This is a genomic window from Streptomyces sp. NPDC030893 (genome assembly GCF_055571535.1).
This window is the reverse complement of the sequence record NZ_JBVIFC010000013.1, coordinates 1-219,393: the sequence shown is the minus strand read 5'-3', so window position 1 is coordinate 219,393 and position 219,393 is coordinate 1. Positions and strand designations below refer to the sequence as shown.

At 73.0% G+C, this 219,393-nt stretch carries 220 protein-coding genes and 5 pseudogenes (1 of these 225 only partly in view); 104 read left to right on the top strand and 121 right to left on the bottom strand.

Features of this window, described 5'->3' with window-relative positions; translation table 11 throughout:
- Positions 1-2,166: the 3' portion of an aminomethyl-transferring glycine dehydrogenase gene (gcvP, locus tag ACZ434_RS24110; protein ID WP_468459130.1), read on the top strand. The gene continues 720 nt to the left of window position 1, outside the view; 2,166 of the gene's 2,886 nt are visible here — the last part of the coding sequence; its start codon lies off the left edge, out of view; it ends in the stop codon at positions 2,164-2,166.
- Between the two features lie 115 nt (positions 2,167-2,281).
- Here gcvP and ACZ434_RS24105 read toward each other — a convergent pair whose 3' ends face one another.
- The 6 genes from ACZ434_RS24105 to ACZ434_RS24080 form a co-directional block, all read right to left on the bottom strand.
- The gene (locus ACZ434_RS24105) at positions 2,282-3,358 is read right to left on the bottom strand and encodes an ABC transporter ATP-binding protein (RefSeq protein WP_468459128.1); all 1,077 of its coding nucleotides are present in this window, start codon (positions 3,356-3,358) and stop codon (positions 2,282-2,284) included.
- Positions 3,359-3,363: 5 nt separating this feature from the next.
- The gene (locus ACZ434_RS24100; RefSeq protein WP_468459126.1) at positions 3,364-4,191 is read right to left on the bottom strand and encodes an ABC transporter permease; all 828 of its coding nucleotides are present in this window, start codon (positions 4,189-4,191) and stop codon (positions 3,364-3,366) included.
- Entirely contained in the window at positions 4,188-4,994 is an 807-nt protein-coding gene (modA, locus tag ACZ434_RS24095) for a molybdate ABC transporter substrate-binding protein (protein WP_468459124.1), read from the bottom strand. Before modA ends, ACZ434_RS24100 begins: the two co-directional genes overlap by 4 nt.
- A 162-nt stretch (positions 4,995-5,156) precedes the next feature.
- Entirely contained in the window at positions 5,157-5,552 is a 396-nt protein-coding gene (locus tag ACZ434_RS24090; RefSeq protein ID WP_468459122.1) for a TOBE domain-containing protein, read from the bottom strand.
- A 161-nt stretch (positions 5,553-5,713) separates the two neighbouring features.
- Positions 5,714-5,914, bottom strand: a complete 201-nt coding sequence (locus tag ACZ434_RS24085) for a DUF5999 family protein (RefSeq protein ID WP_468459120.1) — start codon at positions 5,912-5,914, stop codon at positions 5,714-5,716.
- 305 nt (positions 5,915-6,219) lie between these two features.
- Positions 6,220-6,828 carry a hypothetical protein gene (locus tag ACZ434_RS24080; protein WP_468459118.1) on the bottom strand — a complete coding sequence of 203 codons (609 nt, stop codon included), beginning with the start codon at positions 6,826-6,828 and terminating at the stop codon, positions 6,220-6,222.
- 551 nt (positions 6,829-7,379) lie between these two features.
- Between ACZ434_RS24080 and ACZ434_RS24075 the strand changes: the two genes are divergently transcribed.
- Both ACZ434_RS24075 and ACZ434_RS24070 read left to right on the top strand, forming a co-directional pair.
- On the top strand, positions 7,380-8,897 hold the full coding sequence (locus ACZ434_RS24075; protein ID WP_468459116.1) for a glutamate-cysteine ligase family protein: 1,518 nt from the start codon (positions 7,380-7,382) through the stop codon (positions 8,895-8,897).
- A gap of 78 nt (positions 8,898-8,975) precedes the next feature.
- The gene (locus ACZ434_RS24070) at positions 8,976-9,776 is read left to right on the top strand and encodes a CPBP family intramembrane glutamic endopeptidase (RefSeq protein ID WP_468459114.1); all 801 of its coding nucleotides are present in this window, start codon (positions 8,976-8,978) and stop codon (positions 9,774-9,776) included.
- Between the two features lie 55 nt (positions 9,777-9,831).
- Here ACZ434_RS24070 and ACZ434_RS24065 read toward each other — a convergent pair whose 3' ends face one another.
- The 3 genes from ACZ434_RS24065 to ACZ434_RS24055 all read right to left on the bottom strand — a co-directional run bounded on the left by ACZ434_RS24065 (position 9,832) and on the right by ACZ434_RS24055 (position 11,909).
- Positions 9,832-10,641, bottom strand: coding sequence for a PhzF family phenazine biosynthesis protein (locus tag ACZ434_RS24065; RefSeq protein WP_468459112.1), 810 nt, complete (start codon positions 10,639-10,641; stop codon positions 9,832-9,834).
- Positions 10,642-10,711: 70 nt separating this feature from the next.
- Entirely contained in the window at positions 10,712-11,647 is a 936-nt protein-coding gene (locus ACZ434_RS24060) for an aminoglycoside phosphotransferase family protein (RefSeq protein WP_468459110.1), read from the bottom strand.
- A gap of 61 nt (positions 11,648-11,708) precedes the next feature.
- Positions 11,709-11,909 (bottom strand): VOC family protein, encoded by a 201-nt coding sequence (locus ACZ434_RS24055; protein WP_468459108.1) that lies wholly within the window; start codon positions 11,907-11,909, stop codon positions 11,709-11,711.
- A 163-nt stretch (positions 11,910-12,072) separates the two neighbouring features.
- Between ACZ434_RS24055 and ACZ434_RS24050 the strand changes: the two genes are divergently transcribed.
- From ACZ434_RS24050 to ACZ434_RS24035, 4 genes are all read left to right on the top strand, one after another.
- Positions 12,073-12,780 carry a PadR family transcriptional regulator gene (locus ACZ434_RS24050; protein ID WP_468459163.1) on the top strand — a complete coding sequence of 236 codons (708 nt, stop codon included), beginning with the start codon at positions 12,073-12,075 and terminating at the stop codon, positions 12,778-12,780.
- A 173-nt stretch (positions 12,781-12,953) separates the two neighbouring features.
- On the top strand, positions 12,954-13,487 hold the full coding sequence (locus ACZ434_RS24045; protein ID WP_468459106.1) for a Clp protease N-terminal domain-containing protein: 534 nt from the start codon (positions 12,954-12,956) through the stop codon (positions 13,485-13,487).
- 46 nt (positions 13,488-13,533) lie between these two features.
- Complete coding sequence (locus tag ACZ434_RS24040) at positions 13,534-14,535, top strand: EamA family transporter (RefSeq protein ID WP_468459161.1); 1,002 nt, start codon at positions 13,534-13,536, stop codon at positions 14,533-14,535.
- Between the two features lie 226 nt (positions 14,536-14,761).
- On the top strand, positions 14,762-15,721 hold the full coding sequence (locus tag ACZ434_RS24035) for a DMT family transporter (RefSeq protein ID WP_468459104.1): 960 nt from the start codon (positions 14,762-14,764) through the stop codon (positions 15,719-15,721).
- 331 nt (positions 15,722-16,052) lie between these two features.
- Here the strand turns inward: ACZ434_RS24035 and ACZ434_RS24030 are convergent, their stop codons facing one another.
- Entirely contained in the window at positions 16,053-16,739 is a 687-nt protein-coding gene (locus tag ACZ434_RS24030; RefSeq protein ID WP_468459102.1) for a pyridoxamine 5'-phosphate oxidase family protein, read from the bottom strand.
- 35 nt (positions 16,740-16,774) lie between these two features.
- Here ACZ434_RS24030 and ACZ434_RS24025 point away from each other — a divergent pair, with 35 nt between their 5' ends.
- A complete protein-coding gene (locus tag ACZ434_RS24025) occupies positions 16,775-18,112 on the top strand; it encodes an aminotransferase class I/II-fold pyridoxal phosphate-dependent enzyme (protein ID WP_468459100.1) in 1,338 nt (445 codons plus the stop codon).
- Between the two features lie 626 nt (positions 18,113-18,738).
- On the opposite strand, the gene ACZ434_RS24020 is transcribed toward ACZ434_RS24025, so the two are convergent.
- The gene (locus ACZ434_RS24020; protein WP_468459098.1) at positions 18,739-19,686 is read right to left on the bottom strand and encodes a DMT family transporter; all 948 of its coding nucleotides are present in this window, start codon (positions 19,684-19,686) and stop codon (positions 18,739-18,741) included.
- Positions 19,687-19,761: 75 nt separating this feature from the next.
- Here ACZ434_RS24020 and ACZ434_RS24015 point away from each other — a divergent pair, with 75 nt between their 5' ends.
- Complete coding sequence (locus ACZ434_RS24015; RefSeq protein ID WP_468459096.1) at positions 19,762-20,712, top strand: LysR family transcriptional regulator; 951 nt, start codon at positions 19,762-19,764, stop codon at positions 20,710-20,712.
- Here ACZ434_RS24015 and ACZ434_RS24010 read toward each other — a convergent pair.
- Positions 20,687-21,157 (bottom strand): pyridoxamine 5'-phosphate oxidase family protein, encoded by a 471-nt coding sequence (locus ACZ434_RS24010; RefSeq protein WP_468459094.1) that lies wholly within the window; start codon positions 21,155-21,157, stop codon positions 20,687-20,689. The genes ACZ434_RS24015 and ACZ434_RS24010 overlap by 26 nt on opposite strands.
- 40 nt (positions 21,158-21,197) lie before the next feature.
- On the bottom strand, positions 21,198-21,683 hold the full coding sequence (locus tag ACZ434_RS24005; protein ID WP_468459092.1) for a Rieske (2Fe-2S) protein: 486 nt from the start codon (positions 21,681-21,683) through the stop codon (positions 21,198-21,200).
- 200 nt (positions 21,684-21,883) lie between these two features.
- Here ACZ434_RS24005 and ACZ434_RS24000 point away from each other — a divergent pair, with 200 nt between their 5' ends.
- Together ACZ434_RS24000 and ACZ434_RS23995 are read left to right on the top strand one after the other, a co-directional pair.
- Positions 21,884-22,648, top strand: a complete 765-nt coding sequence (locus ACZ434_RS24000) for a HipA family kinase (RefSeq protein ID WP_468459090.1) — start codon at positions 21,884-21,886, stop codon at positions 22,646-22,648.
- Positions 22,645-23,028, top strand: coding sequence for a DUF3037 domain-containing protein (locus ACZ434_RS23995; RefSeq protein ID WP_468459088.1), 384 nt, complete (start codon positions 22,645-22,647; stop codon positions 23,026-23,028). The genes ACZ434_RS24000 and ACZ434_RS23995 overlap by 4 nt, the downstream gene beginning before the upstream one ends.
- 82 nt (positions 23,029-23,110) lie before the next feature.
- Here ACZ434_RS23995 and ACZ434_RS23990 read toward each other — a convergent pair whose 3' ends face one another.
- Positions 23,111-23,656, bottom strand: a complete 546-nt coding sequence (locus ACZ434_RS23990) for an excalibur calcium-binding protein (RefSeq protein WP_468459086.1) — start codon at positions 23,654-23,656, stop codon at positions 23,111-23,113.
- Positions 23,657-23,943: 287 nt separating this feature from the next.
- Between ACZ434_RS23990 and fabG the strand changes: the two genes are divergently transcribed.
- The 5 genes from fabG to ACZ434_RS23965 all read left to right on the top strand — a co-directional run bounded on the left by fabG (position 23,944) and on the right by ACZ434_RS23965 (position 28,743).
- Positions 23,944-24,705, top strand: a complete 762-nt coding sequence (fabG, locus tag ACZ434_RS23985; RefSeq protein ID WP_468459084.1) for a 3-oxoacyl-ACP reductase FabG — start codon at positions 23,944-23,946, stop codon at positions 24,703-24,705.
- Positions 24,706-24,718: 13 nt separating this feature from the next.
- Positions 24,719-25,477, top strand: a complete 759-nt coding sequence (locus ACZ434_RS23980) for an SDR family oxidoreductase (RefSeq protein ID WP_468459082.1) — start codon at positions 24,719-24,721, stop codon at positions 25,475-25,477.
- Between the two features lie 235 nt (positions 25,478-25,712).
- Positions 25,713-27,299: an ABC transporter substrate-binding protein gene (locus ACZ434_RS23975; protein ID WP_468459080.1), complete on the top strand. Its 1,587-nt coding sequence runs from the start codon at positions 25,713-25,715 to the stop codon at positions 27,297-27,299.
- Positions 27,300-27,390: 91 nt separating this feature from the next.
- The gene (locus ACZ434_RS23970; protein ID WP_468459078.1) at positions 27,391-28,074 is read left to right on the top strand and encodes a uracil-DNA glycosylase; all 684 of its coding nucleotides are present in this window, start codon (positions 27,391-27,393) and stop codon (positions 28,072-28,074) included.
- Between the two features lie 144 nt (positions 28,075-28,218).
- Positions 28,219-28,743: a hypothetical protein gene (locus ACZ434_RS23965; protein WP_468459076.1), complete on the top strand. Its 525-nt coding sequence runs from the start codon at positions 28,219-28,221 to the stop codon at positions 28,741-28,743.
- Positions 28,744-28,845: 102 nt separating this feature from the next.
- Here ACZ434_RS23965 and ACZ434_RS23960 read toward each other — a convergent pair whose 3' ends face one another.
- The 3 genes from ACZ434_RS23960 to ACZ434_RS23950 all read right to left on the bottom strand — a co-directional run bounded on the left by ACZ434_RS23960 (position 28,846) and on the right by ACZ434_RS23950 (position 30,589).
- Positions 28,846-29,331, bottom strand: coding sequence for a hypothetical protein (locus ACZ434_RS23960; protein WP_468459074.1), 486 nt, complete (start codon positions 29,329-29,331; stop codon positions 28,846-28,848).
- A 112-nt stretch (positions 29,332-29,443) separates the two neighbouring features.
- Positions 29,444-29,956: a DinB family protein gene (locus ACZ434_RS23955; protein ID WP_468459072.1), complete on the bottom strand. Its 513-nt coding sequence runs from the start codon at positions 29,954-29,956 to the stop codon at positions 29,444-29,446.
- A 30-nt stretch (positions 29,957-29,986) separates the two neighbouring features.
- The gene (locus tag ACZ434_RS23950; RefSeq protein ID WP_468459070.1) at positions 29,987-30,589 is read right to left on the bottom strand and encodes a TetR/AcrR family transcriptional regulator; all 603 of its coding nucleotides are present in this window, start codon (positions 30,587-30,589) and stop codon (positions 29,987-29,989) included.
- Between the two features lie 85 nt (positions 30,590-30,674).
- On the opposite strand from ACZ434_RS23950, the gene ACZ434_RS23945 reads away from it, so the two are divergent.
- Both ACZ434_RS23945 and ACZ434_RS23940 read left to right on the top strand, forming a co-directional pair.
- On the top strand, positions 30,675-31,919 hold the full coding sequence (locus ACZ434_RS23945) for an FAD-dependent monooxygenase (protein WP_468459068.1): 1,245 nt from the start codon (positions 30,675-30,677) through the stop codon (positions 31,917-31,919).
- A complete protein-coding gene (locus ACZ434_RS23940) occupies positions 31,916-32,821 on the top strand; it encodes a Gfo/Idh/MocA family protein (RefSeq protein ID WP_468459066.1) in 906 nt (301 codons plus the stop codon). The genes ACZ434_RS23945 and ACZ434_RS23940 overlap by 4 nt, the downstream gene beginning before the upstream one ends.
- On the opposite strand, the gene lnt is transcribed toward ACZ434_RS23940, so the two are convergent.
- Positions 32,745-34,310 carry an apolipoprotein N-acyltransferase gene (gene lnt / locus ACZ434_RS23935; RefSeq protein ID WP_468459064.1) on the bottom strand — a complete coding sequence of 522 codons (1,566 nt, stop codon included), beginning with the start codon at positions 34,308-34,310 and terminating at the stop codon, positions 32,745-32,747. The genes ACZ434_RS23940 and lnt overlap by 77 nt on opposite strands.
- A 69-nt stretch (positions 34,311-34,379) precedes the next feature.
- Positions 34,380-34,865 carry a nuclear transport factor 2 family protein gene (locus ACZ434_RS23930; protein ID WP_468459062.1) on the bottom strand — a complete coding sequence of 162 codons (486 nt, stop codon included), beginning with the start codon at positions 34,863-34,865 and terminating at the stop codon, positions 34,380-34,382.
- 84 nt (positions 34,866-34,949) lie between these two features.
- On the opposite strand from ACZ434_RS23930, the pseudogene ACZ434_RS23925 reads away from it, so the two are divergent.
- Positions 34,950-35,120: pseudogene (locus tag ACZ434_RS23925) on the top strand (DUF4291 family protein); the annotation flags it as partial.
- A gap of 38 nt (positions 35,121-35,158) precedes the next feature.
- Here the strand turns inward: ACZ434_RS23925 and ACZ434_RS23920 are convergent.
- The 3 genes from ACZ434_RS23920 to ACZ434_RS23910 form a co-directional block, all read right to left on the bottom strand.
- Complete coding sequence (locus ACZ434_RS23920) at positions 35,159-35,752, bottom strand: hypothetical protein (RefSeq protein ID WP_468459060.1); 594 nt, start codon at positions 35,750-35,752, stop codon at positions 35,159-35,161.
- A gap of 47 nt (positions 35,753-35,799) precedes the next feature.
- Complete coding sequence (locus ACZ434_RS23915) at positions 35,800-38,070, bottom strand: tyrosine-type recombinase/integrase (protein ID WP_468459058.1); 2,271 nt, start codon at positions 38,068-38,070, stop codon at positions 35,800-35,802.
- Between the two features lie 172 nt (positions 38,071-38,242).
- Positions 38,243-39,292 carry a tyrosine-type recombinase/integrase gene (locus tag ACZ434_RS23910; RefSeq protein WP_468459159.1) on the bottom strand — a complete coding sequence of 350 codons (1,050 nt, stop codon included), beginning with the start codon at positions 39,290-39,292 and terminating at the stop codon, positions 38,243-38,245.
- Positions 39,293-39,521: 229 nt separating this feature from the next.
- On the opposite strand from ACZ434_RS23910, the pseudogene ACZ434_RS23905 reads away from it, so the two are divergent.
- Positions 39,522-39,968 (top strand): annotated as a pseudogene (locus tag ACZ434_RS23905) (DUF4291 domain-containing protein); the annotation flags it as partial.
- A gap of 36 nt (positions 39,969-40,004) precedes the next feature.
- Positions 40,005-40,745 carry an SDR family NAD(P)-dependent oxidoreductase gene (locus ACZ434_RS23900; protein ID WP_468459056.1) on the top strand — a complete coding sequence of 247 codons (741 nt, stop codon included), beginning with the start codon at positions 40,005-40,007 and terminating at the stop codon, positions 40,743-40,745.
- Between the two features lie 24 nt (positions 40,746-40,769).
- On the opposite strand, the gene ACZ434_RS23895 is transcribed toward ACZ434_RS23900, so the two are convergent.
- The 3 genes from ACZ434_RS23895 to ACZ434_RS23885 all read right to left on the bottom strand — a co-directional run bounded on the left by ACZ434_RS23895 (position 40,770) and on the right by ACZ434_RS23885 (position 42,548).
- Entirely contained in the window at positions 40,770-40,949 is a 180-nt protein-coding gene (locus tag ACZ434_RS23895; protein ID WP_468459054.1) for a hypothetical protein, read from the bottom strand.
- 98 nt (positions 40,950-41,047) lie between these two features.
- Positions 41,048-41,923, bottom strand: coding sequence for an undecaprenyl-diphosphate phosphatase (locus ACZ434_RS23890; protein ID WP_468459052.1), 876 nt, complete (start codon positions 41,921-41,923; stop codon positions 41,048-41,050).
- Positions 41,924-42,077: 154 nt separating this feature from the next.
- Positions 42,078-42,548 carry a winged helix-turn-helix transcriptional regulator gene (locus ACZ434_RS23885; RefSeq protein ID WP_468459050.1) on the bottom strand — a complete coding sequence of 157 codons (471 nt, stop codon included), beginning with the start codon at positions 42,546-42,548 and terminating at the stop codon, positions 42,078-42,080.
- A gap of 163 nt (positions 42,549-42,711) precedes the next feature.
- Here ACZ434_RS23885 and ACZ434_RS23880 point away from each other — a divergent pair, with 163 nt between their 5' ends.
- Complete coding sequence (locus ACZ434_RS23880) at positions 42,712-43,881, top strand: thiolase family protein (RefSeq protein ID WP_468459048.1); 1,170 nt, start codon at positions 42,712-42,714, stop codon at positions 43,879-43,881.
- A 16-nt stretch (positions 43,882-43,897) separates the two neighbouring features.
- On the opposite strand, the gene ACZ434_RS23875 is transcribed toward ACZ434_RS23880, so the two are convergent.
- The gene (locus tag ACZ434_RS23875) at positions 43,898-44,686 is read right to left on the bottom strand and encodes a TVP38/TMEM64 family protein (protein ID WP_468459046.1); all 789 of its coding nucleotides are present in this window, start codon (positions 44,684-44,686) and stop codon (positions 43,898-43,900) included.
- A gap of 49 nt (positions 44,687-44,735) precedes the next feature.
- Between ACZ434_RS23875 and ACZ434_RS23870 the strand changes: the two genes are divergently transcribed.
- From ACZ434_RS23870 to ACZ434_RS23860, 3 genes are all read left to right on the top strand, one after another.
- Complete coding sequence (locus ACZ434_RS23870; RefSeq protein WP_468459043.1) at positions 44,736-45,473, top strand: DNA alkylation repair protein; 738 nt, start codon at positions 44,736-44,738, stop codon at positions 45,471-45,473.
- Positions 45,474-45,797: 324 nt separating this feature from the next.
- A complete protein-coding gene (gene tuf, locus ACZ434_RS23865; protein ID WP_468459041.1) occupies positions 45,798-46,967 on the top strand; it encodes an elongation factor Tu in 1,170 nt (389 codons plus the stop codon).
- A gap of 74 nt (positions 46,968-47,041) precedes the next feature.
- Positions 47,042-47,887 (top strand): spermidine synthase, encoded by an 846-nt coding sequence (locus ACZ434_RS23860; protein ID WP_468459039.1) that lies wholly within the window; start codon positions 47,042-47,044, stop codon positions 47,885-47,887.
- A 417-nt stretch (positions 47,888-48,304) separates the two neighbouring features.
- Here ACZ434_RS23860 and ACZ434_RS23855 read toward each other — a convergent pair whose 3' ends face one another.
- Positions 48,305-49,594 (bottom strand): MFS transporter, encoded by a 1,290-nt coding sequence (locus ACZ434_RS23855; RefSeq protein ID WP_468459035.1) that lies wholly within the window; start codon positions 49,592-49,594, stop codon positions 48,305-48,307.
- Between the two features lie 59 nt (positions 49,595-49,653).
- Complete coding sequence (locus ACZ434_RS23850) at positions 49,654-50,661, bottom strand: DUF8017 domain-containing protein (RefSeq protein WP_468459033.1); 1,008 nt, start codon at positions 50,659-50,661, stop codon at positions 49,654-49,656.
- Positions 50,662-50,796: 135 nt separating this feature from the next.
- On the opposite strand from ACZ434_RS23850, the gene ACZ434_RS23845 reads away from it, so the two are divergent.
- A complete protein-coding gene (locus ACZ434_RS23845; RefSeq protein ID WP_468459157.1) occupies positions 50,797-51,234 on the top strand; it encodes a DUF4442 domain-containing protein in 438 nt (145 codons plus the stop codon).
- Between the two features lie 28 nt (positions 51,235-51,262).
- On the opposite strand, the gene ACZ434_RS23840 is transcribed toward ACZ434_RS23845, so the two are convergent.
- On the bottom strand, positions 51,263-51,727 hold the full coding sequence (locus ACZ434_RS23840; RefSeq protein WP_468459031.1) for a cyclic nucleotide-binding domain-containing protein: 465 nt from the start codon (positions 51,725-51,727) through the stop codon (positions 51,263-51,265).
- A 399-nt stretch (positions 51,728-52,126) separates the two neighbouring features.
- Here ACZ434_RS23840 and ACZ434_RS23835 point away from each other — a divergent pair, with 399 nt between their 5' ends.
- The gene (locus tag ACZ434_RS23835) at positions 52,127-54,505 is read left to right on the top strand and encodes a phosphoketolase family protein (protein ID WP_468459029.1); all 2,379 of its coding nucleotides are present in this window, start codon (positions 52,127-52,129) and stop codon (positions 54,503-54,505) included.
- Between the two features lie 42 nt (positions 54,506-54,547).
- Here ACZ434_RS23835 and ACZ434_RS23830 read toward each other — a convergent pair whose 3' ends face one another.
- On the bottom strand, positions 54,548-55,078 hold the full coding sequence (locus tag ACZ434_RS23830) for a gamma carbonic anhydrase family protein (RefSeq protein WP_468459027.1): 531 nt from the start codon (positions 55,076-55,078) through the stop codon (positions 54,548-54,550).
- A 114-nt stretch (positions 55,079-55,192) separates the two neighbouring features.
- Here ACZ434_RS23830 and ACZ434_RS23825 point away from each other — a divergent pair, with 114 nt between their 5' ends.
- Positions 55,193-55,990, top strand: coding sequence for an acyltransferase (locus ACZ434_RS23825; RefSeq protein WP_468459025.1), 798 nt, complete (start codon positions 55,193-55,195; stop codon positions 55,988-55,990).
- Positions 55,991-56,005: 15 nt separating this feature from the next.
- Here ACZ434_RS23825 and ACZ434_RS23820 read toward each other — a convergent pair whose 3' ends face one another.
- Positions 56,006-56,863: an EamA family transporter gene (locus ACZ434_RS23820; RefSeq protein WP_468459023.1), complete on the bottom strand. Its 858-nt coding sequence runs from the start codon at positions 56,861-56,863 to the stop codon at positions 56,006-56,008.
- 103 nt (positions 56,864-56,966) lie between these two features.
- Between ACZ434_RS23820 and ACZ434_RS23815 the strand changes: the two genes are divergently transcribed.
- Both ACZ434_RS23815 and ACZ434_RS23810 read left to right on the top strand, forming a co-directional pair.
- Complete coding sequence (locus tag ACZ434_RS23815) at positions 56,967-57,539, top strand: helix-turn-helix domain-containing protein (RefSeq protein ID WP_468459021.1); 573 nt, start codon at positions 56,967-56,969, stop codon at positions 57,537-57,539.
- Positions 57,540-57,582: 43 nt separating this feature from the next.
- On the top strand, positions 57,583-58,140 hold the full coding sequence (locus ACZ434_RS23810; protein WP_468459019.1) for a YbaK/EbsC family protein: 558 nt from the start codon (positions 57,583-57,585) through the stop codon (positions 58,138-58,140).
- 40 nt (positions 58,141-58,180) lie between these two features.
- On the opposite strand, the gene ACZ434_RS23805 is transcribed toward ACZ434_RS23810, so the two are convergent.
- Complete coding sequence (locus ACZ434_RS23805) at positions 58,181-58,588, bottom strand: CoA-binding protein (RefSeq protein WP_468459017.1); 408 nt, start codon at positions 58,586-58,588, stop codon at positions 58,181-58,183.
- Positions 58,589-58,777: 189 nt separating this feature from the next.
- Between ACZ434_RS23805 and ACZ434_RS23800 the strand changes: the two genes are divergently transcribed.
- The 5 genes from ACZ434_RS23800 (at position 58,778) to ACZ434_RS23780 (ending at position 62,444) form a co-directional block, all read left to right on the top strand.
- On the top strand, positions 58,778-59,503 hold the full coding sequence (locus ACZ434_RS23800) for a hypothetical protein (protein ID WP_468459015.1): 726 nt from the start codon (positions 58,778-58,780) through the stop codon (positions 59,501-59,503).
- Entirely contained in the window at positions 59,500-60,042 is a 543-nt protein-coding gene (locus tag ACZ434_RS23795; protein ID WP_468459013.1) for a SixA phosphatase family protein, read from the top strand. Before ACZ434_RS23800 ends, ACZ434_RS23795 begins: the two co-directional genes overlap by 4 nt.
- Before the next feature lie 41 nt (positions 60,043-60,083).
- Positions 60,084-60,710: a YigZ family protein gene (locus ACZ434_RS23790; RefSeq protein ID WP_468459011.1), complete on the top strand. Its 627-nt coding sequence runs from the start codon at positions 60,084-60,086 to the stop codon at positions 60,708-60,710.
- Between the two features lie 525 nt (positions 60,711-61,235).
- Positions 61,236-61,817, top strand: coding sequence for a rhodanese-like domain-containing protein (locus tag ACZ434_RS23785; RefSeq protein ID WP_468459009.1), 582 nt, complete (start codon positions 61,236-61,238; stop codon positions 61,815-61,817).
- A 360-nt stretch (positions 61,818-62,177) separates the two neighbouring features.
- Positions 62,178-62,444, top strand: coding sequence for a metal-sensitive transcriptional regulator (locus ACZ434_RS23780; protein ID WP_468459007.1), 267 nt, complete (start codon positions 62,178-62,180; stop codon positions 62,442-62,444).
- Between the two features lie 56 nt (positions 62,445-62,500).
- Here the strand turns inward: ACZ434_RS23780 and ACZ434_RS23775 are convergent, their stop codons facing one another.
- The 3 genes from ACZ434_RS23775 to ACZ434_RS23765 all read right to left on the bottom strand — a co-directional run bounded on the left by ACZ434_RS23775 (position 62,501) and on the right by ACZ434_RS23765 (position 63,424).
- Positions 62,501-62,779, bottom strand: a complete 279-nt coding sequence (locus ACZ434_RS23775) for a metal-sensitive transcriptional regulator (protein WP_468459005.1) — start codon at positions 62,777-62,779, stop codon at positions 62,501-62,503.
- Between the two features lie 112 nt (positions 62,780-62,891).
- Positions 62,892-63,260, bottom strand: a complete 369-nt coding sequence (locus ACZ434_RS23770) for an MmcQ/YjbR family DNA-binding protein (protein WP_468459003.1) — start codon at positions 63,258-63,260, stop codon at positions 62,892-62,894.
- Positions 63,257-63,424 carry a hypothetical protein gene (locus tag ACZ434_RS23765; RefSeq protein WP_468459001.1) on the bottom strand — a complete coding sequence of 56 codons (168 nt, stop codon included), beginning with the start codon at positions 63,422-63,424 and terminating at the stop codon, positions 63,257-63,259. The genes ACZ434_RS23770 and ACZ434_RS23765 overlap by 4 nt, the downstream gene beginning before the upstream one ends.
- Positions 63,425-63,800: 376 nt before the next feature.
- On the opposite strand from ACZ434_RS23765, the gene ACZ434_RS23760 reads away from it, so the two are divergent.
- Both ACZ434_RS23760 and ACZ434_RS23755 read left to right on the top strand, forming a co-directional pair.
- Positions 63,801-64,964, top strand: a complete 1,164-nt coding sequence (locus ACZ434_RS23760; protein ID WP_468458999.1) for an exonuclease SbcCD subunit D — start codon at positions 63,801-63,803, stop codon at positions 64,962-64,964.
- On the top strand, positions 64,961-67,954 hold the full coding sequence (locus ACZ434_RS23755) for an AAA family ATPase (RefSeq protein ID WP_468458997.1): 2,994 nt from the start codon (positions 64,961-64,963) through the stop codon (positions 67,952-67,954). The genes ACZ434_RS23760 and ACZ434_RS23755 overlap by 4 nt, the downstream gene beginning before the upstream one ends.
- Before the next feature lie 7 nt (positions 67,955-67,961).
- On the opposite strand, the gene ACZ434_RS23750 is transcribed toward ACZ434_RS23755, so the two are convergent.
- The gene (locus ACZ434_RS23750) at positions 67,962-68,408 is read right to left on the bottom strand and encodes an Lrp/AsnC family transcriptional regulator (RefSeq protein ID WP_468458994.1); all 447 of its coding nucleotides are present in this window, start codon (positions 68,406-68,408) and stop codon (positions 67,962-67,964) included.
- Positions 68,409-68,502: 94 nt separating this feature from the next.
- Between ACZ434_RS23750 and ACZ434_RS23745 the strand changes: the two genes are divergently transcribed.
- Complete coding sequence (locus tag ACZ434_RS23745; RefSeq protein ID WP_468458992.1) at positions 68,503-68,979, top strand: rhodanese-like domain-containing protein; 477 nt, start codon at positions 68,503-68,505, stop codon at positions 68,977-68,979.
- A 65-nt stretch (positions 68,980-69,044) separates the two neighbouring features.
- Entirely contained in the window at positions 69,045-69,890 is an 846-nt protein-coding gene (locus tag ACZ434_RS23740; protein ID WP_468458990.1) for an SDR family oxidoreductase, read from the top strand.
- A gap of 16 nt (positions 69,891-69,906) precedes the next feature.
- Here the strand turns inward: ACZ434_RS23740 and ACZ434_RS23735 are convergent, their stop codons facing one another.
- Positions 69,907-71,595: a DUF885 domain-containing protein gene (locus ACZ434_RS23735; protein ID WP_468458988.1), complete on the bottom strand. Its 1,689-nt coding sequence runs from the start codon at positions 71,593-71,595 to the stop codon at positions 69,907-69,909.
- Positions 71,596-71,627: 32 nt separating this feature from the next.
- The gene (locus ACZ434_RS23730) at positions 71,628-72,119 is read right to left on the bottom strand and encodes an Lrp/AsnC family transcriptional regulator (RefSeq protein ID WP_468458986.1); all 492 of its coding nucleotides are present in this window, start codon (positions 72,117-72,119) and stop codon (positions 71,628-71,630) included.
- Between the two features lie 71 nt (positions 72,120-72,190).
- Between ACZ434_RS23730 and ACZ434_RS23725 the strand changes: the two genes are divergently transcribed.
- Entirely contained in the window at positions 72,191-73,366 is a 1,176-nt protein-coding gene (locus tag ACZ434_RS23725; RefSeq protein ID WP_468458984.1) for a trans-sulfuration enzyme family protein, read from the top strand.
- 57 nt (positions 73,367-73,423) lie between these two features.
- Here the strand turns inward: ACZ434_RS23725 and ACZ434_RS23720 are convergent, their stop codons facing one another.
- The 3 genes from ACZ434_RS23720 to ACZ434_RS23710 all read right to left on the bottom strand — a co-directional run bounded on the left by ACZ434_RS23720 (position 73,424) and on the right by ACZ434_RS23710 (position 77,366).
- Positions 73,424-74,686 carry a GNAT family N-acetyltransferase gene (locus ACZ434_RS23720; protein ID WP_468458982.1) on the bottom strand — a complete coding sequence of 421 codons (1,263 nt, stop codon included), beginning with the start codon at positions 74,684-74,686 and terminating at the stop codon, positions 73,424-73,426.
- 98 nt (positions 74,687-74,784) lie between these two features.
- Positions 74,785-76,371 (bottom strand): alkaline phosphatase D family protein, encoded by a 1,587-nt coding sequence (locus tag ACZ434_RS23715; RefSeq protein ID WP_468458980.1) that lies wholly within the window; start codon positions 76,369-76,371, stop codon positions 74,785-74,787.
- A 164-nt stretch (positions 76,372-76,535) separates the two neighbouring features.
- Positions 76,536-77,366: an alpha/beta fold hydrolase gene (locus ACZ434_RS23710; RefSeq protein ID WP_468458978.1), complete on the bottom strand. Its 831-nt coding sequence runs from the start codon at positions 77,364-77,366 to the stop codon at positions 76,536-76,538.
- Positions 77,367-77,537: 171 nt separating this feature from the next.
- Here ACZ434_RS23710 and ACZ434_RS23705 point away from each other — a divergent pair, with 171 nt between their 5' ends.
- Both ACZ434_RS23705 and ACZ434_RS23700 read left to right on the top strand, forming a co-directional pair.
- On the top strand, positions 77,538-78,425 hold the full coding sequence (locus ACZ434_RS23705) for an RNA polymerase sigma-70 factor (RefSeq protein WP_468458976.1): 888 nt from the start codon (positions 77,538-77,540) through the stop codon (positions 78,423-78,425).
- 166 nt (positions 78,426-78,591) lie between these two features.
- Entirely contained in the window at positions 78,592-79,353 is a 762-nt protein-coding gene (locus tag ACZ434_RS23700) for a GntR family transcriptional regulator (RefSeq protein WP_468458974.1), read from the top strand.
- A 337-nt stretch (positions 79,354-79,690) separates the two neighbouring features.
- On the opposite strand, the gene ACZ434_RS23695 is transcribed toward ACZ434_RS23700, so the two are convergent.
- The 3 genes from ACZ434_RS23695 to ACZ434_RS23685 form a co-directional block, all read right to left on the bottom strand.
- Entirely contained in the window at positions 79,691-80,848 is a 1,158-nt protein-coding gene (locus ACZ434_RS23695) for an ROK family transcriptional regulator (protein ID WP_468458972.1), read from the bottom strand.
- A gap of 106 nt (positions 80,849-80,954) precedes the next feature.
- Complete coding sequence (locus ACZ434_RS23690; RefSeq protein WP_468458970.1) at positions 80,955-81,617, bottom strand: response regulator transcription factor; 663 nt, start codon at positions 81,615-81,617, stop codon at positions 80,955-80,957.
- A gap of 14 nt (positions 81,618-81,631) precedes the next feature.
- Positions 81,632-82,786, bottom strand: coding sequence for a sensor histidine kinase (locus ACZ434_RS23685; protein ID WP_468458968.1), 1,155 nt, complete (start codon positions 82,784-82,786; stop codon positions 81,632-81,634).
- Positions 82,787-82,895: 109 nt separating this feature from the next.
- On the opposite strand from ACZ434_RS23685, the gene ACZ434_RS23680 reads away from it, so the two are divergent.
- Genes ACZ434_RS23680 through ACZ434_RS23670 form a run of 3 tightly spaced genes read left to right on the top strand, consistent with a single transcriptional unit; the run spans position 82,896 to position 85,041 of the window.
- Entirely contained in the window at positions 82,896-83,816 is a 921-nt protein-coding gene (locus ACZ434_RS23680) for an ABC transporter ATP-binding protein (protein WP_468458966.1), read from the top strand.
- 2 nt (positions 83,817-83,818) lie between these two features.
- The gene (locus tag ACZ434_RS23675; protein WP_468458964.1) at positions 83,819-84,544 is read left to right on the top strand and encodes an ABC transporter permease; all 726 of its coding nucleotides are present in this window, start codon (positions 83,819-83,821) and stop codon (positions 84,542-84,544) included.
- 56 nt (positions 84,545-84,600) lie between these two features.
- Positions 84,601-85,041 (top strand): hypothetical protein, encoded by a 441-nt coding sequence (locus ACZ434_RS23670; RefSeq protein WP_468458962.1) that lies wholly within the window; start codon positions 84,601-84,603, stop codon positions 85,039-85,041.
- A gap of 10 nt (positions 85,042-85,051) precedes the next feature.
- Here the strand turns inward: ACZ434_RS23670 and mug are convergent, their stop codons facing one another.
- From mug to ACZ434_RS23630, 8 genes are all read right to left on the bottom strand, one after another.
- Positions 85,052-85,600 carry a G/U mismatch-specific DNA glycosylase gene (gene mug / locus ACZ434_RS23665; RefSeq protein ID WP_468459155.1) on the bottom strand — a complete coding sequence of 183 codons (549 nt, stop codon included), beginning with the start codon at positions 85,598-85,600 and terminating at the stop codon, positions 85,052-85,054.
- On the bottom strand, positions 85,597-87,039 hold the full coding sequence (gene purB, locus ACZ434_RS23660; protein WP_468458960.1) for an adenylosuccinate lyase: 1,443 nt from the start codon (positions 87,037-87,039) through the stop codon (positions 85,597-85,599). Before purB ends, mug begins: the two co-directional genes overlap by 4 nt.
- A gap of 72 nt (positions 87,040-87,111) precedes the next feature.
- The gene (locus tag ACZ434_RS23655) at positions 87,112-87,888 is read right to left on the bottom strand and encodes an SGNH/GDSL hydrolase family protein (RefSeq protein ID WP_468458958.1); all 777 of its coding nucleotides are present in this window, start codon (positions 87,886-87,888) and stop codon (positions 87,112-87,114) included.
- A gap of 58 nt (positions 87,889-87,946) precedes the next feature.
- Positions 87,947-88,960, bottom strand: coding sequence for a hemolysin family protein (locus ACZ434_RS23650; RefSeq protein ID WP_468458956.1), 1,014 nt, complete (start codon positions 88,958-88,960; stop codon positions 87,947-87,949).
- Positions 88,957-90,324 (bottom strand): hemolysin family protein, encoded by a 1,368-nt coding sequence (locus tag ACZ434_RS23645; RefSeq protein ID WP_468458954.1) that lies wholly within the window; start codon positions 90,322-90,324, stop codon positions 88,957-88,959. The genes ACZ434_RS23650 and ACZ434_RS23645 overlap by 4 nt, the downstream gene beginning before the upstream one ends.
- 159 nt (positions 90,325-90,483) lie before the next feature.
- Positions 90,484-90,909, bottom strand: a complete 426-nt coding sequence (locus ACZ434_RS23640; RefSeq protein WP_468458952.1) for a GNAT family N-acetyltransferase — start codon at positions 90,907-90,909, stop codon at positions 90,484-90,486.
- 69 nt (positions 90,910-90,978) lie between these two features.
- Positions 90,979-93,546 carry an ABC transporter permease gene (locus ACZ434_RS23635; RefSeq protein ID WP_468458950.1) on the bottom strand — a complete coding sequence of 856 codons (2,568 nt, stop codon included), beginning with the start codon at positions 93,544-93,546 and terminating at the stop codon, positions 90,979-90,981.
- Between the two features lie 4 nt (positions 93,547-93,550).
- On the bottom strand, positions 93,551-94,342 hold the full coding sequence (locus tag ACZ434_RS23630; protein WP_468458948.1) for an ABC transporter ATP-binding protein: 792 nt from the start codon (positions 94,340-94,342) through the stop codon (positions 93,551-93,553).
- A 173-nt stretch (positions 94,343-94,515) separates the two neighbouring features.
- Between ACZ434_RS23630 and ACZ434_RS23625 the strand changes: the two genes are divergently transcribed.
- Positions 94,516-94,755, top strand: a complete 240-nt coding sequence (locus ACZ434_RS23625) for a toxin-antitoxin system HicB family antitoxin (RefSeq protein WP_468458946.1) — start codon at positions 94,516-94,518, stop codon at positions 94,753-94,755.
- Positions 94,756-94,759: 4 nt separating this feature from the next.
- Positions 94,760-95,134, top strand: coding sequence for a fic family toxin-antitoxin system, toxin component (locus ACZ434_RS23620; protein WP_468458944.1), 375 nt, complete (start codon positions 94,760-94,762; stop codon positions 95,132-95,134).
- Here the strand turns inward: ACZ434_RS23620 and ACZ434_RS23615 are convergent, their stop codons facing one another.
- The 4 genes from ACZ434_RS23615 to bioB all read right to left on the bottom strand — a co-directional run bounded on the left by ACZ434_RS23615 (position 95,135) and on the right by bioB (position 99,362).
- Positions 95,135-95,836, bottom strand: a complete 702-nt coding sequence (locus ACZ434_RS23615; protein ID WP_468458942.1) for a class I SAM-dependent methyltransferase — start codon at positions 95,834-95,836, stop codon at positions 95,135-95,137.
- 386 nt (positions 95,837-96,222) lie between these two features.
- Positions 96,223-96,939, bottom strand: a complete 717-nt coding sequence (gene bioD, locus ACZ434_RS23610; RefSeq protein WP_468458940.1) for a dethiobiotin synthase — start codon at positions 96,937-96,939, stop codon at positions 96,223-96,225.
- 1 nt (position 96,940) lies between these two features.
- Positions 96,941-98,221, bottom strand: coding sequence for an adenosylmethionine--8-amino-7-oxononanoate transaminase (locus ACZ434_RS23605; protein ID WP_468458938.1), 1,281 nt, complete (start codon positions 98,219-98,221; stop codon positions 96,941-96,943).
- Positions 98,214-99,362, bottom strand: a complete 1,149-nt coding sequence (gene bioB, locus ACZ434_RS23600; RefSeq protein ID WP_468458936.1) for a biotin synthase BioB — start codon at positions 99,360-99,362, stop codon at positions 98,214-98,216. Before bioB ends, ACZ434_RS23605 begins: the two co-directional genes overlap by 8 nt.
- A gap of 147 nt (positions 99,363-99,509) precedes the next feature.
- Between bioB and ACZ434_RS23595 the strand changes: the two genes are divergently transcribed.
- The gene (locus ACZ434_RS23595; protein WP_468458934.1) at positions 99,510-100,637 is read left to right on the top strand and encodes an 8-amino-7-oxononanoate synthase; all 1,128 of its coding nucleotides are present in this window, start codon (positions 99,510-99,512) and stop codon (positions 100,635-100,637) included.
- A gap of 63 nt (positions 100,638-100,700) precedes the next feature.
- Here ACZ434_RS23595 and ACZ434_RS23590 read toward each other — a convergent pair whose 3' ends face one another.
- Together ACZ434_RS23590 and ACZ434_RS23585 are read right to left on the bottom strand one after the other, a co-directional pair.
- Positions 100,701-100,925, bottom strand: coding sequence for a DUF397 domain-containing protein (locus tag ACZ434_RS23590; RefSeq protein ID WP_468458932.1), 225 nt, complete (start codon positions 100,923-100,925; stop codon positions 100,701-100,703).
- Between the two features lie 9 nt (positions 100,926-100,934).
- Positions 100,935-101,795, bottom strand: a complete 861-nt coding sequence (locus ACZ434_RS23585) for a helix-turn-helix domain-containing protein (RefSeq protein ID WP_468458930.1) — start codon at positions 101,793-101,795, stop codon at positions 100,935-100,937.
- A gap of 213 nt (positions 101,796-102,008) precedes the next feature.
- Here ACZ434_RS23585 and ACZ434_RS23580 point away from each other — a divergent pair, with 213 nt between their 5' ends.
- On the top strand, positions 102,009-102,488 hold the full coding sequence (locus tag ACZ434_RS23580; protein ID WP_468458928.1) for an ATP-binding protein: 480 nt from the start codon (positions 102,009-102,011) through the stop codon (positions 102,486-102,488).
- 86 nt (positions 102,489-102,574) lie between these two features.
- Here ACZ434_RS23580 and ACZ434_RS23575 read toward each other — a convergent pair whose 3' ends face one another.
- The 3 genes and pseudogenes from ACZ434_RS23575 to ACZ434_RS23565 all read right to left on the bottom strand — a co-directional run.
- A complete protein-coding gene (locus ACZ434_RS23575; RefSeq protein WP_468458926.1) occupies positions 102,575-103,048 on the bottom strand; it encodes a C40 family peptidase in 474 nt (157 codons plus the stop codon).
- Positions 103,049-103,573: 525 nt separating this feature from the next.
- Entirely contained in the window at positions 103,574-103,882 is a 309-nt protein-coding gene (locus ACZ434_RS23570) for a hypothetical protein (protein ID WP_468458924.1), read from the bottom strand.
- Positions 103,883-103,922: 40 nt separating this feature from the next.
- Positions 103,923-104,018, bottom strand: a pseudogene (locus ACZ434_RS23565) (ATP-dependent Clp protease proteolytic subunit); the annotation flags it as partial.
- A gap of 67 nt (positions 104,019-104,085) precedes the next feature.
- Here ACZ434_RS23565 and ACZ434_RS23560 point away from each other — a divergent pair.
- Entirely contained in the window at positions 104,086-104,373 is a 288-nt protein-coding gene (locus ACZ434_RS23560; protein ID WP_468458922.1) for a type II toxin-antitoxin system Phd/YefM family antitoxin, read from the top strand.
- 19 nt (positions 104,374-104,392) lie between these two features.
- On the opposite strand, the gene ACZ434_RS23555 is transcribed toward ACZ434_RS23560, so the two are convergent.
- Positions 104,393-105,118, bottom strand: coding sequence for a lysophospholipid acyltransferase family protein (locus tag ACZ434_RS23555; protein ID WP_468459153.1), 726 nt, complete (start codon positions 105,116-105,118; stop codon positions 104,393-104,395).
- A 194-nt stretch (positions 105,119-105,312) separates the two neighbouring features.
- On the opposite strand from ACZ434_RS23555, the gene ACZ434_RS23550 reads away from it, so the two are divergent.
- Entirely contained in the window at positions 105,313-105,768 is a 456-nt protein-coding gene (locus ACZ434_RS23550) for an RpiB/LacA/LacB family sugar-phosphate isomerase (protein ID WP_468458920.1), read from the top strand.
- Between the two features lie 19 nt (positions 105,769-105,787).
- Here the strand turns inward: ACZ434_RS23550 and ACZ434_RS23545 are convergent, their stop codons facing one another.
- The 4 genes from ACZ434_RS23545 to ACZ434_RS23530 form a co-directional block, all read right to left on the bottom strand.
- The gene (locus ACZ434_RS23545; RefSeq protein WP_468458918.1) at positions 105,788-108,247 is read right to left on the bottom strand and encodes a SpoIIE family protein phosphatase; all 2,460 of its coding nucleotides are present in this window, start codon (positions 108,245-108,247) and stop codon (positions 105,788-105,790) included.
- 134 nt (positions 108,248-108,381) lie between these two features.
- Positions 108,382-109,599 (bottom strand): ornithine--oxo-acid transaminase, encoded by a 1,218-nt coding sequence (rocD, locus tag ACZ434_RS23540; RefSeq protein ID WP_468458916.1) that lies wholly within the window; start codon positions 109,597-109,599, stop codon positions 108,382-108,384.
- On the bottom strand, positions 109,596-110,408 hold the full coding sequence (ddaH, locus tag ACZ434_RS23535) for a dimethylargininase (protein WP_468458914.1): 813 nt from the start codon (positions 110,406-110,408) through the stop codon (positions 109,596-109,598). The genes rocD and ddaH overlap by 4 nt, the downstream gene beginning before the upstream one ends.
- A 125-nt stretch (positions 110,409-110,533) precedes the next feature.
- The gene (locus tag ACZ434_RS23530; protein ID WP_468458912.1) at positions 110,534-111,037 is read right to left on the bottom strand and encodes an Lrp/AsnC family transcriptional regulator; all 504 of its coding nucleotides are present in this window, start codon (positions 111,035-111,037) and stop codon (positions 110,534-110,536) included.
- A 110-nt stretch (positions 111,038-111,147) separates the two neighbouring features.
- On the opposite strand from ACZ434_RS23530, the gene ACZ434_RS23525 reads away from it, so the two are divergent.
- Genes ACZ434_RS23525 through ACZ434_RS23510 form a run of 4 tightly spaced genes read left to right on the top strand, consistent with a single transcriptional unit; the run spans position 111,148 to position 115,244 of the window.
- Positions 111,148-111,921, top strand: a complete 774-nt coding sequence (locus ACZ434_RS23525; RefSeq protein WP_468458910.1) for a LytR/AlgR family response regulator transcription factor — start codon at positions 111,148-111,150, stop codon at positions 111,919-111,921.
- Positions 111,922-111,933: 12 nt separating this feature from the next.
- Positions 111,934-112,293, top strand: coding sequence for a hypothetical protein (locus ACZ434_RS23520; RefSeq protein ID WP_468458908.1), 360 nt, complete (start codon positions 111,934-111,936; stop codon positions 112,291-112,293).
- Between the two features lie 21 nt (positions 112,294-112,314).
- Positions 112,315-114,042: a sodium/solute symporter gene (locus tag ACZ434_RS23515; protein WP_468458906.1), complete on the top strand. Its 1,728-nt coding sequence runs from the start codon at positions 112,315-112,317 to the stop codon at positions 114,040-114,042.
- Positions 114,039-115,244: a sensor histidine kinase gene (locus ACZ434_RS23510; RefSeq protein WP_468458904.1), complete on the top strand. Its 1,206-nt coding sequence runs from the start codon at positions 114,039-114,041 to the stop codon at positions 115,242-115,244. Before ACZ434_RS23515 ends, ACZ434_RS23510 begins: the two co-directional genes overlap by 4 nt.
- A gap of 23 nt (positions 115,245-115,267) precedes the next feature.
- Here the strand turns inward: ACZ434_RS23510 and ACZ434_RS23505 are convergent, their stop codons facing one another.
- From ACZ434_RS23505 to ACZ434_RS23480, 6 genes are all read right to left on the bottom strand, one after another.
- A complete protein-coding gene (locus ACZ434_RS23505) occupies positions 115,268-115,444 on the bottom strand; it encodes a hypothetical protein (RefSeq protein WP_468458902.1) in 177 nt (58 codons plus the stop codon).
- A 13-nt stretch (positions 115,445-115,457) separates the two neighbouring features.
- Positions 115,458-117,269, bottom strand: coding sequence for a serine/threonine-protein kinase (locus tag ACZ434_RS23500; RefSeq protein WP_468458900.1), 1,812 nt, complete (start codon positions 117,267-117,269; stop codon positions 115,458-115,460).
- A 216-nt stretch (positions 117,270-117,485) separates the two neighbouring features.
- Positions 117,486-118,436: a cytochrome c oxidase assembly protein gene (locus ACZ434_RS23495; RefSeq protein ID WP_468458898.1), complete on the bottom strand. Its 951-nt coding sequence runs from the start codon at positions 118,434-118,436 to the stop codon at positions 117,486-117,488.
- Positions 118,437-118,609: 173 nt separating this feature from the next.
- Entirely contained in the window at positions 118,610-119,635 is a 1,026-nt protein-coding gene (locus ACZ434_RS23490; RefSeq protein ID WP_468458896.1) for a 6-phosphofructokinase, read from the bottom strand.
- Between the two features lie 199 nt (positions 119,636-119,834).
- Positions 119,835-120,563, bottom strand: a complete 729-nt coding sequence (locus ACZ434_RS23485; protein WP_468458894.1) for a type 1 glutamine amidotransferase — start codon at positions 120,561-120,563, stop codon at positions 119,835-119,837.
- A 24-nt stretch (positions 120,564-120,587) separates the two neighbouring features.
- The gene (locus ACZ434_RS23480) at positions 120,588-121,826 is read right to left on the bottom strand and encodes a MurT ligase domain-containing protein (RefSeq protein ID WP_468458892.1); all 1,239 of its coding nucleotides are present in this window, start codon (positions 121,824-121,826) and stop codon (positions 120,588-120,590) included.
- A 146-nt stretch (positions 121,827-121,972) separates the two neighbouring features.
- Here ACZ434_RS23480 and def point away from each other — a divergent pair, with 146 nt between their 5' ends.
- Complete coding sequence (gene def, locus ACZ434_RS23475; protein WP_468458890.1) at positions 121,973-122,518, top strand: peptide deformylase; 546 nt, start codon at positions 121,973-121,975, stop codon at positions 122,516-122,518.
- A gap of 485 nt (positions 122,519-123,003) precedes the next feature.
- Here the strand turns inward: def and ACZ434_RS23470 are convergent, their stop codons facing one another.
- Entirely contained in the window at positions 123,004-123,645 is a 642-nt protein-coding gene (locus ACZ434_RS23470) for a TetR/AcrR family transcriptional regulator (RefSeq protein WP_468458888.1), read from the bottom strand.
- 173 nt (positions 123,646-123,818) lie between these two features.
- On the opposite strand from ACZ434_RS23470, the gene ACZ434_RS23465 reads away from it, so the two are divergent.
- The gene (locus tag ACZ434_RS23465; RefSeq protein ID WP_468458886.1) at positions 123,819-125,045 is read left to right on the top strand and encodes an acyl-CoA dehydrogenase family protein; all 1,227 of its coding nucleotides are present in this window, start codon (positions 123,819-123,821) and stop codon (positions 125,043-125,045) included.
- 74 nt (positions 125,046-125,119) lie between these two features.
- Here ACZ434_RS23465 and ACZ434_RS23460 read toward each other — a convergent pair whose 3' ends face one another.
- The 5 genes from ACZ434_RS23460 to ACZ434_RS23440 form a co-directional block, all read right to left on the bottom strand.
- Positions 125,120-125,356, bottom strand: a complete 237-nt coding sequence (locus ACZ434_RS23460; RefSeq protein ID WP_468458884.1) for a DUF6213 family protein — start codon at positions 125,354-125,356, stop codon at positions 125,120-125,122.
- Positions 125,357-125,381: 25 nt separating this feature from the next.
- Complete coding sequence (locus ACZ434_RS23455; RefSeq protein WP_468458882.1) at positions 125,382-126,767, bottom strand: NADP-dependent succinic semialdehyde dehydrogenase; 1,386 nt, start codon at positions 126,765-126,767, stop codon at positions 125,382-125,384.
- A gap of 78 nt (positions 126,768-126,845) precedes the next feature.
- Complete coding sequence (locus ACZ434_RS23450; RefSeq protein WP_468458880.1) at positions 126,846-127,310, bottom strand: NUDIX hydrolase; 465 nt, start codon at positions 127,308-127,310, stop codon at positions 126,846-126,848.
- Positions 127,307-128,845 (bottom strand): ATP-dependent DNA ligase, encoded by a 1,539-nt coding sequence (locus tag ACZ434_RS23445; protein WP_468458879.1) that lies wholly within the window; start codon positions 128,843-128,845, stop codon positions 127,307-127,309. The genes ACZ434_RS23450 and ACZ434_RS23445 overlap by 4 nt, the downstream gene beginning before the upstream one ends.
- A gap of 51 nt (positions 128,846-128,896) precedes the next feature.
- Positions 128,897-129,883: an NAD(P)/FAD-dependent oxidoreductase gene (locus ACZ434_RS23440; RefSeq protein ID WP_468458877.1), complete on the bottom strand. Its 987-nt coding sequence runs from the start codon at positions 129,881-129,883 to the stop codon at positions 128,897-128,899.
- A gap of 65 nt (positions 129,884-129,948) precedes the next feature.
- On the opposite strand from ACZ434_RS23440, the gene ACZ434_RS23435 reads away from it, so the two are divergent.
- The 6 genes from ACZ434_RS23435 to ACZ434_RS23410 all read left to right on the top strand — a co-directional run bounded on the left by ACZ434_RS23435 (position 129,949) and on the right by ACZ434_RS23410 (position 135,210).
- Complete coding sequence (locus tag ACZ434_RS23435) at positions 129,949-130,524, top strand: helix-turn-helix domain-containing protein (RefSeq protein ID WP_468458875.1); 576 nt, start codon at positions 129,949-129,951, stop codon at positions 130,522-130,524.
- Positions 130,525-130,639: 115 nt separating this feature from the next.
- Complete coding sequence (locus tag ACZ434_RS23430; RefSeq protein WP_468458873.1) at positions 130,640-131,617, top strand: NADPH:quinone oxidoreductase family protein; 978 nt, start codon at positions 130,640-130,642, stop codon at positions 131,615-131,617.
- Positions 131,614-132,795 (top strand): acyl-CoA dehydrogenase family protein, encoded by a 1,182-nt coding sequence (locus ACZ434_RS23425; protein WP_468458871.1) that lies wholly within the window; start codon positions 131,614-131,616, stop codon positions 132,793-132,795. The genes ACZ434_RS23430 and ACZ434_RS23425 overlap by 4 nt, the downstream gene beginning before the upstream one ends.
- Positions 132,792-133,868 carry an acyl-CoA dehydrogenase family protein gene (locus ACZ434_RS23420; protein ID WP_468458869.1) on the top strand — a complete coding sequence of 359 codons (1,077 nt, stop codon included), beginning with the start codon at positions 132,792-132,794 and terminating at the stop codon, positions 133,866-133,868. The genes ACZ434_RS23425 and ACZ434_RS23420 overlap by 4 nt, the downstream gene beginning before the upstream one ends.
- Positions 133,869-134,050: 182 nt before the next feature.
- Positions 134,051-134,914 carry a phosphatidylinositol-specific phospholipase C/glycerophosphodiester phosphodiesterase family protein gene (locus ACZ434_RS23415; RefSeq protein ID WP_468458867.1) on the top strand — a complete coding sequence of 288 codons (864 nt, stop codon included), beginning with the start codon at positions 134,051-134,053 and terminating at the stop codon, positions 134,912-134,914.
- Between the two features lie 101 nt (positions 134,915-135,015).
- Entirely contained in the window at positions 135,016-135,210 is a 195-nt protein-coding gene (locus ACZ434_RS23410; RefSeq protein ID WP_468458865.1) for a hypothetical protein, read from the top strand.
- A gap of 21 nt (positions 135,211-135,231) precedes the next feature.
- Here the strand turns inward: ACZ434_RS23410 and ACZ434_RS23405 are convergent, their stop codons facing one another.
- From ACZ434_RS23405 to xylB, 3 genes are all read right to left on the bottom strand, one after another.
- Positions 135,232-135,627 (bottom strand): luciferase domain-containing protein, encoded by a 396-nt coding sequence (locus tag ACZ434_RS23405; protein ID WP_468458863.1) that lies wholly within the window; start codon positions 135,625-135,627, stop codon positions 135,232-135,234.
- A 125-nt stretch (positions 135,628-135,752) separates the two neighbouring features.
- A complete protein-coding gene (locus tag ACZ434_RS23400; RefSeq protein WP_468458861.1) occupies positions 135,753-136,961 on the bottom strand; it encodes an ROK family protein in 1,209 nt (402 codons plus the stop codon).
- Between the two features lie 136 nt (positions 136,962-137,097).
- A complete protein-coding gene (gene xylB, locus ACZ434_RS23395; RefSeq protein WP_468458859.1) occupies positions 137,098-138,543 on the bottom strand; it encodes a xylulokinase in 1,446 nt (481 codons plus the stop codon).
- 113 nt (positions 138,544-138,656) lie between these two features.
- On the opposite strand from xylB, the gene xylA reads away from it, so the two are divergent.
- Together xylA and ACZ434_RS23385 are read left to right on the top strand one after the other, a co-directional pair.
- On the top strand, positions 138,657-139,823 hold the full coding sequence (gene xylA / locus ACZ434_RS23390) for a xylose isomerase (RefSeq protein ID WP_468458857.1): 1,167 nt from the start codon (positions 138,657-138,659) through the stop codon (positions 139,821-139,823).
- Positions 139,824-140,173: 350 nt separating this feature from the next.
- Entirely contained in the window at positions 140,174-140,665 is a 492-nt protein-coding gene (locus ACZ434_RS23385; protein WP_468458855.1) for a hypothetical protein, read from the top strand.
- Between the two features lie 20 nt (positions 140,666-140,685).
- Here ACZ434_RS23385 and ACZ434_RS23380 read toward each other — a convergent pair whose 3' ends face one another.
- Both ACZ434_RS23380 and ACZ434_RS23375 read right to left on the bottom strand, forming a co-directional pair.
- Positions 140,686-141,954: an SWF or SNF family helicase gene (locus ACZ434_RS23380; RefSeq protein ID WP_468458853.1), complete on the bottom strand. Its 1,269-nt coding sequence runs from the start codon at positions 141,952-141,954 to the stop codon at positions 140,686-140,688.
- Entirely contained in the window at positions 141,951-144,686 is a 2,736-nt protein-coding gene (locus ACZ434_RS23375; RefSeq protein WP_468459151.1) for an SNF2-related protein, read from the bottom strand. Before ACZ434_RS23375 ends, ACZ434_RS23380 begins: the two co-directional genes overlap by 4 nt.
- A gap of 510 nt (positions 144,687-145,196) precedes the next feature.
- On the opposite strand from ACZ434_RS23375, the gene ACZ434_RS23370 reads away from it, so the two are divergent.
- On the top strand, positions 145,197-145,379 hold the full coding sequence (locus ACZ434_RS23370; protein WP_037934791.1) for a hypothetical protein: 183 nt from the start codon (positions 145,197-145,199) through the stop codon (positions 145,377-145,379).
- A gap of 167 nt (positions 145,380-145,546) precedes the next feature.
- Here ACZ434_RS23370 and ACZ434_RS23365 read toward each other — a convergent pair whose 3' ends face one another.
- Together ACZ434_RS23365 and ACZ434_RS23360 are read right to left on the bottom strand one after the other, a co-directional pair.
- Positions 145,547-146,425, bottom strand: coding sequence for a hypothetical protein (locus ACZ434_RS23365; protein ID WP_468458851.1), 879 nt, complete (start codon positions 146,423-146,425; stop codon positions 145,547-145,549).
- A gap of 137 nt (positions 146,426-146,562) precedes the next feature.
- On the bottom strand, positions 146,563-146,859 hold the full coding sequence (locus ACZ434_RS23360) for a hypothetical protein (RefSeq protein WP_468458849.1): 297 nt from the start codon (positions 146,857-146,859) through the stop codon (positions 146,563-146,565).
- Positions 146,860-146,954: 95 nt separating this feature from the next.
- Between ACZ434_RS23360 and ACZ434_RS23355 the strand changes: the two genes are divergently transcribed.
- Positions 146,955-147,836 carry an oxygenase MpaB family protein gene (locus ACZ434_RS23355; RefSeq protein WP_468458847.1) on the top strand — a complete coding sequence of 294 codons (882 nt, stop codon included), beginning with the start codon at positions 146,955-146,957 and terminating at the stop codon, positions 147,834-147,836.
- 22 nt (positions 147,837-147,858) lie between these two features.
- Here the strand turns inward: ACZ434_RS23355 and ACZ434_RS23350 are convergent, their stop codons facing one another.
- Complete coding sequence (locus ACZ434_RS23350) at positions 147,859-148,458, bottom strand: class I SAM-dependent methyltransferase (RefSeq protein WP_468458845.1); 600 nt, start codon at positions 148,456-148,458, stop codon at positions 147,859-147,861.
- Between the two features lie 246 nt (positions 148,459-148,704).
- Positions 148,705-149,133 carry a PPOX class F420-dependent oxidoreductase gene (locus tag ACZ434_RS23345; RefSeq protein WP_468458843.1) on the bottom strand — a complete coding sequence of 143 codons (429 nt, stop codon included), beginning with the start codon at positions 149,131-149,133 and terminating at the stop codon, positions 148,705-148,707.
- Positions 149,134-149,251: 118 nt separating this feature from the next.
- Between ACZ434_RS23345 and ACZ434_RS23340 the strand changes: the two genes are divergently transcribed.
- Together ACZ434_RS23340 and ACZ434_RS23335 are read left to right on the top strand one after the other, a co-directional pair.
- A complete protein-coding gene (locus tag ACZ434_RS23340; RefSeq protein ID WP_468458841.1) occupies positions 149,252-149,659 on the top strand; it encodes a roadblock/LC7 domain-containing protein in 408 nt (135 codons plus the stop codon).
- 127 nt (positions 149,660-149,786) lie between these two features.
- Positions 149,787-150,710, top strand: coding sequence for a DUF6397 family protein (locus ACZ434_RS23335; protein WP_468458839.1), 924 nt, complete (start codon positions 149,787-149,789; stop codon positions 150,708-150,710).
- A gap of 1 nt (position 150,711) precedes the next feature.
- On the opposite strand, the gene ACZ434_RS23330 is transcribed toward ACZ434_RS23335, so the two are convergent.
- Together ACZ434_RS23330 and ACZ434_RS23325 are read right to left on the bottom strand one after the other, a co-directional pair.
- Positions 150,712-151,578, bottom strand: coding sequence for an acyl-CoA thioesterase (locus tag ACZ434_RS23330; RefSeq protein WP_468458837.1), 867 nt, complete (start codon positions 151,576-151,578; stop codon positions 150,712-150,714).
- A gap of 19 nt (positions 151,579-151,597) precedes the next feature.
- A complete protein-coding gene (locus tag ACZ434_RS23325) occupies positions 151,598-154,141 on the bottom strand; it encodes a DEAD/DEAH box helicase (RefSeq protein WP_468459149.1) in 2,544 nt (847 codons plus the stop codon).
- A 115-nt stretch (positions 154,142-154,256) separates the two neighbouring features.
- Between ACZ434_RS23325 and ACZ434_RS23320 the strand changes: the two genes are divergently transcribed.
- Positions 154,257-155,051, top strand: coding sequence for a metal-dependent hydrolase (locus tag ACZ434_RS23320; protein WP_468458835.1), 795 nt, complete (start codon positions 154,257-154,259; stop codon positions 155,049-155,051).
- 41 nt (positions 155,052-155,092) lie between these two features.
- Here ACZ434_RS23320 and ACZ434_RS23315 read toward each other — a convergent pair whose 3' ends face one another.
- From ACZ434_RS23315 to ACZ434_RS23295, 5 genes are all read right to left on the bottom strand, one after another.
- A complete protein-coding gene (locus ACZ434_RS23315) occupies positions 155,093-155,347 on the bottom strand; it encodes a type B 50S ribosomal protein L31 (RefSeq protein WP_468458833.1) in 255 nt (84 codons plus the stop codon).
- Positions 155,348-155,398: 51 nt separating this feature from the next.
- Entirely contained in the window at positions 155,399-155,869 is a 471-nt protein-coding gene (locus ACZ434_RS23310) for a DUF5709 domain-containing protein (RefSeq protein WP_468458831.1), read from the bottom strand.
- 494 nt (positions 155,870-156,363) lie between these two features.
- The gene (locus ACZ434_RS23305) at positions 156,364-158,145 is read right to left on the bottom strand and encodes an ABC transporter ATP-binding protein (protein ID WP_468458829.1); all 1,782 of its coding nucleotides are present in this window, start codon (positions 158,143-158,145) and stop codon (positions 156,364-156,366) included.
- Positions 158,142-159,962, bottom strand: coding sequence for an ABC transporter transmembrane domain-containing protein (locus ACZ434_RS23300; RefSeq protein ID WP_468458827.1), 1,821 nt, complete (start codon positions 159,960-159,962; stop codon positions 158,142-158,144). The genes ACZ434_RS23305 and ACZ434_RS23300 overlap by 4 nt, the downstream gene beginning before the upstream one ends.
- Positions 159,963-160,237: 275 nt before the next feature.
- Complete coding sequence (locus tag ACZ434_RS23295; RefSeq protein WP_468458825.1) at positions 160,238-160,702, bottom strand: MarR family winged helix-turn-helix transcriptional regulator; 465 nt, start codon at positions 160,700-160,702, stop codon at positions 160,238-160,240.
- A 106-nt stretch (positions 160,703-160,808) separates the two neighbouring features.
- On the opposite strand from ACZ434_RS23295, the gene ACZ434_RS23290 reads away from it, so the two are divergent.
- Together ACZ434_RS23290 and mltG are read left to right on the top strand one after the other, a co-directional pair.
- Positions 160,809-162,611 carry an ABC transporter ATP-binding protein gene (locus ACZ434_RS23290; protein ID WP_468458824.1) on the top strand — a complete coding sequence of 601 codons (1,803 nt, stop codon included), beginning with the start codon at positions 160,809-160,811 and terminating at the stop codon, positions 162,609-162,611.
- A gap of 43 nt (positions 162,612-162,654) precedes the next feature.
- Entirely contained in the window at positions 162,655-163,500 is an 846-nt protein-coding gene (gene mltG / locus ACZ434_RS23285) for an endolytic transglycosylase MltG (RefSeq protein ID WP_468458823.1), read from the top strand.
- A gap of 13 nt (positions 163,501-163,513) precedes the next feature.
- Here the strand turns inward: mltG and ACZ434_RS23280 are convergent, their stop codons facing one another.
- Positions 163,514-164,593, bottom strand: a complete 1,080-nt coding sequence (locus ACZ434_RS23280) for an NAD(P)-binding domain-containing protein (RefSeq protein WP_468458821.1) — start codon at positions 164,591-164,593, stop codon at positions 163,514-163,516.
- Positions 164,594-164,675: 82 nt separating this feature from the next.
- Here ACZ434_RS23280 and ACZ434_RS23275 point away from each other — a divergent pair, with 82 nt between their 5' ends.
- The 3 genes from ACZ434_RS23275 (at position 164,676) to ACZ434_RS23265 (ending at position 166,711) form a co-directional block, all read left to right on the top strand.
- Entirely contained in the window at positions 164,676-165,098 is a 423-nt protein-coding gene (locus ACZ434_RS23275) for a secondary thiamine-phosphate synthase enzyme YjbQ (RefSeq protein ID WP_468458819.1), read from the top strand.
- 67 nt (positions 165,099-165,165) lie between these two features.
- Positions 165,166-165,639 (top strand): recombinase family protein, encoded by a 474-nt coding sequence (locus tag ACZ434_RS23270; RefSeq protein WP_468458817.1) that lies wholly within the window; start codon positions 165,166-165,168, stop codon positions 165,637-165,639.
- 682 nt (positions 165,640-166,321) lie between these two features.
- Entirely contained in the window at positions 166,322-166,711 is a 390-nt protein-coding gene (locus tag ACZ434_RS23265; protein ID WP_468458816.1) for a hypothetical protein, read from the top strand.
- A 1,120-nt stretch (positions 166,712-167,831) separates the two neighbouring features.
- Here the strand turns inward: ACZ434_RS23265 and ACZ434_RS23260 are convergent.
- Positions 167,832-169,127 (bottom strand): VanZ family protein, encoded by a 1,296-nt coding sequence (locus ACZ434_RS23260; protein WP_468459147.1) that lies wholly within the window; start codon positions 169,125-169,127, stop codon positions 167,832-167,834.
- 865 nt (positions 169,128-169,992) lie between these two features.
- Here ACZ434_RS23260 and ACZ434_RS23255 point away from each other — a divergent pair.
- Positions 169,993-170,178: pseudogene (locus tag ACZ434_RS23255) on the top strand (helix-turn-helix domain-containing protein); the annotation flags it as partial.
- A 145-nt stretch (positions 170,179-170,323) separates the two neighbouring features.
- Here the strand turns inward: ACZ434_RS23255 and ACZ434_RS23250 are convergent.
- Positions 170,324-171,160: a universal stress protein gene (locus ACZ434_RS23250; RefSeq protein WP_468458814.1), complete on the bottom strand. Its 837-nt coding sequence runs from the start codon at positions 171,158-171,160 to the stop codon at positions 170,324-170,326.
- Positions 171,161-171,459: 299 nt separating this feature from the next.
- Here ACZ434_RS23250 and ACZ434_RS23245 point away from each other — a divergent pair, with 299 nt between their 5' ends.
- Positions 171,460-171,930, top strand: coding sequence for a cation:proton antiporter regulatory subunit (locus ACZ434_RS23245; protein ID WP_468458812.1), 471 nt, complete (start codon positions 171,460-171,462; stop codon positions 171,928-171,930).
- A 4-nt stretch (positions 171,931-171,934) separates the two neighbouring features.
- On the top strand, positions 171,935-173,182 hold the full coding sequence (locus ACZ434_RS23240; RefSeq protein ID WP_468458810.1) for a cation:proton antiporter: 1,248 nt from the start codon (positions 171,935-171,937) through the stop codon (positions 173,180-173,182).
- A gap of 35 nt (positions 173,183-173,217) precedes the next feature.
- Here ACZ434_RS23240 and ACZ434_RS23235 read toward each other — a convergent pair whose 3' ends face one another.
- Positions 173,218-174,288: a DNA polymerase III subunit beta family protein gene (locus tag ACZ434_RS23235; protein WP_468458809.1), complete on the bottom strand. Its 1,071-nt coding sequence runs from the start codon at positions 174,286-174,288 to the stop codon at positions 173,218-173,220.
- A gap of 171 nt (positions 174,289-174,459) precedes the next feature.
- Between ACZ434_RS23235 and ACZ434_RS23230 the strand changes: the two genes are divergently transcribed.
- On the top strand, positions 174,460-174,765 hold the full coding sequence (locus tag ACZ434_RS23230; RefSeq protein ID WP_468458807.1) for a hypothetical protein: 306 nt from the start codon (positions 174,460-174,462) through the stop codon (positions 174,763-174,765).
- On the opposite strand, the gene ACZ434_RS23225 is transcribed toward ACZ434_RS23230, so the two are convergent.
- Positions 174,731-175,219, bottom strand: a complete 489-nt coding sequence (locus tag ACZ434_RS23225) for a hypothetical protein (protein ID WP_468458806.1) — start codon at positions 175,217-175,219, stop codon at positions 174,731-174,733. The two genes, ACZ434_RS23230 and ACZ434_RS23225, sit on opposite strands and share 35 nt — an antisense overlap.
- Positions 175,220-175,414: 195 nt before the next feature.
- On the bottom strand, positions 175,415-175,807 hold the full coding sequence (locus ACZ434_RS23220) for a DUF5997 family protein (RefSeq protein WP_468458805.1): 393 nt from the start codon (positions 175,805-175,807) through the stop codon (positions 175,415-175,417).
- A gap of 58 nt (positions 175,808-175,865) precedes the next feature.
- On the opposite strand from ACZ434_RS23220, the gene ACZ434_RS23215 reads away from it, so the two are divergent.
- A complete protein-coding gene (locus ACZ434_RS23215; protein WP_468458803.1) occupies positions 175,866-176,639 on the top strand; it encodes a LysR family transcriptional regulator substrate-binding protein in 774 nt (257 codons plus the stop codon).
- Between the two features lie 27 nt (positions 176,640-176,666).
- Here ACZ434_RS23215 and ACZ434_RS23210 read toward each other — a convergent pair whose 3' ends face one another.
- The 3 genes from ACZ434_RS23210 to ACZ434_RS23200 all read right to left on the bottom strand — a co-directional run bounded on the left by ACZ434_RS23210 (position 176,667) and on the right by ACZ434_RS23200 (position 178,933).
- Positions 176,667-177,416, bottom strand: a complete 750-nt coding sequence (locus tag ACZ434_RS23210) for a DUF4142 domain-containing protein (protein WP_468458801.1) — start codon at positions 177,414-177,416, stop codon at positions 176,667-176,669.
- Positions 177,417-177,741: 325 nt separating this feature from the next.
- A complete protein-coding gene (locus tag ACZ434_RS23205; protein WP_468458800.1) occupies positions 177,742-178,437 on the bottom strand; it encodes an HAD family hydrolase in 696 nt (231 codons plus the stop codon).
- Positions 178,438-178,456: 19 nt separating this feature from the next.
- Entirely contained in the window at positions 178,457-178,933 is a 477-nt protein-coding gene (locus tag ACZ434_RS23200) for an Lrp/AsnC family transcriptional regulator (RefSeq protein WP_468458798.1), read from the bottom strand.
- A gap of 205 nt (positions 178,934-179,138) precedes the next feature.
- Here ACZ434_RS23200 and ACZ434_RS23195 point away from each other — a divergent pair, with 205 nt between their 5' ends.
- Together ACZ434_RS23195 and ACZ434_RS23190 are read left to right on the top strand one after the other, a co-directional pair.
- A complete protein-coding gene (locus ACZ434_RS23195; protein ID WP_468458797.1) occupies positions 179,139-180,626 on the top strand; it encodes an FUSC family protein in 1,488 nt (495 codons plus the stop codon).
- Positions 180,627-180,698: 72 nt separating this feature from the next.
- A complete protein-coding gene (locus ACZ434_RS23190) occupies positions 180,699-181,733 on the top strand; it encodes a lactonase family protein (protein WP_468458796.1) in 1,035 nt (344 codons plus the stop codon).
- A gap of 81 nt (positions 181,734-181,814) precedes the next feature.
- Here the strand turns inward: ACZ434_RS23190 and ACZ434_RS23185 are convergent, their stop codons facing one another.
- Together ACZ434_RS23185 and ACZ434_RS23180 are read right to left on the bottom strand one after the other, a co-directional pair.
- Positions 181,815-182,735, bottom strand: coding sequence for a sirohydrochlorin chelatase (locus ACZ434_RS23185; protein ID WP_468458795.1), 921 nt, complete (start codon positions 182,733-182,735; stop codon positions 181,815-181,817).
- An 84-nt stretch (positions 182,736-182,819) separates the two neighbouring features.
- Positions 182,820-183,836, bottom strand: coding sequence for an N-acetylglucosamine kinase (locus ACZ434_RS23180; RefSeq protein WP_468458794.1), 1,017 nt, complete (start codon positions 183,834-183,836; stop codon positions 182,820-182,822).
- A 149-nt stretch (positions 183,837-183,985) separates the two neighbouring features.
- On the opposite strand from ACZ434_RS23180, the gene ACZ434_RS23175 reads away from it, so the two are divergent.
- Positions 183,986-184,663, top strand: coding sequence for a uracil-DNA glycosylase (locus tag ACZ434_RS23175; protein ID WP_468458792.1), 678 nt, complete (start codon positions 183,986-183,988; stop codon positions 184,661-184,663).
- 141 nt (positions 184,664-184,804) lie between these two features.
- Here the strand turns inward: ACZ434_RS23175 and ACZ434_RS23170 are convergent, their stop codons facing one another.
- Together ACZ434_RS23170 and ACZ434_RS23165 are read right to left on the bottom strand one after the other, a co-directional pair.
- Positions 184,805-185,959 (bottom strand): WD40/YVTN/BNR-like repeat-containing protein, encoded by a 1,155-nt coding sequence (locus ACZ434_RS23170; protein ID WP_468458791.1) that lies wholly within the window; start codon positions 185,957-185,959, stop codon positions 184,805-184,807.
- An 89-nt stretch (positions 185,960-186,048) separates the two neighbouring features.
- A complete protein-coding gene (locus ACZ434_RS23165; RefSeq protein WP_468458789.1) occupies positions 186,049-187,737 on the bottom strand; it encodes an acyl-CoA dehydrogenase family protein in 1,689 nt (562 codons plus the stop codon).
- Between the two features lie 72 nt (positions 187,738-187,809).
- Between ACZ434_RS23165 and ACZ434_RS23160 the strand changes: the two genes are divergently transcribed.
- Entirely contained in the window at positions 187,810-188,565 is a 756-nt protein-coding gene (locus ACZ434_RS23160) for a PaaX family transcriptional regulator C-terminal domain-containing protein (RefSeq protein WP_468458788.1), read from the top strand.
- A 42-nt stretch (positions 188,566-188,607) separates the two neighbouring features.
- Here ACZ434_RS23160 and ACZ434_RS23155 read toward each other — a convergent pair whose 3' ends face one another.
- The gene (locus tag ACZ434_RS23155; RefSeq protein ID WP_468458786.1) at positions 188,608-189,687 is read right to left on the bottom strand and encodes an NADH:flavin oxidoreductase/NADH oxidase; all 1,080 of its coding nucleotides are present in this window, start codon (positions 189,685-189,687) and stop codon (positions 188,608-188,610) included.
- A 131-nt stretch (positions 189,688-189,818) separates the two neighbouring features.
- On the opposite strand from ACZ434_RS23155, the gene ACZ434_RS23150 reads away from it, so the two are divergent.
- Entirely contained in the window at positions 189,819-190,178 is a 360-nt protein-coding gene (locus tag ACZ434_RS23150) for an ArsR/SmtB family transcription factor (protein ID WP_468458784.1), read from the top strand.
- 80 nt (positions 190,179-190,258) lie between these two features.
- On the opposite strand, the gene ACZ434_RS23145 is transcribed toward ACZ434_RS23150, so the two are convergent.
- Positions 190,259-191,608 (bottom strand): FAD-dependent oxidoreductase, encoded by a 1,350-nt coding sequence (locus ACZ434_RS23145; RefSeq protein WP_468458782.1) that lies wholly within the window; start codon positions 191,606-191,608, stop codon positions 190,259-190,261.
- 202 nt (positions 191,609-191,810) lie between these two features.
- Here ACZ434_RS23145 and ACZ434_RS23140 point away from each other — a divergent pair, with 202 nt between their 5' ends.
- Entirely contained in the window at positions 191,811-192,284 is a 474-nt protein-coding gene (locus ACZ434_RS23140; protein ID WP_468458780.1) for a DUF6214 family protein, read from the top strand.
- Between the two features lie 79 nt (positions 192,285-192,363).
- On the opposite strand, the gene ACZ434_RS23135 is transcribed toward ACZ434_RS23140, so the two are convergent.
- Entirely contained in the window at positions 192,364-193,026 is a 663-nt protein-coding gene (locus tag ACZ434_RS23135) for a DUF305 domain-containing protein (protein WP_468458778.1), read from the bottom strand.
- A gap of 213 nt (positions 193,027-193,239) precedes the next feature.
- Here ACZ434_RS23135 and ACZ434_RS23130 point away from each other — a divergent pair, with 213 nt between their 5' ends.
- Positions 193,240-194,742 carry an LVIVD repeat-containing protein gene (locus ACZ434_RS23130; protein ID WP_468458776.1) on the top strand — a complete coding sequence of 501 codons (1,503 nt, stop codon included), beginning with the start codon at positions 193,240-193,242 and terminating at the stop codon, positions 194,740-194,742.
- On the opposite strand, the gene ACZ434_RS23125 is transcribed toward ACZ434_RS23130, so the two are convergent.
- The 4 genes from ACZ434_RS23125 to ACZ434_RS23110 all read right to left on the bottom strand — a co-directional run bounded on the left by ACZ434_RS23125 (position 194,730) and on the right by ACZ434_RS23110 (position 197,923).
- Positions 194,730-195,407: a TetR/AcrR family transcriptional regulator gene (locus ACZ434_RS23125; RefSeq protein ID WP_468458774.1), complete on the bottom strand. Its 678-nt coding sequence runs from the start codon at positions 195,405-195,407 to the stop codon at positions 194,730-194,732. The genes ACZ434_RS23130 and ACZ434_RS23125 overlap by 13 nt on opposite strands.
- A gap of 176 nt (positions 195,408-195,583) precedes the next feature.
- Positions 195,584-196,267 (bottom strand): phosphatase PAP2 family protein, encoded by a 684-nt coding sequence (locus ACZ434_RS23120; protein ID WP_468458772.1) that lies wholly within the window; start codon positions 196,265-196,267, stop codon positions 195,584-195,586.
- 74 nt (positions 196,268-196,341) lie between these two features.
- Positions 196,342-197,277 carry a M56 family metallopeptidase gene (locus ACZ434_RS23115; RefSeq protein WP_468458770.1) on the bottom strand — a complete coding sequence of 312 codons (936 nt, stop codon included), beginning with the start codon at positions 197,275-197,277 and terminating at the stop codon, positions 196,342-196,344.
- Between the two features lie 91 nt (positions 197,278-197,368).
- Positions 197,369-197,923, bottom strand: a complete 555-nt coding sequence (locus ACZ434_RS23110) for a DUF5134 domain-containing protein (protein WP_468458768.1) — start codon at positions 197,921-197,923, stop codon at positions 197,369-197,371.
- A 159-nt stretch (positions 197,924-198,082) separates the two neighbouring features.
- Here ACZ434_RS23110 and ACZ434_RS23105 point away from each other — a divergent pair, with 159 nt between their 5' ends.
- Together ACZ434_RS23105 and ACZ434_RS23100 are read left to right on the top strand one after the other, a co-directional pair.
- Positions 198,083-199,735: an FUSC family protein gene (locus ACZ434_RS23105; protein ID WP_468458766.1), complete on the top strand. Its 1,653-nt coding sequence runs from the start codon at positions 198,083-198,085 to the stop codon at positions 199,733-199,735.
- On the top strand, positions 199,732-200,310 hold the full coding sequence (locus tag ACZ434_RS23100; protein ID WP_468458764.1) for a MarR family winged helix-turn-helix transcriptional regulator: 579 nt from the start codon (positions 199,732-199,734) through the stop codon (positions 200,308-200,310). The genes ACZ434_RS23105 and ACZ434_RS23100 overlap by 4 nt, the downstream gene beginning before the upstream one ends.
- Positions 200,311-200,332: 22 nt before the next feature.
- Here ACZ434_RS23100 and ACZ434_RS23095 read toward each other — a convergent pair whose 3' ends face one another.
- Both ACZ434_RS23095 and ACZ434_RS23090 read right to left on the bottom strand, forming a co-directional pair.
- Positions 200,333-201,097, bottom strand: a complete 765-nt coding sequence (locus ACZ434_RS23095; RefSeq protein ID WP_468458762.1) for a VOC family protein — start codon at positions 201,095-201,097, stop codon at positions 200,333-200,335.
- 61 nt (positions 201,098-201,158) lie between these two features.
- Positions 201,159-201,557: a VOC family protein gene (locus ACZ434_RS23090; protein WP_468458760.1), complete on the bottom strand. Its 399-nt coding sequence runs from the start codon at positions 201,555-201,557 to the stop codon at positions 201,159-201,161.
- A gap of 82 nt (positions 201,558-201,639) precedes the next feature.
- On the opposite strand from ACZ434_RS23090, the gene ACZ434_RS23085 reads away from it, so the two are divergent.
- Entirely contained in the window at positions 201,640-202,182 is a 543-nt protein-coding gene (locus tag ACZ434_RS23085; protein WP_468458758.1) for a GNAT family N-acetyltransferase, read from the top strand.
- Positions 202,183-202,204: 22 nt separating this feature from the next.
- Here ACZ434_RS23085 and ACZ434_RS23080 read toward each other — a convergent pair whose 3' ends face one another.
- A complete protein-coding gene (locus ACZ434_RS23080) occupies positions 202,205-202,891 on the bottom strand; it encodes a glycerophosphodiester phosphodiesterase (RefSeq protein WP_468458756.1) in 687 nt (228 codons plus the stop codon).
- Positions 202,892-203,144: 253 nt separating this feature from the next.
- Between ACZ434_RS23080 and ACZ434_RS23075 the strand changes: the two genes are divergently transcribed.
- From ACZ434_RS23075 to ACZ434_RS23060, 4 genes are all read left to right on the top strand, one after another.
- Positions 203,145-204,542, top strand: coding sequence for a DUF6421 family protein (locus ACZ434_RS23075; RefSeq protein WP_468458754.1), 1,398 nt, complete (start codon positions 203,145-203,147; stop codon positions 204,540-204,542).
- 38 nt (positions 204,543-204,580) lie between these two features.
- Positions 204,581-205,327, top strand: coding sequence for an SDR family NAD(P)-dependent oxidoreductase (locus tag ACZ434_RS23070; RefSeq protein WP_468458751.1), 747 nt, complete (start codon positions 204,581-204,583; stop codon positions 205,325-205,327).
- Complete coding sequence (locus ACZ434_RS23065) at positions 205,324-206,394, top strand: threonine aldolase family protein (RefSeq protein WP_468458749.1); 1,071 nt, start codon at positions 205,324-205,326, stop codon at positions 206,392-206,394. The genes ACZ434_RS23070 and ACZ434_RS23065 overlap by 4 nt, the downstream gene beginning before the upstream one ends.
- 75 nt (positions 206,395-206,469) lie before the next feature.
- Entirely contained in the window at positions 206,470-207,042 is a 573-nt protein-coding gene (locus ACZ434_RS23060) for a transglutaminase domain-containing protein (protein WP_468458747.1), read from the top strand.
- Positions 207,043-207,082: 40 nt separating this feature from the next.
- On the opposite strand, the gene ACZ434_RS23055 is transcribed toward ACZ434_RS23060, so the two are convergent.
- A complete protein-coding gene (locus ACZ434_RS23055; protein ID WP_468458745.1) occupies positions 207,083-207,811 on the bottom strand; it encodes a lysophospholipid acyltransferase family protein in 729 nt (242 codons plus the stop codon).
- Positions 207,812-208,001: 190 nt separating this feature from the next.
- Here ACZ434_RS23055 and ACZ434_RS23050 point away from each other — a divergent pair, with 190 nt between their 5' ends.
- The 4 genes from ACZ434_RS23050 to ACZ434_RS23035 all read left to right on the top strand — a co-directional run bounded on the left by ACZ434_RS23050 (position 208,002) and on the right by ACZ434_RS23035 (position 211,181).
- Positions 208,002-208,418, top strand: a complete 417-nt coding sequence (locus ACZ434_RS23050; RefSeq protein ID WP_468458743.1) for a TlpA family protein disulfide reductase — start codon at positions 208,002-208,004, stop codon at positions 208,416-208,418.
- Positions 208,419-208,644: 226 nt separating this feature from the next.
- Entirely contained in the window at positions 208,645-209,154 is a 510-nt protein-coding gene (locus ACZ434_RS23045; RefSeq protein ID WP_468458741.1) for a flavin reductase family protein, read from the top strand.
- Between the two features lie 219 nt (positions 209,155-209,373).
- Positions 209,374-210,162, top strand: a complete 789-nt coding sequence (locus ACZ434_RS23040) for an electron transfer flavoprotein subunit beta/FixA family protein (RefSeq protein WP_468458739.1) — start codon at positions 209,374-209,376, stop codon at positions 210,160-210,162.
- A 56-nt stretch (positions 210,163-210,218) separates the two neighbouring features.
- Complete coding sequence (locus ACZ434_RS23035; RefSeq protein WP_468458737.1) at positions 210,219-211,181, top strand: electron transfer flavoprotein subunit alpha/FixB family protein; 963 nt, start codon at positions 210,219-210,221, stop codon at positions 211,179-211,181.
- Positions 211,182-211,239: 58 nt separating this feature from the next.
- Here the strand turns inward: ACZ434_RS23035 and ACZ434_RS23030 are convergent, their stop codons facing one another.
- Entirely contained in the window at positions 211,240-212,142 is a 903-nt protein-coding gene (locus tag ACZ434_RS23030) for an endonuclease/exonuclease/phosphatase family protein (RefSeq protein WP_468458735.1), read from the bottom strand.
- Between the two features lie 148 nt (positions 212,143-212,290).
- Between ACZ434_RS23030 and ACZ434_RS23025 the strand changes: the two genes are divergently transcribed.
- The 4 genes from ACZ434_RS23025 (at position 212,291) to ACZ434_RS23010 (ending at position 216,077) form a co-directional block, all read left to right on the top strand.
- Positions 212,291-213,595, top strand: coding sequence for a DUF6986 family protein (locus ACZ434_RS23025; RefSeq protein WP_468458733.1), 1,305 nt, complete (start codon positions 212,291-212,293; stop codon positions 213,593-213,595).
- An 82-nt stretch (positions 213,596-213,677) separates the two neighbouring features.
- Entirely contained in the window at positions 213,678-214,175 is a 498-nt protein-coding gene (locus ACZ434_RS23020) for a DUF2975 domain-containing protein (RefSeq protein WP_468458731.1), read from the top strand.
- Positions 214,175-214,414, top strand: a complete 240-nt coding sequence (locus ACZ434_RS23015) for a helix-turn-helix domain-containing protein (RefSeq protein ID WP_468458729.1) — start codon at positions 214,175-214,177, stop codon at positions 214,412-214,414. The genes ACZ434_RS23020 and ACZ434_RS23015 overlap by 1 nt, the downstream gene beginning before the upstream one ends.
- Before the next feature lie 46 nt (positions 214,415-214,460).
- Positions 214,461-216,077, top strand: coding sequence for a serine/threonine-protein kinase (locus tag ACZ434_RS23010; protein WP_468458727.1), 1,617 nt, complete (start codon positions 214,461-214,463; stop codon positions 216,075-216,077).
- Here the strand turns inward: ACZ434_RS23010 and ACZ434_RS23005 are convergent.
- Together ACZ434_RS23005 and ACZ434_RS23000 are read right to left on the bottom strand one after the other, a co-directional pair.
- Positions 216,023-216,749 (bottom strand): annotated as a pseudogene (locus tag ACZ434_RS23005) (hypothetical protein). The gene ACZ434_RS23010 and the pseudogene ACZ434_RS23005 overlap by 55 nt on opposite strands.
- Before the next feature lie 13 nt (positions 216,750-216,762).
- On the bottom strand, positions 216,763-217,860 hold the full coding sequence (locus ACZ434_RS23000; protein ID WP_468458725.1) for a LacI family DNA-binding transcriptional regulator: 1,098 nt from the start codon (positions 217,858-217,860) through the stop codon (positions 216,763-216,765).
- Positions 217,861-218,057: 197 nt separating this feature from the next.
- Here ACZ434_RS23000 and ACZ434_RS22995 point away from each other — a divergent pair, with 197 nt between their 5' ends.
- Together ACZ434_RS22995 and ACZ434_RS22990 are read left to right on the top strand one after the other, a co-directional pair.
- Positions 218,058-219,011: an ROK family protein gene (locus tag ACZ434_RS22995; RefSeq protein ID WP_468458723.1), complete on the top strand. Its 954-nt coding sequence runs from the start codon at positions 218,058-218,060 to the stop codon at positions 219,009-219,011.
- Between the two features lie 79 nt (positions 219,012-219,090).
- The gene (locus ACZ434_RS22990; RefSeq protein WP_468458721.1) at positions 219,091-219,288 is read left to right on the top strand and encodes a hypothetical protein; all 198 of its coding nucleotides are present in this window, start codon (positions 219,091-219,093) and stop codon (positions 219,286-219,288) included.
- Positions 219,289-219,393 lie beyond the last annotated feature (105 nt).

Below are 219,393 nucleotides of genomic sequence, written 5' to 3'. Positions count from 1 at the left end.
CAGGCGCACGAGCTGGGCGCGCTCGTCACCGTCGCCGCGGACCTGCTCGCCCTCACCCTGCTGAAGTCGCCCGGCGAGCTGGGCGCGGACATCGCCGTCGGCACCACCCAGCGTTTCGGTGTGCCGATGGGCTTCGGCGGACCGCACGCCGGCTACATGGCGGTGCAGGAGAAGATGGCGCGCAGCCTGCCCGGCCGTCTCGTCGGCGTCTCCGTCGACGTGGACGGACACAAGGCCTACCGCCTCGCCCTGCAGACCCGTGAGCAGCACATCCGCCGTGAGAAGGCCACCAGCAACATCTGCACCGCCCAGGTGCTGCTGGCCGTCATGGCCGGGATGTACGCCGTCTACCACGGCCCCGAGGGTCTGCGGGTCATCGCCCGGCGCACCCACCGGTACGCCACGGTCCTCGCCGAGGGGCTGCGGGCCGCCGGAGCCGAGATCGTGCACGGCTCCTACTTCGACACGCTGACCGTGCGCGTCGCCGGGCGGGCCGCCGAGGTCGTGGCCGCCGCCCGTGACAACGGCGTCAACCTGCGTCTCGTCGACGCCGACCACGTCTCCATCGCCTGCGACGAGACCACCACGCGCGACCGGCTGACCGCCGTGTGGAGCGCCTTCGGCGCCGAGGGCGACATCGAGGCCCTGGACGCGGCCGCCCCGGACACCCTGCCGGACGCCCTGCTGCGCGACGACGAGTACCTGACGCACCCCGTCTTCCAGCAGCACCGCTCCGAGACCGCGATGCTGCGCTACCTGCGCCGCCTCGCCGACCGCGACTACGCGCTGGACCGCGGCATGATCCCGCTGGGCTCCTGCACCATGAAGCTCAACGCGACCACCGAGATGGAACCGGTCACCTGGCCCGAGTTCGGGCAGCTGCACCCGTTCGTGCCCGCCGAGCAGGCGCAGGGCTACCTCACCCTCATCCGTGAGCTGGAGGAGCGTCTCGCCGAGGTCACCGGCTACGACAAGGTCTCCCTCCAGCCCAACGCCGGTTCCCAGGGCGAGCTGGCCGGCCTGCTCGCCGTCCGCGGCTACCACCGGGCCAACGGCGACGAGCAGCGCACCGTCTGCCTGATCCCGTCCTCCGCGCACGGCACCAATGCCGCCAGCGCCGTGATGGCCGGAATGAAGGTCGTCGTCGTCAAGACGTCCGACGACGGCGAGGTCGACGTCGCGGACCTGCGGGCGAAGATCGGGCAGTACCGCGACCAGCTGGCGGTGCTGATGATCACGTACCCCTCGACGCACGGTGTGTTCGAGGAGCACGTCGCCGACATCTGCGCCGAGGTGCACGAGGCCGGCGGCCAGGTGTACGTGGACGGCGCCAACCTCAACGCCCTGGTCGGTCTGGCCAAGCCCGGCCACTTCGGCGGCGACGTCTCGCACCTGAACCTGCACAAGACGTTCTGCATCCCGCACGGCGGCGGCGGTCCCGGCGTCGGCCCGGTCGGCGTACGGGCCCACCTCGCCCCGTACCTGCCGAACCACCCGCTCCAGCCCGAGGCCGGGCCGGAGACGGGCGTGGGCCCCATCTCGGCGGCGCCGTGGGGTTCGGCGGGCATCCTGCCCATCTCGTGGGCGTACGTCCGTCTCATGGGCGGCGAGGGCCTGAAGCGGGCCACCCAGGTGGCCGTGCTCAGCGCCAACTACATCGCCAAGCGCCTGGAGCCGCACTACCCGGTGCTCTACACCGGCCCCGGCGGCCTGGTCGCGCACGAGTGCATCATCGACCTGCGCCCGCTGACCAAGGCGACCGGCGTGACCGTGGACGACGTGGCCAAGCGTCTGATCGACTACGGGTTCCACGCGCCGACGATGTCGTTCCCGGTGGCCGGCACGCTGATGATCGAGCCCACCGAGTCCGAGGACCTGACCGAACTCGACCGGTTCTGCGAGACGATGATCGCGATCCGTGCCGAGATCGAGAAGGTCGGCTCCGGTGAGTGGCCCGCGCACGACAACCCGCTGCGCAACGCGCCGCACACCGCCGCCGCTCTCGGCGGTGAGTGGGAGCACGCGTACGAGCGCGAGGAGGCCGTCTTCCCGGCCGGGGTGAGCGCCGCCGACAAGTACTGGCCGCCGGTCCGCCGTATCGACCAGGCCTACGGCGACCGGAACCTCGTCTGCTCCTGCCCGCCGCTGGACGCGTACGAGGACTGACGCGGAGGTGTCCAAGGGGCTCCGCTCCGGCCGGGTGGCCGGGCGGGGCCCCTTCGGTCCGCCGATGGCCGTCCACGCCGCCCGGTGAACCCGTGCTTCCGGGCACCGTGCGCGGCTAGGCCGGGTACGCGTGCGTCTGTGCGGCCTTGACCGCGGCCCACACCTGTGCGCCCGGACGGAGGTCGAGTTCGGCCGCGGCGACCGTGGTGAGGTCGGCGGCCAGGGACAGCTCACCGGTGAGCTCCGCGCGGATCTGGTCGCCGTGGCTCTCCAGCCCGGCGATGGCGCACTGCCAGAGGTTGCGGGCGCTGGAGCCGGTGGGCCGTTCCCGGTGGAGGGTCACCGCACCGGGCGGGAACGCCACGAAGGCGGGCCCGGAGAGGTCCTCGGTGGTGCTGACGGCGGGCCCCGCGTCGAGCCGTACCGTGTGGCCCTCGGCCTGCCCGCGGTACAGGTTGAGGCCGACCAGCTGGGCGATGTACTCGGTGCGCGGGTGCCGGGCGATGTCGGCGGGCGTGCCCTCCTGCACGATGCGCCCGTCCTCCACGACCACCAGACGGTCGGCGAGCACCATGGCGTCCAGCGGGTCGTGCGTGACCAGGACGGCGACGGCCTCGAACGCGGCCAGATGGCGGCGGAGCTGCGCGCGCACCTCCAGCCGGGTGCGGGCGTCCAGGGCGGCGAGCGGTTCGTCCAGGAGCAGCAGCCGGGGGCGGGTGGCCAGCGCGCGGGCGAGGGCCACGCGCTGGGCCTGGCCGCCGGAGAGCCGCCGGGGCTTGGCGTCCGCGTGCCCGGCCAGTCCCATCCGGTCCAGCCACTCGGCGGCCAGGGCGCGGGCCGCCGCCTTGCCGGTGCCCCGGCAGCGCGGTCCGAAGGCGACGTTGTCGAGGGCGGTCAGATGGGGAAAGAGCAGGTAGTCCTGGAAGACGACGCCCACCGGGCGGGACTCGGGGGGTGTCCGGCGCAGGTCCGTGCCGTCCAGCCGCAGACGGCCCGCGGTGAGCGGTGCGAGGCCGGCCAGGGCGCGCAGGGCGGTCGTCTTGCCCGCGCCGTTCGGGCCGAGCAGGGCGACGACGTCGCCGGGCGCGGCGGTCAGCGCGATGTCCAGGCGGAACGCGCCGCGGTCCACGACGAGGTGCGCGTCCAGCCCCTCGGCGGCGGGCCCGGTCGTCCCGCTGGACCTGTTCGGCATGACCATCAGACGGCCCTCATCCAGCGGTCCCGCAGCCCGGCCAGTACGGCGATGGACACCGCGAGGAGCACCAGGCTGAGGGCGATCGCCGCGGCCGGGTCGTTCTGCAGGGCGAGGTAGACGGCGAGCGGCATGGTCTGGGTGCGGCCGGGGAAGTTGCCGGCGAAGGTGATCGTCGCGCCGAACTCCCCGAGGGCCCGCGCCCACGCCAGGACGGCGCCGGCTGCGATACCGGGAGCGATCAGCGGCAGTGTGACGCGGCGGAACGCGGTGAAGCGGGAGGCGCCCAGGGTGGTGGCGGCCTCCTCGTAGCGCGGGTCGGCGGCCCGCAGCGTGCCCTCGACGCTGATGACGAGGAACGGCATCGCCACGAACGTCTCGGCCAGGACGACGCCCGTGGTGGTGAACGGCAGTGTGATGCCGAACCACGCGTCCAGCCACTGGCCGACGACCCCGTTGCGGCCGAGGGCGAGCAGCAGGGCGACACCTCCCACCACCGGCGGCAGCACCAGCGGGAGCGTCACCAGGGCACGGACCAGGCCCCGGCCGGGGAAGTCCGTACGGGCCAGCAGCCAGGCCAGCGGGACGCCGACGAGCAGGCTCAGCACGGTCGCCGTCGTGGCGCACAGGAGTGACAGGCGCAGCGCCTCCCAGACCTCGGGGCTGGTCAGCTGCTCGGGCAGGCTGCGCCAGGGAGCCCGCAGGAGCAGGGCGAGGAGGGGCACCAGAAGGAAGGCCAGGCCCAGCAGGGCGGGCACGAGGAGAGCGAGCGGGACACCGCGGCCGGGCGGGCGGGGGCGCGCCGTGCGGGGCGCTTCCTGGCCGGTCCTCATGGCTCGAGGAATCCCGCCCCGCCCAGCACCCGCCGGCCCTCCGGGGACTTCACCAGCTCCAGGAACGCCTTGGCGGCGGAGGGGTTGGGGGCGTTCTCCAGCAGGGCGATAGGGTAGTCGTTGACGGCCTCGGCGGACTCGGGGAATTCCACGCCCTCCACCTTGTCACCGGCCGCGCGCACATCCGTGCCGTACACGAGGGCGGCGTCCGCCTCCTTCAGTTCGACCTTCGTCAGCGCGCTCTTGACGTCCTGCTCGTAGGAGACGGGTGTCAGGGGGACGCCGCCCGCGGTGAGGGCGGTCTGCGCGGCGGTGCCGCAGGGCACCGTCCGGTCGCAGAGCACGACCTTCAGACCGGAGGCGGTCAGGTCGTCGAGGGAGTCGATCCCGTGCGGATTGCCCGGTGCGGTGGCGATCTGCAGCCGGTTGCGGACGAACGTGCTCGGGCTGCCCGCCGTGTGCCCCTCGTCCGTGACGAGCTCCATCGTCGTGGTGCTGGCCGCCGCGAAGACGTCGGCGGGGGCGCCGTTGTTGATGCCGGCCGCCAGGGAGTCGCTGCCGCTGAAGTTGAAGGCGACCTCGGTCCCCGGGTGGTCCCTCTCGAACCGTTCGCCCAGCTCCGTGAAGGTCTCCTTCAGGGAGGCGGCCGCGAACACGGTGACCGTGCCGGTGACCTCCTCCCCCTCCGCCGCGGAGGAGGACTCCGGACCGGACGAGGAGCAGCCGCTCAGCGCGAGGACGGCGACGGCCCCGATGCCGGCGATCTGCCGGTACGCGTGGGCCCGGCGCGTGGAACGGGTCATCTCGGGGGCTCCCTCGGTAGGGCGGGAAGAGCCCGCAGGACCCTTCCGATACGCCGATCATACTGGCGCATCCGCGAGGTGAAAGTCCCCTGTCTCATCGCATGAGCCAGGTGAGAAGGCGCAGAGGGCCGCATGTGCGTTCCTCCTTGCGGACGGGTTCGCTCACGTGCGGTCGATATGGACGTTTGTCGACTTCACCCGTGCGGTGGCCTCCACACCGACCTCCAGGCCCAGTTCCTCGACGGCCTCGCGGGTGAGCAGGGAGACGAGACGGTGCGGCCCGGCCTGGATCTCGACCTGGGCGGCGACATCGCCGAGCTTGATCGCCGTGACGATGCCGGGGAAGGCGTTGCGGGCGGAGGTGTATGGGGTGTCCTCCTCCGCGGTTGCCGCCCTGGCGAGTTCGACGGAGAACGCGGCGAGATCCCGTCCGTCGACGAGCCGCCGCCCGCCGTCGTCGCGGTGGGTGGTGATGCGCCCCGCGTCCGCCCAGCGGCGGGCGGTGTCCGGGCTCACTCCGAGCAGCCTCGCTGCCTGGCCGATCGTGTAGGACTGCATGCCGGTCACGATAGGGCGCGGTGCGGGACGCGTGGTCGCCGGTCGGCCTCGGAGCGGTGCGGCCGGGCGTGCGTCGGGGCCGGCGCGCGGGGAGGTGGTCCCGCGGTCCGGCCCCCGGTCCGCCCGCGCGCGTTCCGGTCCGTCCGGTCGGGCTCGTGGGCTCAGGCGGTGGTCAGGCTGGTGCCCCGGTGGCGCTGCGGGCCGATGATCCTGCCGTCGGGCAGGAGCTCACCGGTGTCCTCGAAGAGCACGACACCGTTGCACAGCAGGCTCCAGCCCTGCTCCGGGTGGTGCGCCGCGAGACGGGCGGACTCCCGGTCGGCGGAGTCGGCTGAGGGGCACGGTGGCTGGTGCTGGCACATGGGTGGGATCTCTCGCTCTGTGGTGACCTGTGAGTCGGCTGTCGTGTCAGTTCCGCGGCGTGAAGCGTCGTTCATGGCCGCCCCCCGTTGTGATAGGTCGGTCGGAAACCAGTGTTGCCCCACGGACAAGGATCCGCAGGGATTTCGCGGCACCGCTCCTCACAGGGTGATGACGCATCACCCGCGCGGACGGTTCATCTCAACTCCCCTGCCGCTTCGGGTGGTTCGCCCTGGCCGAATGGGGCTAGTCCACATACGCGTACCCCCCGCCCGGGGCACCGGGCGGGGGGTACGGGAGCGGGACGTCAGGCCGGTGACCGGAGCAGACGGGTCGGGGTCACGGTCGGGGTCACGGTCGGGGTCACCCGGTGGGTCAGCACCGGAAGGAGATCGGTGACCCGGTGCGGACGGTGGGCGGCGATGCCGGGCGGTGCCGGCGCGAGCGGGACGAGCAGGTCGGTGGCGGCCGGGTGGCCGCCGGCGCCGTCCGCGGCGGGGTCGCCGTGCAGCCAGAGCGTCAGCATGTAGAGACCGGGCACGGACAGCAGCCGCGGCTGGTACGGCTGGGCCATGGCCTCGGCCTGGCGCAGGGCCAGTTCGGTGGAGGCGATGTACGGGCCCTCGAAGAAGCGGGAGAAGGTCCAGCCGTCGGCGGTGAGCACGGTGTCGGCGGCGGCCACCGCGCGGTCGCCGGTACGGATCAGGAAGCGCCACCCGGCCAGCCGGGTCGCGGTCTCGCCGTCGGCGGTGACCCGGTCGAGGACGTGCACCGGGAGGGGGAGCTCGGGTGAGGCGGGTCCCTGGGCGCCGAGCAAGGACGGAGTTCGCGCCTCACGGACCGCGGTCGGTGAGGAGAGCGCGGTCAGGACGGAACGCAGTGCGGGCGCGGGAGCCGGGGGGACATGCAGCGGCATGGTGGGTCGCCTCTCATTCGAAGGCACAGTGGCGCGAGGGCGGGGCGGACGGCGCTGTCAGCTCGCGAAGGTCAAGAGGCAGGGGCCGGGGTCTGAGCGCGGGAGACGGGGGTGTGGACTGCCGCACGCCGCCTCTCGGCTGGATCACTCGACCGCGGGCGCCAACCTTCTGCCTTGTGGGCGAAGTTTATACGACACGTGTTCAGCCTATGTTTCGTCTAGCTCATTGCGGACCGGTGAACAAGGGCACTTCTGGCCGGTGAAATGCGGAAATAATCCCGATTCCAGGACGGGCGCACGTCGATGACCTCGGACAACGACCGCCGAGCGGTCGGCCCATTCTCGTCGGCGTTTTTCACGAGTCCGCATCCGGTATGCGCCGTACACGCTGTGCCATGCCCCGTGAATGTGCCACTGGTCACCTTCGGCCAGACTAGCGGCTGACGGGTCCGTCCGGGACGTTATCGATCGCATTCGCGGGGCATCCTCCCTTGTGGACCGGGACCCCGGCGGCCGTTCTTCGGTCCGCCCATCCGAGGAGGGACGCTTCGATGGGGGAGAAGGTCGTGGCAGGTCAGTTCGACCTCTCCGATCGCCAGCGGTACCGCGAGAAGCTCCGCGGCTGTCTGACGGCGCTGGAGCGGCTCCTGGCGGAGAAGCGGTTCGACCGCCCCAGGAACCTCATGGGGCTGGAGATCGAATTGAATCTCACGGGCGCCGACGGCATGCCGAAAATGTTGAATGCGCAAGTCCTCGAACGGATCGCCAGCCGGGACTTCCAAACAGAGCTCGCGATGTTCAATCTGGAAGTGAACATCGCGCCCCACCGATTGAGCGGGCGGGTATTCGACCGGCTCGACGAGGAACTGCGCACCTCGCTCGCCTATGCCGACCGGAAAGCCCGCGAGGTGGACGCGGGCATCGTGATGATCGGCATCCTGCCGACACTGGACCGGGACGACCTCGTCTCCTCGAACCTTTCCGCCGTCGACCGCTACGCGTTGCTCAACGATCAGATCGTGGCCGCGCGCGGTGAGGACTTCACCCTCGACATCGACGGTGTGGAACGCCTCAGCTGCACCTCGAAGTCCATCGCCCCCGAGGCCGCCTGCACCTCGGTGCAACTGCACCTCCAGGTCACCCCGGAGCGTTTCGCCGGGGTGTGGAACGCGGCGCAGGCCGTCGCCGCCGCGCAGATCGCCGTCGGCGCCAACTCGCCGTTCCTGTTCGGCCGGGAACTGTGGCGGGAGTCCCGGCCCCCGCTGTTCCAGCAGTCCACCGACACCCGCCCGCCCGAACTCCAGGCCCAGGGCGTGCGGCCGCGCACCTGGTTCGGGGAGCGGTGGGTGACCTCCGCGTTCGACCTCTTCGAGGAGAACCTGCGCTACTACCCGGCCCTGCTGCCCATCTGCGACGACGAGGACCCGCTCGAGGTGCTGGACCGCGGAGGCGTTCCCTCGCTCGCCGAACTGGTCCTGCACAACGGCACCGTCTACCGCTGGAACCGCCCCGTCTACGGCATCGCCGACGGCGTCCCCCACCTGCGCGTGGAGAACCGCGTACTGCCCGCCGGGCCCACCATCACCGACGTCATCGCCAACGCGGCCTTCTACTACGGCGTCGTCCGGGCCCTCGCCGAGGACAGCCGCCCGGTGTGGACGCGGCTGCCCTTCGAGGCCGCGGCCGCCAACTTCGACGCCGCCTGCAAACACGGCATCGACGCCCGCTTCACCTGGCCCCGGCGCGGCCGTCTCGGCGGGCTGGGCGAGGTGGACGCGGTCACCCTCGTACGGGACGAGCTGCTGCCGCTGGCCGAGGCCGGGCTGGACGCGTGGGGCATCGAGCCCGCCGACCGCGACCTGTACCTCGGGGTGATCGAGGAGCGGTGCCGGCGCCGGGTGAACGGTGCGACGTGGCAGGCCGCGACCTTCCACCGGGCCCTCGACCTGGGCCTCGGCCGGGAGGCCGCCCTGGCCGCCACCACCCGCCGCTACCGCGAGCTGATGGAGCAGGGAGACCCCGTGCACACCTGGCCGGTGGGACTGCCGGAACCCGTGCCCACGGGCTGACCGCGGACGGCCCCCCGTCCGGCCCGCACGGCCGCTGCCCTCATACTGATCGCACCGATCGGTCATGTGGAGGCAGGTGTGCAGGCGGAGGCGGGCCCGGGGGCCGATTCCCTTCCCGAGCGGAAGCTGTCACGGACGACGCTGCGCAATGAGACGCTGCTGGTGCTCGCGCTGTCGCTGGGCGCCAGCGGGGTCTCGGCGCTGATCAGCTTCGTCGGCTCGGTCACCCGGCCGGGCGGGCTGAAGGACCAGGCGGCCACCCTCAACGCCTCGGCCGCGCCGGGCCGCCCCTGGCTGGACCTGGCCTGGCAGCTCTTCGGGATCGCCACGGCGCTCGTCCCCGTCGCGCTCGTCGCGCACTTCCTGCTGCGCGAGGGCGCGGGGCTGCGCACGCTCGGCTTCGACCGCACCCGCCCCTGGTCCGACCTCGGCCGCGGGGCGGCGGTCGCGGCGGTCATCGGCAGCAGCGGCATCGCCTTCTACCTGGCCATGCGCGGCCTCGGCTTCAACCTCACCGTGGTGCCGGAGGCGCTGCCCGAGGTGTGGTGGAAGTACCCCGTGCTGATCCTCTCGGCGCTGCAGAACTCGATCGTCGAGGAGGTCATCGTCCTCGCCTACCTGCTGCGCCGGCTCGACCAGCTGGGCTGGTCCCCGGGCGCCGCCCTGGCGGGCAGCTCGCTGCTGCGCGGCACGTACCACCTCTACCAGGGCATCGGCGGCTTCATCGGCAACATGGTCATGGGCGTGGTGTTCGTGTACCTGTACCGGCGCTGGGGCCGCGTCGGGCCGCTGGTGGTCGCGCACACGCTGCTCGACATCGGGGCGTTCGTGGGGTACGCGCTGCTGGCCGGCAAGGTGGACTGGCTCCCGACGGCCTGAGACGGCGACGAGGGGGCGTGCCGCGCGGCGGTACGCCCCCTGCGCCGTGCCGGGCTCAGACCAGCAGGTCGCCCTCGATGACCGTCACGGCCCGCCCGCTCAACAGGGTGCGCGCGCCGCGCACTTCCGTACGGACGCGGCCGGAGCGCGGCGAGGCCTGGAGACCGGTGAGGGTGGCGCGGCCGAGACGCTCCGACCAGTACGGGGCCAGCGCGGTGTGCGCGCTGCCGGTCACCGGGTCCTCGTCGATGCCGACGTTCGGGAAGAAGCAGCGGGAGACGAAGTCGTAGCCGAGGGCGGGGTTCTCGGCGCGGGCGGTGGCGATGACGCCGCGCTCGGAGTGGGCGGCCAGGGCCTTGAGGTCGGGGCGCAGGGCGTGGACGGTGCGCTCGTCGGCGACCTCGACGAGCAGGTCCCCGATGTCCGGGCCGGTGTCGAACGCCGTGAGGGGCCGGGCGCCCAGCGCCTCGGCGACGCCCTCGGGGATGTCGACCGCGGTGAGCGGGGCCGTGGGGAAGTCCAGCGTGACGGTGCCGTCCTCACCGGGGGTGGCGACGAGCACGCCGCTGCGCGTGGCGAACCGCACCGGTCCCCGGTGCGCGCCGGTGGTGTGCAGGACGTGCGCGGTGGCCAGGGTCGCGTGGCCGCACATGGCCACCTCGGTGGTGGGGGTGAACCAGCGCAGCGCCCAGTCGGCCTCGGCGCCGTCGGGGAGGGGATGGGCGAAGGCGGTCTCGGCGTGGTTGACCTCCAGTGCCACGCTCTGCAGCCGGTCGTCGTCCGGGAAGGCGTCCAGGAGCAGTACCCCGGCGGGGTTGCCGGCGAAGGGCCGGTCGGTGAAGGCGTCCACGATTCGAATCCGCATGGCCCTGACCGTACGGGCTGTGGGCGGCGGGAGACCAAGGCCAATGGGCGGGAGGTGGACCGGTGGGCGGTCATCGCTCCGTCGCACCGCGGCGGTGGGGCGTCGTGGTGAGGCGGCGCAGCGCGGACCGGGCGGGCGGGCCCCAGGTGCGCTTGCCGCCCGGGCGGCCGTGGACGCCCGCGTCCGCGATGAGGAGACAGACGAGGGCTTTGAGCACCGCCCAGCCGCGTGCGCGTCGCCGGGTCGCGCTGTCCGCGGCGGGCCCGTAGGCACGGTGGAAGCGGTCGACGGCCCCGTCCGGCAGCAGGGTCCAGGCGGCGGCGAGGTCGCAGGCCGGGTCATCGGCGAAGAGGTCGCCGAAGTCGATCACGCCGCAGAAGGCGCCGTCCGCGGTGAGGACGTTGGCCGGGTGCAGGTCGCCGTGGAGCCACAGGGCGGGCCCCGCCCACCCGGGCGCGGCCACGGCGTCCTCCCAGACCTCGCGGACGGCGTCCGGGTCGGAAAGCAGTCCCCGCTCGGTGGCCGCCGACAACTGCTGGGCGAACCCCTCGGCATGGCCGGCGAGCGGCCCCCCGCGGTCGCGGCCGGCCGGGGCCCCTTCGGGGGCGGGCCGGTGCAGCGCGGTCAGGAAGGCGGCCAGGCTGTCGGCCGCCTCGGCGGCGCGTGTGGCGGGGGCGAGGTCGGCGGGCGAGCCGTCCACCCACGTGGTGACGAGCCAGGGCCGCGGGAACCGCTCGGACGGCTCGCCGAGGCGCTGCGGGACGGGGACCGGCAGGGGGAGACGCGGAGCGAGAACGGGGAGCCAGGCGTGCTCCTTGAGCAGCAGCCCGTCCGCGGACTGCGTCGCCCAGGGCAGCCGGACGGCAAGGTCGTCACCGAGCCGCCAGAGCTGGTTGTCCCAGCCGCGCGCACCGAGCCTCAGGGGCCGTCCGGCCAGATCGGGGTGCTGCTCGCACAGCAGACCGCGGACCAGGTCAGCGGTGATCTCGATCTCCGTGTGCGTCATGCGGAGTCACGGTACCCGCCGACGGGAGCCGACGACGTACCGGAGCAGACGGGAAGGCCGGTCAGCCGAGGTAGTCCGCGCGCCCCTCGTCGTCGCGTTCGAAGGGGCCGTCGGGGATGACGCGGAACTCGTTGCCCTCGGGATCCGCCGTCACCAGGAACCCGCCGGCGTCGTACTCCTCCAGCCGGCGTCCGCCGAGCGCCTCGACACGCTGTCGCTCAGCGAGCGGGTCGGTCGAGGTGACGTCGACGCAGCCGTCCACCGGGCCCCGTGCGGCCCACGACCGGCCGGCCGAGCAACTCGGACCAGAACGCGGCCAGCCGCTCGGACGGGTCGTCAATCGGTTGTCGAGTCTTGCCCAACAAGCTATCTCGATATATCGTTGAGGTATCGCGATCGATCAACGAAGGAATGGAGTGATGGCGATGCGTACGCATGGCTACGAGCGTGGACATGGTCACGGCGGCCCGCGGGGCGGCCGGGGGGACTTCGACCGGCTGCGTGCGGCGTTCGGGCCCTTCGGGCCCGGAGGGCCGGGCGGCCCCGGCGGGCCGTTCGGTCCGGGGTTCGGCCACGGTGGCCCGTGGGGCGGGCGAGGGCGCGGGGGGCCGGGCGGCCCCGGCGGGCCGTTCGGTCCGGGGTTCGGCCACGGTGGCCCGTGGGGCGGGCGAGGGCGCGGGGGGCCCAGGGGAAGGGCCCGGCGAGGTGACGTACGGGCCTCGATCCTGGCTCTGCTGAAGGACCGCCCCATGCACGGCTACGAGATGATCCAGGAGATCGCCGAGCGCAGCGGCGGGGCGTGGAAGCCCAGTCCCGGGTCGGTGTACCCCACCCTTCAGCTGCTGGAGGACGAGGGCCTGATCATCAGTGAGTCCGAGGGCGGCAAGAAGCTGTTCTCCCTCACCGACGCAGGTCGCACGGCGGCCGAGGAGGGCCCGGAGGCTCCCTGGGAGGAGGCCTCGCGCGGGGTCGACTGGGAGGCGCTGAGCGAGATCCGGCAGGCCGGCTCCGGACTGATGGAGGCCTTCGGCCAGGTCTGGAAGACCGGCAGCAAGGAGCAGCGGGAGAAGGCCCTCGCCGTCATCAACGAAACCCGCAAGAAGCTGTATCTGATCCTCGCCGACGAGGACTGACCGGACACCGGGGCCGGGGGCGTGCCGCAAACCGGCGCGCGCCCCTCGGCGGGAGACGCCTTGATCTCCTCCGCAAGGAGGAGATCGCGGCCCGGGACGTCCACTTCCCGTGGGATGCCAAGATGCTTCCCGCCGGGGATGCCCCGGGCCCGCGGGGCTGATGGGGTGGGGATGTGCATCCCCGTATCCCCCGGCAGCAGGACCGCGAGCTCCCGGAGCAGGGCATCCACCGCCCGGACAACGATGCCAGGCTCGGCGCCGAGCTGGCAGCGGTGGTCGCCGGCGCCCGCCGCCGGGCGGTCCGCGACGGGGACCGGCAGATCGACACCGCCCATCTGCTGCACTCACTGCTGGAATCCGATGCCGAGGTGAGAGCCGTCCTCGGCGAGGGGCCGCGAATGGCCCGGCTGCTCGGCTACCTGGTCCAGCGCAGCATCGGCTACGGCCTGCGCTGGCAGGGTGCCGTGGAGGACTCGGGCGGCGTCCCCGTGGTGGCCGAGGCCGCGGGCCTGTCACCGCTGGCGGCCGGCTGCATGGAGCGCGCCCACGAGCGCGCCGCCCGTCACGGCGACGGCCCGGCGTCCGGCACGGACCTGCTCGCCGCCATCGTCGCGGACCCGCAGGCACGCGCCGTCGAGGTGCTGGGGCGCGCCGGAATCGACGCCCTGGAAGTGCTCGCCCGGCTCGAGGCCCCGTCCAGCCGGTGAGACAGGTGTCATGGGGGGTGACGCTCCTGTCGGCGCCTGCCATCATGTGCCGGTGCCTACCTCTGTCACCACCCGGAGCCACCGCGCGAGGGGCGTCGGGCTCGGTCTCGCGCTGCTGTCCGCCCTGGCCTTCGGGGGATCCGGTGTGGCGGCCAAGCCGCTGATCGAAGCGGGTCTCGACCCGCTGCACGTCGTGTGGCTGCGCGTGGCGGGCGCGGCGCTCGTCATGCTGCCGCTGGCGGTGCGGCACCGGGGACTGCTGCGCCGCAGGCCCGGGCTGCTCGCCGGATTCGGCCTGTTCGCCGTCGCCGGCGTCCAGGCCTGCTACTTCGCGGCGATCTCCCGCATCCCGGTCGGTGTCGCGCTGCTGGTCGAGTATCTGGCGCCGGCGCTCGTGCTCGGATGGGTGCGGTTCGTGCAGCGGCGGCCGGTGACCCGCGCCGCCGCGGTCGGCGTGGTCCTGGCGGTGGGCGGCCTCGCCTGTGTCGTGGAGGTGTGGTCGGGTCTCGGCTTCGACGCCCTCGGACTGCTGCTCGCGCTCGGCGCCGCCTGCTGTCAGGTCGGATACTTCGTACTGTCCGACCAGGGCAGCGACGATGAGGAGGCTCCCGACCCGCTCGGCGTGATCGCCTACGGACTGCTGATCGGCGCGGCCGTCCTGACCGTCGTCGCGCGCCCCTGGTCCATGGACTGGTCCGTGCTCACCGGCAGCGCGGAGATGGACGGCACACCGGTCGCCGCGTTCGTGCTGCTGGGCTGGATCGTCCTCGTCGCCACGGTCGTCGCGTACATCACCGGGGTGGTGTCGGTCCGCCGGCTGTCGCCGCAGGTCGCCGGAGTCGTGGCCTGCCTGGAGGCGGTCATCGCCACCGTCCTCGCCTGGTTCCTGCTCGGCGAGCACCTGTCGGCGCCGCAGCTCGTGGGCGGCGCGGTCGTGCTGGCGGGTGCCTTCATCGCCCAGTCCTCCGCCCCGGCCAAGGGCTCCGGGAAACCGGTGGCCGGCGGTGGGCCGGAACGTGAGTTGTCCACGCCCGGAACCACGGCATAAGGTGCTGATCATGCATGCGCGCGCACTCGTTCTTCCGCCTCCGGCCGCCTGAGGCGGGCCCTCCGGTACATCCGTCCGGCTGGTCGCCGGGCGTAACGGTGCTGCCCGCAGACGAAGTCCGCGGATCCCGCCCCTCCGGCCCCGGCCGGTTCCGGCCCCGGATCCCTTCCTGAACTTCCGCGCCCACGCCGACGCGCGTGGTGCGTGTCATCTGCGGAGAGAACACGTGTCGAACGCCGTCTCCGGCCTGCCCGTCGGGCGAGGCCTCCTCTATCTGATCGTCGCCGGTGCCGCCTGGGGCACCGCGGGCGCGGCCGCGTCGCTGGTCTACCGGACCAGTGACATGGGCCCCGTCACCCTTTCCTTCTGGCGCTGCGCCATCGGTCTGGTCCTGCTGCTCGCCGTCCGCCCGCTGTCCCGTCGCCCCCGGCCCGCCGCCGCCCCCGAGCCGCTGGGCCGCAGGGCGTTCCGGGCCGGAACCACCGGGGTCGGGCTCGCGGTCTTCCAGACCGCCTACTTCGCGGCCGTCTCCGCCACGGGACTGGCCGTGGCCACCGTCGTCACTCTCGGCGCCGGACCCGTCCTCATCGCGCTGGGCGCGCGGCTGACCATGGGGGAGCGGCTGGGGCGCGGCGGACTGGCCGCCGTCGCGGGCGCGCTCGCCGGACTCGTGGTGCTCGTCCTCGGCGGCGGGGACACCACCGTGGACCTCTGGGGCGTCCTGCTCGCCCTGCTGTCCGCGGCCGGATACTCGGCGATGACCCTGCTCACCCGCTGGTGGGGACGCGACGGCGCGGTGGACTCCTCCGGCACGACCGTGGGGGCGTTCGCCGTCACCAGCCTGGTACTGCTCCCGTTCGCCGCGTTCGAGGGGCTGGTGCCGCACACCGACGCGCCGGGCACGCTGCTGTGGCTGCTGGCGTACGTCGCCTCCGTGCCGACGGCGCTCGCGTACGGCCTCTACTTCGCCGGTGCCGCCGTCGTACGGTCGGCCACCGTGTCCGTGATCATGCTGCTGGAGCCGGTGAGCGCGGCGGTACTGGCGGTCGCCCTGCTCGGTGAGCGGCTGACGCCGGCCACACTGGCCGGCACCCTGCTGATGCTGGGCTCGGTGGCGGGCCTCGCGGTGGGTGAGGCGCGGGGTGCGCGGGCCCGCAAGGGGGAGCCGGAGGCCGTACCCGCCTGACGGAGCGGGGCCCGTTCCGGCCGGAGGGCCCCGCGGATCAGACCGTCCCCCGGAGCAGGACGTGTGCGCGTGCCTCCGCGCCACGCGCGCCGACCCGCTCCGCCGACCCGGTCGCCATCCGGCGGCGTACCGCCTCGGACCGCTTGTCGCCGTACGTGAATTCCCCTCGTACGGCGGTGACTTCGCGCCGCTGGTCGCAGGGGGCCGGACGGCGGTCTCCCGTACGGCGGTTCGTCAGGCGGGCCGTCGACCGCGAGCCGGCCGGCGTCGTGTGCGGCCGGCCACCGATGTCACTCGTCGTCGCGGGGAGCCTTCCGGGAAGGGCCCGGCGTCACAGGGCGGCCAGGTACCCGGGCACCGCTGTGCCCGGAGCCAGGCCCGGGTCGGGGAGCGGGGTGGCGTAGCCCTTGCGCAGGGGAAGGACACCGGCCCAGTGGGGCAGGCCCAGGTCCTCGGGCTCGTCGTTGGCACCACCGGTGCGGAGCTTGGCGGAGACCTCGGTCAAGTCGAGGCGGATCACCGCGGTGGCGGCCAGCTCCTTCCTGTTGGCCGGCCGGGAGTCGGCGGCGCGGCCCGGCACGACCTGGTCGACCAGGGCGTCGAGCGCCTGCCGCTTCTCCTCCGGGTCGGTCACGTCGTACGCCGGGCCGTGCACCACCACGGAGCGGTAGTTGATCGAGTGGTGGAACGCCGAGCGGGCCAGCACCAGTCCGTCGACATGGGTGACGGTCAGACAGACCGGAAGCCCGCGGTCGGCCCCGGCCGCCGCGCGCAGGGGACGCGAGCCGGTCGAACCGTGGACGTAGAGCACCTCGCCCACCCGGCCGTACAGCGTGGGCAGGACCACCGGTGCGCCGTCGCGGACGAAGCCGAGGTGGCAGACGTAGCCCTCGTCGAGTATCGCGTGCACCAGTTCCTTGTCGTACGCGGCGCGGTCGGGTGAGCGGGTGGGGACGGTGCGCTCGGTGGGCGGATAGGTGGCGGCGGGCCGCTGCTGCGGCGGCTGGGTCCCCTGCATGGCGCTCTCCATTGCACTAGTGCATAATTGACTTTGTGCTAGGAGAGTATCGGATCAGTGGGCGGCGCGCAGCGGAGATTTCCGCGAGCATTGAGCGCGCGGTGGGTGAAGGGGAGTTGCGGCCGGGCGAACATCTGCCCCCGATGCGGGAGTTGGCGGAGCGGCTCGGCGTCAACGCGAACACCGTCGCGGCCGCGTACCGGACGCTGCGCGAGCGCGGGGTCATCGAGACCGCGGGCCGGCGGGGCAGCCGGGTGCGGCCGAAGCCGGCCACCACCGCGCGTGAGCTCATCCGGGTGGAGGTCCCGCCGGGCGTGCGCGATCTGTCCGAGGGCAATCCGGATCCCGTGCTGCTGCCCGCGCTCGCCGGGGCCTTCGCCGCGGCGGCCGCCCAGGGCGACCGCGAACCGGTGCTCTACGGGCAGGTTCCAGTGGACCCCGAGCTGGCGCGGCTCACCCGGGAGCGGCTCGACGCCGACGGTGTCCCCGACGGGCCCGTCGCCGTCGCCTCGGGAGCGCTGGACGCCATCGAGCGGGTGCTCACGGCGCATCTCAGGCCCGGGGACGCGGTAGCGGTGGAGGACCCCGGGTGGGGGAGTCTGCTGGACCTCGTCCCGGCGCTCGGGCTGCGGACCGTCCCCGTCGGCGTCGACGACGAGGGACCACTCCCCGACGACGTACGGAAGGCGCTGGCGGACGGTGCCCGGGCCCTGATCGTCACCGACCGTGCGCAGAACCCGACCGGCGCCGCGCTGAGCGCGGCACGCGCGCGTGCCCTGCGGACGGTGCTCGCCGACCACCCCGAGACGCTGCTCATCGAGGACGACCACGGGCACGACATCGTCGACCTCCCCCTCCACCCCCTCGCGGGGACCACCCGGAGCTGGGCCTTCGTGCGGTCGGCGGCCAAGGCGTACGGCCCGGACCTGCGGCTCGCGACGCTCACCGGGGACGCGGTCACCCTCGACCGGGTGCGCGGCCGGCAGCGGCTCGGGCCGGGCTGGGTCAGTCTGATCGCGCAGCGCGCGGTGGCGCGGCTGTGGAGCGAGGGCGCGGTGGATCCGGCGGCCGTGGCCGCGTGTTACGGACGGCGCCGGGAGGCGCTGATCGGGGCGCTGGCCCGGCGCGGGATCGCGGCGCACGGGTCCAGCGGGATGAACGTGTGGGTGCCGGTCCCGGACGAGACCGGCGCCGTCGCCCGGCTGCTGCACGCCGGCTGGGCGGTGGCCCCGGGCGCCCGTTTCCGGATGAACGCGCCACCGGGAATCCGCGTCACGGTCTCGACCCTCACCGAGGACGAGATCGAGCCCCTGTCCGAGGCCGTCGCCACGGCGGTCGGCCCCGCCGGAGGGCCCGCGCGGACGTACGCGTGAGACGCGGAGGGGGGCGACCGACGGCGGGCCGTGCGGCGGGGCCCCATGGTGTGGCCGCCGGGACGCATCGCCCCGGTCCGTCGGAGCCCTGGTCCCGGAATCCCGGCGGTGTGCGGGTGACGGCCCCGCTGAGGGCCGCTGCGGCGGGGCGCGCTCGCCCGTAACGCGGGCGCGCTGTCGGGTCTTGCCGGGCCCGGTGGGGGTTGTTGCCCCGGGCGCGGCGCCGGATGGGCGGGCGCTGGTCGGTCGGCCTCGGGAGGGGCGCCCGGCGGTGTGTGGGTGGCGGCGCCGCTGAGGGTCGCTGCGGCGGGGGCGCGTTCGCCCGTAACGCGGGCGCGCTGTCGGGTCTTGGCGGGCCCGGTGCGGGTTGTTGCCCCGGGCGCGGCGCCGGATGGGCGGGCGCTGGTCGGTCGGCCTCGGGAGGGGTGCCCGGCGGTGTGCGGGTGACGGCCCTGCTGAGGGTCGCTGCGGCGGGGCGCGCTCGCCCGTAACGCGGGCGCGCTGCCGGGTCTTGCCGAGCCCGGTGCGGGTTGTTGCCCCGGGCGCGGCGCCGGACGGGCGGGCGCTGGTCGGCCGGGCGCCCGGCGTCCCGGCGCGGTGTCGCTCGCCGCACCGGGCGCCGGCTGCTACGCCCGTCGCTTCGGCCGGACCTGCGTCAGTGCCGCGCCCGCCAGCACGATCACCGCGCCCACCGGTGTCGACCAGGTCAGCGTCTCGCCGAGGAGCACGATGCCGGCCGCGGCGGCGATCACCGGGACGAAGTAGGTCACCATCTGGCCGGTCGTCGGGCCGACCTCGGCGACCAGGCCGTACTGGATGAGGACGGCGAGGCCGGTGCCCAGTGTGCCCAGCGCGACGACGGCGAGCAGCGGGCCGACGGCGAAGGAGGTCGGCAGCGAGGTGAACAGCGGGGTCACGACCGCCAGTTGGGCCGTGGCGAGCAGCAACTGGCCGCCGGTCAGGGAGAGGTTCGAGTGGCTGCTGCCGGCCAGGGTGCGGCGGACGTAGATCCAGCCGACGGGGTAGCTCAGCGAGGCCAGCAGGGCCAGCGCGGTACCGCGGGCGTCCAGGCCCTGGAATCCCTGCCAGGCGCCCAGCACGGTCAGCACCCCGAGGAAGCCCAGCCCGAGCCCCGCCACCCGCACCCGGGTCGGCCGGTCCTCGGACAGGGCCACCAGCGAGAGCGCCATGCCCCACAGCGGCGAGGTCGCGTTGCAGATGCCGGCCAGTGTGGACGGGATGGTCAGCTCGGCGAAGGCGAACAGCGAGAACGGCAGCGCGTTCAGCAGGAACCCGGCGACCGCGAGATGACCCCAGGTGCGCGCACCGCGCGGCAGCCGCTCCCGCCGTACCGCCATGGCGACCGCGAGGACGGCGGTCCCGAAGGCCAGCCGCCCGAGGGTGACCTGGAACGGCGCGTACCCCTGCGTGCCGACCTTGATGAGGAGGAAACTGAAGCCCCAGATCAGGGAGAGCGTGCCGAAGCGCAGGCGCCAGTCGAGGCGGGGGCGGCCGGCTTCGGGGGCGGGTCCGGACGGGACCGGCGTGGTGGTGCTCGCGGTGACGCTGCTCATGGTCGCAACGATGCGGTACACCCATCTCGTAGCACAATCGAGATTTCGCACCCGGTATCTCGTAGCATCGCTTACATGTTGAACCTGGAGCGCCTGCGCACCCTCGACGCCCTCGCCCGGCACGGATCGGTCAGCGGCGCGGCCGAGGGGCTGCACATCACGACGTCCGCCGTCTCCCAGCAGATGTCCAAGCTGGAGCGCGAGGTCGGTCAGCAGCTGCTCGCCAAGAACGGGCGCGGGGTGCGGCTCACGGACGCGGGCCGGCTGCTCGCCGAGCACGCCGCGCGCATCCTCTCCCAGGTCGAGCTGGCCCAGTCCGACCTGGAGGCGCAGCGCGGTCAGGTCGCCGGCGAGCTGCGGCTCTCGGCGTTCCCGACCGCCGCGCGGGGACTCTTCCCGGTCGCGCTCGCCGATCTGCGCCGACGGCATCCCGCGCTGCGTGTGCGCTCCCGCGAACTGGAACCCGAGCAGGGCATCCGGTCAGTCGTACGAGGGGACCTCGACCTCGCCGTGGTGCTCGACTGGTACAACAAGCCGATGCCGCTGCCCGACGGCCTGGTGAAGGCGCTGCTGCTCGACGATCCGGCCGACGTGGCGCTGCCGGCCGGCCACCGGCTGGCCGGCAGCACGGAGGTGGACCTCGCCGAGTTCGCCGAGGACGAGTGGATCACCTGGGGCGAGGGCGAGTTCTGCCACGAGTGGCTGATGTTCACCCTGCGTTCCAAGGGCATCGAGCCCATCGTCGGTCACCTCGCCGCCGAGAGCCACACCCAGCTCGGCCTGGTCGCGGCGGGTCTCGGCGTCTGCATCGCCCCGTTGCTGGGCCGCAACCCGCTGCCGGACGGAGTGGTGACCGTCCCGCTCCGGCAGCGGGTGCGCCGGCATGTCTTCGTGGTCTGGCGCGCGGACGCGGACCGCCGCCCGTCCATCCGCGCGGCGGTGCGGGCACTGCGGGCGGCGGGGGAGCGCGTCGGGGGAGGCGGGGAGAGCGGCGGGCGTCCTACGGCAGCGTCGGCAGCTTCCTGAAGTCCCAGGAGACGATCTTCTCCGGGGTCAGCCGCAGCCAGGCGTGCCGGCCGTCGTGGGGCATCTCCTCGAGACCGAAGTTCTTACGGGCGAACAGCGTCTCCGGGACGTCGAGTTCCGCGCGCAGCTCGCCGGTGCGCGGGATCTCGCCCACGAACTCCACCCGCCCGGACAGCTCCGCGCCGCGCAGCTCGTCGTACTCCTCGCCCGTGTCCACCACGATCGCCACCCGCGGATCCCGCCGCAGATCCGCCCAGCGCCTGCTGCGCACCACGGAGTAGAGCCACAGCGAGGTGCCGTCCCAGGCGAACCAGAGCGTGCTGACGTGCGGAGCCCCGTCGGAGGAGACCGTGGCGACCCGGCAGGTGCGCTGGACGGTGAGGAAGTCGTCCAGCTCCCCGGGCGTCATCATGATCTTGCGGCCCCGGCGCTGCGTGGCGGTCATACGGTCCCTTCTTCTCTCATGTCGTACCCGGCGCGGCCGTTCAGGCGAGGGTGATCGAGTCCCCGCTGACGGTGATCTCCACCGCCGGCAGTGGCGCGGTCGCCGGGCCGCCCTTCACGCTGCCGTCGCTGATGGAGAAGTTGCTGTTGTGGCAAGGGCAGTTGATGACGCCGTCGGCGACGCTCTTCACCGCGCACCCCTGGTGGGTGCAGGTCGCCGAGAACGCCTTGAACTCGCCCGCCGCCGGCTGGGTGACCACCACCTTGCGGTCGGCGAAGACCTTCCCGCCGCCTTCGGGGATGTCGGCGGTCGAGGCGAGCGGCGCGGCACCGGCGGCATCGCCGCCCCCGTCGCCCGCGCCGTCGTCCGGTGCGCCGCCGGCGGAGCCGGAGTCCGCCGAGGAGCCGGGCGCGTCGTCGTCGGAACCGCCGCACGCGGTCAGCGCTACGGCGAGGCCCGCCGCTCCGGCCGCCGCCACGACGGTTCGGCGGGCGGGTCCCGATGCGGAGTGAAGCGATGCGGTCATGCCGGTGTGTTCCTTCCGGGGCGGACAGTCGATCCGGGGAGAGGTACGGTCAGCGTGCCCACGCTGTTCAGGCAGTGCGGAGAGCTTGGCGCGCCCGCGGTCGGACGGGCGTAAACCACAGCTGTCGTTTCCCTGTCGGGCGCCCGACCTTCCCGCCCGGTCCCCTCCGACGTGCGAGGACACGCCGGTAACCTGGGGCGATGCTCAAGGAAGTCATCGCGACCCGTTTCATCGCGCCGCTGCGCGAGGGCGGCTCGCTGCCGGGACTGATCGAGGCCGACGACCTCGGGACGTACGTCCTGAAGTTCACCGGTGCCGGGCAGGGCCGTAAGACACTCGTCGCCGAGGTGGTGTGCGGGGAACTCGCCCGCCGGCTGGGGCTGCGGGTGCCGCGGCTGGTCACCGTCGAGCTCGATCCCGTGCTGGGGCTCGGCGAGCCCGAGCCGGAGGTGCAGCAGCTGCTGAAGTCCAGCGGCGGCACCAATCTCGGCATGGACTTCCTCTCCGGCGCCCTCGGCTTCGACCCGCTCGCCTTCGAGGTGGGCCCCGAGGAGGCCGGGCGGATCGTCTGGTTCGACGCCCTGGTGAACAACGTCGACCGCTCCTGGCGCAACCCCAACATGCTCCGCCGACGCGGCGAGTTGTGGCTCGTCGACCACGGCGCGACGATGATCTGGCACCACAACTGGCCCGGCGCCGCCGCCTCCGCCGCACGCCCCTACGATGCCTCCGACCACGCGCTGAGCACCTTCGAACCGGACATCGCGGCCGCCGCGGCGGACCTCGCGCCCCGGGTCACCGAGGAACTGCTGGCCGAGGTCACCGCGGAGGTCCCCGACGTCTGGCTGGCCGGAGAGCCGGGCTTCGACACGCCCGACGAGCTCCGGCTGGCCTACGCGGGGCCGCTGCTCGCCCGCGCGGCCACCGTCCACCGGAACATCCACGGCCTGCGGAGGGACCAGTGAGCGACCGGCACGTCTTCGAGTACGCCCTGCTGAGGGTCGTACCGCGCATCGAACGCGGCGAGTGCGTCAACGCCGGGGTCCTCGTGTACTGCCGGCACCGGTCCTTCGTCGCGGCCCGCACCCATCTCGACGAGGCGCGGCTGCTGGCCCTCGACCCCGCGGCCGACCTGCCCGGTGTGCGGGCGGCGCTGCGCGCGGTCGAGGACGTCTGCGCGGGCGGGGACGCGGCGGGGCAGGCGGCGGGCGACGACGCCGGACGGCGTTTCCGCTGGCTGATCGCACCGCGGTCCACCATCGTCCAGCCGGGCCCCGTGCACACCGGGCTCACCGCCGATCCGGCGGCGGAAGCGGAGCGACTGCTCGACCTGCTCGTCCGCTGACCGGGCCCCGCACGCGGTCACCGCTCGCAGCCCCGCGCACCGGACGCGGCGCACGGTCCGTTCGGCCGTCCGCCCCTCGTCGTCAGGAGCGGCGGCGCTTCACCAGATGTCCCGCCGCGAGTACGGCGCCCGTCACGAACGTCGCTCCGACGCCCAGGTCCCAGCCGCTCGGGCCGGAGTCCGAGGAGCCGCCCAGCCCGCCCTCGACACCGCGTGTCGGTGCCGTGGAGGGGGGAACCACCGGCGCGGCGGACGTCACGGTGGGGCTCGCCGGCGCGGAGGTGGGAGCCGCCGTCGGGGCGGCGGTCGCGGTCCGGGTGGGCGCGGCGGTCGTCGGGGACGGCGACGGTGACGCCGGGCGGGTGGGCGCGGGGCTGGCCGGTGCGGGACGGAACGTGGACGAGGTGAGGCCGCGCCGGGGCAGCGCCTCGCAGGCCACACCGTCGTCCGGACCCGGGTCCTCGTCGAGCCGGTGCGGATCGCTGCGGTCCAGGTCGAAGAAGGTCTGCGCGTCCTCCTGGTAGGTGAAGTCGCTGCAGTCCAGATCCTGGGCGTGCGCGGTGTCGGCCAGCGGCACGATCGCGGAGAGCGCGATCAGCGTACCTATGGCACCGGTGCGACGACGCATGGAGCGCTCCTTTCCGACCACGGGTGGCTCGCGCTTCGACGCTAGGGGCGGCCAGGAGACGGGGCGCGCCGCGCTGGGCCGATCGGGTGCTTCGGGCCGGCGGCGGCACCACGGGCACGGCGCGGCGGAAAGGGCGTCCGCGCGGGGAATGGATCACACACGCGCGGTGTGCCGTTGACACCGGGTGCCAGGGCTTCTAGCGTCACGTCTGCTGGAGGTACTAAGCGGTCGCTCATTGAACTGAGCCGGCCGCAGGAGCCGCATCCCAAGGGCGAGGAGAAGCAGCAATGTCCACCACTGAGCAGCGGGTCGCGGTCGTCACCGGCGCCGCGCGCGGCATCGGCGCCGCCACCGCCGTACGACTGGCCGCCGAGGGCCGCGCGGTCGCCGTGATCGACCTCGACGAGGCGGCCTGCAAGGACACCGTCGAGCAGATCACCGCCGCCGGTGGCAAGGCCCTCGCGGTCGGCTGCGACGTCTCCGACGAGGCACAGGTCGAGGCCGCCGTCGCGCGCATCACCGAGGAGCTCGGCGCGCCGACCGTCCTGGTCAACAACGCGGGCGTACTCCGGGACAACCTGCTGTTCAAGATGAGCGTCTCCGACTGGGACACCGTCATGAACGTGCACCTGCGCGGCGCCTTCCTGATGTCGAAGGCCTGCCAGAAGCACATGGTCGACGCCGGGTTCGGACGGATCGTCAACCTGTCCTCCTCCTCGGCGCTCGGCAACCGCGGCCAGGTCAACTACTCCGCCGCCAAGGCCGGCCTGCAGGGCTTCACCAAGACCCTCGCCAAGGAGCTCGGCAAGTTCGGCATCACCGCCAACGCCGTCGCCCCCGGCTTCATCGCCACCGAGATGACCAAGGCCACCGCGGACCGCGTCGGCATGGGCTTCGAGGACTTCAAGGCCGCCGCCGCCACCCAGATCCCGGTCGCCCGCGTCGGCGAGCCCGAGGACATCGCCAACGCGATCGCCTTCTTCACCGGCGAGGCGGCCGGATTCGTCTCCGGCCAGGTGCTGTACGTCGCCGGCGGACCTCTCGACTAGGAAGACCGGACACATGACTGCTGTGGAACTCTCGGGCAAGGTCGCCCTCATCACCGGCGCCAGCCGCGGTATCGGCTACGGCGTCGCCGAGGCCCTCGTCGCGCGCGGCGACCGGGTCTGCATCACCGGCCGGGGCGAGGACGCCCTCAAGGAGGCCGTCGAGAAGCTCGGCCCCGACCGGGCCGTGTACGTCGCCGGCAAGGCGCACGACGAGGGCCACCAGGCCGTCGCCGTCGAGCGCGCCATGGAGGCCTTCGGCCGCGTCGACTACCTGGTCAACAACGCCGGCACCAACCCGGTGTTCGGGCCGATCGCCGACCTCGACCTGAACGTGGCGCGCAAGGTCTTCGAGACCAACGTGATCTCGGCGCTGGGCTTCGCGCAGAAGACCTGGCACGCCTGGCAGAAGGACAACGGCGGCGCGATCGTCAACATCGCCTCCGTCGCGGGCCTCGCGCCCTCTCCGTTCATCGCCGCCTACGGCGTCAGCAAGGCCGCGCTGATCAACCTGACCCAGCAGCTGGCGCACGAGTTCGCGCCGAAGGTGCGGGTCAACGCGATCGCCCCGGCGGTGGTGAAGACCAAGTTCGCGCAGGCGCTGTACGAGGGCCGGGAGGCGGAGGCCGTCGCCGGCTACCCGCTGGGCCGGCTCGGGGTGCCGTCCGACATCGGCGGCGCCGCCGCCTTCCTCACCTCGGAGCAGTCGGACTGGGTCACCGGCCAGACCCTGGTGGTCGACGGAGGCATGTTCCTGAACGCCGGCGTGGCCTGACCCGGACGCCCGCGCGCGTGCCACGCGCACACGCGCGCGGGCCGTCCCGGACCGTCCCGGCACGGGCGCCCGTTGACGAAAACGGCGCCCGTGTCGGCGTATCCGCCCCGCGACGGCGAGTGACAACGTAGTCATCCGGAAGTCGATCTCACCGGCCGTTCACAGGAGGGTCAGTGGGCGTGTCACTGCGGTAAGGTCTGCCGACCCTTGGTATGGCAGATCGAGGAGCGTGCGCGTGTTCAACCGGAACCGATGCCTGCGGCGGGTGGCGGCCATCGCGTCCATATCGTCCCTGATAACCGGATGCGGCATTCTGTCGTCCGGTGATCCGGACGACGAGGGACCTATCGTCGTGGGAACCACCAGCTCGCCCAGCACGCTGGATCCTGCCGCATCCTGGGACAACTCCTGGGAGCTGTTCCGCAACATCTACCAGACCCTGCTGAACTACCCGGTCGGCGCGACCACTCCGCAACCCGACGCCGCGGAGAGCTGCGAGTTCTCCGACAGCTCCAACCAGGTCTACCGCTGCGAACTGCGCGAGGGCCTGAAGTTCTCCGACGGCGACACGCTCGACGCCAAGGCGGTCAAGCACTCGATCGACCGGATCCGGGAGATCAACGTCAACGGCGGACCGGCCGGTCTGCTGGGCAGCCTCGAACGGGTGCAGGCCCCCAGTGAGCGCGAGGTCGTCTTCTACCTCAACAAGCCGGACGCCACCTTCCCGTTCGTGCTCGCCACCCCCGCGATGTCGATCGTCGACCCCGACTCCTACCCGTCGGACGCGCTGCGCGAGGACACCGGCGTCGTCGGTTCGGGGCCGTACGCCCTCCAGGCGTACGAGGACGGCGAGAGGGCCGAACTCGTCCGCAACGAGCACTACAAGGGCTACGCCGAGCGGAAGAACGACGCGGTGACCCTCCGCTACTTCCAGGATTCCGGCGCCATGGTCAAGGCGCTGAGGAACCGGGAGGTCGATCTGACCTACCGCGGTCTCGCCGCGGGCGACGTCATCGAGTTCCAGGGCCGGGCCGCCAAGGAGGAGGAGATCCAGCTCATCGAGGGCACCGGGACGGACATCAACTACCTGGTGTTCAACCCCAAGGACCGGTGGGCCGGCAAGAAGGCGGTGCGGCGGGCGGTCGCCCAGCTCGTCGACCGCGCGGCGATCGCGCACAAGGTCTACAGGGACACCGTCGACCCGCTGTACTCCATGGTCCCCAAGGGCCTGGCCGGGCACACCACCGGCTTCTTCGACAACTACGGCGAGCCCAGCGTCGACAAGGCCCGGGAGATCCTCACCGACGCGGGCATCACCGAGCCCGTCCCGCTCACCCTGTGGTACACCACGGACCGCTACGGCTCCGAGACCGCGCTGGAGTTCAAGGAGATCGAGCGGCAGCTCGAGGCGTCGGAGCTGTTCGACATCACGCTCAAGAGCCGCCCGTGGAAGACCTACGTCGAGGGCTACCAGAAGGGCGAGTACCCGGTGTTCGGGCGCGGCTGGTCCCCCGACTTCCCGGACGCCGACAACTTCATCGCCCCCTTCGTCGGCAAGCAGAACGCACTGGGTACGCCCTACGAGGCGACCGAGATCACCGACAAGCTGCTGCCCAGCTCCCGCCGGGAGAGCGACCGCGGCAACGTGGTGAAGCAGTTCGAGGAGGCCCAGCAGATCCTCGTCGACGACGTGCGGCTGCTGCCCCTGTGGCAGGGCCGGCAGTACGTGGCGGCGAGCCGGGACATCTCGGGCGTGGAGCGGTCGCTGGACCCCTCCACGATCATGAAGGTGGGGCAGCTGTCCCGGAAGACCAGCTGGTAGAGCCGGGCGCATCCGGCCGCGCGGGCCGGTTGTCAGTGGTCGCCTGTAGGTTCAGTGGCCTGGAAGCGACCGCACACGTAAGGACATTGACGTGACCGACATCGCCATGCTGCCCGAGTCCTGGCGCGGGGTTCTGGGCGACGAACTGCAGCAGCCCTACTTCAAGGAGCTGACCGAGTTCGTCGAGGAGGAGCGGGCGAAGGGTCCCGTCCATCCGCCCCGCGAGGAGGTCTTCGCGGCGCTGGACGCGACGCCGTACGACAAGGTGAAGGTCCTGGTCCTCGGCCAGGACCCGTACCACGGCGAGGGCCAGGGCCACGGCCTGTGCTTCTCGGTCCGGCCCGGCGTGAAGGTCCCCCCGTCGCTGCGCAACATCTACAAGGAGATGCACGCCGAGCTGGGCACGCCCGTTCCGGACAACGGCTATCTGATGCCGTGGGCCGAGCAGGGCGTGCTGCTGCTCAACGCGGTGCTGACGGTCCGCGGGGGCGAGGCCAACTCCCACAAGGGGCGGGGCTGGGAGAAGTTCACCGACGCGGTCATCCGCGCGGTCGCCGGCCGTCCCGACCCGGCGGTCTTCGTGCTGTGGGGCAACTACGCGCAGAAGAAGCTCCCGCTGATCGACGAGAGCCGGCACGTGGTGGTCAAGGGCGCGCATCCCTCGCCGCTGTCGGCGAAGAAGTTCTTCGGATCCCGTCCGTTCACGCAGATCAACGAGGCGGTGGCCGCGCAGGGCCACGAGCCGATCGACTGGACCGTGCCGAACATCGGCTGACGGCTCCTCACCGGGTGCGGACCCCTCACCGGGGCCCCGCACCCGGACCGGCCCTCGGGGCGTCACGGAGCGGCTTGTCCGGTATCGCCCCGGTCTGCGGTTAGCGTCGGGGGACGACAGCCGGCGAGCGGTGCGGAGGACGCGGTGGCGGAGCGACAGCAGCAGGCGGCGCCGGACGCCGTCCTGACACGGATCGGTCAGGTCGTGATGCTGCACCACGCGGGCGACCGCGAGGAGGCCCGGCGCCGCTTCCTCGGCATCTGGGCGGAGATCGGCGAGCACGGCGACCCGCTGCACCGCTGCACGCTCGCCCACTACCTCGCCGACACCCAGGACGATCCCGGGGACGAGCTGGCCTGGGACCTGCGGGCGCTCACGGCGGCCGAGGAGGTCGCCGACGACCGCCTCGGCGCGTACGAGGGATCCCCCGCGGTGCGCGCCCTCTACCCCTCGCTGCATCTCGGCCTCGCCGCCGACTACGCCCGCCTCGGCCGCCCCGACGCCGCCCGCAGCCACCTCCGCCGGGCCAGGGACACCGCCCGCACCCTCGCCGACGACCGCTACGGCGAGGGCGTACGGTCCGCCATCCGGCGGCTGCAGACCCTGCTGGACGAGGACGGCGGACCGGGCGACCGGTGGACGGGAACCATTCCCGGGGAGGACTTCTGAAACGCCGCGCGACCCGGTCGACGGGTGTCTCGCCCGACGGCCGCACCGTCGCGCCGGACGACGACTTCGGCCGAACGGCGCCCGACGCGGACGAGTCCGGGCTCAGCGGCCGTAGGTGTCCTTGCAGATGGTCGCCTCCGGGCTGTCCGCCTGCCAGCCGCCGTACTCCCTGCCCAGCGCGCAGAGGTCCGCGCCGCCGCCGGTGTCCGGGCGCACCGGCCCGGCGGTGCCCGGGGGAGCCACCGGCGGGCGGGGCGGGGGGACCTTCGCGTCCGGCCCCGGCCGGGCGGTTCGGGTCCGCCCGTTCCGGCCGTCGGAGGGCGTGTCCCGGCCCGGCCCGGCCGTTGGGGTGGCGCGGTGCGACGCCGCCTTCTCCGGGGACGGGGAGGGGCCGACCATTTCCAGTGCCTCACTCGCCGGCCCCTGCACGATCTGCGGATCGTCCGTCACGACCGGGCGGGGCCCGGGTCCCTGCGCGGGTGCCGTCGCCGGGCCGGGTGCGAGGGGGCGCTGGACCGTCATGCAGCCCGAGAGGGCGGAGACCGCCACGGTCACCAGGAGCGTTGCTGTGGTCGTCGTTCGATGCACCCGTGCCACTCTGCTCGCTCCGGCCGCCCCGGAGGGCGCGGACAGGCACAGCATGCCCCGCACGGGTGATCTCCCGCCCCGTACGGACGCTCCGCAGGTGCCGGGGCTGACGTCAGTCGCCGGTGGCGCCGTCTATCCGTTCGCGGATCAGGTCGGCGTGCCCGTTGTGACGCGCGTACTCCTCGATCAGGTGGGTGTAGATCCAGCGCAGGGTGTACGGGTTCTCACTGAACCGGTGGCGGCCCCGGGAGGGATCGTCCAGGGCGAAGCCGGCGGCGTTGCGCCGTGCGGCGGCGATCTCCGCCTGCCAGGTGCCGTACGCCTCCTTCCAGGTGTCCCCCTCGGTCAGGTGGAACTCGCCGTCCCGGTCGGCCTCGCTGTAGTGGATCGGGCCGGCGTCCTCGTCGGCGAGCACCCTGCGGAACCAGCTCCGTTCCACCTCCGACATGTGCCGCACCAGGCCCATCAAGGACAGGTCCGAGGGCGGCACCGACGTGGTGCGCAGCTGCTCGTCGCTCAGCCCCTCGCATTTCCGGGCGAGGGTGCCGCGGTGGTAGTCCAGCCAGCCCTCCAGCATGGTGCGTTCGTCGGCGTCGGCGGCGGGTTCACGGCGCTCGGTCGTCATGCCGCCATCCTCGCCCGCCACTGACCGGATTCACCAGGGATTTCCGGTCCCGAGCATTCCGGCCAGCAGTTCCCCCACATCCGCGCGCACCTCGGCGAGGCCCGGCACGCGCGCGCTGAAGGAACCGGCCACGCAGGAGAACATCAGGCCGTCCGCCCAGGCGATCAGCGACAGCGCGTGACGCTCCGGGTCCGTGGAACCCAGTCCGGTGACGAGGGCGGTCAGCCGGTCGCGGAAGCGTGCGCCGGCCGCGTCGAAGTACGCCCGCAGCTCGGGGCGGCGGGTGGCTTCCAGGGCCAGTTCGTAGCGGGCGAGGGTCAGCTCCCGGTTGTCCGTCAGCACGCGGTGGGCGGCCAGCGCGAGGGCGTCCGCCAGGGAGCCGGCGCCGGCCCGCGGATCGGGCATTTCGTGCAGCCCGAGAACCCGTGCCTCCCGCTCGGCGAGCCGCCGTACCGCCAGTTCCAGCAGGGCCTGCCGGGTCCGTGCCAGGTTCGAGGTGGACCCCTGGGGGAGTCCGGCCGCCTCGTCGACCGCGCGGTGGGTGAGGCCGCGCATCCCGCGCTCGGCGAGCAGGGCGAGGGCGGTGTCGGCGACGAGATCGGCACGGGCGGCGCCCGGGGTGCTGGCGGACATGGAGGTCAAACTACCCGCACCACTACGGCTGTAGTACGTTGGAGCCAGCGCTCACTACAGATGTAGTTCCGGTGGAGGAGGAGTCATGGCACCCATCGAGCGGGCGATCGTGATCGGCGGCGGCATCGGCGGCCTCACCACGGCCGTCGCCCTGCACCGGCGCGGTGTGCGGGTGACGGTGCTGGAGCGGGCCGCGTCCCTGGAACCGGTCGGCGCCGCCATTTCCCTGTCGCCCAACGCGCTCCGCGCCCTGGACGTCATCGGGCTCGGCGACGCCATCCGCGCCCTGTCGGCCTGGCAGGGGGACGGAGGACTGCGCGCGCCCGGCGGGCGCTGGCTCTCCCGCACCAGCGCCGCCGCCGCGGCCGAGCGCTTCGGCGGGCCGCTCGTGCTGCTCCACAGGGCCACGCTCATCGGCCACCTCGCCGCGCGCGTGCCGTCCGACGCCGTCCGCACCGGCACCGCGGCCCGGCTCCTCGACCCGGGAGACCCCGCGGACCCCGGACGTCCCGCCCGCGTGGGCACCCCCGACGGCGAACTGGAGGCCGACCTGGTGGTGGCCGCCGACGGCATCCACTCCGCCGTCCGCCGCGCGCTGTTCCCCGCCCACCCCGGCGCGGTGTACTCCGGGTTCACCACCTGGCGCGTGGTGATCCCCCTGCCAGGCGTGGAGTTCGCCTCGCACGAGACCTGGGGCCGGGGCCGCCTCTGGGGCACCCATCCGCTCAAGGACGGCCGGGTCTACGCGTACGCCGCCGCTTTGGCGCCCGCCGGAGCCCGCGCCCCCGACGACGAGCGGGCCGAACTGCTGCGGCTCTACGGGGACTGGCACACCCCCGTCCCCGAGGTGCTCGCGGCCGCCCGCCCCGGCGACGTCCTGCGCCACGACGTCCACCACATCACCGAACCGCTGCCCGCCTTCCACCACGGCCGCGTGGCCCTGGCCGGCGACGCCGCGCACGCCATGCCGCCGACCCTCGGCCAGGGCGGCAACCAGGCCATCGAGGACGCCGTCACCCTCGCCCACCACTGCGGCGACCTGCCCGCCTACACCGCGGCCCGCCTGCCCCGCACCACCGCGATCGCCCGCCGGGCCGTGACGGCGGCCCGCCTCGGCATGGCGTCCGGCCGCGCCGTCACCGCCGTACGCGACAACGCCCTCGCCGCGCTGTCGAGGACCGCGCCGGCGCTGCTCCTGCGCGGCTTCGACGGCATCGCCGACTGGCGGCCGCCCGGGAGCACCGCCCACTCGGTCGGAGCCGGGAGAGGGGAAGGCCGTATGCTCCCAGCGGACCACGGCAGGCAAGGGCTAGAGGAGAACACCCCGTGAAGGTCGGCTGCATCGGACTCGGCGACATCGCGCAGAAGGCCTACCTTCCGGTGCTCTCCGGCCTGCCCGGAGTGGAACTGCACCTGCAGACCCGCACCCCCGCGACGCTCGAACGGGTCGCCGACGGCCTCCACCTCCCGCCCGGGCGGCGCCACGCGGACCTCGGCTCCCTGCTCGACCAGGACCTCGACGCGGCCTTCGTGCACGCGCCGACCCACGTCCACCCGGAGATCGTGACCCGCCTCCTCCAGGCGGGCGTACCGACGTACGTCGACAAGCCGCTCGCCTACGAACTCGCCGACTCCGAGCGGCTGGTGGCCCTCGCCGAGGAGCGGGGCACCAGCCTCGCCGTCGGTTTCAACCGCCGCTTCGCCCCCGGCTACGCGCAGTGCGCCGACCACCCGCGCGAGCTGATCCTGATGCAGAAGAACCGCACCGGGCTGCCGGAGGACCCGCGCACCATGGTCCTCGACGACTTCATCCACGTCGTGGACACCCTGCGCTTCCTGGTGCCCGGCCAGGTCGACGACGTGACCGTGCGCGCCCGCACCGTGGACGGGCTGCTGCACCACGTGGTGCTCCAGCTCGCGGGGGAGGGCTTCACCGCACTGGGGGTGATGAACCGGCTCAGCGGTTCCGCCGAGGAGATCCTGGAGGTCTCCGGGCAGGACACCAAGCGCCAGGTGGTCAACCTCGCCGAGGTGATCGACCACAAGGGGCAGCCGACCGTGCGGCGGCGCGGGGACTGGGTGCCGGTGGCGCGCCAGCGGGGCATCGAGCAGGTCGTGCTCGCCTTCCTGGACGCCGTGCGCGCGGGCGAGGTGCTCAGCGCCCGGGACGCGCTGGCGACCCATGAGCTGTGCGAGCGGGTGGTACGAGCGATCCACGAGCGCTCCGCCTGACGCGCACCGCTTCGGCGACGCCCCAGACCGCGAGGATCAGCAGCGCCGCGTGCAGCGGCCAGTCGCCGAAACGGACGTAGAGCGTGGTGCCGTGCGACAGCGGCACCTCGTACACCTGCGCGGCAGCGGTGTCCGTGCCGAGCCGCGGGCCGACCGGCCCGCCGTCCGGTCCGTACACGGCGGAGACGCCCGTCAGGGTCGCGTGCACCATCGGGCGGCCGGTCTCGGCGGCGCGCAGCGCGGCGAGCGAGGCGTGCTGGGCCGGCGCCCAGCTCTGCTGGAACGTCGAGGTGGAGGACTGGGCGAGCAGCACGTCGGCGCCGTCCTGGGCGAGATGCCGGCTCATGTCGGGGAACGCCGACTCGAAGCACACCATCGGGCCGATCCGCAGCCCGTTCCCCGCGTCCATCACCACCTGCTCGGAGCCCTGCCGGCGGTCCTCGCCGGCCGCCCTGCCGACGGAGGTCGCCCAGCCCAGCAGGGAGCGCGCCGGGATGTACTCGCCGAACGGAACCAGCCGCATCTTGTCGTAGCGGTCCCCGGTGGGGCCGTCCGGGCCGATCAGCACCGAACTCTTGTAGATGCCGGGCCGGTCCGAGCGCCGGGCGTCCACGTTGACCAGGATCCGCGCCTCCGTCCCGTCCGCCAGCGCGGTCAGCCGCCGCGCGAGGTCGGGCCGGTCCCCGAGGTCGAAGCCGACGCTGCTCTCGCCCCAGACGACCAGGCCGACGTCCTGGCCGGCCAGCTCGCGCGTGAGCCGTTCCTCCAGGTCGAAGCGGCGGTCGGCGCTGTCGCGCCCGGCGACGACCCCCGGCTGCACGAGCGCGACGCGGACCCGCTCGCCGGTGTCCGGGCGGGGCGACCACAACCAGGCGGCGGAGACGACCGCGGCCACGGCGACCAGCCCGGCCACGGCCGGTATCCGGGCCCGCCGGACCGCGAGGAGCACCGCCACCGCGACGTTCAGCGCCACCACCGCGAAACTCGCCAGCCACACCCCGCCCACCGACGCCAGCCGCAGCGCGGCCTCCACCTCCCACTGGCTCGCGCCGAGCACCCCCCAGGGGCCGCCGAGCCCCTGCCAGGAGCGGACCAGCTCGATCGCCAGCCATCCCGACGGCACCACGATGAGTGCGGCCGCCACCCGGCCCCGCGACGGCGCCCCGCCCAGCAGCCGCCGCACCAGCCACCCCCACGGCGCCCACAGCGCGCCCAGCAGCGCGGCGATGACGAACGTGAACACATGCAGGTTCGGCAGCAGCCAGTGGTGCATGGCCAGCATGAACCCGAACCCGCCCCACCAGCCGTCGAACACCGCCCGCCTCCCCGTCGCGGCCGTACGGGCCAGCAGAATCCACGGGACCAGGGCGACGTAGGCGAACCACCACAGGGACGGGGCGGGAAACGCCAGGACGGGCAGGGCGCCGGCGACCGCGGCGGCGGTCGAGCGGCGCCAGGGGGAGGCGAGCCAGTGGCCGAGCGACTTCATAGGCGCCTCCCTACCCCGTGGTGCCTCCAGTGTGCGTCGCGGACGTGATCGGCGACACCGCACACCGGATCAGTGGATCACAGGAGCCGTTCGCCGGTCGGGTACGCGGCGCCACATCTCCCGCACGACCACCCCGGTCAGCCGCCAGCCGTCGTCCGTGCGCAGCACCGCGAACACGCACCGGCCGCCGCACACGAAGTCCGGCTCGGTGGGCGCGCCCCCGGCCCCGGTGCGGCCCATCGGGTTCACGTAGTCGGCCCGCACCTCGGCCGTGTCGCCCCGGTCCTGCTCCCAGATCCCGAACCGCACCCGCCGGTTGACGATCAGATGCTGCCGTACGGGAAAACCCCCGAGGCTCTCCGCGAGCCATCCGGCCACCGTCCCGGCGCTCCCCTCGATACCGCCGGCCGAGCGGTAGTCCGCCCGCCCGCCGGGCGTGAACAGGGCCCGGTACGCCTCCCAGTCACCGTCGTCCACGGCCACCGCGTACTCGGTGACGAGTCCGTCCACGGCCAGTCGGTCCCTCACCGTCGCGAGCTCCACACGCTGGGTCATCGGCACAGTGTTGGCCATGCGGCGGGCGCAGCCAAGGGGCGTGCGCGGATATTCACTGGCCTTCGACGTACGGTCCGGCCGAGGCTGTACGCCGTGAACCACCAAACGGACCGGCGCCCGAAGTTCGAGGTGCGCGCCCACCACACCGATTCCACCGTCACCGTCTACCAGGCCTACCGCCCCGGCATCGGCCTCGCCGCCGCACGCCACGGCAGGTTCACGTCGTCCTGGAGCCGGGAGCGCATGACGTGGATCTTCTCTGCACCAACGCCAGGAGCCGTTGGCCCCCTTTCCTATGCCGTAGGCGTGGCCGGAGGTCGCTGAACTTCCAGGACGACTGCCGTCCCGGCCACGGATCGGTCCTCGTGCATGGTGATCACTTGGCCGGGCTCAAGGTGCTGCCACTGCTGAGGGTCAAGGGGCGCGAGTCGCACCGAGGCTCGTCCGCCAGGTTCGAGGAAGGGCGTGCGTTCAACCCAGAGCATGGCGATGTTGAGGGCCGGTTCGCCGGTCGGGGTTCGGTTTCCGATGTTCCACATCGGTCGCAGGACGCCGGCGCCGGAGATGGGCGTCTGTCGTCTGGCCTCGGCGGCCGGGCGGAGCGTGAGGTCGGCCCGGATGATGCCGTTGCGGGTTTCGTAGCAGCGCCAGTGGCACCAGGCCGCACTCGTCTCCAGCCGCATCTGTTCGGCAGCGGTGGCCAGGGTTTCCCAGAAACTCAGGGGAAGCGGTTGGACGTCTCCGAGTTCCTCCAGCAGGTCAAGGGCCACCTCCCACTCGTCGTGGGTGAGGTACTCCCAGACGTCGGCCACCGTGATGTCGTTCTCGGTGGCCATTTCCTCGGGGACGAGCAGGGAGGCGGCTTCCAGCAGCTTGGGAACATCCATGCGCCTGATTCTGACCCAGGCCGCGTTTCTGGTGTTCGCAGTGCTGCTTACCTCTCTGTGGCCTGGGGTTTCTGATGGGGGATCGCAGGCATTCCGAGGGAGACAGGATCGCTGCGCTGGAAGCGGTGGGCCTGCTCGCGCTTGCTCCGCAAGAAGGTGAGCGTCAGATCGAGGCCTTCGATCTCGCCTCGCCAGTCCTCTTCGACGGCTCGTTTGCGGCGGGCGAGGAGGTCCTCTTCCAGCTCGTTGAGGCGGGGCAGCATCTTCGGGTTGATGCTGAGCATCGGGCAGCGGATGCAGGCGTGTTCGTGCGCGCACGGGGTGCCGTAGGGACGGCCGCAGGAGCCGAGTTCGACCCGGCGCTTGTCGAAGTGCTCCTGGAAGTCCTCCCACTCGTCGCGGGTGGGCTCCCGGTACTCCTCGACCGGTCGCGTTCCTCGGCGTCGGGCGAGGAATTGGTGGTAGTGGCTGATGACGTCCTCGTCGAAGACCGCGACGTAGCCGCGGGTGGTGCGGATGTCGAGGTGCCCGAGCAGGGCGGCGCCGATGTGAATGGGCAGACCGTTGTTCACCAGCTCGGTGGCGAACAGCCGTCGGAAGTCGTGCGGGGCGAAGTGCACGTTGGCGAACTCCGGGTGCGTGGCGGCCAGCTCATTGCACGCACGTCGCACGATGCGCCACACCGTCGTGCTGGACATGCCGCGCTGGCTGCTGCTGTGGACGGTCTGGAAGAGGTAGGGCAGCTCCTCGCTCCAAACCTTCTCGTGCAGGTCGTATCGGGCGCAGACCGGGACGGTGCCGTGTTCCTGGCGGTGGCGGCGGATGACCTGGGCGATGACGTGGAACAGCTCGGCCGACATGGGGATGACGCGTTCACGTTCGCTCTTGGACGGGCTGACGACCAGGAGCGCGACGACCTCGCCGTTCGGGCGCTGGTACTGCCGGACGCTGAGGTGGCTCAGTTCGGTGAGTTCCTCGGCGCGCAGGCCGGCCAGCCGGAGTGTCTCCACGACGGCCCACTGCCAAAACGCGGCGTTCTCGTCCTGGGAGACGCGTACGAGGTCGCCAGTGGAACGATTGACCACACGGACCGGGGGCCGGTTGTGGCGCTCGTTGCAAGACACCCGCAGCCATGTGGTGCCGTCGTGCACGAACTCTTCGCCGGGTCTGACGCTTTGCGCGGCCTTCAGCAGCTCTCTGCGCTGGTGCCAGGTGTCGTTGACGTGCTGGGAGAGGATCGGCAGCAGCGGCTGACGGACGCGCGTGCGGTTGGCGATCCGTTCGTTCAGGCGGCGCCGGCGCAGCTGAAAGTGGCGCAGGTCGGCGTCCCGGACCGGGCAGGGCGCGACCCATTTCGCCCACCGCTCGGGCTCGGCGACGGACCAGGTGTGCAGGTCGAGGTAGAGGGACCGGACCGCCAGCAGCGGGCCGTCCATGTCCAGGCGGGGCTTGCCGCCGGGCAGGACCAGCAGCTTCTCCTTCCACTGTGTGAAGGTCTCCTCCGACAGCCGCAGGTCGGCCTGCTCGGGATTGATCTCCTCGATCACCTTCCAGAACGTCTTGACCAGGCGGGTGATCAGGTGCCGCAGGGTCGAGTAGTCCAGCTCGGCGGAGCGGCGGCGTACGTACTCCACCAACAGGTCCCGCACCTCGCGGTTGCGCAGCTGATGGCGGTCTACGGCTTCCTCGATCGACAACTGCCCTCGGGTGACAGCAGCCCGCAGAGTTCGCGGAGCGGAGCGCGGGAACTGCCCCATTTCGTGCAACACCGGCCAGGCCAGTGTGCCGGAGAAGGTGCCGGACTCGGCGTCTTCCCCGGCCAGAGCATGGGCTCGGCATTCGACGGCGTAGTGCAGTAGGGCCTCGGGCGTGAGCCCGTCCAGGTCGATCCCGAAGACCGTCAACGCGTAGCAGACGTCGGACTTCGCCCGGCCACGACGGGAGGAGCCGACGGGCAGCTGATCGACCCGCTCGCAGAACTCCTCCAGCCACGGATCATTCGCGATGCTGCGGAACCACGGGGTGTAGCGGGTGAAGGTGTTGGAGCGCAGGCCCAGCAGCGTGGGTCGGATCAACCGCATGGCGAAGCATCGGCCCGCCGCCGCGCTCAGCCGACGACTCAGGGCACGGTCGTCCCCAGCGACCCGGCCGACGGGAATGCCCGCGTCGTGGCCGGCCGCTTCCCAGCGCTCCTGCCAGGTGTCTCCGGGAAATCGGGTCAGGTAGCCGAGGAACTCCTGCATTTCTTGACGTGCTCGCCACGTCTTGGAGCCGGCAGGCAGGAAGTGCCCGATGACCACCTCGGTGATCTCCTCCATCGAGGCCGTCGCGAAGTCCCCAAGCGAGCGAGGCGGCCGCATCGGCCGTGGCGGAGGGGCGGGAATGATGGCAGTGGGCTCGAAGTTTCCGGTCGCCACCCGGCCTTCGGCACTCTCATGACGGCGGACCCGATTGGTCGTCGGGCCTTGAAGCCGCAGGCTGTCGCCGACTTTAGCGCCCGGCACCGAACACCGCCTCGATGTCGCTCGCCTCGTATCGCTGGGGCCACGTGGTCGGCTGGACCGGCCGTGCGTAGTGCTCTGCGAGCTTGTCCACCAGGTCGTCCAGCCCGACCACGGTGTAGAGGGCCGTGGTGCTGATATGGGCATGTCGCAGGATCGTCTGCACCTCCACCAGCGTCAGCTCCGGGTCGCGGGCGAGTCGGGTCGCGGCGGTGTGCCGCAGGTCGTGCAGCGTCCAGTTCGCCCCGATCGCTTCGTCCGCGCGCTGGATGATGCGGCGGGCCGCCCAGTAGGTCAGCGGTCTCGGCTGGCCGCGGCGGGTGCGCCAGAGTGGCATGCCGTCGGGTGGGAGCCCGGCATCCTCCAGGTAGGCGGCGAGGTGGGCGAGGGCCTCGGGCGATACCGGGACCGGTTGTCGGGCCCGGCTGCCTTTGGAGATCACCCACAACTGGCCCTTGGTCCAGTCGACGTCTCCGAGTTCGACCCCTAGCAATTCGGATGCTCGGGCGCCAGACGAGACGTAGCAGGACAGCAATGCCCGGTCCCGTGCGCACTTCATCTGAGTGAACAGTTCGTCCCACTGGTGATCGGGCAGTGCCCGCGGTTGCCGGGCAGGCACCTTCGGCCGCAGCCGACCGCGCCGGTACGCGGCGCGAGCCTCGATCGGCGACAGGTGCGCGAGCGCAGCACGGCGTGCCCTGCTCTCAGGCACCGGGTTCACCACCGGACCCCGGCCGAAGTGCAGGTGAAAGGCGTAGAACCCATGAACTGCCGAAAGGTTGTGAGCGATGGTCGCCGGAGCGTACCCGCCCCGAAGCGTCGGCTTGCCCGTCTTCGGGTTAACCGTCCCGGCCCGGTGGCCACCTGCCCGGCGCTGGCGCTGTGGGTTGCGAGCCGAGCGGAGCCAGCCCACCAACGCGGCGGTCTCCGCCTCGGTGGCCTGCTCCCAGCCCACATCCAGTGCCCAGAGCACCCGGTACCAGCGCAGCAGGTCAAAGCCGTAGCTGCGACATGTCAGCGGGCTGGCATCGCCCAGCATCCGGTCCCGAAGGTAACTGCTGACCGGCTCGATCTCCCGACCAGCAGCATCCACCACCCGCCACGGCAGCGAAGGCGACTCGCCTTCTACCACCGCCCCCATCCGGGGCAGCCGTACCCGGCCGTCGATCAGATCTCGATGAATCGAAGGAGCTTCATGCACACCCGCATGCTCGTGAACCAAGGTCACGGAGTCGAGCCGTGGCCTGAGCTAGTGCAGTCAACTGACCAAGCCGTCCTTCCTGTGGATGATGTACCGCTGCGGGTGGGCCACGAAGAAGGACCAGGAGACCGTGCTGGCCGTGGAGATCAGCCGGGAGGGATTCGTCTGGGCGTTGCGGAACGCGTGTCTGTCGCACTACGTCCCCGTTCTGCACGGTGACGCGGCGGCCTGGAAACGGGAGTTGCGGCAGGCGCCCGCGCGGGTGCAGTGGGATCCGGAGCGGGACCTGCGTCTCCAGCCGTTGCCGTACCGCTCGCTGCAGCTGGGGCTCGCGGGGGAGGCGGCCGCCCGGTACGCGGACGAGTGGATCGTGGGCATCGAGGACGTGACACCGCTCGTCCGGGAGGTCCACTCCCTGGTGCGGGAGGGGCGGCTGGAGCGTGCGGCGGGGAGGCTGCCGGAGGAGCGGGTCTGCGCCCTTGACGACGAAGTGCTCGCGCATCTGCGAGCCTGAGGATCTTCGTTCCGCGCTCTTCGCCAGGAGGTACACATGAAGCGTCTGGTCACGGTGGTCACCGGCGGTGGCCGGGGGATCGGTGCCGCGACCTGTCTGCGGCTCGCGGCGGAGGGACACGACGTGGTGGTGAACTACGTCCGGGACGCCGCTGCCGCCGAGTCGGTGGCGGAGGGGGTGCGGGCGGCCGGGGCGCGGGCGGTGACCGTGCGCGCGGACACCTCGGTCGAGGCGGACGCCGAGCGGCTGTTCGAGGTGGCGGAGCGGGAGCTGGGGCCGGTGACGGGGCTGGTGAACAACGCCGCGGTGACCGGGCCGCTGGGGCGGTTCACCGAGGCGGACACCGGTACGCTGCGGCGGGTCGTCGACGTCAACCTGATGGGGACGCTGCTGTGTTCGCGGCGGGCGGCGCAGCTGATGGTCCCCCGGGGCGAGGGCGTGATCGTGAACATCTCCTCCGGCGCCGCCACGCTGGGCAGTCCGAACGAGTACGTGCACTACGCGGCGACCAAGGCCGCCGTCGACACGCTCACCCTGGGCCTGGCCAAGGAGCTGGGTCCGGACGGCATCCGCGTCAACGCGGTCGCCCCGGGTGTGATCGACACGGAGATGCATGCCGCGATGGGTGCGCCGGACCGTGCCCGGCGGGTGGCCGCGTCGGTTCCGCTGCGGCGGGCGGGGCGGGCCGAGGAGATCGCGGCGGCCGTGGCGTGGCTGATGTCGCCGGACGCCTCGTACACCACGGGGACGGTGCTGCGGGTCGCGGGCGGACGCTGAGGAGGACGGGAGGGGCCGGGGCGGTCAGGCCGCTTCGACGACCCGGCCGCGGATCGCCGAGGCCCACTCGACCACGAGCAGCTCGTACTCCGCGCGCTCCTGGGCGGACAGGGAGCCCCGCGTGCGCAGCCACAGCGCGCGGATCTGCTCGTTGACCTCGGCGGCGGACCGCACGGAACCAGGGGTCGTTAATTCGGGGGACATGCGGACCAGCCTAGGGCCACGGACTGACAGTGCGCTACCGGACGGCTACCCGACCCCTATGCTCTCGGTCACGTGCCGCGGTCACCTTCCGCGCGGGCTCAGCCCGCCGACTCCGCCGCGTGCGGGCTGAGGACGCCCATGCCGACCAGGACGATGATCACAATGCCGAGCGCGATGCGGTACCAGACGAACGGCATGAAGCTCTTGGTCGAGATGAACTTCATGAACCAGGCGATCACCGCGTACCCGGTGACGAAGGCGATGACCGTCGCGAACACCGTCGGGCCCCAGGAGACGTGCCCGCCGTCCGCGGCGTCCTTGAGCTCGAACAGACCGGAGGCCAGTACCGCCGGGATGGCGAGCAGGAAGGAGTAGCGGGCCGCGGCCTCACGCCGGTAGCCCATGAACAGGCCGCCGCTGATGGTGGCGCCGGAGCGGGAGACGCCCGGGATGAGGGCCAGTGCCTGGCAGATTCCGTAGATCAGACCGTCCTTCACGGTCAGGTCCCCGAGGTCCTTGCGCTGTTTGGCGGCCCGGTGCCGGCCGCCGCTCTCGTCCCGCGCGGCGAGGCGGTCGGCGACGCCGAGCACGATGCCCATGCCGATGAGCATCGCCGCGGTGAGCCGCAGATCGCGGAAGGGGCCCTCGATCTGGTCCTTGAGGGTCACCCCCAGCACACCGATCGGGATGGAGCCGACGATGACCAGCCAGCCCATGCGCGCGTCCTGGTCCCGGCGCATTTCCTTGTCGGTCAGGGAGCGGGTCCAGGCCGACAGGATCCGGCCGATGTCCTTGCGGAAGTAGATCAGCACCGCGGTCTCCGTGCCGATCTGGGTGATCGCGGTGAAGGCCGCGCCCGGATCCTCCCAGCCGGAGAAGGCCGCGGTCAGCCGCAGGTGCGCGCTGGAGGAGACGGGAAGGAACTCGGTCAGCCCCTGGACGAGTCCGAGGATGAGGGATTCAAACCAAGACATGAGTCAGCGGAGTCCAAGTGCCGGGCCGGAACGGGTTAGGGCACACCGGACCGCCGTGTGCGGTGATCGATGATCAGGCGCGCCGAGGGCGAAGCGTAGCGCCCCAAGATGAACCCCGGGGGCCGGGGCGGCGCGGCTCGCCGACCCCGGGAGCTCAGGCCGCCGCCGGGCCGCTCACCGTCCACCCCGGTGCCTGCGGACGGGGGGTCAGCTCCTCGTGCCGTACCTCGTCGCCGCAGGTCCGGCAGATGACGGCCGGCACGAACGTCTCGCCGCAGCCGTGGTCGAGCATCATCGGCGGACCGCCGTCCCGCCGCAGATGGCGGTCGCCCCACTCCTTGAGCAGCAGCAGGACGGGCTCCAGTTCCAGCCCCGCCCGGGTGGGCCGGTACTCGAAGCGCTGCGGGCGCTCGCTGTAGGGGTGCTTCGCGAGGATCCCGGCCTCGACCAGCCGGCGCAGCCGCGCGGCCAGGACGTCGCGCGGGGCGCCGATGTTGCGCACCAACTGGTCGAAGCGGCCGTTGCCGAGGCACACCTCCCGCAGCACGAGCAGGGAGTACTTCTCGCCGACGAGTGCGAGCGCGTCGGCGATCGAGCAGGGGCGCGGGTCTTTGGGAGCGGCCATACGTCCGAGTCTAGGTGAGGGTTTGGTTGTCCAACTCGCGGGTTTGTTTTTCCAACCGACGGCGCTATGGTGAGTTCGGATTTCCTACTCATCGGTACGTCGTTCTCACCGGTACGTCGTTCCTGCATCGCCCCGGCATCGTCCGGGCGGCCAAGGAGGCCCCATGCGTGACGCAGTCGTCGTCGAAGCCGTACGCACCCCCATCGGCAAGGGCAAACCGCACGGGGCCCTCGCCCACGTCCACCCCGTCGAACTCCTCGCCCACACCCTGCGCGCCCTCGTCGAGCGCTCCGGGGTGGATCCCGCGCTGATCGACGACGTCATCGGCGGCGCCGTCGACCAGGTCGGCGAGCAGGCCATGAACACCACGCGCTACGCCGCCCTGTCCGCCGGTCTGCCGGAGTCCGTTCCGGCCACCACAGTGGACCGCCAGTGCGGTTCCTCCCAGCAGGCCGTGCACTTCGCGGCCCAGGGCGTCGTGGCGGGCGCGTACGACCTCGTCATCGCCTGCGGTGTGGAGTCGATGAGCCGGGTGCCGATGTGGTCCAACGTGCCCGAGGGCAAGGACCCCTTCGGTCCCGGGGTCGCCGAGCGCTACCCGGAGGGGCTCGTCCCCCAGGGCATCAGCGCCGAACTCATCGCCGCCAAGTGGTCGATCGGCCGCGAGCGGATGGACGGCTTCGCCGTCACCTCCCACCACAGGGCCGCCGCGGCCTGGGACGCCGGACTCTTCGACGCCGAGGTCGCACCCCTGGAAGGCCTCACACGTGACGAGTGCGTACGCCCCGACAGCACCACCGAGGTCCTGGCGGGACTGCGGCCCGCCTACCACGACCCGGTCTTCGCCGAGCGCTTCCCGCAGATCGAGTGGAACGTCACGGCGGGCAACGCCAGCCCCGTCAACGACGGCGCCTCCGCCGTCCTCATCGCCTCGGGCGAGACCGCCGCCCGGCTCGGTCTGCGTCCCCTCGCGCGGCTGCACGGCTTCGCCGTCACCGGCTCCGACCCGCTGCTGATGCTCACCGGTGTCGTCCCGGCCACCGAGAAGGTGCTGCGCCGGACGGGACTCGCGCTCGACGACATCGACCTCTTCGAGGTCAACGAGGCGTTCGCCGGCGTGGTCCTGGCCTGGCAGCAGGAGACCGGAGCCGACCTCGCCAAGGTCAACGTCCACGGCGGCGCCATCGCCCTCGGCCATCCGCTCGGCGCCAGCGGCACCCGGCTGACGACGACCCTGGTCCACGCGATGCGTGAACGCGGCGCCCGCTACGGGCTGCAGACCATGTGCGAGGCGGGCGGACTGGCCAACGCGATGATTGTCGAACGCGTCTGACGCCCCGCCGGCCGGTTCACCGGCCGGTCAGCCGGTGCCGCTTGCGCCACGCCACCACCGCGCCCGCCAGGCCCGGTACGGCGATGCAGGCCAGCGCGATCAGGAAGGCCGGGGACGTCGGCGTCGAGGCGCGGGCGCCGGCCACGACATAGGCGGCGGTGTTCGGGATCGAGCCGAGCGCCGTCGCCAGCAGGAACGGCAGCAGGCCCATACGGGAGACCGCGGCACAGTAGTTCGAGGCGGCGAACGGGATGCCGGGGAACAGCCGGGCCGCCAGCATCGAGCGGAACCCGTGCCGGCTCAGCTGGTCGTCCGCGGCCTTCAGCCAGCGTCCGCGCAGCAGCGGACGGAGCGCCTCCTGGCCGAGCGCCCGCCCCAGACAGAAGGCCAGCCCGGCGCCCAGCACCGTGCCGCCCAGCGCCGCGACCAGCCCCAGCTGGGAGGCGAACAGCGCCCCCGCGGCCAGGTTCAGCAGCGGACGCGGCACGAACGCCACCGTGCAGACCCCGTAGGCCACCGCGTACGCCACGACCGCCACGGCCCCGCCGAGCCGGTCGGGCCAGCCCTCGGTCAGCAGCCGCTGCGGCTCGAGGACGAGCATCGCCGACGCCGCGGCGGCGAGCAGCACGACGAGCAGGGACAGCCGCGACCACGGCGACAGCAGGACTCTGGCGCACCGCGCGGCGAAACCCGAGGCGGGTGCGAGAGCGGGCGCGGCCGTGGGGACGGCGACCGCGAGGTCGGGTGCGGCGGCCCGGGGAGAGACCGCGGCGGTGCCCCCAGAGCGGGTGGTGGCATCGAGCATCCGGTGACACTAACCGACAAATATGTGTGATCGCCGTAGTGTTCGTCTCATGCGCGTCACAGGAGACGGGACGGCGGCCCCGGCACCGCGTGTGCCGGGCAGCCCGCTCGCCGACACGGTGCTGGAGCGGCTCACCGCCGCCTACCGGCCGGCGGCCGACCCGGAGCGGGCCCCGGCGATGCGGGCGTACATGAAGGACGTCGCCCCCTTCCTCGGCCTGACCACCCCGGTCCGCCGCGCCCTGTCCCGCACCGTCACGGCGGGACTGCCCCGGCCCGACGAGTCCGACTGCGCCGCCGTCGCGCTGCGCTGCTGGGCGCTGCCCGAGCGCGAATACCACTACTTCGCCGTGGACTATCTGCGCCGGCACGTACGGCACTGCTCCTCCGCCTTTCTCCCCGTCACCCGGCACCTGCTCACCACGGTCCCGTGGTGGGACACCGTCGACCTGCTCGCCGCGCACGTCGTCGGGGCGCTGGTCGCCGCCGACCCGGCGCTCACCGCCGACATGGACGCCTGGATCACCGACGACGACATGTGGCTGGCCCGCACCGCCCTGCTCCACCAGCTGCGCTACAGGGAACGCACCGACACCGAACGCCTCTTCGGATACTGCCTGCGCCAGTCGGGCCACCCGGACTTCTTCATCCGCAAGGCCATCGGCTGGTGCTTGCGCGAGTACGCCAAGACCGACCCCGACGCCGTACGGGACTTCCTCGCCCGTGAACGGGGACGGTTCGCGCCGCTGTCGGTGCGGGAGGCGCTGAAGAACATCGGCGCCCGGTAGCTCGGGCCGGCCAGGTCCGGTCCGGTCGGCCCGGAAAACCATTCGACGCGGGGCGGGGCGTCGGCGATGATCGACGCATGTTCCGGTACGCCTTCCACCTCGCAGCATCCGCCGTCGCGGATGCGCCGAAGGCTGCCGTTCCCGCTTTCCTCGCCGCTGTCGACGGCGCCCGAAGCTGACCCTCCCCGGATCGTCCGGCGGACCCCCCAGGGGGAGGGTCGGCCAGGTTCCCGGGGTCCCCGTCCCGGCCGCGCGCCGACCCGCCGCGCCCGGGGCCGTCACGCGTCACCACGCGACATCACCGAGAGGCTTCGAGGTACCGCCATGTCCAAGACGGCGTACGTCCGCACCAAACCGCATCTGAACATCGGCACGATGGGCCATGTCGACCACGGCAAGACCACCCTGACCGCCGCCATCACCAAGGTCCTCGCCGAGCGCGGCTCCGGCAGTTTCGTGCCGTTCGACCGCATCGACCGGGCCCCGGAGGAGGCCGCCCGCGGCATCACCATCAACATCGCGCACGTCGAGTACGAGACCGACACCCGGCACTACGCGCATGTCGACATGCCCGGCCACGCCGACTACGTCAAGAACATGGTCACCGGCGCCGCGCAGCTCGACGGGGCGATCCTCGTCGTCTCCGCGCTCGACGGGATCATGCCGCAGACCGCCGAGCACGTCCTGCTCGCCCGCCAGGTGGGCGTGAACCACATCGTCGTGGCGATCAACAAGGCCGACGCCGGCGACGAGGAGCTGACCGACCTGGTCGAGCTGGAGGTCCGCGACCTGCTCTCCGCGCACGGCTACGGCGGCGAGTCCGCGCCCGTCGTACGGGTCTCCGGGCTCAAGGCGCTGGAGGGCGACCCGCGCTGGACGGCGTCGATCGACGCGCTGCTGGACGCGGTGGACACCTATGTGCCCATGCCCGAGCGGTACCTGGACGCGCCGTTCCTGCTGCCGGTGGAGAACGTGCTCACCATCACCGGCCGGGGCACCGTCGTCACCGGAGCGGTCGAGCGGGGCACGATCCGCGTCGGCGACCGGGTCGAGGTGCTCGGCGCCGGGGTGGAGACCGTGGTGACCGGCCTGGAGACCTTCGGCAAGCCCATGGAGGAGGCGCAGGCCGGTGACAACGTGGCGCTGCTGCTGCGCGGTGTGCCGCGGGACGCGGTGCGACGCGGGCACGTGGTCGCCGCGCCGGGCAGCGTGGTGCCGGGCAGGCGCTTCACCGCGCAGGTGTACGTGCTGTCGGCCCGCGAGGGCGGCCGTACGACACCGGTGACGACCGGCTACCGGCCGCAGTTCTACATCCGCACGGCGGACGTCGTGGGTGAAGTGGACCTCGGTGAGGCGGCGGTGGCCCGGCCCGGGGACACGGTCACGATGACGGTCGAGCTGGGCCGGGACGTGCCCCTGGAGGCCGGGCTCGGGTTCGCCGTCCGTGAGGGCGGACGCACCGTCGGCGCCGGCACCGTGACGTCGGTCGGCTGAGCCGCGGACGGCCGCCCGCTCCCGCTCACGGGGGGCGGGCGGCCGCGCGTACGGGCCACGGGGACAATGGGGCGGTGAGCGAATCCGTCCCCGTGGTCCGTGCCGTCGGTCACGGCACCGCCAAGCTGATGCCCGACGTGGACCGGGAGCGGGCCTGGCTGCTCACCGTCGACGGGGCCCCGCAGTCGTACGTCGACCTCGACGAGCCGACGCACCTGGAGTTCGAGTACGCCCGGCGGCTCGGGCACGTCCTCGACGTGGCCGCCGAGCCGGGGGCCCCGCTGGACGCCCTGCACCTCGGGGGCGGTGCGCTCACCCTGCCCCGCTACCTGGCCGCCACCCGGCCCGGCTCCCGGCAGCACGTCGTGGAGTTCGACCGGAAACTGCTGGACCTCGTCACCGGGGAACTGCCCCTCCCCGCGGGCGCCGACGTCACGCTGCACGCGGCGGACGCCCGCGCGTGGCTGGCGGCGGCACCCGACGACAGCGCGGATGTCCTGGTCGCCGACGTGTTCGGCGGCTCACGGGTGCCGGCCCACCTGACCTCCGTGGCCTACGTCCATGAGGCCGCGCGTGTGCTGCGGCCCGGCGGGGTCTACCTCGCCAACCTTCCGGACGCGGCCCCGTTCGCCTTCCTGCGTTCCCAGCTGGCCACGCTGGGAACGCGGTTCGAGGAGCTGGCGCTGATCGCCGAGCCGGGAGTGCTGCGCGGACGCCGCTTCGGCAACGCGGTCCTCGCCGCGGCCCACCACCCCCTGGACGTCGCCGCACTGTCCCGCGCCACCGCCGCCGACGCCTTCCCGGCCCGGGTGGAACACGGCACCGCGCTCCGGGACTTCATCGGCGGCGCCCTCCCGGTACGGGACGAGGACGCCGTCCCCTCGCCCGAGCCGCCGACCGGGGCGTTCGGCATCGGCTGACACACGGCCGACGTCACGGATGACGCGTGTCCGTCAGGGACGGGGCCGTGCCACCTGACCTCCGGGCCGCGGGTGGCAGTCGGGCCCAATACCGTCGGACTGGCCGGCTTCCGCGGAGCCTTGCCGGTGGGGAATCAGTCCGAGTCCGACATCGCGGTCGGTGTGTGTCCGGTCGGGGACGCGCCGGCGTGCCCTGCCGGCGTTCTGGTCGCGGTGGGCGGTGTGGCGTCAAGCTGTCGGATGTTCGTCCCCCGTGGGGCTCCGCCGACGGGGGGTTGGTCCGGGTTCGCGTCCGATATCGCGGTCGGTGTGAGCCTGGTCGGGGACGCGCCGGCGTGCCGTACCGGCGTTCTGGTCGCGGTGGGCCGTCGGTCTGTCGGCTGTTCGTCACTGCGGAGGCCCCGCCGGCCGCGGAGTTCAGCCCTGGGGCTCCCGGGCGGGCTCGGTCTCGGCCCGTGGTGCGGGGAGCGTGCCCGTGACGCCGTGGGGCCGGCGGCGCAGGTTGCGTACGTCCGGGACGCACAGGACCGCCGCCGTGGCGACCACCACCAGCGCGGCGCAGCCCCACAGCGCCTCGGGCCGGCCGAACGCCGTCTCCGCGGGGCCCGCCATCGCCATCGCCGCCGGCACCAGCGCCACCGAGCCGAACCAGTCGTACGCCGAGACCCGGGACAGCTTCTCCTCCGGGATCTCCTGGTGCAGCGCGGTCATCCACGAGACGCCGAACACCTCCACCGACACACCCGTCACGAACATCACCGCGCACAGCACGGCGACCGGCGCCGGCACGGCGAGCGCGGCCGACGGCAGGGCCAGCGGGAACACGCACAGGGTGCCCACGAACAGCAGCCGGCGCGGCTGCCAGCGGGTCATCAGCAGCGCGCCCGCCACCGTGCCCCCGCCGAAGAAGGCCAGCGCCACACCCCACGGGGCGGCGCCGCCCAGGTGGTCCCGGGCGACGAGCGGCCCGTAGACCGCGTCGGCGGCGCCGACGACCGCGTTGGCGAGGGAGAACTGGATCACGATGCCCCACAGCCACGGTCGGCCGGTGACCTCCCGCCAGCCCTCCCTCAGATCGGCGAGCATGCCGCTGCCCGGGGCGCGCGGAGGTATGTGCCGCACGTCGAGGAAGGCCCGCAGCGCCGCGGCCAGCGCGAAGGCCGCCGCGTCCGCCGCCAGCACCCAGCCGGGCCCGATCGCGGCGACCATCGCACCGCCGAGCGCGGCACCACCGAGGGTCGCTCCGTGCATCGCCATCCGGAACACCGCGAACGCCCGGCCGGCCTGCGCGCCGTCGACGGAGGAGAGCAGCATGCCCTCGGCGGCCGGGTTGAAGAACGCCTGGCCGGTGCCGCCGAGCGCGCTCAGCAGCATCATCTGCCACAGCCGCGCCTCGCCCGTCAGGACGAGCGCCGCGAACACGGCCTGCGAGACACAGTTCAGGGCGTTGGCCGCGACCATCACCCGGTGGCGCGGCAGCCGGTCCGCGATCGCCCCGCCGATCAGCAGGAACAGCACCAGGGGCAGCGTGCGCGCGGCGGCCACCAGGCCCACGTCGCCGCTGTCGCCGCCCGCGCCCAGCACGGCGAACGCGGAGGCGATCAGCGCGCCGTGGCTGCCCAGGTTGGTCACCACGGCGGCGGCGGTCAGCAGGGAGTAGTTGCGCCCGGCCCAGGCGGGACGGCGGCGGATGACGGTGGTCGGCACCCCGTGACTATCGCCGGACCATGGCCGACTTGCCAAATGGCGGCCGGCCCTCCGACCTGCTACGTCCCCGTCGGCGGTTCCTCGGTCAGCCGCACCGTGCTGAGGATCTTCTGCACGGTCGCCTCCGGGATCTCGTCCTTGACCCCCGCCGCGCCGTACAGGTTCCAGGTGACGAAGTCACCGGCGCCGTTCTTGAACGCGAACGTGATGGCCTTGCCGTCGCTGTCGCACTTGCCCTTCTGCGGTGTGTTCTCCGAGTGGGACGTGGCGACGTGGCCCTCGATGCCCGACGCCGTCGTGTACGGCTTCGGCTCGACCTGCTTGATGCTCTTCTTGTCGGGCTGGGTGTACCCGCCGTAGATCCACCACGGCACCCGGGTCTCGGCCGCCTGCTGGGTGGTCTTGGCGCCGTTCTCACCGCGCGTTCCGGCGGTGGCGAGGGCGGTGTCCTCCTCGCGGCCGTCCTTGTTGTCGTCGGTGGTGCACCATTGGGACTTCAGGTACGCCGGGGCGGTGACGCTGGTGCGGCCCCACTCACCGTCCTTCTCCTCCCATTCGAAGCCGACGCTGGTGCCGGGAGTCTCGATCTCCCAGTCGGCGGGCACGTCGAACTTGGTGCCGAAGCGCGTGTTGACCACGACCTGCCAGCCCGGAACGGTCGCCTTCTCCTCCTCGCCGCCGCGCGGATTGCCGCCCGAGGCGGAGACGCTCGGCTCCGCGGAGGTCTCCTTGGAGGCGGTCGCGCTCGGCTTGGCGTCCTTCTTGCCGTCGGCCTCGTCGTCCTTGTCGCCGCCGAGGACCAGGAACCCGGTGACACCCGCCGCCACGACCACGGCCGTCGCCGCCAGGATCGCGACGAGCTTCGTCCGGTTCCCGCCGCCTCCGCCCTGCGGTGCCTGGGGCATGCCGACCGTGGACGGATCCCCCCACTGCTGCTGCTGGTAGGGGTTCGGCTGCTGATAGCCGGGCTGCTGGTACGGATTCGGCTGTTGGTACCCCGGCTGCTGGTACGGATTGTTCGACTGCGGGTTCTGCTCGCCCCCGGGCGGCTGCTGTCCTGGCCACATGGGCAGTCACCCTAGCCGCGCGCCGGACACGATTGGGTCACCGGCCGTTGACGAGGACGTAGCAACCACGGCGCCGTACGCCATGGCCAGCCGGGGCTACTCGTGGGTAACATCCGGCGCATGAGCGCAGAACAGATGTCCGTCGGCGAGATGCTCGCCGCCACGGTTCCCATGGCCCGTACCCTCAACCTGGAGTTCGTGGAGACCACGCCCGAGCAGGCCGTGGTCGCCCTGCCGGACCAGGGCGACTACCACAACCACGTGGGCGGACCGCACGCCGGAGCGATGTTCACCCTCGGCGAGTCCGCGAGCGGCGCGATCGTGCTCGCCGCGTTCGGGGACCAGCTCTCGCGCGCGGTGCCGCTGGCCGTCCGCGCCGAGATCGCCTACAAGAAGCTGGCCATGGGCCCGGTCACGGCCACCGCCACCCTCGGCCGCCCGGCCGCCGAGGTCGTCGCGGAACTGGACGAGGGCCGCCGCCCCGAGTTCCCCGTGTCGGTCGCCATCCGCCGCCAGGACGGCGCGGTCACCGGGGAGATGACGGTCGTCTGGACCCTGCGCCCCAACGGCTGACCCGGTACGGGTCGTCGGCGGCCGTCCCTCACAGGGCGCCGCCCGCCCCGTAGGGGCCGTAGAGGTCCAGCAGCCGCACCCGGGCGGCGTGCAGCCGGTGGGCCACCACGTCGCCGACCCACCGGGCGAGGTCCCGGCCCAGCTCGGGGTCGTCCCCGCACAGCGCGAGTACGGCCGGGGCGTCGAACTCGTACGCCCGCACCGGGGTCGCCGCCTCGGCGCCCAGCTGCCACACGTGCGGGGAGAACAGCCAGGACCAGCCGACGAGTTCGTTGTGCCCGAGCCGTTCGATCACGACGGCCCGCCGTCCGGGCACCCGCATGTCGAGTTCCACGGTGCCGGTGCGGACCACCCAGAACCGGTCCGCCCGGCCGCCCTCCTCGAACAGCCGTGCCCCCTGCGGGAAGGACACCTCGCGGGCGGTGCGCACCAGCCGCGCCCGGTGCTCGGCGGGCAGGGCGCGTGGCATGACGGGGGACGGGGGAGCGTACATGGCGGGCCTCCCGGGACCGGACGTGTGGGTCTTCCGTTGTCCTCCCAGCGTTGCCCCCGGACGTCGCGCCCGGCCATGGGCCGTACGGCCCAAAGTGCGGGGCGTTTCGGCCCCGCCGTCGTCGGTCCCGAGGGGCCGTCCTCCCCGGCCGTCCCGCGGCACATCGCCCTTCCGGGGCCGGCCCGGGACCCTCGGCCCCTGTCGCCGGGACCGTTCCGGGAGGAAGGTGGTGGCGATCACCCGTACCGCACCGCGCGGTACGCGCTCCGATTGCGCCACATGGCGCCGTTCCACCGCGCGAGGGGCATCGAAGCCGGGAAGACTGGTACCCCGTTCCCGATGCCCGTCCCCCGCCCGACACCGCCGTACCACCCAGGCCGACCACTCACGGAGTCATCCATGCCTGAGGACCAGGACAGCCGGACCGTACTGAGCGACGAGGAACTGCGCACCCTGGACGCCCACTGGCGGGCCGCCAACTACCTGTCGGCGGGCCAGATCTACCTGCTGGCGAATCCGCTGCTCACCGAACCCCTCCGGCCCGAGCACATCAAGCCCCGGCTGCTCGGGCACTGGGGCACCTCACCCGGGCTCAACCTGGTCTACACCCACCTCAACCGGGTGATCGCGGCACGCGGACGGGACACGCTGTGCATCTGGGGACCCGGCCACGGAGGTCCTTCCGTGCTGGCCAACTCCTGGCTCGAGGGCAGTTACAGCGAGACCTACCCGGACGTCGGCCGGGACGCGGCCGGCATGGCACGGCTGTTCCGGCAGTTCTCCTTCCCCGGCGGTGTGCCCAGCCACATCGCCCCCGAGGTCCCCGGCTCCATCCACGAGGGCGGCGAACTCGGCTACTCCCTCGCCCACGCCTACGGCGCCGCCCTCGACAACCCCGGCCTGCTGGTCGCCTGCGTGATCGGCGACGGCGAGGCGGAGACCGGGCCGCTGGCCGCCTCCTGGCACTCCAACAAGTTCCTCGACCCGGTGCACGACGGCGCCGTCCTGCCGATCCTGCACCTCAACGGCTACAAGATCGCCAACCCGACCGTCCTGGCCCGCCTGCCCGAGCCCGAGCTCGACGCGCTGCTGCGCGGCTACGGCCACGAGCCGCTCCACGTGAGCGGCAGCGAGCCCGCCGACGTCCACCGCGCGATGGCGCACGCCCTGGACACCGCCCTGGACCGCATCGCCGAGGCGCAGCGCGCCGCCCGCGAGGAGGGCGTCACCGAGCGTCCCCGATGGCCGGTGATCGTGCTGCGCACCCCGAAGGGCTGGACCGGCCCCGGCGAGGTCGACGGACAGCCCGTCGAGGGCACCTGGCGCTCCCACCAGGTGCCGCTGCCCGGCGTCCGCGAGAACCCCGAGCACCTGCGGCAGCTGGAGGCGTGGCTGAAGTCGTACCGGCCCGGGGAACTCTTCGACGGCGAGGGGCGGCCCGTCGCGGACGTCCTGGCCTGTCTCCCCGAGGGCGCCCGGCGCCTCGGCTCCACCCCGTACGCCAACGGCGGGCTGCTGGCGCGCGAGCTGCCCATGCCGTCCCTGGACGCGTTCGCCGTCCCCGTCGACAAGCCCGGCACCACCCTGCACGAGCCCACCCGCGTCCTCGGCGACCTCCTGGAACGGGTCATGCGGGACACCTCCGTCCGGCGGGACTTCCGGCTCATGGGCCCCGACGAGACCGCCTCGAACCGGCTGCAGGCCGTCTACGGCGCCAGCGGCAAGGCCTGGCAGGCCGCCACCCTGGACGTCGACGAGCACCTCGACCGGCACGGCCGGGTGATGGAGGTCCTCTCCGAACACCTCTGCCAGGGCTGGCTCGAGGGCTACCTCCTCACCGGCCGGCACGGACTGTTCTCCTGCTACGAGGCGTTCGTGCACATCGTCGACTCCATGGTCAACCAGCACATCAAATGGCTGAAGACCTGCCGCGAACTGCCCTGGCGCGCCCCCATCCCCTCGCTCAACTACCTGCTCACCTCCCACGTGTGGCGCCAGGACCACAACGGCTTCTCCCACCAGGACCCCGGCTTCGTCGACCACGTGCTCAACAAGAGCCCCAACGTCGTACGGGTCTATCTCCCCCCGGACGCCAACACCCTGCTGTCCGTCGCGGACCACGCCCTGCGCAGCCGCGACTACGTCAATGTGATCGTGGCCGGCAAACAGCCCTGCTACGACTGGCTGTCGATGGACGAGGCACGCGTCCACTGCGCGCGGGGCGCCGGGATCTGGGAGTGGGCGGGCACCGAGAACGGCGGCGAACCCGACGTCGTCCTGGCCTGCGCCGGTGACGTGCCCACCCAGGAGGTGCTGGCCGCCGCCCAGCTGCTGCGCCGCCATCTGCCGGAGCTCGCGGTCCGCGTGGTGAACGTCGTCGACATCGCCCGGATGCTGCCGCGCGAGCAGCATCCCCACGGCATGAGCGAGTTCGAGTACGACGGCCTGTTCACCGCGGACAAGCCGGTGATCTTCGCCTACCACGGCTATCCGTGGCTGATCCACCGCCTCGCCTACCGCCGCAACGGCCACCACCACCTGCATGTGCGCGGCTACAAGGAGTCCGGCACCACGACCACGCCGTTCGACATGGTGGTCCGCAACGATCTCGACCGCTACCGGCTGGTCATGGACGTCATCGACCGCGTCCCCGGGCTCGCCGTGCGCGCCGCCGCCGTCCGGCAGCGGATGGCCGACGCGCGCAGCCGGCACCACGTCTGGATCCGCGAGCACGGCACCGACCTGCCCGAGGTGGCGGAGTGGAGCTGGAACGCCTGAGCGCGGTGCGGAGCGCGGAGCGGAGCGCCAAACAGCGCATCCCTACGCCCCGTGCTCCTCCCGGTGGACCTCCGCCAGCGCCGCGTACATCGTGCCGTTGAGCGTCAGCCCCTGACGCTCCTCGTCCGTCAGCTCCCGCCGGACCTTCGCCGGGACCCCCGCGACCAGCGACCCGGGCGGCACCCGCATCCCCTGCGGCACCAGCGCCTGGGCGGCGACCAGCGACCCCTCCCCGATCACCGCGCCGTTCAGGACCGTCGCCCCCATTCCGATCAGGCAGTCGTCGCCCACGGTCGCCCCGTGCACCACGGCGTTGTGCCCGATCGACACCCGCTCGCCCACACTGACCGGGAACCCCGGATCGGCGTGCAGCGTGCAGTTGTCCTGCACATTGCTGCTCGCGCCGACGGAGATCCGCTCCACGTCACCGCGCAGCACCGCCCCGTACCAGACGCTCGCGCCGGCGTGCAGGGTCACGTCCCCGAGCACGGAGGCCGTGGGCGCCACGAAGGCGCCCGGGTCCACCCGCGGCTCCTTGCCGCCGATGCCGGTGATCAGCGCACGGTGCGTCATCGCGTTCTCCTCCACGGACGTCGTAGACACCCCGCACCGTACGCCAGTGCGGTGGGGTGAAGATCACAGGGGCACCGGCCCGTCCGCGCCGCACCCGCCGACTACGGTGAACGCGTGCCCAAGCGCAAGAACACGTTCTCGTCCTGGCCGCGCCGCCTCGCTCAGCGCGCGGTCCACGCGGGCTGGTCCTGGGTGCAGCGCACGGGCTCGGTGACCGCCGAACACCCCGGCCACTTCCGCTTCGCCGCCATGGGAACGGGCACCCGGCTCGCCTTCCCGCTCGGCACGGTCTTCGGAGAGCCCTGGATCCGGATCGGCGCGCACTGCATCATCGGCGAGCAGGTCACCCTCACCGCCGGTCTGATGCCCGGCCTGGACCTCGGTCCCGAACCGATCCTGCGCCTCGGGGACGGCGTCGTCCTGGGCCGCGGCAGCCACGTCATCGCCGACACGACCGTCACCATCGGCAGCGACTGCTACTTCGGGCCGTACGTCTACATCACCTCCACGAACCACTCCTACGACGATCCGCACGAGCCCATCGGCAAGCAGTGGCCGCGGATGGAGCCGGTGGAGATCGGCCCCGGCTGCTGGATCGGCACCGGCGCGGTGATCCTTCCGGGCGCGCGCATCGGGCGGAACGTGGTGGTCGCCGCGGGCGCGGTGGTCCGGGGCACGGTGCCCGACCACGCCGTGGTCGCGGGCGCCCCGGCCCGGGTCGTACGCCGCTGGACCCCCGCCGAGGGCTGGCAGCCGCCGCTGCGCACCCCGGCGCCCGTGCCGATTCCGGAGGACGTCACCCCGGAGCAGTTGCGGGCGCTGTCGCTGCTGGACGAGGAGAGCGTGGCCCGGCTCGCGGAGCTGGACGCCGGCGCCCCGGCCCGGCTCGCCGAGCTGGAACCCGGGAGCTGACGGGGCGACGGGTCCTCACCCCGTCGCCAGCAGTACGGACCCCATCAGGGCGAGCCCCGCCCCGGCCGCCTGGGCCCCGCGGAGCCGCTCCCCGAGCAGGCCCCGGGCGGCGACCGCGGTCACCACCGGGTAGAGCGAGGCGAGGACCGCGGCCACCGTGACGGGGCCGGTCTGCGCGGCGATCGAGTACGTTCCGTTGGCCGCCACATCGGCGAGTCCCACGAACGCGAGCGCCGGCAGCGAACGCCAGGGGAAGCCGCCCGGGGCGAGGGCGGGACTGCCGCGCCGCACGGACACGTACAGGGCGAGGCCACCCGCCGCGACATTGGTGACGCGCTGTACGAACAGGGCGAGGAAGAGGCCGGTGAGCGTGGTCGACGCCTCGGCGATCAGGGCCATCACCGCGCCGAAGCCGAACGCGGCGACCAGGGTGAGGAGGACCGCCTGCCGCTGCACCGGGGCGCCCCTGAACTGCGGTCCGCCGGCCAGCACGACACCGGCGACGGCCACCAGGATGCCCGCGAACTGCGCGGGCCCCGGCCGCTCACCCAGCGCCAGGCCCACCCCGAGCGGCACGAGGACCCCCATCGAGCCGAGCGGCGAGACGACGCCCATCGGGCCCAGGGCGAGGGCCTTGTAGAAGGCGAGCATCGCGACGGGGCCGACGAGGCCGGCGGCCACCGCGAACCAGAGCCGGCCGTCCGCCTCGCTCCAGGCGCCCGTGGCGGCCACGATCGCGCCGAGCACGGCCACCGCCACGGACTGTGAGACCACCACCACGGTCAGCGCGGGGGTGCGCCGGGCCAGCAGTCCGCCGCCGAAGTCGGCCAGACCCCACAGCAGGCTGGTGGTCAGGGCGAACAGTGCTGCCACGGTGGACCTCGCAGTACAGTGCGGTGAACGATCGGGTGCACCACACCGTAGTCGAGCAGAGTGAACTCTGTCATTCAAAATATTCAACTGCATTGGATGGAACGTGTCGGACCTCGACCTGCTGACCCAATCCCTGGCGCGCAACGTCAAACGGTGGCGCACCGAGCGCGGCTTCACCCTGGACGTGCTCGCGGCGCGGGCGGGGGTCAGCCGCGGCATGCTGATCCAGATCGAACAGGCCCGCACCAACCCGAGCATCGGCACCGTCGTCAAGATCGGGGACGCGCTCGGCGTCAGCATCACCACCCTGCTCGACTACGAGCAGGGCCCCAGGGTCCGGGTCGTCTCCGCCGACCGGGCCGTGCGGCTCTGGCACACCGAGGGCGGCAGCTTCAACCGGCTGCTCGCCGGCACGGAGGCGCCCGGCCCGCTGGAGATGTGGGACTGGCGGCTCATGCCGGGCGAGAACAGCGACTCCGACCCCCACCCGGCCGGTACGGTCGAACTCCTCCACGTCACCGCGGGGGAGCTGACCCTCACCGTCGACGGGACCGAGCACCGGGTGCCGGCCGGTGCCAGCGCCTCGTTCGAGGCCGACGCGCCCCACGCCTACGCCAACCGGGGCGAGGCGCCGATGGAGATGATCATGTTCGTGTCGGTGCCGCCCGTGCGCTGAGACGCGCCTCCGGCAGCCGCCGGACCGCTGTTACGGTGCGGCCATGCGTGCACCCATCGGAGACTTCGACCACGCCACGCCCGCCCCCGAGTGCCTCGACGAGCTCACCGGCCCGGTCGCGGCCGCCGTCCGCGCCTGGAGCGGCAGCGTCCCCGCCGACCGGATCCTGTACGTCGACACCGACCCGCGCTGGGCCGACACCGCCGTCTTCGTCGAGCACTACGGCCGGGACCTGCTGGAGCGGTCGGCGAACTGCGTGGTCGTCGCGGGCAGGCGCGGCGGCGGGAGCACGCTCGCCGCGTGTGTCGTGCTCTCCACCACCCGGCTCGACGTCAACGGTGTCGTACGCCGTCACCTCGGCGCCCGCAAGGCCTCCTTCGCCCCGATGGACACGGCGACCGGGGAGACCGGCATGGAGTACGGCGGCATCACCCCGGTCGGACTGCCGGGCGGCTGGCCGGTACTGATCGACGCGGCCGTCGTGGACCTGCCGTACGTCCTCGTCGGCAGCGGGCGGCGGCGCGGCAAGCTGCTGGTACCCGGCAAGGCGTTCGCCGAACTGCCGGGAGCCGAGGTGCTGGAGGGGCTCGGCGTGGCCTGAGGCGGGCCACCGCACCGGCGACCCGCCTCCCCGGGGGCGCCTAACCCAGCCGGGGTATCTCGATCGCGGGGCAGCGGTCCATCACCATCTCCAGGCCCGCCGCCCGGGTGCGCTCGTAGGCCGCCTCGTCGACGACATCGAGCTGGAACCACACCGCCTTCGCGCCCTTGGCCACCGCCTCGTCCGCGACCGCCCCGGCCAGATCGCTGTTGACGAACACGTCCACGACGTCCACCTCGAAGGGGATGTCCGCCAGCGAGGCGTAGCCCTGCTCGCCGTGCACCGTCTCCGCCTTCGGGTGCACCGGCACCACACGCTTGCCGAACCGCTGGAGCACCTGTGCGACGCCGTACGCCGCGCGCTGCCGGTTCGACGACAGGCCCACCACCGCCCAGGTGTCACCGAGTCCGGTGAGGATCTTGCGGACCGTCGCCTCGTCGCCGTACACCGTGGACCTCCCGGGAGCAGTGAAAGAACCGTCCCCCGCACAACGAAGCGGGGCGCACGCTGATTCCCTCCCCGCGGAGCGGCGGACCGTACCGGAGGCCGGGGCCGCCCGGCGCGGAATCCGCGTACGGCGCTCCGAAAAGAGCGCGAGATACCTGCGTACGCCCGCTCGCGCGCCTACGCTCGCCTCGTGCTGCGCATCACCGACGCCCGAACCGGCGAACCCGTGGACGCCGCCCCCGCCCGGCGGGGCCTGACCCGGGTCGAGGCCCACACACAGGGCCTCGACCCGACCAACCTGCGCCTGCTGCTCACCGCGGACCTGCTCGTACGCGCCCTGGAGCTCGGCGGCACACCCGTGTGGGCGCTGCTCAGCGGCGAGCGCGAGCAGACGCAGCTCCGCGCGGCGGGCGCGGCGCTGGGCGTCCGCCCGTTCGAGGACGGCCCGGACGCGGGCACCGGACTGGGCGAGGCACAGGTGCTGCACGTGGTGGGTGAGGGCGGGGACACCCCCGACGGAGTGCGCGTGGCCGTCGCCCCCGTGCACTGGGAGGCTCCCGGCCCGCCGGACGACACCGCCCCGGCCGTCCTGCGCCTCACCCTGTTCGCGCACCACAGAAGCACGCCCGTGACGGTCGACGCGGCCGCCCTGGGCGACGCCGGCGACACCCTCGGCCGCTGGCGCCGCGCCGTCGCCGCCTGGGCGCACCGGCCCTCCCGGCCCGTCCCCGACCAGGTCCGCGCGGACCTGCGCACCGCGTGGGAGGACGACCTGGACACGGCCGGTGTGCTGGGCGTCCTGCGCCTGGTGGAGCGTGACCCGGACCTGGCGGACGGCGCCCGCTTCGAGACCTACGCCTATGCCGACCGCCTCCTCGGCCTCGACCTCACCCGCGACCTGGGATCCCCGGCATGATCGAACGTGCCGGCGCCGGACCGCTGCGCCGGCTGGTCGTCCTGCGCCACGCCAAGTCCGCCCGTCCGGAGGGCGTCACCGACCACGAACGCCCCCTCGCGGCCCGCGGGCGCAGGGACGCGCCGGCCGCGGGACGCGCGCTCGCCGAGGCCGACTGCCTGCCGGGCCTCGCGCTGTGCTCCACCGCCGTACGCGCCCGCCGGACCTGGGAGCTGGCAGCCGCCCAGTGGGGCACACCCCCGCCGGTCCGCCACGACCCGCGCCTGTACCACGGCGAGGTCCCCGAGCTGCTGGCCGTGATCCGCGAGGTGCCGGCCGAGGTCGAGACGCTGCTGCTGGTCGGCCACAACCCGGGACTGGAGGACCTCGTCCTCACGCTGGCCGGCGACGGCCTCGACGACACCCTGGAGCGGGTCCGCGCCAAGTTCCCCACCTCCGCGATCGCCGTGCTGTCCTGGCGCGGCGCCGCATGGCGGGACCTGGCCCCCCGAACCGCCCTGCTGACGTCGCTCACCGTGCCCCGGGGCAGCAGGCGGTAGCCCCGACGGACCCCCCGCGCGGCGGCGCATAGGCTGGCCGGATGCAGGACGAGTACCGCACCGTTGCCCGCGCGGGTGTGCACGAGACCGAGATCAACCGCTCCCGCTTCCTGTGCGCCCTCGCCCCGGCGGCCACCGAGGAGGAGGCGCAGGCCTTCATCGCCGCCGTCCGCAAGGAGCACGCCGACGCCACCCACAATTGCTTCGCCTACGTCATCGGCGCCGACGCCTCCACCCAGAAGGCCGGCGACGACGGCGAGCCGGGCGGCACCGCCGGCGTGCCCATGCTCCAGATGCTGCTCCGCCGCGACATGCGGTACGTCGTCGCCGTCGTCACCCGCTACTACGGCGGTATCAAGCTCGGCGCGGGCGGTCTCATCCGCGCGTACGGCGGCGCCGTCGGCGAGGCACTGGACACCCTCGGCACGATCACCCGGCGCCGCTTCCGCCTCGCCACGGTGACCGTCGACCACCAGCGTGCGGGCAAGGTCCAGAACGACCTGCGCGCCACCGGGCGCGAGGTGCGCGACGTGCGCTACGGCGAGGAGGTCACCATCGAGATCGGCCTTCCGGACGCCGACGTGCCCGCCTTCCGCGCCTGGCTCGCCGACGCGACCGCGGGGACGGCCCGGTTCGAGCCGGGCGGGGAGGCGTACGGGGACGCGTGACCGGTCGGGGGGCCACCGATGGGTGGCTCCCGCGGCCTGACACGTGAGGCGTGTCACTGACGGATACCCCCCGGGGCATAGACCGGACCCTGTTACGGTTGAGCTCAGGCATACCCCCCTGGGTATCACTGGCAGTGCACCCGAGGAGACGCGATGATCCCCGTTCCGCCCGTCGGGACCCCCGGATCGGGGAACCGCACCCACCTCGCCCACGACGGCTCCGTGGCGCCGGGGGCCGACGCGGCCGGAACGCGCCTCACCCGCGTCTCCTCCACCCTGGAGGCCGGCGGGGGAGCGGGTCGCGGTGTTCACCGGTGGCTCCCTGCTGTACGGCGCCACGGGACGGCCGGACCTGCTGGGGCCGGACCGCACCGACACCTGCGCGACCGCACCGCCTCGCCGCCGGGCGCCTGACCGGCGGCCCCGGCTCCGGCCCGGACGGCTTCGACAACGCCCTCGGCCAGGGCCTGTGCCCCGGCCCACCGAAACCCCCGCACCTTCCGGCAATCGACAGGAGATCAACGCGTGACCGCCTCCACCACCCCCCGCAGCCTGACCACCGACGAACTGCGCGCCAGGCTCGACTCGGCCACCCCGCCCCGGCTGCTCGACGTCCGTTCCCCCGCCGAGTTCGAGGGAGCGCACATCCCCGGCGCCTACAACGTCCCGCTGGACACCCTGCGCGAGCACCGCGAGGAGCTGACCAGGCACCTGGACACCGACGTGGTACTGGTGTGCCGCTCCGGCCAGCGCGCCGGCCAGGCCGAACGCGCCCTCGCCGAAGCCGGGCTCCCCGGACTGGCGGTCCTGGCGGGCGGCATGACCGCCTGGGAGAAGTCCGGCGCCCCGACCGACTACGGCCAGGAGCGCTGGGACATGGAGCGCCAGGTCCGTCTGGTCGCCGGCTCCCTGGTGCTGGTGGGCGCCCTCGGCAGTTTCGCCGTCCCCGGCCTCCAGGTGCTGTCCGCGTTCGTCGGCGGCGGACTCGCCTTCGCCGCCATCACCAATACCTGCGCCATGGGCGTGCTGCTGTCGAGGATGCCGTGGAACCGCACACCGTCCTTCGACCCGCGCAAGGCAGTCGCCCGGCTCGCCGACGGCAGGTGATCAGCGCGCCGCCCTGCTGACCGCCTCGGCGTCATGGTGATCGTCACCGCCGCCGCCGTGCTCCGGGGCCGTCGCGCCGACGGCCCCGGCCGGGCCCACCGGCCCGGTCCTCGCCGCCGTCGCCTCGCTGAGCGCCGGAGCGGGCGTCCGCCACGGCTTCGTCGCCCGCTGCCCCCTGCGACGCGCCGTCCACCGACGCATAGTGGTTGCGGGAATGCCCCGCCCCGTTCCGCCGTTCGATGCACCAGGGGGTATCGCCTGGTGCGGACCGGCCGTGCCGGATGTTCGTCCCCGTCCAGGCCCGAGCCCCGGCCAGTGGCCGCGGCCGGTCCCCGACCGGCTCTTCGAGAGGAACACCCCATGGTCCAGCTCCCCGCCGACCAGGTCCGGTCGGCCGCCAACCGCCTCAAGCGCGCGCAGGGCCAACTCGCGGGAGTCGTGCGCATGCTGGAAGAAGGACGCGACTGCGAGGACGTCGTCACCCAGCTCGCCGCGGTCAACCGCGCGCTGGACCGGGCCGGCTTCGCCATCGTCGCCAGCGGCCTCAAGGAGTGCCTGAGCCAGGAGGGCGGCGCGGACAGCCTCGACGTGCAGAAGATGGAGAAGCTCTTCCTGTCCCTCTCCTGAGACGCTTCCGTCACACCGCTTCGGGTCAGGTCCCGGTGACGGCGTTCGACGTTCGCTCAGGCCAGTGACAGGAACAGTTTCTCCAGGCGGGCGCGCATCCGGTCCCGGTCGCCGTCCATGCGCCCCTCCTCGGCCATGCAGTGCTGCAGCCCCGTCGCGATGATCGCGAAACCGGCCCGGTCCAGCGCCCGGGAGACCGCCGCGAGCTGCGTGATCACGTCCTCGCAGTCCCGCCCCTCCTCGATCATCCGGATGATCCCCGCGATCTGGCCCTGCGCCCGCCGCAGCCGGTTGAGTACGCTCTTCAGCTCGTCGGCCGCCATGTCCAGCTCCACGCATCCTCCTCGATCGATACCCCTCATACCCCTTGGGGTATCCTAAGCCGTTCGGTGCTCCCTCCGGACGAAAAGACGTGGACTCAGCCGCTGGTGGGCGCGCTTGCGGTGCTCATCGGGCGCCGGGGCGGCTGCGGTGCGGCAGCCGCTCGACGACCAGGTCGTAGGAGTCCTCGACCGCGTCGGTGACCAGTCGCTCGGTGATGCCGGGTCCCGGCCCCAGCGTGATCCAGTGGCGTTTGTCGAGGTAGCGGCCCGGTGTGATCGAGGCGTGGGCGCGCACGTGGGCGCGGGCGTGTTCGGGTTCGCACTTGACCGTGATGATCTGCTCGTCCGGGTCGTCGGTGACGATGAGGAACACCTTGCCCGCGACCTTGTACACGTCGAGCAGGGGCGTGAAGGGGCGTCCGTGGCTGACGCCGGGCAGGGCGAGGGCCGCCTTGCGGGCGCTGTCCTGGAGTCGGTCGCCGGCCGCGCTCATCGGGATGCCCGCGTGCCGCCGGCGTAGGTGTGCGGGTCGACGGGCTGCTCGACCTTGGGCAGGTGGGCGACGACGAGCCGGTAGGGCTCGGTGACGGGCTCCCGGGCTCCGGGAAGCCCCTCCGCACGGTAGGCGGCGGTCTTGTGCAAGGCCGGCCCGGTCATGGGCGCTGTCCTCCTTGAGGTGATGAAGGCCGCGGCGTCGAGACGCACGGGCCGCGTCGCGCGGTCGCGCGGCACCGTCCATCCTTGCCCGGAAACCGTCGAGAACGGGCGGTGGGCCGCGGACGAGTGATGGCGACAGGCGACGCCGAACACCCTCTGGGTGGACCACGGCCCGCTCCCCGCGTGCGAAGTCCTGGCATGTCGGAGATGCGGATTCGCTGACCATTCGCCCGGTCTGTCCGTCGTGATACGAGGTCCGTGGTGAATCGGGTGCAGTCAGGCGTTAGCGTGGTGGGCGCCGGCACGGGTCTTCCGTGCCGGCTTGTGCTGACTTTCAAGCCGTTACCGAGAGAGACATGCAGGTCAGAGCCGCTACATGAGACTGCTGCACACCTCCGACTGGCACCTCGGCCGGTCCTTCCACCGGGTCGGCATGCTCGATGCCCAGGCCGAGTTCATCACCCACCTCGTCACCACCGTGCGCGAGCGTGACGTGGACGCGGTGGTCGTGTCGGGAGACCTGTACGACCGCGCGGTGCCGCCGCTCGCCGCCGTGGAGCTGTTCGACGACGCCCTGCACCGTCTCGCCGGCCTCGGCGTGCCGACGGTGATGATCTCCGGGAACCACGACTCCGCCCGCCGCCTCGGCGTCGGCGCCGGGCTCATGGGACGCGCCGGCATCCACCTGCGGACCGAGCCGGCCGCGTGCGGCACCCCCGTGGTGCTGCCCGACGAGCACGGGGACGTAGCCTTCTACGGGCTGCCCTACCTCGAACCCGCCCTGGTACGGGACGAGTTCGCCGTGGAGAAGGCCGGCCACGAGACGGTGCTCGCCGCCGCCATGGACCGTGTCCGCGCCGATCTCGCCGACCGGGCCCCCGGCACCCGCTCCGTCGTCCTCGCGCACGCCTTCGTCACCGGCGGAGAACCCAGTGACAGCGAACGGGACATCACCGTCGGCGGGGTGGCCGCCGTGCCCGCCGGGGTGTTCGACGGCGTCGACTACGTGGCGCTCGGCCATCTGCACGGCTGCCAGACCATCACCGACCGCGTTCGCTACTCCGGCTCCCCGCTGCCGTACTCCTTCTCCGAGGCCACCCACCGCAAGACCGTGTGGCTCGTCGACCTGGCCGCCGACGGGGCCGTCACCGCCGAGCGCGTGGACTGCCCGGTGCCGCGCGCGCTGGCCCGGATCCGCGGCACCCTGGAGGACCTCCTCGCCGACCCCGCGCTGGCGCGGCACGAGGAGGCGTGGATCGAGGCGACGCTCACCGACCCGGTCCGCCCGTCCGATCCCATGGCCCGGCTCACCGAACGCTTCCCGCACACCCTCAGCCTCGTCTTCGACCCCGCCCGCACCACCGACGACGCCGGCGTCTCCTACGCCCGCCGGCTCGCCGGCCGCGACGACCAGCAGATCGCCGAGGACTTCGTCACCCACGTGCGCGGCGCCGGCCCCGACGCCCACGAACGCACCGTGCTGCGGGACGCCTTCGACGCGGTCCGCGCGGACGACGCGGTGCGGGAGGTGGCGCGATGAGACTGCACCGCCTGGACATCACCGCCTTCGGCCCCTTCGGCGGCACCCAGAGCGTCGACTTCGACGAACTGTCGGCCGCCGGACTCTTCCTGCTGCACGGCCCCACCGGCGCCGGCAAGACCACCGTCCTGGACGCCGTCTGCTACGCGCTGTACGGCTCCGTCCCCGGCGCGCGGCAGAGCGGCCAGGGCATGACCCTGCGCAGCGACCACGCCGCCCCGGGTACGCGCACCGGGGTCACCCTCGAACTCACCGTCGCCGGACGCCGCCTGGAGATCACCCGGCAGCCGCCCTGGGAGCGGCCCAAGAAACGCGGCACCGGCACCACCCTGGACAAGGCCCAGACCTGGCTGCGTGAACGCGACGCGGCCTCCGGCACCTGGAAGGACCTCAGCCGCTCGCACCAGGAGATCGGCGAGGAGATCACCCAGCTCCTCGGCATGAGCAGGGAGCAGTTCTGCCAGGTCGTGCTGCTGCCCCAGGGCGACTTCGCACGCTTCCTGCGCGCCGACGCCGAAGCCCGCGGCAGGCTGCTGGGCCGCCTCTTCGACACCCGCCGCTTCGCCGAGGTGGAGAAGCGCCTCGCGGAACGCCGGCGGGCGACCGAGTCCCGGGTGCGCGACGGCGACGCCGACCTGCTGGCCGACGCCCACCGGATGCAGCAGGCAGCGGACGGCACCATGGAGCTGCCCGAGTCGGCGCCCGGCGAACCCGGACTGGCCGAGGCCGTACTGGGCGCGGCCGCCGTCGCCCGCAGCACCGCGCGCGAACAGCTCACCGTCGCCCACTGCCGCCTCACCGCCGCGGAGTCCGCCCTGGCCGGGGCCGACCGCGCCCTGGAGGAGGTGCGCGAACGGGACCGGCTGCAACGCCGGTTCGCCGAGGCACGGGAGCGGGCGGAGCGGCTGGAGGAGCGGTCCGGCGCCCACCGGGAGGACCGGACCCGCATGGAGCGGGCCCGCAAGGCGGAGACCGTCGCCCCCGCCCTGGAGCTGCGCGACGCCGCCGAGACCGAGCACCGGCGAGCCGTCGGCGCCGAACTGCGCGCGCGTGCTGGGCTCCCGGCGTCCCTCGCGGACGCGGGAGCGGCCGGCCTCGCGGCCGCCGCCCGCCGGGCCGCCGAGGAACTGGGCGGTCTCGAATCGGCCCGCCGCGCCGAACGGCGCCTGACCGAACTCCACGGCGAACGCGCCGACCTTGACCGTCAGGAACGCGTCGACGAGGAGGTCCTCGAGGACGCCGAGACCTGGCTCGCGGACTGGGAGGAGACCCGCGACGCCCTGCACGCACGCATCGAGTCCGCCCAGCAGGCCGCGACCCGGGCCGGCGAACTCGCCGCGCGGCGCGAGCCCGCGCGGCGGCGCCTGGACGCCGCGCGGACGCGCGACCGGCTCGCCCGGGAGACGCAGACGGCCGCCGCGCGGGCCGGCACCGCCCGGGAGCAGGCCCTCGCCGCCCAGCAGCACTGGCTCGACCTCAAGGAACAGCGGCTGAACGGCATCGCCGCCGAACTCGCCGCCGGCCTCGCCGACGGGACGCCCTGCGCCGTCTGCGGCGCCACCGAACACCCCGCCCCCGCCCGCAAGGTGGACGGACACGTCGACCGCGAGACGGAGGAGCACGCCCTCGCCGGCTACCGGGACGCGGACGCGCGGCGCGCCGAGGCCGAACAGCGGCTCGGCGTCGTACGGGAGGAACTGGCCGCGGCGAGCGCCGAGGCCGGTGACACCGCCACCGAGGAGCTCGCCCGCGCGGCCGGGGAACTGGAGCGGCAGTACACCGAGGCACGGGACGCGGCCTCGGTGCTGCACTCCGCGCAGGAGCGGCTGCGCCGCGCGGAGCAGGAACACGGGCTGCGGATCACCGCCCAGCGCGAGGCGGCCGTCCGGGCCGCCTCCCGCGTCGGCCACCGGGAGCGGCTGGACCGGGAACGCTCCGCGCTGGAGGAGGAGCTGACCCAGGCGCGCGGGGACGCCGGCAGTGTCGCCGCGCGCGCCGCGCAACTGGAACGGGACGCCGCGCGGCTCGCGGAAGCGGCCGACGCCGTCCGTGCCGCCGAGGAAGCGGCCCAGCGGCTCAAGGAGGCCGACGCCCGGCTCGCCGACGCCGCCTTCCGCGCCGGCTTCGACACCCCGCAGGCCGCCGCCGACGCCCTCCTGGACGACGCGGCCCACCGGGAACTCCAGCGGCGCCTGGACACCTGGCAGCACGAGGAGGCCACCGTACGGGCCGTCCTCGCCGAACCGGAGACCGCGGCCGCCGCACAGCGGCCGCCCGCCGACCTCCCCTCCGCCCAGCGGGCCGCCGACGACGCCGGCCGCCGGGTGCGCGAGGCCGCCTCCGCGCGGGACGCCGCCGCCCGGCGCTGCGCCGAACTCGACCGGCTCTCCGCGCGGGCCACCGCCTCGGTACGCCGGCTGCGGCCGCTGCGCGAGGAGTACGACCGGGTGGCCCGCATGGCGGGCCTCGCCGCCGGCACCTCCGCGGACAACGAACGCCGGATGCGCCTGGAGTCGTACGTCCTCGCCGCCCGGCTGGAACAGGTCGCCGCCGCCGCGACCGTACGGCTGCACCGCATGTCCTCCGGCCGCTACACCCTCGTCCACTCCGACGACCGCACCGGCCGCGGCCGCAGCGGCCTCGGACTGCACGTCGTGGACGCCTGGACCGGACGGGAACGCGACACCGCGACCCTCTCCGGCGGCGAGACCTTCTTCGCCTCGCTCGCTCTCGCCCTGGGCCTCGCGGACGTCGTCACCGACGAGGCGGGCGGGGTCCGGCTGGACACCCTCTTCATCGACGAGGGTTTCGGCAGCCTCGACGACCAGACCCTCGACGAGGTGCTGGACGTGCTGGACTCCCTGCGCGAACGCGACCGCAGCGTCGGCATCGTCAGCCATGTCGCCGATCTGCGGCGGCGGATACACGCCCAGCTGGAGGTCGTGAAGGGACGGTCGGGTTCGCGGCTGCGGCAGCGCGGAACGGAGTAGGACCGCCTCACCGGCCCAGGGGGCGGCGCGGCAGCGGTGAGGAGTAGACGACGCTGGTGGTCACCGAGCCGAGCGCGCCGATCCGGCCGGACACCTCCTCCAGGTGCCGCATCGAACGGGCGGCGACCTTGATGACGAAACAGTCGTCGCCCGTCACATGGTGCGCCTCCAGGATCTCGGGCGTCACGGCGACGAGGTCGTGGAACGGCTTGTAGTTGCCGGTCGGGTACCGCAGCCGGACGAACGCCAGGATCGGCAGCCCCAGTCGCTCGGGATCGACCACCGCCGCGTAGCCCCGGATCACCCCGGCCTCCTCCAGCCGGCGCACCCGCTCGGTGACCGCGCTCGCGGACATGGAGACGGCACGGGCGAGTTCGGCGAAACTGGCGCGTCCCTCCCGCTGGAGGACGTCGAGAATGCGCCAGTCGGTGGCGTCCGGGGAATACGCGGTCATGCCCGAGAAGTAGCAGGGAGATCCCCGGTGGATCAAGAGGAAGACCGGGGAACCCCACTTCAGGCCCGGACTCCACGGCCGTAGCGTCCTTCCCATGACCACCACCGCCGTGAACCCCGTCCTGCGCGTCGCGCCCGCCTCCCCGGCCGAGGCCGCCGCCCACTTCCGCGCGAGCCTCGCCTTCCACACCGACGTCTCCGATGTCGCCGCCGCGCTCGCGGCCGGCGGCGACCCCGGGTTCGTCCTCGTGGACTCCCGCTCCACCGAGGCCTGGGACCAGGGCCATGTCCCCGGCGCGCTGCACCTGCCCACCGCCCTCGTCCCGGAGCGGGCCGCCGAACTCCTCGACCCGTCGGTGCCGGTCGTCACGTACTGCTGGGGCCCGGGCTGCGACGGCGCCGCCCGCGCGGCACTCGCCCTCGCCGAACTCGGCCACCGGGTCAAGGAGATGCTCGGCGGCTTCGAGTACTGGGTGCGCGAGGGCCTCGAGTTCGAGACCCGGCACGGCCGCGAGCGCCGGGCCGCAGACCCGCTGACCGCACCCGTGGGAGCCGACGCCTGCGGATGCTGAACCGTACGGGCCGGGGCAGGGAAATCCCTGTGCGCCGGTCCCGTACGCACCCCATGATGGCGATCATGCCCAAGCTTCCGCACCCCGCCCCCGAAGCACTGCGCCGTGACCCCCTGCCCCTGCGCGGCCGCACCGCGCTGGTCACCGGGGCCAGCAGGCGCGGCGGCATCGGACACGCCGTCGCGCGGCGGCTCGCCGCCTACGGAGCCAGTGTCTACCTGCATCATCATGTGCCGCACGACGCCGCCAGGCCCTGGGGCGCCGACCGCACCGAGGACGTGACCGCCTCCGTGCGCGAGGCCCTCGGCGACCCCGGCGCCCGGGTGATCGCCGGCCCCGGTGACCTCACCGACCCCGCGGCCCCCGCCGCACTGCACGCCCGCGCGGTGGCGGCGTTCGGCGGACGGCTCGACATCCTCGTCGCCAATCACGCCCTCAGCGGCTCCGACGGCGACCTCGACACGATCGACGCCGCCATGCTCGACGCGCACTGGGCCGTGGACACCCGCTCGGTGCTGCTGCTCGTCCAGGCCCACGCCCGGCACCGCGCCGGACTGCCGCCCCGCACCCCGGGCGGGCGCGTCATGATGATGACCTCGGGGCAGGACATCGGCGGCGGTATGCCCGGCGAGATCGCCTACGCCCTCCAGAAGGGCGCGCTCGCCTCCATCACGCGTTCCCTCGCGACCACCCTCGCCGAGCACGCGGTCACCGTGAACACGGTCAACCCCGGCCCGGTCGACACCGATTACCTGACCGGCGAGACCTACGACGCCATCGCCGCGCTCTTCCCCGCCGGACGCTGGGGCATGCCCGACGACCCCGCCCGCCTCATCGCGTGGCTGGCCACGGACGAGGCGGACTGGATCACCGGTCAGGTCATCGACTCCGAGGGGGGATTCCGGCGCTGACGGGCGCCGGCCCGGCTCACAGCGCCGACAGTTCGTCCACCAGGTCGTCCAGGCCCAGCGACCCCTGTGACAGCGCGGCCATGTGCCAGGCCTTGAGGTCGAAGGCGTCGCCGTGCCGCTCGCGGGCCTTCTCCCGGCCCAGCAGCCAGGCCCGCTCACCGAGCTTGTAGCCGATCGCCTGGCCCGGGATCGTCAGATAGCGCGTCAGCTCGCTCTCCACGAAGTCCGCCGGGCGGCTGCTGTGCGCCCCGAAGAACTCCTCGGCCAGCTCCGGCGTCCAGCGCTCACCCGGGTGGAACGGCGAGTCCGCCGGGATCTCCAGCTCGAGGTGCATGCCGATGTCGACGATGACCCGCGCCGCCCGCATCATCTGCGCGTCCAGGTAGCCCAGCCGCTCCTCCGCGTCCGCGAGGAAACCGAGCTCGTCCATCAGCCGCTCCGCGTACAGCGCCCAGCCCTCGGCGTTGGCGCTGACCCCGCCCACCGACGCCTGGTAGCGGGAGAGGTTCTCCGCCACGTGCACCCACTGCGCCAGCTGGAGGTGATGGCCGGGCACGCCCTCGTGGTACCAGGTGGAGACCAGGTCGTAGACCGGGAAGCGGGTCAGCCCCATCGTGGGCAGCCAGGTGCAGCCGGGCCGGGAGAAGTCCTCTGACGGGGGCGTGTAGTACGGCGCCGCCGCGCTGCCGGCCGGGGCGATCCGCGACTCCACCTTCCGCACCCGCTCGGCGAGGTCGAAGTGGGTGCCGTCCAGCGCCTCGATCGCCCGGTCCATCACGCCCTGGAGCCACACGCGGACCTCGTCCACGCCCTCGATGTGCCGCCCGTGCTCGTCCAGGTGCGCCAGCGCCACCCATGGCGTGCCGGCGCCGGGCAGGATCTTCTCGGCCTCCTTCTTCATCTCGCCGAGCAGCCGGTGGTACTCGGACCAGCCGTACGCGTACGCCTCGTCGAGGTCGAGGTCGGTGCCGTTGTAGTAGCGGGACCAGCGGGCGTAGCGCTCGCGGCCCACGGTGTCCGGCGCGCCCTCGATCGCCGGCGCGTACACGTCGCGCATCCAGTCCCGCAGCTCCACCACGGCCGCGGTCGCCGCCCGGGCGCCCTCGTCCAGCTCCGTGCGCAGAGCGTCGGGCCCGGTGGCCGCGAAGTCCTCGAACCAGCCGCGGCCCCCGCCCGTGTCCGCCCACTCGGTGAGCTGCCCGACGAACGTCCGGGTCGGGCGCGGAGCCGCGTACAGCTTGCGTTCCAGGCCGAGCGCCAGGGACTCCCGGTACCCCGCCAGCGCGGCGGGGACCGCCAGCAGCCGCTGCGCGATCGCCGCCCAGTCCTCCTCCGTCTCCGCCGGCGTCACGGTGAACACCTCGCGCACCGAATGCGCGACGGTGCCCAGGTTGCCGACCGCGCGCAGCCCCTCGTCGGCCTCGTGCACGGCCAGCTCCGCGGTCAGCCGCTCGCGCAGCAGACGGGCGCAGCGGCGTTCGATGTCGCTGTCCGCGCCCGGCCGGCGCTCGGCCTCGTCGAGCCGCGCGAGGGTGGCCCGGCCGAGGTCGGCGAGCGCCTCCTGTCCGGCGGGCGAGAGATCGGGCAGCCGGGAGGAACTCTCCTTCACCCCCAGGTACGTTCCGGTGATCGGGTCGAGGGCGATGAGCTCGTCGACGTAGGCGTCGGCGACCTGACGGGGGAGGGCGCTGTTGGTCTGTGACATGCGGACCATCCTGGTATGCGGTCCGCCGCACGTCACCCCGATTGTGCCGAGGGCGAAGGCGGCAGCATCGGACCGCAGTCCCACCGCTGGAAGATCAGCCGGGTCTCCACCCGGGCCACCTCCCGCTGCGACGTGAACTCGTCGAGCACCAGCCGCTGCAGGTCCGCCATGTCCGCGACCGCCACATGCACCAGATAGTCGTCGGGGCCGGTCAGATGGAACACGGTCAGCGACTCCGGCAGCGCCCTGATCCGCTCCACGAACGGCCCCACCAGTTCCCGCCGGTGCGGCCTGACCTGCACCGACAGCAGTGCCTGGAGACCGCGGCCCAGCTTGGCCGGATCCAGTTCCAGGCGGTGCCCGAGAATCACGCCGGAGCGGCGCAGACGGGCCACCCGGTCCAGACAGGTCGACGGCGCGACCCCGACCTGCGCGGCGAGGTCCCGGTAGGTCGCCCGGGCGTCGTTCTGCAACAGCCGCAGCAGATGAAGATCCACCGGATCCAGTACGACAGTTTCGGCCACGCGCCGAACGTAGCACGGCGGCCCGCTCCGGGAGCCCGTCCGGTGTTCACCCTCCCGGTATGGACATGGGCATGGAAACGCGACGCACCACCAGAGCACTCGCCACCGAGGCCGTGCACGCCGGCCGGGACGATCTCGCCGGACTCGGGCTGCACGCCCCGCCGATCGACCTGTCCACCACCTACCCCTCGTACGACAGCAGGGCCGAGGCCGCCCGTATCGACGCCTTCGCCACCACCGGCGCCGAACCGGACGGGCCGCCCGTCTACGGGCGGCTCGGCAACCCCACCGTCGCCCGCTTCGAGACCGCGCTGGCCCGGCTGGAGGGCACCGAGTCGGCGGTCGCGTTCGCCAGCGGCATGGCCGCGCTCAGCGCCGCCCTGCTGGTCCGCGGCTCCATGGGGCTGCGGCACGTCGTCGCCGTGCGGCCCCTGTACGGGTGCAGCGACCATCTGCTGACCGCCGGACTGCTCGGCTCCGAGGTGACCTGGACCGACCCGGCCGGGGTCGCCGACGCGCTCCGCCCGGACACCGGCCTGGTGCTGGTGGAGTCCCCGGCCAACCCCACCCTCGCCGAGATCGACCTGCGGGCCGTCGCCCACGCCTGCGGCTCCGTGCCGCTGCTCGTCGACAACACCTTCGCCACCCCGGTCCTCCAGCGCCCGGCCGAGCACGGGGCGCGCCTGGTCCTGCACAGCGCGACCAAGTACCTCGGCGGTCACGGGGACGTCCTGGCGGGTGTGGTGGCCTGCGACGAGGAGTTCGCCGGACAGCTGCGCCAGGTGCGGTTCGCCACCGGCGGCGTGCTGCATCCACTGGCCGGCTATCTGCTGCTGCGGGGCCTGTCGACCCTGCCGGTGCGCGTACGGGCAGCGTCCGCGAACGCCGCGGAACTCGCCGCCCGGCTCGCCGCCGACCCGCGCGTCAGCCGGGTGCACTACCCGGGCATCGGCGGGGCGATGGTCTCCTTCGAGGTGCTTGGCGACCCGCACGAGGTGATCGCCGGCGTACGGCTGATCACCCCGGCGGTGAGCCTCGGCAGCGTGGACTCCCTCATCCAGCACCCGGCGTCCATCAGCCACCGCATCGTCGACGCAGGCGACCGCAGGGACGCCGGGGTCGGCGACCGGCTGCTGCGGCTCTCCGTCGGCCTGGAGGACGTCGAGGACCTGTGGGCCGACCTGGACGCCGCGCTGGGGGAGCGGACCGGGACGCCCGACCGCGCGGAGGCGCTGGCCCAGGGCTGAGGCACCGCGCGGGGAGCGGCCCGGCGACCGCCGGGCCGTTCCCCGCGCGCGCACGTCCTACGACCGGCCGATCCGCTCCCCCGACTCCCGCGCGTGGTGCGCGCGTACGGCGTCCAGGCGGGCGGTGATCACCAGGGTGCCCTCCTCGATCTGGTAGTCGAGCGGCAGGCCGAGCCCGCGCATCGCGGCGACCATGCCGGTGTTGGACGCCTGCGTCACGGCGTACACCCGGGCGCAGCCCGCCTCGGCGGCCATCGACACCAGCCGTGCGAGGAGCTGCGCGCCGATGCCGCGGCGCTGCCAGGCGTCCTCCACGATCAGCGCGACCTCGGTCTCGTCGCCGTCCCACAGCAGGTGGCCGAGGGCGACGACGCGGCCCGAGGCGGTCTGCGCGGCGAGCGTCCGCCCGAAGCGCGGGCTGAGCAGATGGTTCAGATAGCGGTCCGCGTCACCGACCGGACCGTGGTAGCGCCTGCGCAGGGTCTCGGTGGAGCAGCGTTCGTGCATCGCCCGCGCGGCGGCCAGATCGCCGGTGTCCGCCCGGCGCACGGTGACGTCACTGCCCTCCGGCAGCGTCAGCACATCACGGCCGCGCGGGATGCGCGGACCGAGCCGGGCGTCCAGCTCCACCAGCGCCCGGGCGCGGGCGAACTCGGTGGGGGTGAACGGCAGATGCGGCCGCTCCACGGTGAGTACCCCGCCCTCCGGGTCGCGCAGCCGGATCACGGTGCCCTCCAGCGAACCCTCCGCCGGTACGGTCACGTCCGCCGCCGGGCCGGCCACCGGTACGGCGGGCCGTGAGCCGATCGTGCACCGCCCGAGCAACTGGCGCAGTGCCAGCGGCAGTTCGGCGGCGTCCGCGGCGGTGCGGGCGGCCAGTCCCAGCACCCGGGTCGGGGCGTCCACCAGGTCGTGGGCGTCGGCGCGCTCGGTCCAGGTGTCCGTGCCCCCGGCGCGTGACACCGCACCGCTCAGGTCCGTTCCCGCAGGCGCCCGCAGCAGGAACTCGTCCACGGTGTCCTCGCCCAGCGGATGCGTCTGGAGGCTCAGGATGTCCACCCGCCGCTCGGCCAGCGCCGTGCAGAGCGCGGCCAGCGCGCCCGGTGCGTCCTTCACCGTCGTCCGCATCCGCCACAGCTCGCTCTCCCCGGCCGCGGCGGGAGGCGGCGGGGCATCGCCGGTATCGCGTACCGGGGGTGCGTGGCCGTGGCGGCGTACCCACCATGCGTGGAACGCCGCCGTGCACCGCGTCGCGAGTCCGGCCGGGGCCGGGCGGCCGTGCGCGGGGCCGCCGTTCGGGGTGTTCGTCACTTCAGACATGTCTCGACTCATACAGCCACTGTGAAGGAATCGTGTTTCGTGATCACGAACATGCCGTGACTGACGAGTAAAGGCGCACTTCTGTCTGATGTGCTGCGTTACTGGCCGACCAGGCCCGGCTGCAGCGTCTTCGTGAACAGCACCGTGCCGTCCTGCTCCCGCATCCGCACCGTCAACTCGCCGCTGTCACCGTCGATGTCGACCTCGCCGAAGAACTGGTAACCCCCGGCCGGGGAGACGTTCGAGACGCTCGGCGCCTTCACCCACACCCGCTCGGGACCGAAGGTGCCGTCCAGCGCGACGGCGGGGAAGGCACCCGCGTTCAGCGGTCCCGAGACGAACTCCCAGAACGGCTCGAAGTCACCGAACGCGGCCTGCGCGGGCCGGTAGTGCTGCGCCGAGGTGTGGTGCACGTCCGCCGTCAGCCACACGGTGCCGGTGATCCGCCGGTGCTTGACGAACCGCAGCAGCTCCGCGATCTGCAGTTCCCGGCCCAGCGGCGCACCCGGGTCGCCCTGTGCCACCGCCTCCACGTGCGGTCGGCCCTCGGTCGTGTCCGGCACGACCAGGCCGATCGGCATGTCGGCGGCGATCACCTTCCACACCGCCCGCGACCGCGCCAGCTCCCGCTTGAGCCAGTCCAGTTGCTCCCGTCCGAGGATGCCTTGCGGGTCCACGCGCTGGTCACCGGTGGAGTTGGCGCCCCGGTACGTCCGCATGTCCAGCACGAACACGTCGAGCAGCGGCCCCTGCCGCAGCACCCGGTACACCCGGCCCTCCCGGGCGCCCGGCCGCAGTGCCGACATCGGGAAGTACTCGCTGAACGCGCGCCGCGCGCGGGCCGCCAGGACGTCGACGCTCTTCTCGGTGTAGCGCGTGTCGGTGTCCGCGATCCGCTGGCCGGGGTACCAGTTGTTGCGCACCTCGTGGTCGTCCCACTGCACGATCGACGGCACCCGGGCGTTGAACCGGCGCAGGTTCTCGTCGAGCAGGTTGTAGCGGAAGTTCCCCCGGAACTCGGCGAGGGTCTCGGCGACCTTGGACTTCTCCTCGGTGGTGATGTTGCGCCAGACGCCGCCATCCGGAAGGGCGGCGGTCGCCGCGACCGGCCCGTCGGCGTACACGGTGTCGCCGCTGAAGAGGAAGAAGTCGGGGTCGAGCCGGGCCATCGCGTCGAAGATGCGGTAGCCGCCGAGGTCGGGGTTGATGCCCCAGCCCTGACCGGCGAGATCGCCCGACCACAGGAACCGCACACCGTCGCGCCGCCGGGCCGGCGCCGTACGGAAGGTGCCGGTCACCGGTTCACCGCCGCGGCGCGGGTCGTCGGGGTCGGCGAGCAGCACCCGGTAGTGGATCCGCTCGCCCGGCGGCAGCCCGCGCAGCCGGGTGGTGCCGGTGAAGTCGGTGCCCGGGCCGAGCAGCGGGCCGCGCCATCTGCGTGCGCGCCGGAACGACTCCGTCGCCGAGGTCTCGACGATCATCCGGGCGGGACGGTCCGACCGCACCCACACCAGCCCCGAGTCGTGGGTCACGTCGCCCGTCTGCACCCCCCAGGCGGCTTCCGGGCGTCCGGAGCGGGCGAAGGCGGGCGCCGTGCCGAGCGCGGTGGGCAGGGACAGGGCCGCCGAGGCCGCGAGCGAGCCGCGCAGTACGGCGCGACGGCCTGGGAACGGACGGTGGGACATGGATGCGCCTCCCGGGACTGGATCCGGCCAGTGTGCGCTGCCACACCTACGCGGTCGGCGCGGCGCGCAGACCAACCCCGGGTGAACAGCCGATCGCGAGGGCGGGGGAGGGCGCGCCCGGCAGGCAGCCGTGACGCACCCCGCGCGCTCGCCGCGCGGGCCGCTCAGCGGCTGCCGTCGAGGACGACGCGGGCGACCAGCGCCGGGTCGTCGTTCATCGGTACGTGGCCGCAGCCCGGCAGCCGGATCAGCCGCGCCCGGGGGATGGTCCGCTTCGCGCGGACGCCCTGCCGGGGGAGGAGCAGCCGGTCACGGGTGCCCCACGCGACGGTCACGGGAATGCCGGGCACGTCGTCGGTGAACCGTACGGTGGTGCCCGCGCGGAGCGTCTCGGTGAAGGCGGTCGCTCCGGCGAGCGCGAGCGTCTCGGCGACCACGGCCTCCGGCGAACGGCGGCCGGGACGGGCGTAGATGGTGCTGGTCAGCGCGGCCCGGCCGGCCGCGGAACGGGCGAGGCGCTCGACCAGCGGCAGCGGCATCCGCTCGGCGACCCCGCGCATGCCGAGCAGCACGGCGAACGCGTACCGCCGCTCGGCCTGGGTCCAGAAACCCGCGGGCGACAGGGCGGTGACGGACCGTACGAGCCGCTCGCGGCCGAGTTCCAGGGCCAGCAGACCGCCGAGCGAGTTGCCGGCGACATGCGGCCGGTCCAGCTCCAGCGTCTCGCACAGGGCACCGAGGGCGGCGTTCATGGTCGGCAGGTCGTGGGCGAGGCCGTCCGGCAGCGACGGGGAGGCGCCGAATCCGGGCAGGTCCACGGCGATCACCTCGCGTTCGGTCGCCAGGATGTCCACCACCGGGTCCCAGGCCTGGCGGTGGTGGCCGATGCCGTGCAGCAGGAGCAGCGGTTCGCCGCGTCCCACGCGCGCGTAGGACAGGGTCACGGGCTGCGGGCCGAGGGGAGAGGTGACCTTGAAGGAGACGGTCGCGGACATGAGGGTGCTCCTCGTCTGGGACTCGCGGAAACGGACGCCGCCTGACGCCGTAGACAGCTTGTCAGCAATTGCTACCAGCCGGTAGCCCCCGGTTCCCGGCCGGGCCCCGCACCGCCCGCGGCCCGCCGGCGCCGCCTGGACACGGTCACACGGGTCGGCTGGGATGGTGCCGTGAACGCCGACACCGTGACCGACGTCTTCGAGGAACACCGTCCCGTTCTCCTCGGGGTGGCCTACCGCATGCTGGGCCGGGTGGCCGACGCGGAGGACGTGGTCCAGGACGCGTGGCTGCGCTGGTCGGGCGGCGACCGGTCCGCGGTGCGCGAGCCGCGCGGCTACCTGGTGCGCGTCACCACCCGCCTCGCCGTCGACCGGCTGCGCCAGATCAAGGCGCGCGGCGAGACCTACGTCGGCCCCTGGCTGCCCGAACCGTACGCCACCGACTTCGGCGACACCGTCCCGGACACCGCCGAGCGGGCCGTACTCGCCGACTCCGTCTCGCTGGCCGTGCTCGTCGTCATGGAGTCCCTCTCGCCGCTGGAACGCGCGGTCTTCGTCCTGCGCGAGGCGTTCGGCTATCCGTACGCCGACATCGCCTCCCTGCTCGACCGCGGCGAACCGGCGGTGCGCCAACTCGCCGGCCGCGCCCGCCGGCACGTCGAGGAGCGGCGCCCGCGCTACGAGGTCGATCCCGCCCGGCGCCGTGACCTCACCGAGCGCTTCCTGGCCGCGGCGGCCGGCGGCGACCTGGCGGGGCTGATGGAACTGCTCGCGCCGGACGTACGGCTGGTCGGCGACAGCGGCGGCAAGTCGCGTGCCCCGCTGCGGGTCCTGGAGGGCGCCGACCACGTGGGGCGCTTCCTGCACGGAGTGGCCGGCAAGGGGGAGCGGGACATGACCGTGCGCTTCCTGGAACTCAACGCCGGCCCCGCCCTCCTCGTCCTGTCCGGCGGCGAACCCGACTCCGTCGTCCAGCTCGGCGTCACCGCGGGACGCGTCCAGACGGTGTACATCATCCGCAACCCCGACAAGCTCCGCGCGCTCCCCGCCGTCCCGTAGGAGCGCCCCCCCCGAAGGGGCCCCCGGTGCGACCGGGGGCCCCTTCGTCGTGCCGATTGGTATTGACCAAGGGTGAGGGCCGCCTTATCGTCGCAGAGAAGTGAAACAACCTTTAATAAACAAGGGCGCTAAAACGCCGCCGGACACGGCGATCGTGGAGGACAGGGTGGGGACCACGCAGCTGGAAACGGTGCCGGAACCGAAGTACTGGCATCTCAGGACCGTGCTCAGCGAGGCGCTGGACTCGGAGTTCTCGGTGGGCGAGATCCTGCCCAACGAGCGCGACCTGGCCGCCCGCTTCGGCGTCGCCCGCGCCACGCTCCGGCAGGCCCTGGAGCAGCTCGAGCTGGAAGGAAGGCTGCAGCGCCGCCGCGGCGTGGGCACCACCGTCGCCCCGCCCCGCGTGGGCGTCTCCGTCGGCACGGCCCAGCACGCCTGGCCGGGCGGACCGCTGGACGCGTGGCAGACCCTCGACTGCGCCCTGGAGGTGCCACAGGCCGCCGTCGCCGAGACCCTGGTGACCGGCGGCGAGGAGCCCGTGCACGTCGTGCGGCGCTCCCGCGTGTCCCACGGCCAGCCCGTCGCCGCCGAACTGCTGTACGTCTCGGCGGACTCGGTGCCCGCCCTGCCCGGCATCGACGTGCCGTCCGGCGCGCAGCGCGCGCGTGCGGTGCTGCGCGAACTGCAGCGCCTGGAGCTGGAACGGCAGGAGAACGCCGTCGAGCTGGGCTCCGCCCGCGCGGACGACGCCCGTGAGCTGGACCGGCTGCCGGGCGCCCCCGTCCTCGTCGTCACCACGCGCTACATCGCCCGCGGCCGCACGGCGGCGCTCTCCGTGGCGACGTACCGCGCGGACACCTGCCGGCTGACGTTCGGCGACTCCGGCGGCGTGCAGATCCACCACGGCCCGGAACGCCGGGCCTCCTGATCCGAGCGCCACACGCCGTCCGCGCGGGGGAGGGACGTGGCCCCCACGCGGGTTCACACCCCGGCGGTGACGTGCCGGTCCTGGCGGCAGCGCGGTCGATGACATGCGCGCCCGGTCGGGCGGGACGCGTACGCGGGGGAACCCGGGAAGCGCCACCCGGGCCTGTCCCGGGGACCGTGCCGGAGGCGCGGGTCATCGGTACGCCCCCGCACGCGGCCCCGCCCGACCGGTGAACCCCTCGCATCGAGACCCCTTGTGCAGCCGAGTGCGCCGGACACCGCTCGTCCGCGCTCACAGCGCACCGTCGCACCCTCCGGCCCGGGCCGCCGGACGGCGGCTAGCGGCGCGCCGTCACCGAGCCCTCCACGGCGAACAGTTGCTCCTCCACATGGTCGAGGGCGAGGCGTACCGCGCCCGTGGCGACCGCCGCCTCGCCCAGGAGCGACAGGGACACCTTCGGCGGACGCAGGCAGTAGCGGGCCAGTTCGCCGCGCAGCGGCTCCAGTACACCGTCCAGGCCGGCCGCCCAGCCGCCGATCACGACCAGTTCCGGGTCCAGGGCCAGTACCAATGCCGCCACGTCGTGGACCAGCCGGCGGATGAAGCGGTCCATGGCCGCGAGTGCCCGTTTGTCGCCCTCGCGCGCCTGGGCGAACACCGCGGCGACCGCCTGCTCGTCGAGCGGGTGCAGCGGCTCGTCCGTCGTCGACAGCAGGGTCTCCGGGGTCGCCTCCCGGCCCAGCAGATGCAGCGCCCCGATCTCCCCGGCCGCCCCGCCGTACCCCCGGTGCAGGCGCCCGCCGATCAGTGAACCGGCGCCCGGACTCAGCCCGGCCAGGACGAACACCACGTCGTCGGTGCCCTGCGCGGCGCCCTTCCAGTGCTCGGCGACGACGGCCGCGTTGGCGTCGTTCTCCACCAGCACCGGGCACTTGAAGGAGCGGCTCAGCCGCTCCCCGAGGCTCAGCCCCGTCCAGCCGGGCAGCGCCGTGCCCAGCCGCACGGTGCCGTCCGCCTCGACGATCCCGGGGGTGCCCACGCCCACGGCCCGCAGGGAGCCGCGCGGGACACCGGCCCGTCGCAGCAGCTCCTCGACGGCCGAGCGCAGCCGCTCCAGCCGCTCGTCCGCGTCGACCGTCTCGTCGGCCTCCCGCGCCTCGGCGCCGATCACCCGGCCGTCCAGATCGGCCAGCAGCGCGGCCACCCGGTGCACGCCGATCTCCAGCCCGAGCAGATGCCCGGCCTCCGCCCGGAACCGGAACCGCCGGGCCGGCCGGCCCTGCCGCCGCGCGGTGCCCTCCTCGGCCGCCGTCTCCACGACGAGCCCCGCCTCGATGAGCCCTTCCACGACGCCCTCGACGGTCGGCCGGGACAGCCCCGTGACCCGCGAGACCTCGGTCAGCGTCGCGCAGTCCGTGGCCCGCAACGCGTGCAGCACCACCGCGGAGTTGATCCTTCGCAGCAGCGAGGGGTCCCCGCCGGTCAGCCGACCCACCGTCCGTCCTCCCAGCTCGTGCGCATGTTGGGCGGATCGTACTCGGCGCGGCGGACCCCGGCGACCTCCGGGCGGCGGCGCCCGCGCCCCGCCCCGCCGGCCGGGCTCATCCCGGCGCCACGAAGCCCGACTCGTAGGCCGCGATCACCGCCTGGGTCCGGTCCCGCGCCCCCAGTTTCGCCAGCACGGCGCTCACATGGGACTTCACGGTCTCCGTCCCCACCACGAGCCGGGCGGCGATCTCCGCGTTGGTCAGGCCCCGGGCCATCAGCCGCAGCACCTCCCCCTCGCGTTCGGTCAGCCGCGCCCGCTCCAGCACCGCCCGCGCGGCCCGGTTGCCGCCGTCCTCGCCGTACTCGGCCGCGAGACGGCGCACCGAGGCGGGGAACAACAGCGACTCGCCCTCGGCGACCAGCCGCACCGCGTGCACGATCTCCGCCGGCCGCGCCCGCTTCAGCAGGAACCCGTCGGCGCCCGCGCGCAGCGCCCCGTACACGTACTCGTCGTTCTCGAACGTCGTCACGACGAGGATCTTCGGCGGCTCCGCGACCGACCGCAGCAGCGCGCGCGTGGCCTCGATCCCGTCCAGCAGCGGCATGCGCACGTCCATGGCGACCACGTCCGGCCGCAGTCGCCGCACCAGCGGAATCACCGCCGCCCCGTCGGCCGCCTCCCCGACGACCTCGATGTCCGGCTGCGCCTCCAACACCGCCCGCAGACCCGCGCGTACAAGAGGTTCGTCATCCACGAGGAGCACGGTCACCGGCATTCGGCCAGCCTAGGTCAGCCCAGCGGCAGCTCCGCCCGCACCTGCCAGTCGCCCTCGTCGGGCCCCGCCCACGCGCGGCCGCCCAGGAGCGCGGCGCGTTCACGGATGCCGCGCAGTCCGGTGCCGCGCCCGGGGCCGGTCCCGTCCTCCGGCAGCGGGTTGCGGACGTCCAGGAGGAGCGTGCCGCCGGCGACGCCGATCCGGACGCGCACGGGGACCGCGCCCGCGTGCCGCAGCGCGTTCGTCAGCGACTCCTGAAGGATGCGGTACCCCTCGCGGGACACAGGGCCCGGCACCGTCTCCAGCGGGCCCGTCACCTCCGCGTCGACCTTCGCCCCCGACGCGCGGGCGGACTCCAGCAGCCGGTCGGCGTCCACGAGCGCCGGACGGCTGCCCACGGGCCGCTCCGCCGCGCGCAGCACCCCCAGCACCCGCTCCAGATCCTCCAGCGCCGCCCGGCCCGTCTCCTCGATGGCGCCCAGCGCCCGGTCCGTGAAGGCCGGATCACCCGCCGCCCGCGCGGCGCCGGCCTGCAGGACGGCGACGGTCAGCGCGTGACCGATGGAGTCGTGCAGCTCCCGCGCGATGCGGGTGCGCTCCAGCAACTGCTCCGTCCTCGCCTCCAGCGCGGCCAGGCGTTCCGCGGGGGCGGGGCCGAGCAGCCGGCGCGCCGCCGCGGTGGCGAAATCGCCGAGCCCTACGAGCAACGGCGCCATCACGAGCAGCGGGAACGGCACCAGCAGGGCGTACGCCCAGTGCGGCTGCACCTCCTCCAGCACGGGCACGCCCTCGGGCGTGCCCCCCGCGGCGACCTCGCCCAGGGAGTACGCCACGAGCGGCGGCCAGACCGTGGCGTACCCCACCAGGACCATCAACACCATCCGTACGGCCAGCCACAGCACCGTCCGCAGCCGGTCCCGCGCTGTCGCCGACGGCTTCTGGGAGATCTCCGGTTCCTGCTCACCGGGCGTCAGCATCAGCCGGGCCTGGATGCCCTCCACCCTGCGCACCGAGGGGACAAGGCCCAGCGGGAGCAACACGAGCGCGGGTACCCATGGTGCCGACGGATAGATGAATATCCATACGCTGAACGGCAGCCAGGCCACCCACAGGTGGAGCAGGCGCGAGTACGTCGCCCCCCGCAGAAGCGGACGCAGGATGCGGGTCATCCCCACAGGGTGTCAGGGCCCGCGGACATCCGGCCTCCCCCGCGCGGGGGAGCCGCTCGCCCCGCCCGGGGGATGTCATACCCCCGGTCCGACGGCCAGGCTGACCCACATGACCAGCATCGACGTCCAGGACCTCACCAAGGAGTACGGCACCCGCCGAGCCGTCGACCACCTCACCTTCCGCGTCCGGCCCGGCCGCGTCACCGGCTTCCTCGGCCCCAACGGCGCCGGGAAGTCCACCACCATGCGCCTGCTGCTCGGCCTCGACCACCCGACGTCGGGCTCGGCGACCGTCGGCGGACGCGCCTACGCCACCCTCACCCAACCCCTGCGCCACGTAGGCGCCCTGCTCGACGCGCAGGCCGCCCACGGCTCCCGCACCGGCCGGAACCATCTGCGCGTCCTCGCGGCGAGCCACCGGATCCCGGACCGCCGGGTCGACGAGGTGCTGGAGGAGACCGGCCTCGGGCCGGTGGCGCGCCACCGGGTGCGGACGTACTCCCTGGGCATGCGCCAGCGGCTCGGCATCGCCGCCGCACTCCTCGGCGACCCGGAGGTGATCGTCCTCGACGAGCCGTCCAACGGCCTCGATCCGGAAGGCATCGTGTGGATCCGCACCCTGCTGCGCCGGCTGGCCGACGAGGGACGCACCGTGCTGGTCTCCAGCCATCTGATGAACGAGACCGCCTCGTTCGCCGACCACCTCGTCGTCCTCGGCCGCGGCCGGCTGCTGGCCGACACCCCGATGCGGGAGTTCATCGACGCGCGTGTCCGGCCCGCCGTCCGGATCCGCACCTCCGACGCCACCGCCCTGAAGGGCGCCCTCGCGCGGCACGGCCACGACGCCGTCGAGCACCCGGACGGCCACTGGACCGTGCCGGACGCGCGCGTGGACGACATCGGGCGCCTCGCGTCCGCGGCGGGCGTGCCGATCCTTGAACTCACCGCCGACGCGGGAACACTGGAGCAGGCCTACCTGGACCTGACCGCAGCCGAGACCGAGTTCGCCGCATCGCACCAGGAGGCCTGACCATGCAGTTCGCACCCGTGCTCCACGCCGAGTGGCTGAAGATCCGCACCGTTCGCTCGCTCCCGGGCGCGCTGCTCGCCCTGTTCGCCGTGACCACGGCGTTCTCCGCGATCGCCGGAGTGGACGGTGCCTCGGACCCGGACTTCGACCCGCTGTTCACGGCCCTGTCCGGGGTGCTCCCGGGGCAGATCGCCGCGATCGCCTTCGGCGCCATGGCCGTATCGGCGGAGTACCACAACGGAGCGCTCAGGGTCTCGCTGGGCGCGGTCCCGCAACGGGGGCGCTGGTTCGCCGCGAAGGTCACGGCGATCGCCGTTCCCGCCCTGCTCGCCGGGCTGACGACCGGCCTGGCCGCCCTTCTCGTCGCGCGGGCGGGGCTCGGCGACGCGGCGAGCGGCCTCACCGCGGCGGAGCAGATCCGCGGTGTGCTCGGCTGTGGCGTCTACCTGACCCTCATGGCGCTGTTCGCGGCCGGCCTCACCACCCTGCTGCGCAGCGGAGTCGCCACCCTCTCCATCCTGATCCCGTTCATCCTGGTGGTCTCCTTCGTGATCGGCGACGCGGCGGGCACCGCCACCGAGTTCCTGCCCGACCGGGCCGGAACGGCGGTGCTGAGGCACACCCCCGAGGGAATGCTGGGCCCGTGGACGGGACTTGCCGTGGCCGCACTGTGGACGGCCGCCGCCCTGCTGGCCGGTGCGCGGAGCCTGCGCCGCAGGGACGCCTGACGGGGCGGCGGGCTGACGCACCGCCAAGTGTCAGTGGCGGCGGGTTTACTGGACCCATGAACATCGCACGGCACATCGCCCTCGTCGACGAGCTGTGCTTCCGCCCCTTCCCGGCGGAGCACGGCCCGTCGGACGTCGGCTTCGGGGCACCCGGTCACCATGTGGCGGTACTGGAGAGCGGCCCGGGCCCGAGCGACGGCGACCCGGCCGACCGGGCGGTCGCGGTGGACGAGTACGAGAAGGGCCGCGACGCCGTTTACGAGGTGCTGGCCTCCCGCTGGGGGGACGTCAGCCCCTTCAATCTGCGCACGGTGCTGCTGCGCACCGAGCGGGAGGAGATACCCGAGCCGTGGGCCGGGCTGTGCGCCCGCGCGGAGGTGGCGTGGCTGTGGGAGGTCCCGGGTACCGGACGCTGGGTCGCGGTGGCGGTCGCGGACCGGGACCCGGGCGACGAGCTCCGGCTGCTGGCGGTGGTCACGGAGACCGCCCCGCCCTGACCACCGGCCGTCACCGGTCCGCCGCGGCCTCCCGCAGCCGGCCGAACTCCTCCGCCAGCGCGGCCGGCGTCCAGTGCGCGTTCAGCCCGCTGGGATTGGGCAGCACCCACACCCGGGTCTCGCCGATGGTGCGCGCCTGCGGACCCACGCGGGCCGTGCGGTCGTCGAACGCCGCGCGGTACGCGGTGACGCCCAGCACGGCCAGCCACTGCGGACGCAGCCGGGCCACCTTCACGGCGAGCAGCCGCCCGCCCTCCCGGTACTCCTCGGCGCTCAGCTCGTCCGCCCGCGCGGTCGCCCGCGCCACCACATTGGTGATGCCGAGCCCGTACGACAGCAGCTCCCGCTGCTCCGCGGGCAGCAGCAGCCTCGGCGTGAAGCCGGAGCGGTGCAGGGCCGGCCAGAAGCGGTTGCCGGGGCGGGCGAAGTGGTGGCCGGTCGCCGCCGTCATCAGACCCGGGTTGATGCCGCAGAACAGCACCCGCAGGCCGTCCGCGGCCACGTCCGGTACGAGGCGGTCGCGGGCGGCCTCCAGTTCCTCCTGGGTGAAGCGCCTCAGAGGATCGCCCCGGGGGTGTAACCGGCGGCCTCCGGGCGCTGCTTCACGATCTCGTCGATACGGCCGACGACGGCGCCGACCTGGCCGCTCGCGGCGCCCGTGAAGGACAGCTTGTCCGCCATCAGCGCCTCCAGCTCGCCCCGGCCCAGGGGCAGCCGCTCGTCGGCGGCGAGCTTGTCGAGGAGGTCGTTGCGCTCGGCCCCGCGCTCGCGCATGGCCAGGGCCGTGGCGACCGCGTTCTCCTTGATCGCCTCGTGCGCCACCTCACGGCCGACGCCCGCGCGCACCGCCCCCATCAGCACCTTGGTGGTGGCGAGGAACGGCAGGTAGCGGTCCAGCTCCCGGGCGACGACCGCCGGGAAGGCGCCGAACTCGTCGAGCACCGTCAGGAACGTCTCCAGCAGGCCGTCGAGCGCGAAGAACGCGTCCGGCAGCGCGACCCGGCGCACCACCGAGCAGGACACGTCGCCCTCGTTCCACTGGTCGCCGGCCAGCTCGCCGGTCATGGAGGCGTAGCCGCGCAGGATCACCATCAGCCCGTTGACGCGCTCGCAGGACCGGGTGTTCATCTTGTGGGGCATCGCGGACGAGCCGACCTGGCCCGGCTTGAAGCCCTCGGTGACCAGCTCGTGCCCGGCCATCAGCCGGATCGTCCTCGCCAGCGACGACGGCGCGGCGGCCAGCTGCACCAGCGCGGTGACGACCTCGTAGTCCAGCGAGCGCGGGTAGACCTGGCCCACGCTCGTGAACGCCTGCGAGAAGCCCAGGTGCCCGGCGATCCGCCGCTCCAGTTCCGCCAGCCGCTCCGCGTCCCCGCCGAGCAGGTCCAGCATGTCCTGCGCGGTGCCGACCGGGCCCTTGATGCCGCGCAGCGGGTAGCGGCCCAGCAGCTCCTCCACCCGGCCGTACGCGACGAGCAGCTCGTCGGCGGCGGTCGCGAACCGCTTGCCGAGGGTGGTGGCCTGCGCGGCCACGTTGTGCGAGCGGCCGGCCATGACGAGCTCGCCGTACTCACCGGCCAGCCGGCCCAGGCGGGCCAGCACGGCCACCGTACGGTCGCGCATCAGCTCCAGGGAGAGCCGGATCTGAAGCTGCTCGACGTTCTCGGTGAGGTCGCGGGAGGTCATGCCCTTGTGCACGTGCTCGTGCCCGGCGAGGTCGTTGAACTCCTCGATCCGCGCCTTCACATCGTGCCGGGTGACCTTCTCGCGCTCGGCGATCGAGGCGAGGTCGACGGTGTCGAGGACACGCTCGTAGTCGGTGATCGCCGCGTCGGGCACCTCGATCCCGAGGTCCTTCTGGGCCCGCAGCACGGCGAGCCAGAGCTGCCGCTCCAGCCTCACCTTCTGCTCGGGCGACCAGAGCGTGGCGAGCTCGGCGGAGGCGTAGCGTCCGGCGAGGACGTTCGGGATACGGGGCTTGGCGGGCGCAGCAGTCACGTACAGGGAGTCTACTGGCGATTCCTGCAGGCCGGCGCCACGGGGTGACTTGGAGGAAGCCACAGGACGCCGCTACAGGGCCTCGTACGGCAGCAGCTCGGGCCGCTTCGGCGGCAGGCCGTCGCCCGAGGAACGGCCGGTGAGCCGGCGGCCGATCCACGGCAGCAGGTGCTGCCGGGCGAACCGGGCGTCCGCGACCCGCCGGGCCGCCCAGCGCGGAGGGAGCGTCGCCTCCGGGGGCAGATGCCACTCGGGGTCCTCCGGCGGGTAGCCCAGGGTCTGCCACACCGCCTCGGCGACCCTGCGGTGCCCGTCGGCGGTCAGGTGCAGCCGGTCCACGTCCCACAGCCGGGGATCGCCGAGCGAGGGCGCACCGTAGAGGTCGACGACCAGCGCTCCGTGCCGTGCCGCGAGCTCGTCGACACAGGCGAACAGCGCTTCCATGCGCGGCCGGAACCGCTCCAGGACCGGCCCCTGGCGGCCGGGACTGCGCATCAGCACCAGCTGCTTGCACCGGGGGGCCAGCCGCTCCACCGCCTCGGTCAGCAGGTCCCGCACCTGTGTCATGTCGCACTTGGGCCGCAGGGTGTCGTTGAGCCCGCCGACCAGGGTGACCACATCGGCCCCCATGGCCGCGGCGACCTCCACCTGCTCGTCGACGATCTGCCGGATCAGCTTCCCGCGCACCGCGAGGTTGGCGTACCGGAAGCCGGGAGCGGCGGCCGCCATCCGCCCGGCGAGGAGATCCGCCCAGCCGCGGTAGGTGCCGTCGGGGAGCAGGTCGGACATGCCCTCGGTGAAGGAGTCGCCCAGGGCGACGAGGCTGCTGTGGGTGGGGTTCGTCTGCATGGCGACAGAGATGGTATCCCCTGGCACATACCCAGCGGTCGGTCGGGTTCGCCGCCGCTCAGGCCCGCTGCCCGAACAGCTCCTGCAGCACGTCCTCCATCGTCACCAGGCCCGCCAGCCGCCCGTCCGCCCCGAGGACGGCCGCCAGATGCGTACGGCTGCCGCGCATCGCGGTGAGCACGTCGTCCATCGGCGTGCCCTCCCGAACCCGGGCGATGGGCCGCATCTCCGCCGGGCGGAACGGCATGTCGCGCGGTGAGGCGTCCAGTGCGTCCTTCACATGCAGATAGCCGACGATCCGCCGCTGCTCGTCCACCACCGGGAACCGGGAGAACCCGGTCTGCGCCGACAGCCGCTCCAGGCCCTCCGGGGTGACGCCCACGCGCGCGTAGACCACCCGCTTCAGCGGCAGCACGACGTCCCGCACCGGCCGCCGGCCCAGCTCCAGCGCGTCGTGCAGCCGCTCCCGCGCGCGGTCGTCGATCAGGCCGGCCTCGCCGGAGTCCTTCACGATCTGGGCCAGCTCGGCGTCCGAGAAGGACGCCACCACCTCGTCGCGCGTCTCGACCCGCAGCAGCCGCAGCAGCGTGTTGGCGAACGCGTTGATCGTGAAGATCACCGGGCGCAGCGCACGGGAGAGCGCCACCAGCGGCGGACCCAGCAGCAGCGAACTGCGCACCGGCTCGGCGAGCGCGATGTTCTTCGGCACCATCTCGCCGAACAGCATGTGCAGATAGGTCGCGAGCGTCAGCGCGATCACGAACGACACGGCGTGCCCGGCGCCGTCGGGCACACCCACCGCGTGGAACACCGGTTCGAGCAGGTGGGCGATCGCCGGCTCGGCGACGACGCCGAGGACCAGCGTGCACAGGGTGATGCCGAGCTGCGCGGCCGCCATCAGCGCCGACACGTGCTCCAGACCCCACAGCACGCTCTTGGCGCGCCGGTCGCCCCGGTCCGCGTACGGCTCGATCTGGCTGCGGCGCACCGAGATCAGGGCGAACTCGGCGCCCACGAAGAAGGCGTTGACGACCAGCGTCGCCAGACCGATCAGCAGCTGTACGACGGTCATCGACGCGCCCCCTTGTCGTCCGTGGTCCCCGCCGTCCGCGGCGGTGCGGCGGGCCGGTCACCGGCCGGCGCGTGCAGCAGGACGCGTGCCGCGCGGCGTCCGGTGGCGTCCACCACCTCCAGCCGCCAGCCCGCCGTCTCCAGGGTGTCGCCGGCGTCGGGGATCCGGCCCAGCCGGGCGGCCACCAGCCCGGCGAGGGTCTCATAGGGCCCCTCCGGCGCGCGCAGGCCGACCCGGGCGAGCTGGTCCACGCGCGCGGCGCCGTCGGCCGAGAACAGCGCGCGCCCGTCCTCGTCGGTGCCGGCCCGGGCCAGCTCGGGGGTCTCGTGCGGGTCGTGCTCGTCCCGCACGTCGCCGACGACCTCCTCGACGATGTCCTCCAGGGTGGCCACTCCCGCCGTGCCGCCGTACTCGTCGATCACCACGGCCATGGTGCGCCGTCCGGACAGCCGGTCCAGCAGCCGGTCGACGGTGAGCGATCCGGGGACCAGCAGCGGTTCACGCATCAGCTCCGACACCGGGACCCGGGCGCGGCGCTCCGCCGGCAGCGCCAGTACGTCCTTCACGTGCGCGGTGCCGACGACGGCGTCGAGGGTCTCGCGGTAGACGGGGAACCGGGACAGCCCCGTCGCCCGGGTCACGTTCGCCACGTCCTCGCAGGTCGCCTGCACCTCCAGGGCGATGACCTGGACGCGCGGGGTCATCACGTTCTCCGCGGTGAGGTCCGCGAGGTTCAGCGTGCGGACGAACAGCTCGGCGGTGTCCGGCTCCAGCACGCCCTCCTTGGCGGAGTGCCGGGCGAGCGCCGCCAGTTCCTGGGGCCCGCGCGCGGACTCCAGTTCCTCGGCCGGCTCGAGGCCGAGCCGGCGCACCATGCGGTTGGCCGCGTTGTTCAGATGGGTGATGAACGGGCGGAAGGCGGTGCTGAACCACCGCTGCGCGTTGCCGACCCGCTTGGCCACGGCCAGCGGCGAGGAGATCGCCCAGTTCTTCGGCACCAGCTCGCCGACCACCATCAGGAACACGGTCGACAGGGCCGTGCCGATCACCAGTGCCAGGGAGCGCGCCATGGAACCGGAGACACCGATGTCCTGAAGGGGTCCCGAGATCAGCGCCGCGATCGACGGCTCCGCGAGCATGCCGATCACCAGGTTGGTGACCGTGATGCCGAGCTGCGCGCCGGAGAGCTGGAAGGTCAGGCTCCGTACGGCCTTGAGCGCGCCCGCCGCGCCCCGCTCGCCGCGCTCGACGGCCCGTTCGAGCTCGCTCCGCTCCACGGTGGTGAGGGAGAACTCGGCCGCGACGAACGCCCCACAGGCGAGCGAGAGCAGGATCGCCGCCAGAAGAAGGAGCACTTCGGTCATCGGGTCACCTCAGTCCCATGGTCGGACAGGAAGGGAACAGACGCGCGATGTCGCGGACCGGGAGGCTCGCCCATGGGCGGACGCACACAACCTTTCATGGAGGACCGAGTGGCCCCCCAAGAGTAAAGGATCAGCAAAAGATGGCCGTCGTGCGGTGGATCAGCCGGTCAGCGGCTTCACCCAGCGCCGCCACCGCTCCTCCGGCGCGTACCCCGCGGCGCCCCACGCGTGGTGCGCGGTCTCGTTGCGCCGGAGCACCATGGCGTCCGCGCGGCGCCCGCCGAGCCGTACGAACCTCTCCTCGGCGGCGGCCAGCAGCGCGGCGCCGATGCCCCGCCGGCGCAGGTCCGGGTGGACCGCGAGACGGTACAGATGGCAGCGCCAGCCGTCGAAGCCCGCGATCACCGTGCCGGCGAGCTCGCCGCCGTCCTCGGCGAGGATCAGCGCCCCCGGATCGCGCGCGATCAGCCGCTCCACACCGGCCCGGTCGTCGCTGATGCTCGTGCCTTCGGCGGCCACCTTCCAAAAGCCCAGTACACGGTCGAGGTCCTTGGGCCCGGCGGCCCGTATGCGCGGCTCGTTCATGCGCCGATCCCAGCACGCGGGGGAGCGGCCGGCGGGGAATTCCACGATCCGGACCGGCCGCCGTGCGGCTCACTCGTGCGCGATGGCCTCCAGCACGTTCATCCGCGACGCCCGCAGCGCCGGCAGCAGGGCCGCCGCGACACCCACCACGGCCGCCCCGATCACCACCGCCGCGATGGTGCCCCACGGGATGGCGAGAGCCGTCATGCCCTCCAGGGCCAGGACCTGCTGGACGCACAGCCCCCACACCAGCCCCAGCACGAGCCCCAGGAACGCGCCGAACACCGCGATCACCACCGACTCCAGCCGGATCATCCGCCGCAGCTGCCGCCGGGACAGACCGATCGCCCGCAGCAGCCCGATCTCACGCGTGCGCTCGACCACCGACAGCGCCAGGGTGTTGACCACGCCCAGCACCGCGATGACGATCGCCAGCCCGAGCAGGGCGTAGACGAGGTACAGCAGGACGGCGATCTGCTCGTGCACCAGCTCCTTGTAGTCGGCCTGGTCACGGGCCTGCACCTGCGGGTACGGATCGAGCGCCGCGTCCAGCCGGTCGCGCAGTTCGTCCACGCCCGTGCCGTCGGCCGCGTTGACGTACAGGGCGGAGTCCTGCCCGCCCGGCACGTACTCCTCGACGGTCGCGATGCCGAAGACCAGCCCGCCCTGCATCCCGAAGCCCTCGCCGCCCTCGACGTCGGTGAGGGCGGCCACCGTCAGCTCGGTGCTCCTGCCGCCGGGGAACTCGACCGGGACCGTGGTTCCCACGCGTACGTCGTGCTCCTCGGCGAACCCGGCGTCCATGGCGATGTTGCCGTCCGCGAGGGCCGCCGCCGTGTCGCCGCTCGTGTACGTCACACGCGCGACGTCGTCGACGCGGTCGTCGTACCCGGCCGCGGTGGTCTCGATCCGCTCGCCGTCCGGCAGGCGCACCGCCACCGGGGCGAAGCGCTGCCGCACGACCAGCCCCACCCCGTCGGTCTCCCGCACCCGTTCGGTGATCTCCCCGGGGAACGGCATGAAGTTGGCGTTCTGGATCACGAAGTCGGCCCCGAGCGTCCTGTCGATCTGCTCGTCGAACGAGCGGGACATCGAGGCGCTGGCCACCGACATCCCACCTACCAGGGCGAGCCCCACCATCAGCGCGGCCGCCGTGGCGCCGGTACGGCGCGGATTGCGCAGGGCGTTGCGCTGGCTCATCCGGCCGACGGATCCGAACAGCGCGGGAAAGGCCGCGCCCAGCACCCGGATCACCGGCCGCACCAGCAGCGGACCCGCGACGACGGTCGCGATCAGGGTGAGGACGACCCCGAGCCCCAGCAGCGAGGCCGCCGAGGAGGTGTCGCCGGCGAGGACACAGCCCGCCAGCGCCGCCGCACCGAGCACGCCCACCACGGATCCCACCACCGCGCGGGCGCGCAGCGGGCGCCCGACACCGGCGATGTCGGCGTCGGCCAGCGCGGCCATCGGCGACACGCCCGCCGCGCGGCGGGCCGGGAGATACGCCGCGAGGAAGGTGACGCCCACGCCGACGGCGTACGCCGTGACGGGCGTGGCCCAGCCGACGACCATCTCCGTCGTCTTCAGATTCATGCCGATCGCGCTCATCAGCCGGATCAGACCGAAGGCGAGCCCGATGCCCGCGGCCAGACCCACCGTCGACCCGACCAGACCGAGCAGCACCGCCTCGGTGAGCACCGACCGCCGCACCTGCCGCCGGTCCGCGCCGAGCGCACGGAGCAGACCGAGTTCCCGGGTCCGCTGGGCGATCAGCATCGAGAAGGTGTTGACGATCAGGAACACGCCCACGAGCACGGCGATCCCGGCGAATCCGAGCATGACCCACTTGATCACGTCGAGGAACCCGCCGAGCTCCTCGGCGGCCGTCTCCGCCGTCTCGCCGGCCGTCCGCACCTCATAGGCGCCGGCCCCCAGCTCCGCGGTGACGCGCTGCTTCAGCTGCTCGTCGGAGACGCCCGGCGCGGCGGTGAGCGAGACGGTGGTCGCCCGGTCGGCGTCGCCCAGCAGCTCGGCCGCGGCGATCCGGGGGTCGAGGAAGACCAGGGCCGCGCCCGGGTTGGTGGTGGTGAACGTCGCGATGCCGACGACCTCCACCCGGAAGGTGCCCGGCTGGGCCTGCACGGACAGGGTGTCGCCGATCTCCACGTCCTTGGCCTCGGCGGTGTCCGCGTCCAGGACCGCCTCGCCGCCTCCGCGCGGGGCGCGGCCGGAGGTCAGTTCCACCACGCTGCGCTCGGTGACGTGCCAGTCCACCGCGAGGGTGGGCGCGCCCGTGGTCGGTCCGACCGGCTCGTTGTCGGCGTCGACGACCATGAGGTTGTCGACCTCGACGTCGGAGTGGGCCGACTCGACACCCTCCAGCCGCGACAGCTGCCCGGCCAGCGCGGCCGGCAGGGTCTGCACCGCCCCGGTCGGCACGGCCGACTCCAGGTCCTCCCGGGGCGCCACGGTGACGTCGGCGGAGGTGGAGGCGAACAGCCGGTCGAAGGTGCGGGAGACCGTGTCGGAGAAGATCAGGCTGCCCGCGACGAACGCCACGGAGAGCACGACGGCCAGGGCGGACAGCAGCATCCGCCCCTTGTGTGCGAGAAAGCTCCTCAGTGTCGCCCTCAGCACGGTGTCAGTCCTTCCCGGGCGCGCGGGTGACGTCGAAGCGCTTCATCCGTTCCAGCACCGATTCCGCCGTGGGCTGCCGCATCTCGTCCACGATCCTGCCGTCCGCGAGGAAGAGCACCAGGTCGGAGTGGGCGGCGGCGCCCGGGTCGTGGGTGACCATGACGACCGTCTGGTCCAGCCGGTCCACGGCCTCGCGCAGGAAGCCCAGCACCTCCAGACCGGCCCGCGAGTCGAGGTTGCCGGTCGGCTCGTCCGCGAAGATCAGTTCCGGCCGGGAGGCCAGCGCCCGCGCGCAGGCCACCCGCTGCTGCTGGCCGCCGGACAGCTGAGCGGGCCGGTGCCCGAGCCGGTCGCGCAGCCCCAGCGTGTCGATGACCTGGTCCAGCCACTTCTCGTCGGGCTTCCGGCCCGCGATGTCCATGGGCAGGGTGATGTTCTCGCGCGCGTTCAGGGTCGGGACGAGGTTGAACGACTGGAACATGAACCCGATCCGGTCCCGCCTCAGCCGGGTCAGTTCCCGGTCCTTCAGCCCCGTGATCTCGGTGTCGCCCAGCCACACCTGGCCGGCCGAAACGGTGTCCAGACCCGCCAGGCAGTGCATGAGCGTGGACTTCCCGGAGCCCGAGGGACCCATGACCGCGGTGAACCGTCCGCGCGCGATGTCCACGTCCACCGAGTCCAGGGCCAGCACGGTCGTCTCGCCGGAGCCGTACGCCTTGGTCAGGCCGCGGGCGCGGGCCGCGAACCCGTCGCCCGGCGCGACGCCGGGGGCGTGCTCCGCAGCAGATGTGGACAAGGCCGCCTCCTCCGTATGGGCGTACGGTCGTGCTGTCGCGCCGAGGGTAGTGTGACGGGCCCCACAGCGGATATCCCCCGTGAGTCGGGCTCCCCGGGCCGGTGTAAGGGGCACATTTCCTGCCCGGCCGGCCGCACTTGCCGCAGCTAGCGTCCTGGCGCTAGCTTCGAGGTATGGCGAAGACCCAGCTGAACGTCCGCGTGGACGAGGGCACCGCCCGCGCGGCGCGGGAGCGTGCCCTGGAGCGCGGGATGAGCGTCAACCGCTACATCGAGGAACTGGTCCGGCAGGACACCGGCGAGGCGGGCCGCGCGTTCGTGGAGGCCGCCGCCGACTTCATGAAGCAGTACGAGAGCGTCTTCGCCGAGGAGTTCGGCAAGGACCGCGAAGGCGCGCGCGAAGGTCGCCACTGAGCCGTTGAACAGCCTGCGCATCGACCTCGCGTGGCTGCTCATGCTCGCCGAGCAGCAGACCCCGGGGGACCCCCAGGTCACCGACTGGGGTGCCCTCGTCGCCGCCGTCGCACGCCACGAGGCCGAGATCTTCGACGTCCCCGTCTACGGCAGCCCGCACGCCCGCGCCGCGGCCCTCCTCCAACTGCTGATCCACATCCCCGCGCTGGAGCGCTCCAACGCCCTGTTCGCCTCCGCCGTCGCGTACGCCTATCTGGTCGCCAGCGGCCTGAAGGTCGTCACCTCACCCGAACAGGTGCGCGATCTGGCCCGGCTGGTCAAGAGTGGGCAGGCGACCGTCGAGGACATCGCGGCCGAGTTGCGCCGCTGGAGCGAGTGATCAGCTCCCGGCCGCCGGGGCGTCGCCCACCGGCCGCCACGCGGTGCCGAGGACACAGTACGACTGGGGCAGCGCCGGTCCCTTCTCCGGCACCATCGTCCGCCGGTACGGGCCGAGTTCGAACCCCGCCTCCCGCAGCGCGCCGACCGGGTCCCGCGCGACGTGGCAGCCCCCGGCCAGGGGCGGCCACACCGTACGGTCCAGCGCCCGCTGGGTGAGGCGCATGACCGGGCCGCCGCCCCGGCCGTGCTCGAAGAACCGCACCTCACCGCCCGGCCGCAGCACCCGCCGGACCTCCGCGAGCGCCCGTGCCACGTCCCGCACGCTGCACAGCACCAGCGAGAGCACCGCCGCGTCGAACGCCTCGCTCTTGACCGGCAGCGCCTCGGCGACCCCCGGCGCCACGTCCACCGGCACCTCGGCGCGCAGGGCGGCCTCCACGGCCAGCGTGCGCAGCGCCCGCTCCGGCTCGATCGCGACGATCTCCGAGACCGTGCCCGGGTAGTGCCCGAAGTTCAGCCCGTTGCCCGCGCCGACCTCGATCACCCGCCCCGACAGCCCGCCGAGCAGTCGGTCGCGCATTCCCGCCAATCCCAGACGGGTCTCGGCGGCCACGCCGGCCCGGGCGTAGTAGCGGGCGAACACGGGGTGGTGCACGGGATCACGCGTCGCCTTCGCGGAGCGGGCGGACCGTAGCGGCATGAGGACCTCCCGAGGACGGACCTACGGCGATTCTCCCCCCGGGCCCGTCCGGCGAACCCCCGCCGGGAGGGGGCCGCGTCGAGGCTGTGCCGCCGCACCCCGCGAACGCCCGGCCGGGAGATCCGGTGCACCTCGCCGGCCAGGACGCCCCGCGGCCGGAGAGCCGGCCGGCGTGGCACCCGACACCGGGGGTCCGGCCGGGGCGCGCGTACCGGGCCCTGCCCGCCCGGCGCCCGGACCCTGCCGCCGCCAGGCATTCGGCGCGCAGGAAAGGCTCCGCGCCCAGGCACGCCCGGGCGCCGGCGCCGATCGGGGCGAGGCGCGGGCCTGAGAGGCTCGGCATCCAAGCCGGAGGGGCCGGCCCCTCCGGCTTCCCCCCACTGCCGTCAGGGGGCCTCGCGCACCCGGAACGCCTCGGCGTCCCAGGTTCCCTCCAGACGGGGCGCCAGCCAGTGGGGCGCCGACGCGCGGAACCCCGCGGGGTCGAGGGCGCCCGCCCCGGCCGGTACGGCGCCCAGGAGTGGAGCCCCGGTCACGTCCGGCAGGTCCAGCAGATTGCAGCGCGCCGCCAGGTCCGGCTCACCGGGCCAGCTGCCGATCACCACACCCGCCGGGTCCAGCCCCCGCGCGCGCAGTTCCCGGGCCGTCAGCTCCGTGGCGTTCAGGGTGCCGAGCCCGGCGGGGGCCACCACCAGCACCGGCGCGGACAGCAGCGCCGCCGCGTCGGCCAGCGTCCCGCCGGCCGCGTCGAACCGTACGAGCAGCCCGCCCGCGCCCTCCACCAGCACCAGATCGTGCTCGGTGGCGAGCTTGGCGGCCCGCTCCGCGACCTCGTGCGGATGCACCGGGGCGCGACCGGCCCGGCGGGCCGCCGTCGCGGGCGCCAACGGGTCCGGATACCGGGCGAGTTCGTCCGTGGTCACCGCACCGGCGAGGCGCGCGACCTCCTCGGCGTCCCCCGGCTCGTCCGGCCGTACACCCGTCTGCGCCGCCTTCAGCACGGCCACCGACCGGCCCGCGGCCAGCGCCGCCGCGGCGACCGCGGCCGTCACCACCGTCTTGCCGACCTCCGTGCCGGTGCCCGTGATCACCATCACCGGCATGTCATCCCTCCTCCGCCGCCGCGCACACCGCGCGGGCGATGCGCGCCACGTCCGTGTCGCCCGTGACGTACGGCGGCATGGTGTAGATCAGGTCGCGGAACGGCCGCAGCCACACTCCCTCGCGCACCGCCGCGCGCGTGGCCGCCTCCATGTCGACGGCGTGATCCAGCTGGACGACCCCGATGGCGCCCAGCACCCGCACATCGCGCACGCCGGGCAGCGCGGCCGCCGGCGCCAGCCCGTCCCGCAGTCCCGTCTCGATCCGCTTGACCTCCGCGAGCCAGTCCTGCCCGAGCAGCAGCCCGATGGAGGCGCAGGCCACGGCCGCCGCCAGCGGATTGGCCATGAACGTCGGACCGTGCGCCAGCACCGGCACCTCACCGCGCGAGATGCCCCTCGCCACCCGCGCGGTGCACAGCGTCGCCGCCATGGTCAGATAACCGCCGGTCAGCGCCTTGCCCACGCACATCACATCCGGTGTCACCGCCGCGTGCTCCGCCGCGAACAGCGCGCCCGTGCGGCCGAACCCGGTCGCGATCTCGTCGAACACCAGGAGTACGTCGTGCGCGTCGCACACCTCGCGCAGCACCCGCAGATACGCGGGGGAGTGGAACCGCATCCCGCCCGCGCCCTGCACCACCGGCTCCACGATCACCGCGGCCACCTCGCCGGCGTGCCGCTCGACCACCGACCGCAGGTGCTCCGCGTACTCCTCCTCGTACCCGGCGGGGGGCGCGTCCGCGAACACCTGGCGCGGCAGGACCCCGCTCCACAGCTCGTGCATCCCGCCCTCGGGGTCGCACACCGACATCGGCTGCCAGGTGTCGCCGTGGTAGCCGCCCCGCCAGGTCAGCAGCCGCCGCTTCTCCGGCCGGCCCAGCGAACGCCAGTACTGCAGGCACATCTTCACCGCGACCTCGACCGACACCGACCCGGAGTCGGCGAGGAACACGTGCTCCAGGCCTTCCGGAGACATGTCGACAAGGAGCTTCGCCAGCCGCACGGCGGGCTCGTGCGTGAGCCCGCCGAACATCACATGGCTCATCCGCGCGAGCTGTGCGCCGGCCGCCTCGTTGAGGACCGGGTGGTTGTAGCCGTGGATCGCCGACCACCAGGACGACATGCCGTCGACCAGCTCGCCCGAACCGTCGGCGAGTTTCAGCCGCACCCCGCTCGCCGACTCCACGACGAGCGGTTCCTGACGGCCCGGCATGGGCCCGTACGGATGCCACACATGCCGCCGGTCCAGCTCCAGCAGTTCGGCGACGGACCGCTCAGGCATTGGGCGCGAGATCCGTTCCGGCACCCCGGCGGCGCACGGCGACCAGGTCCGTACGAGGCTCCTCGGAGGCGCTCCCGCAGGAGGCCGCGGCCGGACCGCACGCCCCGCCGCCCTCGTGCGACCCGCAGCCGCCGCCCGCGCGGTGCTCGGGCAGCGTCACCTCACCGGCGCCCTCCACCTCGAACCCGGCGTCCGCGATCATCTCCAGGTCCGCCTTGCCGGCCTGGCCCTCGCTGGTCAGGTAGTCGCCGAGGAAGATCGAGTTGGCCAGGTGCAGCGCGAGCGGCTGCATCGAGCGCAGGTGCACCTCGCGGCCGCCGGCGATCCGCACCTCGACGTCGGGGCAGACGAACCGCGTCATCGCCAGGATGCGCAGACACCGCTGCGGGGTCAGGTGCCACTCCTTGGCGAGCGGCGTGCCCTCCATCGGGATCAGGAAGTTGACCGGCACCGAGTCCGGGTCCAGCTCGCGCAGGGAGAAGACCACGTCGACCAGGTCCTCGTCGGACTCGCCCATGCCGGCGATCAGACCCGAGCAGGCCGACAGACCGGCGGCGTGCGCCTTGCGCACCGTGTCCACCCGATCGGCGTACGTGTGCGTGGTCGTGATGTCGCCGTACGTCGACTCGGAGGTGTTCAGGTTGTGGTTGTAGGCGTCCGCCCCGGCCTCGCGCAGCCGCTCCGCCTGGCCGTCGGAGAGCAGCCCCAGACAGGCGCACACCTCGACGTCCTCGTGCTGCTCCTTGATCGCCTTGATGGTGTCGGAGACCCGGTCCACGTCACGGTCGGTGGGGCCCCGGCCGCTGGCCACCAGGCACACCCGCTTGGCGCCGCCCGCGAGTCCGGCGGCGGCCGCCCGGGACGCCTGGTCCGGCTTGAGCCAGGTGTACTTGAGGATCTCGGCCTTGGAGCCGAGCCGCTGGGAACAGTAGGAGCAGTCCTCCGGGCACAGGCCGGACTTGAGGTTGACGAGGTAGTTGAGTTTCACCCGTCGGCCGAACCAGTGCCGCCGCACCTTCCCGGCCGCGGCCACCACATCGAGCAGGTCGTCGTCGGACGTCGCGAGGACGGCCAGTGCTTCCGCGCGGGTCGGCGTCTCGCGCCGAAGCCCCTTGTCCACCAGCGTGTTCAGCAGGTCCATGAGAGCCGATCCTGTCCTACCCGACCCGCTCCGGCCAAGGAGAGTTCGTACAACAGAGGCGCTCGCGGGTGTGGGTATTGCCACACAGTGGCCCGCCCGGCCTCCCGCTAGTGTCTGTCCACTGCCTACAAAATCCCCGGAGGACCCATGGCGTTCGGCTGGATCGACGAGCAGGCGGAACTGCGCCGCCGGGCCGGACTCGTCCGCACCCTGCGTCCCCGGTCCGCCGACACGCCGCTGCTCGATCTGGCGAGCAACGACTACCTGGGTCTGGCCCGGCACCCCGAGGTCACCGAGGGGGCCGCGCGGGCCGCGCGGACCTGGGGCGGCGGCTCGACCGGGTCCCGGCTGGTCACCGGCACCACCGCGCTCCACGCCGAGCTGGAGGGCGAACTGGCCGGGTTCTGCGGCTTCGAGGCGGCCCTGGTCTTCTCCTCCGGCTACGCCGCCAACCTGGCCGCCGTCACCGCGCTCGCCCCGCACGGCTCGAGGATCGTCTCCGACGCGGGCAACCACGCCTCGCTGATCGACGGCTGCCGGCTGGCCCGCGGCACGACGCACGTCGCCGCGCACGCCGACCCCGATGCCGTGCGCAAGGCGCTCCAGGCGCACGACGGCCCCGCCGTGGCCGTGTCCGACACCGTCTTCTCGGTGGACGGCGACGCCGCCCCGCTCGCGGAGCTGGCCGAGGTGTGCCGGGCGCACGGCGCGGGCCTGGTCCTCGACGACGCGCACGGCCTCGGTGTCCTCGGCGACGGCGGCCGCGGCGCCCCGCACGCGGCGGGCCTCGCGGGCGCCGACGACGTCGTCGTCACCGTGACGCTGTCCAAGTCCCTCGGCAGCCAGGGCGGAGCCGTGCTCGGCCCGGCCCGGGTGATCGGCCATCTGGTCAACACGGCACGGACGTTCATCTTCGACACGGGACTGGCGCCGGCGGCGGCGGGCGCGGCCCTGGCGGCGCTCCGGCTGCTGCGCCGCGAACCCGGGCGGGCCTCGCGGGCGGGCGCGGTGGCGCGCGAACTGCACCGGCGGCTGACGGCCGCGGGTCTGGAAGCGGTGCGTCCGGACGCCGCGGTCGTCTCCGTGCGTGCCCCCTCCCCGGAGCAGGCCGTGCGATGGGCGGCCGACTGCCGGGCGGCCGGCCTGGCCGTGGGCTGCTTCCGTCCTCCTTCCGTGCCCGACGGCGTCTCACGGCTCAGACTGACCGCCCGCGCGGACCTGTCCGGGGCAGAGATCGAACGCGCTGTACAGGTGATCGGCGAGACGCGGCCATGAGTCGGCGTGGCACGGCCGTGCGTCGCGCGATGGGTCGGTCGGATCGGTGGATGTGAGGTCGGGTCAGCGGACCGCGGTCACGAACTCCGCCCAGCGTCCGGGGGAGAAGAGCAGCGCGGGCCCGTCCGGGTCCTTGGAGTCGCGTACGGCGAGCAGTCCGGCCAGCGGCCCGGCGGCCGGCCTGGCCGTCTCGACGCAGTTGTTAGCCCCCGTGCTGTAGCTGCTGCGCAGCCACCGCACACCATGCAGTGCGAGGCTGGTGGCCATGGTCCGAGGCGGTACGGGCATCGTGCCTCCTTACGCGCCGGCGGCTGCGCCGGCGATGAAATCCAACGAGTCCTCGGGTGAAAGGGCGTGGATCGAAAGGGCGTTGAAGGCCTCCGAGTAGGCCCGGAGGTCTTCTTTCCGCTCCAGATAGAGGCTACTCGTCAAGTGGTCGAGAACAACCACGTCGAGATCAGAAGTGCGCGAAAATGAAAAGATGACGAAAGGGCCGGTGACGCCGATGTGCGCCCCGGCGCTGAACGGCAGTACCTGCAACCGCACTTGGGGCAGCCGGGCCGCCTCGACCAGGCGTGTCAGCTGACGGGACATCACTCCGGGGCCGCCGACCTCCCGGCGCAGCACGGCCTCGTCGAGGACCGCGCTCAGCTCCAGGGGCGGTTCCGTCCGCAGGACGTCCTGCCGGGCCAGCCGCACCTCCACCAGCGCGTCCAGACGCTCCTCCGACGCGCCCTCCAGGGCCGCCTCCGTCACCGCACGCGCGTACTCCGGGGTCTGCAGGAGCCCCGGGATCACCGTGGTCTCCAGGGTGCGCATCGCGCTGGCCTGAGACTCCAGGCTGATGAAGTCCCGGTACGTCGGCGGCAGCACCCCCCGGTAGGCGTGCCACCAGTGATGCCGGCCGTCGCCGTCACCGGATCCCGACAGCACCAGCAGCAACTCCCGCAACTGCGGATCGGCCACCCCGTAGGCGTCGAGCAGTAACCGCACATCGGCCGGTTTCACCCCGCTCGTGCCCGTCTCGATCCGGCTCACCTTCGACTGGTGCCAGCCCGCCAGCCGGGCCGCCTCACCGCTGGTGAGTCCCGCCGAGGTGCGCAGCGCGCGCAATTCGGCGCCCAGTTTGCGGCGGCGCACCGCGGGACCGTGCTGCATGGGCTTCTCCTTACTCCTTCCGAGCCGCCCGGATACGGTCTCCCGTCGCAGAGTTCACCGCTTTGAGCGACAGATATATGCATATCTTGGTGGATCGCCGCCCTGCGCCGTGCGGTGATGGCAGTCTGGCGACGAACCACCAGTGCGGGACCGTACTCGAACCAGCCGCTCCGTGTCGGACTGCGGGCCCCGTGGGAAAGGGACGACGTAGCCATGGCCGACCATCTGGAAGCATCCGTCACCCTGCCGAGCGATCCCGCCTCGGTCTCCGCCGCCCGGACCCATGTGGTGGGGACAATGGTGGAATGGGGCATGCCGGCGGACGCGGAGTTGTCCGACACCGTCCGGCTGATCGTCTCCGAACTCGCCACGAACGCGGTGCAGCACACCTTCGGGCAGTCGCCCACGTTCACGGTGGACGTCGTCCTGGTCCGCGACGAACGGGTGCACATCGGCGTGACGGACAGTCACCCGCGCTTCCCCAAGCGGCTGCCCGCCGCGGTCCAGCAGGACAACGGGCGAGGGCTCGTCATCATCCGCTGTCTGACCGCGGAGTGCGGGGGAAGGCTCAGAATCCGCCCCACGCGCGAGGGCGGCAAGACCGTCTCGGTCGAACTCCCGTGGACGGGCGCCGCCCCCGCCGCCGAAGCGGTCACGGCGGTGGGGCGGCAGGAGCCGTACAGCACGCCGTAGGGGCAGCGGAGGCCCGGGAACGGCGTGCGAGCCGGGACGGCGGGGCAGGGGGCGGCGGCACACGTGGGCGCCGCCGCCCCGCGACGTCACCGCACCCGGCCGTACGAGACGCTCTTGGTCCAGATCTTCTGCAGACGCACCACGTCCCCGGTCTTCGGGGCGTGCCAGATCTTGCCCTTGCCCGCGTAGATGCCCACGTGGTACACGTAGCCGCCCGAGTGGAAGAACACCAGGTCCCCGGCCTTGCGGCTGCCGGCGGAGATGTGGCGGGTCTTGTTGTACTGCTGGGCTGCCGTGCGCGGCAGTTTCTTGCCGGCCTTCTTGAACGAGTAGAGCGTCAGGCCCGAGCAGTCGAACCGGTTCGGTCCGGTGGCACCCCACTGGTAGGGCGAGCCCTTCTTCGACGCGGCGACGCGCAGGGCCTTGGTGGCGTGGCTCGCGGCGGCCGCCTCCGAGGCGCCGCCGGGGACCACGATGGAGCCGCCCACGGCGGCGAGGGTGAGGGCCGAGGCCGTGCCGGCCCGGACCATGAGAGACGGGACACGATTGAGCGCAGTCATGCGCAACCCTTCGTCAGCCGCCTGTGAAGGATGACCTGTCGGATTCGGGCTGGCGAAGTGGCCCGGCCGCACGAGTGCGGCTTCACCCCAAGGGCTGCTCGGAACAGGTGTTCCGGCGACCCGTCGTGCTTGGGTCCTCCATTCCTGCCGATCCACTCCTGTCGACCCGTCATCCGGGCGGCGGCAGGACTCGGCGTCCGCCCGGATCGCCCCGCCGCGGCGGCGGGGTCTTGTCGTCAGTCAGGGATCTTGGCTCATCGCGCGATCGAAAACACAACGGAACGTGGGATTTGTGTTGTTACTCACCACTCATCCGTTCGGGTGGACGCCGCCTTGTTCGAGCTCCCCGCCGGTGTCCGGTGAGCCCCGGACCAGCGGTGGACCGGCCCCTTCCGCTCCCGGCCGCGTGGTCCGCGCAACTCGGACCGCTCCAAAACAGGAGGTTCGTCTACGCCGGACGGGGGTACGCCGTTCGGTCCGTTTCGGCGCGTGCCGCAGCGCTCCGGCAGCCCGGGTTCCGGGGCGTCAACTGCCGGAATCGGGAGGCAGTGTGACCCTGGCCGTGCGCCGCTCGCCGTCGAGTACGCGCAGCGCGCGGGCCAGCGTGCCCGCGTGCAGTTCGCTCTCGCCGCGCCGGTGCATCAGGGTCAGCGCGTCGCGCAGCGCGACGGCCTTGCCGACCAGTGCCTGGGCCGCGCGCAGTCCGCGGTAGGTGTCGCCGCCCAGGGCGGGGTTGACCCGGCCGAGCAGGTCGGCGACCTCGAGGTAACGGTCGATCAGTTCGGCCTCCGCGCGGGTGAGGGCGGGCAGCGGGGGCAGTTCCGGGGGCAGCATCGGCGGCTCACCTCGTGCCGGTGCCGGAGCGGGCACTCCGGCGGAGCAGCTTCGTGCGCGGGCCCGCCGTCCGGTGCCCGGACGCCGTGCGTCGGGGGGGCTCGGGCGGGACATGGCGGGCGGACGGTCGGGTCATCGGGCCCCTCCTGTCTGGCAGTCTCTGTAAAAAATGTACAGGACGTACATGACGTTAGGATGGACCCATGGCCTACGAGATTCCGGTGACCCAAGCCAGGGCTGAGCTCGCCGACCTGATCAACCGCGTGGTGTACGGCGGTGAGCGGGTCGTCGTGACCCGGCACGGCAAGCCCCTCGTCGCCCTCGTGTCCGCCGATGACCTGCGACGGCTCGAAGAAGCGCAGCAGCAGCCGCAGGCCGCGGAGGAGCAGGTGATCAGCACGGTGGCCGGCGTGCGCGAGGCCGCGTCCGCCCCTGGCGAACGCGGGCGCTTCGGCGTCGCCGCGGAACACCGGGGAACGGCCGGCCCCTGAACCGCGGCCGCCGGCGAGGTCAGTTCCGCGGCAGCCGCGGAAACCGGCGCTTCTCCTCCGCCTTGCGCGCGGCCTCCTCGGCCTTGGCGACGGCCGCGTACTGGTCGACGTACTCCTGCTCGGAGAGGGAGAGGATGGCGTACATGATCTCGTCCGTGACGGCGCGGAGGATCGCCTTCTCGTTCTCCATCCCGGCGTAGCGCGAGAAGTCCAGCGGTTCGCCGAAGCGGATCACCACGGGGTGGATGCGCGGGATCACCTTGCCGGGCGGCTGCGCCTCGAACGTGCCGATCATCGCGCAGGGGATCACCGGGGCGCCGGCCTTCAGGGCCATCACCGCGACACCGACCTTGCCCTTGTACAGGCGGCCGTCGTGCGAGCGCGTGCCCTCGGGGTAGATGCCGAGCAGTTCCTTCCTGCCCAGCACGCCCAGGCCCTCACGGATGGCGGCCTGCCCGGCGTCCTTGCCGGAGCGGTCGACGGGGATCTGGCCCGCGCTGTGGAAGAAGAACGCCGTCAGCCTGCCCTTGAGGCCCGGGCCGGTGAAGTACTCGGCCTTGGCGAGGAAGGTGATGCGCCGTTTGAGCACCGCCGGCATCAGAAAATGGTCCGAGAACGACAGGTGGTTGCCCGCGACGATGGCGGCACCGGACGACGGAACGTGCTCCAGGCCCTCTATTCGCGGCCGGAAGACCAGTCTCAGCAGCGGGCCCAGCAGCACATATTTGAGCAGGTAGTAGAACAAAAGCACGCTCCTCGACTCTGACGAACGGGCAGTGCCACCGCGTTCCAGCAGGTCATCCGGCACGTCGTGAGGTGCCAGTCTAGAACCGGGCGGCGGGGCCCGGCACCACGTTCGGCGCACCCCCTCCGGGCACGTCCGTTCCCGGCCGCTGAACGCCCGTCAGGAGCCGCGCGGAGGCGAGTAGGCTCGTCGGTATGCGGATCTCCGTCTCCTCCGACATGGACGAACCCGTGGCCCGGGCCCTCCTCGCCGAGCTGCGCGAGCGCGGCCACGACGTACGCGCGCACGGCGCTCTCACCCCTGGGGACGACCCGCAGTGGGCGGTCTGCTCCGAGGCGGCGGCGCGCGCGGTCGCCGAGGGGGCGGCCGACCAGGCGGTGGTGTGCTGCTGGACCGGCACGGGCGCCTCGATCGCCGCGAACAAGGTGCCCGGCGTGCGGGCCGCCCTGTGCACGGACGCCTACACGGCGGACGGCGCGCGCCGCTGGAACGACGCCAATGTGCTGGCCCTCAGCCTGCGGCTGACGTCCGCCCCGTTGCTGAAGGAGATCCTGGACGCCTGGTTCGCCGCTTCGCCCAGCGACGACCCCGAGGACCGGAGCAACGTGGAACGGACCGTGCGGCTCGACCGCACGCGCACCGGCTCCTGACCCGCGGGCGGACGCCCCGTCACGCCGGCGGCGCGGTCAGCGACTGCTCCGCCCAGATGATCTTCCCGTCGGGAACGAACCGGGTGCCCCACCGCTGGGCCAGCTGGGAGACCAGCAGCAGCCCGCGTCCGCCCTCGTCCGTCGTACGGGGATGACGCAGATGGGGTGCGGTGGCGCTGCCGTCGAGCACCTCGCACACCAGCGCCCGCTCACGGATCAGCCGCAGCCGGACCGGCCCGGAGGCGTGCCGGATGGCGTTGGTGACCAGTTCGCTGACGACCAGTTCGGTGGTGAAGACCAGGTCGTCCAGCCCCCAGCGGGACAGCTGCCGGGTGATGGTCCTGCGGGCCTCGGCCACCACGGCCGGATCCGCCGGCAGGTCCCAGACGGCGACCTGTTCCGGGGCCAGACGCCGGGTACGGGCCATCAGCAGGGCCACGTCGTCGTACGGACGGGTCGGCACCAGCACGTCGACGACGGCCCGGCAGCTCTCCCCGAGCGCGTGCGGAGCGCCTGCCAGCGCCTGCCGCAGCCGCTCCCGGGCCCGTTCCGTGTCGGACGGGGACCCCTCGGGGGCCAGCAGACCGTCCGTGTGCAGGGCGAGCGTGCTGCCCTCGGCCAGGGTCAGCCGCACCGCCTCGAACGGCGGGCCGCCCACGCCGAGCGGCGGACCCAGCGGCAGGTCCACGAACGTCACCGTGCCGTCGGGCGCGAGCACGGCGGGCGCGGGATGGCCGGCGGCGGCCATCGCACACCGGCCGTCCAGCGGGTCGTAGACGACGTGGAGACAGCCGGAGCCGACGGACTGGCCGGGGGCGCCGGCCGCGGGCTCCTCCTCGCCGTCGTCCCGCGCCGACCGGGACGTCAGGTCGTCCAGATGGGCGAGCACCTCCTCGGGCGGCAGATCGATCGCGGCCAGCGTCCGAACGGCCGTGCGCAGCCGCCCCATGGCCGCGGCGGCGGCGATGCCGTGCCCCGGCACCTCACCGACGACCAGCGCCACTCGGGCGCCGGACAGCGGGATCAGGTCGTACCAGTCGCCGCCCAGACCGGTCAGTTCGTCGGCCGGGCGGTAGCACGCCGACACCTCCACGGCGTCCTGCTCGGGCAGCCGACGGGGGAGCAGGCTGTGCTGGAGCACCAGCGCGGCGTCCCGCTCCCGGGTGTAGCGCCGGGCGTTGTCCACGCAGACGGCGGCACGCGAGACCAGGTCCTCCGCCAGCGCCAGATCGTCCGCGTCGAAGGGGTGCTCGCGGCGGCGGCGGAAGAACGTGGTGACCCCCAGGGTGACGCCCCGGGCCCGGATCGGGACGATCATCACGCTCTGCAGGCCCAGCTCCAGGAAGGTGGACTCCCGGCCGCCCGGCGGCCCCACGGCCCACTCCACGGCGAGCGGGTCGAGCTGCTCCTGACGCCAGGACCGGCCCGTGGCCAGACAGCGCACGGGCGGCGAATCCGCCAGGTACGTCACGACCGCGCCGGTGTCCACGGCCGTCCGAGGCAGGTCCTCGTACCGTGAGCGGTGTCCCGCGTGGCGCAGCGGCACCGGCTCGGAGCCGCCGATCGGTCCCGGCGGGACCTCGGCGCCCCGCAGCACCGTCTCCAGCAGGTCCACGGTGACGAAGTCCGCGAGCCCCGGCACGGCCACGTCCGCCAGCTCCTGGGCGGTGTCCATGATGTCCAGGGTGCGGCCGATGTGCCGGCCGGCCCGGACGAGCAGGGCGAGCCGCTGACGGACGCGGTGCCGCTCTGTGATGTCGACGACGGTGTAGTACACGCCCATCGGCCGGCCGTGATCGTCGTCGAGCCGGGTGAACGCCAGCATGTGCGCGGTCTCGCGCAGCGGCGCCGACCGCACGCGGCCGACATGCTCGTAGTCGATCACCTGTTCGCCGGTCTCCAGGACGTGGCGCATCTGCGCCTCGACGGCGTCGGCGTCCAGACCCGGCTGGATGTCGGCGAACCGCAGGCCCAGCCGCCGCTCGGGCGGACCGCCGCCGAACTGCTCCAGCGCCGCGTTGGACCATACGAAGCGCAGGTCCGTGTCCACGATCGCGATACCGGTCGGCGCCCCGGCGACCATCTGCTCCAGCACGGCGCGGCTCATGTCCCAGCCGGCCGAGTCCGCCGGCTCCGAGAGCAGGACCAGCAGCGACGAACGGCCGCGCGGCCCCACGGTCGCGGTGAGGCGCACCATCACCGGGACCGGGCGGCCGTTCCGGTGCCTGGCCGTCATCAGTCCCGCCCAGTCGCCGCCGGTCCGGCACCGCTCGAGCAGCTCCGGCACCCGCTCGGCGCCGTCCGGGGTCAGCAGCTCGCCGAACATCCGGCCCACCGCCTCGGGCGCGCGGTACCCCAGCAGCCGCTCCGCGCGGCCGGTCCAGCTCGACACCCTGCCGTGCGGATCGAGCAACAGGGGAGCGGCGTCGGCCACATCGAACCCCTGCCGGGCCCCGTCCTGCTCCTTGTGTCCGCCCACGGCCGACCTCTCTGTCGCTGAGAGTGGTCTACCACCTCTTGTCCCCATCTTCACCCGTGGAGCGGGGCGAGGGCTCCCCGGGCGGGGCAGAGCGGTGCCGTACCCCGCCGCGGCGGGGTACGGCACCGGGCGGTTCAGGAGAGCACCTTCTCCAGGGTGCCGAGGGCGCCCCGGAGCTCCTCCTCCGTGATGGTCAGGGGCGGGGCCAGCCGGATGGTGGAACCGTGGGTGTCCTTGACCAGGACGCCCTCGCGCATGAGGCGCTCGCTGACCTCACGGCCGGTGCCGATCGCCGGGTCGACGTCCACGCCCGCCCACAGGCCGCGGGTGCGGAAGCCGACGACGCCCTTGCCGGAGAGCGCCCGGAGGCCCTCGCGCAGCACCCCGCCCAGTTCCGCCGCCCGGCGCTGGAAGTCACCCGTCTCCAGCAGCTCCACCACGGCCGTGCCGACCGCCGCGGCCAGCGGGTTGCCGCCGAAGGTCGACCCGTGCTCACCGGGGTGCAGCACCCGGAGCACCTCCCGCCGGGCCACCACCGCCGACACCGGCACGATGCCGCCGCCCAGCGCCTTGCCGAGCAGCACCACGTCCGGGACGACCGACTCGTGCTCCACGGCGAGCGTGCGGCCGGTGCGGCCCAGCCCCGACTGGATCTCGTCCGCGATGAACAGGCACCCCTCGCGGCGGGTCAGCTCGCGGACCCCGGCGAGGTAACCGTCGTCCGGGACGATCACCCCCGCCTCGCCCTGGACCGGCTCGATCAGCACCGCCGCGGTCGTCCCGTCGACCGCCTCCTCCAGCGCCGCGAGGTCGTTGTACGGGACCACGCGGAAGCCCGGGGTGAAGGGCCCGAACCCGGCGCGGGCCACCTCGTCCGTCGAGAAGCTCACGATCGTCGTCGTACGGCCGTGGAAGTTGTCCGCCGCCACCACGATCGTCGCCCGGTCGGCCGGGACGCCCTTCACGTCGTAGGCCCACTTGCGGGCCACCTTCACGGCGCTCTCCACCGCCTCTGCGCCGGTGTTCATCGGCAGCACCATGTCCAGCCCGGTGAGGGCGGCCAGCCGCTCCGCGAACTCCGCGAGCCGGTCGTTGTGGAAGGCGCGCGAGGTCAGCGTGAGCCGGTCCAGCTGGCGGTGCGCGGCCTCGACCAGCGCCGGGTGCCGGTGGCCGAAGTTGAGCGCCGAGTAGCCGGCCAGCATGTCGAGGTACCGCCGGCCCTCCACGTCCTCAACCCAGGTGCCCTCCGCGCGGGAGACGACCACGGGCAGCGGATGGTAGTTGTGCGCGAGGACCGGCTCCTCCGCGCCGATGAGCTCGGCGGACGTACGCGCGGGGACGACAGAGGTCATGAGCGGATCTCCTGAGTGCAGCACTTGATGCCCCCGCCGGCCTTCTGGAACTCGGACAGGTCGACGGGGACGGGGACATAACCGCGGTCGGCGAGCCGGGCGGCGAGGTCCGCCGCTCCCGGCGAGACGAACACATGGCGTCCGTCGGAGACGGAGTTCAGGCCGAACGCCATCGCGTCCTCGCGGGTGGCGATCACCGCGTCCGGGTACAGCCGCTCCAGCACCTCGCGGCTGCCCGGCGAGAACGCCTCCGGGTAGTAGGCGACGTTCTCCTCGTCCAGCACGAACAGCGCCGTGTCCAGGTGGTAGAAGTACGGATCCACCAGCGTCAGGCCGATCACCGGGACGCCGAAGAACTCCTGCGCCTCGCGATGCGCCTCCCGGGTGGTGCGGAACCCGGTGCCGGCGAGGATCCACCGCCCGGCGGGCACCAGGTCGCCCTCGCCCTCGCACACCGACTCGGGATGCTGGACGTCGTACCCCTCGGCCTTGAACCAGGCCTCGTACGGCACCGACTCCGGGCGCCGCTCGGGGGCCAGGTAGCGGGAGCCGAGGACACGGCCCTCCACGACGACCGCCGCGTTCGCGGCGAACACCATGTCGGGCAGTCCGGGCTCCGGCTTCACGGTCTCCACGGTATGGCCGTGGGCGCGGTAGGTGCCGATCAGCGTCCGCCACTGGCGCTGGGCGAGGGACACGTCGACGGGACGGTCGGGGTGCATCCAGGGATTGATCGCGTACCGGACGGCGAAGTGTCTGGGTTCACAGACGAGGTAACGCCGACGGCGCGCCACACGGGTTCCGGGCACAGAGGGGTTCCTCCGCTTCCACGCGGTGCCGACAAGGGGGTGCCTCCACGGTAGGAAGCCACCAGGACGGCCGACAAGGAACAAGAGCTGCGCGTCCACGCACGATCACTGCGTGTTCGCTCCGCTCAGCGCACGTCCGGTGCGCCGCCCGGAGCCGGCTGGGTCACTCCCGCCTCAGGACTGTCCGGCAGCAGGTGGGACAGCACCATCACGCTGATCGTCTTGCGGATGAACGGCTCCTGGCGGATGCGCTCCAGCACCTCCTCGAAGTGCTCCACGTCCCGCGCCCGCACATGCAGCAGCGCGTCCGCGCCGCCCGTCACCGTCATCGCGGCGGCGATCTCCGGATGGTTGCGCACCACCTCCGCCAGCCGCCTGGGCGGCGCCGCCCCCTCGCAGTACACCTCGACGTACGCCTCCGTGCGCCAGCCCAGCGCCGACGGCCGCACCGTCGCCGTGAACCCGGTGATCACCCCGGTCTCGCGCAGCCGGTCCACCCGGCGCTTGACCGCCGTCGACGACAGCCCGACGGCCGCGCCGATCTCCGCGAAGGACGTCCTGGCGTTCGCCATCAGGGCGGTGACGATCTTCCGGTCGAGTTCGTCGAACGGCGTGGGCCTGCTGCTCATGCGGGCACTGTATCCAGCGCCGTCCGGCAGCCCCTGCCCCTCCGGCCGGACGGCCACGCCCGCGCCCGGCACATGTCCAGACGTGGAAATCACCCCTACACTCCACCTTCATGCTGCGCGCCCTCGCCGTCGACGACGAACGCCCCTCGCTGGAGGAACTGCTGTACCTGCTGAACGCGGACCCGCGCATCGGCAGCGCCGAGGGCGCGGGCGACGCCACCGAGGCGCTGCGCCGCATCAACCGCGCCCTGGAATCCGGCCCCGACGGACCCGAGGCCATCGACGTCGTCTTCCTCGACATCCAGATGCCCGGGCTCGACGGCCTCGACCTCGCCCGGCTGCTCGGCGGGTTCGCCCGGCCGCCGCTCGTCGTGTTCGTCACCGCCCACGAGGACTTCGCCGTCCAGGCCTTCGACCTCAAGGCCGTCGACTACGTGCTCAAACCGGTCCGCAAGGAACGGCTGGCCGAAGCGGTCCGCCGCGCCGCCGACCAGCGCGGAAAGACCGCCCCGCGCGACACCGCCCCGCGCATCCCCGTGCACGGACCCGACCCCGACCAGATAGCCGTGGAACTCGGCGGCGTCACCCGCTTCGTCGCCGTCGACGACATCACCCACGTCGAGGCCCAGGGCGACTACGCCCGGCTGCACACCGACCGCGGCAGCCATCTCGTACGGATCCCGCTGTCCACCCTGGAGGAGCGCTGGCGCTCCCGCGGCTTCGTACGCATCCACCGCCGCCATCTGGTCGCCCTGCGCCACATCGGCGAACTCCGCCTCGACACGGGCACGGTGAGCGTCCTGATCGGCTCCGAGGAACTCCAGGTCAGCAGGCGGCACGCCCGCGAACTGCGCGACCTGCTGATGCGCCGGACCACGAGCTAGGGGGAGGCACGCATGCCCCAGGACCCGACCGAACGCCGCGTGGTCGTCACCGGCCCGCCCCGGCGTGCCCGCCGCACCTCCGGCTACTACCGGCCGCGCACCGAGATCGACGAGCAGACCACCCTCGGCCACACCTACGTCCGCTCCCTGATGCGCATCCAGCTGCGCGCCGGCCTCACCGTGTTCGCCGTCCTCGCCCTGCTCATCGGCCCGCTGCCGCTGGTCTTCGCCGCCGCCCCGGACGCCCGCCGCCTGGAGTGGGCGATCCTCGGCTTCGGGCTCTACCCCCCACTGGTCCTGCTCGCCCGCTGGTACGTACGCCGCGCCGAACGCAACGAACGCGACTTCGTCCGGCTCGTCGAGGACCGCTGAGACCCGGGGACCGCCCGCACCGTGAACTACACCTACGCCGTCACCGCCGTCGCGCTCGTCGTCCTCGCGACCGTCCTCGTCGGCGCCTTCGGCCTGCGCATATCCCGCACCACCTCCGACTTCTACGTCGCCTCCCGCACCGTCGGCCCCCGCCTCAACGCCGCCGCCATCAGCGGCGAGTACCTCTCCGCCGCCTCCTTCCTCGGCATCGCGGGGCTCGTCCTGGTCCAGGGCCCGGACATGCTCTGGTACCCGGTCGGCTACACCGCCGGCTATCTGGTCCTGCTGCTGTTCGTCGCCGCCCCGCTGCGCCGCTCCGGCGCCTACACGCTGCCCGACTTCGCCGAGGCCCGGCTCGCCTCGCAGACGGTACGGCGGCTCGCGGGTGCCTTCGTGGTCGGCGTCGGCTGGCTGTACCTGCTGCCCCAGCTCCAGGGCGCCGGGCTCACCCTGACCGTCCTCACCGGCGCCCCCGACTGGCTCGGCGGCGTCATCGTCGCCGTCGTGGTGACCGTGATCGTCGCCGCCGGCGGCATGCGCAGCATCACCTTCGTCCAGGCCTTCCAGTACTGGCTGAAACTCACCGCCCTGCTCGTCCCCGCCCTCTTCCTGGTCCTCGCCTGGCAGAGCGACGGCGGACCCAGCCACGCCTTCGACGAGCCCGCCGCCTTCCGCGAACAGCGGGTGGTCCGCATCGACGACACCCTCCACCTGCGGCTCGCGCAACCGCTCACCGTGACCGTGGACGGCACCGTCGACGGCCGCGACCACGACGGCACGGAAGTCGCCCTGACGGCCGGCACCCACCGCATCGACGGCGGCACCCGGCTCACCTTCGCCGAGGGCGCCGAGGTCCCCGCCGCCGGACGCGGCGCCGACGACGCCCTGTCGCCCTCCCGCGCCGAGTCCCGCGAGGAACGCCCGCTGTACGCCACGTACGGGCTGATCCTCGCCACCTTCCTCGGCACCATGGGCCTGCCCCACGTCGTGGTCCGCTTCTACACCAGCCCGCACGGTGTGGCCGCCCGCCGCACCACCGTGGCCGTCCTCGGTCTGATCGGCGCCTTCTACCTGCTGCCGCCCGTCTACGGCGCCCTGGGCCGCCTGTACGCCCCCGAGCTCACCCTCACCGGCGACGCGGACGCCGCCGTCCTGCTGCTGCCCGGCCGGATGATCGGGGGAGTGGGCGGCGACCTCCTCGGCGCGCTGGTCGCCGGGGGTGCCTTCGCCGCGTTCCTGTCGACGGCCTCGGGCCTCACCATGGCCGTGGCCGGGGTGCTCACCCAGGACGTGCTGCCCTCGCGCGGAGTACGGCACTTCCGGCTCGGCACCGTGCTGGCGATGGCCGTGCCGCTCGCGGCGAGCGTCCTGGTCGGCGGGCTGCCGGTGGCCGACGCGGTGGGACTGGCCTTCGCCGTGTCCGCCTCGTCGTTCTGCCCGCTGCTGGTGCTCGGCATCTGGTGGCGCCGGCTGACCCCGCCGGGCGCGGCGGCCGGGATGCTGGTGGGCGGCGGCTCCGCCTTCCTCGCCGTCGCCGCGACCATGGCCGGCCTGCCGGGCGCCGGGCCCTGGCACGCCCTGCTGGCCTGGCCCGCGCTGTGGTCGGTGCCGCTGGGCTTCCTCACCATGATCCTGGTGTCCCTGGCCACCCCCGGCCGGGTCCCGCCGGGGACGGCGGCGGTGCTGGCCCGCTTCCATCTGCCGGAGGAACTCCGCACGGAGGAACGGCGTACGGAGGTGTCCGCATGAGCGGCTTCCTCGCCGGCCTGCTCGTGGCCGTCCTGCCCCTGCTGGCCGCCGGGTTCTGGCTGGGCCGGCGCACCGCCAGGCCCACCAGCCTCGCCGGACTCGGCACGCCCGTCGAGCACGCCACCTTCGAGACCCTGCACACCGCCTCCCTGGCCACACCCCCGCTGCGCGCGGGGCTGACCGAGGAGACCGCCGGCAAGTCCGCCCGCAAACTCCGCTCGCTGCTGGGCACGGACGCGCTGTGCCTCACCGACCGCGAACAGGTCCTGGCCTGGGACGGCGCCGGCGCCCACCACCGCACCGAGATCATGGAGCGCCTCACCGGGCCCCTCGACACCGGTCGGGGCGAGGCCTTCCCGCTCACCTGCGACACTCCCGACTGCGCGGTGCGCTGGGCCGTCGTCGCCCCGCTCACCGTCGACGACCGGGTGCACGGCGCGCTCGTCGCCTGCGCGCCCCGCGAGTCCGCGGTGCTGGTGCGGGCCGCCGGGGAGGTCGCCCGCTGGGTCTCCGTCCAGCTCGAACTCGCCGACCTCGACCAGTCCCGCACCCGCCTCATCGAGGCCGAGATCAGGGCGCTGCGGGCGCAGATCTCCCCGCACTTCATCTTCAACTCCCTCGCCGTGATCGCCTCGTTCGTGCGCACCGACCCCGAGCGGGCCCGCGAACTGCTCCTGGAGTTCGCCGACTTCACCCGCTACTCGTTCCGCCGGCACGGGGACTTCACCACCCTCGCCGACGAGCTGCACGCCATCGACCACTACCTGGCCCTGGTCCGGGCCCGCTTCGGCGACCGTCTCTCCGTCACCCTGCAGATCGCCCCCGAGGTGCTGCCGGTCGCGCTGCCCTTTCTCTGCCTCCAGCCGCTCGTGGAGAACGCCGTCAAGCACGGTCTGGAGGGCAAGGCAGACAAGTGCCGCATCCAGATCACCGCGCAGGACGCGGGCGCCGAGGCCCTCGTCGTCATCGAGGACGACGGCGCCGGCATGGACCCCGGCCTGCTGCGCCGCATCCTCGCCCGCGAGGTCAGCCCCACCGGCGGCATCGGCTTGTCCAACGTCGACGACCGGCTCCGCCAGGTCTACGGCGACGACCACGGCCTCGTCATCGAGACGGCCGTGGGCGCAGGCATGAAGATCACCGTCCGGCTGCCGAAGTACCAGCCGGGCGTGCACCTGACGGGGCGGCTCACCCCGCGGTGAGGTCAGCCGCCCCGGGGTGCCGCTCAGGTGCTGCTGGTGGCCACCACCCCCAGGGTGATCAGGCCGAGGACGACCCAGCCGAACCACAGCCAGCCGTTGCTGCCGAGCGCCACCGTGTACGCCGTCACGGCGACCAGGGCCCCCACGGTGAGCACTCCCATGGTCTTCGTCGAGGTTGAACCGTTCGTGGTACCGGGCATCGCAACACCCTCCTCATGGTTCGGCTCCCTCCATGGTGCCCCCGTTCCGTCTCTTTACGGTGCACACGACCGAATGTGTGCCCGATTTCCAGGCCCCGCCACCCGCCCACGAGCCCGCCTCGTGCAGCGACGGGTCGAAGCCGTAGTCACGCGGCGGCACCGCGCGCGCACACGCCGCGTCCCCCTCCGCGCGGGCCTCGGCGAGCGTGACGTCCTCGCCCAGCCGGGTGAACCCCAGCACCTGCTCCTCGTGCTCCCCGTCGCACGGCACCAGCCGCGCCTGTCGCCGGGAGGGCACGTCCAGACAGTCCCGCCGCTGCATCGTCGCCGGGTCGGCGAACGCCGTCCCCGTCCGGCGCCGGTCCCCGAGCGGCCCGTACACCGGCCCGTGCGCCCCCAGCACCAGACACGCCGTGCGCCGCCCGGCCGCCTCGAACCCGTCGGGCGCCGGTACGACGGCCACCGCCCGTACGTCGGCCAGCCGGCCGCGCAGCTCCCGCGTCCGCTCCTCGCACAGGGCGGGCCCCCGCTCCAGGGCCTCCTCGGCCGAGTCGGACGCCACGAGGGCCATGACCTGTCCGTCGGGCGCCCGGCCCGCGCAGGCCGGGTCGACGGTCAGCCGGGGCGCGCCGGTGAACCGGGCGCCGCCGGGCCAGCCGGCCCGTACGCAGTCACCCTCCTTGAGCGGCTCCACCAGCCCGACGGCCTCCCCGTACGGCAGCGCCGTCCCGCGGTCGCCCGGCTCCCGGTCGGCCAGCGCGTACCAGGCCCCGCCCAGCGTCAGCACCAGGCCCAGACCGCCGGCGAGAGCGGCCCGCAGGGCGTGCGGGCGGCGGCGCCGGCGGGTGCCGGCGGGGGAGGGGAGGCGTGGCGTCACCGGAGGCGCCGGGTGCTCTCCGGTGTCCCACGGCGGCCGGGAGCCGAGGTCCGTCTGCGGGCGCGGATACGTCTCCGCGTGGGGCGTCACGATCCGCGCCAGCTCGGCCTCCGCCTCCCGCGCGGTCGTCCGCAGCGCCGGGTCCCTGGCGAGCAGTCCCCGCAGCACCGGTTCCAGGGCGCCCGCCCGCACCGGCGGACGCGGGTCCTCGGTGACCACCGCGGCGACCGACGCGAGCGGGGACTCCCGCGCGAAGGGGGCGCGCCCCTCCACCGCGTGGTAGAGCGTGCAGCCGAGCGAGAACAGGTCGGCCGCCGGCGTCGGCGGACCGCCGGTGGCCCGCTCCGGCGCCAGATAGCCCGCGGTGCCCACCAGCGCGGACGCCATGGTGTACCGCGTCTCCCCGGTGTCCGGCTGTACGGAGACGCCGTAGTCGGTGAGCAGCACCCGCCCGTGCGGTGAGCCGGTGCGGTCCGGCGCGAGCAGGATGTTCGCCGGTTTCACGTCCCGGTGCAGCACGCCCCGCTCGTGCCCCGAGACCAGGGCGTCCAGCACGCCCAGTCCGATCCGGGCGCACTCGGCGGGAGCGAGGCGGCCCGTCCGGGCGAGCAGGTCCCGCAGGTCGACGGCGCCCGCCACGTACTCCATGACGATCCACGGCAGCCCGTCGTGCTCCAGCACGTCGTGGACGGTCACCACATGGGGGTGACCGCGCAGACCGGCCGCGTGGCGGGCCTCCGCGCGGGCCCGGGCGACCCGGGCCTCCCGCTCCTGGCCGGGCTCCGCCGGATCGCCGAACACGATCTCCTTGAGCGCGACCTCGCACGCCAGCCGCCGGTCGTGGGCGAGCCAGACGTGCCCCATCCCACCGCCGCCCAGCCGCCGCAGCAGCGCATACCGGCCGGCGATCACCCGGCCCGCCCCCGATGTCGGCGATCCCGCGTGCATCCGGATCACCCCCGGATCCGGCCGGGACGCCCGGCGGTACCGGTCTTTCCCTCCGCACATGCGTGCGGGACGCGGACGGATTTCGGAATCGCCGTCCTCTTCACCCCGCGCGCACAGGCACGCATTCCCATTTACCGCTCCCCCCGCGGTTCCCCCGGACGCATCATGCTACTGGAGGAAATTGCCCGCTCAAGGGGACGGGAACACCGGGTGAATTCAGTTTCCGGACGAGTGCAAAGAGGCCAGATAGGCGTTGTACGCCTCGAGTTCCTTGTCGCCGTCCCGGTCGGCCGCGCGGTCCTTGCGCCTGGCCTGCCGCTGCTCCGAGCCGTACCACTGGTACAGCAGCGCGAGCAGCACCAGGACGGAGGGCACCTCGCTGAACGCCCAGGCGATACCGCCGGCCGCGTTCTGGTCGGCGAGCGCGTCGATGCCGAGCGAAGCGGGCGGGTTCTCGAAGGTCGTGACCATCGGCGCCGACGCCATCATCAGCGCGATGCCGAAGAAGGCGTGGAACGGCATGCCCGCGAACAGTTCCAGCATCCGCATCAGATAACCGGGCCGGTGCGGGCCCGGGTCCACGCCCATGATCGGCCAGAAGAAGACCAGACCGACGGCGAGGAAGTGCACCATCATCACGATGTGCCCCACCTGGGAGCCCATCAGGTAGTCGAACAACGGCGTGAAATACAGGCCGTACAGGCTCGCGATGAACATCGGGATGGTGAACAGCGGGTGCGTGACGACCCGCATGTAGCGGCTGTGCAGCAGCATCAGCAGCAGCTCGCGTGGTCCCTTGCGGCCCCGGCCGGCCGGCGGCAGCGCGCGCAGGGCCAGGGTGATCGGGGCGCCGAGCAGGATCAGGATCGGCGACACCATGCTGATCATCATGTGCTGCACCATGTGCACGCTGAAGACGACCATGCCGTAGTCGTTCAGCTTGGTGCACATCATCAGTGCGATGCTCAGCACACCGATCACGAACGCGACGGTCCGGCCCACCGGCCACTTGTCACCGCGCCGCACCAGCCGGACCACGCCCCAGCCGTAGAGCGCCAGCCCCAGCAGGCAGGCGACGAGGAAGAACGGGTCCGCCGACCAGGCGAGCCCTCGCCCCAGCGTGAACGGCGGCAGATCCATCGTCATGCCGTGCCCGCTGTGATCCATCCGCCGGCTCCATTTTCGTGCAGGTTGTACGCAATCCGTCCGCACCAGAGTAGAACCGCCCCCGGCGACCTCTGTCACCGGGGGCGGCGAATGCGCCCTGAAGGGGCGCGAGGAACCACGGGCGGTCCGCAGCCCGCGGACGACCTCTCACGGACCGAGCCGAACCCGGAGGCTCACAGCACGCACTCCGCCTCCGCGTACCGCGCGTCCGGCACCGTCTTCAGCGTCTCCACGGCCTCCGCGAGGGACACCATCACGATGTCCGTCCCGCGCAGCGCGGTCATCCGCCCGAACTCCCCGCGGTGCACGGCCTCCACCGCGTGCCACCCGAACCGCGTCGCCAGCACCCTGTCGTACGCCGTGGGCGTCCCGCCGCGCTGCACGTGCCCGAGGATCACCGGCCGTGCCTCCTTGCCGAGCCGTGACTCCAGCTCCAGGGAGAGCTGCCGGGCGATCCCGGCGAACCGCTCATGGCCGTAGACGTCCTTGCCGCCCTCGTCGAAGTCCATCGTCCCGGCCTTCGGCTTGGCCCCCTCCGCGGCGACCACGATCGCGAACCGCTTGCCGGCCGAGAACCGCTCCCCGACCTTCGCGGTCAGCTCGTCGATGTCGAAGGGCCGCTCGGGCACGACGATGGCGTGCGCGCCGGCCGCCATGCCGGAGTGCAGCGCGATCCAGCCCGTGTGACGGCCCATGACCTCCACGATCAGCACGCGCTGGTGGGACTCGGCGGTGGTCTTCAGCCGGTCGAGGGCCTCGGTCGCCACCCCGACGGCCGTGTCGAACCCGAAGGTGACGTCGGTGACGGCGATGTCGTTGTCGATGGTCTTCGGCACGCCCACTATCGGCAGGCCGTTGTCGGAGAGCAGCCGGGCCGCCTTGAGCGTGCCCTCACCGCCGATCGGGATGATCGCGTCGAGGCCGAGCTCCTGGACGTGCCCCTTGGCCCGCTCCACACCGTCCCGCAGATGCTCGGGACGGACCCGGGAGGAGCCGAGGATGGTGCCGCCGCGGGCGAGGATGCCGCTCACCGCGTCGAGGTCGAGCTTGAGGTAGTCGCCCTCCAGGAGGCCCTTCCACCCGTCACGGAAGCCGATGACCTCGTCGCCGTGGTCGACGACGGCACGGTGCACGACGGACCGGATGACGGCGTTCAGGCCGGGGCAGTCGCCGCCGGACGTGAGGACACCAATGCGCATAGCCCGAAACAACCTTCTCGATGTGGGCCGGGACCGGACCGCGCTGTCCGGCTCGATCCCCGCCACCCTAGCGGCTGTGGGGGCCCGGACCGCATCCCGCGTCCGCCTGCTGGACGACCCCGCTCACCTGTGCGGAGCAGGCGTCAGACGGGCCCTCGGGGCCCGCCCGACGCCCGGTGTCCACGGACTCGCGGAGGCCTCAGGCGGGCTGCTGCGCCGCCGCGATCCGCTCGTTCCGCAGCGCCTCGTACCACCGGTCGTCGGTCGGCGGCAGCGCGTTGACGTCCAGCGCCAGCTTCAGCAGCAGGTCGGCGATCTGCGGGTTGCGGGCCAGCACGGGGCCGTGCATGTACGTGCCGAAGACGGTGTCGTTGAACGCGCCCTCGGTGCCGTCCCCGGTGCCGTTGCCGTTGCCGAAACGCACCTGGGCGAACGGGCGGGCCGTGGGGCCCAGGTGGGTGACGCCCTGGTGGTTCTCGAACCCGGTCAGCGGGGGCAGGCCCAGCTGCGGGTTGATGTCCGCCAGCACGTCGCCCACGCACCGGGCGCCCTCACCGCGTACCGAGACGACGTCGAGCAGGCCGAGGCCGGGCTCGCGCTGGCCGAGGTCGTTGATGAACTCGTGGCCGAGGATCTGGTACCCGGCGCACACCGAGAAGACGATCGCGCCGTTGCCCACCGCGCGGTGCAGCCCGCCGTCCCGGCGCAGCCGCTCGGCGGCCAGCCGCTGCGGACGGTCCTCGCCGCCGCCGATCAGGTAGATGTCGCCCGAGGTCGGGATCGGCTGGTCGCTGCGCACGTCGAGCCGTGCCACGTCCAGGCCGCGCTGGCGCGCCCGGCGCTCCACGACGAGCACGTTGCCCTGGTCGCCGTACGTGCTGAGCAGGTCCGGGTAGATCCAGACGACCCGCAGCTGGTTGTCGCTCACTTCAAGTCCCCTGAGGTGTCGTGGTCAGTTGCCGACGCGGCGGCGCAGGTCCTGGAACGCGGTGTAGTTGGCGATGACCTCGATCCGGCCCGGCGGGCTCAGCTGGACCGCCTGGTCGAGGTTCTCGCACACCTGGAACTGCTGGTTCGCCACCTCCAGCCGCACCGCCAGGTCCAGCTTGCGGTCGCCGACGACGCAGATCGGGTGCCCGGTCAGCCGCGTGTAGTCGACGTCCCACAGCCAGGAGGTGTCGGTGCCGTCGGCGGAGCGCGCGTTCACCGACAGGATCACCGGGGTCGGCGGCGGGTCGATCAGCGAGAACGTCTCCAGCCAGCCCGCGGGGTTCTTCGCGAGCAGCAGCCGCAGGTCGCGGCCCTCGAACTGGACCACGTCGTAGCGGCCGGCCACGGCCTGCACCTGGTACATGCGCTCCAGGGCGACCTGCGGCGGCACCCCGAACACGGCGGCGACGGCCGCGGAGGACGCGGCGTTGGCCTTGTTGGCGCGGCCCGGCAGCTGGAGGTGGATCGGCCAGGCGGAGCCGTGCGGGTCGAGGACGTGGTCGCCGGAGAGCGCCCAGCTCGGGGTGGGCCGGCGGAAGCCGCACTCGCCGCAGAACCAGTCGTCGCCGGGGCGCTGCATCACACCGCCGCAGGACGGGCAGGACCAGGCGTCGTCCTTCCACATCTGCCCGGCGGCGACCCAGATCACGTTGGGGGAGGACGAGGCGGCCCACACCACCAGCGGGTCGTCGGCGTTGGCGACGACGACGGCCTTGGAGCCGGCCAGTCCCTCGCGCCAGTTCTCCGCGAGCATCCGGGTCTCGGCGGCGCGGTCCAGCTGGTCGCGGGAGAGGTTGAGCAGGGCGATGCACTTCGGGTCGGTGTCGCGGGCGACACCGGCCAGGTACTTCTCGTCGACCTCGATGACACCGAACTTCGCGTCCGAGCGCCCGGCCAGCGCCGAGGTGATGCCGGCCGGCATGTTGGCGCCGAGCGCGTTGGAGACGACCGGTCCCGCGGCCCGCAGTGCCTCGGCGATGAGCCTGGTCGTGGTGGTCTTGCCATTGGTCGCGGAGACCAGGACGCAGTCCAGGTTCTGCGCGAGCCGGGCGAGGAGATCGGGGTCGAGTTTGAGTGCCACCCGGCCGCCGATCACCGAACCGCTGCCGCGTCCGGCGGCGCGGGATGCCGCCGCGACCGCCTTGCCCGCGGTCACGGCCAGCTTGGCCCGCGGCGAGAGCGGGTCCGAGTTGCCTGCCATCAGTTCTCGATCCTCCTTGCGTACGCGCCGCGGCTGTGCCTGACGGCCACGTGGTGAGAGCTCAGCCTATCGAGATCCATTCGCACTCCAGAACCGCGGCATCATCGTGAGACGGGCGTTGCTGCGAGGACCGTACTCTTGCGGCCATGCGACAAGGCTCCATCCCCGGCGTCCGCGGACGCGTACGGCCCCTCACCCTGCTCGGCGACCCGGTGCTGCACACGCCCTGCCGGGAGGTCACCGGCTTCGGCCCGGAACTCTCCCGCCTGGTGGAGGACTTGTTCGCGACGATGTACGCGGCCCGTGGTGTGGGCCTGGCCGCCAACCAGGTCGGCGAGCCGCTGCGGGTGTTCGTCTACGACTGCCCGGACGACGAGGACGTCCGGCACCGGGGCCATGTGGTGAACCCGCGGCTGGTCGAGACGGACGGGGTGGTGGTGCGCGGCCCGGAGGGCTGTCTCTCCCTGCCCGGCCTGGAGGCGGGGACGGAGCGGTACGACCATGCCGTGGTCGAGGGCGTCACGGTGACCGGCGAACCGGTCACCGTCCACGGCACCGGCTTCTTCGCCCGGTGTCTGCAGCACGAGTACGACCACCTGGAGGGCCGCATCTACGCCGACCGCCTGACGGGATGGCGGCACCGCAGACTCATGCGGCAGGCGAGCCGCGCGCCCTGGAACCGCCCGGGGTGAGACCCCGGCGGACCGGGGAACGACGGAACGCCCGGCCGGTCCGACCGGTCGCCGAGCCGGACCGAATGCCCCGAGAGCCGGGGGAGGGGCGTGGTCCGGGGCGGCCCGATTGCCGTTCGGTTGCGTTCGGGAGGGTCCGGAGCGGGGTCGGGGAGCGGGTGGTGCTCGGGGTGGGGTGTGGGCTGCGGAGGACGGGGTGGGAGTCCGGCCGGGCTGGAAGCCGTTCGGCTGAGGTCCGGAGCGGGATCCGGGTCGCGGGTGTCGTTGGGGCCGGGCGGTGGGAGATCGGGGCGGATCGGAAGCCGCTCGGCTGCGGTCGGGAGGGTCAGGGCCGGGTGCCCTGGGAGCCGGGGAGTGGGGCGCTGACCGGGAGGGGCCGGAGCCGTCGGATCCGGGAGGCGAGCCGTTCGGGCGGGAGGGCCGGGGATCGGCCGGGACAGGGGCCGAGGGGGCCGCTCCCGCCGGGCGGGAGCGGCCGTGTGTTCTCAGAAGCCCGGCCCGCCGACCTTGTCGCCCGCCGCCGCCAGCCGCCCCCACAGCAGATCCGCCAGGCTGCGGACCAACTCCGCGCGGGAGCAGGGCCGTTCACCGAGCCACCAGTCACCGGCCGCGTGCATCATGCCGACGATGCCGTGTCCCCACACCCTGGCCAGCTGCTGGCTGCCCGGCCCGAGGTCCAGCCGCTCCTCGATCACCTGGGCCAGCTCCTCGCCCATCCGCCGCAGCAGCGGCGCCGAGTGCTTGCCGACGTCGAAGCCCTGCTCACTCGGTGCCCCCTCCGCCGGATGCATCAGGAACCGGTACACCTGCGGGCGCGCCTCGATCGCCGACAGATACGTCTCCAGGGTGGCCTCGACCCGCTCGCGCCGGTCCGCCGGGGCGTCCAGCGCGGCCCGCAGCGAGTCCAGCAGCGCGTCGGTGTGCCGCTTGGCCAGAGCCGCGTAGAGTCCCCCCTTGTCACCGAAGTGGCGGTAGAGGATCGGCTTGGTGATGCCGGCCTCGGCGGCGATCGCGTTCATCGAGGCCCCGGGGCCGTCGCGCAGCACCACTCGGTCGGCGGCCTCCAGCAGCTCGCGCCGGCGTCGGTCGGCGGACCGCTGCTGATCGGTCCGCTGTGTGGTGTCCATGATCTCTCCCCACCCGTGCTGGTTCGGTGACGCCTGCGCAAACTAGCACTGAAGGTCCAGCCGTCATCGAACGGGATACCGGCAGGCTCTCGGGAGTTGACTTTTCCTACCCATGGGTAACAGACTCGGGGTTACCGCAAGTAACATGCATGTGTGCTGCCGCTGGAGGGGTCATGGCCGAGTTCACCATGGAGCTCAACGACGAACAGAAGGAGGTGCGGGACTGGCTGCACGGCTTCGCCGCCGATGTGATCCGCCCCGCGGCCGCCGAATGGGACGAGCGTGAGGAGACTCCCTGGCCGGTCATCCAGGAGGCCGCCAAGGTCGGCATCTACTCCCTGGACTTCTACGCCCAGCAGTACTTCGACGCAAGCGGCCTGGGCATTCCGATGGCGATGGAGGAGCTCTTCTGGGGCGATGCCGGCATCGCCCTGTCGATCGTCGGCACCGGCCTCGCCGCCGTCGGCGTCCTCGCCAACGGCACCGAGGAGCAGATCGGCACCTGGATCCCCCAGATGTACGGCGACGCGAACGACGTCAAGGTGGCCGCCTTCTGCTCCTCCGAGCCCGACGCCGGCTCCGACGTCGCCTCGATGCGCACCCGCGCGGTGTACGACGAGGCCAAGGACGAGTGGGTGCTCAACGGCACGAAGACCTGGGCCACCAACGGCGGCATCGCCAACGTCCACGTCGTGGTCGCGGTCGTCGACCCGGACCTCGGTTCCAAGGGGCACGCCTCCTTCATCATCCCGCCGAACACCCCCGGCTGCTCCCAGGGGCAGAAGTTCAAGAAGCACGGCATCCGCGCCTCGCACACCGCCGAGGTCATCCTGGACAACGTGCGCGTCCCCGGCTCCTGCCTGCTCGGCGGCAAGGAGAAGCTCGACGAGCGCCTCGCCCGCGCCCGCGAGAAGGCGAAGAAGGGCGGCGAGCGCGTCAAGAACGCCGCGATGGCCACCTTCGAGGCGTCCCGCCCCGCCGTCGGCGCCATGGCGGTCGGCACCGCCCGCGCGGCGTACGAGGTCGCCCTCGAGTACGCCACCACGCGCGAGCAGTTCGGCCGCCCGATCATCGACAACCAGGGCGTCGCCTTCCAGCTCGCCGACATGCGCACCCAGATCGACGCCGCCCGCCTCCTGGTGTGGCGCGCGTCCTGGATGGCGATCAACGGCAAGCAGTTCACGGCCGCCGAGGGATCGATGTCCAAGCTGTTCGCCAGCGAGACCGCCAAGAAGGTCACCGCCCAGGCGATCCAGATCCTCGGCGGGAACGGCTACACGCGCGAGTACCCGGTGGAGCGGATGCACCGCGACGCCGCGATCTACACCATCTTCGAGGGCACGAGCGAGATCCAGCGCCTGGTGATCGCCCGCACCCTGTCGGGCATGCCCATCCGCTGAGGCGGCCCACCCGAACGACCCGGCGGTGCGGGCGGCACCGCCGGGTCTCCCCTGCCGGCGGTGAACCGCGCGTGCTACGACGCGCCCCCGCTGCTGTGGGCGATGCACGCCACGTCGATCCGGTCGGCGAGCTTGGCCAACTCGATCGTCAGCGCGGCGACCGTGTCCTCGTCGAGCCCGTCCTCCCCCGCCTCGACCAGCCGCACCCACCGCCCGCCCACCGTGCGCAGCAGCTTGCTGACATCGGCGGCGGCAACCTGCAAGGTCCCGCGGTCGTCGACGATCAGAGGCAGAGTCACTTCGCGGTTCACAGTCGGGATCGTAGCCGCGCAACCATCACGCACCCTGCCAAACCGTGGTGATGTTGCAGAACTCGCGGATTCCGTGCCCGGACAGCTCACGCCCGTACCCGGACCGCTTGACCCCGCCGAACGGGAACGCCGGATGGGACGCCGTCATCCCGTTCACGTACACGCTGCCCGCCTCCAGGTCCCGGACGAACCGGTCGACCTCGGCCTCGTCACGGGTCCAGACGTTGGAACTGAGCCCGAAGTCGGTGTCGTTGGCGATCAGGACCGCCTCGTCGATGTCCGCCGCCCGGTACAGCGTGGCGACCGGGCCGAACGCCTCCTCGCGGTGGATGCGCATCTCCCGGCCGATACCGGCCAGCACCGTCGGCGGATAGAACCAGCCGGCCCCCTCGGGACGCTCGCCGCCGCACAGCAGGGTGGCGCCGGCCCGTACGGCGTCGTCGACCAGTTCCTCCAGGTCGTCGCGGCCCTTCTCGCTGGAGAGCGGTCCGACGTCCGTGTCCTCCTCCATCGGATCGCCGACCTTCAGCGCCTTCATGCCCGCGGTGAACCGCTCCGCGAAGGCGTCGTAGACGTCCGTGTGGACGATGAATCGCTTCGCGGCGATGCAGGACTGCCCCGTGTTCTGCGTCCGCGCGGTGACCGCCACCTCGGCGGCCCGGTCCAGGTCGGCGGAGGGCATGACCACGAACGGGTCACTGCCGCCCAGTTCCAGCACCGTCTTCTTGATCATCTCTCCGGCGGTGGAGGCGACCGCGCGGCCGGCGGGCTCGCTGCCGGTCAGGGTGGCCGCCTTCACCCGCTCGTCCCGCAGCAGGTCGTCGACCGCGGCGGAGCCGATGAGCAGCGTCTGGAAGCAGCCCTCGGTGAAGCCCGCGCGGTGGAAGAGGTCCTCCAGGTACAGCGCGGTCCGCGGCACGTTCGAGGCGTGCTTGAGCAGTCCCACGTTGCCCGCCATCAGCGCGGGCGCCGCGAACCGCACCACCTGCCACAGCGGGAAGTTCCACGGCATCACGGCCAGCACCGGACCCAGCGGCCGGTAGCGCACCAGCACGCGGGAGGCGCCGGAGTCCTTCACGTCGGAGGCGTCGGGTTCCTCGTCGGCGAGGAGCCCGGCGGCGTGGTCGGCGTACCAGTGCATCGCCTTGGCGCACTTCGCGGCCTCCGCGCGGGCCTGTTTGACCGGCTTGCCCATCTCCGTGGTGATCACCCGGCCGATGGAGTCCTGGTCCTCGTGGATGATCTCGGCGGCCCGGTGCAGCAGCCGGGCGCGCTCGTCGAACGTCGTCGTCCGGTACGTACGGAAGGTGGCCTCCGCCAGCTGGAGCCGGCGCTCCAGCTCCTCCTCGTCCATGGGGTGGTACGTCTTGACGGTCTCGCCGTTCGCCGGATTCACCGTGGCGATGTGCATCGCTGACCTCCCTGGGGACGGGCTGTGCCTTCCGACCCTCCCGCGCGGCGGTGGGCGGCGCAACGCGGAAAGGGCTTCTCAGGGCGAGTGCTCAGCCAAGCGGTCGAGAAACGCGGCCTGCGCGGAGACGATCACCTCCCGGGCCCGGTCCAGGGCGAACCAGGCGACCCGGTCCAGCTCCGGGAATTCCTGGATCCGCCCCGACCTCGGCGGCCACTCCATCGCGAACGTGCCGGGCACGACCGTCGCCGGGTCGAGATCGGCCTCGACCGCCCACACCGTGACGGTCTTGCCGCCGGACTGCCGGACCTCCCCGAGCGGCAGTGCCTCCCCGTCCGGCGGCGGCAGCCCCAGCTCCTCCCGGAACTCGCGGCGCGCCGCCTCCCAGGCCGGTTCCCCGGGGTCGTACTCGCCCTTCGGCACGGTCCACGCCCCGGCGTCCCGCCGTGCGAAGTAGGGGCCGCCCATATGACCGAGCAACACCTCGATGCCCTGACCGGTGTGTCGGAACACCAGCAGTCCGGCGCTCCGTGCGCCCTTCACGGCGCGGTCCCGGGGTGCGCGGCGAGTAGTGCCTCCACCGTGTCCGCCTCCTCGGGGCGCTTGTCCTCGCGGTAGCGGATCACCCGGGCGAAGCGGAGGGTGACTCCCGCCGGGTAGCGGCTGGAGCGCTGGAGGCCGTCGTAGGCGATCTCCACGACGAGCTCGGGGCGCACCGTCACGACGTGGCCGCTCTCGCCGACCGCCAGCTCCCGCAGCCGCTCGGTCTGCCAGGTCAGCATCGCGTCGGTCATGCCCTTGAAGGTCTTGCCGAGCATGGCGAACCCGCCGTCGGCGGTGCGGGCGCCCAGGTGCAGATTGGACAGCTTCCCGGTGCGGCGGCCGTGGCCCCACTCCGCGGCCAGCACCACCAGGTCGAGCGTGTGCACGGGCTTGACCTTCAGCCAGGACGCGCCGCGCCGGCCCGCGCTGTAGGGGGCGTCCAGGCCCTTGACCACGACGCCCTCGTGGCCGCGCTCCAGTGTCTCGGCCAGGAACTCCTCCGCCGCGCCCAGGTCCCCGGGGCCGGACACCACGGTGCGCCGCACCCGCATCGGCTCCGGAACCAGCCGGGCCAGCTCCGCGTGCCGCTCGGAGAACGGCAGGTCCAGCAGGTCGCGGCCGTCGACGGAGAGCGCGTCGAAGAAGACGGGGGAGACGGGGACCTCCCGCGCGGCCGTCGCCACGTCCGTCCGGGAGCCGACCCGGCCGGCCGTCTCCTGGAACGAGCGGGGACGGCCCGCACCGTCGAAGGAGATGACCTCCCCGTCCAGGATGAACCGCTCACCGCGCAACTCCAGGGCCGCCGCCGTCACTTCCGGCAGCCGGCCCGTGATGTCGTCGAGGGTGCGGGTGTGCACGCGCACGGCGTCGCCGTCGCGGTGGACCTGGACGCGGATGCCGTCGAGCTTCTCCTCGACCGCGCAGGCCCCCAGCTTCTCCACCGCCTCCGCGACCGAGGAGGCGCTGTGCGCCAGCATCGGCAGCACCGGGCGGCCCACCGTGAGGCGGAACCGCTCCAGGGCTCCCGGGCCGTCCGCCAGCAGTGCCTCGGCCACCGACTGCAGCGAGCCGGCCAGCATCACCGCCCGCCGCACATCGGCCGGCGGCGCCCCGGTCGCCCGCGCCAGCCCTTCGACGGCGACCGCGTCCAGGGCGCCCTGCCGCACCTCGCCGGTGAGCAGCCCGAACAGGAACCGCTGCTCGTCCTCGGTGGACGCCCCGAGCAGCTCACCCACCAGCCGGGCCCGCTCGGCCTGCGAACCCGGACCGGCCACCCCGCCCAGCTCGGTCAGCCGTGCGTCGACCTCGCGCACGGTCAGGGACGGCTCGGCGGCGGGGGCGACCGGACGGCTCAGCACCTTCCAGCCCACCCCGATCCGGCCCTGCGGCAGCCGGCCCGCCAGATACGGGATGACGACCGGCACGTCGTCCGCCTCCGCCTCCCGGAACAGCTCCGAGAGCAGGGCGATCTTCCGGGACCGCGCCGGGGCGGCGGCGACCTCCTGGGACACACGGGCCAGCCGGGACAGCAGCATGCGGCCATGGTGCTACGGAGGCGGCCGCTCCACACCCCGGCCGCCGGATGCCTATCCGTCGACCGCGGCGTCCAGGCGGCTCATCAGCAGGTCCCCGACGATCGCGGCCGCCGCGCGGTAGCCGCCGCTCGCCGCGTGCACCACCTGCTCGGCGAACCCGATCGCGTTCCCCGCCGCCCAGACACCGGGAACCGTGGTCAGACCGGTCGGGTCGACCACCGGGTAGGCGCCGAACGGGGTCTCGTCCATCTCGGCGCCCAGCCGCTCCAGCAGACCGGTCCGCGGCAGCGGGCGCGGCCCGGTGAAGAGCACCGAGCGGGCGTGCGTGGTGCCGTCCGCCAGCCGCACCCCGGTGATCCGGTCGTCCTCGACCATCAGCTCCGCGACCTCACCCGGCACCACGTCGACCCCGGCGGCGGCCAGCCTGCGCAGGTCCTGGTCGGACAGCTCGGCCTCGGCGACCCGGTGCAGGAAGAAGGTGACGTCCTTCGACCACTGGGACACCATCAGCGCCTGGTGCACGCTCAGCGCGCTCGACGCGAGCACACCGAAGGCCTCGTCGCGCACCTCCCAGCCGTGGCAGAACGGGCAGTGCAGCACGTCCCGCCCGAACCGCTCGGCGACCCCGGGAACGTCCGGCAGCTCGTCCTTCAGCCCCGTCGCGACGATCAGCCGCCGGGCCCGTACGGCCGGTCCCGCGTCGAGTACGACGGTGAAGTCCCCGTCCCTGGTGACGTCCGTGACCCGGTCCCGGACGAGCTCGACGCCGTAGCGCGCGATCTCCTCCCGGCCCAGCGCCAGGAACTCGGCCGGCGACATCCCGTCCCGGGACAGATAGCCCTGCATGTGCGACGAGGGCGCGTTGCGCGGCTCGCCGGCGTCGACGACCAGCGTGCGGTGCCGGGCCCGGCCCAGTACCAGCGCGGCGGAGAGGCCCGCCGCACCGCCACCGACGACGACCACGTCGTAGGCCCCGTCGCGGTCCGTCCCGTTCGTCCCGCTCTTCTCGTTCGTCTCGTTCATCGTGACCACCTCCATGACGACGACGGTCGCCCAGCCGGTGCCGCATTGACAAACACCTTTGCCGATTCTGCAATAGGAAGATGACGACGGACGACGTACTCGCGGACGTGGGCCCCAGGCTGCGGCGGATCAGGAAGGAGCGGGAGGTGACGCTCGCGGCGCTGTCGGAGGCGACCGGCATATCCGTGAGTACCCTCTCGCGGCTGGAGTCCGGGCTGCGCAGACCCAGCCTGGAGCTGCTGCTGCCGATCGCGCAGGCCCATCAGGTGCCGCTGGACGAACTGGTCGGCGCGCCGCCGGTCGGTGATCCGCGCGTCCGCGCGTCCGAGCCGATCGTGCGCTTCGGCCGCACCCACTGGCCGCTCACCCGGCAGCCCGGCGGCCTCCAGGCGTACAAGGTGCTGGAGCCCAAGAGGCGGCTGGAACCCGAACCGCGGACCCACGAGGGCTACGAGTGGCTGTACGTGCTGTCCGGGAAGCTGCGGCTGGTGCTCGGCGACCACGACGTGGTGCTGACGGCGGGGGAGGCGGCCGAGTTCGACACACGTGTGCCGCACTGGTTCGGGTCGACGGGGGAGGGGCCCGTGGAGTTCCTCAGCCTGTTCGGTCCGCAGGGGGAGCGGATGCACGTCCGCGCGAGGCCCCGGCGGAAGTGAGCCCCTCCCGCCGGGCGTGACGGACGAGACTGTTCCCTGATCGGCAAGCGACCGCTTAGTATGCGGTGGACCCGGTCAGGCGAACACGACGTTCACAGCCCCGTGGAGGCCCCGCATGCAGGCATGGCAAGTGCACGAGCTCGGCGAGCCCGGCGAGGTGATGCGCCTCGGGGAGGTGGCGCGGCCGACTCCCGGTGAGGGGCAGGTCCTGCTGAAGGTGCGCGCCGCCAACGTCAACTTCCCCGACGCCCTGATGTGCCGGGGCCAGTACCAGGTCAGGCCGCCGCTGCCGTTCACCCCCGGTGTGGAGATCTGCGGCGAGACCGAGGACGGACGCAGGGTGATCGCCAACCCCGCGCTGCCCCACGGCGGCTTCGCCGAGTACGCCGTCGCGGACGCCGTCGGCCTGCTGCCCGCGCCGGAGGCGCTGGACGACGCGGAGGCCGCCGCCCTGCACATCGGCTACCAGACCGGCTGGTTCGGCCTGCACCGGCGGGCCCGTCTGGAGGCCGGCGAGACCCTGCTCGTCCACGCCGCCGCGGGCGGGGTCGGCAGCGCGGCCGTGCAGCTCGGCAAGGCGGCGGGCGCCACCGTCATCGGCGTGGTCGGCGGCGCCGCGAAGGCGGCCGTCGCCCGCGAACTGGGCTGCGACACGGTGATCGACCGGCGCGAGCAGGACGTCGTCGCCGCCGTGAAGGAGGCCACCGGCGGCCGGGGCGCCGATGTGATCTACGACCCGGTCGGCGGCCAGGCCTACGCCCAGTCGGCCAAGACCGTCGCCTTCGAGGGCCGGATCGTCGTCGTCGGCTTCGCGAGCGGGTCCGTCCCCAGCCCCGCCCTGAACCACGCCCTCATCAAGAACTACTCGATCCTCGGCCTGCACTGGGGCCTGTACAACACCAGGAACCCCAAGCTGGTCCAGCACTGCCACGAGCAGCTCACCGACCTCGCCGCCCGGGGCGCCGTCAAGCCGCTGGTGAGCGAGCGCGTCCCGCTCACCGGGGCCGCCGACGCCGTGCAGCGGGTCGCCGACGGTGTCACCACCGGGCGGGTCGCCGTGCTGCCCTCGCCGGAGAACGGAGCCGCCGCATGACCGACGCCGCCGAACTGCGCCGCCGCACCCAGGAGTTGCTGGCAGCTCACCCGCCCGCCGACACCGAGCGCCTGGACTTCCTGCGCGCCCGCTTCGACGCCGGACTCGCCTGGGTGCACTTCCCCGAGGGACTCGGCGGCCTCGGCGCCCCGCGCTCCCTGCAGGCCGTCGTGGACGCCGGACTGGAGGCCGCCGGGGCGCCCGACAACGACCCGCGCCGCATCGGCATCGGCCTGGGCATGGCCGCGCCGACGATCCTCCAGTACGGCACCCAGGAGCAGAAGGAACGCTTCCTGCGGCCCCTGTGGACCGGCGAGGAGGTCTGGTGCCAGCTCTTCAGCGAGCCGGGCGCCGGCTCCGACCTGGCCGCCCTCGGCACGCGCGCCGTGCGTGAGGGCGAGGACTGGGTCGTCGACGGGCAGAAGGTGTGGACGTCCAGCGCCCACGTCGCCCGCTGGGCCATCCTCATCGCCCGCACCGACCCGGGCGTGCCCAAGCACCGGGGCATCACCTACTTCGTCTGCGACATGACCGACCCCGGGGTCGAGGTGCGCCCGCTGCGCCAGATCACCGGCGAGGCCGAGTTCAACGAGGTGTTCCTCACCGGTGTCCGCATCCCCGACGCCCACCGGCTCGGCGAGGTCGGGGACGGCTGGCGGGTCGCGCAGACCACGCTCAACAACGAGCGCGTCGCCATCGGCGGGATGCGGCTGCCCCGCGAGGGCGGCATGATCGGCCCGGTCGCGAAGACCTGGCGCGAACGGCCGGAACTGCGCACCCACGACCTGCACCAGCGGCTGCTGAAGCTCTGGGTCGAGGCCGAGGTCGCCCGGCTCACCGGCGAACGACTGCGCCAGCAGCTCGTCGCCGGGCAGCCCGGCCCCGAGGGCGCCGGCATGAAGCTGGGCTTCGCCCGCCTCAACCAGGAGATCAGCGGCCTGGAGGTGGAACTGCGGGGCGAGGAAGGCCTGCTGTACGACGACTGGACCATGCGCCGCCCCGAGCTGGTCGACTTCACCGGGCGCGACGCCGGCTACCGGTACCTCCGCTCCAAGGGCAACAGCATCGAGGGCGGGACCAGCGAGGTCCTGCTGAACATCGTCGCCGAGCGCGTCCTGGGCCTGCCGGCCGAGCCGCGCACCGACAAGGACGTCGCGTGGAAGGACCTGGCCCGATGAGCGATCTTCTCTACTCGGAGGAGGAAGAGGCGCTGCGCGCCGCCGTCCGGGACCTGCTCACCGACCACTGCGAAGCGGCGGGCGTGATCGCCCGCATCGAGTCCGGCGCCCCGCACGACCTGTCCCTGTGGAAGGCGCTCGCCGACGGCATGGGCCTGGCCGGTCTGCTCGTGCCCGAGGAACGGGGCGGCCAGGGCGCCACCCACCGCGAAGCCGCGGTCGTGCTCGAGGAACTGGGGCGCGCGGTCGCTCCGGTGCCGTACCTGACCAGCGCCGTGGTGGCGACCGAGGCGCTCCTGGCCTGCGAGGAGGCCGGCGACCTGCTCGCCGGACTGGCGTCCGGGCGGCGGATCGGCGCCCTCGCCGTGGGCCTGCACACCGCTCCCGGCGCCGCGTTCACCACCGTACGGCTGGAGAACGGCGCTCTGCACGGGGAGCTGACCGGTGTCGCCGACGCCGCCGTCGCCGACGTCCTGCTGGTGCCTGCGGACGACGGCGGGCTGTACGCGGTGGAGGTCCGCGAGGTCACCGTCACCCCGCAGACCTCCCTGGACCTCACCCGGCCGCTCGCCCGGATCGCCCTCGACGGCGCGCGGGGCCGCCGCCTCGGCGAGGCCGGGCCCGCCGTGCGCCGCGCCCTGCGGGCCGGCGCCGGACTGCTCGCCTCGGAACAACTCGGCACGGCCGAAGGGTCGTTGACGGAGACGGTCCGCTACCTGAAGGACCGCAAACAGTTCAACCGTCCCGTCGGCGGATTCCAGGCACTCAAGCACCGGCTCGCCCAGCTGTGGCTGGAGACCGTCAACCTCCGCGCGGCCGCGCGGAACGCCGCCGACGCACTGGCCACCGGCGAGGACACCGACGTCGCGGTCACCGTCGCCCAGGCCTACGCCGCGCCCGTCGCGGTCCGCGCGGCGGAGGAGGCGCTGCAACTGCACGGCGGCATCGGCATGACCTGGGAACACCCGGCGCACCTCCACCTCAAGCGCGCCAAGGCCGACTCGATCGCCTACGGCACGGCGGGCGCCCACCGCGAGGCGCTCGCCGAGCTGGTCGGCCTGCGCGCTCCCTGACCGGCAGGCCGGCCGGAGAAGCCCGTCCCTGCCGGGGCGGGCTTCTCCCTGCGCGCCCGTGGCGCCGATGAGGTGAACGGGCGACGGCGGATCGGCCAACTCCCCGCACGGCACTGCTCTTTGACCCTGTCCGGACTCCATACTCGCTGGGACCCCGTACGGCACTTCCAGGGAGGAAGAGCATGGCCCTCACCACCCGTCGCAGAGCCCTCAGCACCCTCGGCGCCGCCCTCGCCGGTCCGGTCGCCCTCCCCGCGGCCCAGGCGCCGGCCGGTGAACGGAAGCACCGTCCGCGCCCCTTGTGGCGCGCACACGCCCACAACGACTACGAGCACCCGCGCCCCCTCCTCGACGCCCTCGACCACCGCTTCGGCAGCGTCGAGGCCGACATCTTCCTCGTCGACGGCCAACTCCTCGTCGCCCACGACCCCGAGGACCTCGATCCGTCCCGAACCCTCGCATCCCTCTACCTCGATCCGCTCACCGCCCGGGTCCGCGCCCAGCGCGGCGCGGTGTACCGCGGACACCGGGGGCCGTTCCAGTTGCTGATCGACATCAAGACGGAGGGGTCGTCCACCTACCTCGAACTCGACCGCCAACTCCGCCGCCACCGGCACCTGTTCACGACCTACGCGCACGGCAGGGTGCTGCCCGGCCCCGTCACCGCCGTCGTCTCCGGCGACCGCGCCGCCCGCGCGCCGATGGAGGCCCAGCGGGTGCGCCGCGCCTTCTACGACGGCCGGCTCACCGATCTCGCCACCCCCGCACCCGCCTCCTTCGTCCCGCTGATCAGCGACAACTGGACGCTCAACTTCACCTGGCGGGGCGTCGGTCCCTTCCCCCCGGCCGAGCGCCGGAAGCTGCGCGGCATCGTGCGCACCGCCCACGCGCGCGGTCAGCGGGTGCGGTTCTGGGCCACCCCGGATCTGCCGGGTCCCGCCCGCGACGCGCTGTGGGGCGAACTGGTCGCGGCGGACGTGGACCACCTCAACACCGACGACCTCGCCGGGCTGGAATCCTTCCTCGACGCCCGCCGGAGGGCATGAACCACACGTTCGGCGGACAGGTCAGCAGCCCGGACGAACCCTCCGCTACGCCACACTTGCGGCCGAACGCCGCGAAACGGATGTGGCGGAGGAGGTTGACGATGGCCATTTCCATCTCTGTGGTGCTGCTGCTCTCGGTCCTGGCGGTGATCTTCCTGCGCAACAGCGGGCTGAAGGTCTCCCACGCGCTGGTCTGTCTGCTGCTCGGGTTCTACCTGGCCAGCACCAGCATCGCGCCCACGATCCACAGTGGCCTCACGGCGACCGCCGACATCGTCGGCAGTCTGCGGCCGTGAGGCCACGCCGCGGACCGTGGCTCAGCGGCCGGCCGCCGCGTCGCGCGGCAGCACGGTGACCCGGTGGAAGTTGCACCCGGCCGCCGTCGGCGACGCGGACGGGGGCCGGTTCTGGTGCGCCTTCAGAGCGACGCTCACCAGGCTCAGCAGCAGGTCCACGTCCGTGGCGCAGTCCAGATGCACCGTCACCCAGCACGACCCCGGGATCAGCTGGATGGCACTCGATCCGCCCAGGTCGTAGTGGAAACGCTCGATCGCGCGGTGGGTGAGGTGGAGATCAACGTCCCGCGCGGAGTGGAAGTGGACGATCTCCTCCCGCGCGGTGCGGAGCGCCTGCCCCGTACCGCAGGCAGCCGGGGAGGCCGAGAGGTCGGGCCAGGTGAGCAGTCGCTCCATGGCACGCTGAGCCGGTGTCATGCCCTCATCGTTGCCTGCTCAACGTCCGTCCACCAGGAGTTGGACGATTCGTAATCGAGCGGTGAGGCGGCCGAGCCACCGCGGCTCGCACGGCCCCGACGCTCCTGGGACACCCTGGGCCCCTGTCAGGCCCGCTCGGCCACCGCCGCCGGGTCGTCCAGTACTCCCCGGACCACCGAGTGTGCCGCGCCCAGCAGGGGGCCTTCCGGGCCCAGTGCGGACACGGAGACGGGGCAGGCCGGCCCCGCGGTACGGCGGTCCAGCTCGGACCGCAGGGAGGGCAGCAGCCAGGGCGCGAGCCCGGACAGGGCGCCGCCCAGCACCACGTTCTCCGGGTCGAGCAGATTCACCGCCCCGGTGAGGGCGATCCCGAGTGCCGTGCCCGCGTCGTGCAGGGCACGCCGTACCCCGGCGTCGCCCTGCGCGGCGCGGCCGGCCAGGAGACCCACGCGGTCCTCGCCCGGCTCCAGTCCGGCCGCGCGCAGCACCGCTTCCTCACCGGCGTACTGCTCCAGGCAGCCCCGTCCGCCGCAGGCGCATCCCGGCCCGTCGGGCCACACCGGTACATGGCCCAACTCGCCCGCGAAACCCCGGTTTCCGTGCAGCAGACGCCCGTCCACCACGACCGCGGCACCGATACCGATCTCCGCCGAGACATGGAGGAAGTCGCGAGGCGTGCCCTCGCCGAGCCAGAGTTCCGCCAGCGCGCCGAAGTTGGCCTCGTTCGCCACGGTGAGCGGGAACCGCGCGGGGAGCAGATCCCCGAGGTCCGTGTCGAGCCACCCGAGGTTCGGGGCGCGGACCACCGTCCGGGCGTCGCGGGCCACCAGACCCGGTACGGCGACGGCGAGACCCGCCGGCCACAGCCCCTCGCCCTCCGCCTCGGCGACGACCCGGTGGATCAGCTCCGTGAGCTCCCCGAGCACCGGCTCGGGGGCGCGGTCCCGGTTCGGTACGTGCCGCACCGCCCGGGCCCGGACCTGTCCGCGCAGGTCGACGGCGCAGACCGCGAGATGGTCGACGCCGACCTCGGCGCCGATCCCCGCGGGGCCGGTCCCGCTGACGGCGAGCGCCGAGCCGGGCCGGCCCACGCGCCCGGGCCGTTCGGGCCCCAGTTCCTCCAGCAGGCCCGAGCGGATCAGCTCGTCGACCAGCGTCGACACCGCCGCGCGGGTCAGGCCGATGCGTGAGGCGACGGCGGCCCGGGACAGCGGCCCCTCGGCGCTCACGGTGTGCATCACGCGTGAGAGGTTGCGGCGGCGCATGCCCTGCTGGGTGTCGGGCAGTGCGCGCCCCGGGCCGGTCGGCCGGGTCCTGTGCGGCGGTGCGCTCATTCCTCCGTCGTTCCTCGGTCTCTGCGGTCGTCGGTGTGCTGTCGGCCGGTGCGTGTACGGGCGAGGCCGGTCCGGTGGCTCCGCGCCCGCCGGCCGTCGCGGCGGCGGGCACGGTGTGCCGCGTGAGTGGGCGCGGTCAGTCGGTGTCCGTACCGCGCTCCAGCAGCGTGGCCGCGTCGGAGAGTACCCCGGCCAGCCGGGCCAGGGTCTCCTCGTCCCGTTCCACGGCGTCCAGCACCGGGCCGTCCGCCGTGTTCCAGCGTCGGGCGACCGCGGCCGGGTCCTCCCCGGTGAGCAGCCCGGCCGCCTGCGCCGCCGCACCGAGCGCGACCAGTTCCTTCGCCTCGGGCACCCGCACGGGCCGCCCCGACAGCCGCCGTACGGTCTGCTGCCAGGCCGTGCCCCGGGCGCCGCCGCCGATCAGCAGCAGGGGCGCCGCCGGGTCGGCGTCCTCGTCGAGTACGAGGTCCAGCGCCGCCAGCAGGGAGTACACGGCGCCGTCATAGGCGGCCTGGAGCAGCTGACCCCCCGTGGTGTCGTGGCGCAGACCGTGCAGCAGGCCGGAGGCGTCCGGGAGGTTCGGGGTGCGCTCACCGTCGAGGAAGGGCAGCAGGGTCACGCCGCGGCCGGGTTCGACGGCCTCGCGGTCGAGGCCCAGCAGGGCGGCCACCCGGTCCACGGCGAGCGTGCAGTTGAGGGTGCAGGCCAGCGGCAGCCAGTCGCCGCGCGCGTCGGCGAAGCCCGCCACCGTGCCGGTCGGGTCGGCCTGCCGGTGCCGCGACACCGCGTACACGGTGCCCGAGGTGCCGAGGCTCATCACCGGGGTGCCGGGAGGCACCCCGAGGCCCAGCGCGGCGGCGGCGTTGTCACCGGTGCCGCACGCCACCAGGGTCCCCTTGGAGAACGGCAGGCCGTGGCTGTCGCGCACCGTCCCGGCCACCTCGCCGGGCGGCACCACGCGCGGCAGCAGCGCCGGGTCGAGGCCCACGTGGGCGAGGATCTCCTCGTCGTACGCCTCCGTGCCCGAAGCCCACCAGCCGGTGCCGGAGGCGTCGCCGCGGTCGGTCGTGCCCTCACCGGTGAGCCGCTCGGTGAGGTAGTCGTGGGGGAGGCGGACCGCCTTGGTGGCGCGCACCGCGTCCGGCTCGTGCTCGGCCAGCCAGGCCCACTTGGTGACCGTGAAGGAGGCGGCGGGCACGCTGCCCGTGCGCTCCGCCCAGAACTTCGCGCCGCCCAGCTCCTCGACCAGCCGGCGGCCCTGCGGCGCGGAGCGCACGTCGTTCCACAGCAGCGCCGGACGGACCGGCTCCCCGTGCCCGTCCAGGGTGACCAGACCGTGCTGCTGCCCGCCGATCGAGACCGCGGCGGCCTCGTGAGCCGCCTCGCCGCACTGGCGCAGCGCCTCGGTCAGGGCGTCCCACCACTGACGGGGGTCACTCTCCCGGCCGGCTCCCGAGGTCACCGTGTGCGGGGCCTGGCCGCTCGCGACGACCCTGCCGGTCGCCACGTCGACGACCAGCGCCTTGGTGGACTGGGTGGATGTGTCCACGCCGACGACGAGCGGACCCTCGGCTGCTGACATCGGTCTCTCCCTCTTCCGCACCCGGCGGGGTGTGTCTCTTCCCAGAAATGTTCCTGCATACTAATTTGTAAACCGCCATGACGAAATAGTCTCAGCGAGCGAGGAGCCGCGGCATGAACTACCAGCCCACCCCCGAGGACAAGTTCACGTTCGGACTGTGGACCGTCGGCTGGCAGGGACGGGACCCCTTCGGAGACGCCACGCGCGGTGCCCTCGACCCGGCGGAGTCGGTCCGGCGCCTGGCCGAGCTGGGTGCCCACGGCGTGACCTTCCACGACGACGACCTCATCCCCTTCGGCTCGAGCGACAGCGAGCGCGAGGAGCACATCAAGCGGTTCCGGCAGGCGCTGGACGACACCGGCATGAAGGTGCCGATGGCCACCACCAACCTGTTCACCCACCCGGTGTTCAAGGACGGCGGCTTCACCGCCAACGACCGCGACGTGCGGCGTTACGCGCTGCGCAAGACCATCCGCAACATCGACCTCGCGGTCGAACTGGGCGCGCAGACCTACGTCGCCTGGGGCGGCCGCGAAGGCGCCGAGTCGGGCGCCGCCAAGGACGTCCGCGTCGCCCTCGACCGGATGAAGGAGGCCTTCGACCTGCTCGGCGAGTACGTCACCTCGCAGGGCTACGACATCCGCTTCGCCATCGAGCCCAAGCCGAACGAGCCGCGCGGCGACATCCTGCTGCCCACCATCGGCCACGCCCTGGCGTTCATCGAGCGCCTCGAGCGGCCGGAGCTCTACGGCGTCAACCCGGAGGTCGGCCACGAGCAGATGGCCGGGCTGAACTTCCCGCACGGCATCGCACAGGCCCTGTGGGCGGGCAAGCTCTTCCACATCGACCTCAACGGCCAGTCGGGCATCAAGTACGACCAGGACCTCCGCTTCGGCGCGGGCGACCTGCGCGCGGCGTTCTGGCTGGTGGACCTGCTGGAGTCGGCCGGGTACGAGGGCCCGCGGCATTTCGACTTCAAGCCGCCGCGGACCGAGGACTTCGACGGCGTGTGGGCCTCGGCGGCCGGCTGCATGCGCAACTACCTGATCCTCAAGGAGCGCGCGGCGGCCTTCCGCGCGGACCCGGAGGTGCAGGAGGCGCTGCGCGCGGCCCGGCTGGATCAGCTGGCCCAGCCCACGGCGGCCGACGGCCTGCAGGCCCTGCTCGGCGACCGGTCCGCCTTCGAGGACTTCGACCCCGACGCCGCCGCCGCGCGGGGCATGGCCTTCGAGCGCCTCGACCAGCTGGCGATGGACCACCTCCTGGGCGCCCGCGGCTGAACCGCTCACCGCGCGGGGCGCGGCCGTCCCGACGCATCACGGGACGGTCGCGTCCCGCGCCCGGCGTCGCGCATGGGGCTGCCGTGTCCCGCGCCTGGCGTCGCGCATGGGGCTGCCGTGTCCCGCGCCTGGCGTCGCGCATGGGGCTGCCGCGTCCCGCGTCACGTGTCGCGCACGGGACGATCGCGCCCCGCGCGTGCGTGGAACGGCACGGCGTTGTTCCCGCGCGAGCCGGCTACGCGCGCTCCGCGTGAAGTGCGCCGCGATGACGGCCCCGGCGGCCCGACCCCGCATCGACGTCCGCGCTGCGCCCTCGCGCGGGCGCCGGGTCGGCGGCGACCATGGTGGGTATGGCCACGCCACCCGTACCGCCCCAGCAGCCGCCCCGTCCGCCGGACGGCACCCCGCCCCCGGGCGGCGGCTTCGGTCCGCCCTCGCACGGGGGCGGACCGCCGCCCGGAGACGACGGTGACGGCCCGGGACGAGGCCCCGGCGGGCGCAGACTCCTGCTGGTGCTGCTCGCCGTGATCGGGGCGATCGCGGCCGTCTCCCTCATCGTGTTCATCGCTTCGGACGGCGACGACTCGCCGGACAAGGAGCCCGGCGAGAGCAGCACGGACACCGGCGGTCCCCCCAGCGGGCTGCCGTCCGGCTTCCCGACCGAGCTGCCTTCAGGGCTCCCCACCGAGTTGCCGTCCGGCTTCCCGACCGAGCTGCCCTCGGGACTGCCCACCGAACTGCCCTCGGGCTTCCCGACCGAACTGCCGAGCGGGTTGCCCAGCGAGCTTCCGAGCGGCCTGGAGTCGCTCCTGCCGTTCCTGGGGGACGTCCAACCGTCCTGACGCGGGACGGCGGCGGGCGATCACTCCACGCCGGTGCCCTCCGCCGAGGCTAGCGCGGTCGCCGGGTCCTGGGCGGGGCCACCCGCCGGCACCCAGCGGCCGCGTTCCTTCCGGTACGGCCACCAGCGCCCGTCCCGGCTCAGACGCAGCTGCACGGGCGCGTCGACGACCGTCCAGCGGTTGGCCCGCGACCGGAGCGCCGGCCGTTCGCCGTCCTCCCATGCCGACTCCAGCGCCGCCCGCGCCCGCGCGAGGCCGTCGCCCCGCACGGGCCACTCCTCGTCCAGCACGGCCAGCGCCGCCGGACCACCGTGCCGCCAGGCCCGTACCGCCACGGCCAGCCCGTCCCGGCCGCGTCCCGACCCCCCGGCGAGCCGGTCCGCGACCGAGCCGGAGGGCTCACCGGCGGCCAGCTCCACGGCGTCCCCGGCCACCGTCGGCTCCGGCTCCACGGCACGCTCGTCGTGTCCTGCCCGCAGCGCCTCCGCCAGCATCCGGTGCGCCCGCGCGGCGGTCCGGGCGGCAAGGAATTCGAGCGCGGACGCGTCGACTCCCGCCTCCGGCCCGGCCTCCGTGTCGAGCGACGGCGGAACCCCGGGCTCCGCCGGAAGCACGGGCACCCCGGGAAGCGACGGCAGGATGTCCCCGGCCGCGTACGCCTCGGCCGCGTCCACCCCGTCCGCGTCCCGCGCGGGCTGCCCGGCGGACGCGTCGCCACGTGTGTGGAGCGCGTCCAGCAGGTCGCGTTCCCCCCGTCCGCGCATCAGGAGCAGGACGAACGGGTCCTGGTCCAGCAGCCGGGCCATCTGGTAGCACAGCGCCGCCGTGTGACCGCAGTGGTCCCAGGCCCCGCAGTCGCACTGCGGTTCCAGATCGCCCAGGCCCGGCAGCAGGTCGACGCCGGCCAGCTCCGCGTCCTCGACCAGGTGCGTGGGCATCTCACGGTCGAGCAGCGCCGCGACATGACCCGCCCGTTCGGCGGCCATGTCCAGGAACCGGTCCCACTGCTCCCCGGAGAGCTCCTGCAGCAGCACGTCCGCGCGGTGCGCGGTGCGGTCCCGGTCCTGGACGACCGCCGTGATGCGGCCGGGCCGCACGGAGACCGCGCCGACCGCTCCCGCGCGGGCGAGCCTGCGGCCCGCCTTGAGCTGCCCGGGGTCCAGGGCCGTGCCCTCCAGCGCCGTCAGCCAGGCCCGGCCCCACCAGCTCTGCGCGAAGCCCCGGCCCCGCGCGGGCGGCAGCGCGGCGAAGGTGCGCTCCACGCCGGCCTCGTCGTCGTACGAGTTCATCGCAGCCCCTCCCGCAGTTCGACCAGGTCCGCCAGTTCGGCGTCCGTCAGTTCGGTGAGCGCCGCCTCGCCGGTGCCGAGCACCGCGTCGGCCAGCTCCCGCTTGCGCACCAGCAACTCGGCGATACGGTCCTCGACCGTCCCCTCGGCGATGATCCGGTGCACCTGCACCGGCCGGGTCTGGCCGATGCGGTAGGCCCGGTCCGTCGCCTGCGCCTCGACGGCGGGGTTCCACCAGCGGTCGTAGTGCACGACATGCTCCGCACGCGTGAGGTTCAGCCCGGTGCCCGCCGCCTTCAGCGACAGCAGGAACACCGGCACCTCGCCGTCCTGGAAGCGGCGCACCATCGCCTCGCGCGCGGCGACCGGAGTGCCGCCGTGCAGGAACTGCGTCGGTACGCCCCGCGCGGCCAGATGCCGCTCCAGCAGCCGGGCCATCCCCACGTACTGCGTGAACACCAGGACACCGGCCTGCTCGGTGAGGACCGTGTCGAGGAGTTCGTCCAGCAGTTCCAGCTTCCCGGACCGTCCGGCGACCACCGGCCGCTCCTCCTTGAGGAACTGCGCCGGGTGGTTGCAGATCTGCTTCAGAGCGGTCAGCAGCTTCACGATCATGCCGCGCCGCTCCATGCTCGCGGCGCCGGAGATCTCGGCCAGCGCCTCGCGCACCACGGCTTCGTACAGCGCCGTCTGCTCCGGGGTGAGCGACACGGCGTGATCGGTCTCCGTCTTCGGCGGCAGCTCGGGCGCGATCCCCGGGTCCGACTTGCGGCGGCGCAACAGGAAGGGCCGTACCAGCCGGGCCAGCCGGTCCGCGGCGGCGGGATCCCGTCCGCCCTCGACGGCGTCCGCGTACCGCGCACGGAAGGTGCCGAGCCGGCCCAGCAGACCGGGTGTCGTCCAGTCGAGGATCGCCCACAGCTCCGACAGGTTGTTCTCCACCGGCGTACCGGTGAGCGCGACGCGCGCGCGTGCGCCGATGGAGCGCAGCTGCCGGGCCGTCGACGAGTAGGGGTTCTTCACGTGCTGGGCCTCGTCGGCGACGACCATGCCCCACGTGACCCCGGCCAGCCGGGCGGCGTCCAGCCGCATCGTGCCGTACGTGGTGAGCACCACCTCGCCGTCGGTGAGGTCGTCCAGCGCCCGCCGGGCGCCGTGGAAGCGGCGCACGGGAGTGCCGGGTGCGAACCGCTCGATCTCCCGCTGCCAGTTGCCCATGAGCGAGGTCGGGCAGACCACGAGGGTGGGGCCGGCGGACGCGGGATCGGTCCGGCGGTGCAGATGCAGCGCGATCAGGGTGATGGTCTTGCCCAGACCCATGTCGTCGGCGAGGCAGCAGCCCAGGCCCAGGGAGGTCATGCCGGCCAGCCAGTTCAGTCCGCGCCGCTGGTAGTCGCGCAGGGTGGCGTTGAGGGCGGCGGGCGGTGCGACCGGTTCCTGGGCCTCGGGGTCGGCGAGCCGGTCCCGCAGAGCCGCCAGCCATCCGGTGGGCCGTACCTCGACCCGGCTGCCGTCGGCCTCCACGGAGCCCATGAGCGCGGCGCCGAGGGCGTCGACAGGGGTGATCGTGGAGTTGCGGCGCGCACGGGCCCGGGCCAGTTCCCGGGGGTCGATGAGCACCCACTGGTCGCGCAGTCGTACGAGGGGACGGTTCAGCTCGGCCAGCCGGTCCAGTTCCTCGCGCGTGAGACGCCGGTCGCCCACGGCGAACCACCAGTCGAAGGCGAGCAGCGCGTCGGCGGACAGGAACGACGGTCCTTCCCCGAAGCCCGCCCCCGCGGGCCCCGGCCGGTCGTCGTCCCCGGGACCGACCTCCGCGCGGGTGGTGAGTTCGCGGACCAGTTCCTTGGGCCAGTGCACGTCGACACCGGAACCGGCCAGTGCCCGGCCGCCTTCGCCGAGGAGGTCGGAGATCTCCTCCTCCGCGAGCTCGACCGCGTCCGGCACGGTCGCCGACAGCAGGGGTGTCAGCGGCGCCCAGGCTCGCGCCGCGCGGCGCAGCGCGAGCAGGGCGTCCATCCGCGCGGCGGGGCCGAAGTCCGCGCCCGCGCCGCCGGACCACACGTGGGCGGCGTCCGCGACGAGGGCGGGGTCACCCACCCCGTGCATCTGCAGGACGGCCCGGAAGGACACGCCGGTCGCGTCGGACGTGTCGGACGTGTCGCCGGGCGCGCCGTCGGAGGCGTCGTCCGCCGTGTCCGTCAGCCCCCGCACCTCGATCCGCAGCGACAGCCGTACGCCCGCGTCGTGGCCCGCGGCGACGTCGGCGGCCCAGGCCCGCAGTCCGGGCAGCCGTTGGGGCTCCGGCACCGCGAAGGCCGCGGTGCCGGTCACGAGGCGGGCGGCGGGCGAACGGGGGAGGGTGTCGGCGACGGCGTCGAGGAAGGAGCGCAGCAGGCGTTCGGGATCGGGCAGCCGCGGCGTCCCGCCGCCGTCCAGCGGCACGGCGTGCGCCTCGGGCGGCATCGCGGCGGCGAGCCGGCGGATCGCGTCGGCGTCCGCCGCGTCCAGCGGGCCGACGCGCCAGGCGTCGTGGTCCGCGGGGGAGAGGCCGGGCAGCAGCAGACCGCGCGCCACCAGCTCCAGGGCGTGCAGGGCGGCGGCGCCCCAGAACCGGGCGGCCCGGTGGCCCCCGGCGCCGGCCCGCGCCCGCGTGAGCACCGGGAGCGCGGCGCCCACGGGCAGCAGGACGGCAGGCACGCGTACCGCCTCGACCCCGCCGTCGCCGGGCATGACGACGGTCAGGTCCTCGGCCGACGCCGAGTCCGGGGCCGGCGGGGCGGAAGCGTCGGGCCGCCAGAAGGCGATCCGGCCCGTGCGGGCGGGATCGCCGGGTACGAACACGGCAGGGCAGTGGGCCAGTCCGGAGGGCAGGGAGGGCAGGGAGGGCACGGAGAGCACGGACGGCACGGAGAGCACGGACGGCACGGAGCTGACGGAGGGTACGGAGGAGGATGCCGGGGGAGTCGTCTGCGCAGCGATGTCGGAAGTCCTCAAACTTGACTAGTGGGCCGGAGTCGCCGAGAGTACAGCATGAGTGGCGCCGGCCGGGTATGCGTGTGCTGTGATCCGAGTCACCATGGAGGCGCGTCGTGGGCCTCGACTCGGCAGGCTCCGGCGGGCTCGGGGAGACCCTAGGGGGCGCACCTCAGGGGCGTCTCAGGGTCGCGGTCCGGAACCGCCGGAGGGGCGGGCCCGTTTTCACGACAGAGAGCGGCAGTGGCCGCGAAGGAGGCGACACTCATGTCGAACAACGCCAAGATCGCCGCGGGGGGTGTGGCGGCCGGACTCATCCTGCTCATCTGGCTGCCCTGGTGGGCCGCGCTTCTGATCATCCTGGGAGTCCCGGCCGCGGCCTATCTCGCCCTCGACCCCGCACAGCGGCGCAGGCTGCGCCGCGTGTCGCGCAAGGAGCTGGGCCGCTGAGGCGCCGTCGCGACACCGCCTCACCGTCGCCCGGCGCGCAGCGGTCGGCCGCCTCGCCGTCCGCGGGCGTCCTCGCCGGGTCGTCGCCGGGCGGGCTGAGCGGCGCGCGCCGGCGCGGCGCACGAGACGTCCGGTCCCCGCGTTCCTGTTGAGGGCCGTACGCCTGCTCAGAGCGGGCGTACGGCCATCCGGTCCAGGGCTTCGAGCAGGCCCGGCAGTTCCGGCCCCCGGCCCACCGGGAGGACCTCGCCGGGCTCGTCGTCGAGCAGGACGAAGGCGATGTCGTCCGTCCTTGCCACCAGCGACCACCCGGGGCCGTCGGCGCGCAGCGTGCGGGCACCGCCCGGAGCGAAGGACGAGCGGACCCGGCCCAGCGGCGGCGGCGAGTCGACATACGCACGCGCCTCGGCCAGCACCCGCCGGATCCCGCTGTGACCGCCAGCCGGGCCGCCCGCCGGCGCATCCCGGTCGTCGCCTTCCGCGCCGCCCTCCGCAGAGCCGTCGGGGTCGTCGCCCGTCTCCGCCGGTCCGCCCGGCGCGGGGAACGCCGTGTCGTCCACCTGTTCCCGCCACGTCGCCCATTGGAGCGCGATCTCGTCGGCTCCCAGACGCCGCTGGGCCGGGCCCCAGACATCGGCGTCCGGCGGCGTCAGCGGGGCGCCGTCCGCGACATCGGGACCGGGATCGTGCGGAGCCGGCACGTTCGGCGCCGCGACGGCGACCGCGAGGGGCCAGCCGGGCAGCGCGGTGACGACCGTGCGCTCGTCCGGCGACAGGTCGTGCTCCATACCGCAGTCCCATGACGCGATCGCGACGGCGACCAGCGAGACGTCGTCGACGACGACGGTCCACCGCGCGCCCGCGCCGTCCTGGCCGAGCACCAGTCCGTAGCCGTCCGCGACCGGCGGAAGGCCGAGCGCCGCACACGCCTCCGGATAGTCGTCGCCCAGCACACTCGGGAACTTCGCCGGCGTGAGCAGCGCCGCCGTCAGCACGTAGAGCGCATCGTCCGCGGCGGCGACGGCTTCCTCGTCCGTCCCGGCCATCCCAGCCTCCCCATCGGTTCGTCCGTCGGCGCGCACCCTATGCCGACCCCCAGTCCCTTGTCACGACCCCGCAGCCACGCCCGGAGCTGCAGCTTTCCGGCCGGACGGGGCGAATCGGCCACGCACCGGCGGGCGGCTCAGGCGGCCGGCAGCCCCAGCAGCGCCCGCGCGACCGCCCCCGGGGACTCGTTGCGCTCCCGCGCGAGCGCGACGACCGCACGGCACGCCAGCTCGTTCACCCCGAACGACAGCGCCTCCGGCGACACCCAGCCCGCCGCCTCGTCGATCCTGTCCTGATCGTCCTCCGCGCACGCCGACACATAGACCGCGGCCGCCTCGAACAGGTTGTGCGGACGCTCCGCGGGCCCGGAGCGTTTCTCCGTCCGCAGACTGCCGGTCACCCTGCTCCCGATCCCCCGCACCCTCTCCCACATACGCCCGCCTTCCCCTGCGCAGTTGTCCTCACCGACCGTTCATCTCCTGCTGCTCAACGTAGAGTTGCAGCTTCGACGGCAGAAGGGGCAGAACGGTGCGGCGCTTCGAACGGCTGGAACGGATCCGGCGGATGGACCCCTACCGGGAGGCCACGGAGATCTACCGGCTCAGCTCGGCCTACGAGTTTCCCTGGGACTACACCAGGGCCCTGGAACTGGCTCTCTACCGAACCTACGCCGTGCCCCGCATCGGCCGGCTGCTCGCCGAGACGGCCGAGCTCACCGAACGTTCCCAGAAGCGCTACGACGACACCTCGCTCCTCCTGGACGCCGTCGTGGAGCACGGATTCGGCAGTGCCCGGGGCAGGACCGCGATCCGCCGCATCAACCGGATGCACCACGCCTACGACATCCACGACGACGACATGCGTTACGTCCTGTGCACGTTCGTGGTGATGCCCCGACGGTGGATCGACGCCTACGGCTGGCGCAGGCTGTCGCGGCACGAGATCGTGGCGACCACCGTCCACTACCGGACCCTGGGCCGGCACATGGGGATCAAGGACATCCCCGGCTCCTACGAGGAGTTCGAAGACTGCCTGGACGCCTACGAGGAGGAGCACTTCGACTGGGACGAGGACGCACGGCGGGTCTCGGACGCCACCCTCGACCTCATGGCCTCCTGGTACCCGCGTGCGCTCGCCCCCGTGCTGCGCACGGCCACGCTCGCCCTGCTCGACGATCCCCTGCTGCGCGCCTTCCGCTACCCCCCGCCGAGCGCGGCCACGCGCGCGTGGGTGCGCCGCGCGGTCCGGCTGCGGGGCCGCGCGGTCCGGCTGCTGCCGCCCCGCGACGCCCCGCACTTCGCGCGCCAGAACCGGGAGATCAAAAGCTACCCCGACGGCTACCGGCTGGCGGACCTGGGCACCAGCCCCGTACCGGGACTGCGAGGCTGTCCGGTACGGCACCCGGACTGAACGCCGGGCGGACGGCGGGGGTTCAGCCCACGCGCGCGGCCAGCGCCAGGAACCGGGTGTCCTCGTCGGTGTACGAGGTCATGCGCCAGCCCGAACGCGTCAGCAGGGCCCGCAGATTCGGCTCCGCGCGGAGGTCGTCCGGTGTGATCGTGCGGCCCTGCCGGGCGGCGAGCGCCGCCCGGCCGATCGGATGGAACAGCGCCAGCACCCCGCCGGGCCGCACCACGCGCGCGATCTCGCGCAGGTTCCCCGCCGGGTCGGGCAGATGGGCGATCAGCCCGGCCGCGAACACCGCGTCCAGCGAGGAGGAGCGCAGCGGGAGGGCGGTGACGTCGGCCAGCAGCAGCAACCCGTCGCGGTCCCGTCCGGCCCGTGCCGCCGCCCCCAGCATCGCCGGGGTCAGATCGGCACCGAGGACCACGCCCGAGGGCCCCACGGCCGCCCGCAGCGGCGTCAGGGCCCGCCCGGTGCCGCAGCCCGCGTCGAGCACCCGGTCGCCCAGCCGCAGCCCGAGCCCGGCCACCGCGGCCGCGTAGGCCGGGCCGTCGTCGGGGAAGCGGCGGTCCCAGTCGGCGGCACGCGCGGTGAAGAACTCCTGGACGTGTGTGTGATCGTCGCTCATGCTCCGCATGATTCCTCACCGGGACGAGCGACACCGCTGCGCACACGTTCGAACGGGACGCGGTCGTTCCGGTGCACCCCTGCGTCAGCCGGCCCGCCCTTCGGGCGAACGACGGGACTGTGACGACAGGACCGACTCGGGGAAGGAGGTGCTGAGCCGCCTCGCCGAGTACGCCGGACGGATGCGCACCGCCCGGCTGCTCGACCCGGTCGGGCGACGGCGGGGGCAGTGGCCCGCGGCGGCGCGTCAGCCCGCGACGTCGCCCTCCGCCACGACCTTCTCGACGCCGACGCGGACGAGGAGTTCGCCGGGCACGGCGTTGCGCGCCCCGAACTCCTCGGCCCGGTCCTCGCCCATGTACCGCGCGCCGATCCGGGCGGCCCAGTGCCGGAGCTCATCCGGGTCCGCCGAGAGCCGCGCCCGGCCCTGCAGCACCACGAAGGCGAACGGCGGCCGGTCGTCGTCCACGCAGAGGGCGACCCGCCCGTCACGGGCCAGGTTGCGTCCCTTCACGGTCCGCTCCCCGGTGTTGAACACCACGTCGTTCCCGTCGAGCAGGAACCAGACCGGCGCCACATGGGGGCTGCCGTCGGCACGGACGGTGGACAGTTTCGCGGTGCGGGTTCCGCAGGAGACGAACTCCCGCCACTCTTCCTCGGTCATCTTGTGTCCCATGGCCTCCATCCTCCTTGCCCGGGGCCCGGTCGTGGGGAAGGCTGGCGTGGGGACCCTCCCGGCGGAGGGGACGGCACGCGGGGAACACCACGGGGAAGATCAGGGGGAGATTCACGACATGGGGCAGAACCAGGGACTCGACTGGCTGCTGGACGACCTGACCCAACGCGTCGCACACGTACGGCACGCGCTGGTCCTGTCGAACGACGGGCTGGTGACGGGCGCGAGCACCGGACTGCGCCGTGAGGACGCGGAGCACCTCGCCGCCGTGTCGTCCGGACTGCACAGCCTCGCCAAGGGCTCGGGGCGGCACTTCGGCGCGGGAGGGGTGCGCCAGACGATGGTCGAGTTCGACGACGCGGTGCTCTTCGTCACCGCCGCCGGCACCGGCAGCTGTCTGTGCGTGCTCAGCGGCGCCGAGGCCGACATCGGCCAGATCGGGTACGAGATGACGCTCCTGGTCAACCGGGTCGGTGAACACCTGGACGTGGACGCCCGCGGACCGAAACCCGGAACAGAGCTCTGACCTGCTCGTTCGTCCTCTCCCGTGGAGTTGTCCACAGGCTCGCCACGGAACGTGACGGAGCGGCTACGGTTCTTCCGGGCGGGCGCACCAGGCGCCGGCCGCACACCACTCCACGGGGGAGACGAGCATGCCCGGCCACCACACCCTCACGCACGGGACCACAGCCACCGCCGAGCGCGTCACGCCGGACCGTGACACCTGGATCACGACCGGCCGCGCGGCGCGGGAACTCTGCCTCAAACCCACCGAGTTCGACCTCGCCGTGCGACTCGGCCGGGTCCGCACGGCCCCCGGCGAGGGCGGCGTGGGCCGGCGCGTCGCCCGGGCCGAGATCGAGCGGCTGCGGGCCGGGCCGGGGTTTCCCGAGACCCTGCGCCGGAGCGTGCGGGCCGTGGGCACCACGGAGGGCGCGGCCCTCATGGAGATGCCGAGGACCCGTTTCACCCGCCTGGCGCGGCTGGGACTGCTGGTGCCCGTGAAGTTCTACCCGAACCGCTACCGCGCCGTGGTCTGGCTCTACCTGGCCGACGAGCTCCGGCTGTTCGCGGACGACGCCGGGAACGCGCCGCTGCTGACGGGACGCATGCCCGGGAACCTCAGGAGTCAGCTCGACACCGGCCTCGACCTGCGTCCGCGCAACTGGCGCACCCGGCACCTGGGTTTCCTGCTCCGCCAGGCCGAGGGGCCCTGGGCGCGGGCCGGAGCCGTGGCGTCGCTGCTCGGTCCGCCGCAGGTGGCCGAGGCCGTCCCGGACCCCCGCGACCGGTCCCGGCTGTCGGGGTTCCGCGAGCCGCCGCCCTCCCACGGAGCACCCGGCTCACCCGCCTTCCACATCGCCGAAGACCTCATGACCGCCCAGGATCCGGACGAGATCGCCTGGCTGCAGTCCGAACTGACCCGGCTGACGCACGAGGCACGGGAACAAGGGGCGGCGCCCGGCCCCGCCGCTCCGTGCCCTGGACCGGACCACCGGCGAACACCCCGGGCCGTCGCACCGGCCCGCGAGACACCCCGGCGCCTGTTCGCCCGCTGGCGGCGCGGAAACCGGTGACCTACAGCGCCCGGAACAACCCCTCCTGCACGACCGACACCAGCATCCGGCCGTTCAGGTCGTAGATCCGCCCGCGGGCCAGACCCCGGCCGCCCGTGGCGATCGGCGACTCCTGGTCGTACAGGAACCACTCGTCCGCCCGGAACGGGCGGTGGAACCACATGGCGTGGTCCAGCGACGCCATGTCGAAGCCGCGCGGCCCCCACAGCGGCTCCACGGGGATCCGCACGGCGTCCAGGAGGGTCATGTCACTGGCGTAGGTCAGGGCGCAGGTGTGCACCAGCGGGTCGTCGCCGAGCGGGCCGACCGCGCGCATCCACACCGCGCTGCGCGGCTCCGCGCCCTCGACGTCGTCGGCGTTCCAGCGCAGCCGGTCGACATAGCGGATGTCGAAGGGCTGCCGGCGCGCCATCCGCTCCAGCTGCTCAGGAAGCGCGCCCAGATGCTCACGGATCTCGTCGGTGACCGTCGGCAGCGACTCCGGGTCCGGGACCTTCCGGGCCGGCGGCAGCTGGTGCTCGAAACTCCCCTGTTCAGGCTTGTGGAAGGAGGCGGTGAGATTGAAGATCGTACGGCCCTGCTGCACCGCGGTGACCCGGCGGGTGGTGAACGACCGGCCGTCCCGGACCCGTTCGACCTGGTACACGATGGGCACCCCGGGCCTGCCCGGACGCAGGAAGTACGCGTGCAGCGAGTGCACGGGACGGTCGCCCTCCGTGGTGCGGCCCGCGGCGACCAGTGCCTGCCCGGCCACCTGCCCCCCGAAGACCCGCTGCAACGACTCCTGCGGGCTGCGGCCGCGGAAGATGTCGACCTCGATCTGCTCCAGGTCGAGCAGGGCGACGAGGCTCTCGGCCGGATTGGTCATGGGTGGGATTCTCCTGTGTTCACAACTGGCCGACATCGGTGACCCGGACGACCGCACGGCCCTCGGCGTCGGAGGCGGTGAGGTCGACCTCGGCGCTGATGCCCCAGTCGTGGTCCCCGTTCGGATCGTCGAAGATCTGCCGGACCCGCCACAGCGCGTTCTCCGGCTCCTGCTCGATCAGCAGCAGCTTCGGGCCGCGGGCGTCGGGGCCGGTGCCCAGCTCCTCGTACTCGTCCCAGTACGTGTCCATCGCCTCGCCCCACGCTCCGGCGTCCCAGCCCGATTCGGCGTCCAGCTCACCCAGCTCCGCCACCTGGTCGAGGGCGGCGAGCTCGACCCGGCGGAACATGGCGTTGCGGACCAGCACGCGGAAGGCGCGCGCGTTGGCGGTGACGGGCTTGACCTGGTCGGCCTTCTCCTGCGCCTCCTCCGCGGTCATCTCCTCCGGATTGGCCAGCTGCTCCCACTCGTCGAGCAGGCTGGAGTCGACCTGGCGCACCATCTCGCCCAGCCAGGCGATCAGGTCCTCCAGGTCCTCCGACTTCAGGTCGTCCGGGACGGTGTGCTCCAGCGCCTTGTACGCGCTCGCGAGGTAGCGCAGCACGATGCCCTCGGTGCGGGCCAGTTCGTAGTGGGACACCAGCTCCGTGAAGGACATCGCCCGTTCGTACATGTCCCGGATCACGGACTTCGGCGAGAGCGGGTGGTCACCGACCCAGGGATGACTCTTGCGGTACGTGTTGTACGCGTGGAAGAGCAACTCCTCCAGCGGCTTCGGGTAGGTGACGTCCTGGAGGCGCTCCATGCGCTCCTCGTACTCCACCCCGTCCGCCTTCATCGCGGCGACCGCCTCACCGCGCGCCTTGTTCTGCTGGGCGGCGAGGATCTGACGCGGATCGTCCAGCGTGGACTCCACCACGGACACCATGTCCAGCGCGTACGACGGCGACTCCGGATCCAGCAGTTCGAACGCCGCCAGCGCGAACGTGGACAGCGGCTGGTTCAGCGCGAAGTCCTGCTGCAGATCCACGGTCAGGCGGACGATCCGGCCCTCCGCGTCCGGCCGGTCGAGCTTCTCGACGATGCCGCCGTCCAGCAGCGAACGGTAGATGGCGATCGCCCGCCGGATGTGCCGCAGCTGCTGCCTGCGCGGCTCGTGATTGTCCTCCAGCAGCCGGCGCATCGCCTCGAAGGCGTTGCCGGGCCGGGCGATCACCGACAGCAGCATCGTGTGCGTGACCCGGAAACGGGAGGTCAGCGGTTCCGGCTCGGACCCGATGAGCTTGTCGAAGGTCTGCTCGCTCCAGGCGACGAAACCCTCGGGCGCCTTCTTGCGCACGACCTTGCGGCGCTTCTTCGGATCGTCGCCCGCCTTCGCCAGGGCCTTCTCGTTCTCGATGACGTGCTCGGGGGCCTGGGCCACCACGAAACCCTCGGTGTCGAAACCCGCGCGTCCGGCCCGGCCGGCGATCTGGTGGAACTCACGGGCCCGCAACGTCCGTACGCGGTTGCCGTCGTACTTGGTGAGCGCCGTGAACAGCACCGTGCGGATGGGGACGTTGACGCCCACACCGAGCGTGTCCGTGCCGCAGATGACCTTCAGCAGACCCGCCTGCGCGAGCTTCTCCACCAGCCGCCGGTACTTGGGCAGCATGCCGGCGTGATGCACACCGATGCCGTGCCGGACGTAACGCGACAGGTTGCGGCCGAACTTGGTGGTGAAGCGGAAGTTGCCGATGAGTTCGGCGATCCGCTCCTTCTCCTCGCGCGTGCACATGTTGATGCTCATCAGCGCCTGCGCCCGCTCCACCGCCTGCGCCTGAGTGAAGTGCACGATGTACACCGGCGCCTGCCGCGCCCCCAGCAGATCGGTGAGCGTCTCGGTGAGCGGCGTGTACCGGTACTCGTAGGACAGCGGGACCGGCCGGGTCGCCGAGCGGACCACGGCGGTGGGGCGACCGGTGCGGCGGGTGAGGTCCTTCTCGAAGAAGGAGACGTCGCCGAGCGTCGCCGACATCAGCACGAACTGCGCCTGCGGCAGCTCCAGAAGGGGGATCTGCCAGGCCCAGCCGCGGTCCGGTTCCGCGTAGAAGTGGAACTCGTCCATCACCACCTGACCCACGTCGGCGTCCTTGCCGTCCCGCAGCGCGATCGACGCCAGCACCTCGGCGGTGCAGCAGATGACCGGGGCGTCCGCGTTGACGGACGCGTCGCCGGTCAGCATGCCGACGTTCTCCGTGCCGAAGATCTTGCACAGTTCGAAGAACTTCTCCGACACCAGCGCCTTGATGGGCGCCGTGTAGAAGGTGACCTCGTCGCGTGCCAGGGCGGCGAAATGGGCTCCGGCCGCGATCATGCTCTTGCCGGAACCGGTGGGCGTCGACACGATCACGTTCGCGCCGGAGACCACCTCGATCAGCGCCTCCTCCTGGTGGGGGTAGAGCGTGAGACCGCGCTCCTGGGCCCACGACTCGAAGGCTTCGTACAGGGCGTCGGGGTCGGCGGTCGGCGGCAGCTGATCGATGAGGGTCACGCCCCCATCTTGCCTGCCCGCCGCCCCGATGCGGGAATCGGCTTCTGGCCCGAAGATCGCGAACGCTACGCTGTGTCGCCGGCGGGGTGTCCACGCGATGGGGCAACTGGACAGCGGCGAACGAGGAATGGGGCGGGCAACGGCGATGATGGGACCAGCACACTCACTGTCGGGCGCCGCGGCCTGGCTCGGTGTCGGTGCGGCGACGGCCGCGGCGGGACATCCGATGCCCTGGCCGGTGCTGCTGGCCGGCGCCCTGATCTGCGCCGGCGCCGCGCTCGCCCCCGACCTGGACCACAAGGCGGCCACCATCTCGCGGGCCTTCGGACCCCTGTCCCGCTGGCTGTGCGAAATCGTCGACAAGCTGTCCTACGCCGTCTACAAGGCGACCAGGAAGCAGGGCGACCCGCGCCGCTCCGGCGGGCACCGCACCCTGACGCACACCTGGCTGTGGGCCGTCCTCATCGGCGGCGGCACCGCGGCCCTGGCGATCACCGGCGGCCGCTGGGCGGTGCTGGCCATCCTCTTCGTGCACATGGTGCTGGCCATCGAGGGCCTGCTGTGGCGGGCGACCCGCGGCTCCAGCAGCGACGTCCTGGTGTGGCTGCTGGCGGCGACCAGCGCCTGGATCATCGCGGACATCCTCGACCAGCCGGGCAACGGCTCCGACTGGCTGTTCACCGCGCCCGGCCAGGAGTACCTGTGGCTGGGGCTGCCCATCGTGCTGGGCGCGCTGGTGCACGACATCGGGGACGCGCTGACCGTCTCCGGCTGTCCGATCCTGTGGCCGATACCGGTGGGCCGCAGGCGCTGGTACCCGATAGGCCCGCCCAAGGCGATGCGGTTCCGTGCGGGCAGCTGGGTCGAGCTGAAGGTGCTGATGCCCGCGTTCATGCTGTTGGGCGGCGTGGGCTGCGCGGCGGCGCTCAACGTGATCTGACGCCGCGGCCCGGCCCGGACCCGGCCGGGGCCCCGCGGAATTCAGCCGCTGGCGTCACCGCCGTACCGGCGCTCGAAGCGCGCCACACGGCCTTCCGTGTCCACGGTGCGGGCCTTGCCCGTGTAGAACGGGTGGCTCTCCGAGGAGATCTCCACGTCCACCACCGGGTACGTCTCGCCGTCGTCCCACTCGATGGTCTGTTCGCTGGTCGCCGTGGACCGTGTGAGGAAGGCGTATCCTGCGGCACGGTCACGGAAGACGACCGGCCGGTAGTCGGGGTGCTTGTCCTGCTGCATGGATGCTCCTCGGGCGACTCGGACCCGCGCTGCGGCGGGGGAGGGGCGGGGTCAGCCGGGCAGGGTGTCCTCGTCGACGACGTGCACGGCGGCCTCCTCGGCGGAGGCGGCGGCGCCGTCGATGCCGACGTCCATGGCGACCAGGGCCTCCTCCTCGTCCTCGTGCGCCCCTTCGTCGGGGGCCACGAGCCGGCCGGAGCGAGCGGCGCCGACCTCGTTGTCCAGGAGTTCCCCGTCGGTGCCCGACGAATCCCCGAGGCCGTCGCCGTTCATGGCGGCGGGATCCGGGAGCTCTTCGGCGAGCCGCTGGTCGAGTGTCTCGCCCTCGTGGCGCTCGGCCGCCGTCACGCCGTGGTGCTCCACGGCCCAGGGCCGCTCCGGAGGGGACCAGCCCCGGTCGAGGGGGTCGGCGACGCCGTCGTTCTCCAGGGTGTCCTCGGCGTCGAGCAGTCCGGCGTCGTCCTGAATCTCGGACGCGTCGGGCTGGTAGACATCGTCTCCCCAACCGTCCGCGCTGTTCACGGATACCTCCAGGGGGTGGGGGCGGGCCCGTTCCCGCCGCGGCCCGCGCCGGGCCGTCTGCACGGGGCGCCGGCGCCGCCCGTTCCCGGTCCGTCGGGCTCCGGGCGCTCCCCGAGCCGGTGCCTGACTCCAGCCTTCCACCGCAGTTCCCCACCGCGCAACGGCACACTTCCCGCAGGCGGCCCGCCGACCCCTCGCCCCGCCCCCTCCACCCTTGTCCATCCGTCATACCCGAGCACGCCCCCGCCCACCGGCACCCCCGGGATACCCCCTGCTCGGGGCTTCCCCGGGCCCGGTGGGCCCCCGTCCGCCTTGGCCGACCGGCACGCCCGAGCGCGCCACCCCGCCCACCAGGTGCCCCCAGGGCCCCCTGCTCGGTGCTTCGTCCGGCCCGGAGGGACCCTCCGGGCCGGGCCGGGCGGACAGGACGGTTGGGTGGGACGCGGTGTCCCGAGGCCTGCCGTTGGTCGGGGGTGTCTCGGGACGGTGGTGGGTCATCCGTGCCAGGACCGCCACAGCGCCGCGTACGCGCCGTTCGCAGCGACGAGTTCGTCGTGGCTGCCCAGCTCGCTGATGCGGCCGTCCTCCACCACGGCGATGACGTCCGCGTCATGGGCGGTGTGCAGCCGGTGGGCGATGGCCACGACCGTCCGGCCGTCCAGGACCCGGGCCAGGGAGCGTTCCAGGTGACGCGCCGCGCGCGGGTCGAGCAGCGAGGTCGCCTCGTCCAGGACCAGCGTGTGCGGGTCGGCCAGCACCAGCCGGGCCAGCGCGATCTGCTGGGCCTGGGCCGGAGTGAGCGCGAACCCGCCCGAGCCGACCTCGGTGTCCAGGCCGTCGTCGAGCGCACGCGCCCACCCGTCCGCGTCGACCGCCCCGAGCGCCGCCCACAGCTCGGCGTCCTCGGCGTTCGTGCGGGCGAGCCGCAGATTGTCGCGCAGGGAGCCCACGAAGACATGGTGCTCCTGGTTGACCAGGGCCACGTGGGCCCGCACCCGCTCGGCGGTCATCCGCGACAGCTCGGCGTCGCCCAGGGTGACCCGCCCGTCCCGGGGCGCGTAGATCCCGGCGAGCAGCCGGCCCAGCGTGGACTTGCCCGCGCCCGAGGGGCCGACCAGCGCCAGCCTGGTCCCGGGTGCGACCTCCAGGGACACCTCGCGCAGGACGTCCACGCCCTCCTGGTAGCCGAAGTGCACCCGGTCCGCGTGGACCCGGCGCCCGTCGGGGGCCAGCGCGGCGTCGCCGGCGTCGGGCTCGATGTCCCGGACCCCGACCAGCCGGGCCAGCGACACCTGTGCCACCTGCAGCTCGTCGTACCAGCGCAGGATCAGCCCCACCGGGTCCACGAGCATCTGCGCGATCAGCGCGCCCGTGGTCAGCTGGCCGACACCGATCCAGCCCTGCAGGACGAACACCCCGCCGATCATCAGCACCGAGCCGAGCACCGTCACATGCGTGATGTTGACGACGGGGAACAGCACCGACCGCAGCCAGAGCGTGTAGCGCTCCCAGGCGGTCCACTCCCCGACCCGCTGGTCGGTCAGCGCCACGCGACGCGTGCCGAGGCGGTGCGCCTCCACCGTCCGCCCCGCGTCCACGGTCTCGGCGAGCGCGGCGGCCACCGCGGCGTACCCGGCCGCCTCGGAGCGGTAGGCGGCCGGCGCCCGCCGGAAGTACCAGCGGCATCCCACCACCAGCAGCGGAACGGCGAGCAGCACGGCCGGTGCGAGGCCGGGCGCCGTGACGACCAGTCCGCCCAGCAGCAGCACCACCCACACCACGCCGATGGCCAGCTGGGGCACGGCTTCCCGCATGGCGTTGCCGAGCCGGTCGATGTCGGTGGTGATCCGCGAGAGCAGGTCGCCCGTGCCGGCCCGTTCCAGGACGCCCGGCGGCAGTCCGACCGACCGCACCAGGAAGTCCTCGCGCAGATCGGCCAGCATCCGCTCGCCGAGCATCGCCCCGCGCAGCCGGACCTGCCGGACGAACACCGCCTGGACGACCAGCGCGAGCACGAAGAACCCCGCGGTGAGCCCCAGGTGCAGCTCCCGCTCCCGCTCCGAGACCCGCTCCACCAGTCCGCCCAGCAGATACGGGCCGACCATGGAGGCGATCACGGCGACCGTGTTCACGGTGACCAGCAGCAGGAAGGCCCGCCGGTGCCGCCGCAGCAGCTCCGTGACGTAGGCGCGCACGGTCGCGGGCGCGCCCACGGGCAGGGTGGCGGCCTCGGTGGGGGCCGCCGGGTTGTAGGCCGGTGGCGCCACGCCGATCATGCTGTCTCCTCGATCTCTTCGAGCTTCTCCAGCCGGTGCAGGGCCCCGCCCTCGCGCAGGACCGGTGCCTCGCCCGGCGCGGCCTCGTCCTCGGTCTCGCGTGTCACCACGGCCCGGTACCGGGGCTCGGTGCGCACCAGTTCCCGGTGTCCGCCGACCGCCGCGACGGTGTCGCCGTGCAGGAACACCACCCGGTCGGCGCGGTCCAGCAGCAGGGGGGAGGAGGTGAACACCACGGTGGTGCGCCCCTCCCGCAGTCCGCGCACGCCCTGGGCGATCCGGGCCTCGGTGTGCGAGTCGACGGCCGAGGTCGGCTCGTCGAGGACCAGCACCTGCGGGTCCGTGACCAACGACCGGGCCAGTGCGAGCCGCTGGCGCTGCCCGCCCGACAGGGACCGCCCGCGTTCGGTGATGCGGGCGTCCATCGGATCCCCGGCGCCCAGCGAGCCCTGCACCAGCGCCGCGAGCACGTCCCCGCACTGCGCCGCGTCCAGCGCCTCGCGCGGGTCGACCGCACCGGACGCGGGCACGTCGAGCAGTTCGCGCAGGGTGCCGGAGAGCAGCACCGGATCCTTGTCCTGCACGAGGACGGCGCCGCGGGCGCGGTCCAGCGGCAACTCGTCGAGGGGAACCCCGCCGAGCAGCACCGAGGTGCCCTGCTCCGAGGCGTGCCCGCCGAGCCGTTCGGCCAGCCGTCCGGCCGCGTCGGGATCCCCGCAGACCACGGCGGTGAGCCGGCCCGCCGGGGCGAGCAGCCCGGTCGCCGGGTCGTACAGGTCACCGGCCGGTGCCTCGCCGGTCCGGGACCCCACGGTGTCCGTGGCCCGCTCCAGCGACAGCACACGCGCGGCCCGCCGGGCCGAGGGACGCGAGAAGGAGTACGCCATCGCGATCTCCTCGAAGTGCCGGATCGGATAGGTGAGCAGCATGACCGAGCTGTAGACGGTGACCAGTTCACCGACGGCGATCCGGCCGTCGCGGGCCAGATGGACGCCGTACCAGACCACGGTGATCAGCAGCAGCCCCGGCAGCAGCACCTGGATCGCGGCGATCAGCGACCACATCCGCGCGCTGCGCACGGCGGCGTGCCGCACCTCCTGGGAGGCGCGGCGGTAGCGGTCGAGGAACAGGTCCTCGCCGCCGATGCCGCGCAGGACGCGCAGGCCCGCGACGGTGTCGGAGGCCAGCTCGGTGGCCCGCCCGGCCTTCTCGCGCTGGATGTCGGCGCGCCGGGTGGCGGGGGGAAGCAGCGGCAGCACCGCAAGCGCCAGCACGGGCAGCCCCACGGCGACGACGACACCGAGCGCGGGCTGGTAGACCACCAGGCCGGCGCAGACCAGCGCGATCGTGACCGCCGCCGCGGTGAACCGCGACAGGGCCTCCACGAACCAGCCGATCTTCTCGACGTCACCGGTGGACACGGCCACCACCTCACCGGCGGCGACCCGCCGGGTCAGCGCGGAGCCCAGCGTCGCGGCCTTGCGGCCGAGCAGTTGCTGCACACGGGCGGCGGCGGTGATCCAGTTGGTGACGGCGGTGCGGTGCAGGAAGGTGTCCCCCACGGCGTTGCCCACGCAGGCCAGCGCCATCAGACCGCCGGCCAGGGCGAGCCTGCCCCCGGAGCGGTCGACGGCCGCCTGGACGGCGACGCCGACGCAGAACGGCAGCGAGGCGACGGAGACGAAGTGCAGCAGGCCCCACGCCAGTGACTTGAGCTGCCCGGACAGCTGGTTCCGGAAGAGCCACCACAGGAATCGGGAACCCGAGCGCGCGTCGGGCACCCCCGGGTCGGAATACGGAAGGTCTTGGATCTGCATGACGTCCCAGGGGCTCGGATCAGGAGGTGGCGGAAGAAGGGGAGTGAGAGGCGGGGGGAGCGGGAGGCGAGGGGACTGAACGGACGGACGGAGGGAGAACGGAAGGGAAGGACGCCTGCCGGTGAAGCGTTCACGGGCAGGCCTGCTCGCCGTCCGCGGACGGCGAGCAGCAAACCGTGACAGGTTGACCCCGCCACGCATGGCGGGGCAAGCGGTTTTCCACGCCACCGCACGGAACCGGCAGCCCCGCCGGCCGTACCCTCACCTCACCGGTGTCACACGGACGTCTCACGGCACGGCGGTGCGGTCTTCCCGTCGATCAGGGTGTCCAGCAACCCGCCCAGCGCCTCGCGCTGCTCCTCGCCCAGCGGGGCCAGGATCTCCTCCGCCGCCGCCCTGCGCGCCGCGCGCAACTCCCGCAGCGTGGCGCGCCCGTCGTCGGTGAGCTCGATCCGGATCACCCGCCGATTGGCCGGATCCGGCGCCCGCCGCACCTTGCCGCTCGCCTCCAGCCCGTCGACCAGCGTGGTGACGGCCCGCGGAACCACCTCCAGCCGCTCGGCCAGATCGGCCATGCGCGGCGGTGAGCCGTAGTGCGCCAGCGTGCGCAGCAGCCGGGACTGCGCCGGGGTGACACCGAGCTCACGCCGCTCCAGATGGCGCTTCTGGATGCGGTGCACCCGGCGGGTGAGCCGCAGCAGCTGCTCGGCCAGCAGGCCGTCGGGATCGGGGGCGGTCATGCGGGAACAATATCAGGATGACGTTCATTGTGAATATAGGTAACAATGAGCGTTGTTCCGCTCGCCCCGGGGGGCATCCTCCGGGCGTCCGTCCCGGAAGGAGACCATGCACCCCGATCACCCGGCAGACTGGATCCCGCCCGCCGGCACCGAGGAGCAACCCCGGCAGGTGCGGCGCATCCTGGGGCTCTTCCGCCCCTACCGCGGCCGACTCGCGATCGTCGGCCTGCTCGTCGGCGCCGCCTCGCTGGTCTCGGTCGCCACACCGTTCCTGCTGAAGACGATCCTCGATGTCGCCATCCCCGAGGGCCGCACCGGGCTGCTCAGCCTGCTCGCCCTCGGCATGATCCTCAGCGCGGTCCTCACCAGCGTCTTCGGCGTGCTGCAGACCCTGATCTCGACCACGGTCGGCCAGCGCGTCATGCACGACCTGCGCACCGCCGTCTACGGGCGGCTCCAGCGGATGTCGCTCGCCTTCTTCACCCGCACCCGCACCGGCGAGGTCCAGTCCCGCATCGCCAACGACATCGGCGGCATGCAGGCCACCGTGACCTCCACGGCGACCTCCCTGGTCTCCAACCTCACCAGCGTGGTCGCCACCGTCGTCGCGATGCTCGTACTGGACTGGCGGCTGACCGTCGTGTCGCTGGTGCTGCTGCCGGTCTTCGTCTGGATCAGCCGCCGCGTCGGCAACGAACGCAAGAAGATCACCACCCAGCGCCAGAAGCAGATGGCGGCGATGGCCGCCACGGTCACCGAGTCGCTCTCCGTCAGCGGCATCCTGCTCGGCCGCACCATGGGCCGCTCCGACTCCCTGACCGGCACCTTCTCGGAGGAGTCCGAGCGGCTGGTGGATCTGGAGGTGCGGTCCAACATGGCCGGCCGCTGGCGCATGGCCGTCATCACCATCGTCATGGCCGCCATGCCCGCGGTCATCTACTGGACGGCCGGCATCGCCCTGCGGACGGGCGGCCCGGAGGTCTCCATCGGTACCGTCGTCGCCTTCGTCTCGCTCCAGCAGGGCCTGTTCCGCCCGGCCGTGAGCCTGCTGTCGACCGGCGTCCAGATCCAGACCTCGCTCGCGCTCTTCCAGCGGATCTTCGAGTACCTGGACCTCCCCGTCGACATCACCGAGCGGGAGGATCCGGTGCGGCTCGACCGGATCAAGGGCGAGGTCCGTTTCGAGGACGTCACCTTCGGCTACGACGGCAAGGGCGGCCCGGTTCTCGACGGCATCGGCATCACCGTCCCCGCCGGCGGCAGCCTCGCCGTCGTCGGTCCGACCGGCGCCGGCAAGTCCACGCTCGGCCATCTGGTGCCGCGGCTGTACGACGTCACCGGCGGCCGGGTCACCCTCGACGGGGTCGACGTGCGCGACCTCGACTTCGACACGCTGGCCCGCGCGGTCGGCGTGGTCTCCCAGGAGACCTACCTCTTCCACGCCTCGGTCGCGGAGAACCTGCGGTTCGCCAAGCCGGACGCCACCGACGAGGAACTGCACGCGGCCGCGAGGGCGGCCCAGATCCACGACCACATCGCCGCACTGCCCGACGGGTACGACACGGTGGTCGGCGAGCGGGGCCACCGGTTCTCCGGGGGCGAGAAGCAGCGCCTGGCGATCGCCCGCACCATCCTGCGCGATCCGCCGGTCCTCGTCCTCGACGAGGCCACCAGCGCCCTGGACACCCGGACCGAGGCCGCCGTCCAGCAGGCCGTCGACGCCCTGTCGGCCGACCGCACCACGGTCACCATCGCCCACCGGCTGTCCACCGTGCGCGGTGCCGACCAGATCGTGGTCCTCGACGCCGGCCGCGTGGTCGAACGCGGCACGCACGAAGAGCTCCTCGCGCTCGACGGGCGCTATGCGGCCCTGGTCCGCCGGGACGCCCGACTGGAGCCGACAAGATGAAGATATGCCGGGTTTATGGCGTTATGCGGGTTACCGTGCCCGCATGCAGACCAACACTCCGTCACGGAACTCGATCCGACTGACGCGCCGGGGCCGGTTCGCCCTGGCGACGCTCGGGGCCGTCGTGGCCGGCACCGCCGTGGCGGTGCCGCTGCTGATCATGGACGGTGACGACGAGTCCCGCCCCACGACCCTGATCGTCCCGGAGGGCTGGCGGGCGAGCCAGGTGTACGCCGCCGTGGACAAGACCCTCGAGCTGCCCGCGGGCACCACGAAGAAGTCCCTCGCCAAGGTGGACCTGAAGCTCCCGAACGAGGCCGAGGGCAATCCGGAGGGCTACCTCTTCCCGGCCACCTATCCCCTCCAGGAGAACCCCACCCCGCAGAAACTGCTGGCGCGGATGGTCGACACGGCCAACAAGAAGTTCAACGGAGCCCCGATCGCGGCCGGCGCCCAGCGCAACGCGATGAACGTGTACCAGGCGGTCACCGTCGCGAGCATCGTCCAGGCCGAAGCCGCCACCAAGGCCGACATGGGCAAGGTGGCCCGGGTGATCTTCAACCGGCTGGAGCGCGGGATGCCGCTCCAGATGGACTCGACCGTCAGCTACGCCCTGAACCGCTCCACGCCGCGCACCACGAAGGCCGACACCGAGGTCGACAGTCCCTACAACTCCTACCGGCGCATGGGACTGCCGCCGACCCCGATCGACAATCCCGGCGAGGACGCGGTGCGCGCCGCGATCAGCCCGACCCCCGGCGACTGGCTCTACTTCGTCACGGTCGGGCCGGGCGACACCCGCTTCACCGCCGATCTCGCGGAACACCAGCGCAATCTGGCCGAGGCCGAAGCCCACCGGAAGAAGGCCGCGGAAGCGGCGGAGAAGTGAGCCTCCCGCACGGTCAGGCCGCGACCGGTTCCTGCCTCGTCAGCAGCCGCCCGATGTCCCGGACCGCAGCGCGTCCCGCCCGGTTGGCGCCGATGGTGCTCGCCGAGGGGCCGTAGCCGACCAGGTGGACACGCGGGTCGGCGACCGCCCGCGTCCCCTCCAGCCGGATGCCGCCGCCCGGCTCCCGCAGCCGCAACGGGGCGAGATGCCCGACCGCGGGCCGGAAACCGGTGGCCCACAGGATGACGTCGGCCGCCACCCGCCGCCCGTCCTCCCACCCCACACCGTCCGGCGTGACACGGTCGAACATCGGCTGCCGGTCGAGCACGCCGTCCGCGAGACCCTGCCGGATCGCGTCATTGAGCGGCAGTCCCGTCACCGAGACGACACTGCGCGGCGGGAGCCCCTGGCGCACCCGTTCCTCGACGAGCGCCACGGCCGCCCGCCCCGCCTCCTCGTCGAAGGGGCCCTCCCGGAAGACCGGGGGCCGCCGGGTCACCCACGTGGTGGCCGCCGCGTACGGGGCGATCTCCAGCAGGTGCTGGGTGCCCGACGCGCCGCCGCCGACCACGACCACCCGCTGCCCCGCGAACGCCTCGGGCCCCGGGTACTGAGCCGTGTGCAACTGCCGCCCCCGGAAGGTCTCCTGCCCCGGGTAGCGCGGCCGGAACGGCCGGTCCCAGGTGCCGGTGGCGTTGATCAGGGCCCGCGTCGCCCAAATGCCCTCCGAGGTCTCCACCAGCAGCCGCCCCTCGGGCCCCTCCCGCACCGCCCGCACGTCCACCGGCCGCCGTACCCGCAGGTCGAACGTCCGCTCGTAGCGGTCGAAGTACTCGCTGATCACCTCGGAGGAGGCCCGGGCGGGATCGGCGTCCGTGAGTTCCATGCCGGGCAGCGCGTGCATCCCGTGCACCGTGCCGTACGTCAGTGAGGGCCAGCGGAACTGCCAGGCGCCGCCCGGGCCGGGGGAGTGGTCGAGCACCACGAAGTCGCGGCCCGGCTCGAACCCGGTCCGCCGCAGATGGTAGGCGCTGGACAGTCCCGCCTGCCCGGCACCGATCACGACCACCTCGACCTCGCGCATATCGTTCACGTTTCTACCAACGCCGCGGAGGTCGTGGATCTTCCCGTCCGCCCTCCCGCGCCGCACCCGCCGCATCGGCCAGGATGGGGGCATGTCCGATGCCTTCAGCACCCGAGTCCTGACCATCACCACCGGTTCCGGTGAGCGGGTCGTCGACCTCACCGGCGACTGCGAGTCCTTCCTGCGGGAGACGGCGGCCGGCCGCGACGGCCTGCTGAACGTCTTCGTGCCGCACGCCACGGCCGGGATCGCCGTCATCGAGACCGGCGCCGGCAGCGACGACGACCTCCTGTCCGCCCTGCACACCCTGCTGCCCGCCGACGACCGCTGGCAGCACCGGCACGGCAGCCCCGGCCACGGACGCGACCACGTCCTGCCCGCCTTCGTACCGCCCCACGCGACCCTCCCCGTGGTGAACGGACGGCTGGAGCTGGGCACCTGGCAGTCGGTGTGCCTCGTCGACACGAACAAGGACAACCCCGACCGCCGGGTGCGGCTCAGCTTCCTCGGCTGACCAAGATCGTTCAGCTGGGGCGTGCCGCCGATTCTCCGTACCATGCGCGCTCGAACGGAGAGAAGAAATGCACGGTACGGACCTCAATGCGGTCGAACGTCCTTACGACGGATGCGGCAAGTGCCTGCTCGGAGTGCGGCGGCTGTCGCGCGTGAAGCTGGCGACGTCTTCGCCTGAGCGCCAGCGCGAGAACGTGCTCACTGCCGCCGCCTCCGTCGGGGCGCACATCATCGGCTGGCCGGACGACTGGGAGGTCTCCGGCACCACGGATCCCGTGACCCGCCCCAGCCTGGGCCCGTGGCTGCGTGACGAGAGAGGCCCGTGCGACGGCTTGGTCGCGGCAGCGGTGGACCGGCTCGGCCGCAAAGTCGTCGACTGCCTGAACACCGGCTACAAGATGCGGGACGAGAATAAGATGCTCGTCACGCACGGGCACGACGGAGCCTGGAATCTCGACAACCCCGCCGACGAGAACCGCTTCACCATGGAAAGCCTGGGGCGCGCAGATGGAACTGCGTGCGATCAAGCGGAGGAACGGTGACGCCGCCGTCAAGACCCGTGCCGCCGGCCGTCCGAAGGGCAAGCCATCGTACGGCTTCCAGTACGTGCGGAAGGTGATGGGAGGAAAGATCGATCAGGTCGAACTGCATCCGCACGCCTCCGAGGTGCTGCGGGAGGTCGCCCGTCACATCTTGGCCGATCCGGACAATGCCACCTGCAGTAGTGAGGCCACGTCTCAACCGTGCCGGGGAACTGTCACCGGCGGATCACCTGGCTGTGATGTACGGCAAGTCGGCAGGAGGCTGGCCGTGGTCTCCGCAGAGTCTGAAGAACATCCTTCTGTCAGAAGCCGCCCTCGGGTACCTGATGCACCGCAACAAGCCCGTCCTCGGGAGGGAGGATGGTAACCCGGTACGGCGCTCTGTGAAGGACTGTGGGACCGGGCCACACATGAGGCACTCAGGAGCGCCATCTTCTCCCGGAAAGCCCCATGGACCCGCCGTTCCAACCGTGAATACCAGCTGACCACAGTCGCCTTGTGCGGACAGTGCCATACGCGTTTTTATCCCCAGACGTCGAAGGACGCTCCTCCGCGCTACACGTGTACGGCGCGGAACAAGGGCTGGCTGCAGGCGCAGCACTGCCAACCCGCCCCGCTCATCAACGCCCATCTTCTCGATGCCTACGTCGAGGAGTGGTTCCTCCGGGAGCTGGGTGACGGGGTGATCTACGAGATGGTGTACGACCCGGGCAACGGCATCGCCGAACGCGTGGCGGAGACCCGGGCCAGCCATGAACGGCGGCGAGCTGACCGTGAAGCCGGGCTGTACGACGCCTCGGACGATGCCGCGTGGTTCCGGGACCGGTACGCCGCGCTGGGACGGGAGCTGGCCGCTCTCGAGGCTGAGCCACAGCGGGCGCCTGGCATGGTCCGACGGCCGACGGGCGAGGTGGTCGCCGATCGTTCGTTCCGCGCTCCGGATGTGCGGGCGCGAAAGGAAATTCTGATCGACTTCGGCGTCAGGGTGACTCTCTTCCCGGCCAGTGCACCCGTTCGCTGGGTATCCGGTTTCATGCACGGTCCCGAACAGGACCCCATGGCCCGGCTGTAGGCAAGAAGCCCCTGGGCGGCGCCGGGCGCGCTGCCCAGGGGATTCATCGGCGGGCTGTCGGCGGTCGATCAGTCACGTGTTTTCTTACCGGTTGATGTCGGCCTGTGCAAGCCAACCTTCTCCAAGATCCTATGGGAGTGATGCACGACGACGAGATGAGTGATGTGACTCAAATGGGAGAGCGGTGGCTGCGTGAGAAGGCAGTGGCGGAACTGCTGGTCGAGAAGATGGATTCCGGTGCGCACTGGTTGATCAGGTCGTGGGATCGGCGGATAGACCGAGCGATCGCCGAGGCGTTGCCGGCGGAGCGATGTTTCAGTGCTGCCGAATCGTGCGAGTTGGTACAGACTCTTTTGACCGACGAGCTGTTGGTGCGAATCGCAGACGCAGGTGCCGTGTATATCGATCGCACCGGAATCGCGGAGGGGGGGTGTCTCTGTCGAGATGGCGGATGCACTGGATCGAGTGAGCAGTACGGGTGTCTATGCGGCTGCCGTTTTGGCGGCATATGTCGGAAGTCGATCACGCGGAACTGTTGAGGGGAAGTTCCTCAGGCGCCGTTTCTATTTCACCTCCAAGCCGTGCCGGATCTCGGGCCAGTCTTCATGCGGTCGACGTCCTGGGCGTTGAGTCTTCGGCTTCGAGACCCGGCCCGTAGCGGTGCTTTGAGGAGCGGAGCGTTGGGAGCATGGATTCCGCTTCGTCGAACGGATGTCCGCACACGGTCGGGCGTTGAGGTGGCTCTTGCTCAACCAGTAGGGCAACGCCTCTCTTGGGGGGAACCAGCAGTGCCGTTCCGGTTGGCCGCATAGCGCGAGCCTCGCAGGCCCGAGGGGCAGAGGAGGGAGTAGAGCTTCCTCTGCTCCACGCATGAAAATCGTCCGACCAGACGGGACAAGGGAAACCTGGCTTCACTTGGCTTCCTTGTACCCCGCGAGTGCGAGCGGCGTAGGCGTCAGTGAACGTTCACTGAGCACGATACGCAAAAGTGCCAGGCGCGGGAGATGCTGGAGCGGCCGAGCCATAGCTGGCGATCTACCCAACCTGCCCTTTACAGGCAGCATCGACAGGATAGATGGTGACGCAAACGGCACGAACGTGAATTTCGACTTCAACTACGTCACCGCTGCTCGCCGACGAGGGAATCGCCACTCGGCTGCGTAATAGACTCGGAGATGACATTGTGGATACTTCCGTCACTAGCATCCACAACAGCTGAATGCAGGATACTTCCTTCTCGGGCCGAGAGACGCCAATGTATGCGCCATCGGCCGTCGCGGCGCTCGGCCAGGTAAATCGGCTGCTCTCGATCTTCAACAGCCGCCTTGATCCTGAAGTGTTTCTCAAAGGCCTTCCACGCCTCGGCTTCGCCGACACGCTCCTGCGGAAGTTCAGGATCATCGATGCGCCTCACCATGAGATCGGTCATGCGCCCTGATGGCTCGATCACGATGTCAAGACGCATGGGCATCAATACTTCTCCGCGCCGCCTACGCCACTCTACAATCCAGCCAATATCGGACCGATCGTCGATGGCCCGTACGTTCACCTTGGAACCTTGAAGGGCCCAGGGAGCATACTGAGACGCATATCGAGTGGCAATAAGCTTCGCTTCCTGTGCGGTACGGGAAGGACGACTCACCTTGGGGATCTTGTACGCATAGACACCCTCCCCGTGGTAGGTCGGGGTGAGGTGCACTGTGAACTGCTCACGGTCAGGCCAGGTGATCTCGGCAAAACCACCGGGGATCTGGGCAGTGACCAACCCCTCGCCCTCGACATTCTCCAGATAATCGGCATTGTCGATTTCATATGCTCCGTAGAACGCCTCACCGAGAGCGACGTTGAGAGCTTGGACCTGGTCGGCATCGGCTGTCGGAACCGCAGTGGGCAGTACTGTGCGTACCGGGTGAATGAGCGTCAGCCAGGCTCCGACGACAAGAGTGGCGACAACCGCGCCCACCACAGTGGCACGTTTTATTATCGGCCGACTGATGGGCCGGGCGCCACGCGTGAAGCCGCGGATGACGGCACCAAGCACGACGCCCGCGAAAACCCCGGCGATGTTAGTGATCAGGTCATCGCTGTCACACAGGCGGCTGATGAAGGGGACGACCGCCTGCGAGGTTTCCACGGCCGCAACGAGCACAACGCCGACAGCCACGGAAAAGAACAGCCTTCCCGTAGAAAGGACAGCAAATATTCCAAACGGTATAAAAAGTAGCACATTGAGTTGACCCTGCACGCCGGCAAAGGCATCGAGCACGCTCGGGTTGATCGCACACTCGCCTGCCGCCACGCCACTGCCGGCCCACGTGGTGAGAATCAGCGGCCCCACGGTAGATGATGCCCAGAGCCCACAGAAGACGGCTCGGGCGCGGCCGGCACGACGCGCGACCGGAAAGTAGGCAGCCACTGCGGCCAAGAGCGTGACCGTAACGGCCAGAGCCAGAAACAATAGATGGCCCTGAAATACAGCGTGAATCACAAGAAATTCCCCACAACGCAATGAGGGCCCACGCATCCGGTAGGGAGGCGCGGGCCCTCGCAAGTGCCGGTTGAACTAACAGTTGTACGCCGGAGGCGTCACGTAGGTGCTGCCACCGGCGTAAAGCTTGCCGTAGGTCGCACTGCAACTTGAGCCAGCACTCCACGTCTTGTCGTAGTGGAAAGGAGTGTTGGACATGTTGATCGAACTGGACCAGACCGTCGAACCGCCCCGCTCGTAACCAAGCTTGCCCGAAAGGCTGCCACCACTCTTTCGGTAATATCCGACGTGAACCGAAGAGCCCTTGTTCGCGAGATGAATGGAAAGATATCCATTATCGAGGGTAGTGCACCGATCTCCGCGGGTAATATACCCGTCCCTGGGGCATGACGTCACCGCGGCGGAGGCCGGGAGGGCGCCAATACCAAGAGAGGCAATCGCGGTTGCGCAAATTACCGCTACACGTATACCTGACCGCACAAAAACCGTCCTTCATAGATGGCTTACCCACAGCCGTGAGCATGATCAAGATATACCCCACCTCTTTGAAACCCGCAATCTCGATCCCGCTCAAGCAGGGTTTGATGCAACTTCTCCTGAGGTTTGCCCTGTAAAAAATGACTCAACTGGACCACTGCGCCCCTTTTAATCGCCATAACCCTACTCTTGCCACGCGTATTGATATCTCCACTTTCATCGCTCCTTTTGTACCTCAAACCGGTACTGAACTTGATTGGGGGATGTCGGGCCATCGGCCCGACTGATGAGTGTCGAGTTCGGTAGGTCTGTGCGAGTGAGATGTGCACAGGGCGGCGGGCTGACCGACGCCGGCAGGGTCGCGCGGGAGCGCATCCGGCTTCAGGCCGTGAAGCGCTTCGAGCTCGGAGAGAAGAACAGGGAGATCGCCGCCGCGTTGCGTGTGTCGGAGTGGTCGGTGGAGCGCTGGCGGAAGACCTGGCGGGAGCGAGGCGAGGCCGGGGCTCCTGCGCAGCGGGCAAAGCGAGGCAAGGCTGGTGCCAGCAACTGCAATGCTCGACGGAGCGGCGCCCGCACCCTCCGCGCCCGCCGGCGGACCGCAGCGCCGGTCGCTTCCCCGGGGCCCGGGCCCGCCTCGTACCCCGGCCTCAGCTCTCGGCGCGGACCACCGTGACCGGGCAGTCGGCGTGATACAGCAGCGCCTGGCTGACCGAACCGAGCAGCATCCCGGTGAAACCGCCGTGTCCCCGGGCCCCCGTCACCACCAGCTGGGCCTCCCGAGTCGCGTCGAGCAGGGCGTGACGCACCCGCGCCCGCTCCAGGCGCAGTTCCACCGCGACGTCCGGGTGGGAGGTCCGCCACGGCGCCACCGCCTCCTCCAGCAGCCGCCGGTGCCGCTCCTGGAGCCGGTCGAGATCCACCACCACGTTCAGCGGATCGGCCGGGCCCTCGTACGGCGTCGGCTCGCTCCAGGTGTTCCACACGTGCATCGCGACCAGCGGGGCCCCGCGCAGTGTGGCCTCGGCGAAGGCGAAGGACGCGGCCGCGGCGCCGGCCGGTGACCCGTCCACGGCGAGCAGGACCGGTCCCGTCGGGTCCTTCCGGCCCCGTACCACCATCAGCGGACCGTGGCCGTGTGCCGCCAGCTGCACGACCGTCGAACCCAGCAGCAGGCCACCGAAGCCGGTGTGACCGCGCTCGCCGACCACCGTCAGCACCGCGTGCCGCGACTCGCTGCGCAGCACCGTCAGCGTCTCGCCGGACGCCACGGTGCGGGTGATCTCCAGTCCCGGTGTGCGGTCATGGGCGCGCTGCTCGGCCTGCGCCAGCACTCCGTGGATCATCGGGTCCAGGTCGGCGGGGCGGCTGAAGGCGTGCACGATCCGCAGCCGCGCGCCGCGCAGCCGCGCCTCCCGGGCCGCGGTGTCCACCGCGGCGAGGCTGGACGGCGAACCGTCCACTCCAACGATCACTGTGTCGTCCACGTCACACTCCCGTCCCCGGCGGCGCGTCCGAGTACCCACCACGCGGGCTGCGTACGCGTCATGGCGCCGGCCCGCGCGCAAGGCTTCGATCTGCGGAAAGACGGTCTCCGCCGACAGCCTTTCCGCTGCCCGGGGCCCCTGTCCATCCGTGACGACACCCATGTTCCGGCCGTTTGGCGGGATGGCACCATTACCGCCGTGGGGGTCGGTCACCAGGGCCGCGGGACGGCCGGTCCGGCACCCCGCACCGGATGACATCAGAAGAATCGGGAAGGGGACGGGCTGTGCCTGCTCCACGCATGAGCGCGACGCCGCTGCCGGGCATCGGCGTGAAATACGACCTCACCACGCGTGAGCACGAGCACCTGTCCGTGATCGCGCACCGCGACGGTGCCCGCACGGTCAACGTCTACCGTTCCGACGACCCGGACGCCTGCGCCCGGTCGCTGCGCCTGACCGTCGCCGAGTCGGCCGCGCTCATCGACGCGCTGATGCCCGCCCACCACAGCCCGAACCTGCTGCACACCACCGATCTCGGCCTGGTCGCCGAGCGCATCGAACTGTCGTCCGTCTCGCACTGGAACGGCCGGCTGCTGGGCGACACCCGGATGCGCACCGACACCGGAGTGTCCATCGTGGCCGTGCTGCGGCGGGCGGAGGCGATCCCGTCCCCCGCGCCGGACTTCCGGCTGGCCGGCGGGGACACGCTGATCATGATCGGCACCCGCGAGGGCATCGACGCCGCCGCCGCGATTCTCGGGCGGGAGTGAGCGAGTGCATTCTTCCGCGATCTTCCTGATCGAGTTCGGCGCGATCATCCTGGGGCTCGGCCTGCTGGGGCGCCTCGCCGGACGCCTCCAGTTCTCCCCGATCCCCCTCTACCTGCTGGCCGGCCTCGCGTTCGGCGAAGGCGGGCTGCTGCCGCTCGGCGCGAGCGAGGAGTTCGTCGCGATCGGCGCCGAGATCGGCGTGATCCTGCTGCTGCTCATGCTCGGCCTGGAGTACACGGCCAGCGACCTGGTCTCCAACCTCAAGACCCAGTACCCCGCCGGTCTCGTGGACATGGCGCTCAACGCCCTGCCCGGCGCCGCCCTGGCACTGCTCCTCGGCTGGGGCCCGGTCGCCGCCGTCGTCCTGGCCGGCGTCACCTGGATCTCCTCCTCGGGCGTTATCGCGAAGGTCCTCGGCGACCTCGGACGGCTCGGCAACAGGGAGACACCGGTCATCCTCAGCATCCTGGTGCTGGAGGACCTGGCGATGGCCGTCTACCTGCCGATCATCACCGCCCTGCTGGCCGGCGTCAGCCTCGCCGCGGGCAGTGTCACGCTGGCCATCGCGCTGGGCGTCGCCGGGATCGTGCTGTTCGTCGCGGTCCGCTACGGGCGGGTCATCTCCCGGTTCGTCTCCAGCGACGACCCGGAGAAGCTGCTGCTGGTCGTGCTGGGGCTCACCCTGCTGGTCGCGGGCCTGGCCCAGCAGCTGCAGGTGTCGGCGGCCGTCGGCGCGTTCCTGGTGGGCATCGCCCTGTCCGGTGAGGTCGCCGAGGGCGCGCACAACCTGCTCGCGCCGCTGCGGGACCTGTTCGCCGCCGTGTTCTTCGTCTTCTTCGGTCTCCACACCGATCCGCAGTCCATTCCGCCGGTGATCCTGCCCGCCTTCGCGCTGGCCGTCGTCACCGCGCTGACGAAGATCGCCACCGGGTACTGGGCCGCGCGCCGGGCCGGGATCTCCCCCAAGGGCCGCTGGCGCGCGGGCGGGACCCTGGTCGCCCGCGGCGAGTTCTCCATCGTCATCGCCGGACTCGCGGTCACCGCCGGCATCGAGCCGGACCTCGGCCCGCTGGCCACGGCGTACGTGCTGGTCCTGGTCGTGCTCGGCCCGCTCACCGCCCGCTACACCGAGCCCGTCGCGCTGGCCCTCACGGCCCGCCGCACGGCCGCCGCCGACGCCGTGCCCGCACAGAGCACGACGCCGGCCGCGGAGACGCTGGAACCCGTGGAGGACAGCGGCGTCGAACGCTGAACCGCCGGTGTCCCGCCCGGGTCCGACGACAGGCCCTAGTTCTCCAGCCGTACCGGCATCAGCAGCGAGAACGTGTGCTCGTCGTCCGGACGGCGGACGGCGAGGGGCGCCGTGGGAGCACCCGACTCGACGACCAGCCGGTCGCGGGCTCCCGCGGCCAGCGCCTCCAGGAGGAACGCCCGGTTGACGGCGACGAGGTCGTCGCCGGTCGCCCCCTCGCCGGCGACGGTGAGCGATCCGTCGTCCGACACCGCCAGCACGCTGAGCTCGCAGGAGGCGCCGTCCTGCTCGCGCACGGGACCGGTGCGCACCGCCTCCCGGAACGCCGGCACGTCCACGACGGTGCGCCGCCCGTCCGGGAGACGCACCAGCCGCCGGTAGTCGGGGAAGTCCTGGCCGAGGCACCGGCCGGCCGTCTGCCGGTCCCCGGCGCGCAGGGTCACACGGTCACCGTCCACCGCGAGCCGTACCTCCTGGTCGCCGTCGAGCAGCGCCCGCATCGCGTCGGCGAGCGGCAGGGGCACGGTCACCTGCACGCGGGGTCCGTCGTGCCCGGCGGCGGGGGTGCGGGCCACGGCCAGCCGGTACCGGTCGGTGGCGACGACGCGCACCGCGTCGCCGTCGACGTCGAAGTGGATCCCGGCGAGCATCGGCAGCTCCGGGTCGGTGCCGGCCGCGAACCGGACCGCGTCCAGCGCGGTGGCCAGTCCGGGGCCGGAGAGGGACAGCCGGACGGCGGTGTCGGTACGGAGCGAGGTCATGGGGTTCTCCCTGTGGTCGAGTAGGGCTCGGAGTGCGGAGAACTCCTCACGGGCATGGGCCAGCCCCTGTTCCAGCCGGCGCAGATGCGCCTCCAGGAGCTGCCGTACGAGATCGGTGTCGGCGCCGGTCCAGCCGGCCAGCACCAGCCGGATGTCCGCCAGCGGCATGCCGGCCCGGCGCAACCGGGCCAGCAGCCGGGCCTCGTCCAGCTGCCCGGGGGCGTACCAGCGGTAGCCGCTCACCGGATCCACCCGGTCGGGGACCAGGACTCCGGCCCGGTCGTAGAACCGCAGGGCACTCACGCCCAGCCCGCTCTCCCGGGCCATCTCACCAATGCTGCGCATCTCGCTCTCCACATCCGTGACCCTGGTCCCTCGACAAGGTCGAGGGTCAACCCGGGCCCCGGAACGGCCGTCGTGCGCCGTTCGGGGGCCGTGCGGGTGACGGCTTCATCCTGTCGGGTGGACCCGGAGCTCTCGGGCGTACCACCGGCGCACGAGGCGCGTTCCCCCGGCATGGACAGCACTGGGACGGCGCGGCGCCTTCTCGGGCACGACGCCACGCGCCGGACGTACGCGGAACTCACCAGCGGATACGCGGGCCACACGCCGATCTACACGGCGCTGGTCGCGGAGTGGCGGGCCAGGGGTCACACGGTCCCGGAACACCGCGACGGCCTGTGGGCCTCCTTCGCCGCCCCGACCGTGAGCGAGCGGGCGACGGTGCTGCCCGTGCCGTTCCCGGTCCCGTCGCCCCTCCTGGGGCCGCGGCCCGAGGAGGAGCCGCTCACCAGCAGTCCGGCCCCGCCGGCTCCGCGCTGACCGGCGCGAGTACGGCGAGCGTCCCGGTCGCCTTGCGCAGGGCCAGTTCCAGCGGCGCGGGGGAGTGCAGGGCGCCGGTGCCGTCCGGGGGCACGAGCCACTCCAGCCGCCCGGCGGGCCGGTACGGCGGCGGTACGGCGACCCAGGAGCCCCGGCCGACGTGCCGCACCCCGAACCCCACCCACTCGCTCACCGGATCGGGCGGCAGGAAGAAGCCCACCCGGCGGGCCGTGACGTCCACCAGCGTGGGCCCGGGTGCCTTCAGCGGGTCCCGCCACAGGATGTCCAGGGCGAGCAGCCCGAGCCGGTCGGGCACGCTGAGCACGTCCCAGTACCGGCCCGCCGCGAGCAGCGCCGTCCCCTTGCCGTGATCCCACTCGCGCTTGCACTCCTGCGGGTCCGTGGCCGCCGCGGCCAGCCACTCGACGGCTTGCTTCCACATGACGCTGTGCATGTCCCACCCCGGGCGCGGTCGGCCGCGCCGCTGCGGGCGCGTGCGGTAGGGGTCATGCTCGTAGATATTTCTATCCACCGGAAGGGTGGCGCGGGCTGGCGTTTCCGGCCGCCACCCTCGCGGGCCCGCGGCGACGGGAACGCCCCCGGAACCGGAGGACCGGCCGGGGGCGTCCGAAGCGGGAGGCGGGGAGCGTCAGTTGTCGCGTTCCGCGCGCTCGGCGTTCCGCTTCTTGATGCGTGCGGCTTCCTTGCGGACCTCGGCCTGGGTGGCCCGCTCCCGCTCCAGCCACTCGGGGCGCTCCTGCTTGAGCGTCTCGATCTGCTCGGTGGTGAGGGGCTCGGTGACTCCGCCGCGCGCGAGACCGGCGATGGAGACGCCCAGCTTCGCCGCGACCACCGGACGGGGGTGCGGACCGTCGCGCCGCAGGTCCCGCAGCCACTGCGGCGGGTCCGCCTGGAGCGCGTTCAGCTCGGCGCGTGAGACGGCACCCTCCCGGAACGCGTCGGGGGTGGCCTCGAGGTACACACCCAGCTTCTTCGCCGCGGTCGCGGGCTTCATCGTCTGGGTGCTCTGGTGTTGCGTCATGGCGTCCAGGGTATCGAGCGTGTGCCCGACCGCCGACCACGGCCGGTAACCTGGCCAGGTGACAGGCTCGGAAGTCCCCCCTTCGTTCCGGCTCGTGTACGTACCCGGCGTGATGCCCGGCAAATGGGCGCGCATCTGGAACGAGCGGCTGCCCGATGTCCCCCTGGACCTCACCCAGGTGCCCGCGTCGGCGGCGCAGGACCTCCTGCGGGAAGGCGGTGCCGACGCGGGCCTCGTCCGGCTGCCCGTCGACCGTACGGTGCTCAGCGCGATCCCCCTCTACACCGAACAGACCGTCGTCGTGGTGCCGAAGGACCATCTCGTCACGGCCGCCGACGCGGTGTCCCCGGAGGACCTGGCCGACGACATCGTGCTGCACCCCCTCGACGACGTCCTCGCGTGGGACGCCCTGCCCGGGCGGCCCGCGCTGGAACGGCCCGCCACCACGGCGGACGCCGTCGAACTCGTCGCGGCCGGGATCGGCGTCCTCGTCGTGCCGCTGTCGCTCGCCCGGCTGCACCACCGCAAGGACCTCACCCACCGGCCGCTCGAACCGGCCCCGGAGTCGGGTGTGGCGCTGGCGTGGCCCGAGGCGGCGACGACGGACCGGGTGGAGGACTTCATCGGCATCGTCCGCGGCCGGACCGTCAACAGCACCCGCGGCCGCCCGCGGCCCGCACCGGAGAAGAAGCGCGAGGGCACCGACCCCGGCGGCACCCGGCGCCGGCAGCAGGGCGGGACGTCCCGCGGGACCGGCGGCCGCGCCCGCCGCTCCGGCACCGGCGGCACGGCGAAGAACCCGCGGCGGGGCAGGCCCCGCCGCGGGTCGTGACCGTCCGGGACGGCGCCGGGCCGGCCCCTACTTGACCGTCGGGGAGGGGGACGGTGCCGGGGAGACCGTGTTGAGGTCCTCGAGCCCCTTGGGGATCTCCAGCACGAGGACCGGCGCACCCGCCGCCGGCGCCGGCGGGGTCACCTGCTCCAGCGGCATCTTGGGCGGGCTGGTCTGCTGGAAGTTGACCTGCTCGTGATTGACCAGCCCCGTCGCCTCCAGCACCGTGATGTGGTCGAGCACGGTGTCGTTCGCCTGGTCCGCGAGCTGCCGCACCAGGGTGTTCCGGGTGTTGGCCCGGATCTTGGCGATGGCCGGGAAGATCTGCCCGTGCGTCACCCGCATGATGTTCACCGCGATGGAGTCGAACTCCTTGCCGCTGCTGGTCTTCACGGTCTCCACGAACCCCTCCTGCTGCGGTGACGCCTGGTTCGGCAGGGTGATGCCGAGCTCCAGGGAGATCTTGCGGCAGGATTCGTCGAGCCGGCCGTGCCCGACGACCAGATGCTCGCCCGCCTCCTTCATCTCGGGCGTCGTCCCCCGCTCCATCGCCAGCAGCCCCAGCGGGTGCTCCCACAGTCCGGCCGCGCGCACCTTCACCACGAAGTCACGGTCCGCCTCGGTCAGCGGGCCGTAGTTCGTGTTGGCCACCACCCGGTCCTGCTTGGTCGATGTGTTCTGAACGCCCAGCATGGTGGGGTAGGCGAGCGCGGTGAGGGTGAGGATCATGGCTCCGCCCACGAACGCGGTACCTGCCGTGCTGCGCGAGATGCGCATCGTGCCTCCTGGGATGTGAACGGCCCAACAGCAGGAGGTACGGATACCGGGCGCAGGACAATCACCGATCGGGAAAGAATTTTCGGACGGTCCGGGCCGTCCGCGGGTGGTCGGCCGCGCCGTGGCCCCCGCCTCCGGGCCGTCCGCGGGGCCCGGCATACCGGCCCCGACCACGGCCGCACGCGTGTGACCAGTGCTTCCTCGCCGGGGAAGGGAGCCCGGGCCCAGTGGCAGCGCGACGCCGCGCCACCCCGGCGGGGGCGGCGACGCCGGAGCCCGACGTGCCGAAGATCACACAGGGCGTCCGCGCGGACGGTGACGCCGGTCAGGAACGCCGGGCGGACTCCGCCAGCCACGTGAGCGCCGCCCGCGCGGTGAACTCCGCCTGTCCGCCCCGCAGCAGCAGACCGGCGGTGGCGAACTCGGGCGCGTCGGCCTGCGCGGCGACATAGGGGACGGCGATGCAGCGCATCCCGGCCGCGTGCGCGGCCGCGGCGCCCGGGGCCGCGTCCTCGACCACCACGCAGTCGGCCGGATCCGCGCCGAGCCTGCGGGCCGCCTCCAGAAAGACATCGGGAGCCGGCTTGCCGCGGGCCACCTCGTCGGCCGAGACGACGGTGCGCAGATGCGCGTCCAGACCCGTGCCGGCCAGGATCGTCCCGATCGCCTCGGGCGTCGACCCCGAGGCCACGGCCATCGGCACGCCCTCGGCCGCCAGCAGCTCGACGAACGCCCGCATCCCGGGGAACACCCGGGTCGAGGCGCCGGCCAGCCTCAGATAGTGGCGGTTCTTGACCTCGACCAGTTCCTCCACCGGGGCGGACAGTCCGTACCGGGTGCGCCAGTCGGCGATCGTCTCGCGGGTGCTGATCCCGACGTACCGCTCGTGCTCGGCCCAGGAGAAGCCCGGGACCCCGTACTCGGCGAGCGTGCGCCGGCCCGCCTCGTAGTAGTTCGGCTCGCTGTCCACGAGCGTTCCGTCGAGATCGAAGACGACCGAGAGAGTGCCGAGGGTGCTCATGGGGACAGCATCGCAGGGTTCACTTCCGCACCGTCCGGCCGATCGACTCCACCAGCGGCAGCAGCCGGTGCGGGACGCGTTCGCGCAGCGCCACCTCGCTGCGGGTGCGGACCACCCCCGGCAGGCTGATCAGCTTCTGGACCACGTCCTCCAGATGAGCGTTGTCGCGCGCCACGACCCGGGTCAGCAGGTCGCCGCCACCCGTGATGGAGAAGGCCTCGACGATCTCCGGCACGGCCGCCAGCGCGTCGCCCACCTCGTCCAGATGCCCCTGGGTGACCTCGATGTGCACGAACGCCAGCACGGGGTGGCCCAGCGCGGCCGGGGAGAGGGCGGGACCGGTGCCGGTGATCACCCCCTCGCGCTCCATCCGGTCGAGACGGGCCTGGAGGGTGCCGCGGGCGACCCCGAGGATCCTCGCGTACTCCCGCACGGAGGTGCGCGGCTGTTCCAGCAGCAGCCGCAGGATGCGGGTGTCGAGTTCGTCCACCGCCATGAGGTCCCGCTCCCGGTGTCGGCCATTGGCACGGCGATGGCCGGAGAAGTGCCGAGAACACTGTACCGATGGCCCACCCGGACAAGAAGCTGTTGAGCCACTGGTGGGAGGGATGCTGATATGGAGACGTCGATGGCGCTGCGGACCCCGCGGCGCCTTTCTCATGCCACGACACACACCATCGAACCTCAGGGAGCGGCAGGAAGTGCTGAAGAGGGTGTTCACCGCCCCGGACCCGGGCCGGGCACGGCTGCGCTTCGCCGCGCGGGCCGTGCTCGGCATCGGGCTGGCCGTCGTCGTCTGCGGCCTGGCCGGGCACACGCTCACCGGTGTCGTCACCGGCGGGCTCGCCGCGCTGCTCGCCCTGTTCACCGTCACCGACGCCACGGTCCGGGCACAGGCGGTCACCACCGCGCTGCTGCCCGCCGCGGGCCTGCCGGTGCTCGCCGCCGCGGCCCTGCTCCACGACCACCCGGTCGCCCGCGACCTCACCTTCCTCGCCGTGGTCGGGCTCGGGGTGTACGCCCGGCGCTGGGGCCCCCGCGGGCACAGCCTCGGCGTCTTCGCCTTCATGACGTACTTCGTCGCCCAGTTCCTGCACACCCGGCCGGACCAGCTGCCCGAGCTGTACGCCTCCGTCCTGCTGTCCGTGCTCGCGGCGGCCGTGGTGCGCTTCGCGCTGTGGTGCTACGAGCGGCGGCTGCCCCCGCCCGCCGTGCCGGCCCCGCCCGCCGGCACCGGGCTGGCCCGGGTGACCACCCGCCAGGCCGTCCAGGCGACCGCCGGCGCGGGCTTCGCCCTGGTCGTCGGCCAGCTCGTGTCGGGGGAGCGCTGGTACTGGGCGGTCGGCGCCACCTGGTGGGTCTTCGTCAACACCGCCTCGCGCGGCGAGACCCTGGTACGCGGCTTCCGACGCGTACTGGGCACGGTCGTCGGCATCGCGCTCGCCCTGTTCGTCGCCGTCCCCGTGCACGGCGGGGCGCCGCTCACGGCGCTGGTCGTCGCCGTCTGCGTCTTCGGAATCTTCTACACGGCCGCCGTGTCCTACACCTGGATGATGCTCTGGGTGACCGTGCTCGCCGCCATGCTCTACGGGCTGCTGGGCGTACTGACCCCCGAGCTGCTGGCCCTGCGGCTGGTGGAGACCGCCGTCGGCGCGCTCGGCGCCGCGCTGGCGGTGGCGTTCGTCCTGCCCGTGACCACGCACAGCGCCACGGACGGCTGGATCCAGCGGGCGCTGCGCTGCGTCCACGCGTGCACCGCGGAGGCCGCCGCGCGGCTGGCCGGGGCCGCGGACGCCGACCCGGCGCCGAGGGTGGCGGAGCTGGAACAGCTGCTGACCCGGGTGCGCCTCTCGGTCGCCCCGCTGGTGCACCCGCTCAACCCCGTGCTCGGCCGCAAACGGCGCGCCCGCCGGGTCCTCGCCCTGCTCGACGACTGCGCCCGCGAGATCCGCGGCCTCGTCGCCGTCGCCGCCGACCCCGAGGCCTCCCGCGACGCCCGGCTGGCCGCCGCCTGCCGACGCGTGGAGGCCGCGGTCGAGGCGCTCACCACGGGCCGGGACATCGAGGTACGGACCGCCCCGGCGGAGTCCGGGCCCGCCCTCGCCCACCTCCACGGCCTGGAACGCGCCCTCGCGGAACTCGCCGCCCCCCTGCGCACGCCCTCCCGCCCGCCGCTGGTCGGGGCCTGACCGGCGCGCAGCCCGGTGTGATCGGCGGCTGTTACCGTCACCGGGGTCGGTATCGGACGAGAGGGGACAGCCGTGGCGGACGGCAGACGGCGGGCGTTCATCGGATCGTTCACGGCGGCGGGAGGCCCGGGCATCGTCACCGCCGCCGTCGCCCCCGGCAGCGGCGCGCTGACACAGCTGGGCGCCCTGGACGCCCTGCCCGACCCGTCCTGGCTGGCGCTGTCTCCGGACGGCCGCACGCTGTACGCGGTCAGCGAGACGGCCGAGGGTGCCGTGGCCGCCTTCCACGTCACCGGGGACGGTCCGCGCCCCGCCGGGCGCGAGGTTCCCGTGGACGGCAGCGGACCGACCCACCTGAGCCTCTTCGCCGGGCACCTCCTCACCGCGAACTACGGCTCCGGCAGCGTCAGCGCCGTCCCGCTCCGGGAGGACGGCACGCTCGCGCGGTCCGTCTCCGGCGTCCTCCGGCACAGCGGCTCCGGCCCCCACCCGCAGCGCCAGCAGGGCCCGCACGCCCACCAGGTACAGCCCGACCCGAGCGGCCGCTGGGCGGTCGGGGTCGATCTCGGCACCGACTCGGTACGGGTGTGCACGCTGGCCGGCGGCGCCCTCGTGCCGCACCGGGAGACCGCCCTGCGCCCGGGCTCGGGGCCGCGGCACCTCGCCTTCCACCCCGGCGGTTCCCACGCGTACGTCCTCAACGAGCTCGCCCCGACCCTCGTCGTCTGCCGCTGGGACGCCGCCGGCGGCGCGCTGAAACCGCTCGCGGAGGTCCCCGTGCTGCCCGGCACCCCGGCCGGGGACGCCTACCCGTCCGGGGTGGCCGTATCGGCGGACGGCCGCTATCTGTGGACCGCGACGCGCGGGGAGGACGTGCTGTCCGTGTTCGCGGTGGAGGAGCGGGGCGCGGCGCTCACCCTGCTCACCACCGTGCCCTGCGGCGGCCACTGGCCCCGCGCGGTCACGGTGGCCGACGGCGTCCTGTACGTGGCCAACGAGCGCTCCGGCGACGTGACCTGGTTCGCCCTCGACCCGGACACGGGGGTGCCGAGGCGCGGCGGCTCGATCCCGGTGCCGGCCGCGTCGTGCGTGGTGGTCACCGGCTGACCGCGGCGCCCGGACCCGACGAAGGGCCCGCTCCGGAAGACGGAGCGGGCCCTTTCGGCGTCCTGCGTGAGCCGGTCCGCGTCAGCGGGCCGGGGTGCCCTGCGCCTGCTGCGGGGCGATGCCCAGGGCGGTCGTGTACTTGGCCAGGGCCAGCTTGCCGATCGCCGGGTAGGGGCCGAGCGCCTCGGCGGCGGAGCAGCCCGCCTCCCTCGCGGCCTCCTCGACCAGGCTCGCGTCGATCTCCGGGCCGATCAGGTACGGCGCGAGCGCCAGCTGCTGCGAACCCGAGCCGCGCAGCTGCTCGGCCACGGAGGCGATGGAACCCTCCTGGTCCAGGGCCGCCGCCATCACCGGCACGGCGAGGCGCGCGGCGAGCAGCATGCCGGTGATCCCGGCCGCCTGCACGGCCTCGTCACCGCCCACGGAGGCCAGGATGATGCCGTCCGCCGCGGTCGCCACGGTGAACAGCCGGGCGCGGTCGGCGCGGGCCAGACCGGCCTCCGACAGCCGCACGTGCAGCGCCTCGGCGAGCAGCGGGTGCGGGCCCAGCACATCGGTCAGCTCGGCGGCGACACGGCTGTCCATCACGGCCTGGCGGACCTGGCGCAGCAGCGCGCTGTCCGGGCCGGCCAGCAGCGGCACGACGACGGCGACGGGACCGTCGGGCTCCTTGACGTCCATACCGGCGGCACGGGCCTGCTCGAAGCGGGCGGTGCGCTCCCCGGCCGCGTGCGCGAGCACGGACGCCAGCGAGGGGAACTCCTCGTCACCGTCGAGGTAGCCGATCCGGGCGTCCAGACCGGGCAGCTCGGAACGGGCGATGCTCACGACCTCTTCGGCGAGCGAGCGGGTGGCACTACTGGGCGCACCCGGCACGGCGAGGACGAGCGCGGGCGCGTCCTCGGGAGCCACCAGCGGCTCGGGACGGCGGTGCCGCCCGGGCTGACGGGGGCGCGGCATTCGTACTGGCAGGCCGGACGCGGGCCCAGTGGGGGTGCTCATGTTGCGGCATGTTAGTGGCTTCCTGGGCTCCCCTGTTCGGGGAGGGTGCAGGTGAGCGGTATCCGTCCGGTTTTGTCTGATGAGTTACGTACGTGCATCGGCCGCGCGGGTGACGTCCTCACCTGCCGGAGCTGTCACGCACAGCAGAGTCGCATCACTCGGAAGGGTGAACGAGCCGGCGATGAGGTCCTCCGCGATCCGCACCGCCCCGTCCAGGGGATCCCCCGCGGCCCGCACCCGCCGCGCCCCCGGCAGCCGCCTCGCCAGCTCCTCCTCCACGGGGACGAGCAGCGGGGCTCCCAGGCGGAAGAGGCCGCCGGTGAGGCCGACCGCCGGCTCGCCCTCCGCCGGGCACACCGCCGCCGCGGAGTCGGCCATGTGCCGTGCCGCCGCCCGCAGGATGTCCACGGCGACCCGGTCCCCGCCGGCCGCGCACTCGCCCACCCGCGGCGCGAAGGACGCGAGCACGGCCGGCCGGTCGGTGCGCGGATACAGCCGGCCCGGCAGCCCGGTCAGGGGCCCGAACACGTCCTCGGCGCTCGCCCTCAGCCGCGCCGAGCCGCCCTCCCGGCCGTCGTGGGCGCGCAGCGCCGCCTCCAGGCCCGCCCGGCCGATCCAGGCACCGCCCCCGCAGTCACCGAGCAGATGCCCCCAGCCGTCCGCCCGGCGCCATGCCGTCAGATCGGTGCCGGTGGCGACGAGGCCCGTACCGGCGGCGACCACCGCACCGGGCCGCGGCCCCAGGGCGCCGACGTACGCGGTGACCGCGTCGGCCGCCAACGCCACCCGCCGCACCCCCAGTTCACGGGCGAGCGCGCCCGGCAGCGCGGCGCGCAGCGCATCCCCCAGGCTGGCCATCCCGGCCGCGCCGACGACGGCCGCGCGGAGCTGCCCGATCCCGGCCTCGGCGCACAACGACCGCGCCACCGGCACCAGTTGCTCCATGAGATGCGCGGGGTCGATGCCCCGGGACCCGGTCCGCACCGGTACGTCGGAGGCGGCCCGGGCCAGCGGACCACGCCCGCCGTCCCCGACGACGACCCGCAGGCCCGAGCCCCCGGAGTCCACGGCGAGATAGCCGGGCCCGGTCACCGGACACATGGAGCTCCCCTTCCCCTTCGGGCCGGCCGCGCTGTCCCTGGACCGGCCGGGTACGACGGGGAGGAAGACTAGCCGTTCCGTCCCGGGAGGGCGCTGTCCCGCGGGCACTCGGGTGTGAGCCGGGGCCCCGTTGTCGCTAGAGTCCGTGCGTGGCACCAAGACCTTTGCATGAACTGGTGGAAGCGGGCTGGGCGAAGGCCCTCGAACCGGTGGCCGGCCGAGTCGCCGAGATGGGGGACTTCCTGCGCGCGGAGATAGCCGCGGGGCGCACCTATCTGCCCTCCGGCCCTCACGTCCTGCGAGCCTTCCAGCAACCCTTCGACGACGTGCGGATCCTGATCGTCGGTCAGGACCCCTACCCGACACCCGGTATGGCGATCGGACTGAGCTTCGCGGTGGCGCCCGAGGTGAGGTCCCTGCCGGGCAGCCTGGAGAACATCTTCCGGGAGATGCACTCCGACCTGGGCCTGCCCCGGCCGTCCAACGGGGACCTGACTCCGTGGACCGAGCAGGGCGTGCTGCTGCTCAACAGGGCGCTGACGACGGCCCCGCGCAAGCCGGCCGCCCATCGGGGCAAGGGCTGGGAGGAGGTCACCGAGCAGGCGATCCGCGCGCTGGCGGGGCGGGGCAAGCCCCTGGTCTCCATCCTGTGGGGGCGGGACGCCCGCAACTGCCGTCCGCTGCTCGGGGATCTGCCGGCGATCGAGTCGGCCCACCCGTCACCCATGTCGGCCGACCGCGGCTTCTTCGGCTCGCGTCCGTTCAGCCGGGCCAACGACCTGCTGCTCCGCCAGGGCGCGCAGCCCGTGGAGTGGCGCCTGCCCTGACCCTGGGACGCGGCAGGCCGCCCCCGGGCGGCCGGCAGCGTCGTGCCGGAACGAACGCCCGGCCCGCCCGCCGTGGCGCGGAGCGTGCGGTCCGCACACCCGTGCCCGGGGAGGGGCCGCCGCCGGGGACACCGCGCCGGCTCAGCCGACGACCGCCGCCCGTACGCACAGCACGTCCGGCAGGTGCGACGCCAACTGCCGCCAGCTGTCGCCGTCGTCGGCCGACGCGTACACCTCGCCGTTGCGGTTGCCGAAGTAGATCCCGGCCGGATCCGCGCCGTCGTGGCACATCGCGTCGCGCAGCACCGTGCCGTAGTGGTCCTCCTGCGGCAGCCCCGCCGTGAGCGGCTCCCAGCTCGCCCCGGCGTCCGCCGTCCGGTAGACCCGGCAGCGCCGGCCGGCCGGGACCCGGTCGGAGTCGGCGTTGATCGGGAACACGTACGCCGTGTCCCCGCGGTGGGGGTGCGCGACCACCGCGAAGCCGAACGTCGACGGCAGCCCCTCGCCGATGTCCGTCCAGTGCCCGCCCGCGTCGTCGCTGCGGTACACCCCCCAGTGGTTCTGCAGATACAGCCGGTCCGGGTCCGCCGCGTCCCGGGCGACCTTGTGCACGCACTGGCCGAACTCCGGGTCGGGGTCCGGCAGGAACACCGCGGAGACCCCGGAGTTGGACGGCGCCCAGCTCGCCCCGCCGTCCAGGGTGCGGAAGACGCCGGCGGTGGAGACGGCCACCGTCACCGCCCGCGGATCGCGCTCGTCGGTCAGGACGGTGTGCAGGCCCTCACCGCCGCCGCCCGGCATCCACGTGTCCCGGGTGGGATGCTCCCACAGCGGCCGGACCAGCTCGAAGCTCTCCCCGCGGTCCTCCGAGCGGTACAGCGCGGCCGGTTCCGTACCCGCGTACACCACGTCCGGTTCGGCCGCGGCGGGGTGCAGCTGCCAGACCCGCTCCAGCGAAGCGCCCGTGTCCTTGGGGAACTTGACGGCCGGCCGGGCCGGTTCGGTCCAGCTGCGGCCCAGGTCGTCGGAGTGGAACACCGAGGGGCCCCAGTGCGCGCTGTCCCCGCCGGCCAGGAGCCGGGGCTTCGCCCCGCGCGTGTCGATGGCGACCGAGTACACGGCCTGTGCGTTGAAATACGGACTTTCGTCGAACTCCCAGACGCCACCCCGCCGGCGTCCGATGAACAGACCCTTGCGGGTGCCCACCGCGAGCAGTACCTCGGTCATGCCGATCACCTCCGCGACGTCGTCCTCGACGTCCTGGTTCAGGTCACCGGCCAGTCTGCACCCCACCACTGACAGTCACCTGTGGATCAGGGCGCGCCGCAGGTCACGCCGTGTGCCGAACGGCCGCGGTCCGCCGTGGGCCCTGCTGGACGGCGAGGTCAGTCGCGCCCGGGCAGGGCACGTCCGAGGATCGCGTCCACGCCGGCCGTCGCGGGCAGGGTGCCGAAGGCGTGCCCCCAGTCGCCGCCCAGCCGCGTCGCGCAGAAGGCGTCGGCGACCGCGGGCGGGGCGTGCCGGACGAGGAGGGAGCCCTGGAGCGTCAGCGCCATCCGCTCCACCAGCCGGCGGGCGCTCGCCTGCGACCCCTCGGCCAGCTGGTCCTTCAGCCCGGCCACGGCCGCGTCCAGCCGGGCGTCCGCACCGCGCGTCAGGGCGAGTTCGTCGAAGAGCGCCTGCGCGGTGGCCGGGTCACGGCCGAGCGCCCGCAGTACGTCGAGCGCGTTGACGTTGCCCGAGCCCTCCCAGATCGACAGCAACGGGGCCTCGCGGTAGTGCCGGGGCATGCCCGAGTCCTCGACGTACCCGTTGCCGCCGAGGCACTCGAGCGCCTCGGCGGTGAAGGCGGGGCCGCGCTTGGTGACCCAGTACTTGCCGACCGCGGTCGCGATCCGGCGGAAGGCGGCCTCCCCGGCGTCCCCGCGCACCGCGCGGTCGGCCGCTCCGGCCAGCCGCAGGGTGAGGGTCGTGGCGGCCTCGGACTCCAGCGCCAGGTCGGCCAGTACGTTGCGCATCAGCGGCTGGTCCACCAGCCGCGCCCCGAACGCGCTGCGGTGCCGCACGTGGTGGCCCGCCTCGACCAGCGTCTTGCGCATCAGCGCCGCCGACATCATCACGCAGTCCAGCCGGGTGCAGTTGACCATCTCGATGATGGTCTTCACGCCGTGCCCCTCGGGCCCGACCAGCCAGGCCACCGTCCCGTCGAACTCGGGCTCGGAGGAGGCGTTGGACCGGTTGCCCAGCTTCTCCTTCAGCCGCTGGATGCGGAAGGTGTTGCGGGTGCCGTCCGGCAGCACGCGCGGTACGAGGAAGCACGACAGTCCGTCCGGGGCCTGGGCCAGCACCAGGAAGACGTCGCACATCGGCGCCGAGGTGAACCACTTGTGCCCGCGCAGCGTGTAGACGCCCGGCTCGGTGGTCGGGGTCGCGGTGGTGGTGTTGGTGCGGACGTCCGAGCCGCCCTGCTTCTCCGTCATCCCCATGCCGGCCAGCAGTCCGCGCTTCTCGGCCGGCACCCGCAGGCCGGGCTCGTACTCCCGGCCGGTCAGCAGCGGCTCGTACACCTTCGCGAGCTCCGGCTGCCGGCGCAGCGCGGGCACCGCCGCGTAGGTCATGGACGTCGGGCAGCCGTGTCCCGCGTCGGTGTGCCCCCACACCAGGCCGCCCGCGGTGCGGACGACGTGCGCGCCCGGCCGGTCGTCCGCCCAGGGGGCGGCGGCCAGGCCCTCGGCGACGGCCGTGCGCATCAGGTGGTGCCAGCTCGGATGGAACTCGACCTCGTCGATCCGGTGCCCGTACCGGTCGTGGGTGCGCAGTTCGGGCTCATGGCGGTTGGCCTGATCGCTCCACTCCTGCACCTGCGCGCTGCCGGCCAGCCGGCCGAGCCGCCGCAGCTCCTCCTCGGCCCAGCCGGCTCCCTCCCGCCGCAGGCCCTCCAGCAGGGCGGTGTCGTCGGAGGCGTCGTACGGGGTCAGGGGCGGGGACTGGTTGGTGACGTCGTGTGTGAGGTCACGGGTGGCGCCGTGCGCGCCCGGGTCCTGCTGCCGCTCGTCCGCGAGTGTGGTGGCCATGAGGCCGAGTGTTGCACTCCTCCTGCGGTCGCAGCAATCGTGCAACGTGATTGGCGCGTAGAGTACGGCACCATGCGGAGGAACGAACCGGCGTCGGACGAACCGCTGCTGCGTCCTCTCTCCGCGCGGTCGGTGGTCCTGAGCCTGCTGCTCGGCACCCACCCGCCGGAGCTCCCGGCGAAGGAGATCGGACGGCTTCTGGAGGGCTTCGGCGTCGGCGGCTCCACGCTCCGCGCGGCGCTCAGCCGGATGGTCGCCGCCGGTGACCTGCGGCGCACGGAGGGCGGCTACCGCCTCAGCGACCGGCTGCTGGAACGCCAGCGCCGCCAGGACGAGTCCGTACGGCCGCGCACGCGCGTGTGGGACGGCGACTGGGAGCTGGTGCTGATCACCGCGACGGGCCGCGGTCCCGCCGAACGGGCCGACCTGCGCACCCGGCTCACCGGACTCCGGCTCGCCGAACTCCGCGAGGGGGCGTGGATGCGCCCCGCCAATCTGGAACGCCCTCTGCCCGCCGCGCTGGACGAGGTGGCCGAGCGCTGCACGGCCCGGCCCGGCCGGCCCGCCGGGGAGCTCGCCGCGCGCCTGTGGCCGCTGGACGCCTGGTCGGGGACGGCCCGCGCGCTCCTCGGGCACATCGGCGGCGCGGCCGGCCCCGCCGACCGGCTCGCCGTGTTCGCCGCCGTCGTGCGGCATCTGCTCGCCGACCCCGTGCTGCCGCCCGCCCTGCTGCCCGCCGACTGGCCGGGCGAGGCGCTGCGGGCCGCGTACGCCGGTTACCGGCGGGAGCTGACGGGGGAGGTCCGTTCGCGGGCGGGCGGGGCCTGAACGCGCGGGCGCACGTGTGCGGCGGCCGGCGGGGCGGGCCGGTCAGACCGAGCGGTGGTACTGATCCGGCACGTGGACCGTGCCGCCCAGCTCACGGGCCGCGTGCCGGGCCCACGAGGGGTCGCGGAGCAGCTCGCGGCCGAGGAGCACCGCGTCCGCCTCTCCGTTGGCCAGGATCTTCTCCGCCTGCCCGGCCTCGGTGATCAGACCCACGGCGGCGACCGGCATCGGCGTCTCGTTCCGCACGCGCGCGGCGAAGGGCACCTGGTAGCCGGGCCCGGTCGGAATGCGCACGTCGGGGGCGTTGCCGCCGGTGGAGACGTCGAGCAGGTCGATACCGTGGGCGTGCAGGTCGGCGGCGAAGCGGACGGTGTCGTCCGCGCTCCAGCCGGACTCCTCCAGCCAGTCCGTGGCCGAGATGCGGAAGAACAGCGGCTTGTCCTCCGGCCAGACCTCGCGCACGGCGTCGACGACCTCGAGCGCGAAACGCGTCCGGTTCTCGTACGAACCGCCGTAGGCGTCCGTGCGGTGGTTGGAGTACGGGGAGAGAAACTCGTTGATCAGATAGCCGTGGGCGCCGTGGATCTCGGCGATCTCGAAACCGGCGGCGAGCGCCCGGCGGGCGGCGTCGCGGAACCGGCCGACGATCTCCCGGATCTGCCCGGTGGTCAGCTCGTCGGGCACCGGATGTCCCTCGGCGAAGGCGAGCGGGCTCGGGGCCGCCGGCTGCCAGCCGTGCGCCTCCGGCCCCACCGGCGCGCCGCCCTTCCAGGGCCGGTCGGTCGACGCCTTGCGGCCGGCGTGTGCGAGCTGGACGGCGGGGACGGTGCCCTGCGAGACGAGGAAGCGGGTGATCCGGCGGAAGGCCTCGACCTGTGTGTCGTTCCAGATGCCCAGGTCGTACGGTGAGATGCGGCCCTCGGGTGACACGGCGGTGGCCTCGATGACGATCAGGCCCGTGCCGCCGGCCGCGCGGGCCGCGTAGTGCGCGAAGTGCCAGTCGCCGGGGGCGCCCGCCCCGGGTCCGTCCGGCGCTGCCGAGTACTGGCACATCGGGGCCATCCACACCCGGTTGGGGATCGTCACGTCGCGCAGGGTGTAGGGCTCGAACAGCGTGCTCACGGGGGGCTCCATTCGGTGTGGACCGGGTGCGGGCTGGTTCGTACGATAGTCATCGTAGTACGGCGCGTGTCAAACTACGATGCTTCTCGTACAATGGGGCTTCCTCCCGGAACGAATGTGGAGCCGCCGCCGTGACGACCGCAGTCCCCGTGCCCAGCAGCCGTGATCTGCCGCATCCCACGCGCGCGGAGATCCGGCTGGAGGGCGTGCTGCACGCGCTCTCCGACCCCGTGAGGCTGCGGATCGTCCGCGAACTCGCCGCCGAGGGCGTGGCGCTGTCCTGTTCGCACTTCGACCTGCCGGTCACCAAGTCCACGACCACCCACCACTTCCGGGTGCTGCGGGAGAACGGTGTGATCAGGCAGGCCTACGAGGGCACCGCCAAGATGAACGACCTGCGCCGCGACGACCTGGACGACCTCTTCCCCGGCATGCTCGACTCCCTGCTCACCGCGGCCACCCACCAGGCAGGCCGCCACCCCGGGCCCTGAGGGACCCGGGGGAGGGCCCGCGGACGGCGGTCCGCTCCCGTGAGCCGGGTGCGTTCCGGACGCCGGTGGCCCCGGAGGTGTCAGGTGCCCGCCGTTCCGGCGGCGGACCGCAGGGCCTCCCAGTCGGGGAGTTTGACGACGCCCCGGCCGAGGGAGGCGCCCAGCCGGGCCTCGGCCCGCTCGATCGCCTGCCAGCCCCGCCACTCGACGGGCTCGACGCCCTCGGCGCGCAGCGCCGCGAGCGGATCGCCGGGCAGGTCACGGTCCGTGAGCAGGGCGGCGTCCCGCAGCAGGGACGCCACCGTCTCCTTCGCGCAGGACCGGTTGGTGCCGATGACGCCGGTCGGTCCCCGTTTGATCCAGCCCGCCACGTACTCGCCCGGGGCGACGGTGCCCCCGCGCAGCACCCGCCCGGCGAGATGCGGCACCGTGCCGCCGGCCGCGTCGAACGGCAGCCCCTCCAGCGGCACCCCGCGATAGCCCACCGACCGCAGCACCAACTGCGCCTCGATGTCCTCGAAGCGCCCGGTGCCCGTGACGCCCCCGCTCCCGTCCGGCACCGTGTGCTCGAAGCGCACCGCGCCCACCCTGCCCTCCCGGGCCACCAGTTCCGCCGGGCGGAGGAAGAAGCGCAGACGGATCAGCCGCCGGGCCTCCGGCCGCCCCGCCGCCGCGGCGGCCCAGCCGCGCAGCACCTCGACGTTGCGGCGCTGCGGGCCGGGCAGCGCGGACGGGTCGGTGTACGCCGGGTCCAGCGCGGACTCGTCCGGATCCACGGCGACGGCGGTGTCCGGCAGGGTCCCCAGCTCGCGCAGCTCCTTGGTGGTGAAGCGGGCCTGGGAGGGTCCGCGCCGGCCCACCATGTGAACGCGGGTCACCCCGCTCTCCGCGAGCGCGGTCAGGGCCGCGTGCGGCATGTCGGTGGGGCTGAGTTCCGCCGCCCCGCGGGCCAGCATGCGGGTGACGTCCACGGCGACGTTGCCCACGCCGACGACCACCGCCGACCGCACGCCGCGCAGGAAACCGCCGTCCACCGCGTCCGGGTGCGCGCTGTACCAGGACACGAACTCGGTCGCCGACCAGCTTCCCGGCAGTTCCTCACCCGGGATGCCCAGCCGCCGGTCCGCCGCCGCGCCCACGCAGTACACCACCGCGTGGTACAGCTCCCGCAGCCGCCCGGCCGGCACCCCGCCCGGTCCCACCTCCACCCCGCCGAGAAAGCGCACGCGGTCGTGCTCCAGCACCGTGCGGAGGTTGTTCTGCAGGGACTTGATCTTCTCGTGGTCCGGTGCCACGCCGTAACGGACCAGGCCGTACGGGCACGGCAGGCGGTCCAGGACGTCGACACGCACCCGGGGGTCCTGCTGGACGAGACTCTGGGCGGTGTAGCACCCGCTCGGCCCCGAACCGATCACGGCGACACGCAGCACGGCGGAACTCCTCACCCCGCGGGATCGACAGGAGATCGCTGATGTCTCCCAGCATGGCACCGTCCGCGCTCCGCTGACAGGGTGCCGTCCGCCACTCGGGGTGCGTGTTTCCGCGGAGGGAAACTGATCACACCGTTACGTTGCGTGTGTGCTCGAGGCATCTTTTCTTCGACTTTCCGATCGCTCTCCTGCGGAGGGTGCGGTGTCCGTGTGGCCCGCGTGGGAGGTGCGGGAAGGGGAACGGGCGACCCGGTGGCTCCATGTGCGGCTGGCCTTCGGCGACGGCGCCAGGATCGACGCGCTCGCCGCGGTCTGCGAGGGATGGGTCTGTGTGGAGGACGTACAGGCCCGGCCGGCGCTCACCCTGGAGGACCTCGCCGTGTTCGCCGACTGGATCGAGGGCCCGCTGGCGCGCGCCTGCGGTGCCGGGTCCGGGCCGGATTCCGGCGGCGGGGCCGGTACGGGGACGCGTCGTGACGACGGCTCCGTCCGGCCGCGAGCGGCGGCGGAGTGGCCGTCCGCGGTGGCACGGGCGTACCGCGAGGCACAGGAGCGGGGCGCCGATCCGGTCCTCGCCGTGATGGACGAGACCGGGTACAGCCGGCGCGGCGCGCTGCGGCTCATCGGCCGGACGCGCGACGCCGGTCTGCTGTCCCCGCGGCACGCCCGCCGCTGAACCGCGCCCGGCTCCGTGGCGCGCGGCCGGCCGGTGCCGCGCCCCGGCGGCGGGCGCGCCGGTCAGCCGCCCGCGTCCGTCACAGCAGGTCGCGCATCCGGCTGATCTCGCTCGTCTGCTGGGCGACCACGTCGTCCGCCATCTCCTCGATCCAGATGTTGTTGCCCTGCCCCTTCACCTCGGCGGACATGGTGATCGCCCCCTGGTGGTGCGTGATCATCAAGGTGAGGAAGAGCTGGTCGAAGGCCTTGCCGTCGGCCGCGCGCAACTGCTTCAGCTGGGCCTCGGTGGCCATTCCGGGCATCGTCGCGTGGTCGTGGCCGTGCCCGTCGTCCCGCTCGGGCTTGTCGTGGCTCTTCAGCCAGCCCTTCATCGCCGTGATCTCCGGCTGCTGGGCGGCGGAGATGCGCTCGGAGAGTTTGACGATCTTCGGCGAGTCGGCCCGGTCCGGCACGAGCCCGGTCATCACCAGGGCCTGCGCGTGATGCTCGATCATCATCCGCGCGTAGGACACGTCGGCGGAGTTGGGGGAGTCGTCCTCCGCGCGCTGCCGCGGGGCCTCCTCGGCCGACAGGGTCCGGTTCTCCTCCCCGGGCTCACCGGGCGCGATGACCGAAGGACCGCTCGCCGCGGACGACGTGGGCCCGTCGTCGCCGGAGTCGCAGCCCACGAGCCCGAGGGCGGCCAGAGCGGTCAGCCCGGCGGTGAGGACGGACAGGCGTGGCACACGGCGGTGGTGCACAAGGACCTCCTGTGGCTGGCGGCGGCGCCCCCGCTCGGGGAGCGGGTCGGGACGCCTCGTGAGCGTCGACGACCGTCCTAGCACGCTTCCGCGCAACTCTGATCAGAAAACTTTGTTGCGATGGTGTTGCCCCCTGTTGGTATGTGCATGCCGAAGACGATACTGCCGGAGGCGAAAACCGTTCCGACGTGAACGGAACCAGGGAGGAAAACAGTGATCCTGTTGAGAGGTTCCCGAACCCGGCGCAGACGGCTGGGAGTTGCCACGGCAGCATGCGGCCTGCTGGCCGCCCTGCTCAGCGCCTCGCCGGCCGCGGCGATCCCCGATCCGGGGGACTCACCCGCCGCTCAGAAGGAAGTGTCGCGCAGCGACCAGGCCGAGGCCCGGAAGGCCATCGAGAACGGCGAGATACCCGGCCAGGACGAGATCGTCCACTCCGACAACATCCGGCACGTGGCCAACGTCCCCAAGGACGTGCTGTCCGGCACCAACTCGGACCTGGCCTTCCAGGGCCGGTACGCCTTCGCCGGCAACTACGACGGCTTCCGCATCTTCGACATCAGCAACCCCAAGGCGCCCAGGACGGTCGCCCAGGTCCTGTGCCCGGGCTCGCAGAACGACATCTCCGTCTCCGGCGACCTGCTGTTCCTGTCCACCGACTCCTCGCGCAGCGACAGCAGTTGCAACAGCACCACACAGCCGGCGACCGAGAAGTCCTCGTGGGAGGGGATGAAGGTCTTCGACATCAGCGACAAGCGCAACCCGCGCTACGTCGCCGCCGTCGAGACCGCCTGCGGCTCGCACACCCACACACTGGTGCCCGAACGCAAGAACGTCTACGTCTACGTCTCCTCGTACTCGCCGAACGCGGCGTACCCCGACTGCCGGCCGCCGCACGACGGCATCTCCGTCATCAAGGTGCCCCGCAAGGCACCGCACAAGGCGGCGGTCGTGGGCTTCCCGGTGCTGTTCCCGGGTGAGGGCCCGGACGGCGGCGGCAACCCGGGCGCGCCCACCAACCCGGGCGTCTCCAAGACCACCGGCTGCCACGACATCACCGTGCTGCCGTCGAAGGACCTGGCCGCCGGTGCCTGCATGGGCGACGGCATCCTGTTCTCCATCAAGAACCCGGAGCGTCCGCGGGTGATCGACCGGGTGCAGGACAACGTCAACTTCGCGTTCTGGCACTCGGCGACCTTCAACCAGACGGCCCGCAAGGTCGTCTTCACCGACGAGCTCGGCGGCGGCGGCGCGGCCACCTGCAACGCGGAGATCGGCCCGGACCGCGGCGCGGACGGCATCTACGACATCGTCGGCAAGGGCGAGCGGAGCAAGCTCGTCTTCCGCAGCTACTTCAAGATCCCGCGCCACCAGGCGGACACCGAGAACTGCGTGGCCCACAACGGCTCGCTGATCCCGGTCCGGGGCCGGGACCTGATGGTGCAGGCCTGGTACCAGGGCGGCGTCTCCGTCTGGGACTTCACCAACTCCTCGAAGCCCAGGGAGATCGCGTACTTCGAGCGCGGTCCGCTGGCCATCGACCGGATCACCACCGGCGGTTCCTGGTCGGCGTACTACTACAACGGCTACATCTACTCGAACGACATCGCCAAGGGCCTCGACGTCCTGAAGATCGACGACCGGCGCACGGACCCGGCCCGCTGGGTCCACATGCGCGAGCTCAACGTGCAGACGCAGCCGGACTACTTCGACTGAGCGTCCGGCTCCGTCGCGAAGAACCGGGCCGTGTCCGCCCGGTCCCGCGCACACGTCCCGCCGGGCGCTCCGGCGTCCGGCGGGACACCCAGCTCCCAGTCGAGCCGGTAGCGTTCGAACAGTTCTGCGCGCAGTACGGGGACGGGCATCGGCGCCCCCGGCATCACGGCCGCGTACACGGCACCCATCAACAGGGCGCGCAGCATCGGGTAGTCGGTCCCGACGTCCTGGGAGCCGTGCCGGGCCACCGTGTCGCTCAGCAGCTCCGCCAGACGCCGCTGTTCGGGACAGGGCAGGAAACCCTCGGCCTGCAGCAGCCCGGCCATGTGCTGGCGCATCAGAACCGGCCGTTCCCGTGCCAGGCCGAGGATCGCGTCGATGGCCCGCGCCATCCGCTCCCGGCCGTCCTCGGTGCGCGGCTCGCGCTCCAGGGCCTCTTCCAGGGTGCGGTGCATCAGCCGGTGCACGGCGGACTGCACGAGCTGGCGTTTTCCCGGAAAGTAGTACGACACCAGGCCCCGTGCGGAACCCGCCCGGTCGGCGATGTCGCCGAGCGTCGTCGCCTCGTACCCGTGCTCGCCGACCAACTCCACGGCGGCGTGCAGGAGCCGCTCCTTCGAACGCCTCCGCAACTCTTCATTGACCAGGGCGCTGCGCGGGGACATGCTGGACTCCTGCGTTGACTGGCTGGCAGCCAACTATACTCAGCGCGTCCGGCCGGGTCCTCGGGCCCGTTCCGGGCTGCCGTCCGCCTCGGGCGACGCGGGGGATCGTCCGAGGCGGCCGGCGTGAGGCCACGTGGGCGTCGTCAGTGCGCCGGGCTGCGCGCGCCACCCCCCGTTCAACCGCGCACGGTTGGTCGCCGGTGCTGGTGGATCCCCACCGCCGCCGCCACCACCAGGGCGCCGAACAGCCAGCCCCCGAGGACGTCCGTCGGCCAGTGGACACCGAGCCACACGCGCGTGAGACCGACACCGGTCACCGAGACGACGACCGCGACCAGCGCCGTACGCCACAGGACGCGGCCCACGCCGTGACGGTGCAGCAGCCACAGCAGGAGTCCGCAGACGACCGTCGCGGTCATGGCGTGACCCGACGGGAAGGCCGCGTAGTGCGCTGAGTCGACCGGGTCGGGCCAGACCGGGCGGGCGCGGTCCACAGCGGCCTTCAGACCCTGCTGGACGGCCGTCGCGACGGCCACCGTCACCACCAGCCAGGCCGCGGTCCACCGGTCCGCGTACCGCCACACCAGCAGCCCCGCCGCCACACCGCAGAGCACGCGCATCGTCCACGGGTCCCAGACCCAGTCCGTCAGGATGCGGGCGGCCCGGGTCGGTCCGGGTTCCGCCACCGCCCAGCGGTGGGTGGTGCGGGAGATGTCGCCGTCCAGACCGAGCAGCGGTCCCCACTCGACCGCGACCAGCGCGAGCAGCAGCGCCGAGCAGAGCGCCAGCACTCCGGCGAAGAGGCCGGCCGGACGGTGCCGCGGAGGGCCGGGCGGGGCATCGGTGTGGGGGGTGCGCATGGGGCGATCCTCGCGGACCGGTGGCTTCCGGGTCCAGTCCCGGCACCGCCGCCGGGCCCCTCCCGGTCCGGGGACTATCCCAGGGCCCGCAATCCCGGTACGAACGCCACCAGTACGGGGATCACCGGCACCAGCGACGCCACCGCGGTCAGCCGCAGCCGCCGCCCCGCGGTCAGCCGGTCCGCGGGCGTGAGCAGCCGGTGCACCCGGGCCGGCACCTGGGCGTGCGCGTCCGGGCAGGGCCCGAACACCCCGCGGTGCTCGTTGAGTTCGACCAGGGCGAGGGCCGTGGTCAGCCGGCCGAAGCGGCGGGAGGCCGTGTCGTCGGCGGCGAGTTCGACCAGCCGGTGCATCTCGTCGCGGAACGCCGCGAACACCGGAACCTGGGGGAAGCCGCCCGCCAGCGCGGCGGAGCAGTTCAGCAGCCAGTCGTGCCGGGCCCGTGCGTGTCCCCGCTCGTGGGCGAGGACGGCGTCCAGCTGCCTGCCCTTCAGCCGGCGCAGCGCGGCCGTGGTGACGACCAGTCGGGGCGGGCTGCCGGGCAGCCACCAGGCGTCGGGCCGCTCGCCCTCCAGGACCACCAGCCGGTCGGGGCCCGGCTCCTCGCCGGGCAGCATCGGTGCGCGCAGGCGCAGTTCGGCCCGGCGCGCGCGACGCCGTGCCCGGGCCCGTACGACCTCCCGGACCAGCATGGCGGCGCTCCAGAGGCCGCCGCACGCCAGCGCCACGGCGGTGGTCGCCGCCCAGATCCCCGCCGTACCGAGGGAGTACGCCTCCACGACCGCGTGCGGCGCGGTGGCGAACACATGGCCGCCCACCGCGTGCCAGGCGGCCGCCGCGCTGAACGTCATCGACAGGGCGCAGCACAGCAGCACGGCCGCGATCACGCACTGCCACGCCCACAGCGCCACCACCGGTTCACGGTCCGGCCAGTCGGCCCGGGCCAGCAGCCGGGGACCCATGACGGCGGTCAGGAAGCCGAGCACCAGGAGGACCGCGGGGAGGATCATGCCCTCAAGCCTATGAGCGCGGACGGCCGGGCGGTACGGACCTGCGGGCCGAAGTGACGCAGACAACGGTCCCGGAGCCGGCGGCACGGCCTCACATGGCCAGCAGCATCGCCACCATCCCGATCGCCATGGACAGCCGGCAGGCCCGCGCCAGTTCCGGCCGGTCGCCCCAGCCGGGACCCGGTGCGCTCCCCGCCACCGCGGCGACGGGCACCAGGCGGACCCCCGTCACCAGCACGTAGGCGGCGAAGTAGAGCAGCAGTGCCCCGGTCAGCACGGGTGTGCCCGAGCCGCCGTGCCCGTGTCCGTGCCCGCCCCCGGGGGAGACTGCCATGGCCACCGACATGTACACCATCGCCCCGGCGCCGATCAGGTGGTGCAGATGGCGCGCGCCCGCGCGGGCCGTCCACAGCGCGTGCAGCCCCGCCGCGCCGAACACCACCGCGAGGGCCGGCCAGGCCCAGGACGGCGGGGCGAACACCGTCGCGGGCACGGCCATCGCGGCCATGCCGAACCCCATCAGCGCCTCGCCGCCCGCGGCGCGGCGCTGTTCCTCCACACGGCTGCGCATTCGCAGCAGACAGTAGGCGCCGGTCGCCGCGCAGAGCGCGACCAGCAGCCAGCCGGACGACGCCGGTCCGTGCACGCCAGCCTCCCCCCTCGACCCGTTTCGGCGGTCGGTCTGGACATGCCCGTCCCGGCGACGGACACGCGGGCGCACGGGAGTACACGGGGAGCGTCCGGGGGAGCGCACCAGGTCAGCGGCTATGATTTACGAGTAAATTATCTGCTAACGTTGTGCGTCATGAGCAGTGCCCCCTCCGCCGCCTCCGCCCGGCGCCTCCCCCTCGCCGGAGCGCTGCGTCTCGGGCGGCCCTCCGACATCTGGTTCAAGCCCGCCCTCAGCGTGGTCGCCGCGGTCGCCCCGCCCAGCCTGCTCCTGGTCGCCCTCGGCCGGCTCGACCTCGCGATGTACACCATGGCCGGGTCCCTGTGCGCCCTGTACGCCCACAACCGCCCGTACGCCGCCCGGGCCAGGGCACTGGCGTGGGTCGTCCTCGGCATGCTCGGCGGCCTGGCCGTGTCCCTGGTCGCCGCCTCCCTCACCGGCAACGCCGTCGTGCTGGTCACCGTCGGCGCGGTCCTGGCCGCCGTGCAGAAGGCACTGTGCGACGCCACCCGCATCGGACCGCCCGGCAACGTGGTCCTCACCTTCGTCACCTCCGCCTCCCTGTTCCTGCCGCAGACCCTCGGGCAGGTCCCCGGCCACCTCGCACTCGCCGCCGCAGCCGGCCTCTGGGCCTACGCGGTGGGCATGGCACCGGCACTGATCCGGCCGCACGGCCCCGAGCGCCGCGCGACCGCCCACGCCCTGAACGCCGCCGCCGCGTACGCCGAGACCGGTGGCGCCGGGGCCCGCGCCGCCGCCTACGCCGCCGTACAGGCCGCCTGGCAGTCCCTGCTCGCCGCCGGCAGCCGGCCCTCCGCCACCCGCCGCGCCCTGGAACGCCTCGTCGTCCGCGCGGAGGTCGCGCTCGCCGCACCCGCCGACACCGACCCCGCGCGCCTGCGCGGCTGGGCCCGCGCGCTGCGCGGCACCGGTGACGTCCCGCTCGCCGGCGAGCCCGGCGCGGACGCCGGCGAACTCCTCGGCGTGGCCGTCGAGCGCGACACCCCGCCGCGCCCCCTGAGGGACAGGCTCGAAGCACTCACCCCGGTCGCCGTGCGCACCGCGCTCGGCTGCGCGCTCGCCGGCTACGCCTCCCTCGCCCTCGGCATCGGCCGCCCCTACTGGGCCCTGGTCACCGCGGCCGCGCTCTACCAGGCCAACCTCAGCCTCACCTGGAGCCGGACCGTGCAGCGCGTCGTCGGCAACCTCGTGGGCGTCCTCCTCTTCGCCGCCGTCGCGCCGGTCGCCCACCTCGGTCCGCTCGCGCTCGTCCTGTGCTGCCTGCTGTTCAACTTCGGCGCCGAGGCACTCATCGGCCGCAACTACTGGCTCGGCACCGTCTGCGTCACCCCGCTGGCGCTGCTCGTCACCGAGTTCGCCGGCTACCAGCGGACCGGCGACCTGGTCACCGAGCGGGCCGTGGACACCCTGGTCGGCGCCCTGGTCGGGTTCGTCGCGGCCGTGGCCGTCACCAACCGCCGCTCGGGCGACCGCGTCCTGCGCTCCCTCACCGCCGTCGACCGGGCCCGGGAAACCGCCGTACGCGCCCTCGCCGAGCCCGGAACCCCGCCCGCCGCCCTGGACGCCGCCCGCCGCGGCCTCGCCGCCGCCCTGGTCGACCTGCGGGCCACCGCCGACGCCGCGGCCGGCGAGTGGTGGCAGCGCGCGGTGCCCCAGGAGCGGGTCGTGCTCGCCGAGCAGTCGGGACACCGTACGCTCGCGGCGACGGTACGACGCCAGGGACTGCTGGCCGGCACGAACGCGCACACGGAGGACGTAACGCCATGACGGCGACCGAAGGACCATCGGCGACCGGCGACCGGGGCCCCTGGGACACCGGCGGTGACCCGCCGGGCCGGCGGGGCGACACCGTCGCCGCGGTCGTCCGGCAGTGGCGGGCCGTCCACCCCGACCTGGACACCGGCCCCATGGAGGTCATCGGCCGCATCAACCGCTGCGCCGCCCTCCTGCAGCAGGCGGAGGACGCCCCGCTGCGCCGGGCCGGACTGTCCCGCGCGGAGTTCGACCTGCTCGGCGCGCTGCGCCGCACCGGACACGAACTCACCCCGGGCGAACTGGCCCGCGAGACCTTCTCCTCGGGCGCCGCCGTCACCAAACGCCTCAAACAGCTCGGCGAACGCGGGCTGGTGGAGCGCCGCGGCGACACCCGTGACCGCCGGGTCGCCCACGTCCGGCTCACCGACGCCGGACGCGACACGGTCGACGGCATCCTGCCCGCGCAGCTGGCCTACGAGACGGCGGTACTGTCCGGCCTGGACAGCCCGGAGCTCGGCGAGCTCGCCGCCCTGCTCGCCGAACTGCTCGGGCAGCTGGAGGGGCGGCTCGGCGTGCCGCGCGCGTGAGGGCGCCGCGGGCAGCCGGCGCTCACCTCCCGTCGGCCGCCCGGTACACCCCGAACATCGCCCCCTCGAGGTCCCGGAGCACCGCGATGCGCGGGCCCTCCGGGTGCGAGACGGGCTCCATCAGCACCGTGCCGCCCACCGTCGTGGTCGTCACCGCGGCGTCGTCCACGTCGTCGACGGCGAAGTACGGCAGCCAGTGCGCCGGCACCTCGTGCGGGAACTTCTCGTCCATCGTCACCATGCCGCCGAAGTCCACGCCGTCGGCGCTCCACTGGGGGTAGCGGCGGGAGGGGTCCACGGTCCAGCCGAACACGGTGGTGTAGAAGGACACGGCCTGCCGGGGCGCGCGGGTCAGCAGTTCCACCCAGCCGAGCGCCCCGGGCACGCCGAACGCTCCGGCGCCCGGGAAGGCATCCGCCTGCCACAGCTGGAACACGGCACCGGTGGGATCGGCGGCCACCGCGAGCCGGCCCATGTCGAACACGTCCGTCGGGTCGAGCAGCGGCTGCCCGCCCGCCGCGCGCACCGCGCGGAGGGTGGCGTCGGCGTCGGTCACCGCGAAGGACACGTTCCAGGCGACCGGCTGCGCCTCCTGGTACAGCGGCGCCAGCCCGGCCACGGCCGCGTCACCGAGGTGGGCGACCGTGCAGCCGCCCGCCTCCTGCCGCCGGTCCGTTTCGGGGCGCCAGCCGAACAGCCGGGTGTAGAACCGCTGCGCGGACTCCAGGTCGGTGGTCCCCAGCTCCGCCCAGCAGGGCCCGCCCGGCACCGGCGAGGTCGGACTCATGGCGCTCCTTCCGTCCCCTGCACGCTAAGCCCGGCCCCCGCCCCCGGCCATCCGGGCGCCGTCAGATCCCCGGCCGGTACCGCAGCGGATGGTCCGCCGGGATCTCCACCAGGACGATGGGGACACCGTCCGGGTCCTCGATCCACATCTCGATCAGTCCCCACGGCTCCCGCACCGGAGGACGGACGATCCCGACCCCCTGGGCGACCAGCTCCCCGTGCGCGGCCGTGATGTCCTCGACCTGGAGCCACAGCCGGACGTCCGGGGAGGCGGGAGCGGCGGCGCCGGCGCGTCCGGAGAGCTCCAGGAAGCCCCCGCCGAGGAAGTAGACGGTGCCGCGCTCCGGGCCCGTGCCGAACTCGCGGTGGACGGCGAGGCCGAGCTGTTCCCCGTAGAAGGCGCGGGAGCGGTCGGGGTCGGTGGGGCGGAGCAGGGTACGGCTGCTCAGTACGTGCACCATGCGGCCGAGCGTAGTGGCCGGGTTAGTCTCGTCCCCGTCCGAGCCACGCCGAAGCGGCGCACACGAATCAGGGGACCCGGCCATGGAATCCGCCACCGACTCCGCACTGACCTTCCGCGACGCCACCGGCGCCGACGTGGACGCGCTCGTCGCCCTGATCGAGTCGGCGTACCGGGGGGAGTCCAGCCGGGCCGGATGGACCACCGAGGCGGACATCCTGCGGGGGCAGCGGACCGACCCCGAGGCAGTGCTGGAGGTCGTCGAGTCGTCGGACAGCCGACTGCTGACGGTGGAGCGCGAGGGCAGGATCGTCGCCTGCTGCCAGCTCGAACACCGCGGCGCCCACGCCTACTTCGGCATGTTCGCGGTCAGCCCCGTCCTTCAGGGCGCCGGGCTCGGCAGGACGGTCATCGCGGAGGCGGAGCGCCTGGTCCGCGAGAGCTGGGGCGTGGACGCGATGCACATGACGGTGATCTCCGTACGCGAGGACCTCATCGCCTGGTACGAGCGGCGCGGCTACCGCCGTACGGGAAGGATGACGCCCTTCCCGTACGGCGACGAGCGCTTCGGCATCCCCCAGCGCGACGATCTCCGGTTCGAGCTGCTGGTCAAGGAACTGGCCTGACCGCCGTACGGTGCCCGGCCGCTCACGCGGTGAAGCGGCCGGTGCGTTTGATCTCCGGGTAGTCGGTGGTCGCCCCGTCGAGTTCGAGGGCCCGCACCAGTCTGAGGTGGTCCTGGGTGTTGACCACCCAGCCGATGACGGCGAGGTCCGCCTTGCGGGCCCGCTCCACGGTCTCCAGGGTGATCCGGCGGATGTTGAGGCAGAGGGTGGAGGCGCCGGCCGCGACCGCGCGGTCCACGACCTCGGGCCCGAGGGGGCGGCTCGCGATGAGCGCCGTGCGCACCCCGGGAACCAGCCGGGCGATCTCGGTGATCGCCTCGTCGTGGAACGACGAGACCTCGACCCGGTCGGCCAGCCCCCGCTCGTTCATCACCTCCGCCAGGGCCCTGGCCGCCCGTACGTCCTTGATCTCGGCCTGGAGCGGGGCCCGCACGGCGGCCAGGACCTCTTCGAAGAGCGGGACGCGCTCGCCGTGCCCCGCGTCCAGGGCGCGCAGTTCGGCGAGTGTCCTGTCGGCGATGGCGCCCGTGCCGTCCGTCGTACGGTCCACTTCCGTGTCGTGCATGACGACGAGCGTGCCGTCCTTGCTCAGATGCAGATCGAGCTCGATGACGTCGAGGCCCGCCTCCTGGGCGGCGACGAAGGACCGGAGGGTGTTCTCGGGCTCGACACCCATGACTCCGCGGTGACCGATGGTGAGGAAGTTCAAGACTCGACTCGCTTCCGTCGACGTCGGCGGGGGGCCGCGTCCCTACGGCCCTCCTGGACCGTATCGCCTGTGCCCGCCGCGTCCAGAGGCTGAACATCGATCGCACACAGCGTCGTCCACCCGAGTGTTACGCAGGAAAAAATGCGGTGAAGCCCGGGGTGCGGCAGGATAATTTCCGGAGGTGCCCCTTGCTGGGAGAAACCCCCTGTGTATACGGTCTTCTTACGCGAGGTTTTCTTGTGGAGGATGCGACATGGCGGAAGTTCTTGTGCAGGTGGGTGCCGAGGGGCAGGTTCCTTCGGCGACCAGGGTGATCGAGCACCCGGCATGGCCCGTGCTCAAGGATGCCGTGGAGCGGATCCGGCCCTGGCAGTCCAAGGACGGTTCGATCGACCTCGACGCCGACGGGGCCCCGGCCCGCGGCGACGCCGAGCACGCGGTGCGCACCGTGATCGGTGCCGTCGAGGCGCTCTCCCCGCTGCTCCCGCACGACCGCGCCTACCACGAGGCGCTGGCCAAGGACCTGGCCCGCTGGTCCGAGGGCGGCTTCGAGGTGCCCGACTTCCTCGACTCGCTGCTGGCCTTCCAGCCGGCCGCGGGCCGCGAGGACGGCCTCCAGCACCTGGTCGTCTTCCCGATGTACACGCAGAACGGCAACCCCGACCGCAACCTCGAAGCGGTCGTGCTGCGCATGGTCTGGCCCGACTGGCTGGCCGAGCTGGAGCGCACCCGCTACGACAACCCGCTGTTCTGCGGCATCACCTTCGAGGACTTCACCGCGGGCTACGACACCAACTCCGCGGTGCTCTTCCCCGAGACCATCGCCGTGCGCGAGGCCCCCGAGCGCTTCACCTGGGGCGGCATCTTCTGCGACCGCGAGGCCGCCCGCTTCCGCCGGGTCACGGAGGCCGCCGTCGACATCCTGGGCCTGGAGCTGCCCGAGGACGTCGCCGCGATGGTGCACGACCAGAAGCGCTGCGAAGAGGCCTTCGTGCTCTGGGACATGGTCCACGACCGCACCCACAGCCACGGCGACCTGCCGTTCGACCCGTTCATGATCAAGCAGCGCCAGCCGTTCTGGATGTACGGCCTGGAGGAGCTGCGCTGCGACCTCACCGCCTTCAAGGAGGCCGTGAAGCTCGCCGGCGACGGCGTCCCGCAGGCCCGTGACGTCCAGGTCGCGGTGCTCTTCGACCGGATGTTCCGCTTCCCCGTCACCGGCGAGCGGACGCGCAACTACGACGGCCTCGGCGGCCAGCTGCTCTTCGCCTACCTGCACAAGCACGACGTCGTCCGCTGGACCGACAACAAGCTCACCATCGACTGGGAGCGCGCCCCGCAGATCACCAACCAGCTGTGCGCGGAGATCGAGACGCTCTACCGCGACGGCATCGACCGCCCCAAGCTCGTCCACTGGTTCGCCGGGTACGAGCTGGTCTCCACCTACCTCTCCCCGCACCCGGGATCCAAGTGGGCCAAGGGTCCGGACGCCCTCGACCTGACGCTGCCGCCGCGCAAGCTCGTGGATGACGTGCTTCCGGACGAGTTTCCGCTGAGCATGTTCTATGAGGCACTGTCCAAGAAGCTGAAGAACGTGATCGCCTCGACCAGGGGCATCACCGCGGACAGCGCCGAGCGGGTCGCCGCGTGAGCGATCTCGTTCACAACACTGCTCAGGAGGCGAGAATCATGGGGAACGGGGCGCTCGACGGTGCGGTGATCGCGGTGGCCGGCGCGGGAGGACCCGCGGGACGGGCGGCACTGCTGAGGCTGGCCGAGGCGGGGGCGACGGTCGTCGGCTCCGACAACGACCCGGAGCGGCTGGCGGAAGCCGTCGACGCGGCGCGCTACGCGCACGGCGGCGCCACCGTCACCGGCGACACGGTCGACCTGCTGGACCTGGAGTCCACCCGCGAGTGGGCCGCCCGCACCGAGAAGGAGTTCGGCCGCGTCGACGGCCTGGTCCATCTCGTCGGCGGCTGGCGCGGCAGCGAGACCTTCACCAAGACGAGCCTGGACGACTGGGACTTCCTGGAGCTGCTGCTGGTGCGCACCGTGCAGCACACCAGCCTCGCCTTCCACGAGGCGCTCCAGCGCAGCGACCGCGGCCGGTTCGTCCTGATCAGCGCGGCCGGCGCCACCAGGCCCACCGCGGGCAACGCCGCGTACGCGGCCGGCAAGGCCGCCGCCGAGGCGTGGACGCTGGCCATGGCCGACTACTTCCGCAAGGCCGGGGGCGAGCAGGGGCCGACGTCGGCGGCTGCGATCCTGGTCGTGAAGGCGCTGGTGCACGACGCGATGCGCGCCGACCGCCCCAACGCGAAGTTCGCGGGCTTCACGGACGTCAAGGACCTGGCCGAGGCCGTCGTCGGCGTCTGGGACAAGCCCGCCGCGGAAGTGAACGGAAACCGTCTGTGGCTGACCGAGAAGCCGTGAACCCACCGAGGACCGACGCGCGTCGTCATCACGACCCGGACGTCCGCGGTTTCGCCAGCGACAACTACGCCGGGACCCACCCGGAGGTGCTCGCCGCCCTGGCCCTGGCCAACGGCGGGCACCAGGTCGCCTACGGTGAGGACGCGTACACCGAGAACCTCCAGCAGGTGATCCGCAGTCACTTCGGGCCGGCGGCCGAGGCGTTCCCGGTGTTCAACGGCACCGGTGCCAACGTGGTGGCGCTCCAGGCGGTCACCGACCGCTGGGGCGCGGTGATCTGCGCCGAGAGCGCCCACATCAACGTGGACGAGGGCGGCGCCCCCGAGCGGGTCGGCGGGATCAAGCTGCTCACCGTGCCCACCCCGGACGGCAAGCTCACCCCCGAGCTGATCGACCGGGAGGCGTACGGCTGGGACGACGAGCACCGCGCGATGCCCCAGGTGGTCTCCATAGCCCAGGCCACCGAGCTGGGCACGGTCTACACACCGGACGAGATCCGCGCCATCTGCGAGCACGCCCACGCGCACGGCATGAAGGTGCACGTCGACGGCTCCCGGCTGGCCAACGCCGCCGCCACGCTGGACGTGCCCCTGCGCACCTTCACCAACGCGGTCGGTGTCGACCTGCTCTCGCTGGGCGGCACCAAGAACGGCGCGCTGTTCGGCGAGGCGGTCGTGGTGCTCGACCCGGACGGCATCCGGCACATGAAGCACCTGCGCAAGCTGTCCATGCAGCTCGCGTCCAAGATGCGCTTCGTGTCGGTGCAGCTGGAGGCCCTGCTCGCGCGGGACCTGTGGCTGCGCAACGCCCGGCACGCCAACGAGATGGCCCAGCGCCTGGCCGAGGGCGTGCGCGCCGTCCACGGCGTGGAGATCCTCTACCCGGTGCAGGCCAACGCCGTCTTCGCGCGGCTGCCGCACGAGGTGAGCGAGCGCCTGCAGAAGCGCTTCCGCTTCTACTTCTGGGACGAGGCGGCGGGCGACGTCCGCTGGATGTGCGCCTTCGACACCACCGAGGACGACGTGGACACCTTCGTGGCGGCGCTCAAGGAGGAGATGGCCCGCTAGCGGTGCATGCATAGGTATGCGGCTGATCGAAAATGTATTGACACTCAGTCGGCCGCATACCTATGCTCTCGCGCCATGCAGCTGATCCAGGAAAACCCGGACCTCTCCGCCTATTTGGCTGTCGACGAGGCGATCGACCACGACCATCCGCTGGTCCGCGAGACGGCGGCGCGCCTTGCCGCCGGGGTGGCCAACTCGTATGAATATGCGCGGGTGGCCTTCGATTTCGTGCGCGACACCATCGCGCACTCCCAGGACTCCGGAGATCTCCGGGTCACCTGGCGCGCCTCCGACGTGCTGGAGCAGCGCACCGGCATCTGCTACGCCAAGGCCCACGCGCTGGCCGCGCTGCTGCGCGCCGAGGACATTCCGACCGCGCTCTGCTACCAGGACCTGGGCGTCGTCCACGGGCTGGTCGCCGTACGGTTCCACGGCGGCTGGCATCGGCAGGACCCGCGCGGCAACAAGCCGGGAGTCGACGCACGGTTCTCCCTCGACGGCGAGAGACTCGCCTTCACGCCCGACGCCGCGTCCGGCGAGGGCGACCACCCGCTCCTGTATGCCGCCCCGCACCCGGTCGTACTGAACGCCCTGCGGTCCGCCCGTGACCGCCCGCACCTGTGGCGGACGCTGCCCACCGCCCTCTGAGGCATGCCCGCCGACCAGCCGGGTGGCGGGGATGCCGCCGTCAGCGGGACTCGGACTGGCGGAGCTGTTCCGGGGTCGGGGCCGTGCCGCCGAGGTGGGCCGGCATCCACCAGGTGTCGTCCGGGCCCTTCGGGCGCACCGGATAGGCTCGCTGCGCCGCCTCCAGCAGCTCCTGCACGCGCTCGCGCAGCTGACGGGTGATCGCGCCCGCGTACTTGTCCCTGGACGCCTCGATCGCCTCGCCCACCCGGATGGTGATGGGGGTGTGGCTGCGCCTGAAGTTGCGCGGGTGGCCCTTGGTCCACAGCCGCTGCGTGCCCCACACCGCCATCGGGACCAGCGGCACGCCCGCCTCCTGTGCCAGGCGCGCGGCGCCCGACTTGAAGCTCTTCAGCGTGAACGACTGCGAGATGGTCGCCTCCGGGAAGACGCCCACGATCTCACCCGACCGCAGCGACCGCAGCGCGTGCTCGTACGCGGCCTCGCCCTGCTTGCGGTCCACCGGGATGTGCTTCATGCCGCGCATCAGCGGACCGGAGACACGGTGCCGGAAGACCGACTCCTTCGCCATGAAGCGGACGAGCCGCTTCTGGGGGAGCGCCGCCAGCCCGTTGAAGACGAAGTCCAGGTAGCTGATGTGATTGCTCACCAGCACGGCGCCGCCCGAGCGCGGGATGTTCTCCGAACCCTGGCAGTCGATCTTGAGGTCCCACACCTTGAACAGCGTGCGGGCGAAGCCGACGACGGGCCGGTAGACGAGTTCTGCCATGGGCGGGTAGGAACCCTTCCTTCTCTGCCTGGGAAGGAGGCTCCCAGCCGAAAGTTACGCAGCCGTAGGTTTACGGCTTGTCGCAGATGGTGCCCGAAGAACGGCCGGTGAACCAGTCCTGGTGCCCTTCGGCGGCGAGATTCTCGTCACGTCCACCCTGATCACCACGGTTTTCGCGTGACACCGGGGAATGTCCGGGCCTCCGCCGGCGCTGGAGAGGGCTGACGGCACACCCAGGGCGGGAGAGGATCCAGTGCGAGAGCGGGACGACGAGGGACGGCGGCGCACGCCCGCCGGGGCGATGGCCGCACTCGGTGTGGAACTGGGGGAACGCGCCACCCTCGTGCAGTTCTCCACCGCCTTCTGCGCGCCCTGCCGAGCCACCCGCCGTGTGCTCGGCGACGTGGCCGCCCTCGTGCCGGGCGTGACCCATGTGGAGATCGACGCCGAGGCCCGTCTGGACCTCGTGCGCCGGCTGGAGATCGTGCGGACCCCGACGGTGCTGGTCCTCGACGCGGCCGGCCGGGAGGTCCGGCGCGCGGCCGGGCAGCCGCGCAAGGCCGACGTGATCGCCGCGCTCGGAGAGGCGGTGCGGGAGCCGTCGTGAGCACGGTGAGGCAGCCTCTGAAACCTCCCGTGAGGGATCTCCCAGATCACCGGACCGGCTTGACTGTGCATGCCACACGTCGTCAGCCTGACTCCATGTCCTCGGAACTCCTGCGCCCCGGGCGGGTACCCGGCCGCCCGGCGGCCGCCCGCGCCGCGCGTGTGCGCCGGCCGGGCCGGTGAGCAGCCGCGAATCCGCTCGTCACCTCCCGCGGAAGGACAGTTCCATGACGGCCACCTCCGGCCTCGGCAGCGCCCGGCCCGCCTCGCCCGAGCTGCTGCGCTCCGTCTTCCGCCGGCACGCCGCGGGCGTCGCCGTGATCACCGCCCGCGGTCGCCGCGGCCCGGTCGGATTCACCGCCACCTCCCTCGCCTCCGTCTCCGCCGAGCCCCCGATGCTGTCCTTCGTGGTCGGTACGGGAAGCTCCAGCTGGCCCGTGATCGCGACGTCCGACCACGTCGGCGTGCACGTCCTCGGGGAGCACCAGCGGGACCTGGCGGCGACCTTCGCACGCAGCGGAGCCGACCGCTTCGGCCCGGCCACCGCCTGGCGGGAGGGGCCCGAGGGGGTCCCCGTACTGGACGACGTGCCGGCCTGGATGGTGTGCGAGGTGGTGGCACGGGTGCCCGCCGGCGACCACCGCATCGTGATCGCCGAGGTCCTGCTGGGCGACCCGGCCGGTCACGGCCGTCCGCTCCTCTACCACCAGGGGCGTTTCAACGGTCTGCGCGACTGACGCCGTGGCGCCTCCTGGTCGCGACCCGGTCGAGTTCCGGTTACGCTGCGTTGCGAAGGTCACAGTTCAAAGCGCTTGCTCAGCGGGAAAGAACTGGTTGTACTGACGAGTAATATTTCGTTCGGAGCGTGGGTCGCCCCGACCGGGATCGCCCGCTTCAGGCGCCTATGCTGCCTGCAGGCAGGCAGCCAGAAATGACGATGCAGTAGGAGAGCCGGCGTGAGCTTGAGGATCGTTGTCACTGTGAAGTACGTGCCCGACGCCACTGGCGACCGGCACTTCGCCGATGACCTGACCGTCGACCGTGACGATGTGGACGGTCTGCTCTCCGAGCTGGACGAGTACGCGGTCGAGCAGGCGCTGCAGATCTCGGAGAACTCCGACGACGACGTGGAGATCACCGTCCTGACGGTGGGCCCGGAGGACGCCAAGGACGCCCTGCGCAAGGCGCTGTCCATGGGCGCCGACAAGGCGATCCACGTCGAGGACGACGACCTGCACGGCACCGACGCCATCGGCACCTCCCTGGTCCTGGCCAAGGCGGTCGAGAAGGCCGGTTACGACCTGGTCATCTCCGGCATGGCCTCCACGGACGGCGTCATGGGCGTCGTACCGGCGCTGCTCGCGGAGCGTCTGGGCGTGCCGCAGGTGACCCTGCTGTCCGAGGTGTCGGTCGAGGACGGCACGGTCAAGGGCCGCCGTGACGGCGACGCCGCCTCCGAGCAGCTCGAGGCCTCCCTCCCGGCGGTCGTGTCGGTCACCGACCAGTCGGGCGAGGCCCGGTACCCGTCCTTCAAGGGCATCATGGCGGCCAAGAAGAAGCCGGTCGAGTCCTGGGACCTGTCCGACCTCGACATCGACGAGGACGAGGTCGGTCTGGAGAACGCCTACACGGTCGTCGAGTCGGCGGCCGAGCGTCCGGCCCGCACCGCCGGCACGATCGTCAAGGACGAGGGCGAGGGCGGCAAGCAGCTCGCCGAGTTCCTCGCGAGCCAGAAGTTCATCTGAGCCGCTGGTTCCGCTGACCGCCCCTCATACTTCGCAAGCAGGAGAGAAGAAGTCCCATGGCTGAAGTTCTCGTCTACGTCGACCACGTGGACGGTGCCGTCCGCAAGCCCACCCTGGAGCTGCTGACCCTGGCCCGCCGCATCGGCGAGCCGGTCGCCGTCGCGCTGGGCAACGGTGCCGCGGACACCGCCGCCGCGCTCGCCGAGCACGGCGCGGTGAAGGTCCTCACCCACGAGGCCGCCGAGTACGCCGACTACCTGGTCGTGCCGAAGGTGGACGCCCTCCAGGCCGCCCACGAGGCCGTCTCCCCGGCCGCCGTGCTGGTGTCGTCCTCCGCCGAGGGCAAGGAGATCGCCGCCCGTCTGGCACTGCGTCTGGGCTCGGGCGTCATCACCGACGCCGTCGACCTGGAGGCCGGCGACGAGGGCCCGGTGGCCACCCAGTCGGTGTTCGCCGCCTCCTTCACCACCAAGTCCCGTGTCTCCAAGGGCACCCCGGTCATCACGGTCAAGCCGAACTCGGCCGCCGTGGAGGCCGCCCCGGCCGCCGGTGCGGTCGAGGCCCTGAGCGTGTCCTTCTCCGCCCAGGCGACCGGCACCAAGGTCACCGGCCGTACCCCGCGCGAGTCGACGGGGCGTCCGGAGCTGACCGAGGCCGCGATCGTGGTCTCCGGTGGCCGCGGTGTCAACGGCGCGGAGAACTTCGCGATCATCGAGGCGCTCGCCGACTCCCTCGGCGCGGCCGTCGGCGCCTCGCGTGCCGCCGTCGACGCCGGCTGGTACCCGCACACCAACCAGGTCGGCCAGACCGGCAAGTCGGTCTCGCCGCAGCTGTACATCGCCTCCGGCATCTCCGGCGCGATCCAGCACCGCGCCGGTATGCAGACCTCGAAGACCATCGTGGCCGTCAACAAGGACGCCGAGGCCCCGATCTTCGACCTGGTCGACTACGGTATCGTCGGCGACCTGTTCGACGTCGTGCCCCAGCTCACCGAGGAGATCAAGACCCGCAAGGGCTGATCGTTCCCGAGCCGTAAGAGGCCCCCGCGACCGCGCCGGTCACGGGGGCCTCGGTGCGTCACAGGGTCAGCGAGGCCCGAACCGGCAGGTGGTCGCTCGGGAACTGCCCGTCCACCGCGAAGGTGTCGACGCACGCCCGGTGCACCGTGGTGCCGGTCGTGGCCAGGATCCAGTCGATGCGCGCGCCGTCCGCCACCGGCGTCCGGTACCGGTGGAACGTCCCGTAGCCGTCCCCGCGTTCGGCGGCCGCGTCCCAGGTGTCGAGGAGCCCGGCGCCCAGCATCGTGTCGTACACGGGGTCCGAGTGGGCGACGGCGTTGAAGTCGCCGGTCACGATCACCGGCCGGGAGCGGGCCAGTTCGCCGACGCGTTCGGCGACGAGGGCGGCGGCCCGCTCCCTCGCGTACCCGCTCGCGTTGTCCAGATGGGTGTCGAGGACCCAGAACTCCCCGCCCCCGGCGCGCAGATCGCGAAAGCGGACCTGGGTGACCATGCGAATGTGGGCGTTGCCCCAGGTGTTCGAGGCGATCACACCGGGGGTGTCGGACAGCCAGAAGTGGTCGTACTCCAGCGGGGCGAGCCGCCGGGTGTCGTAGAACACCGCCATGAACTCGTCCCGGCTGCCGCCGGCCCGTCCGGTGCCGATCCAGTCGTAGGACGGTCGGAGGTCGGCCTCGATGTCCCGCAGCTGCTGGTACAGGCCCTCCTGGGTGCCCAGGACATGCGGACGTGCGCGGCGCAGCAGCCGGCGCGTCACGGGTCTGCGGACGGCCCAGCTGTTCGGCTCGGCGGTGCTCGCGAACCGCAGGTTGAACGACATGACGTCCAGCCGGCCGTCCGGGGGCTCGTCCGCCGAGGCCGGATCGGGCGGCAGTGCTGTACTGGAGAGCGGAACGACGACCGAGGCGGCGAGCGCGCTCTTCAGCAGGGGACGACGCGTGACACGGCGGTGATTCGGCACGGACAAACGGTGCCAGATGGGCGTGAGCATGACGAGGGGGCCGGAGGGGACCGATGCGCGGAAGGGGTGTTGACCGGCGGGAAGGCCGCCCGATAACTTCATTCTACGAATTGTTGATTCCGTATCGCGGAACCTGGGAGGCTGTGGGATGGGGCAAGGGCAGCGGGAGCGGGTGGCGACGAGTCTGGCGAGTGCCGTCACCGAGGAGATCGGCGCCTCCCTCGCGCCGGTCGACGCCGAACTGGAACGCCGTTACCCCGGGGACCCCGGAACCCGCCAGCCCGTCCACACCGTCTACGTCCCCGCCGACGCCCTCGCCCCCGACACGCTCCGCACCTGGGGCGACCGCGCCCTCGCCGCCCTCGACGAGCACGCCCCCGACGCCGCCTCCTTCGCCGCCGTCCTCGGACTGGACGACACCCTGGCCGAGGACGTGTACGGCCGCGTCCGCGACAAACTGCGGCGCGAGCCGGTCGAGGACCTGCGCGTCGACTTCGAGGACGGCTACGGTAGCCGCCCCGACGCCGAGGAGGACGAGGCCGCCGCCCGCGTGGCCCGGCTGATCGACGAGGCGTACGCGGCGGGCACCGCCGCCCCGTACACGGGTATCCGCATGAAGTGCATGGAGGCCGCCGTACGGGGCCGGGGCATCCGCACCCTCGACATCTTCCTCACTGGCCTGATGGAGGCCCGGGGCCTGCCTCCCGGGCTGGTCCTGACCCTGCCCAAGGTCACCTACGCCGAGCAGGTCACCGCCATGGCGCGGCTGCTCGACGCCTTCGAGAAGGAGCGCGGCCTCGAGCCCGGCCGGATCGGCTTCGAGATCCAGATCGAGACCAGCCAGTCCATCCTCGCCACCGACGGCACCGCCACCGTCGCCCGCATGATCCAGGCCGCCGAGGGCCGCGCCACCGGCCTGCACTACGGCACCTTCGACTACAGCGCCTGCCTCGGCGTCTCCGCCGCGCACCAGGCGAGCGACCACCCGACCGCCGACCACGCCAAGGCCGTCATGCAGGTCGCCGCCGCCGGCACCGGGGTACGCCTCTCGGACGGCTCCACCAACGTCCTGCCGGTCGGGCCCACCGAGCAGGTCCACGACGCCTGGCGCCTGCACTACGGGCTCACCCGCCGCGCCCTCGCCCGTGCCTACTACCAGGGCTGGGACATGCACCCCGGCCATCTCCCCACCCGGTACGCGGCCGTCTTCGCCTTCTACCGCGAGGGCTTCGAGCGGGCCGCCGCCCGCCTCGCCCGCTACGCCGGCCGGACCGGCGGCGACATCATGGACGAGCCCGCCACCGCCAAGGCCCTCGCCGGCTACCTGCTGCGCGGTCTGGACTGCGGTGCCCTGGACGTCGCCGAGGTGGCCCGGGCGGCCGGCCTGACCCGCGCGGACCTGGAGGGCTTCGCCGCGCCCCGGCGGGGCGACCTCACGGCCTCCGGCCGGTAGCCCGGGCCCGGCGCTCCGCCCATTTTGCCTCTCCTATCGAATCTCGATAGATTTCCATCGTGGTTCGAGTGGAGGAGGGGCGATGGGACGGCTGACCGTGCTCGCGCTGCGCACCGTGATCGTGGTGCTGCTGGCGGGTTCACTGGGTGTGCAGGCGGTGATGGTGCCGCTGCTGGCGAGCGACCTCGAAGGGCTGGATCCGGAGTACGCCCACCTGCGGGTCCCGCTCCTGATCGTCGTGGTCCTCACCGTGGTGACGGCCCAGACCGTCCTGGTCTGCGTCTGGCGGCTGGTGACGATGGCCCGGCGGGGAACGGTCTTCTCGCACGCCGCCTTCCGCTACGTGCACATCGTCATCGGCGCGTTCGCCGCCGCCGCCCTGCTGGTGTTCGCGTTCGGGGCGCTCCTGGCACCGGGCGAGGCCGTGGCACCGGGCATCGTGCTCCTGCTCGGCGGCGCCGGCCTCGCCGTCCTCGGGATCGCGCTCATCGTCCTCGTCCTGCGGATGCTCCTGGCGCAGGCCGTCGCCCGCGACGTCGAGGCGTCGCGGATGCGGGCCGAGCTGGCCGAGGTGATCTGATGCCGATCGCCGTCGACATCGACGTGATGCTGGCCAGACGGAAGATGTCCGTGGGGGAGCTCGCCGAACGCGTCGGGATCACCCCGGCCAACCTGGCCGTGCTCAAGAACGGCCGCGCCAAGGCCGTACGCTTCACCACCCTCGCGGCCCTCTGCGAAGTGCTCGAATGCCAGCCCGGTGACCTGCTGCGCTGGGAGCCCGAGGAGGCCCCGGCCGCTGCCGCCGTCCGCTCCGCCTAGGCTGTACCCCTCGGACGGTCGGTGGGGTTCACAGAACGGGGCAGCGGTGTCGACGGGGGAGTACGGACAGGCGGGCGGGCAGGCGGACGGCACCGGGCGGCTGCTGGCCGGCCGCTACCGGGTCACCGCCCGGCTCGGGCGCGGCGGCATGGGCGTCGTGTGGAAGGCGGTCGACGAGGTCCTCGGCCGCGAGGTGGCGGTCAAGGAACTGCGCACCTACACCGACGCGGCCGGTCCCGAACTGGCGGACCTGAAACTGCGGATGCAGCGCGAGGCGCGCGCGGCGGCCCGGGTGCGGCACCCCGGCGTCGTCGCCGTCCACGACATCGCCGAGGTGGACGGCCGCCCGCTGATCGTCATGGAACTCGTCGACGGGCCCTCCCTGGACGACGTGCTCCGCGACCACGGCACCCTCGGTCCGCGCGAGACCGCCCGGATCGGCGCCGAGGTGATGGACGCGCTGGCCGCCGCGCACCGGGCCGGGGTGCTGCACCGCGATGTGAAGCCCGGCAACATCCTGCTCGACCGCTCGGGCCGGGTCGTCCTCACCGACTTCGGCATCGCCGCCATGGAGGACCCCGGCGACGGCTCGTCGAGCCGGCTCACCCGCAGCGGCGAGATCGTCGGCTCCCTCGACTACCTGGCGCCCGAGCGCGCCCAGGGCGCCGTCCCCGGCCCGGCCTCCGACGTCTGGGCCCTCGGCGCCACGCTCTACGCGGCCCTGGAAGGCGCCTCGCCCTTCCGCCGGACGTCGACCTTCTCCACGCTCACCGCCATCGTCGACGAGCCGCTGCCCGTATCGCGCGCGGCCGGTCCGCTCGCACCCGTCCTCGGGCAACTGATGGACAAGCGGCCCGAGTTCCGTCCCGAGGCCGCGGAGGCGCAGGAACTCCTGAAGGCCGTCGCCGCCGGCGCGGACATCCCGACGACGGCACTGCGCCGGGCCGGGACGGAGCGTGGTGTTCCCGCGGTCCCGCCGGGCTTCGGACCGCCGGCGACGGCACGTGCCGCCGCGCCCACGACCCCCGACGCCGCGGCGGCCCCGGGCGCTCCCGAGGCCCCTCGTGGCAAGCGCCGTGCCCTGCTCGTCGCCGTGGCCGTCACGGTCGTCCTGGCCGCGGCCGGCGTCACGGCCGCCGTGCTCAACCTCCCGGACGGCACCCGCGCCCAGGCGGACACCGGCACCCCGGCCTCCGCCGGGGAGAAGAGCGCGGCACCGTCGGGGACGTCCGACGAGAAGCCCGACGAGAAGCCCGGCGGGAACGACGCGACCGAGGGCTCCGCCACCGACGGCCCCGGCCCCACCGACGGCTCCGACTCCACCGTCGCCGAGAAGACCCCGGACGGCGGAGGAACCGACGACGGCGCGACCACACAGGCTCCGGTCTGCCACCCCGTCGGCGGCGGCAAGTACAACTGCCACGTATGGCGCACCGCCACCTCCCACACGGCCTCCGGCACGGAGGTCGGCGTCCTCAACTCGGGCACCAACTACTTCTACTGCCAGGAGAAACTGGGCCGGCGCCAGACCCAGGGCGAGTGGACCAACGTCTGGTGGGCCCGGACCGACGACGACAGCGGCAACACCGATGTCTGGGTCAACGACGTCTACATCAAGGGCGGCGCCAACGACGCCCCGGTGCCCGGACTTCCGTACTGCTGAGCGTCCGCGCACCGCACGCCATCACCCTCTTCTCCCGCGCGGCCAGGAGGGTGCCCCGCTCGCACGGGGACCGGTCGGCGCGTGCCCGCACAGAACTCCTCGGGGAGGTGCCGAACAGCTCGCGCAGCCCGGGCGCGCCCCGCGACAGGTCGGTGAGCGGCGGCCGCCGGCCCGGATGCGCGCGCGGGGCGCCGGTGCCGTCGTGCAGCACACCATGGCGGTTGACGTACGCCTACGCCCCGGGCAGCACCGAGCCGTCGGCGAGCTCGATCCGCACGCCGGGCGCGGGCAGCCGGACGCGCCGGAGGTTGCCGTCCGGCCGGGGCACGCCCCGCTCGCGTCGGTCACGGCGAGCCGCCGGGCGTCGAGCCGGAGGACGAACAGCTCAGCTCCCGCGCCCTTCCCGGGCGGCGGCCGGCGAGTCGGACACGTATCGCCTACGGCTGACATGTGCCGAGACGCCGATGCCGGCGCCCGTCACCCGCGTCCGTGCCATCGGCAGCGGGGTGATGATCCCGGTACCCGGTCGGCGAAGACCAGGCGGTCCAGCGGCTCCGTCCGGTTGCCGTCGAGCAGTCCCGACTCCCGTGGCCGGGCGCCCGGCTGGAGCAGCGGATGCTCACGCGGGGCCCAGTCCGGGCCCGGCGTCCGCAGGGTGCGCTCCTCCGCCACCGGTGCCGCCCGCTCAGTCCGCCGGGGGCAGCTCGCCGGAGCCGCGGGTGATCAGCCGGGTGGGCAGCTCGATGCGCTCCGGGGTGAGCAGGGTGCCGTCCAGCTGGCGGAACAGCCGCTCGGCCGCGGTCCGGCCGAGGGCCGCCGCGTCCTGGGCGACGACCGTGACACCCGGCTGGAGCAGATCGGCGAGCTCGATGTCGTCGAAGCCGACCAGGGCGACCGGGCGGGTGTGCTCGGCCAGCACCCGGATCACGGTGACCGTCACCCGGTTGTTGCCCGTGAAGATCGCGGTGACCGGGTCCGGGCCGCGGAGCATCTCCCGGGCCGCCCGGCGCACCCGCTCGGGGTCGGTGACGCCCAGCGACATCCAGGAGTCCGCCACCGGTATCCCCGCGTCCTCCATGGCGGTCCGGTAGCCGCGCAGACGCTCGGCCGCGGTGTGGATGCGGGGCATGTCGCCGATGAAGCCGATCCTGCGGTGTCCGTGCGCGATCAGATGGCTCACGCCGTCGTGGGCACCGCCGTAGTTGTCCGACACGACGACGTCCGCGTCGATGTGCCCCGCCGGGCGGTCCACGAAGACGGTGGCGACACCCGCCTTGAGCTCCGGTTCCAGATAGCGGTGGTCGTCGCCGGCCGGGATCACCACCAGCCCGTCCACCCGCCGGGCGCACAGCGCCAGCACCAGCTCCTGCTCGCGCTCGGCGTCCTCCGCGCTGGATCCGTTGATCAGCAGCGCGCCGTGCGCGCGGGCCACCTCCTCCACCGCCCGGCTCAGCGGCCCGTAGAACGGGTCCGCGAGATCCTCCAGGACCAGACCGATGCTGGCCGTGCGGCCCTTGCGCAGCACCCGGGCGCTGTCGTTGCGGCGGAAACCGAGCGCCTCGATCGCCTCCTGGACCCGGCGCTCCGTCTCCGGCGTCACCCCCGGTTCTCCGTTGACCACCCGGGAGACCGTCTTGAGGCCCACGCCGGCGCGGGCGGCGACGTCCTTCATCGTCGGACGGTTGCCGTAGCGGGTGCCCGGGAGGCGGCGATCGGTGCGGCGGGTCGTCTCCGGCACGGTGCGTTGTCCTGTCCTGTCGGCCACGGGGATGCGTAGGTCCATGGGGTTGTATGAGGATGTGGCGTCGAGCATAGAGCCTGGACAACGTTGTCAGAGTCGGGAGACACTGTCCGACGCACACTCCGGCCCGCACATCACCGCTCGACGGGGACGGGAGCCGTGCTCCATGTGTTGCCTCGTGGTCGTACATGGGTGTTCTCGGCGATTTTCTGATGTTCTGACGGGGAGATCCGACACTGATGCACACCGACCTCGTGGCCGCGCTCGACATCGGCGGCACCAAGATCGCCGGCGCACTGGTGGACGGCCGGGGCCGGATCCTGGTCCGCGCCCAGCGGCCGACGCCCGCGCGGGAGGACGGCGAGACCGTGATGCGGGCGGTCGAGGCGGTGCTCGGCGAGCTCACCGCCTCCGCGCTGTGGCAGCGCGCGGGCGCGGTGGGCATCGGCAGCGCCGGACCCGTGGACGCCTCGGCCGGCACGGTGAGCCCCGTGAACGTGCCGGGCTGGCGCGACTACCCCCTCGTCGCCCGGGTCCGGGACGCGGTCGGGGGCCTGCCCGTGGAGCTGATCGGCGATGGTGTGGCCATCACGGCCGCCGAGCACTGGCAGGGTGCCGCGCGCGGCCACGACAACGCGCTGTGCATGGTCGTCTCCACCGGGGTCGGCGGCGGTCTGGTGCTCGGCGGCCGGCTGCACCCCGGACCCACGGGCAACGCGGGGCACATCGGTCACATCAGCGTGGATCTCGACGGCGATCCGTGCCCGTGCGGCTCGCGCGGCTGCGTGGAGCGCATAGCGAGCGGCCCCAACATCGCCCGCCGGGCCCTGGGCGACGGCTGGCTGCCCGGCCCCGGGGGCGACACCTCCGCCGCAGCGGTGGCCGCCGCCGCCCGGGCCGGCGATCCGGTGGCCGTGGCGTCCTTCGAGCGCGCGGCGAGGGCGCTGGCCGCCGGCATCGCGGCCACCGCGACGCTCGTCGAGATCGACATCGCCGTGATCGGCGGGGGCGTGGGCAAGTCGGGGGAGGTCCTCTTCGCCCCGCTGCGCAAGGCGCTCACCGAGTACGCCACCCTCTCCTTCGTCCAGCGCCTCGCGGTGACCCCGGCGCGGATGGGCACCGACGCGGGCCTGGTGGGAGCGGCGGCGGCGGCGCTGGCCGGGCGCGCGGACGCGGCGGTCGCCGGGGTGTGAGGCGGCGCGGGAGCGACCGGCGGGCCGCGTTCCGGAAGCCGGGCGTGACCCCGGGGCGGTGTCCGCAGTTGAGCCCCGTATGAAGAAGCGCAGCATGCTCGCCATCGCCTCCCTCGCCACCGGCTTCGTCGTCGCGGCGGTCACCCCCTCCCACGCGCTCGGTGACACCCCCCTCGGCGGTGTCACCGACGTCGAGGACACCATCGGCACCCTCGACCGGACCGTCGCCGAGAACAACACGCTGGACCTCGACGTCGACCGGGGGGACAAGGCCTGACGGGCCCACCGCCCCGCCGCGGGGGGGGGGGGGGGGGGGGGGGGGGGGGGGGGGGGGGGGGGGGTTGGGGGGGTTTTTCTGGTGGGGGGGGTTTGTTGTGGCGGG

Bases quoted from the DNA above. Each gene is read 5' to 3' on its own strand.
- ACZ434_RS24105 (WP_468459128.1), bottom strand. From the start codon at position 3,358: ATGCCGAACAGGTCCAGCGGGACGACCGGGCCCGCCGCCGAGGGGCTG.
- ACZ434_RS24100 (WP_468459126.1), bottom strand. From the start codon at position 4,191: ATGAGGACCGGCCAGGAAGCGCCCCGCACGGCGCGCCCCCGCCCGCCC.
- modA (WP_468459124.1), bottom strand. From the start codon at position 4,994: ATGACCCGTTCCACGCGCCGGGCCCACGCGTACCGGCAGATCGCCGGC.
- ACZ434_RS24090 (WP_468459122.1), bottom strand. From the start codon at position 5,552: ATGCAGTCCTACACGATCGGCCAGGCAGCGAGGCTGCTCGGAGTGAGC.
- ACZ434_RS24085 (WP_468459120.1), bottom strand. From the start codon at position 5,914: ATGTGCCAGCACCAGCCACCGTGCCCCTCAGCCGACTCCGCCGACCGG.
- ACZ434_RS24080 (WP_468459118.1), bottom strand. From the start codon at position 6,828: ATGCCGCTGCATGTCCCCCCGGCTCCCGCGCCCGCACTGCGTTCCGTC.
- ACZ434_RS24075 (WP_468459116.1), top strand. From the start codon at position 7,380: ATGGGGGAGAAGGTCGTGGCAGGTCAGTTCGACCTCTCCGATCGCCAG.
- ACZ434_RS24065 (WP_468459112.1), bottom strand. From the start codon at position 10,641: ATGCGGATTCGAATCGTGGACGCCTTCACCGACCGGCCCTTCGCCGGC.
- ACZ434_RS24060 (WP_468459110.1), bottom strand. From the start codon at position 11,647: ATGACGCACACGGAGATCGAGATCACCGCTGACCTGGTCCGCGGTCTG.
- ACZ434_RS24050 (WP_468459163.1), top strand. From the start codon at position 12,073: ATGCGTACGCATGGCTACGAGCGTGGACATGGTCACGGCGGCCCGCGG.
- ACZ434_RS24030 (WP_468459102.1), bottom strand. From the start codon at position 16,739: ATGCAGGGGACCCAGCCGCCGCAGCAGCGGCCCGCCGCCACCTATCCG.
- ACZ434_RS24020 (WP_468459098.1), bottom strand. From the start codon at position 19,686: ATGAGCAGCGTCACCGCGAGCACCACCACGCCGGTCCCGTCCGGACCC.
- ACZ434_RS24015 (WP_468459096.1), top strand. From the start codon at position 19,762: ATGTTGAACCTGGAGCGCCTGCGCACCCTCGACGCCCTCGCCCGGCAC.
- ACZ434_RS24010 (WP_468459094.1), bottom strand. From the start codon at position 21,157: ATGACCGCCACGCAGCGCCGGGGCCGCAAGATCATGATGACGCCCGGG.
- ACZ434_RS24005 (WP_468459092.1), bottom strand. From the start codon at position 21,683: ATGACCGCATCGCTTCACTCCGCATCGGGACCCGCCCGCCGAACCGTC.
- ACZ434_RS24000 (WP_468459090.1), top strand. From the start codon at position 21,884: ATGCTCAAGGAAGTCATCGCGACCCGTTTCATCGCGCCGCTGCGCGAG.
- ACZ434_RS23990 (WP_468459086.1), bottom strand. From the start codon at position 23,656: ATGCGTCGTCGCACCGGTGCCATAGGTACGCTGATCGCGCTCTCCGCG.
- fabG (WP_468459084.1), top strand. From the start codon at position 23,944: ATGTCCACCACTGAGCAGCGGGTCGCGGTCGTCACCGGCGCCGCGCGC.
- ACZ434_RS23980 (WP_468459082.1), top strand. From the start codon at position 24,719: ATGACTGCTGTGGAACTCTCGGGCAAGGTCGCCCTCATCACCGGCGCC.
- ACZ434_RS23955 (WP_468459072.1), bottom strand. From the start codon at position 29,956: ATGACGACCGAGCGCCGTGAACCCGCCGCCGACGCCGACGAACGCACC.
- ACZ434_RS23950 (WP_468459070.1), bottom strand. From the start codon at position 30,589: ATGTCCGCCAGCACCCCGGGCGCCGCCCGTGCCGATCTCGTCGCCGAC.
- ACZ434_RS23945 (WP_468459068.1), top strand. From the start codon at position 30,675: ATGGCACCCATCGAGCGGGCGATCGTGATCGGCGGCGGCATCGGCGGC.
- lnt (WP_468459064.1), bottom strand. From the start codon at position 34,310: ATGAAGTCGCTCGGCCACTGGCTCGCCTCCCCCTGGCGCCGCTCGACC.
- ACZ434_RS23930 (WP_468459062.1), bottom strand. From the start codon at position 34,865: ATGACCCAGCGTGTGGAGCTCGCGACGGTGAGGGACCGACTGGCCGTG.
- ACZ434_RS23920 (WP_468459060.1), bottom strand. From the start codon at position 35,752: ATGGATGTTCCCAAGCTGCTGGAAGCCGCCTCCCTGCTCGTCCCCGAG.
- ACZ434_RS23915 (WP_468459058.1), bottom strand. From the start codon at position 38,070: ATGGAGGAGATCACCGAGGTGGTCATCGGGCACTTCCTGCCTGCCGGC.
- ACZ434_RS23910 (WP_468459159.1), bottom strand. From the start codon at position 39,292: ATGCTGGGCGATGCCAGCCCGCTGACATGTCGCAGCTACGGCTTTGAC.
- ACZ434_RS23900 (WP_468459056.1), top strand. From the start codon at position 40,005: ATGAAGCGTCTGGTCACGGTGGTCACCGGCGGTGGCCGGGGGATCGGT.
- ACZ434_RS23895 (WP_468459054.1), bottom strand. From the start codon at position 40,949: ATGTCCCCCGAATTAACGACCCCTGGTTCCGTGCGGTCCGCCGCCGAG.
- ACZ434_RS23890 (WP_468459052.1), bottom strand. From the start codon at position 41,923: ATGTCTTGGTTTGAATCCCTCATCCTCGGACTCGTCCAGGGGCTGACC.
- ACZ434_RS23885 (WP_468459050.1), bottom strand. From the start codon at position 42,548: ATGGCCGCTCCCAAAGACCCGCGCCCCTGCTCGATCGCCGACGCGCTC.
- ACZ434_RS23880 (WP_468459048.1), top strand. From the start codon at position 42,712: ATGCGTGACGCAGTCGTCGTCGAAGCCGTACGCACCCCCATCGGCAAG.
- ACZ434_RS23875 (WP_468459046.1), bottom strand. From the start codon at position 44,686: ATGCTCGATGCCACCACCCGCTCTGGGGGCACCGCCGCGGTCTCTCCC.
- ACZ434_RS23870 (WP_468459043.1), top strand. From the start codon at position 44,736: ATGCGCGTCACAGGAGACGGGACGGCGGCCCCGGCACCGCGTGTGCCG.
- tuf (WP_468459041.1), top strand. From the start codon at position 45,798: ATGTCCAAGACGGCGTACGTCCGCACCAAACCGCATCTGAACATCGGC.
- ACZ434_RS23850 (WP_468459033.1), bottom strand. From the start codon at position 50,661: ATGTGGCCAGGACAGCAGCCGCCCGGGGGCGAGCAGAACCCGCAGTCG.
- ACZ434_RS23845 (WP_468459157.1), top strand. From the start codon at position 50,797: ATGTCCGTCGGCGAGATGCTCGCCGCCACGGTTCCCATGGCCCGTACC.
- ACZ434_RS23840 (WP_468459031.1), bottom strand. From the start codon at position 51,727: ATGTACGCTCCCCCGTCCCCCGTCATGCCACGCGCCCTGCCCGCCGAG.
- ACZ434_RS23835 (WP_468459029.1), top strand. From the start codon at position 52,127: ATGCCTGAGGACCAGGACAGCCGGACCGTACTGAGCGACGAGGAACTG.
- ACZ434_RS23830 (WP_468459027.1), bottom strand. From the start codon at position 55,078: ATGACGCACCGTGCGCTGATCACCGGCATCGGCGGCAAGGAGCCGCGG.
- ACZ434_RS23810 (WP_468459019.1), top strand. From the start codon at position 57,583: ATGCGTGCACCCATCGGAGACTTCGACCACGCCACGCCCGCCCCCGAG.
- ACZ434_RS23795 (WP_468459013.1), top strand. From the start codon at position 59,500: ATGATCGAACGTGCCGGCGCCGGACCGCTGCGCCGGCTGGTCGTCCTG.
- ACZ434_RS23790 (WP_468459011.1), top strand. From the start codon at position 60,084: ATGCAGGACGAGTACCGCACCGTTGCCCGCGCGGGTGTGCACGAGACC.
- ACZ434_RS23780 (WP_468459007.1), top strand. From the start codon at position 62,178: ATGGTCCAGCTCCCCGCCGACCAGGTCCGGTCGGCCGCCAACCGCCTC.
- ACZ434_RS23770 (WP_468459003.1), bottom strand. From the start codon at position 63,260: ATGAGCGCGGCCGGCGACCGACTCCAGGACAGCGCCCGCAAGGCGGCC.
- ACZ434_RS23765 (WP_468459001.1), bottom strand. From the start codon at position 63,424: ATGACCGGGCCGGCCTTGCACAAGACCGCCGCCTACCGTGCGGAGGGG.
- ACZ434_RS23760 (WP_468458999.1), top strand. From the start codon at position 63,801: ATGAGACTGCTGCACACCTCCGACTGGCACCTCGGCCGGTCCTTCCAC.
- ACZ434_RS23755 (WP_468458997.1), top strand. From the start codon at position 64,961: ATGAGACTGCACCGCCTGGACATCACCGCCTTCGGCCCCTTCGGCGGC.
- ACZ434_RS23750 (WP_468458994.1), bottom strand. From the start codon at position 68,408: ATGACCGCGTATTCCCCGGACGCCACCGACTGGCGCATTCTCGACGTC.
- ACZ434_RS23745 (WP_468458992.1), top strand. From the start codon at position 68,503: ATGACCACCACCGCCGTGAACCCCGTCCTGCGCGTCGCGCCCGCCTCC.
- ACZ434_RS23740 (WP_468458990.1), top strand. From the start codon at position 69,045: ATGCCCAAGCTTCCGCACCCCGCCCCCGAAGCACTGCGCCGTGACCCC.
- ACZ434_RS23735 (WP_468458988.1), bottom strand. From the start codon at position 71,595: ATGTCACAGACCAACAGCGCCCTCCCCCGTCAGGTCGCCGACGCCTAC.
- ACZ434_RS23725 (WP_468458984.1), top strand. From the start codon at position 72,191: ATGGAAACGCGACGCACCACCAGAGCACTCGCCACCGAGGCCGTGCAC.
- ACZ434_RS23720 (WP_468458982.1), bottom strand. From the start codon at position 74,686: ATGTCTGAAGTGACGAACACCCCGAACGGCGGCCCCGCGCACGGCCGC.
- ACZ434_RS23715 (WP_468458980.1), bottom strand. From the start codon at position 76,371: ATGTCCCACCGTCCGTTCCCAGGCCGTCGCGCCGTACTGCGCGGCTCG.
- ACZ434_RS23710 (WP_468458978.1), bottom strand. From the start codon at position 77,366: ATGTCCGCGACCGTCTCCTTCAAGGTCACCTCTCCCCTCGGCCCGCAG.
- ACZ434_RS23690 (WP_468458970.1), bottom strand. From the start codon at position 81,617: ATGCCGGTGACCGTGCTCCTCGTGGATGACGAACCTCTTGTACGCGCG.
- ACZ434_RS23685 (WP_468458968.1), bottom strand. From the start codon at position 82,786: ATGACCCGCATCCTGCGTCCGCTTCTGCGGGGGGCGACGTACTCGCGC.
- ACZ434_RS23680 (WP_468458966.1), top strand. From the start codon at position 82,896: ATGACCAGCATCGACGTCCAGGACCTCACCAAGGAGTACGGCACCCGC.
- ACZ434_RS23675 (WP_468458964.1), top strand. From the start codon at position 83,819: ATGCAGTTCGCACCCGTGCTCCACGCCGAGTGGCTGAAGATCCGCACC.
- ACZ434_RS23670 (WP_468458962.1), top strand. From the start codon at position 84,601: ATGAACATCGCACGGCACATCGCCCTCGTCGACGAGCTGTGCTTCCGC.
- ACZ434_RS23655 (WP_468458958.1), bottom strand. From the start codon at position 87,888: ATGCAGACGAACCCCACCCACAGCAGCCTCGTCGCCCTGGGCGACTCC.
- ACZ434_RS23650 (WP_468458956.1), bottom strand. From the start codon at position 88,960: ATGACCGTCGTACAGCTGCTGATCGGTCTGGCGACGCTGGTCGTCAAC.
- ACZ434_RS23645 (WP_468458954.1), bottom strand. From the start codon at position 90,324: ATGACCGAAGTGCTCCTTCTTCTGGCGGCGATCCTGCTCTCGCTCGCC.
- ACZ434_RS23640 (WP_468458952.1), bottom strand. From the start codon at position 90,909: ATGAACGAGCCGCGCATACGGGCCGCCGGGCCCAAGGACCTCGACCGT.
- ACZ434_RS23625 (WP_468458946.1), top strand. From the start codon at position 94,516: ATGGCGAAGACCCAGCTGAACGTCCGCGTGGACGAGGGCACCGCCCGC.
- ACZ434_RS23615 (WP_468458942.1), bottom strand. From the start codon at position 95,836: ATGCCGCTACGGTCCGCCCGCTCCGCGAAGGCGACGCGTGATCCCGTG.
- bioD (WP_468458940.1), bottom strand. From the start codon at position 96,939: ATGCCGGTGATGGTGATCACGGGCACCGGCACGGAGGTCGGCAAGACG.
- ACZ434_RS23605 (WP_468458938.1), bottom strand. From the start codon at position 98,221: ATGCCTGAGCGGTCCGTCGCCGAACTGCTGGAGCTGGACCGGCGGCAT.
- bioB (WP_468458936.1), bottom strand. From the start codon at position 99,362: ATGGACCTGCTGAACACGCTGGTGGACAAGGGGCTTCGGCGCGAGACG.
- ACZ434_RS23595 (WP_468458934.1), top strand. From the start codon at position 99,510: ATGGCGTTCGGCTGGATCGACGAGCAGGCGGAACTGCGCCGCCGGGCC.
- ACZ434_RS23590 (WP_468458932.1), bottom strand. From the start codon at position 100,925: ATGCCCGTACCGCCTCGGACCATGGCCACCAGCCTCGCACTGCATGGT.
- ACZ434_RS23585 (WP_468458930.1), bottom strand. From the start codon at position 101,795: ATGCAGCACGGTCCCGCGGTGCGCCGCCGCAAACTGGGCGCCGAATTG.
- ACZ434_RS23580 (WP_468458928.1), top strand. From the start codon at position 102,009: ATGGCCGACCATCTGGAAGCATCCGTCACCCTGCCGAGCGATCCCGCC.
- ACZ434_RS23575 (WP_468458926.1), bottom strand. From the start codon at position 103,048: ATGACTGCGCTCAATCGTGTCCCGTCTCTCATGGTCCGGGCCGGCACG.
- ACZ434_RS23570 (WP_468458924.1), bottom strand. From the start codon at position 103,882: ATGCTGCCCCCGGAACTGCCCCCGCTGCCCGCCCTCACCCGCGCGGAG.
- ACZ434_RS23560 (WP_468458922.1), top strand. From the start codon at position 104,086: ATGGCCTACGAGATTCCGGTGACCCAAGCCAGGGCTGAGCTCGCCGAC.
- ACZ434_RS23550 (WP_468458920.1), top strand. From the start codon at position 105,313: ATGCGGATCTCCGTCTCCTCCGACATGGACGAACCCGTGGCCCGGGCC.
- rocD (WP_468458916.1), bottom strand. From the start codon at position 109,599: ATGACCTCTGTCGTCCCCGCGCGTACGTCCGCCGAGCTCATCGGCGCG.
- ACZ434_RS23530 (WP_468458912.1), bottom strand. From the start codon at position 111,037: ATGAGCAGCAGGCCCACGCCGTTCGACGAACTCGACCGGAAGATCGTC.
- ACZ434_RS23525 (WP_468458910.1), top strand. From the start codon at position 111,148: ATGCTGCGCGCCCTCGCCGTCGACGACGAACGCCCCTCGCTGGAGGAA.
- ACZ434_RS23520 (WP_468458908.1), top strand. From the start codon at position 111,934: ATGCCCCAGGACCCGACCGAACGCCGCGTGGTCGTCACCGGCCCGCCC.
- ACZ434_RS23510 (WP_468458904.1), top strand. From the start codon at position 114,039: ATGAGCGGCTTCCTCGCCGGCCTGCTCGTGGCCGTCCTGCCCCTGCTG.
- ACZ434_RS23505 (WP_468458902.1), bottom strand. From the start codon at position 115,444: ATGCCCGGTACCACGAACGGTTCAACCTCGACGAAGACCATGGGAGTG.
- ACZ434_RS23500 (WP_468458900.1), bottom strand. From the start codon at position 117,269: ATGCACGCGGGATCGCCGACATCGGGGGCGGGCCGGGTGATCGCCGGC.
- ACZ434_RS23495 (WP_468458898.1), bottom strand. From the start codon at position 118,436: ATGGATCACAGCGGGCACGGCATGACGATGGATCTGCCGCCGTTCACG.
- ACZ434_RS23490 (WP_468458896.1), bottom strand. From the start codon at position 119,635: ATGCGCATTGGTGTCCTCACGTCCGGCGGCGACTGCCCCGGCCTGAAC.
- ACZ434_RS23480 (WP_468458892.1), bottom strand. From the start codon at position 121,826: ATGGCAGGCAACTCGGACCCGCTCTCGCCGCGGGCCAAGCTGGCCGTG.
- def (WP_468458890.1), top strand. From the start codon at position 121,973: ATGCGACAAGGCTCCATCCCCGGCGTCCGCGGACGCGTACGGCCCCTC.
- ACZ434_RS23470 (WP_468458888.1), bottom strand. From the start codon at position 123,645: ATGGACACCACACAGCGGACCGATCAGCAGCGGTCCGCCGACCGACGC.
- ACZ434_RS23465 (WP_468458886.1), top strand. From the start codon at position 123,819: ATGGCCGAGTTCACCATGGAGCTCAACGACGAACAGAAGGAGGTGCGG.
- ACZ434_RS23455 (WP_468458882.1), bottom strand. From the start codon at position 126,767: ATGCACATCGCCACGGTGAATCCGGCGAACGGCGAGACCGTCAAGACG.
- ACZ434_RS23445 (WP_468458879.1), bottom strand. From the start codon at position 128,845: ATGCTGCTGTCCCGGCTGGCCCGTGTGTCCCAGGAGGTCGCCGCCGCC.
- ACZ434_RS23440 (WP_468458877.1), bottom strand. From the start codon at position 129,883: ATGGAGGTGGTCACGATGAACGAGACGAACGAGAAGAGCGGGACGAAC.
- ACZ434_RS23435 (WP_468458875.1), top strand. From the start codon at position 129,949: ATGACGACGGACGACGTACTCGCGGACGTGGGCCCCAGGCTGCGGCGG.
- ACZ434_RS23430 (WP_468458873.1), top strand. From the start codon at position 130,640: ATGCAGGCATGGCAAGTGCACGAGCTCGGCGAGCCCGGCGAGGTGATG.
- ACZ434_RS23425 (WP_468458871.1), top strand. From the start codon at position 131,614: ATGACCGACGCCGCCGAACTGCGCCGCCGCACCCAGGAGTTGCTGGCA.
- ACZ434_RS23420 (WP_468458869.1), top strand. From the start codon at position 132,792: ATGAGCGATCTTCTCTACTCGGAGGAGGAAGAGGCGCTGCGCGCCGCC.
- ACZ434_RS23415 (WP_468458867.1), top strand. From the start codon at position 134,051: ATGGCCCTCACCACCCGTCGCAGAGCCCTCAGCACCCTCGGCGCCGCC.
- ACZ434_RS23410 (WP_468458865.1), top strand. From the start codon at position 135,016: ATGGCCATTTCCATCTCTGTGGTGCTGCTGCTCTCGGTCCTGGCGGTG.
- ACZ434_RS23405 (WP_468458863.1), bottom strand. From the start codon at position 135,627: ATGACACCGGCTCAGCGTGCCATGGAGCGACTGCTCACCTGGCCCGAC.
- ACZ434_RS23400 (WP_468458861.1), bottom strand. From the start codon at position 136,961: ATGAGCGCACCGCCGCACAGGACCCGGCCGACCGGCCCGGGGCGCGCA.
- xylB (WP_468458859.1), bottom strand. From the start codon at position 138,543: ATGTCAGCAGCCGAGGGTCCGCTCGTCGTCGGCGTGGACACATCCACC.
- xylA (WP_468458857.1), top strand. From the start codon at position 138,657: ATGAACTACCAGCCCACCCCCGAGGACAAGTTCACGTTCGGACTGTGG.
- ACZ434_RS23385 (WP_468458855.1), top strand. From the start codon at position 140,174: ATGGCCACGCCACCCGTACCGCCCCAGCAGCCGCCCCGTCCGCCGGAC.
- ACZ434_RS23380 (WP_468458853.1), bottom strand. From the start codon at position 141,954: ATGAACTCGTACGACGACGAGGCCGGCGTGGAGCGCACCTTCGCCGCG.
- ACZ434_RS23375 (WP_468459151.1), bottom strand. From the start codon at position 144,686: ATGCCCGGCGACGGCGGGGTCGAGGCGGTACGCGTGCCTGCCGTCCTG.
- ACZ434_RS23370 (WP_037934791.1), top strand. From the start codon at position 145,197: ATGTCGAACAACGCCAAGATCGCCGCGGGGGGTGTGGCGGCCGGACTC.
- ACZ434_RS23365 (WP_468458851.1), bottom strand. From the start codon at position 146,425: ATGGCCGGGACGGACGAGGAAGCCGTCGCCGCCGCGGACGATGCGCTC.
- ACZ434_RS23360 (WP_468458849.1), bottom strand. From the start codon at position 146,859: ATGTGGGAGAGGGTGCGGGGGATCGGGAGCAGGGTGACCGGCAGTCTG.
- ACZ434_RS23350 (WP_468458845.1), bottom strand. From the start codon at position 148,458: ATGAGCGACGATCACACACACGTCCAGGAGTTCTTCACCGCGCGTGCC.
- ACZ434_RS23345 (WP_468458843.1), bottom strand. From the start codon at position 149,133: ATGGGACACAAGATGACCGAGGAAGAGTGGCGGGAGTTCGTCTCCTGC.
- ACZ434_RS23340 (WP_468458841.1), top strand. From the start codon at position 149,252: ATGGGGCAGAACCAGGGACTCGACTGGCTGCTGGACGACCTGACCCAA.
- ACZ434_RS23335 (WP_468458839.1), top strand. From the start codon at position 149,787: ATGCCCGGCCACCACACCCTCACGCACGGGACCACAGCCACCGCCGAG.
- ACZ434_RS23330 (WP_468458837.1), bottom strand. From the start codon at position 151,578: ATGACCAATCCGGCCGAGAGCCTCGTCGCCCTGCTCGACCTGGAGCAG.
- ACZ434_RS23320 (WP_468458835.1), top strand. From the start codon at position 154,257: ATGATGGGACCAGCACACTCACTGTCGGGCGCCGCGGCCTGGCTCGGT.
- ACZ434_RS23315 (WP_468458833.1), bottom strand. From the start codon at position 155,347: ATGCAGCAGGACAAGCACCCCGACTACCGGCCGGTCGTCTTCCGTGAC.
- ACZ434_RS23305 (WP_468458829.1), bottom strand. From the start codon at position 158,145: ATGATCGGCGTGGCGCCACCGGCCTACAACCCGGCGGCCCCCACCGAG.
- ACZ434_RS23300 (WP_468458827.1), bottom strand. From the start codon at position 159,962: ATGCAGATCCAAGACCTTCCGTATTCCGACCCGGGGGTGCCCGACGCG.
- ACZ434_RS23295 (WP_468458825.1), bottom strand. From the start codon at position 160,702: ATGACCGCCCCCGATCCCGACGGCCTGCTGGCCGAGCAGCTGCTGCGG.
- ACZ434_RS23290 (WP_468458824.1), top strand. From the start codon at position 160,809: ATGCACCCCGATCACCCGGCAGACTGGATCCCGCCCGCCGGCACCGAG.
- mltG (WP_468458823.1), top strand. From the start codon at position 162,655: ATGCAGACCAACACTCCGTCACGGAACTCGATCCGACTGACGCGCCGG.
- ACZ434_RS23275 (WP_468458819.1), top strand. From the start codon at position 164,676: ATGTCCGATGCCTTCAGCACCCGAGTCCTGACCATCACCACCGGTTCC.
- ACZ434_RS23270 (WP_468458817.1), top strand. From the start codon at position 165,166: ATGCACGGTACGGACCTCAATGCGGTCGAACGTCCTTACGACGGATGC.
- ACZ434_RS23245 (WP_468458812.1), top strand. From the start codon at position 171,460: ATGAGCGCGACGCCGCTGCCGGGCATCGGCGTGAAATACGACCTCACC.
- ACZ434_RS23235 (WP_468458809.1), bottom strand. From the start codon at position 174,288: ATGCGCAGCATTGGTGAGATGGCCCGGGAGAGCGGGCTGGGCGTGAGT.
- ACZ434_RS23230 (WP_468458807.1), top strand. From the start codon at position 174,460: ATGGACAGCACTGGGACGGCGCGGCGCCTTCTCGGGCACGACGCCACG.
- ACZ434_RS23225 (WP_468458806.1), bottom strand. From the start codon at position 175,219: ATGCACAGCGTCATGTGGAAGCAAGCCGTCGAGTGGCTGGCCGCGGCG.
- ACZ434_RS23220 (WP_468458805.1), bottom strand. From the start codon at position 175,807: ATGACGCAACACCAGAGCACCCAGACGATGAAGCCCGCGACCGCGGCG.
- ACZ434_RS23210 (WP_468458801.1), bottom strand. From the start codon at position 177,416: ATGCGCATCTCGCGCAGCACGGCAGGTACCGCGTTCGTGGGCGGAGCC.
- ACZ434_RS23205 (WP_468458800.1), bottom strand. From the start codon at position 178,437: ATGAGCACCCTCGGCACTCTCTCGGTCGTCTTCGATCTCGACGGAACG.
- ACZ434_RS23200 (WP_468458798.1), bottom strand. From the start codon at position 178,933: ATGGCGGTGGACGAACTCGACACCCGCATCCTGCGGCTGCTGCTGGAA.
- ACZ434_RS23185 (WP_468458795.1), bottom strand. From the start codon at position 182,735: ATGAGCACCCCCACTGGGCCCGCGTCCGGCCTGCCAGTACGAATGCCG.
- ACZ434_RS23180 (WP_468458794.1), bottom strand. From the start codon at position 183,836: ATGTGTCCGGTGACCGGGCCCGGCTATCTCGCCGTGGACTCCGGGGGC.
- ACZ434_RS23165 (WP_468458789.1), bottom strand. From the start codon at position 187,737: ATGGCCACCACACTCGCGGACGAGCGGCAGCAGGACCCGGGCGCGCAC.
- ACZ434_RS23160 (WP_468458788.1), top strand. From the start codon at position 187,810: ATGCGGAGGAACGAACCGGCGTCGGACGAACCGCTGCTGCGTCCTCTC.
- ACZ434_RS23125 (WP_468458774.1), bottom strand. From the start codon at position 195,407: ATGTCCCCGCGCAGCGCCCTGGTCAATGAAGAGTTGCGGAGGCGTTCG.
- ACZ434_RS23120 (WP_468458772.1), bottom strand. From the start codon at position 196,267: ATGCGCACCCCCCACACCGATGCCCCGCCCGGCCCTCCGCGGCACCGT.
- ACZ434_RS23115 (WP_468458770.1), bottom strand. From the start codon at position 197,277: ATGATCCTCCCCGCGGTCCTCCTGGTGCTCGGCTTCCTGACCGCCGTC.
- ACZ434_RS23105 (WP_468458766.1), top strand. From the start codon at position 198,083: ATGAGCAGTGCCCCCTCCGCCGCCTCCGCCCGGCGCCTCCCCCTCGCC.
- ACZ434_RS23100 (WP_468458764.1), top strand. From the start codon at position 199,732: ATGACGGCGACCGAAGGACCATCGGCGACCGGCGACCGGGGCCCCTGG.
- ACZ434_RS23095 (WP_468458762.1), bottom strand. From the start codon at position 201,097: ATGAGTCCGACCTCGCCGGTGCCGGGCGGGCCCTGCTGGGCGGAGCTG.
- ACZ434_RS23090 (WP_468458760.1), bottom strand. From the start codon at position 201,557: ATGGTGCACGTACTGAGCAGCCGTACCCTGCTCCGCCCCACCGACCCC.
- ACZ434_RS23085 (WP_468458758.1), top strand. From the start codon at position 201,640: ATGGAATCCGCCACCGACTCCGCACTGACCTTCCGCGACGCCACCGGC.
- ACZ434_RS23075 (WP_468458754.1), top strand. From the start codon at position 203,145: ATGGCGGAAGTTCTTGTGCAGGTGGGTGCCGAGGGGCAGGTTCCTTCG.
- ACZ434_RS23070 (WP_468458751.1), top strand. From the start codon at position 204,581: ATGGGGAACGGGGCGCTCGACGGTGCGGTGATCGCGGTGGCCGGCGCG.
- ACZ434_RS23060 (WP_468458747.1), top strand. From the start codon at position 206,470: ATGCAGCTGATCCAGGAAAACCCGGACCTCTCCGCCTATTTGGCTGTC.
- ACZ434_RS23055 (WP_468458745.1), bottom strand. From the start codon at position 207,811: ATGGCAGAACTCGTCTACCGGCCCGTCGTCGGCTTCGCCCGCACGCTG.
- ACZ434_RS23050 (WP_468458743.1), top strand. From the start codon at position 208,002: ATGTCCGGGCCTCCGCCGGCGCTGGAGAGGGCTGACGGCACACCCAGG.
- ACZ434_RS23045 (WP_468458741.1), top strand. From the start codon at position 208,645: ATGACGGCCACCTCCGGCCTCGGCAGCGCCCGGCCCGCCTCGCCCGAG.
- ACZ434_RS23035 (WP_468458737.1), top strand. From the start codon at position 210,219: ATGGCTGAAGTTCTCGTCTACGTCGACCACGTGGACGGTGCCGTCCGC.
- ACZ434_RS23025 (WP_468458733.1), top strand. From the start codon at position 212,291: ATGGGGCAAGGGCAGCGGGAGCGGGTGGCGACGAGTCTGGCGAGTGCC.
- ACZ434_RS23020 (WP_468458731.1), top strand. From the start codon at position 213,678: ATGGGACGGCTGACCGTGCTCGCGCTGCGCACCGTGATCGTGGTGCTG.
- ACZ434_RS23015 (WP_468458729.1), top strand. From the start codon at position 214,175: ATGCCGATCGCCGTCGACATCGACGTGATGCTGGCCAGACGGAAGATG.
- ACZ434_RS23000 (WP_468458725.1), bottom strand. From the start codon at position 217,860: ATGGACCTACGCATCCCCGTGGCCGACAGGACAGGACAACGCACCGTG.
- ACZ434_RS22995 (WP_468458723.1), top strand. From the start codon at position 218,058: ATGCACACCGACCTCGTGGCCGCGCTCGACATCGGCGGCACCAAGATC.
- ACZ434_RS22990 (WP_468458721.1), top strand. From the start codon at position 219,091: ATGAAGAAGCGCAGCATGCTCGCCATCGCCTCCCTCGCCACCGGCTTC.